Raw genomic sequence first — 230,686 nt, 5'->3', positions numbered from 1 at the left:
AAAAGCCCACCCGGTGGTCTTCCGGGTCCAGCAGGCAGATCGTCGAACTGGTTTCGGTCAGGCCGTAGGCGTTGGTGAAATCCACGCCGGGCATCAAGCCCATCGCTTTTTCGATCACCGACAGCGGCATCTTGCCGCCGCCGTAGGCGATGGCGCGCAGGCCCGGCACGTTGGCCGGCTCGCCGGTCGCTTCCAGATGGTCGATGACGCGGGAGAGCATGGTCGGCACGACGAAGGCGTTGGTGACCTTCTCGTCGCGGCACAGCTGCAACCAGGTGGCGGCATCGAAGTTGGGCAGCTGCACCATGCGCCGGCAGGCGTAGGTGGAGCTCAGCACGGCGGAGATGCCGGCGATGTGGTAGGGCGGCACGGAGATCAGCGCCGCGTCCTCTTCCGCCGCGCCGCCGAATTCGACGGTGCCGAGGATGTAGGACATCAGGTTCTCGTGGCGCAGCACGGCGGCCTTGGGCTGGCCGGTGGTGCCGCTGGTGAACAGCTGGATGGCGATGTCGCTGGGCTCGCCGGGGGCGGCCTCAACCGGCGTGAGATCGGTGCGGCGGGCGCGGACCAGGAAGTCGTCGCGCTTCACCACCTGGATGCCCGCGGGCACCTTCAGCGGATTGATGTAGGTGTCGCTGGTGACCAGATAGGCGGGCGCGATGCGCTCCAGCAGTGCCTCCATTTCCGGCTTGGTGAGCCGGTAGTTCATCGGCACGTAGGGCACGCCGGCATAGGCGGCGCCGAACAGGGCGATGGGCACGCCCAGGCCGTTGATGTCCAGCAGGCCGACGTACTTGCAGCCGCTGGCGCGGATGTCCGCCGCCGCGGTGCGTGCCGCCGCCAGCAGCTCGCCGTAGGTCATGCTCTTGCCATCGGAGGTCACGGCGATGCGGTCGGCGAAGCACTCCGCCGCCATCTCCAGGGCCATTACCAGATTCATGGCTCAGTCCGAGGAAGGAAGGGCTTTGGCTTGCTTGACCACCAGGGCTTCGCCGTTCAGGCTCAGGGAGCCCTTGCCGCCCTTGGTGCACAGCAGTTCGACGCTCTCGGCGGCATCGGTGTAGCGCTTGCCCACCAGGGTGCCGCCCGCCTGGGCCGCATCCACCTGGCCGCCGGCCGGCTTGGCATCCGCCATCGCCAGCATCTCGGCGCCGCCGCAGCACAACTCGACTTCGCCGGCACCGGCCTTCACCACCATCACTTCCGCGTCACACACCGCGCTCTTCAGGCGCGTTCCAGCTTTCAAGGTCTTCATGGATAAAACTCCTCGCTAAACTCAATAAATAAACGATTCGCTCAAATTCGCTCAGGCGCGGCCGAACAGGCGCTTGAAAAAACGCTTGATGCCGTTCCACATCACCGAGAACACCACCGAACCCACGTCCAGGGTGTCCTCTTTCTGCAACTGGGGCCGGCCTTGCGCGGCAGGCGCCACGGCCGCGGCCACGGCTGCCGCGGCGGCGGCTGCCGCGGAAGCAGCGGCGGCGGCGGCTGCTGCCGCAGCGGCCGCTGCCTCGGCTGCTGCTGCTGCGGCGGCGACGGGGGAAGCCGCGACAGCGGAAGACATGCCCACGGCGCCGGGAGCGGGCGTTGCGGCGGCAGTGGCCGCCGGGACCGCAGCGGCGGCAGGCGCCGCCTGCCCGGCCGGGGCTTCCAGCAGGGCCCGGACGTTGTTCACATATTTCTTGATGATCTGGGCGGAAACGCCTTCGATCATGCCACGGCCGACCTGGATGATCTTGCCCGTCAGGTCCACCGAGGACTTGAAGCCGACTTCGGTACCCTTGCCGTCGGACAGTGGTTTCAGGAAAGTCATGATGGTGCCGGACACGGTGCCGCCACCCTTCTCGTTCCCCTCGGCCAGCAGCGTGATGGTGTAGTTGGCCTTGTCCACCTCCTGGTAGGTGATGTTGCCCTGGTATTGGGCCGTCACCGCGCCGATCTTGATCTTGACGGCGCCGACGAAGCTTTTGTCGTCGATGATCTTGGTCAGGGAGGCGCCGGGCATGCAGGACACGACATTTTCCGGGGTCAGCATGAAACCCCATACCGCGTCGATAGGTGCCGCTACCTGAAAGCTTTCCTGAATTTCAATGGCCATAACGATATCGCCCTGGTGAGTGGGTCAGGGGCGACAATCTATCGACTCTGAGGTAAAAAAAGAAGCCCCCCGAGGGGCGTCGATACCGCTTGGCAGGGGCGGTGGCCTTAAATGAGGCAGGATAGGCCTGATCCGATTCATCGCCACGCCCGGGAGCGTCACTCGGGCTCCGCATAGCGCCGGCGGATATCCAGCACTTCAGGCAGCAGGGAGAGGAAGGCATCCACCAGCCGGGGCTCGAAATGGTGGCCGGACTGTTCCCGGATGTACTCCAGCGCATCCTCCACCGACCAGGCCGATTTGTAGGGGCGCGCGGTGGTCAGGGCGTCGAACACGTCCGCCACGGCCACGATGCGGGCCACCAAGGGAATCTCCTCGCCCTTGAGACCGGCGGGGTAGCCGCTGCCGTCCCATTTCTCATGGTGGTTGAGGGCGATCGCATGGGCCACACGCATCAACTCGGTTTCGTGGCCGCTGAGGATTTCCGCGCCGATCAACGGATGGGTTTTCATGGTTATCCATTCCGCGGCGTCGAGTTTGCCGGGCTTCAGCAGAATGCCGTCGGGAATGCCGATCTTGCCCAGGTCGTGCATGGGGCTGGCGTTCAGGATCAGTTCGCAGTCGCTTCCGGAAAGCCCGACGACCCGCGCCAGCAGCGCGGAGTAGTTGCTCATGCGGATGGTGTGCAGGCCGGTCTCGTTGTCACGGTATTCGGCCGCCCGTCCCAGGCGCCGAATGACCTCCAGGCGCGTCTGTTCCAGTTCCTGGGTGCGGTCCTTCACGCGGTCTTCCAGTTGCGCATTCTGCGAGCGCAGGGCCATGTGCATCAGGCGGGTCTGCAGCATGTTGCGGATGCGCAGCTGGACCTCCACCAGATCGAAAGGCTTGCCCAGGAACTCCATCGCGCCGGCCGAGAGGGCCCGCAGCTTGGTCTCCTGGTCGGCATTGGCGGTCAACACGATGACCGGCAGGAACTCGTCGCCGCTCAGCCTCTGCAACAGCGTCATGACCTGAAAGCCGTCCAGGTGAGGCATCACCAGATCCAGCAGCACCAGATCCGCCGGCGCCTGGCGATACATCGACTCCACCTGTCGGGAATCGGTGGTGGACACCAGATTCACGAACCCCTGGCTGCGCAGAATCCGTTCCAACAAGGTGACGTTGGCCTGCTGGTCATCCACGATCAGCAAGCGAGCCGACTTCATGTCATCGTCAAACATCCCGCCTCCCAATCAAGGTTCATATCTTTTGCCGCGCCTGCATCAAGCGGGTGACCGTCTGCAGCAAATGGCTGATGTCGATGGGCTTGGTGAAATAGGTCCGGATCCCCACCGCCCGCGCCGCGTCGATATCGTCCGGCGTTGCATTGGCGCTCAATCCGACGATGGGAATGTCGCAGGTCAGCTCATCGGCCGCCAGCGTCTGCGCCACCGCCAATCCGCTCATGTCCGGCAGATTGATGTCCAGCAGCACCAGATCGGGGCGATGCAGACGAGCCATCTCGATCCCCTCCCGTCCGCGTCGGGCGCAGACTAGCCGAATCCCGGAAAGCTTGTCCAACACGCGTTCCATGAGTGTGCAATTTGCCGCGTTGTCCTCCACATACAGGATCAGGGGTTCATGCAGATTGACATGAAATCCCTCGGCATCGGCCTGCGGGTGATCGATGCCGGCCGACGGCAGCGCCGCCACCGGCAGCTCCAGCCAGAAGGTGCTGCCCTTGCCCGGCATGCTGATCACGCCGATGCGCCCATGCATCGCCTCCATCAGTCGCTTGCAGATCACCAGGCCGATCCCGGTTCCCTCGACGTCGCTCTGCTCCGCCCCCAGCCGGTTGAAAGGCTGGAACAGGGCCAGTTGCTGTATCGCGCTCAGGCCGGGACCGGTGTCTTCCACCATCAGGCGGACATAGGACATTTCCTTGCGGGCGGAAATGACCACCCGGCCGCCCTGGCGGTTGTACTTGATCGCGTTGCTGACCAGGTTCGCCAGCACCTGGAGCAAGCGGGTCCGGTCGGCCTGGACGCTCAGCTCCCAGCCGTCGGGGAGCCGGTTCTCGAGGATGACGTCCCGCGCCTCGGCCTGAGTGGTCATCATGTGGATCGTCTCGGCCACCACTTCGGTCGCATTGAGCGGGTTCAACTGCACGTCGAACTTGCCGGCCTCGATCTTGGCCAGATCCAGCACGTCGTTGATCAGCTTCAACAGATGCCAGCCGGCGGCGGTGATCTGCTCGACGCTTTCCTTCTGGCCCTCGGTCAGCCTGTCCACCGGGTCCTGTTGCAGCAGTTGGGCGAACCCCAGAATCGCATTCATGGGCGTGCGCAATTCATGGCTCATGCTGGAAAGGAACTCCGACTTGGCCCGACTGGCGCGCTCTGCCGCCTCCTTGGCGATGATCAGATCCGATTCGGCGCGCTTGCGCTCGGTCAGATCATGAATCACGGTGGAATAGTGCATCACCTCGCCCCGCCCGTCGCGATGCGCGACGATGACCTGAAACACCGGAATGTCGAAGCCCTGGGCATGGCGCAGCGCGGTTTCGCCGCTCCAGATGCCCTCCCGCGCTGCCGTCGGCAATGCGGTTTCCATGAGCAACTCATTTGCCCAGGCCGGATGGGCGATGTCGATCATCAGGCCGCGTTCCCGATAATCCTCGCCCAGCCCCAGCATGGTGCGCGCGGCGCGGTTGAGAAAATCGATGCGGCCTTCGGCATCGGCCATGGCGATGAAATCCAGGGAATTTTCGAGAATCGCCAGCAAGCGCTCTCTCAAGTTTTCCGCCTGGCGCCGCTCGGTGATGTCTTCGTTGAGCACCACCGAATATTCCACATGCTCCGCACGAGGATCGTAAAACCGGTTGCTGCTGCTGCGCACCCAGCGCCAGCGGCCGTCATTCAACTGGATTTCCTCCTCCAACGAACGGCTTGGCGCACCCGTGCTATCCACCATCAGGGTCATTTCTTCGCGCGAAGGCAGGGCGCCGCGCGGCCGCCACCAGTCGGCATAGGGGCGCCCCGTCATGTCCTCCGGCAACCAGCCGTAAAGATCGGCGTAGGCCTTGTTGCAACTCATCAGCGTTTCGCCGGAAAACAGGGCGATGCCCAGCGGCGAAGCGGAGAAAATCGAATCCAGCTGCGCCAGGCGCGCATTCAGTTCCTGCTGCAATTTCCGATGCTGGGTGATGTCCTCGCAGAGAACGACCGTCCCTCCCATGACGTCGTTTTTATCGATGCTGGCGTTCATCACGCGAACCCAGCGCCATACCCCGTCCTTGCGCCGGACCTCGAACTCGCGCTCGCTCTTCTTGTCGGGCGAGGCCGCATGCTCGGCCACCAGCTCATCCCAGTTCACCGCCTGGCGCAACTGGAAGACCTCGCCATAGCCGCGACCGATCAGTTCTTCCACCGGCCAGCCGAGAATCCTGAAGTAGGCATCATTGCAACTGCGGATCACGCCGCCCCGGAAGAAGGCGATCCCGATCGGCGAGGCATCGAGCAGGCTGTGCAGTTCATCCAGGCTGCGCTGCAGACGCGCTTCGAGTTCCTTGCGCGCGGTCACGTCCTGCACCGCGCCCGTGATGCCAGCCAACCGTCCCTCGGCATCGAATACCGGGCGCGCGCTGAGGGAATGCCAGATCACCGCCTGGCTTTTGGCGTCGTGGATGCGGAACTCGAAATTGCGCACCTCCCGACCTGCCAGAATGTCGTCATTGCACTTTTTCCGCGCCTCGATATCGGCCGGGAAAATGGCGTTCATGAGGTAATTCCGATCGCGCGCCAGGTCATCCCGGGAAATGCCGTGCATGGCGTAGAGGTTTTCCGAAGCACGCAGCTCGTGGGTCGACATCCTGTATTCCCAGGACGCCAATCCGGTCATTTCCTGCGCCTGTTCCAGGGCAATGCGGGCGTGTTCCATTTCACTCGTACGCTCTCGCACCCGAGCCTCCAGCGTCTGCTCATATTCGCGCTGCGCCGTCACGTCCTGGTGGATGGCGATGAAATGGCCGATGCGACCGGCGCCGTCGCGCACCGCCGACAGCACAAGCTGATCATGGAAAGCGCTGCCGTCCTTGCGCCGCACTTGCAACGTGGCGGTGAAGTCCCTGCCCTCGGCGATGGCCCGATCCAGGTCGCGTTCCAGAACCTCCCGGTTCGCCATCGACTCCAGCAAGGGGCAGGTGCGTCCGAGCAGTTCCCCTTCCGAGTGGCCGGACATGGCGCACAGCGCCGGATTCACCCAGCTCAGGATTCGCTGCGGAGTGCTGGCGTCGAGGATGGCGACCCCCAGACCCGCTGCCGTGAGGGCCTTGCGAAAGACCCGCTCCCGCATCTCGGCGCCGTGACGATAACGGGCGGTTTCGATGATGGTGATCAGTTCCCGCGATTCGAAGGGTTTGAGCAAGTACCCATAGGGCAGGCTCTCCCGCGCGCGGGAGAGGGTCGCTTCATCGGAATGGGCCGTCAGGAACACCACCGGAATATCCAGGCGGCTGCGGACCTCCTTGGCCGTCTCGATCCCGTCGCGCTCGCCCTGGATGACGATATCCATCAATATCAGATCCGGCATTTTGTCCAAGGCCAGCGCGATCGCCTCATCGGCATTGTCGGCGATGCCGCACACCATGTAGCCGGCCTGTTCCAGATGGCGCTGAATGTCTCGAGCCACGATGCCCTCATCTTCCACGATGAGGATTTTTATTCCGGCTACCGGTTTAACGGGTTGCATACAGCAGTTCCTTGAATTTCAGCGTGTAACAGGTTCCCGGCGGCCCGCTGACGGCGAGTTCAGCCTTGATCTGCTTGCTCAGGGTGTGAATCAGCATCGCCCCCAGGGAATCGGATCGCTGCCAGTCGAAGCCGGCGGGGATGCCCGGTCCATCGTCCGCCACGGTCAGCCGTATCCACTCGTCCTCCCGCACCAGCGTCACCCGGAGTTCGCCCTCCTCGCGGCCGACGAAGGCGTGCTTGAACGCGTTGGTCACCATTTCATTGATCAACAGGCCACAGGGTATCGCCGTATCGACATTGAGTTGGACATCATCCAGATCGAACCCGATGTTAACGCGACAGCCTTCATGTCGGTACGATCGGTACAGCACCGACACCAGGCTCTGGATGTAGTCTCCGAAATCGACCCCGTTCAAATCCTCGTTGCGGTAAAGCCTTTCATGGATCAGCGCCATGGAGCGGACCCGATGCTGGCTTTCGCGCAGGGCGTCGCGGGCATCCTCCGACGCCAGGCGATCCGACTGCATGCTCAGCAGGCTGGAGATGATCTGGAGGTTGTTCTTCACCCGATGGTGGATTTCCTTGAGCAATGTTTCCTTTTCCCGCAATGAAGCCTGGATTCTCCGCTGCGCGTCCTCCCGCTCCGAAATATCGCGAATCACGGCGGCAACCCAGCGCCCCTGATCCGTATCCACCGGCACCAGGCTGATCTCGAGGGGAAAGACACTGCCGTCGCGGCGTTGGCCGCGCACGGCCATCTGCCGTTCCGCCGCCATGATCCTCGGCGCCGAAAGCTCCATGTATTGGCGCCGCACGGCGACATGCTGCCGCCGGGTCGGCTCAGGCACCAAATCCTCGACCAGGAGGGCCGCCATATCCTCGGCGGCATAGTCGAACAGGCGCGGAGCGGCCTCATTGACTTGCCTGATCCGCCCCTCGCCATCGGCCAGGATGATCGCGTCCGGCGAGAACTGGAACAGTTCATGAAACCGCTGCTCGGCGGAAATCCGCTGCATCTCGGCCTTCACCCGGATCGCGAAAAGCTGGAGCATGGATTCCAGTTCGACCTGCGGCAAGGAAAACGGCGCCCGGCCCATGACGCCCAGCACGCCCATCACGACACCGCTGAAGTCCGTCAGCGGCAGGCCCGCAAAGCTGCCCAGGCCCTGCTCCCCCGGCCAGGTCTTGTCCGGAAACAAGTCCTGAAGCCGATCATGGCGCACCAGTTCCTTGGCATCGACGACCGACTCGAAGATGGTTCCGGCGCAGGAAAAGCTGCGCAGCGGCAGCCACTCGTCGCCGCTTTTCCAGGCCAGGACACGGATGCTCCCCTGTTCCTGCAATACCCGGCCGACGAACACCTGCTCGGCGCCCAGCAACTGGCTCAGGCTGTCGCAAACGGCATTGAACAATTGCTGGCCGGTAAGCGTGGCGATCTGCCGGGTCAGATGCTCGGTCACCGCATCCCGGCGACACCGTTCGCTGATGTCCTCCACCACCAGCCAGGCCAGGCGCTCCCCCTTCTTTTCCACCAGACGGCAGGACTGGCGCACCGGCACCCGATCGCCGCGGCGCGTCAGGTAGTGGGTCTCATGCCCTCTGAATGCGCCGGTCTGCTGCAGGACAGCGAACTCGTCCAGCCGCCGGGGCCGGCTGTCCGGGGATACCAGATCGCCGTAGGCCCGTCCGACCAGGGCCTCGATGGGGACATCCAGGATCTGGGCAAAGGCCTGATTGCAATCCAGCAACTGGCCGTCGGCCACGCGGAACAGCACCAGACCGACGGGGGAGATTTCAAACAGCGCCCGCAGGAAATGCTCTTCCTCCTGCAACTGGTTATAGAACTCCACCAGTTTCCAGGTGCGCTCGCCGACGCGGGCCTCCAGATCCGCATTCAACGCCTGCAACGCCTCGTCGGCCTGCTGACGCCGGGCCTCCGCGCATTTGCGCGCCGAGATGTCGGTATCGGTGCCGACGATCCGCAACGGACGACCGTCATCGTCCCGAACCACGACCTTGCCCCGCGACAGGATCCAGACATAACTGCCGTCCTTGCGCCGGGCCCGGTGCTCGTTCTCGAAGATATGGGTCTCGCCCGCCAGATGGCGTTCGTAATCCGCCAGGCAGCGCGCCCGATCCTCGGGATGGACGAGGCCGATCAGCCGCGTCCGGTCCATGCCGGGGTCCTCGTCGTCATACCCCAGCAGGTCCTTCCATTGCGCCGAGAAATGGGCGCGCCGGGTCTGGAGGTCCAGATCCCATATTCCCTGTCCGCTCCCCTCCAGGGCATAGAACAGGCGTTGCTCGGCCAGCCGCGACTGATGCAGCTCCGGCAAGAACGCCTCCAGGGTATCCGGGATTCGCTGCGGATCGTTCTCGACCCAGACCGCCAACCCCTGCTGGCGCAACAGGGACGCATGACGCCGGGCCGCGTCTGCGTCATCCCCGACGATCAATACTCTGAGTCCACCGGTGGGCATGTCTCCAGCCATTGCTCCCGTACTCCCCGACGGTCCACGAACAGCAAGCGATTGCCCGTGTCCATGCGCAGACGACTGGACGACACCGGCGCGGACACGGGGCCGGTCATTCTAACCGCATGATCGAGGCGTCCACTCCGGCGGCAACCGGGGTTTTCACACTCGGACGAGAGCACACGAGAAACATGAGCGGAACCCAATTGTTTCCCAAATGAATACAATCAGAGATATGCAAAAGATGTCCAAAATGAAGCTCCGCTCTGGTAGCGGAGCTTCATTTAAGGACTTGAAACATAGCCCTTGATTGTATCCATAAAGGATACAATAACCACGACCCAAGCGCCCATGAAAACGGGCTGCCACGAGCCGCCAGGAACAGCCGTCACCTCGTCTGGCGGAGCTGCTCCAGGATGGCCGGGTTCTCCAGCGTCGAAACGTCCTGGATGATGTCCTCGTCCTTGGCCAGGGAGCGCAGCAGACGCCGCATGATCTTGCCGGAGCGGGTCTTGGGCAGGTTCTCGCCGAAGCGAATATCCCTCGGCTTGGCGATGGGACCGATCTCCTTGGCCACCCAGTTGCGCAGTTCGTCGGCGATCCGCTGCGCCTCCGCACCCTCCGGACGCGGCTGCTTGAGCACCACGAAGGCGCAGATCGCCTCTCCCGTCACGTCGTCCGGACGCCCCACGACCGCGGCCTCGGCCACGATGGCGTTGGCCACCAGCGCCGACTCCACCTCCATGGTGCCCAGGCGGTGGCCGGACACGTTCAGCACGTCGTCGATCCGGCCCATGATGGTGAAATAGCCGGTCTTGGCGTCGCGCACCGCGCCGTCCCCGGCCAGGTACAGCCTGCCGCCCAATTCCTCGGGGAAATAGGATTTCTTGAACCGTTCCGGATCGCCCCAGATGGTGCGGATCATCGCGGGCCAGGGCTTCTTGACCACCAGGAAGCCGCCCTTGCCCCACTCCACGTCGTGTCCCGCCTCATCGACGATGGCGGCGGCGATACCCGGCAACGGCAAGGTGCAGGACCCCGGCACCAGGGGCGTCACGCCCGGCAGCGGAGTGATCATGTGGCCGCCGGTCTCGGTCTGCCAGAAGGTGTCGACGACGGGACAGCGGGAGCCGCCGACGTTCTCGTAGTACCACATCCAGGCTTCGGGATTGATCGGCTCGCCGACGGAACCGAGCAGGCGCAGGGAGGAAAGGTCGTAATTGCGGGGATGGGTGGCGGGCGTCACCTCGCCGGCCTTGATCAGGGAACGGATCGCCGTGGGCGCGGTGTAGAAGATATTGACCTTGTGCTGCTGGATCATTTTCCAGAAACGCCCGGCATCGGGCCAGGTGGGAATGCCCTCGAACACGATCTCGGTCGCGCCGCAGGCGAGCGGCCCATAAGTGATGTAGGTATGCCCGGTGACCCAGCCGATGTCCGCGGTGCACCAGAACACGTCCTCCGGCTTGATGTCGAAGGTCCACAGCGTGGTCAGCTTGGCGTGGAGCAGGAAACCGGCGGAGCTGTGCTGCACGCCCTTGGGCTTGCCGGTGGACCCGGAGGTGTAGAGCAGGAACAGCGGATGCTCGGCCTCCACCCACTCGGGCTCGCAGCTGTCGGGCTGGCCGGCCTCGACCTCATGCCACCAGCGGTCGCGCCCGGCCTCCATGGCGCAGGCGCCGCCGGTGCGGCGATAGACGATCACGGTTTTCACCGGACAGCCGCCCGGCGCGGCGGACGCCAGGGCGATGCCCTCGTCCACCGCCGGTTTCAGGGGCAGGGCCTTGCCGCCGCGGCACTGCTCGTCGGCGGTGATCACCGCCACCGCGCCGGCGTCGAGGATGCGCTCCTCCAGCGACTTGGCGGAAAAGCCGCCGAACACCACCGAATGCGTGGCGCCGATGCGGGCGCAGGCCTGCATGGCGACGACCCCTTCGATCGACATGGGCAGATAGATGATGACCCGGTCGCCCTTCTTGATGCCCTGGGCTTTCAGCGCATTGGCGAAGCGGCAGACCCGGGCCAGCAATTCCCGATAGGTCACCCGCGTCACCTGGCCATCGTCGGCCTCGAAAATGATGGCCACCTTGTCGCCCAGACCCGCGTCCACGTTGCGATCCAGGCAGTTGTAGGAGACGTTCAGCTTGCCGTCGGCGAACCACTTGTAGAAAGGCGCCGTCGACTCGTCGAGGGTCTGGCTGAACGGCTGCTGCCAGCTCAGGTACTCCCGGGCCAGGCGGGCCCAGTAGCCGGAGTAATCGCGCTCGGCCTCCTGGCAGAGCGCCTGGTAGGCGGCCATGCCCGAAATGGTGGCCTTCCGCATCACCTCCTCGGAGGGAGGAAAGACGCGGTTTTCCTGAAGTACCGATACGATAGGGGTAGACATCACTCGCTCCTCTTCTCTTATTGGCGTCCGGCGGGACGCTCGATTGTCGATCCAAAACCTGCACCCGATGCCACATTGTGCTCCCCGACAGGGGATTCCTGCTTTTTGCGAAATTTAATCCGGCTACGCTTACACCGGACTTACGCACCCATGGCGGGGCGGCGGCGACGAAAAGCGGATGATAAAATTCTCGCTTTCCAACCCTAGACCACCACCATGCAAAAGCCTGTCAAGGCGATGGAGTCCTTCATCTTCTGGAGCCGCTGGCTCCAGGCCCCGCTCTATCTGGGCCTGATCGCCGCCCAGGGCGTGTATGTCTATCAATTCATGCACGAACTGTCCCATCTGATACTCGCTGCCGGCAACCTGGGCGAAGCCGACATCATGCTGATCGTGCTGGGCCTGATCGACGTGGTGATGATCGCCAACCTGCTGGTGATGGTCATCGTCGGCGGCTACGAGACCTTCGTCTCCCGCCTCAACCTGGAAGACCACGAGGACCAGCCGGAATGGCTGTCCCACGTCAATGCCGGCGTGCTCAAGGTCAAGCTGGCCACGGCCCTGATCGGCATTTCCTCCATCCATCTGCTCAAGACCTTCATCAACGCCGCCCAGATCGACGATCGCGTCATCATCGCCCAGGCCGCCATTCACGCCTTGTTCCTGGTGTCGGCCATCGCCATCGCCTACACCGACAAGATCATGACCAGCACCCTGGCGATCAGCGCCAGGGAACACCATTAACCCATCCCCCGTTATCGCGAGCCTCACCATGACCGCCATCAAGCAGGAAGACCTGATCCAGTCCATCGCCGACGCCTTCCAGTACATCAGCTACTACCATCCCCTGGACTACATCCGCGCCCTGGGCGAAGCCTACGAGCGCGAGGAATCCCCCGCCGCCAAGGACGCCATCGCCCAGATCCTGACCAACTCCCGCATGTCCGCCGAGGGCCACCGCCCCATCTGCCAGGACACGGGCATCGGCATGGTGTTCCTCAAGGTCGGCATGAACGTCACCTGGCCCGACGCCACGATGGGTGTGCAGGAGATGATCAACGAAGGCGTGCGCCGCGCCTACGGCGACAAGAACAACCCCTTGCGCGCCTCGGTGCTGGCCGACCCGGCCGGCACCCGCAGGAACACCAAGGACAACACCCCCGCCGTGGTCCATTACGAGATCGTGCCCGGCGACGGCATCGAGGTGATCTGCGCCGCCAAGGGCGGCGGCTCCGAGGCCAAGGCCAAGTTCGCCATGCTGAACCCCTCCGACGACCTGGTGGACTGGGTGCTCAAGAAGATCCCCGAGATGGGCGCCGGCTGGTGTCCTCCCGGCATCATCGGCATCGGCATCGGCGGCACGCCCGAGAAGGCGATGCTGCTGGCCAAGGAATCCATCATGGCGCCGGTGGACATCCATGAACTGAAGGCCAAGGCCGCCGAATTTGCAAAAACGGGCGCCAAGCTCACCCGCACCGAGGAACTGCGCCTGGAACTCTACGAGAAGGTGAATGCCCTCGGCGTCGGCGCCCAGGGCCTGGGCGGCCTGACCACCGTGCTCGACGTGAAGGTGCTCGACTACCCCTGCCACGCCGCCAACCTGCCGGTGGCCCTGGTGCCCAACTGCGCCGCCACCCGCCACATCCACTTCCACCTGGACGGCTCCGGCCCCGCCAGGCTGGAACCGCCCAAGCTTGAAGACTGGCCCGCCGTCACCTGGACCGCCGACACCAAGTCCGCCGCCCGCGTAAATCTGGACACCCTGACCAAGGAAGAGGTCGCCTCCTGGAAGCCCGGCCAGAAGCTGCTCTTGAACGGCAAGATGCTCACCGGCCGCGACGCCGCTCACAAGCGCATCGCCGACATGCTGGCGAAGGGCGAGAAGCTGCCCGTGGACTTCACCAATCGCGTCATCTACTACGTGGGCCCCGTGGATCCCGTGGGCGACGAAGTGGTCGGTCCCGCCGGCCCCACCACGGCCACCCGCATGGACAAGTTCACCCGCGCGATGCTGGAACAGACCGGGCTCATCTCCATGATCGGCAAGTCCGAGCGCGGCCCGGTCGCCATCGAGGCGATCAAGGACAACCAGTCCGCCTACCTGATGGCCGTCGGCGGCGCCGCCTATCTGGTGGCCAAGGCCATCAAGTCGGCCAGGGTGGTCGGCTTCGAGGATCTGGGCATGGAGGCCATCTACGAGTTCGACGTGAAGGACATGCCCGTCACCGTGGCCGTGGATTCCTCGGGCACCTCGGTGCATGAGACCGGCCCCAGGGAATGGCGCATCAAGATCGGCAAGATTCCCCTCGCCGCCTGATCACCCACCCTCCCCGCGAAGCCGGCCCCGCCGGCTTCTTTTCTTTGGAACGCGCCATGACCATCCAACACCACGGCACCCCCCCGTCCGCGCCCCGCACGGCCCGATGATCGGCATCTTCGACTCCGGCCTGGGCGGCCTTTCGGTTCTGGCCGCCGTGGCCCGGGCCCTGCCCCGCGCCGAACTGTGCTATCTGGCCGACACGGCCCATGTGCCCTATGGCAGCAAGCCCGACGGTTTCATCCAGGGACGGGTGCTGTCGATCGGCCGCCATCTGGTCGACCGCGGCTGCCGCCTGCTGGTCGTGGCCTGCAACACCGCCACCGCGGCGGCGGTCGATGAGTTGCGCCGACAGCACCCCGGCGTCCCGATCGTCGGCATCGAACCGGGCATCAAACCAGCGGCGGCGGCCAGCCGCAGCCGGAAAATCGCCGTGCTGGCCACGGAATCCACGGCGCGCAGCGAACGCCTGGCGCGACTGATCCGCGACCACGCCGGCGCGGTCGATGTGACCGTGACGCCCTGTCCGGGCTGGGCGACCCGGGTGGAAACCCTGGATCTGGACGGCCCCGCCTTCGCCGCCGAGATCGCGGCCAGGATCGACCCGCTGCTGGCAAGCGGTGTCGATCAACTGGTGCTGGGCTGTACCCACTATTCATTCCTGGCGCCGACACTGGCGCCGCTGGTGGCGGGACGCGCTGAGCTGGTGGATGTCGCCGCCGCCGTCGCGCGTCAGGTCGTGCGCCTGGCGGGTGCGGATTCCCAAGGCGCGGGCGCCTTGGCCCTGCTGGCCACGGCCCGCCCGGAGCGCTTGCAGGCAGCCCTGCCGCGGCTGGGTCTGGGCTGGCTGGCCACCAGGATCGAGCACGCCGCCGGGCTGGCGCAGCCATGAGTGGCGGTAGGCGCGACTTCTGACGTTAAGCGGCTCGGCGCCTTCCCTTTGCGCCGGCGCCCAGTTCCGCCGTGGTCAGCGCCCCCAGCAGAATCACGCTCCAGGACAAATGGAGCCAGAGCAGGAAGATGGGCACGGCGGCAAAAGCGCCGTAGATCAGCCGGTAGCCGGCGAAGCCGCTGATATAAGTGGCGAATAGCCATTGCAGGACGGCGAAGCCCGCCGCCGCCAGCACCCCGCCCACCAATGCGTGCTCCCGGAAAATGGAGCGGTTGGGCACCTTCCAGTACAGCAGCGCGAAGGCGCCGGCGACGAAGCAGAAGGACAGCGCGCGCAGAACGGCCGCCGTGACCGCTTGCCACTCCGTGACCAGCCCCAGCGAGACGCTCGCCAGATACGTGGTTGCGGCGATGCTGCCGCCGAAGACGATGGGCCCGAGCAGCAGGGTGATCGCATGCATCAGCAGACGCCGCCAGATGGGTCGGCTTTCCTTCACCGCCCAGATGGCGTTGAAGGCGTGTTCGATGGTGAGCATTTGCAGGATGGCCGTCACGGCCAGGCCGGCCACGCCGATCCAGGTCAGGCGCTGCGCCTTGCCGGCGAACTGCCCCATGTACTTGGCAATGATGCCGCCGGCCTTTTCCGGCAGCAGATTCGCCAGCAGGAATTTCTGGATGGTCGCCCCCAGGCTGTCGGCCAGAGGCAGGTGCGACAGGATCGCCGCGCCCACTGCCACCATCGGCACCAGGCCCAGCAGGGTGGCGAAGGACAGGGCCGCCGCGGTCTGGGTGCAGCGTTCGGCGTGGAAACGCCGCAGCACCCGGAATGGCAACATCAGCAGGCTCATATAATGCGTGCCCTCAACGAGACTCCAAAATGAAGCGCATCCAAGTACTCAATCTGCTGGCGAGTATCAGCCTGATCACGCTGATCTTCCACTGCCTCGCCTGGGAGCTGTGGTTCGCCCCGCTGCGCCCCGGCGGTAGCGCCCTCGCCTTCAAGGCATTCCCGCTGCTGCTGCCGCTGTTCGGCATCCTACGGGGCCGGCGCTACACCCACCAGTGGGCGTCGATGCTGATTCTGGCGTATTTCGCCGAAGGCGTGGTGCGCGTGGCCAGCGATCCCGGCGCGGTGAGCCGGGCGATGGCGGCCGTCGAAGTCGCCCTCGCCCTGGTGTTCTTCCTCAGCGCGATCTTCTACGCCAAGCTCGGCGGTGCCGTCAAACGTCACCCTGGGGACTGACCCGAGGCTGTTCCGAACTGAGCTTGTTCATCGCGTTGATGTAGGCCCGCACCGACGCCACCACGATGTCCGTGTCCGCACCCTGGCCGTTGACGATGCGGCCGGCCTTGGACAGGCGCACCGTCACCTCGCCCTGGGCGTCGGTGCCGGTGGTGATGGCATTCACCGAATACAGCAGCAGGTCGGCGCCGCTGCGGACGATGCTCTCGATGGCCTTGAAGGCTGCGTCCACCGGGCCGCTGCCGCTGGCCTCGGCGTGATGCTCGGTGCCGCCCACCGAGAGCGTTACCGCGGCCTGCGGCGTTTCGCCGGTTTCGGAATGGAAGCGGGAAGAGACCAGCCGGTAGTGCTCCTGTTCCGGCGTCACCACTTCCTCCGACATCAGGGCATGGATGTCCTCGTCGAAGATCTCGTGCTTCTTGTCGGCGAGTTCCTTGAAGCGGGCGAAGGCGGCATTGAGCACCTGCTCGGACTCCACCTCGATGCCGAGTTCCTTCAGCCGCGCCTTGAAGGCGGTGCGCCCGGAGTGTTTGCCCAGCACCAGCTTGTTGGCGTTCCAGCCCACGTCCTCGGCGCGCATGATCTCGTAGGTCTCGCGGTGCTTGAGCACGCCGTCCTGGTGGATGCCCGATTCGTGGGCGAAGGCGTTGGCGCCGACGATGGCCTTGTTGGGCTGCACCGGGAAACCGGTGATGCCCGAGACCATCTTCGAGGCGGCGACGATCTGGGGGGTGTCGATGCGGGTGTCGCAAGGGAAGATGTCCTGGCGGATGCGCACCGCCATCACGATCTCCTCCAGCGCGGCGTTGCCGGCCCGCTCGCCCAGGCCGTTGATGGTGCATTCCACCTGGCGCGCGCCGGCCATGACGGCGGCCAGGGAATTGGCCACGGCGAGGCCGAGATCGTTGTGGCAATGGACCGACCAGACCACCTTGTCGGCATTGGGGATGCGTTCCCGCAGCAGGCGGATGCGCTCGGCGAACTGCTCCGGCACGTTGTAGCCCACGGTGTCCGGGATGTTGATGGTGCCGGCGCCCTCCGCGATCACCGCCTCGATGATGCGGCAGAGGAAATCCAGTTCGGAGCGGCCGGCATCCTCACAGGAGAACTCGACGTTGTCGATGCCGTTGCGGGCGAAGCGCACGGCGGCGCGGGCGGCGGCGATCACCTCGTCGGGCGCCATGCGCAGCTTCTTCTCCATATGGATCGGGCTGGTGGCGATGAAGGTGTGGATACGCCCGGACTGTGCCGGCTTGATCGCCTCCAGCGCCCGGGCGATGTCCTTCTCGGAGGCGCGGCAAAGGCCGGCCACGGTGGATTCGCGAATCGCCTCGGCCACGGCGCGCACGGCCTCGAAATCGCCGTTGGAGGCGGCGGGGAAGCCGGCTTCGATCACGTCGACCCGCATTTTCTCCAGTTGCCGGGCGATGCGCAGTTTCTCCTCCCGCGTCATGGAGGCGCCAGGACTCTGCTCGCCGTCGCGCAAGGTGGTGTCGAATACGATCAATTGTTCTTTGGTCATGAGGATCTCCAGTCGGAATACGGGTCAACGGCACCGGGCGCCTGGGCTGCCGGGCGGGGTACGAATCAAGTTGTGGGGGGAGAGTTTGCTAGCGCGCGGGGCGCAGCAGCGGCAACAGCTTGGCGCGCAGAGGCCGCGGCACCAGCAGACGGCCGGCAAGGGCGAGAAACAGGGCGGCAAGGATGAACTGCGCGAACATGCGGCCGACTATATACGGTTTTAGTCGGGGCGCGCAAGATTTCTGCGGCCCTTGAACCAGCCCGCCACGGCCAGCACGTAGCCGGACAGCGCGTAGCACAGGAACAGCCCGAACAGCACACCGGGCGGATAGCTGGAAACCAGCGCGAACCCCAGGGCGATGCCGGCAACGACGATGAAGGGCACGCTGCGCCGCAGGTTGATGTCCTTGCCCGAGTAGTAGCGGACGTTGCTGACCATCGTGACGCCGGCGAAGATCGTCAGGCCGCAGGCATACCAGCGGACATCCTCGCCGTGCCAGCCGTTGTCCTGCAGCACCCAGACCAGGCCGGCCACCAGGGCCGCCGCCGCGGGACTGGGCAGGCCCTGGAAATAGCGCTTGTCCACCACGTCGATATTGGTGTTGAAACGGGCCAGGCGCAGGGCCGCGCCGGCACAGTAGATGAAGGCGGCGATCCAGCCCAGCTTGCCCATCCCCTTCAGCGCCCACTCGTAGATCACCAGTGCCGGCGCGGCACCGAAGGACACCATGTCCGAGAGGGAGTCGTACTCGGCGCCGAAAGCGCTCTGAGTGCGCGTCATGCGCGCTACCCGTCCGTCCAGGCCGTCGAGCACCATGGCGACGAAGATCGCCACGGCCGCCTGTTCGAAATGCAGGTTCATCGCCTGGACGATGGCGTAGAAACCGGCGAACAGCGCCGCGGTGGTGAACAGGTTGGGCAGCAGGTAAATGCCGCGCCGCCGCAGCTCCGGGTTCATCAACGCCTTACGGGAACGAAAAACCGGCATGGGCAATCTGGGCTCAGTGAAGACTCGTGAGAAAACTCAGGACAGCGCCGCCATTCTAGCCGGCTCCAGCCCTCAGGGCAGATCCGCCAGAATCGTGGAGGTGGCGCGCACTTTCTCGCCGATGGTCACCCGCACCCGCACATCGGTGGGCAGGTAAAGATCTACCCGCGAACCGAAGCGGATGAAGCCGTAACGCTGTCCGCGTGCCAGGGCGGCGCCGGCCTCGACATAGCACAGGATGCGGCGGGCGATCAGCCCGGCCACCTGGACGCAGGTGATGTCGCATCCATCTGCGGTCCGCAGATGCAAGGCATTGCGCTCGTTCTCGACCGAGGCCTTGTCCAGCGCGGCGTTGACGAAAGCACCGGGGTGGTACCAGCGCCGGATCACGGTGCCATCCACGGGACTGCGGTTGGAATGAACGTTGAACACGTTCATGAAGACGCTGATCTTCAGGGTATCGCGCTCCAGCCAGGGATCGCGAGCCGGTTCGATCGCTACGATCCGGCCGTCGGCCGGCGACAGCACGCTGCCCCCATCGCCGGGAACCTGACGCGGCGGATCGCGGAAGAACTGGAGCACGAAGAGAAAGATCAGCCACATCGGCGACGCCAGCAGCCAGCCGTCGAACCAGGTGGCGCCCAACGCCAGCGCCAGGGTGATCGCCAGGAAAGGCCAGCCCTCGCGGGCGATCAGGGGATGGGGATAGGAATTGCTGGAGGGTTGGCTGGACAGTTGGCTCATCGCATGGCACCGGTTGCGGCCCCGGGAAAACACTCCCGAGGGGCCCAGATGACAAGGGCACAGCCCGGCTGTGCCCTGTCAGGATCGGATTCGTGGGAATTCCGGTCAGTTCTTGCTCTGGTCGACCAGCTTGTTCTTGCGGATCCAGGGCATCATCTCGCGCAGCTTGGCGCCGACCTGCTCGATCGGATGGGCGGCGTTGAGACGGCGGCGGGCGGTCATCTCGGGGTAGTTGGTCTTGCCCTCGAGGATGAACATCTTCGCGTATTCGCCGGACTGGATGCGCTTCAGGGCGGCGCGCATGGCGTAGCGCGACTCCTCGTTGATCACCTCGGGGCCGGTCACGTACTCGCCGTACTCCGCGTTGTTGGAGATGGAGTAGTTCATGTTGGCGATGCCGCCTTCGTACATCAGGTCGACGATCAGCTTCAGTTCGTGCAGACACTCGAAGTAGGCCATTTCCGGCGCATAGCCGGCTTCGGTCAGGGTCTCGAAACCCATCTTGACCAGTTCGACGGCGCCGCCGCAGAGCACGGCCTGCTCGCCGAAGAGGTCGGTCTCGGTCTCTTCACGGAAGTTGGTCTCGATCACGCCACCCTTGGTGCCGCCGTTGGCCGCGGCGTAGGACAGCGCGATGTCCTTGGCCTTGCCGGTCTTGTCCTGGTACACGGCGATCAGGGACGGCACGCCGCCGCCCTTCAGGTACTCGGAACGCACGGTGTGGCCGGGGCCCTTGGGCGCGACCATGATCACGTCCACGTCCTCGCGCGGCACCACCTGGTTGTAATGGACGTTGAAGCCGTGGGCGAAGGCCAGGGCGGCGCCCTTCTTCAGGTTGGGCTCCACTTCGGCGTAGTAGACGGCGGGAATGTTCTCGTCGGGCAGCAGGATCATCACCACGTCGGCGCCCTTGACGGCCTTGGCGATCTCCTCGACCTTCAGGCCGGCGTTTTCGGCCTTGGACCAGGAGGCGCCGCCCTTGCGCAGGCCGACGGTCACCTTGACGCCGGAATCCTTCAGGTTCTGGGCATGGGCATGGCCCTGGGAGCCGTAGCCAACGATGGTGACCTTCCTGCCCTTGATCAGGGACAGGTCGGCGTCTTTGTCGTAATAGACTTTCATGGGAGCCTTTCTTAACTTGACACTTGCGGTTGAATCAGATTTTGAGGATCCGGTCGCCACGACCGATGCCGGAAACGCCGGTACGGACGGTTTCGAGGATCAACGACTTGTCCAGCGCCTCGATGAAGGAGTCGAGTTTGGCCGAGCTGCCGGTCAGTTCCACCACATAGGTGGTCTCGGTGACATCGACGATGCGGCCGCGGAAGATGTCGGACATGCGCTTCATCTCCTCCCGGTCCTTGCCGGAAGCGCGCACCTTGACCAGCATCAGCTCCCGCTCCACGTGGGGCGCCTCGGAGAGGTCCACCACCTTGACCACGTCGATCAGCTTGTTCAGTTGCTTGGTGATCTGCTCGATGACGTCGTCGGAACCCACGGTGACGATGGTCATGCGGGACAGGGAAGGGTCCTCGGTGGGCGCCACAGTCAGCGACTCGATGTTGTAGCCCCGTGCCGAGAAAAGACCGGCCACGCGGGACAACGCGCCGGATTCGTTTTCGAGAAGAATGGAAATGATATGTCGCATGGTTCAGTATCGCCTTACAGGTCCTCGGCCAGGATCATTTCCGACAGGCCCTTGCCGGCGGCCACCATCGGGAACACGTTGGCCTTCTGGTCGGTGATGAAGTCCATGAAGACCAGCTCGTTCTTGTGCTTGATGAAAGCCTCGCGCAGCGCCGGCTCCACGTCGGCCGGCCGCTCGATGCGCATCCCGATGTGGCCGTAGGCCTCGGCCACCTTGACGAAATCGGGCAGGGAATCCAGGTACGACTCCGCATAGCGGTTGCCGTGGAACATTTCCTGCCACTGGCGCACCATGCCCAGATAGCGGTTGTTGAGGTTGATGATCTTGATCGGCAGGCGGAACTGCTTGCAGGTGGATAGCTCCTGGATGCACATCTGGATCGACGCCTCGCCGGTGACGCAGGCCACGGTGGCCTTGGGGTTGGCGAAACGCACCCCCATCGCATAGGGCAGGCCCACCCCCATGGTGCCCAGACCGCCGGAATTGATCCAGCGCCGCGGCTTGTCGAATTTGTAGAACTGGGCGGCGAACATCTGGTGCTGCCCCACGTCCGAGGTCACGAACGCGTCGCCGCCGGTCACCTCATAGAGCTTCTGCACCACGAACTGCGGCATGATCAGGTCGTCGTTCTGCTTGAACTTCAGGCAGTCGCGGCTGCGCCATTCCTCGATCTGCTTCCACCATTCCGCCAGCGCCTTGACCGGGGGCTTCGACGATGCAGCCTCCAGCTGGGCGATCAGGTCGCCCAGCACGTCCGGCACGTTGCCGACGATGGGCACGTCCACCTTCACGCGCTTGGAGATGGACGACGGATCGATGTCGATGTGGATGATCTTGCGCGACACCTGACCGAAGTGGGCCGGATTGCCGATCACCCGGTCGTCGAAACGCGCGCCGATGGCCAGCAGCACGTCGCAGTGCTGCATCGCCATGTTGGCCTCGTAGGTGCCGTGCATGCCCAGCATGCCCAGATTCTGGCGATCCGTCGCCGGATAGCCGCCCAGCCCCATCAGCGTCTGGGTGATGGGGAAATTCAGCATCCGCACCACTTTGGCCAGATTCTCCGAGGCGTCCGACAGGATCACGCCGCCGCCGGTGTAGATCATCGGCCGCTTGGCCTCCAGCAGCAGTTGCACCGCCTTCTTGACCTGGCCGGAATGGCCTTTCAGGACCGGATTGTAGGAACGGATCTCGATGTGCTTCGGGTAGTGGTAATCACCCTTCTGAGCGGTGATGTCCTTGGGAATATCCACCAGCACCGGCCCCGGCCGACCCGTCCTGGCCAGGAAAAAGGCCTTCTTGATGGTCGGCGCCAGATCCTTGATGTCCTTGACCAGGAAATTGTGCTTGACGCAGGGGCGGGTGATGCCGACGGTGTCGCACTCCTGGAAGGCATCCTGGCCGATCGCCGCGGTCGGCACCTGGCCGGTGAGCACGACCAGCGGCACCGAATCCATATAGGCCGTGGCGATGCCGGTCACCGCATTGGTCACGCCGGGACCGGAGGTCACCAGCGCCACCCCGACCTTGTTGGACGAGCGGGAATAGGCGTCGGCAGCGTGGACGGCGGCTTGCTCATGACGGACGAGAATGTGCTTTACTTTGTCCTGTTTGAACAGTTCATCGTAAATGTACAGTACCGAGCCGCCAGGGTAGCCGAACACATGCTCGACCTTTTCTTCCTGGAGGCACCTGATTACAATCTCAGCCCCTGTCAGTTCCATCATTCCTCGCCAATCATCGACAACCCGGCCAAATTCGCCGGAAAACCCGTAACCATAACGAGTCACCTTCATCAGGTCAAGAATTTTTGACCCCTGATATATGTAAGGTTTTTTCAGAGGCACAGCCTGGCTACTCGAACCGAACTTTCCGATTTCCTTGCCGATGTCGAGCGGCGGGCATTCAAACAAGCCATGTTTGCGGTCCGCAACGAAGAAACGGCGCTGGACCTGGTGCAGGATGCGATGCTGAAGCTGGCCGAGAAATATGGGGAAAGGCCCGCCCAGGAGTTTCCCATGCTGTTCCAGCGGATTTTGCAGAACGTCATCCGCGACCACTACCGGCGCCAGAAAGTCAGGTCCCTCTGGACCACCCTGCTTTCATCCTTCAGCGGCAATGACGGCGAAGACAGCGATCCCCTGGAAACCCTGCAGGTGGACGACGAGGCGAATCCGATCAAGACGCCCCACGAAACCCTGGAACGGTCGCAGGTCCTCGCGGTGATCGAAAATGAGATAAAGAACCTGCCGCCACGTCAACGTGAAGCATTTCTCATGCGTTACTGGGAAGAAATGGACATTGCCGAGACTGCGGCCGCCATGGGATGCTCGGAAGGAAGCGTGAAGACTCATTGCTTCAGAGCCACCCAGACACTTGCCACAGCCCTGAAAGCCAAGGGGATCAAATTATGAGAGAAGATGCGGTTTTAGGTCTGCACATCCGGAAGATACTGGATGAGGGTTGCGAGCAGCTGGATGGCCAGATTGTCGTGCGTTTGCAACAAGCCCGGGGGCAGGCGATTGCGGCTCAACGTCTGTCGGTCGTCAGTCATCTGGGTCTGGTGAGCATCGGATCGCTCCAGATAGGACGCGTCCTTCCCTACCTGCGTACGGGTGTGGCGCTGGGCGTATTGATGATTGGAATGATCGGCAGCTATTACTGGAACGCTTACCAGGAAGCGGCAGACAATGAAGAAATCGACTCCGCCCTGCTGTCCGCCGACCTTCCGGTCGCCGCTTATACCGATCAAGGCTTTCACGCGTGGTTAAATCACTCATCGCAGGAATGATTTTCTGCCTGGTGTCGATCGCCCATGCGGCCGTCCCTCCCCTGCCGACCCAAACCTGGAAGGAACTGACACCCCAGCAGCAGCAGATCCTCCAGCCGCTGGCCGAGGACTGGGATGGGATGCCACTTTTCCGGCGTAAAAAATGGCTGGGAATCGCCGAGCGCTACGCCAAGCTCACACCTGAAGAGCAGACTCGAATCCAACGACGCATGAAAGCGTGGGTCAGGCTGACGCCGGATGAACGGCGCACGGTCCGCGAACAGTTCAAGGCCCTGCAGAAGGCCCCCCCTGAAAAACGCGAATCCCTCAAATTGCGTTGGGAGCAGTATCTGGAGTTGTCGGAAAACGAAAAGCTGCACCTCAAGCGCCAGTCTCCGCGCCAACCGTGGATCCGCAGCCTGATGGGAAGCTCCCAGAGTCCGACCTTCGTGCGCCCCGATATCCCGCGCAATACCGAGGTGCCGGTGCAGCCCACCCCTCAGTCGCTCAACCTGCCCGCAATCTCGAAAGCCAAGACCAAGGCGAAGGCAAAAGTGCATAAGCCGGCAGTACCGCCTCCCGCCGCGCCGGGAACGACGGAACCCGCCAGCCCGGTCCTCGCAGCGCCCTGAACAGGATCACCCGTGACCGCTCCCCTCCCCGGCATCCGGCGCCGACTCGCCAGTCTGGCCTATGAAAGTCTGCTGCTTCTGGGCGTCCTGGCGTTCGCCTTCCTGGTGCCGCAACTCGCGATCACCGCGCTTTCAGGAAAAGCGCTTCCCGGATGGATTCTGCTGGCCCATGTGTTTGTCGTACTGGGAGGCTATTTCCTCTGGTCCTGGCGCCAGGGCGGCCAGACCCTGGCGATGCAGACCTGGAAGCTGCAACTGCGCGCTCAGGACGGATCGACGCCGACCTGGCGCCAGCTGGGCCTGCGCTACCTGCTGGCCTGGCCCAGCCTGCTGTTCTACGGCGCAGGACTGTTCTGGGCGCTGTTCGACCGGGATCGGCAATTCCTGCATGACCGCCTCGCCGGCACCCGTATCGTGTTCAAGCAGTAGCCAACGCCCCCCCCAAGCCCGCGCCCTTAGCGGCGCTCCACCCACCACAGCATGCCGGCCGCGCCGAGCAGGAACAAGGCGCTGGGCGTCACTGCCGCCCAGAAAGGGATCCAGCCGTTGATCACTCCCAGACTGGAGAACAGCCCGTTGAGCATGTGGAAGCCGATTCCCAGCATGACGCCGGTGAACACCTTGAGGCTCACCGCCCCCATCCGGCTGTGCAGATAGCCGAAGGGCAACGCCAGCGCCATCATGACCAGCGCCGTCATCGGGTAGATCAACTTCTTCCACAGGGCGATCTCGTAGCGCTCCGTCTTCTGCCGGTTGTCCAGCAGATGCCGGGTGTACTGATAGAGGTTCATCAAGGACATTTTCTCCGGCACCACCAGCAGCACCGACAGAATGTCCGGCGTCAGCGCCGACTGCCAATCCACCTCGGGCATGCGTCGGATGCTGGCGCGCCCGCCGACGAACAGTGTCTGCACCACGTCCTTGAGCTGCCAGCGCCCGTCATTGTCATATTTCCCGCTCTTCGCCTCGCTGATGGCGCGCAGGTGATAGCCGTCGTCGAATTCATAAATCCGGATATCGCTCAGGGTTGCATCCGGCTGCATGTCCCGGACATTGATGAACGAACGCTCGTCCTTGACCCACAGCCCGGAACGGAACTCCTGCGCCACCATGCTGCCGGTGGCCTTCAGGCGCAATTGCTGGGCGGCCTTCTCGGCCGGCGGCGCCACCACCTCGCCGAACAGGAAGGTCAGCACCACGAAAACCAGTCCCAGCTTGCCCAGGGAACGCAGCAGCGCCCCGGTGGACAGGCCCGACGCCCGCAACACGGTGATCTCCGAATGCCGCGCCAGCAGCGTCAGTGCGTACAGCGTCCCGATCAGCACCGCGATCGGGAACAGTTCATAGACCCGACCCGGCAGCGTCAGCAGCACGAAGCTGGCGGCGTGATGCAACTGATAGCCGCCCTTGCCCAGTTGCTGGATCTCGCCGATGAAATCGAAAAAGGCGAACAGCATCAGGAAGGCCGCCAGCACCAGCGCCGTAGCGCCATAGATCTCGCGGGCCAGATAGCGTTCGAAGACCTTCAGCGCCACAGCCGCCCCCAGGAAAACACCGCCAGGCGGCGCCAGAACAGCAGCAGCAGGATCGCCAGCATCGCCACATGCACCGCCCAGACGCCGACCTCGAAAGGCATCCGTCCCTGGCGCACCCAGGCTTGGCTGACGCTGATCAGATTGCTGTAGATCATGAAGGCCAGGATCGCGAAAATCAGGTTGTTGGCCCGCCCGGCCCGTGGATTCACGAAGGCGAGAGGAATCGCCAGCAGCGCGAGATTGATCGCCGCCAGCGGCGTGCCGACGCGCCAGACGATCTCGCCCAGATTGGTCGGCGTCGGATCGCGCAGCAATTCCCACAGCGGCCGGTTGCCCGGCGTCTCCTCGATGCCGCGCGCTTCCTTGGTCTCCACCCGGACGGCGTAGCGCTCGAACTCCATCATCCTGAACTCGGGCGTGCCGGGCGTCCCCTCGTAGCGCCGTCCGTGCTCCATCACCAGGAAGCGGTCGCCATTGGGCATCGCCTGCACATGGCCGGTGGCGGCCGCCATCACCCCCAGGCGACCGTGCTGGACGGAGCTGGCGAAAATGTTGCGCACCCGCCCCTGCTCCTCGGCCACGCCCTCGACGAAAAACACCCGGTCCGCCGCCGACGACTCGTTGAAGGCGCCGGGAGAGACCCGCGTGACCTCGTCGCGGCTATCCATGCGCTGGCGAAACTCCGCGCTCTTGCTCAAGGCCCAGGGTGAGAGAAACAAGGACAACACCGCGATGGCCAACACGATGGGCAGCGCAAAGCGCAGCACCGGCCCAACCCAGGCGGTCAGCGGCAGCCCGGAGGCGAACCAGACCACCATTTCCGAATCCCGGTAGGAACGGGAGATGGTGAGCAGAATCGCCACGAACAGCGTCAGCGACAGCACCACCGGCAGGTAATTGAGCGCCGAGAATCCCAGCAGCGCCACGACCGCATCGGAGGCGAGCTTGCCTCCCGCCGCCTGCCCGAGCAAACGGATCAGCTGGGTGGTGAGCAGGATCGCAAACAGCGCCACGAATACCGTGACGGCGGTCTGGGTGAATTCGCGCAGGACGGCGCGCCGGAAAATCATCGATACTTTGATTTGGGTCTGGGGATTGAGGATAATCGGCAGGAATTTGCAACCCCTGCATCACATCCATTCTCACCCAACACAGAAACAAGAGGAGCAGCGCGTGGAATTTAGCATAAAGAGCGGGAGCCCGGAGAAACAGCGCAGTGCCTGCGTGGTGGTCGGCGTGTTCGAGCCGCGCAAACTGTCCGCCGCCGGCGAGGTCATCGACAAGGCGGCCAACCAATACCTGTCGGACCTGCTGCGGCGCGGCGACATGGAAGGCAAGGCCGGCACCGCCCTGTTGCTGCACAACGTGCCGGGCACCCTCGCCGACCGCGTGCTGCTGGTGGGCCTGGGCAAGGAAAAGGATTTCCGCGAAAAGGAATACCGCCAGGCCATCGCCACCGCCGTCCGCACCCTCAACGAGACCGGCGGCTTCGACGGCACCATCCACCTCACCGAACTGGCCGTCAAGAAGCGCGACATCGGCTGGCGCATCCGCCAGGCCGTGATCGTCGCCCTGGAAACGCTGTACCGCTTCGACCAGCTCAAGTCCAAGAAGGACGAAGTGCGGCGCCCCCTGCGCAAGCTCACCTTCAGCGTCTCGCGCCGCAACGAGCTGGCCGCGGCCGAATCGGCGATGGGCGAAGGCTACGCCATCGCCGAAGGCCAGAAGCTGATGAAGGATCTGGCCAACCTGCCCGGCAATTACTGCACCCCGTCCTACCTCGCGGAGCAGGCGGAAGCCCTGGCCAGGGAGCACGGCCTGGAATCGGAAGTGCTGGACAAGGCCGCGATGGAAAAACTGGGCATGAACACCCTGCTCTCCGTCGCCCAGGGTTCGCACCAGCCGCCCAAGTTCATCGTCCTGCGGCACCGGGGCGGCAACCGCGACGCCAAGCCCATCGTCCTGGTCGGCAAGGGCATCACCTTCGACACCGGCGGCATCTCCCTCAAGCCGGGCGCGGAAATGGACGAGATGAAATACGACATGTCGGGCGCCGCCAGCGTGCTGGGCACCCTCAAGGCCGCCGCCATGATGCAGTTGCCGGTCAATGTCGTCGGCCTGATCCCCGCCACCGAGAACATGCCCGGCGGCAGCGCCGTCAAGCCCGGCGACATCGTCACCTCGATGTCCGGCCAGACCGTGGAGATTCTCAACACCGACGCCGAGGGCCGGCTGATCCTGTGCGACGCCCTCAGCTACGCCGAGCGGTTCGAACCCGAATGCGTGGTGGATGTGGCCACCCTGACCGGCGCCTGCGTGATCGCCCTGGGCAATGTCGCCACCGGCCTGCTGGCCAATTCCGACACTTTGGCGCGCGAACTGCTGGACGCCGGCCAGGACGCCTACGACCGGGCCTGGCAGCTGCCCCTGTGGGAGGACTATCAGGAACAGTTGAAGAGCCCCTTCGCCGACATGGCCAACATCGGCGGACGCATGGCGGGCACCATCACCGCCGCCTGCTTCCTGGCCCGCTTCACCGAAAAATACGCCTGGGCCCACCTCGACATCGCCGGCACCGCCTACCGCGGCGGCGACAAGAAAGGCTCCACGGGGCGCCCGGTGCCCCTGCTGACCCACTTCCTGATGGGGCGGGCCGCCGCCGTCAAGCTGGTCAAGAAACCCCGCGGCAAGAAGAAAGCGTGACCCAGGTTCGCTTCTTCCATGGCACGGCGGACCGCATCGCGGCCGCCGCCGACTGGCTGACCCGCTCCTGGCGGTCGCGGCGGCGCATCGTCGTCTATGCGCCCCGGGCCGACATGGCGGAACGTCTGGACCGGCAGTTGTGGATCCATCCGCCGATCGGCTTCACCCCTCATTGCCGCAACGAATCGCCACTGGCGGCACAGACGCCGATCATCATCGCCAGCAGCCCCGTTCCGCCGCAGGCCGACACCTGCCTGCTGAACCTCAGCGACGAGCTGCCCGCGGAATTTTCCGCCTACGGCGAACTGGTGGAAATCGTCAGCACCGACGATGCCGTGCGCCTGCCCGCCCGAGAACGCTTCCGCTTCTACCGGGAACAAGGCTGCGAACCGCTCAGCCAGGACATCGCGGCGGGTTTCGATGAACACAATGGACGCGATGGACGCAATGGAGGATAAGGACGTCCTGCATCAGGCCGATGCCCTGATGAAGCGCTGGCGCACCACCCATGCGCCGGTGGCGGAGGAAAGCGCCGCCATTCCACAAGCGCCGCCGCCGGAATCCCCGGCCGCCGAGGAAGAAGACTTTCCGCTGCTCACCGAAGCCGTCGGCAAGGAACTGCCCGCCGTTGCGCAACCGCCTACCCCCCTCGACCCGGTTCCGGACCCGCGCCAAATTCTGCGGGACGAACTCGATCACTGGCTCGACCACGCCCTGCCCGACGCCGTGCTGAAAGTGCTCGACGGCCTGGCCGACCAGCTGATCGGCCAACTCGGGCAGCAGGCGCGCCAGGAACTCCTGCCCCGCCTGGAGGCCGCCCTGGAAGCCCGGCGCAATGCCGGCCATCGGGCACCCGAGGAGCCTGGCGACGCTCAGGCCGGAGGAGCGGCCACGATCACGATGCCGTCCTCGTCGGCATAGAGCCAGTCGCCGGGCCGCACCCAGACCCCCTGGATCTGCACCGCCACGTCGCGCTGGCCCTCGTTGCGCTTTTCCGTCGGCAGCGGCATCGAGGCCAATGCGCGAATGCCGGTGTCGCACACCGCGAGTTCGGCCACGTCCCGCACGCAGCCGTCGATCACCACCCCGGCCCAGCCGTTCTTCGCCGCCGCCGCGCCGAGGTTGCCGCCCAGCAGCGCCCGGCGCAGGGAACCGCCGCCGTCCACCACCAGCACGCGACCCTCGCCCGGCGAATCCACCGCCGCCTTGACCAGGGTGTTGTCCTCGAAACATTTCACGGTGCTGACCGGGCCGGCGAACTTGCGGCGCTGGCCGAAATCCTTGAACACCGGCGGCAGGACGCGGAACTCGCCACTCGTATCGTTCTTGCGCGCGTCGCACAGGTCGCAGGTGGCGAAATCGGGGGTGGTCATCGCGGAGTCTCCTTCCAATAGTTGGGGGCGGAGGATGATAGCGCCCCCGGTATAATTGCGCCCCTTCGCGCCATCCCGGCCGCGCCTTTCATCGATCTGACCGCCCCTATCCCATGGAACTCGCCAAGAGCTTCGAACCCGCCGACATCGAACGACGCTGGTATCCCAAGTGGGAGTCCCGCAACTATTTCGCCGCCGGACTCGACACCACCAAGACGGACAACTTCTGCATCCTGCTGCCGCCGCCCAACGTCACGGGCACCCTGCACATGGGCCATGGTTTCAACCAGGCCATCATGGACGCCCTGACCCGCTACCACCGCATGCGCGGCGACAACACCCTGTGGCAGCCGGGCACCGACCACGCCGGCATCGCCACCCAGATCGTGGTGGAGCGGCAACTGGATGCCCAGGGCGTCAGCCGCCACGACCTGGGGCGCGAGAAGTTCCTGGAAAAGGTGTGGGAGTGGAAGGAATACTCCGGCGGCACCATCACCCGCCAGATGCGCCGCCTGGGCACCAGCCCCGACTGGAGCCGCGAGCGCTTCACCATGGACGCCGGGCTGTCCAAGATCGTCACCGAGACCTTCGTTCGCCTGTTCAATGAGGGTCTGATCTACCGCGGCAAGCGCCTGGTGAACTGGGACCCGAAGCTGCTCACCGCCGTTTCCGACCTGGAAGTGGTGAGCGAAGAAGAAGACGGCTCCATGTGGGAGATTCGTTATCCCCTGGCCGATGGCAGCGGCGAACTGGTGGTCGCCACCACCCGTCCCGAGACCCTGCTGGGCGACGTGGCCGTGGCCGTGAACCCGGAGGACGAGCGCTACGCCGCCCTGATCGGCAAGCATGTGAAGCTGCCCCTGTGCGACCGGGAAATCCCCATCATCGCCGACAGCTACGTGGACAAGGCATTCGGCACCGGCTGCGTCAAGATCACCCCGGCCCACGACTTCAACGACTGGCAGGTGGGCCACCGCCACCAGCTCACGCCCCTCAGCGTGTTCACCCTCGATGCCCGCATCAACGAGCACGGCCCCGAGAAATACCGGGGCATGGACCGCTACGACGCCAGGAAGGCCATCGTCGCCGACCTGGAAGCGGCCGGCCTGCTGGCCTCGGTCAAGCCCCACAAGCTGATGGTGCCGCGCGGCGACCGCACCGGCGTGGTGATCGAGCCCATGCTCACCGACCAGTGGTTCGTCGCCACCACCAAGCCCGGCCCGGATGGCAAGTCCATCCAGCAGAAGGCCATCGAGGCCGTGGCCTCGGGCGAGATCAAGTTCGTCCCCGAGCAGTGGGTCAATACCTACAACCACTGGATGAACAATCTCCAGGACTGGTGCATCTCGCGCCAGCTCTGGTGGGGCCACCAGATTCCCGCCTGGTACAGCGACGACGGCCGCTGCTACGTCGCCCACAATGAAGAGGAAGCCTACGCCCAGGCCAGGACCGACGGCTACAGCGGCGGCCTGAAGCGCGACGACGACGTGCTCGACACCTGGTACTCCTCGGCCCTGTGGCCCTTCTCCACCCTGGACTGGACGCCGGAATGGCCGCAGAAGTCCAACCCGGCCCTGGACCTCTACCTGCCCTCCACCGTGCTGGTGACGGGCTTCGACATCATCTTCTTCTGGGTGGCGCGCATGGTGATGATGACCAAGCACATCACCGGCAGGATTCCCTTCAAGCACGTCTATGTGCACGGCCTGATCCGCGACGCCGAAGGCCAGAAGATGTCCAAGTCCAAGGGCAACGTGCTGGACCCGATCGATCTGATCGACGGCATCGGCGTCGACGACCTGGTGAAGAAGCGCACCACGGGCCTGATGAACCCCAAGCAGGCGGAAAAGATCGAGAAGCGCACCCGCAAGGAATTCCCCGAGGGCATCCCCGCCTTCGGCACCGACGCGCTGCGCTTCACCTTCCTCTCGCTCGCCAGCCCGGGACGCGACATCAAGTTCGACATGAACCGCTGCGAGGGCTACCGCAACTTCTGCAACAAGCTGTGGAACGCCACCCGCTTCGTGCTGATGAACTGCGAAGGCCAGGACTGCGGCGTAGACAACGTCGGCGCCAACGCCTGCAACAAGGAATACCTGGACTTCTCCCAGGCCGACCGCTGGATCGTCAGCCTGCTCCAGCGCCTGGAGGACGAGGTGGCGAAGCACTTCGCCGACTACCGCTTCGACCTGCTGGCCCGCGCCCTCTACGAATTCGTCTGGGACGAATACTGCGACTGGTACCTGGAACTGGCCAAGGTGCAGATCCAGCAGGGCAGCCCCGCCCAGCAGCGGGCCACCCGCCGCACCCTGGTGCGGGTGCTGGAAACCACGCTGCGCCTGGCCCACCCGCTGATCCCCTTCATCACCGAGGAACTCTGGCAGAAGGTGGCGCCGGTGGCGGGCCGCGCCAAGGGTGGTCAACCCGGCGACGACCAGGACGAGGGCGAGTCCCTGATGTGCCAGGCCTACCCCAAGGCCGACCTCGCACGCTGCGACGCCGACGCCGAAGCCTGGGTGAACACCCTGAAACAGATGGTCAACGCCTGCCGCAGCCTGCGCGGCGAGATGAACCTGTCGCCGGCCCAGAAGGTGCCTCTGGTGGCCGCCGGCCCCTCGGACGCGGTGAATGCCTATGGCCCCTATCTCGCGGCCCTGGCCAGGCTCTCCGAGGTCGCGGCCAGCGGCGAAGCCCTGCCAGAAGAAGATGCGTCCGACGCGCCGGTGCAGATCGTCGGCGACTTCCGTCTGATGCTGAAGATCGAGATCGACGTGGCCGCCGAGAAGGAACGCCTCGCCAAGGAACTGGCCCGGGTGGAAGGCGAGATCGTCAAGGCCGAGAAGAAGCTGGCCACGCCGAGTTTCGTCGAGCGGGCACCAGCCGCCGTGGTCGAGCAGGAAAAGACGCGGCTCGCCGACTTCGGCGCCCTCGCCGACAAGCTGCGCACCCAGCTGGAAAAACTGGCCGGCCGCTGAGGCCGGGGCCGGGCAGTCCGCTGCCCGGTTTTTCCGCTTGGCTCGGCGACCCGCTCAGGAAAGCGATAAGCGGCGCCGACTTTTCTGTCCCCCTCGGGGAACGAAGACGGCAGCGGCCGTTTCCTGGGGCCTGTCAGAGATTCAGAGATTCGCCACCGCGCTCATCTCCACCAGCTGGTCGGGCCCCGCAAGGGCGGCCACGCCCACCAGGGTCATCGCATGGGGTGGAAAAGGCTTGCCCTCCAGGCCTTCCGCCAGGGCGGCGAAGAACTGCTCCACCACCTCGGGCGTGAGATTCTTCAGGTACACGGTGCTGCTGACGATGCGCTCCACCGTGCCGCCGGCGGCCTCCACGGCCGTGCGCAGATTGCGCAGCACCTGCAGCGACTGCTGCCGATAGTCCGCACCCCCTATCAGCGTGAAACTCTTGTCATAGGCCGACTGGCCGGCGATATGGACCGTGGTGCCGCCCTGGGCGACGACGATCTGGCTGACGGCGTCGAAGGACAACAAAGCATCGGGATTGAGGCGTTGAAGGGACATGGACATTCCTTGTGATGGGAGGGATTTCTCGGTGACGCCCCCTGAAGCGCTCAGGGGCAGGAAGCAGCCAGCGTCGTCGCCGGCGCCGAGCGCGCCCGGTGCAACAGGCCCAGGGGCAGCAGGGCTGCCGCCATCAGCGCGGCGCAGGCCAGCAGCGGCCAGGTATAGGCGTGAGTAGCATCCACCAGATAACCGACCCCCTGGGGACCGAAGGCCGATGCCAGCCCGGCGAGCAGATTGCCGATACCCAGCAGGCTGCCGAAATTGGCCGGCCCCATGGCCTCCAGCAGCAAGGTGGGGGACAGCTGGTTGGCAAGGTTGAAGGTGGTGCCCCAGACGACGACGAAAGCAACGACCGCCGCTGTCCCCAGCGCGGGATCGCCCGCCGCCAGCAGGAACAGGGTGCCCGCGGCGCTCGCCAGGGAGCCGAACATCAGGGTGCGCTCGGCACCGAAGCGATTGCTCAATGCGCCGAACAACAGGTTGCCGACCAGGGTCGCGGCCGCCGTGCCCGCATTGGCGCTGGCCGCCTGGGTGCTGGAATAGCCAATGGAGACCAGATAGGGCACCAGCGCCATGAGCACGGCCAGGCTGCTCAAGGTGATCAACAGCAGCATCGCCGTCCATAGCCAGAAGCCGCCGCTCCGCAGGGCCGCGCCGATGCCGGTACCGCCGGCCTCCATGCCGTGTCCGGCAGTGTCGGATGCCGGCGCTGCCGGCATCCGTGCCAGCCAGAACAACAGCGGCACGCAGCAGCCCAGGATTACCGCGGCAGCGAGGCGCAGAGCGACGCGCCAGCCGAAGGCCGCGATGGCCTGGTTCAGCAGCAAGGGAAAAATCATGCCCCCCAGGGCGACGGCCGCCAGCAGGATGCCGAAGGCCAACCCTTGTTTGTTCGGCGGAATCCAGCGTGACACCAGTGTGACGGCCGGCACGTAGGTGCATAGACCGATGCCGGCCCCGCCCAAGGCGAGCGCGGCGATGAAACCGGTGAGCCCTTCGCAACCCGCCGCCAGCAGATAGCCCAGCGCGGCGGCCAGCGCGCCGCCGACCATCACCGGCCGGGCGGGAACGCGGTCGATCAGCCAGCCCGCGGCGGGCATCGCCAGGGTCATGGCCAGCAGGAAGGCCGTGGCGACGCCGGCCACCTCCTCGTGGCTGCAGCGGAAGGCGGCCAGGATCGGCACCGTGAGGATGCCCAGGGCGTTGAGGGTCAGACCGAAGCAGATGCAGAGGACGACGGACAGGCCCAGCACCACCCTCCAACCTTGACGGGAAACGGAAACAGCGGTGGCGGTCATGGTCTCGCCGCGCCCGAGGCGCGGCCTGGCTCCTCTCTTCGATCGAAGCACGAATCTTAGGTGGATCGGCTTCGCCTGCGCCAGTACCAACTGGTACCAGGGGCTGCGGCCGCCGGTGGGGAAGATATCCCGACGCAGGCCGCGCCAAGCGCCCCCTCACAAATTCAACAATAGTTGTATTAACATCCGGAAACTTTTGTAAAAGTAGAACGCGTTTTTTCGCCGCATAGCTGCCATGGACACCCGCACCATCGAACATCCCAAGTCGCTGCCCGGAACCATCCGGACCGGCGGCCGCACCGAGCGCATCCGCCAACAGGTGGCCCAGGCGGTACTTGCGCTGGTGCGGGACGGCAACTTCCATTTCGATGTCAGGGATGTCGTCGCCCGCTCCGGCGTGCACAAAACCACGATCTATCGGCGCTGGCCCACGCGCCAGGCCTTGATCAACGAAGCCTTCCGCGAACACAACACGCAGATCAAGCTGGCCGACACCGGCACCTGGGCCGGCGACCTGATGCAGTTGTGCCTGGTGCTGCGAAACTTCTTCAGCCTGCCGAGCGAAATTGCCTTCAATGCGGCCTTGGCCATGAATGGCAACGAGTCCCTGACGCAGGGCTTCCGGGAGTCCTGGCTGCCGGTGCAGGCCCAACTGGAACAAGTCGTGGAGCGGGCCCAGGCCCGTGGCGAAGTGCGCCGCGACGTCGCCCCGTCCCTGATCACCCGTCTGCTGACGTCGCCGCTCCTGACGACGATCATGTTCGAGAAGCGCATGCCCGAAGATGCAGAACTGGCCACCCTGGTGGACTTCCTGGTGGCCGCCACGCAGGTCCGCCGGCGCTCCCAGCTGCACCCGGCGCATCCCCGATGACCGACGCCGTCGCCAACATCATCGCCCTGATCTATGAGGGACCGACCGAGGCCAATCCCTGGCAGGGTTTCGCCGCCGCCCTACGCAACTTCCTGGCGGCGCGCAACGTGGTGGTCACCCTGCATCATGCCGAGGACGATCAGGGCGACGAATATGTGATGGCGGGCCCCGACGACGACCCCATCGACTGGGCCGCGGTGGAGGCCCGCTATCGTGCTGAGTTCATGGACGACGACCCCTATCGTCCCGACCGCATGGCCTCGGGCGATCTCGGCCTGATCGTCTATCCCCGGATGGCACCAGCCATGGGGGCCTTCATGGCCGAACTGGGCATCACGCATTGCCTGCGCAGCTGCTTTGCCGAACCGGGGGGCATCCGTTGCTGGGTGGACATCGTCCGCGGCACGGAAACGACGGACCGCCCGTTCAGTCAGGCGGAACAGGATCTGATCCGTTCTTTCCTGCCCCACCTGAGCCGTGCGCTGACGCTGTATGCGAAGCTGAAGCGGCAGGAGGCGGAAAAAAACATCTACGAGAGCATGGTGGACCACTTCGCCCTGGGCTGCGTGTTGCTCAACGAAAACGGCGAGGTGATCCACCTCAATCGCAACGCGACGGCACTGATCGGCCAATGGCCGGGCATTTCCATCTTCCGCAACCGCCTTACCCTCAGCGACCATCATTCGCACCATACCCTGGAAGCGGCCGTGGCGGCGGTGACCGCCGCCCGCCTCGGCGGCGCCGGCCGCAAAGAAGGGCAACTGGTGCGCCTGGGCGACTGCCATGGCCGGCTGCTCGGTCTCCTGGTCTATCCCGCCCCCGCCCAGCGCTATTACCGCGGCAGCCAGGTTCCCAGCGCCATTGTCTACCTCTCGGACCTCACCGCCAACCTGGAAGCCCTGCGCCCCGCCCGCAGCCATTCCCTGGGTCGCATCGGCCAACTCTTCGACCTCACCCGCCAGGAATCCACCCTGGCCCTGCTCCTGGCCTATGGCCACACCCTCACCGAAGCTGCACAGGAAATGGCCATCGCGGAAGCGACCGCCCGCAACTACTCGAAAAAAATCTACACCAAGATGGGCGTCGCCAGCCAGACCGACCTGGTCCGGCTGATGCTCCGCAGCTTCTCCATCCTGCTCTAGACACTTCCTCTCCGGTCGGCCACCACTACCACATGGTTCTAGCGGGCCCTGGTGCCGGCTCCTAAGATATCCCGGCTTATCGGCATTCGCCTATTCCGGCCCAGGAGAGATACCCGTGTCACCCACCGCGCCACGTTCCGCTGCCAATATCCCGCGCCCCGTTCCACAGGACGCCTTGCATGCCTACGAGAACGGCACGGTATCCATCCATTGCAGCGGCTGGCCCCCGGAACAAGCCCTGCCGACCTACCCGGCGCTGGAAGGCAACATCGAAACCGACGTCGTGGTCATCGGCGCCGGCCTAGCGGGCGCGTCAGTCAGCCTGCACCTGGCGGAACTGGGCGTCGCCACCGTGACCCTGGAAGCCAAACAGCCCGCCGATGGCGCCTCGGGCCGCAACGCGGGCCACGTCCAGCCCTTTCTCGACGTGCTCGAACCGCTGCAGACCTGGCCCGACCAGGGCAAACGGCTGATCAACGCGCTGGTTGAAAACCGCAACATCGTCTATGACCTTTGCCGCACGCATGGCATCGATGGCGATGCCTCGCCTGACGGCCTGCTGGAAGCGGCATTCAAGCCTGCTGCCGCCCTGGAGAAAAAAGCGGCATGCTGGCGCGCCTTCGGCTACGACGTCCAACCGGTGGATGCCGACCAGATCCAGAAAATGCTCGGCACCGAACGCTACCGCTGGGGCATCCATTGGAAGGAAGGCGGCCGGGTCAACCCCTATCTGTTCACCAATGGCATGGTCGCCGCCGCCGCCCGCCTCGGCGCCCGGGTCTATGGCGATTCGCCGGTCATGGCCTGCGAGAAGGACGGACAACGCTGGCGCGTCACGACGCCCAACGGCATCGTCATGGCCCGCCGCATCGTGGTGTGCACCAGCGGCCATGCCGGCAACACGTTCTTCCCCCAGCTGGCGCAGACCCAATACCCTCTGGTGGCCTGCGGTCTCGCCACCCGCCCGCTACCCGACGCGCTGCTGGAAACCCTGAACCCGAGCCGGGTGGTGTTCACCCAATATCCCGCGGGCCTCTATCCCCTGGTGATCGACGGCCGCAAGCGCCTCGTCACCGCCACCATTCCCGGCTCGGGCAAAGCCGGGGATGCGGAAACCTACTTCGCTTATCTGCTGCGCTTCCTGCACCGCACCTTCCCCCAGACCCGGGCCTTCACTCTGGAGTTGGAGTCCTACTGGACCGGTGTCACCGCCAGTTCCTCCCACGTCTACCACGAGGACTACGCCAAGTATTACCGGGTGGACGACAACGTCTTCGCCCTCATGAACCTGGGCACCTGGGGCAACGTCATGGGCCCCCTGCTCGGCCAGAGCCTGGCCCGCGCCCTGGCCGCCGGGCGCCCGGAAGAATGTGTGCTGCCCCTGGAGGCGCCGAAGCCCGTCCGCCTCCCCAGCATCTTCGAATTCAAGGTGCGCCGGCTGATGATCCCCGCCGCCAGGCTGGTGGACTACCTGGGGCTCGCCTAACCCTCAACCCAACCATAACAACACGACTCCCCTCATGAAATCCGTTTTCCCCGCATTGCGCCGCCCACTGCCCCTCGCCCTGCTCGGCCTGGCTCTGTTCCAGGCCGCTCCGGCGCTCGCCGACAAGCTGCCCGACCCGGCGGCGAACAAGGACAGCGGCGTCTGGACCGCGAGTTCCGGCTCCTCCCCCGTCTTTTCCCCGGTCAACGACCAGGATGCCATTCTCGCCAAGCAGGGCGCAGCCATCTTCGCCAAGGCCTGTGCCTCCTGCCACGATCATCCCCAGGGTCGCATCCCTCCTTCCAACTCCCTCGGTTTCCGCAGCCCGGAATCCATCGTCGGCGTTCTCACCACGGGGCCGATGAAGCCCATGGCCATGCTCGCCGGCCTCAATGCCGATGACATCCGCGCGGTGGCCACCCACCTGACCGGTCGCCAGCCCGGCACCGGTCCCAAGCCCCTGCCCAATCTATGCACCACCCCCGGCGCGCCGGTGCGCATCGGCCCCGACGACTGGCCCTTCCTCGCCCGCGACCAGAGCAACAGCGGCCACCAGTCCCATCCCGGCATCGGCGCCGCCGACCTGCCCCGGCTCAAGCTGAAGTGGGCCTACGCCTATCCCGGCGGCATCGGCAGCGAACCCATCGTCGCCGGCGGCCGCGTGTTCACCTCCACCGGCACCGGCGACGTGGTGTCCCTGGACGCCCAGACCGGCTGCACCCGCTGGACCTACGCCACCGAACGCAGCATCCGTCGCGTCAGCGTCGGCGCGCCCGCCTCCCAGCCCGACCAGCCGCTGGTGTTCGTCGGCGACACCAAGGGCACCGTCTACGCGATTGACGCCAACACCGGCACCCTGCGCTGGAAGACCGAAGTGGAGGATCATGTCCTTACGCGCCTGACGGCCAGCCCCACCCTGGCCGGAGACCGGCTGTTCGTGCCGATCTCCTCGATGGAGGATCCGCTCACCCACGATCCGGACTATCCCTGCTGTACCTTCCGCGGCGGCGTGGCGGCGATCGACGTCACCAGCGGCAAGCTGCTGTGGAAGACCCACACCATCGCCCAAACGCCGAAGCCGACCGGCAAGAAGAGCGCGCGCGGCCAGCCCCTCTCCAGCCCCGCCGGCGCCGCCATCTGGACGCCCCTGGCGGCGGACGTGAAGCGTCAGGTGGTGTATGCCGCCACGGGCGAGTCCTACGACATGGACAACCCCAAGGGCGCATACGCCATCATGGCCTTCGACATGGCCACCGGCGCCGTGCGCTGGCAGCAGTCCGCCCTGCCCCCCGCCAAGGTGCGCGACGCCGAATGCAAGGCCCGGGGCGAGGACACCGACTGCCGCAACATCTTCGGCTTCGGCTCGCCGCCGCTCCTGGCCGACCTGCCCGACGGCCGCCAGCTGGTGATGGCCGGCCAGAAATACGGCATGGTCTATGCCCTCGACCCGGACCGCAAGGGCCGCATCGTCTGGCGCAACAAGATCGCCTACGGCGGCGACGTGGGCGGCGTCATGTACGGCATGGCCAGCGCTGGCGGGCAGCTCTACGTTCCGGTCGGCGATGTCGATGCACTACCGGGCAAGAATCCCGGCGCCGTGGTGAAGCTCAACCTGGCCAACGGCCGCGAACTCTGGCGCACACCGGCACCCCCGCCCCATTGCAGCTGGGGCGAGCGCGGCTGCCACGCCGCCCAGTCGGCCTCGGTGGCCCTGCTGCCCGACTTCGCCTTCGTCGGCTCCTGGGACGGCCATCTGCGCGCCTATGACAACGCCACCGGCAAGATCCTCTGGGACACCGACACTGCCGGCAAATTCCCGGCGGTCAACGGCATCGATGCCGAAGGCGGCGCGGTCAGCGGCTATGCCCAGGCGGTGGTGAATGGCGCGGTCTATGTGGTGTCCGGCGCCGCCAGCCAGCGCCGCCCCGGCAATGCGCTGCTGGTCTATACGGTGGACGGAAAATGAGCACATCCCGACGGCACCTCATGGCCGGCCTGCTGCTGGGCCTGGCCACCGCCATCGCCGGCGCAGCGAATAAGCCGTGCCAAGGCCCCGCATACCGCCAATTCGATTTCTGGATCGGCCAATGGCAGGTCGGCACTCCCGACCACACGGTGGTCGGCAACAACCGCATCAGCGCCATCGCCGGCGGCTGCGCCCTGCTTGAGGAGTGGACCGGCGCCGACGGTGGCAGCGGCAAGAGCCTGATCGTCTATCAGCCCGAGCGCGGTCGCTGGCGCCAGCTCTGGGCCGACAGCAACGGTGAACGCACCGACCGCCAGGGCCGTCCCGGCCTGGGCGGCATGGTCCTGGCCGATCCAGCGGGACCGGGCCGTCGCGGTCGCAACGTACTGAGAGCGGTCTCTGCCGACGAACTGCGTCAGCTGGAACAGAGCAGCAACGATGGCGGCCGCACCTGGACCACCGTCTTTGAAGGCATCTACCGGCGACTGCCGGCCCAGCCTTGAACATGGATTCCCGATTCATAGCAGCAAAGGGTTTACGGCGCGCAATGCATCGGCAAGTGAGGCAGGTACTTCAATAACCATGAACGGAGAACGACCAGTGAATATTCAGCATAAACACTTTGCAGCACGCATCATTCCCACACTGATTGCCTCAGCCCTGACTGGGACAACAATGACGGCGCTTGCAGAAAAAGGAGCAGTACTGGAAGAGGTTATCGTCACCGCCCAGAAACGGGCCGAACGCCTGCAGGACGTGCCGTTGTCGATTTCCGCCATCAGCGGCGGACAACTGGAAGCGCGCGGCATCGAAGGCGGCGCGGATATCTCTGGCCTTGCGCCCAACGTGGTGGTCAATCGCTCACCCTCGAATGACCTGATTTCCCAGGTCAGCATCCGCGGCGCCTCGACCGGCCAGCCCTCGATCCTGGTCGACCCGTCGGTCGGCATGTATATCGATGGCGTCTATGTCGCCAAATCCCTGGGCAATCTGTCGGAGATGGTCGATCTGGAGCGCATCGAAGTGCTGCGCGGCCCGCAAGGCACGCTCTTCGGGCGCAACACGCTGGGCGGAGCGATCAACTTCATATCCCGCAAGCCCGCGGGCGTTTTCAGCGGTTCGGCCAATATGGAGATCGGCAACTACGGCCATCACGTCGAACGCCTGTCCATCGACCTGCCCAAGATGGGCATCACCAGCCTGAGCTTCGCCCTGCGCAACGAAAAGCAGGACGGCTGGCTGAAAAACGCCAACGGCCGCGCTTTCAGCGACAAGAACCGCCAGGCGTTCCGTCTTGCGGCCAACTTCGACATCAGCCGCGATTTGCAGGTGGATTACAAATACGACCACACCGAATCCGACTCCATGCCCACCGCCGCCACGCTCTATGCAGCCAACGGCAGCGGCACCCTCTTGTACGGCGGCCTCGATCTGGAAGCCCTGGGTTACGTGGGCACGGCGTCCCGTGCCTCCACGACCCGGCCCAAATCCTTCGCCGCCGATCCCGGCGGAACCTTCTACCAGAAGCTGAAAGTCGATGGTCACGCACTGACCGCCACCTATCAGCTCGACCCGGGCAATACCGTCAAATACATCGGCTCTTACCGCAAGCTCTTCTATAGCGATCAAATGGACCTGGACGGGACGCCCCTTCCCATCGTCGTCACGGGACAGGACACCGACCTGAGGACCTGGTCGCACGAATTCCAGTGGGTCGGCAATACCGATCGCTTCAACTATGTGGCGGGTTACTACATCTTCAAAGAAGATGGCTTCACCTACGATATGCGTGGCATTTATGGGGATAACGGTTTCGTCAACAGCGGCGTGACCACCAAGCAAAAAGCCATCTACGGCCAATTGGACTGGAAAGCCACACCCGACCTGACCCTGACCGCCGGTATTCGCAGCACCCGTGAGGACCGCGGCTTGCAGGCCAGTCAATACGGCACCGTCGGCTATCGGGGACCGGTCTTCGAAACCCGTGTGGCGCCCGTGGAATACATGACCCGCTTCAGCGCCACCACGCCTTCCATGAGCGCCGTCTACAAACTCAGTGATACGGTCAATATTTATGCCCGCATGGCCAAGGGATTTAAAAGCGGGGGTTGGAACGGCGAAGCAACAAACCCAATAACCCTGAGCACTCCCTACCAACCTGAAAAATCACAGACCTTCGAGTTCGGCGTGAAGAGCAACTTCGCCGAAGGCCGGGGCATGTTCAACGCGACCTATTTCCATAACAAGATCACCGACATGCAACTTACAATGATCCCGCCCGGCTCGGTGCAGTCCAGTCTGTACAACGCGGGCAAGGCCACCCAGCAGGGTATCGAACTCGAACTGGCCTGGCAAATCACCGCCGGCTGGCGCATGACGGGTAGCTATGGCTACCTGGATGCGAAGTTCGATGAATATATGGATACGGGCATCAATCCCCCGAATGCGGGCGTCTCGATCAACACCGCCAGCAACCGTGAAATGCCCTATGCCCCCAAGCACACCCTGAACCTCGCCATCGATGGCCGTCTGGCCAAGACCGACTGGGGCACGCTGCGCCTGATCGCCGACTACACCTGGCTGTCGGAGCGCTTTCTCTACGCCGTCAACAAGAGTTACGACTCGCCGCTCGCGGCCAGTGGCGCCGTGGCATCGATGACGGAAATCCCGGCCATCGGTCTGCTCAACGCCCGCCTGTTGCTGGCCAATATCCCCGTGGGGGGCCCCGGTGCCGCCGAAGCGTCGTTCTGGGTGAAGAACCTGACCGACGAGAAAAAACCGATGAACGGCATCGATTTCTACTTCTACAGGACCGCAACCTGGGCACCTCCCCGGACGTATGGCGTCTCGTTCGGCTACAAGTGGTAAGCCCCGCTCCAGAGGCGCATCCCTCACCCATCGACACAGCAGTCCCGCCCGTGCAGCGAGGAATACGGGCGGGACCTTCCAGTACCGGGCAACGCAAACAGGGTTCCGCAGGGCGGCAACCAACGTCGCCCGGCGCGCCCCCGCAACATCAGCCAAAGTGCCTCGAAGCACATCACGTCTCAGGTACCGGCGCGGCCGCGACATCCGCCTCGAAGCGCTCCAACAGCGCCAGCAGTCCGGGGTGGGAAGCCAGCAGGGTCTGCGCCTGGCGCGACCAGGGACGCAGATAGCGCTCCCGCAGCCCGTCGATCAGCACCGGCTCCTCCCGCTCGATGGCGAGGCCGAAGATTTCACAGGCCGGCCCCACGTGATCCGGCGGCAGGCGCTTGTCGCTCCATTCCAGCTCCAAATAGTCGGCCGCCCGCATCAGATCCTCCCGCACCGCGTTGCCTTCCCGCTGCAACAGGGCATGGAACAGCGCCGGTACCGGCGGCTGGGGGACGCCGGCATGGAACGCATTCCAGTAATCGACCCGCACATCCTCGAAATCGCCCGGCAGCTGCAGCACCTCCCAGGCGGCCTGATGCTCGTCATTCTCGGCCAGGGGGCTCCACAGGCACGCCCAGGCCAGCATCCGCAGCGCCAGGGGATTGAGTTGTTGCTCGCTCATGGGAAAATCCGCTCAGTCCAGCGACAGCCAGCCGGGGCTGACGGACTTCAGGCCCGCCCGCTCCTGGTCGCTGCCGCGCCATACCGCCAACGCCACCTGCCGGTGGCGCTCCAGCGCCGCCCACTCGGGCAATTCGAACACGATCTCCCAGCGGCCCTGGGACCAGGCGCCCTGGGCCTTCGCCCCGGCAGCGGCACCGCGCCGCACCGACCCCAGCCCCTCGGCATGAATCTGCCAAGGCTCCTGGCGATCCGGCCGCCAGAGATAGCCTTCCACCGCCTGCCCGGGCGCCCCCATGGTCATCCACGGCGCGTCCGCGGCCGTCGGCGCCAATATGGCGCAGGCATCGATGAACTTGTCGGTCTCGTTGGCGATGTCGTCCACCGGCTTGGGACACGCCCAGCTCAGCGTGATCTTCCAGCCTTTGCCGGCCGCCTCGACAGCGACCTCGGCCTGCGCCGTGCGCGGCGTGCCGCGATCGGCATAGGCTGCCGGTACATAGCCGCCGGGCTGGATCACGGTCGGCGCGGGGATCAGGCTAACGGTTTGTTTCATGATGGGCATCTCCGTCCTTCAAGCGGTCTTAAGCCAGCACTTCCCGATGACGGGGCGCCAGTTTGAAGTTGTCGTTCCAGTCGTAGGCGATCAGGAGATCCATGAGCTCGCTGGGCTCGCCGCGCTTCTTCTTTTCCCGTTCGGCCAAGAGGACGTCGAGAGCCGGCTTCACCGCCGCGCCGAAGAGCGATTCCAGATAGGCCAGGGGAATCCGTGGCTGGCCGGTCGGCCGCCCCTGGTCATCCAGTTGCGGCGGGCTCATGGGGGGGACGTAGAAGACATTGGGGCCCAGGCCGTATTCCGGATGCAGCGGGATGGCCACCTTCCATTTCTCCACCAGCTTCCAGATCGGGCCGTCCTGGTCGTCCCGGTAGCCGACGAAGCGCAGGCGGCCTGGACACTGGCGCGCGCAGGCCGGGGCGACGCCCTCCTCCACCCGCGGCAGGCAGAAGATGCACTTGGACGACACCTGCCGCACGTGGTCGTAATAGACCTTCTTGTAGGGACAGGCCTCGACGCAGAAACGGTAGCCGTGGCACTTGTCCTGATTCACCAGCACGATGCCGTCTTCCTTGCGCTTGTGGATCGCGGCGCGGGGGCAGGCATCCAGGCAGGCCGGATGGGTGCAGTGGTTGCACAGCCGCGGCAGATAGAAGTAGTGGTTGTCCTTGGGGTAATTGCCCTTGCCTTCGTCCTCGTCGAAGTTGGGGCCCCACTTCACTTCCTCCTTGGGTTTGATCCACACCTTCACCGGCTGCGCCGTGGAGGCCAGGGCCTCCTGGTGGTTGAACTTCCAGGCCCGGCCGTAGCCGGTGTCGATGCTGGGCAGTTTGCCGCGCTTGGTCTCCCCGGCCAGGTTGCGCCCCGCCGTGTCCGGATCGTGGATGTCGGCCGGGAACCCCTTGCCCGGCATGGTCTCGACGTTGTTCCAGTAGGCGTAGTCGGTGCCCGCGTCGGTGTTCCACATCTTCTTGCAGGCCACGGAACAGGTTTGGCAGCCCAGGCACTTGTTGAGATCCAGGACCATGGAGACCTGGCGATCGGATTTTGGGATGTCGTATTTCATTACAGATCTCCGTCAAACGTTGGCCACGGGCTTGGCGCCCGTGGATTGTCCCGTCCAGGGGCGGATGCCCAGACGGGTGTCCTGAACGGCGCTGCCCGGCTGGTAGCGGTTCATGGCATGGTTGATGTGGCCGTAGCCGCCGGCCATGTGGAGCGGCTTCACCAGCCCCGGAATCAGCCACTTGTAGGACTGGTGATTGGGAAACTGATGCGGTTCCCAGGCATGGTAGTAGTAGGCCACGCCGGGCCGGACCATGGTGGAATGCTTGATGCGCATCCTCACCGAGCCGTAGTCGTTGTAGAGCTCGGCGTAGTCGTGGTCCTTGACGCCGACCTTGGCGGCGTCGGACGGGTTGAGCCAGACCAGGGGTTCGCCCCGCTGCAGGCGCAGCATCAGCGGCGTGTCGCGCCAGGTGGAATGGATGGACCAGCGCGCATGGCAACTGACGAACTGGAAGGGATAGTCGCCCCCGGCCTTCGGGCTTTCCTTGTGGGTGGTGAACTGCTCCCGCATCTCGACGAACCAGGGGTGGTCGATGAAGGTGGTGATCCGGCCGCTGTAGGTGGGCCAAGGCTCCTTGTGCTCGGTGAAGCGCGTCATGGTGTTCAACACGCCCTTGCCCTTCCAGTCCGGGTTGTTCAAGGCGCCGGCCTGCACATTGCCCCCCGTTGCGGTGTATTTGGCGATGCCGGTCTTTTTCAGGCCTTCGATGGTCATGCCCTGGGTGGCATCGCTGCGCAGGATTTCTTCCGCGAGTTTTTCGGCGTCCTTGGGACCCAGCGCTCCCTGGTTGCTGTAGCGTTGGTGCAGGGTCTTCCAGTCGATGTTGCCGCGGCCGCAGCCGTCGAAGACCGGCAGGTTCTGCGCCTTGGCCCGGCGCTCGATCTCCCGGGTGAGCAGCCAGTAGATTTCATACTCGTCCTTGGCTTCCGCCAGGGGCGGCACGGCCACATCGCAGTAATGCAGATACGGGATGTAGGCCATGTTGTACTTGATCCCGGATTTCTCGTACCAGCCCGCCGCCGGCAGGATGTAATCGGCCTGGGTGCCCGTAAAGGAAAACTTGGGGTTGATGTCCACGATCAACTCCATGTCGTCCCAGATATGGGCCTTGAGGAACTGGGGCAGGTTGTTCCGCCGCAGCAGGTTGGCGCCGCCGCTGAAAAAGACCTTGGGCGGCGCCTTGCGCGGCAGCCCCGGCGCCCAGTTTTTCTCGTGAGCCTCGTCGTAATAGGCTGTCAGCGGCCGCGGGAACAGGTCTTTCTCCTCACGGCTCAGGGCTTCCCGGTATTCCTTGGAGCGGAAATTCACTTCCACCACGTCGGTGGTGCACAGCTTGGTTTTCAGGTACCTGTTCTCGGTTTCCAGGGCCACATCGGATTCGGTCTTGCGCTTCATCACGATGTCCAGGGTGGCGTTGAACAATTCTCCGGGCGACATGACTCCCAACAACACGGCAATCCGCCCTTGCAGCCCTTCCTTCTCCATCTGCATGGCGTTGCCGAACCCTTCCAGGTCCACCCAGCCGCACGCCTGGTAGCCGGCCCCCTTGCGACCCAGCGCTCCCTTCAGGGCCAGGCACAGGAGCTTGCTCCGGTTCATCAGGTCCGAATGCAGGTAGCGGTTGGAGCCCCAGGAGGAGAGCACCATGGGCCGTTCGGCCTTGGCCCAGCCTTCGGCGAAGGTACGGATCTGCTCGACGCTCAACCCCGTCACCCGGGCGGTGTGCTCGAAGGTCCAGGGATCCAGATGCTCTTTCAGCATCGCCCCGACGGGCACCACGGCCACTTCCTGGCCATCCTTCAGGGCGATCTTCCACAGGCCGTCGATGGGCGGTTCGAAGTCCAGGCTGAGCCTGCGGGTTTCATTGCCGGTGCAGCCCGGCGCCTTCACCGGCGCCCGCCTGGCGGGGTGCCACATGTAGAGCTGGGTTTCGCTGCCCCCTTCCTTCAGGTCCGCTTCCCGCAGGAAACGCCCCGTGTCCAGGCGGGCCAGGAGCGGCAGGTCGGTCTGCTCCCGCACGTAGGGCAGGTCGATGGCGTTGACCTCGAGCAGATGGCGGGCCACCGCCATCCCCAACGCGGCATCGGTGCCCACGGCGATGGGCAGCCACTGGTCGGCGTGGATCGCCGTGGCGGAATACATCGGATCGATGACCACCAGTTCCGACCCCTTGTAGCGGGCTTCGTAGAGAAAATGGGCGTCGGGGATCTGCGTCACCGAGGGGTTCATCATCCAGACCACCAGGAAGTCGGAGAGGAACCATTCGTCGGAGGAGCCGCCGGCATGGGCGAAACCCAGCGACATGGCGGCCCCGAAATTCAGATCGCCGATCTCGGCCCAGTTGTCGGCGAACAAGCCGCCCGCCATGAACTGGAACTTGAAGCGGCCGGCAGTGGTGGGACCGAAATCGAAGTTGGGCCCGAGATCCTGATAGAGGGTGTCGGTGCCCCAGCGGCTGGCGGCGGCGATGCACTTCTCGGCGATCTCCCCCATGGCCTGATCCCAGCTGATGCGCTCCCATTGGCCGGAGCCGCGAGGCCCCACACGCTTCAGCGGCACGCTGGTCCGGGACGGGCCATACATCACCTCGGTGTAGCAGGCCCCCTTCTGGCATCCCCGGGGATTGAAGTCCGGCACCCCGGGCTCGGACTGTTCATAGGTGGCCGTCTGCTCCTCCCGGACCACGACCCCGTCCTTGACGTAGAGATCCCAGGCGCAGGCGGACCGGCAATTGGACCAGCCATGGGAGCCCTTGGCGATCTTGTCCCAGGTCCAGCGCTGGCGGTAGAGGTCTTCCCAGGTGTTCAGCCGGGACGCCTGGCGGGGACCCAGTGATGCGGCCGCCGGCGTCCTGAAGCGATAGTGGAACAGCGGAATGCCGACGGCCCCCGCGACGGCGGCACCCGCCGCGTATTTGAGAAATCTCCTACGCCCAGATATAACTTCCGTCACAGCCTTCTCCTTTCGGGTGGTCAGATCGGCAACAAGCCGGCGACCGTCACAATAGCCGCGCTCCGACTGGATCCGCAGCGGGCGGACGACCCGCTGATTCCGGCAGGACGGGACGATGCAGTCCACGGCTCGGGGACCAGCCGCAGACACTATATCAAATTAAAAACTAACCGGTCAGTAATTTTTCAAGGGCAGCTGCCGGCGAATCGCCGCGCACGGGACGGCAGACGGCAGCGCCCTACTTGCGCTTCATCAGGAAGACGAATTCACCCGCGCCCTCCTCGCTGGAGAGCAGCTCGTTGCCGGTCTGGCGGGCGAAAGCGGGAAAATCCTTGACCGAGCCGGGGTCGGTGGCGACGATGCGCAGCACTTGGCCGGACTGCATTTCCGCCAGGGTCTTCTTGGTGCGCAGGATGGGCAGCGGACAACTCAGCCCGCGCGTATCCAGTTCCCGATCGACATTCATGGGGTACCTCGAAAATTCAAAATGGAATCAGGCCGCCGCTGCGGCCACACGTCCGCGGGAGCTACGTCCCCGCCTGCCAGTGGCCGGACTTGCCGCCCAGCTTTTCCAGCAGGCGAATCTCCTCGATCACCATACCGCGATCCACGGCCTTGCACATGTCGTAGATGGTCAGGAGCCCCACCGAGACGGCGGTCAGCGCCTCCATCTCGACCCCGGTGCGGCCCACGGTCTCGGCCGTCACCTCGCAGCGGATGATGGCGTTGGCCTCGTCCGGGAAGAACTCGGCGGCGACCCGGGTCAGGCCGATGGGATGGCACAGCGGAATCAGCTCGCCGGCGCGCTTGGAGGCCTGGATCGCGGCGATGCGGGCGATGCCCAGCACATCGCCCTTCTTGGCGTCGCCGCTGCGGATCAGGGCGAACGTCGCCGGCGCCATGCGGATGCGCCCCTCGGCGCGGGCGACACGGCGGGTTTCGGCCTTTTCGCCGACATCGACCATATGGGCCTGGCCGGAAGCATCGAAATGAGTGAGCGTCATGATGTAATGGATTGTAATTGTCGATTGTGCGGGGCGGGAAACCATTCTGCGGCGCGGCTATCATAGTGTCCATGAAAAAGGCACTGCTTGCTCCGCTGATGCTCTCCCTGGCCCTGGCGCCGATCCAGCCCCGGGCGCTGGCCGACGGCCTGCCGGACCTGGGCGAGGTGGCGCAGGTGGATCTCTCCCCGGCGATGGAGCGCCGCATCGGTCTCTCGGTGATGAACGAGATCCGCCTGAAGGAACCCACCTACCTGGATGATCCGGAACTGGAGGGCTACCTCTCGCGCATCGGCAAACGTCTGGCCGCCGGCGTGGATGGCGCGCGCCAGGATTTCGAGTTCTTCGTCCTCAAGGACGCCACGCTCAACGCCTTCGCCATGCCCGGCGGCTACATCGGCGTCCATACAGGGCTGATCCTCGCCGCCCAGTCCGAGTCCGAGCTGGCATCGGTGCTGGGACATGAAATCTCCCACGTCACCCAGCACCACCTGGCGCGCCTGATGAACAAGCAGCAGCAGGGCCAGGTGATGACGATGCTGGCGATGGCCATCGCCATCCTGGCGGCGCGCAACAACTCCAGCATGACGCAGGGCGCGCTGGTCGGCGGCCAGGCGGCGATGATCCAGAACCAGCTCAACTATTCGCGCGACTTCGAACGCGAGGCGGACCGTCTGGGCATCCAGCTGCTGGAGAAAGCCGGTTTCGACATCCGCGGCATGGGCAGTTTCTTCGGGCGGCTGGACAAGTTCGGCCGCATCTACGACAACAACGCGCCGGGCTATCTGCGCACCCACCCGCTGACCACGGAGCGGATTTCCGACATGGAAAACCGCATCGCCATGCGCCCCTACCACCAAGTGCCCGACTCCCTGGAATTCCTCCTGGTCAAGGCCAAGATCCAGGCCCAGGAAGGCACGCCGGCCGATGCCGTGACGACCTTCGAACACCTGCTCAGCGAGCGCAAATTCACCGTCGAGGCACCGGTCCGCTACGGCCTGACGCGGGCACGGCTGCGTGCCGGCGACTACGCCGGTGCGGAACGCGAACTACAGACGCTGCGCCAGGCGAAAGTGAACTCGCCGATGGTGGATAGCCTGGCGGCGGAGCTGCGGATGAAACAGAACGATCCGGCCGGTGCGGCACGCATCCTGCGTTCCGCCCTGGCCCACAGCCCCCAGGAACGGGTGTTGGTCTACGGCCTGGCGGACGCGCTGCTGGCGGACCACCATCCGGACCAGGCGCTGAAGCTCTCCATCGACGATCTCCAGAGCTATCCGTCCGATGCCCGCATGTACCGCCTCCAGGCCCGCGCCTACGCCAACCTCGGCAAGATCCTGCTGCAGCACCGGGCACAGGCCGAGGCCTACTATCACAGCGGCCAGCTGATGCCCGCCATCGAGCAGCTGACCCTGGCGCAGAAGGCGCCCGACGGCGATTTCTACGACCGCTCCAAAGTGGACGCCCGCCTGCGGGAACTCAAGGTCCTGCAGCAGGAAGAAGCGAAAGAGCGCAAGGAACGCGGCCAGTGACCGCGATGCCCTGGTGACACCGGGGCAATAACAACAACGATTGGGGAGAGCAATGAAGCGTAGCGACAAGACGCCGGACGACTGGGCCGTGCTGTTGGAGGAATTCGAACGGCGCAAGGCCCAGGCACACACCATGGGCGGCCCCGACAAGCTGGCCAAGCGTGCCGCCAGTGGCCGCCGCAACGCGCGGGAAATGATCGAACTGTTGGCCGACCCGGGCAGTTTCATGGAACTGGGCACCCTGGTCGGCGGCCACAGTTATCACGGCGAGCCGCCGGTACCCGCCGACGCGCTGGTGGCCGGGCTGGCCACCGTCGATGGCCGCACCGTCGTCGTCGGCTGCGAGGACTTCACGGTGGGCGGCGGCTCCATCGGCCATGGCACCGCCGCCAAACGCATGCGCCTGGCCCGCCTGGCGCACCAGGAACGCTGCCCCCTCATCATGATGCTGGACGGCGCGGGCGCCCGCGCCACCAACGCGCTGGAGCGCCATCCCTACGCGCCCAACGACCTCCAGGAACTGGCCGCACTGTCCGGGCTGGTGCCCACCGTGGCCCTGGTGCTGGGTTCATCCGCCGGCCATGGCGTGCTCACCGGGCTGCTGATGGACTTCGTCATCGCCCTGGAGAACGCCACGCTGTTCGCCGCCGGCCCGCCCCTGGTGCAGGCCGCGCTGGGCGAAAAAGTCAGCAAGGAGGAACTGGGTGCCGCGACGATGCATGCCCGGGAGTCCGGCGTGGTCCACAACATCGTCCAGGACGAGGAGCAGGCTTGCCGCCTGATCCGCCAATACCTCGCCTTCCTGCCGGCCAATGCCTGGGAGTACCCCCCTTCCCGTGTAGAAAAGAAAAAGGACGGCGAACGGCGACTGGATGAAATCCTCCAGGTCGTCCCCTGCAACGGCCGGCAGGCCTACGACATGCGCAAAGTGCTGCGGCTGCTCGCCGACCACGGGGATTTCCTGGAATTCCAGCCCCTCTACGGCACGCCGCTGTTGACCGGTTTTCTGCGCCTGGGCGGCCAGCCCTGCGCCTTCGTCGCCAACCAGCCGGCGGTGCTGGCCGGCTCCATCACCGCCGAGGCGGCGGAAAAGGCCGCCCATTTCCTGCACCTGGCCAACGCCTTCCACCTGCCGGTGATCTTCCTCACCGACAATCCCGGCATCATGTCCGGGACCAAGGCGGAACGGGAAGGCACGCTGCGCGCCGCCGCCCGCATGTACCTGGCCCAGGCCAAGCTGACCAGTCCCAAGCTCCACGTGACGCTGCGCAAGGCCTTTGGTTTCGGCAGTTCCCTGATGGGGATGAACCCATTCGACCAGCAGACCATCACCCTCGCCTTCCCCGGCATTTCCCTGGGCGGACTGCCGGCGGGCGGCGGCGGCAACGCCGCCAAGCTGGACGACGAGCGCAAGGCCCGGCTGGCGGAAGCCGTCGCCAGCGGCGCCTGGAGCACCGGCGACACCATGGCCTTCGACGAGATCATCGATCCCCGTGACCTGCGCAATGCCCTGCTGCGCGGCCTGGCGCTGTCCCTCGGACGGCGCACCGAGGCGGCCGCTCCGGTGCGCATCAGCGGCATCCAGCCCTGAGCGGCTCCGGCCCCTCCGCTACAATGCCTCATGGCCGAAGAGATCGAACTCAAGCTGGCATTGCCGGAAAATGAGCATCAGCGCTTCCTCAGGCATCCGCTGCTGAAGTGTGCCGTTTCCCGCCAGGCCGGCCCGCTGCTGAACGTCTATTACGACACGCCGGATCTGGCGCTGTACCGCAAGGGCATGGCGTTGCGCCTGCGCCGCAAGGGCGGCCAATGGCTGCAGACCGTCAAATGCGCCGGCGCCTCGGCGGCGGGCCTGACGGCGCGCCCCGAATGGGAGACGCCTTACGGCGGCCGGTTCGACTTTTCCGTCGTCAGCGCGCCCAAGGTCCGCAAATGGCTGGAACGCCCTTCAACCCGGGAGCGCATCGTCCCGCTGTTCGAGACCAACTTCCGCCGCGTCACCTGGCGTTTCGAACCGGCGCCGGACTGTGTCGTCCTGCTGATGCTGGACCGCGGCTGGGTCGCCGCGGCCGATCGGCGCGAAGCCATCTCCGAGGTGGAGCTCGAACTGGAGAGCGGTCCGGTATCGCAACTATTCGCCATCGCGGAGCAGTTGGCCGAGCGCGTCACCCTGGTCCCCGCCCTGCTGTCCAAGGCCGAGCGCGGCTACCGGATTTTTTCGGGTACAGCCGAAGCGCCGCTCAAGGCGGGTTCCATTGAACTCGCGGCCGACATGGCGCCGCTGGCGGCCTTCCACCGCATCGCCCTGGATTGCCTGGCGCATTTGCAGGCCAATCATGCCGGCGCGGTCAAGGACGAGGACCCCGAATACATTCACCAGATGCGCGTCGCCGCCCGGCGCCTGCGCGCCGCGCTGCGCTTGTTCTCCCCGCTGCTGCCGGCAGGATTCGCGCAAGGGCTGTTGCCGCCGTTGCGCGAACTGATGGATCTGTTGGGGCAGTTGCGGGATCTGGATGTGCTGCTGGCGGAGATTGTGCAGCCGGTCGTCGCCGCCCTGCCCGACGAACCGCGCCTGGCGGCACTGGCCGGGCTGGTCGCCGCGCAGCGGGAGCAGGCCCGGCAACGGGCGCTGGAAGCTCTGCAGGGGCGCGACTACGGCCGCCTGATGCTGCGGACCACCGCCCAGTGCCATGCCCTGTCGGAACTCCCGCCGGCACCGGGCGCGAAAGCCGCGACCCTGGCCGAGTTCGCCGCACACCGCCTGCGCCGGCAACGCCGCAAGGTGCTGACGCTGGCGGCCGCCGCCAGCCACGACCGGCCGACCAGCCTGCATGCAGTCCGCATCGCCATCAAGCGCCTGCGCTATGGTCTGGAGTTCTTCGCTCCGCTCATGCCCGCGTCCAACTCCCGCCGCCTGCTGGATAAGCTGGTGACCTTGCAGGATATCCTCGGACAACTCAACGACCTGGCCAGCGCCGGAGACCGGCTCTCCCGCTACGCCGCCGACGCCCCGCAGTTGCGGGAAGCGGTGACCCTGGTCGCCGGCTGGCACGGCAGGCGCCACCACCGCTTGCGGAAGCGGATTCCCGCTGCCCTGGCAAATCTGGGCAAGCTGCGCCTGCCGGCATTGGAGTAAGCGATGGACATCATTCTGTGGCGCCATGCCGAAGCTGAAGACGCGCGCCCCGGGCAGGATGACCTGGATCGCGCCCTCACGCCGAAGGGCCAGCGCCAGGCCGCCCGGGTGGCCCGCTGGCTCGATGCCTGGCTGCCGCAGGACACGCGCATCCTGGTGAGTCCGGCGCGGCGTGCCCGCGAAACCGCCCATGCCCTGCACCGCACCCACGAAGTGGAACCCGCCATCGCACCCGCCGCCAGCGCCGCCGACCTGCTGCGGGCCGCGCACTGGCCCGAGATGAAACGGCCGGTGCTGCTGGTGGGACACCAACCCACCCTGGGCGAACTCGCCGCGCTGCTGGTCGGCGGCGAGGAGGATGCGTGGGCGGTCCGCAAGGGGGCAGTCTGGTGGCTGAGTCACTCACCCGGCGCAGCCCGTGTCGACCTGCGGGCTATCGTGGACCCGAAATTCCTCAGATGAGCACCGGCGAAATTCTGGTCACCGGAGGCACCGGTTTCATCGGTTCCCATTGTTGCGTCTCCCTGATGAAACAGGGGTATCGCGTGGTGGTGGTGGACAATCTGAGCAACAGCGATGCCGGCGTGATCGACCGCATCGCCAGCATCACCGGCAGCCGTCCGGCCTTCTATATCGCCGACGTCCGCAACGCGGACGAGATGGACCGGGTGCTCCGACGCCATGACATCTCCGCGGCCATCCACTTTGCCGGACTCAAGGCAGTGGGAGAATCGGTGGCAGTTCCATTGCGGTATTTCGACAACAACGTCGGCGGCACCATCGCCCTCTGTCAGGTGCTGAACACGCATGGGATCAAGCGGCTGATCTTTAGTTCATCCGCTACCGTCTACGGTGCGCCGGACCGTGTGCCCGTCGCCGAGGATGCGCCGCTGCGCCCGGCGAGCCCCTATGGCCACAGCAAAGCGATGGTGGAGCAGATCCTCGCCGACCTGAGTCACGCCGACCCCGAGTGGCGGATCGGCATCCTGCGCTACTTCAACCCCGCCGGCGCCCACGAGTCCGGGTTGATCGGCGAAAGCCCGCGCGGTACGCCCAACAATCTGGTGCCCTTTCTGGCCCAGGTGGCAGCGGGCCAGCGCGATGCCCTGAACATTTTTGGTAACGACTACCCCACCCCGGACGGCACCGGCATCCGCGACTACATCCACGTCATGGATCTGGCCGAGGGCCACTGCGCCGCACTGGAAGCCCTGCTGCAAGGCCAGCCCGGCTTCACCGTCAACCTGGGCAGCGGACGGGGACACAGCGTGCTGGATGTCGTGCGCGCCTTCGAGGCGGCCTGCGGCCACGCGATCCCCTGCCATCACGCGCCACGGCGAGCGGGTGACGTGGCCGAATACTATGCAGATCCGTCACGGGCGATGACCCTCCTCGGCTGGGAAAGCCGCCGCGACTTGGAATCCATTTGCCGCGATGCGTGGCACTCACAGTGCAGGCAGTCCAACGGAGCCTCGCAACGATGACACAGCAACATGAACTGCCAGCTTGTATATCGACCATGACGCTGTTAAGTTCAACGGCCTCAAATCGGAAGGCGGACATGTCCCGCCGCTAATCACAGCCAAACTTTTCAAGGAAACATCGCTTGCTTGCTGGCCAAGAACTCTTCTGGGACAAATCCCTGTCACTATCCGAACGGCTCTACTGCCACCTTCTGGGCATACCGATCGTCGGTCTGCGTATTCGACTGCGAAGAATCAAGAAACTACTGCCCCAAACGGCAGCCAATATCCTTGATGCCGGCTGCGGGCGCGGCATATTCGCCCGCTTCCTGGCTGCAAAGTTTCCCATGGCGAATGTCACTGGTGTGGACTCCGATACCGCACTTCAGGAAAGAAACCGGAACATCGCCCGTGCCATCGACATCGAGAGCCGTTGTGATTTTGTAGTCGCCGACCTGACTCGGTATCAACCAGGAAGAAAATTCGACCTGATTCTCTCAGTGGATAATCTGGAGCACATCGAGGACGACATCGAAGTCATCCACAAACTTGCCTCGATGCTGGCCGAGGGCGGCACAATGATCGTGCATGTGCCCCACTATTACCGGCGCTGGCCCGTCTTCCGCTGGACAGAGAATTTCGACGTACCCGGCCATGTACGCCCTGGCTATCACCTCGCCGAGATCCGCTCCCGAATCGAGGACACTGGCCTAACCATCCAGGCTGCCGGCTACAGTTATGGATTGCTGGAGAATCTATCCAACAATATCTCCTATGCCGTCACGGGAGCGGAAGAACGCAACAAGTACCTGTATGCCCTACTATTTCCGCTCCTCAACTTGATTGCCTGGTTTGGCCAGTGGAGCCGGCCCGACTTCGGTGCCGGAATTTGGATTCGCGCATACCAAGGCACACAGCAAGGCACCACGGCCCTCATGGAAGACGACGTCGAAAGTAAACTCACGTGATCGATCAGAGCACAGAGAAATTTTATCGTCATCAGTTTAAGCGCCTAAAAGCGTCGCCATACCTTCTCTTGCCAGCCATGCTGGCATGGCTCAAAGGCAGTTGGTACAAACTGATTTTCCGCTTGCAAGGGAGGCGCTTCCGGGCCGGACACTGGTTTAGAGTGTATGGTGTCATGAATGTCAGCGGGCCAGGCGCCATTGAGTTCGGCGACAACTGCATCGTAATCTCCAATGCCATTCGCCCTGTCTGTATCCGCACGCTCACCCCTCAGGCAAGGGTAGTCTTAGGCGACCATGCTGGTCTGAACGGAACAGCCATTCAGTGCGCCAATTCCGTCACCATCGGTGAGCTTTCCAACATCGCCGATGCCTACATTACCGATACCCCGGCCCACAGCCTCGGAATACATCGTAGACAGGAGTCCGTACTTGATGTGCCGGCAAGTCCAGTGGAAATTGGACGTAATGTGTGGGTTTCGGTACAAGTGGTCATTCTCGATGGCGTCTCGATAGGCGAAAACTCCGTTATCGGTGCATGTTCCTTGATTCGCGATGCGGTTCCCGCCGATGTGTTCGCGGCAGGTAACCCGCTGAAAGTGATTCGACGGATCGAGCCGGAGTAAACGGGAAATGCGTCCCATGCTGCCTACCCTCTCGCTGGCTTTCGGGTTGGCGCTGATCGCCGCTCTCCTCGGATGGATTGGTACTGGCGCTGTGGTCGCAGGCATTACGCGTATCTCACTTCCAGCGGCAGCAGTGGTTGTCGCGCTTGTGGCGGGAGCCACCTTTCTGGGTGCCATCAATACTTACCAATTGCTCCGGATCGACAATCAGATACCCCCCTTTCATCGCTATCTGCCCCTGTATTGGTTCTCATGGTCACTGGGACTGGTACTTCCCGGACAGATCGGCGATATGGCCGCACTCTCCGCACTCTTGAGAAAACATGACATACCGATCACTCGCTCGCTGGGGCGTACCCTGGCGGACAAGATCACATCGATCATCATCTTTGCACTGGCTGCGTTACCGGGCATTGCGGCCCTGGCGGTGGAATTTCCGCTACCCATAATGCAGCGCGGTACTGCTGTCATCGCAGCCATACTGTCGGTCTGCGCCATAAGCGTCACCCTTGTACTGCTCCGAAACTCCCTCCGACTTCGACACCTGATACAACTTGCCACTGAGATTCCTCGGGAAATAACATTGCTGATCCGTCATCATCCCATCCCACTGCTCAACAACCTGCTCCTGACGCTGATCAAACTGTTGGTGACAGCAGCAGCCTACCAGGCGGTCTTGGGAGCTGTATCACCGATTCCGCCGCCGTCCCTGACCACGGTAGCCAGCCTGATGTCGATCAGCGCCCTGGTCGCCTACGTCCCGGTCACATTCAACGGGATAGGTACCGCCGAGATCACCGGAGTCGCAGTATTTGGGACTGTCGGACTATCAGCGGCCAACGTCATCTCCGCGTATCTTTTACTTCGTCTTCTGGTGCTTGCCGTCGCCTGGATACCCAGCACCGTCTGGCTACTGACGCTGGCGATTGGTAGAAAAAATGCGGCAGGCTAGCCGCTCGGTGAGGTTTCCCGGCAGAGTAGGCAATTCCGGCTGCCTTCCGGTCCAGGCTACTGCGTATATGTCATTTGACAAAAGCAGCTTACAGGGTGTTTGGCTGGCGATTTCCAGCAGCGATCCCCAAATACCGGTCAGCATTGGATACAGCCGATCCCGTTGATCGCCAAAACGAGTATCTCGCGCATTCCAACGCGCTTGCGCCGGCATAAGTTGCTCAAGCCAGACATGCCCGCTCAATCCGCAATGGTCGAGCATTTTCGACAATGCAGGAAGGTCCTGCTCATTCACATGGACCACGCTGTCTATCGGTCCTCTGGGATTTTCCGGAACCCTCTTGCTTAAACGATTCAGACAGGGAAACGTCAAGTCATACACCCAGCGATTGGGCAACGTATGGATTACCGCATAGCCTCCCGGCGCCAGCAACCGCGACACTTCACTAAACATGGACTCCAGTTGTTCCGGCAGCAAATGCTCGACAATATCAAGCATGGTGATGCGGTCGAAGCTGGCGTCAGCAAAAGGCAGGTTGCAGGCATCCGCCTGCAACAATCCATACTTGTCACATCCTCCCTGGCCTCTACGAACTTCACTCGCATATGTAATCGATACCGAGGAAAAATCGATTCCGACCGCAAAAGCACCTTTTCTGGCAGCGATAGCAGGCACCTCTCCGCGACCGCAGGCAATGTCCAACAATCGCGTTCCCTGATCGATGCACGCGAGTTCAATCGCCCGGGCGACACGGGGCCTGGGGTCTTCAATGTCTCGCAACACTTCGCTCGCAATCGAGCCCTGTCCCCAGGCCGAGGCGATCCAGGTTTCGTCATAGCATGTTGCAGAGACAGGTTTTTTCGTTCCCATCGAACAGGAGAGCCTAGCGAAGTATCAGCCGGTATCCCCTGTGCAGGGTGTCCAGCATGGTCGGCAGAGCAGCCTTTGCAGACAGGCGCAGATTCTCTTCTCCGTAACAGGAGAGAAAGCATTTCGGGCACTTGCCAGTGCGTGCTGCCTCCCGCGCATTCCGGTGCTCTGCGGATTCCCAGATTGCCTCCATATCCTGCTTGACGAGATTCCCCAGTGGCTCCGTCACGAAAGAGCACAAGGTCACGTTGCCGAACACGTCGATTTCAATCCGGTTGGAGCCCTGCAAGCAGGGCACCGGAAAATAGGTTCTGGGTTGGAGGTAGAACTCAAGGGCTCGGCGCAAGTAGGCTTCGCTGTTCTTCACGATCCCGGTTTTCCGTTTGAGTTCCAGTAATGCCTCGATGTTTGTCGCGGCCTTTTCCATGAAGCCCGTACCGCCATATTGTTGTCCCTTAAGGATCGTCGGCGCATTGAAATAGGAATCGTGGTATGCCGTATAGCGAATGCCGGCTAGGCCCTTGGCCTGGGCGAACTCGGCTAGAGGAACCCAGTCATCGATGTTCTCACGCATCAACACGGTCCCAATGCTGACGCCCCGTACTCCCGCCTCCAGAAGGTTATCGATATGACGGCTGACCTTATCGAAACCGCCCTTTAGGCCACGAGTGGCCAGATACGCCTCATTGCCCACGCCATCGAGGCCGATGGTCACTTGACGCGGTCCCAACTCCGCCAGACGCCGTGCTTTGGTCTTGGTAAACAGCGTGCCATTGGAATTGACGCCAAACCCCAGACCCAGATCGCGCAGATGCTGGAGTATCTGGAAGACGTCCCTGCGGGTGAACATCTCGCCGGAAGCATTGACCCCCACGAAGCCGACACCGAAAGCCTTGAGACGGGAAAACACGATGCCCCATTGTTCGGCTGTCAGCTCATCCGGGTCGCGATCCCCTTTCCAGAAGTCGCACATGTTGCAGCGGGAGTTACAGTACTTCGTGATGTAAACCGCTGCGATGGTCGGTCGAATGTACCCAGACAACTGGCCATTCGACAGTGGTGCTGCAATGGCACGCAAGCCCTCGTGGGCAATCAGGGTGAATTTGCTCACTTTACCGCCGCAATCATCAGGTGCCAACCGATGCGCCGCGACAGCCAGCGATAAATAGGCAGCGGTATCAGTCGGAACAGGACACCATATCCCTCTCCGAATAGGAAATCAGGTTTGATCTCCACGCTGCGGAAGCGCGCAAAAAGCACCTTGGCTTCCGCCATGGTATAGCGCCGCACCACGGGGCACAATTCATCCTTCTCCTCGAAAGGAACCCCCAACAATCTATGCACCCACTCATTCAAGGAACGGCGGTGATAAAGCATGATCAAGGCAATGCCACCGGGCTTGAGCAATCGAAAGACCTCATCTATCGAGCGCGAGGTATCGGCCGCATGGTGCAGAACACCAAAGGAATAAATGTAGTCGAATGACTCCGCCGCAAGTGGCAAACCACAAGCATCTCCGACCAGAAAAACGCCGGGCAGTCCTTCCCGGCGAAATCTTGCCTGCGCTGTAGCCACACCGACATGGGTAAGATCGGCGGCAGTGACATTCAAACCTTGGCGGGCCATGGTATAGGTGTCCAGGCCGACACCGCAGCCGATCTCCAATACCGAACGCCCCGACTGCATCCGCTCGATCCAGGGCTTCAGGTGCCGATGAGAGCGGTAGCGCTGGGTTTCAAGATCACGGAAATAGGCATCCTCACCTCGCCCATGACGGGAAACCGTCTTACCGAAGACTCTCTCGGCGTTGACACGACGGGACCAGAAATCCCGAATCTTCCCGGTCAGTTCCGAGGAAGCCTCGATTCTTGGAGGTTCAATATTATTCATGATGACAGAGACCCGCTATTCACGTCCGCCTCGGCCCGCAAATAGCCGGCCATTGCACGACACATCCACGCATTGCACCAACGCATGAACGTAAACTTTTTACGATAATGTTTTCCCTGTTGGTAATAAAAGCGTCCTGCGGAATCGTACATGGCGTTCAGCGTCCAGGCCATGACCCGGTCTGCCAAGCCAGGTGCCGCCTGTCGTCCCGCAGCAGAAGAGAAAGTCAGGATGCCCTGTGCCGCACCGTGGACGTCGTGAGGAAAATCCCGGTGACTCATCCAGCGAGGAGAACCGTCCTCATTGAACAGATGACGGGCGTAAAAGACAAGCCCTCGCCGATGAGACTCGTGCCAAGCATCATGATCGAGGGCAACCATCACCCGCGCTAAGGCATCGAGAATAAAACCGGTGTGGTAGTTGTCGATCTTGACCGGTGAATGCTCTGGTGGATCGGTGTAGAACCAGGCACCTTCCGTCGTCTGGCAGGAAACCACGTAGCGCGTCAACCGCAAAGCCTGGCGCCTCAACTCTGCATCCTCCGACAAGGCCGCCAGTTGCGCCAGCACGGCCCCCACCAAGATGGACACGTCCATCACCCGCATGGACATCTCCATGGGCATATAGCCCAGGCACAAACGGTCGGGCTCATCCAGCAGGCGCGGCAGACGGCCGAGGAAGAAGCCGGTGGCCGATTCCACGGAGCACCGATAAGCCTCATCACCGGTAACCCTGTAAGCCGCCAGCAGGGCCTCGCAGACAAAGGCCGTGACCACGGCATTGGGTGTGGACCGGGGAGCGAAGAAGCCCAGGTCCTGCCAGGGATATTGATAGCCCCAGCAGTCCCCGCCCCAGTCGCCGTCGGATCGCAGGGTGCGCAGCAGCTTCAGCAAGCACCGCGCCTCCTCCAGATAGTGCTCCTGCTTCGTGCTCCGGTATCGATCCAGCAGCGCCATGACGAACAGAGCCAGTCCCTTGGGGTTATGAACCCTGGGCACCCCCAGCAGACCACGGATATTCACCGGGAAACGCATCACCGCCTGAGTGGCGAGGATGCGCGTCCAGCGATGATGGCCCGCCACGGCCCAGACCAGGGGACTGTTCAAGGCGTCATGCTTGGTGTGCTCCCGATAGTCCCGAGTGCGGCTCCAGGCCATGGTCTGGTCGAACACCTGGATCAGGCGGGCCTCTTCAATACGCATCGAACTCCTCCATCAGCAGGTGGGCCTGAGCCATCAGATAGAGCAGGAACCACTGCCAGCGCTGGCCTCGCCTTGCCGGCCCTGCCATGATCTGGCCGACGAAGGCCCCATTGAATAGTCGATGGCGGGCGATCCGCTCCGGGCTGAGATAAGTATCGAAGAACGGTCGCAACGCTCCCTGGGCCAAGGCGACGATATCCAGTTGAAATCCGCTCTTGGGGCGGCGGAGAATCCTCCCGGGCAAGGTCTGCCGGGCACAGCGGCGCAGCGCATGCTTGGCCCGACCCAGAGGCATCAACCCGGCCCTGGATGCATTGAGGAAATAATCCACCAGCCCCTCATCCAGCAGGGGCACACGGATCTCCAACCCCGCCCGCATGCCCATCCGGTCCTCGTTCCACAACAGGTCGTTCACCATCTTGTTGCGCAACTCGAATTCGGCCATGGCCTTGACCGGATCAGGCTCACGGGGCCAACGCTCCGCCACCAGAGTGAAGGCATCGGGCAATGCCGCATCCATCATGCGTTCGCCATAAATCTGACGCCGCAGCTCGGGGCAATCCCAGACATTGCGCAGCAGGCCATAAACCCGGGGCCAGTCCGGCAGGGCTTCCAGCATCATCAGTCCGCGGCGCGGCTCGGTCCAGGCGTCCGGTGCCAGCCGCCCCAGGAGGGGGCGGGCCAGGCCGTGGCGCAGGCCGGAGGGAAGTCTGCCGGCCAGATGGGCGAGCCAGAAGATGCGATGAGCGTTGTAGCCATAGAACAACTCGTCCCCCCCCAGGCCGGACAGCGCGACTTTGCCCTGCCGGGCCACGAACTCCGCGAGCTGCATGCCCTGCAAGGCGTTGACCTTGGGCACTTCAAGATGGCGCACCATGGCGCGATGCAGTTCGATGCCATCCTCGATGCACAAGGAGGCACGCTGATTGGGTAAACCCAGCAGCCGAGCGGTTTCCAGCGCATGGTCGGCTTCCCGCGGGTCGTCGCCGACCTCCAGGGTATAAGTGGCCAGAGGACCTTCCCTGGAGGCCAGGGCAGCGATCAAGGCGGAATCGACGCCTCCGGACAAATAAGAGCCCACGGGTACATCGGCGACCATATGCCGAGCCGCCGCCTCCGCCAGCAGATCCGGCAGCGGCTCTAGCTGTGAAGGACGCTGCCGTGGCAGTTCCGCCAGGGACACCGCATCCTGGCGCCAGGTCAGCACCCGCCCGGGGGGGAGCTGAACGATGCCGGAGAAGAGGCTGCCATCGCCGGGCAGGTAACGAAAATTCATCACGCCATGGAGGGATGGCTCGTGTAACCGGGGAACGATGCCCCCCGCCAGCAAGGCCTTGGCCTCCGAACCGAACAACAGCTTATCGCCGTGCTGCGCATAGAACAGGGGCTTGATACCCACCGGATCCCGGACCAGGTAGCCCGTCCGGCTCGATTCATCCCACAGGGCGAAGGCGAACATACCCCGCAGGTGGCGCCAGCCCGATACGCCTTCCCGCTCGAAGAGGGCCAGGATCACCTCGGTATCGGAGTGAGTGCGAAAAGGATAGCCGGCCAGGCCCTGCCGGAGTTCCCGGTAGTTGTAGATTTCCCCATTGAAGACTATCCAGTTTGTACCTGACGCGCCCCGCAGGGGCTGCTGCCCGCCGGCCGGATCGATGATGGCCAGACGATTGTGGTTCAGCGCCGCGTTCTCAAACAGCTCCCTCCCCCAACCGTCGGGACCACGATGGGAAAGGGATTGCCGCATCACATCTATCCATCCCCCATCCCGGCCGGATGACAACGGAGATGCGGAAAATGCGCCACTGATGCCGCACATGGCTAAAGGGCGGTCCCCCGCTGTTCGATGCGGTCCGCCACATAGCTCGCCACATCGATGGTCTCGGCCAGCAGGCGCCGATGCCGTTCGGGCCACACGCTGCTGGGCTGTTGCAGCATTGCGCTGGCACTTGCAATCAGGCGATCGGCGTCGAACTGGCGCAGGTTGCTCACCAGACCGTAGCGATGCTCCTGCTCGTCGGTGTAGCCCCGTCCCGTATGGGCCGCGTAAATGGCCGGCACACCCAATACCGCACACTCGGAGGCCATGGTGGCGCTCTCCCCCACGAACAGGCGGCAATGGGCCATTAGATGATGGACGTCGCCCACGCGGCCCCGGTAGGCAAAGGAGGCCAGATCCTCGGGCAGGGACGTTTCCGAGGAGATATGCACCCGGCCACGCTCGGCCAGCCAGGCGACCAGCCGTCGCAGCAGGGGGACGCTCCAACCGGTCTCCAGCAAATCGTGATTGGCCTGCCACGACACCGTGCGGACAAAGAAATTATCCCGAGCTGGGTCCAGTCCGTTGTGCTCCGCCAAGGCGCGATCGGGCTGGAAGCGACGGGGATGCAGATAGGAAAGCTCATGATAGCCGTCGTACCGTTCCTGGTGTGACGGCAGACGCCCCTGATAGCAGCGGGGCACGATCACCCGTCGGGCGAAGGGATAGGTGATCGCATTCTGCAGCTTGGCATTTTCGGTGTCGTAGAACACCAGACTGGGAATGCCGGACAACCAGCCCACGTGCGCGACGAAGGTACCTCCGATGGCGGCCATCGCATCGGGACGCTCGCGCCTTGCCACCTGCCACAAGGCCCAGTCTCGTTTGATCAGTTCCTGGCCCAGGACAAGCAACCCTCCCCCCTTGTGGGCGCTGAGCACCACATGTCTGACTCCAAGCTCATCCAGCAGTGGCAAAGCCATTTCCTTGGCCCGACTGGTCACGACCAGCTCATGGCCGCGCGCCGCCAGCAGTTCCATGGGCTGACGAAAGAAATGCACATGGGCCGGGTGATTGATGTCGATCAGGAACTTCATCTTGGGGTGCCCGTGGACGGGAAACTACAGATGATCGTCGCCGTCGGTGCCCTTGAAATTCAGGGCCGCGATCTGCTCCGAGACCAGGCCGATCAGAAACACCAGCACCGAGGTGATCAGCAGCAGAGCGCTCATGTTGGTGAAGCGATGCTGGGTCAGGTAGGTGTAGACGTAATAGGCGATCCCCGTTCCAAAGAAACCCAGGCTGACCGGGAGGAACAGCTTCATGGGGGAAAACAGGGTACCGATCTTGAAGATGATCAACAGAAAACGTATGCCATCGCGCACGATCCGGACATGGCTACGACCGATCCGCTTCTTCACCTCGACGGGTAGATAGGCCACCGGCAGGCCGCTGCGGAAGAAGGACATGGTGATGGTGGTGGGATAGGAAAAGCCGTTGGGCAGCAGGAACAGGAAGCGGCGGAACTTGTTGGCCCGGACGGCGCGGAAGCCGGAAGTCAGATCCAGGATCGGCTGTCCCACCATCCAACTCGCAAACCGATTGTAGAACCCATTGGCAGCAGCCCGATGGAGTCCTGCCTGGGAATTGGCGGATGTTCGGGCTCCGACGACCATGTCGTAGCCCTCATCCATCTTCTCCAGCAACTTCGGAATATCCTCGGGCTGATGCTGACCGTCGGCATCCATGAAAACCAGGATGTCTCCCGTGGCGGCACGGGCACCGGCCTTGATCGCGCCGCCATTTCCCAGTGAATAAGGATTCCTGGTGACCGAAGCGCCGCCTGCAATGGAAACCTCTGCCGTGGCATCCGTGGAGCCGTCATCCACGACCACCACCTCCGACACCATGGGCAGATTTCGAATGCGAGCCAACACGCCTGCCAGCGATGGCGCTTCATTTTTGGCTGGGATGACAACCGACACTGTCCTATTGGATTGCATGTTTGCCACTTTTCAATAATTCCAAGCCGTTGCGCAATTTCGCCAGGTCATCAGACGAATAACCTTTTCTATCCTGCCGCTGGGCCTCATCGATAGCCCTTTCTGCCGACTCGGCATCACCGGACGATATCAGCATCGCAGCGAGGAAAACCCACAAGTCCGCATGACTCGGAGCATCGGCCACCGCAGCACGCATCAATACCAAACCATTTGCCCGATCGCCCACGATATTAAACAGGAACAGGCCATAGCCGGCTTCCCAACAAGCGCGGGGATAACCCGTCAATAATCGATTTTCGATGGCCGCCTGATACAAACGCCTGCCGTCCTCAATCGAGAGAATCGGCTTGGATGCCGAGAGTTGCTCACCTAGGATGCGAGGAATGAAACTGCTCGCTCGCGGCGGGACCCCATTTCGCAGGCGCCGCTCGAACTCATCCAGATAGTCCGGGGGGTAAGGCACTCCGCTCACGGAAGAAAGCTTCATCATGCCGACAAATGGCGCCAAAGTATGCGGATCCGCACTCCTGGAACGATCGAAGAACTGATGGGATTGCGCGTAATACTCATTGACCAATTGGGCGTTTTGCCCGATTGCACCGGCAATGATCAGTCCCGCATCGAAATTCGCGCGTGACGACTCCGGATGGCGGACAGCCTCATAGACCGGATAAGCAACCTTTTCTCCCATTGCCTGCGCACGCAAAGCCGTGTTGATGAGCGCCAGGAAAATCAGTCCGCAGAGCAACCCGATGCGGGCCTTCCAGAACACACGACTCCTCCAGACCATCAGGTAGGCACTGGCAAGCAGGATGCCGTACTGCGGCAAGTAATTGCGATGCTCAAAAACGAGTTCCAAGGGAATGACCGTCGATTCCGTTGCATGCCCCAGGTAAAACCAGGCAATGCCGAATGCCGCCAAAGGCTGGCGTCTGCGTAACCACCAACCCAGAGCCAGTAGCGATATGTGCCCCAGGATGGCCAGTGCCGTTGTCCAAGGTTGGAACAACCCCAAGGACAGGGGGAAACCATCATGGTAGAGTCCCATTGCAGTACTACTCGGCAACACAATCTGGCGCAGGTAAAACCACAGTACCCTGGCCTCGGTGAGGAGGCGTTGTTCCAGGGTGAACGCTCGATCCGCATAGAGACTGTTCAGCCATCCCGGATATTCCAGCCAGAACGCCAATACGGCCAGGGCAGCCAGAATGGGACCCAGCAGGCCCAGAGTACGCAGAAACCTTTCCTGGCCGGCGGTCGCTCCCCGAAACCGCAGTACCAACACCTCGGTCAGCCAGGCAAAACCGAAAGTCAAAGCACCATTCTCCTTGGTCAGCAACGACAGAAGGCCGCCAACCAACAAAACAGCCATGGCCGTTATCAAATCACCTGATCGCCCCGACTCCAGTGATTTCCGGCGCCACCGCAGATAGCCCCAAAGAGCGAAGAATGAAAACAACGCAGAAAGGCTGGTCATGCGCTGCACGATGTACAGAACGCCCGTCACGCCCAAGGGGTGGAATGCCCACCAGGCGGTGACCGCCAAAATCAAAATCTTTTCCGCAGGCGCCAGTCCTCGCTGGCCCGGCGTTCTAGGCAGGGCCCTTACCAATTCCGTGGTCAGCAGGGCCAGCAACAGGCTGTTGGCAAGGTGGATAAACAAATTGACCAGCTTGAAATGGTCTGGCTCTGTTCCCCAAAAATACTGCTCCAAGGCGAAACTCCCCATTGCGACGGGGCGCCCCAGAGGCCCGGCATCGGAAGAAGTCGCAGCGGCCAGGAACTCCTTCCAGTTGAGCTCCCTCATGCTCAGGCCAGCGTTCCAGACAATCTGGCCATAGTCATCGAAATAGTAGGCACCCCGCAGCCCCCCCAATATGCCAAGGCGGTGAGCAGCAAAATGACGACAATCCCGATCGGAATCGACAAGCGAGCAGAAATATTCATGGCGAAAAAAAGCCCCGGTTAAACCGGGGCTTTCCAGAAAACAAAGAAATTACTTGCAGCTGGCCGGCAGGAAGCGGGTAGGGATACCGTTTGTACCAGCAGCTCGGCAGCGCCAGACGATCATGCCATTGGTCAGAGTGGCAGACATCTGCAGGAGATTAGCGCTGGCCAACTGCGGAATGGTTGTGGTATTCATGGACATTTCGACCACGTTGCAAGTACCGGCTGTACCACCATCCGCACACTGCACCCTGGTCACGTTACCAGCCGCCGCGGAATTGAAACCAGCAGAAGCAGTGGAAGGTGCAAAGGTGTTCTGCGCAGAAAAATACTCAGCCACCGAGGTCTTCGCTTCGGCCAGACGGGCCAAACCTTCGGAAACCCGGGCGCGAACCGTGTAGTCCTGATACGCCGGCAGCGCCACGGCGGCCAGGATACCGACGATGGCGACCACGATCATCAGTTCGATCAGGGTAAAGCCTTGTTGCACTTTTTTCATCACTTCCTCCTTACGGTTGAAAAACGGAAACTTGCCGCCATGATAAAGCAATAGTCACGCCAGGACCATTCCCGGATTTGATGCGGAATCAGGGAAGGGGGTGGATGCGCATCAACGATCAAAGCGCAAAAAGTAACAAAAATCGTCACCCCTGAAGCACGCTTTCCGGATCGACCTCGTCGATCTGGCTCGGGTCCAGATAGCGCTCGGCATATTGCCTGAAAACCCCCTGGCGGACGAAGATTTCGAACAGGTCCGGGTCGATGTGGCCGTTGCGGGCGAAATTGCTCAGAATGGAAATCGCCTGGGACAGCTTCATTCCCGGTTTGTAGGGGCGGTCGGACGCGGTCAGGGCTTCAAAAATATCGGCAATTCCCATGATGCGGGCCTGGACCGACATCTGCTCCCGGGTCAGCCCCTTGGGATAACCCTTGCCGTCCATGCGCTCGTGGTGGCCGCCGGCATATTCGGGCACGTTGCGCAGGTGCTTGGGCCAGGGCAGTTGCTCCAGCATCCGAATGGTCGCCACGATGTGGTGATTGATCACTTCCCGCTCGGCCTGGGTCAGCGTGCCGGCCCGGATGGTGAGGTTCTCGATCTCATCTTCCGACAGGAACGGCACCTCGTGTCCATCCGCATTGCGCCAGCGGCGGTTGGCGCCGATGTCGCGGACCCGCTGCTGATCCTCGGCCCGCATGGTCTCGCCGCCGATGTTGACGCGGTGCAGGAAGGCCCGCTCTTCATCGAGGGCCGCCCACTCCGACGCCAGCGCGGCCTCGGCGCGACGCGTCAGGCAGGATTCCCCGCCGGCCAGCGCCTGCCTCAACATCCGGATCTCGGCATCCCGCTTCAAGACCTCGAAGCGGGTATCCAGCAGGTGGATGCGATCGAACAGGGCCTCCAGCTTGGCGGCTTTATCCACCACGTGGACCGGCGTGGTCACCTTGCCGCAATCATGGAGCAGACCGGCGATTTTCAGTTCATAGCGGTCCTTCTCGGTCATGCGGAAATTCGCCAGGGGACCCTCCGTGGTGAGATTCACGGCCTCGGCCAGCATCATGGTCAGCACGGGCACGCGCTGGCAATGGCTGCCGGTGTAGTGGGATTTCTCGTCGATCGCCAGGTTGATCAGGCTGATGAACGATTCGAACAGGTTCTCCAATTGGCTGATCAGTTGCCGGTTGGTCAAGGCAATGGCCGCCTGAGAAGCCAGGGATTCCGCGAGTCGCTGATCTTCCCAGGAAAATTTCCCAACCTCGCCGGTAACCGGGTCGACGGCATTGATCAGTTGCAATACGCCGATGATTTCATCTTCATGGTTCTTCAGCGGCACGGTGAGAAAGGAACGGGAGCGATAGCCCGTCTTCTCGTCGAAAATCCGGGTTCCGGTGAAATCGAAGCCGGCTTCGGTGTAGGCATCGGCGACATTCACGGTCTTGTCGTTGATGGCGGCGTATGCGGCGACCAATGCATTGTTGGGTGCGCCATGCGCATTGACCAGCGGCAGATCCGGCAGGGAAATGACGTTGCCGGTGGTGCCTCCGAGCGCGATGTTCAGGGAGTCGGTGCGCATGATCTCGAAGCGAAGGCTCGTCCCGTCTTCCGTCATCCGGTACAAGGTGCCGCCGTCGGCATGGGTGATGGTCTTGGCCGCCAGCAGAATGTTTTCCAGGAGGCGGTTGATATCCCGCTCTTTGGAGAGCGCGGCGCCGACCTCGTTGAGGTGGTCAAGGCGCTTGAGGAGGTCTGCCGGAGAATTCATGATGCATCACTTGATGCAGACCGCCCGAACCTGCTTCATGTCGGTAATGCCTTGCAACACCTTCTCCATGCCGTCCATTTTCAAGGTCAACATGCCATCGGCCAGCGCCTGTGCCAGAAGCTCCGCCACCCGTGCATGCTCCTGGATCAGTTTCTTGACCGGATCGGTGCCCAGCATGAGTTCGTGGAGGCCGACCCGCCCTTTGTAGCCCGTACCGTTGCATTCCGGACAGCCCTTGGGCCGATACGCGGAGAACTTTCCGTCCTTGCCGTAGTCCTGCAGCAGACGCTGGCGCACGGCATCCTGGGCGGCCGTCCGGTCTTGCTTGAAGGTTTCGGTATTGACCAGTTCGGAACAGTACTCGGCCATGAAGAGGCGCATTTCCTCTTCGTCGGGCGTATAGGCTTCCTTGCATTTTCCGCACAGACGCTTGGCCAGCCGCTGGGCAAGGATCCCCAGCAGTGCGTCGGCGAAATTGAAGGGGTCCATGCCCATGTCGAGCAGACGGATGATGGATTCCGGCGCGCTGTTGGTATGCAGCGTGGCGAACACCAGGTGGCCGGTCAGCGAGGCTTCGATGCCGATGCCAGTGGTCTCGGCATCGCGCATCTCGCCCACCATGATGATGTCCGGATCGGCACGCAGAAAAGCCTTCATCACGACGGCGAAGTCGAGGCCGGCCTTCTTGTTGACCTGAACCTGGCGCAAGCCTTTCTGGGTGATTTCCACAGGATCCTCTGCGGTCCAGATCTTGGTGTCCGGCGTATTCAGGTAGCTCAGCACCGAGTGCAGCGTGGTGGTCTTGCCGGAACCTGTCGGACCACAGACGAAGAACAGGCCGTAGGGCTTGCTGACCGCGCCCTTGAGTCTTTCCAGATTGGTCGGCAGCACGCCCAGCTTGTCCAGCGGAATCGGCTCGCCCGCGGCGAGAATCCGCATCACCACATCCTCGACTCCGCCGGCGGAGGGAATGGTGGCGACCCGCAGCTCGATATCCAGCGGCCCGAACTTCTTGAACTTGATCTTGCCGTCCTGGGGCCGGCGCCGCTCGGCGATGTCCAGGTCGCACATGATCTTCAAGCGCGCGACGATCGCATTGCGGTAGGTGGCGGGAATTTCCACATACTTCTGCAAGGAGCCGTCCTTGCGAAAGCGGATGAGGGTCTTTTCCTTGCCGGGAGATGGCTCTACGTGGATGTCCGAAGCCCCTTGCTGGTAGGCGTCGATGATGATCTTGTTGACCAGCTTGACCAGTTCGTTGTCGGCGGCGGCGGACACATCGTCGGCCGCAGCGTCGGCATCCTCGTCGTCGTCCATGCCCGAGAGCAGGTCGCCCACCGAGGTGGAGTCCATCTCCATCCCGCCCCTGGCGCCGAACAGGGCATCCAGGGTTTCCTGGAATCCCCGGTTGGTGGTGACTCGATAAGAAATCCTGGCTCGGGGAAAAACGTTATTGACGACGCGGGAGCCCTTGACCTGCTCCGGATCCAGGCAGAGCACCACGATGCCCTCCGCCGTATCGTCGATCGGCGCCCACTGATTCTGTTCCAGGTACTCGCGCTTGAGGTTCTTCAGCAGATCCACCGGTTTCAGGCGTTCCGGATTGTGGCTCTCATAAGGAACGTTGAAGAATTTCGACAACGCCGAGCCCAGTGCCGAAAGCGTCACCTGATACCGCTCGATCAGGATGTCCTCGATGCTCTGGCCCTCCTGGCGCGCCGTGCGCTTCGCCAGATCGAGTTCGTCGGCGGTGACCACGGCATCCGCGACCAGGAAATCATATTTCGACCTGACCGGCCTTGCCGGCTTGTTGCGCTGAGTGAAGGCGATGGCCAGGGTCTCGCACAAGCTCCGCACGCCCTCCTCCGCCACCTGGGCGAAAGGCGTGCCCGCCTTGTTGTTGATGATCTGGACGACCCCTTGAAGCTCGCCGCTGGATTGATCGACAATCGCGGCCACCAGCATCTGCTGGGTGCGATATCCGGTGCGCTTGTCGACTTCCTTCAGGAAACGCAGGCTGTGGTGGATCGCCTTCAGCTCCGCCTCGTCGTACACATCGCTGACATTCACCACCCGCTTGGACAAGGCCACATAACCGGCAATGCTCTGATCGGTGATGGGAAGTTTCAAATCCTTGAAGGAATTGAGGCCGGTCTTGAGCTTGGAGACGATGAAAGCCCTGTCTTCACTGACCGCATACAGCGTCAGCCGGTCGGCATTGAACAGGTTGCAGATGTCCTGGGACAGCTCCAGCATGATCTCATCCACGTTCGATGTGGCATGGATGCGGTTGGTCACCGCCTGGAGATTCTTGAAGAAGGTCAGCCGGTTGCTGACATCGTTCAGGCTGCCTTCCGAAGATGGAACGGGTACGGCGCTCATTGCGTCACCTCGACTGCGATCGGACAAGCCCGCGATCCATGATTCATCAGCTTCACAATTCGAACACCTGGTTGTTTTGCAACATCCGGGGCCGATATTCGCCGATGCCGTCCTCGATCTCCAGCATCGTCAGTTCGATCTGGCCCGGCTTCAAATGCGTAATGAACAGCTCCACCTCCCGCCGCAAGCGGGTGAGCTCCTGCGCCAGCATGCTGGGACAGAGGTGCTTGGAGGCTGTCGCGAGTTCGAATTCCCGATTGGGGAAAGCGCATTCGACAATCAGGTAACGCAGATTGGGGGCGTCATTCACGCTTGCCCAGAATCCGGGGCAGACCGTGGTGTCACCGGAAAAGATCAAGCTGGCCCGTCCCGAATCCAGGACATAGCCGACGGCCGGAACCGTATGATTGACCTCGACCGCCGTAATGCTGCGTTCGCCGAGACGAACCGCCTCGCCCGCCTGGATCTGCTGGAAACGCACAAACGGCGCCTCGGGCGAGGGAATTTCGGTGAAGTCCGGCCAGACGCACCAATTGAACACGTGCGTCCTCAGGATCGCCAGTATCTCTTCGGTGCCATACACCGTCAGCGGCCGGTCCCGCATATCGCCGACGGTATCGGCGATGAGCGGCAGGCAGGCGATGTGGTCGAGATGCGTGTGGGTGACGAACACATGGTCGATGCGCACCAGTTCGGCAATGGACAGGTCTCCCACGCCCGTGCCGGCATCGATCAGGATGTCCTGATCCACCAGCATGGACGTGGTACGCAAATGGCGGCCACCGATGCCGCCGCTACAACCGAGAATCCGTATCCTCATCGCGAAGCGCTCTTTTGACGTGAAATGCGCCGTTGAAACGGCAAGTCAAACAGTCGGGCATAGCGAGCAAAATTGATTTCCATGAGCGTTACTTGGTCTCGAACTTCCACACGCCGTCCCAATCGGCGCCTGGAGGTTCCTTGCGGTAATGAGCGATGCGCTGGGCATAGAGTTCATACAAATGGAGGGGTGCCATTCGGGCAAGATCGGTCAGCGCCAGTTCCGCCTGGTCCCATTCCTGGCTGCGGTAGGCCCGCAGGGCCTGGTTCCAGAGCTTGAGCTCCTCATGCACCGATTTTTCCACGCGCCCCTCCAGACCCAGGGGCTCATGGATGGCGACCGGCTCGTCCTTGCCCTTCACCCGGACTCGATCCAGTTCCCGGAAAACGATCTCCTTCCTGAGCGTTTCGCGCGTGGCCTCGCCGACAATGATGCCGACGCCGTACTGCTTGGTGATGCTCTCGAGACGGGAGCCCAGATTCACGGCATCTCCCATCACCGTGTAGGCCTTTCGCACCGGCGACCCCATGTCGCCGACCGTCATTATCCCGGTATTCACGCCGATGCCGATCTTGAGCGCCGGCCAGCCCTTGGCCGTCAACACCTGGTTCAGCTCCAGCAACGCCTGCTGCATGCCCATGGCCGCCATCACGGCCTGGCGGGCATGTTGGGGGTCGGCCATCGGCGCCCCCCAAAATGCCATGATCGCGTCCCCGATATACTTGTCCAGGGTTCCCCGATGCTCCCGGATCACCTTCGTCATCGCCCCCAGGTACTCATTCATCAACGCGGCCAGTTGATCGGGCTCCATGCCTTCGGAGATCGTCGTGAATCCGCGCACGTCGGAAAACAGCACCGTCAGTTCCGCCCGGCGCCCGTTCATGCTGTAATTTTCCGGATTTCTGGCCATCTCGTCGACCAGTTCGGGGGGCACGTACTGGCCGAAGAGTTCGGCGAACTGACGCTTGCTGCGCGACTCGACAAAATAGCCCCAGGACATGTTGAGGCCATAGAGCAACAGCACCAGAACCACCGCGTTCGCCAGCGGCAGCACCAGATTACCCATCTGCCAGAAGGCGAGGTTCACGCCCACGATGAACAGCAGCACGGCCAACGCCACGCCCGTAGCGCGCAGGGGCGACAGCAGCGGCAGCAGGAACACCATGACGCCGCCCGCCAACATCAGCAGCATCACGTCGGCACCCAGCACATAGGCGGGCTTGTATTTGATGCTGCCATCGAGCATTCCGGCCACCAAGTTGGCATGAATCTCCACGCCGGGGTAGGCATTGCCCACCGGCGTGACCCGCAGATCCATCAGGCCCGGCGCCGTGGTCCCCACGATGACGATGCGGCCGTCGAGCTGCGCTGGCGAAACCCGGTCCGCCAACACGTCCGCCATCGGAATATAGCGGTAGCTGCCCCGATAACCCCGATACGGCACCAGGCTGGCGGCGTTCTCGTCCACCGGAATGCCGAGCGTCCCCTTGGCCGTCGGCAGCTCGATCCACTCCATGTCGGCATAGGTCTTGGCGTCGGTATTGGCTGGAAAGCCCGGCACCACTTTCGGCTGTCCCAGCGCCAAGCGCACCAGGGCCAGGGAAAGGGACTCGTAGTAGGCCCCCTTGTACTCGACGATCATCGGCACCCGGCGCGAAACGCCATCGAAATCCACCAGGGGATTGATGTGGCCGCCGGCGGCGGCAGCCTGTTGGAACTCCGCCAGGTTTCCGCCGTGCCCGTTCCAGTGGGTGAAGGCGATGTTCCGCCCCTGAAAGGTTCCCTCCGGCAACACCGGTTCCGGCAAGGCGCCGTTGGCCGACTTCCCGGCCAAGCTGGACAGGTAAAAGCCCAGCGCGACGGAACGCCCCCGCAGCGCCCTGGCAAACCGGGCGTCATGGTCCAGATGGGGTCGCAAATCGCGCAGGGAGGCCTGGAAGGCCGTACTGTCCCTCAACTCCCGGCCGGCCAGCGATTCCAGCGTCTTCAGGCCGGAACTGTCGTCGCGTTCCGCAAACACCACATCGAAGCCGAGCACCGCGATCTTGTAGCGATCGAAAAGCTTATCCACCAGATCGGCGAGCTTGTCCCGCCCCCAGGGCCAGCGCCCCACTTCGGCGAGTGATTGCTCGTCGATGTCGAGAATCACCACGCGATCATCCGCCCGCTGCGGCATCGTCAGACGCAGCTTGGCATCGTAGGCAATGGCGTCCAGATGGCTGATCAGGGGAATCTGGTAGAGCTGGGCCGAATGGCCGAGCAGAACCAGCAGGACCACGAGCCCCAACGCGTAGCGGACCAGACGCTGCTTCATGGAGTCACCGGGATCGGGCCGTTCGCCAAGGGCTAGGCCTTAAGGAAGAATTCCATCTTCACCCCGGCAAGTTCGATGATGTCGTGATCCGCCAGGGCATGGGCCTGGGCATCCAGGGTCTTGCCATTGACGATGGGGAATTGGGCGCCCTCGACATGAGTGATGAAATAACCATGTGGGCGGCGGGCGATGACGGCCACCTGCACGCCCGGCTTGCCGAGGGTGGTGAGGGTCTTCACCAGTTCCAGCTCCTTCCCGGAATTGGCGCCGGTCAGCACCTGAATGGCGCCCAAGGACAAGGCCGGCGGCGCTGCGGCGGACGCCGCAGCGGGCGCGGGAGCGGCCATCGTACCCGCGGCGGGAGCGCCCCCGACCCCGATCTGCGTATCGCCGAAGCTCTTTTGCGACATCTGCTCCGCGGTCTTGCGCATCATGTCGGGGCGCAGGATCATGGTCCGTTCGAAATCGTTTGCCCCGCTCTGCTGGATGGCCTCGCTGATGTACTTGAGCCGGTACTTGCCCAGCTCGACGACATCGCCGTGCTGCAAGAAATGCTTTTTTACCGACTGGCCATTGACGAAAGTGCCATTGGTGCTGTCCAGGTCCTCCAGGAACGAATCATTGAGAATCGTGACAATCACCGCATGCTCGCCGGAAATGGCCAGGTTGTCGATCTGAATGTCGTTGTGCGGCTTGCGACCGATGGTCGTGCGCTCCTTGGCAAGCGGAATTTCCTTGAGCAGCAGACCGTCCATACTGAGAATGAGCTTGGCCATTTTTATCCTCAACGCTCCAGCAATTTCCCGAACCAGGCGATCAACCTGGCGAGCCCGCCCTGGGGAGCCGGAAAAGCCTGTTTGACTTTGATCACGATCACCGAAACATTGTCGCGCCCACCGTTATCGTTGGCCATCTGGACCAGTTGAGTGGCACATAATTCCAGATTAGCGGCGAGCATCTGCAAGGTCATCGCGATCTCATCGTCCTCCACCATGTCGTTGAGCCCGTCGGAGCAAAGCAGGTAGACGTCGCCGGGCTCGACATCATAATCGCGGATTTCCGGCTCGACGGCGGGGGCGACGCCCAAGGCGCGGGTCACCAGATTCTTGTTCTGCGAATAGCGCGCCTCTTCCGCCGTGATCGCCCCACTGTCGATCTGTTCCTGAAGCAACGAATGATCCCGGGTGATCTGCCTGAAATCGTCGCCGCGGCAGCGGTAGAGACGGGAGTCGCCGATATGGGCGACCGTCATTTTGTTGTCGTGGAAAAGCGCCATCACCAGCGTCGTACCCATGCCGGCATACTGGGGTTGGCTTCGCGCCACCTGGAAAATCGAGGTGTTGGCGCCGGCGATCTGCTCCTGGATGATCCGATGCACCGCCGCCGGATGGCCTGAGCCGTTCGCCAAGGCATGCTCCAGCCCATTTCCGAGTGCGGCGACGGCCATGCCGCTGGCCACCTCGCCGGCGTTGTGCCCCCCCATCCCGTCGGCCAGCACCGCCAGCCCCAGGATGGGGTTGGCCATGATGGAATCCTCATTGCCGGCACGGACCATTCCCGGTTCGGAACGGCAGGCGATCTCCAGGCAGGACGTCAGATCCACGCGCCGCTCCTCACGCTTGTGCTCCGGCAGCCAGCGTATTCACGCAACACAATCGGCCAGCCAAAATCCGGCATTGTTCTTTTTCATTTCTTATCCAGGCTCCCGGTGACACCGGATCTGCAACAAGATCACGTAGAAACAAAGCAATATTGGCAATTCTTGCAGTCGGATTTCAGCAGAGTCAAATATTTTCTCCCATTCGTCAATCGCGATTAAAAAAAACCCGCCGGGGAACCGGCGGGTTTTCATGGGGAAACGGTACTGATCCGGCGATTACAGCATGGCCTTCAGCAGCTTGCCCATTTCGGACGGGTTGCGCGTCACCTTGAAGCCGCACTCTTCCATGATGGCGAGCTTGGCGTCGGCGGTGTCGGCGCCGCCGGAGATCAGGGCGCCGGCATGGCCCATGCGCTTGCCCGGAGGCGCGGTGACGCCGGCGATGAAGCCGACGATCGGCTTCTTCATGTTGTCCTTGCACCAGCGGGCGGCTTCGGCCTCGTCGGGACCGCCGATCTCGCCGATCATGATCACGGCGTCGGTATCGGGATCGTCGTTGAACATGCGCATCACGTCGATGTGCTTCAGACCGTTGATCGGGTCACCGCCGATACCGACCGCCGACGACTGGCCGAGGCCGATCTCGGTGAGCTGAGCCACGGCTTCGTAGGTCAGCGTGCCGGAACGGGACACCACGCCGATGCGGCCCTTGCGGTGGATGTGGCCGGGCATGATGCCGATCTTGATTTCGTCGGGGGTGATCAGACCGGGGCAGTTGGGGCCCAGCAGCAGGGTTTCCTTGCCGCCCTTGGCCACCTTCTGCTTCATCTTGTTGCGCACCATCAGCATGTCGCGCACGGGAATGCCCTCGGTGATGCAGATCGCCAGATCCAGGTCGGCCTCGCAGGCTTCCCAGATCGCGTCGGCGGCGCCGGCGGGCGGCACGTAGATCACGGAAACGGTGGCGCCGGTCTCGGCGGCGGCTTCCTTGACGGAAGCGTAGATGGGGATATCGAAGATCTTCTCGCCCGCCTTCTTCGGGTTCACCCCGGCGACGAAGCAGTTCTTGCCATTGGCGTATTCCTGGCACTTCTCGGTGTGGAACTGGCCGGTCTTGCCGGTGATGCCCTGGGTGATGACCTTGGTGTCTTTGTTGATCAGGATGGACATTCAAAAACTCCTTACTTGACCGCAGCGACGATCTTGGTGGCCGCTTCGGCCATGGTGTCGGCGGAGATGATGGGCAGGCCGGAATCCTTCAGGATCTGCTTGCCCAGCTCCTCGTTGGTGCCCTTCATGCGCACCACCAGGGGCACGGACAGATGGGTTTCGCGGGCAGCGGTGACCACGCCGGTGGCGATGGTGTCGCATTTCATGATGCCGCCGAAGATGTTCACCAGGATGCCCTTGACCTTGGGGTTCTTGAGCATGATCTTGAAGGCCTCGGTCACCTTCTCGGTGGTGGCGCCGCCGCCCACGTCGAGGAAGTTGGCCGGCTCGGCGCCGAACAGCTTGATGGTGTCCATGGTGGCCATGGCCAGGCCGGCGCCGTTCACCAGGCAGCCGATGTTGCCGTCCAGGGAGATGTAGGCCAGATCGAACTTGGAAGCCTCGATCTCGTCGGCGTCCTCTTCGTCCAGGTCGCGGTAGGCGACGATCTCGGGATGACGGTAGAGGGCGTTGGAATCGAAGTTGAACTTGGCGTCCAGGGCCTTGATGTTGCCGTTGCCTTCCAGGATCAGCGGGTTGATTTCCGCCAGGGAGGCGTCGGTCTCCATGTAGCACTGGTAGAGCTTCTGGATCTCGGCCTTGGCCTGGGCCACGGAGCCCTCGGGCACGCCGATGCCGCGGGCCAGGTTCTCGGCCTGTTGGTCGGTCAGGCCGGTCAGGGGATCGGCGAATTCCTTGAGGATCTTCTCGGGGGTGGCGTGGGCCACTTCCTCGATGTCCATGCCGCCTTCGGAGGAAGCCATCACGGCCACTTTCTGGGTGGCGCGGTCGGTCAGCACGGCCAGGTAGTACTCCTTCTTGATGTCGGCGCCTTCCTCGATCAGAAGACGATTCACCTTCTGGCCGGCGGCGCCGGTCTGGTGGGTGACCAACTGCATGCCGAGGATCTGACCGGCGTATTGGCGAACTTCATCCATGGACTTGGCGACCTTGACGCCACCGCCCTTGCCGCGACCGCCGGCGTGGATCTGGGCCTTCACCACCCAGACCTTGCCGCCCAGTTCCTCGGCGACCTTGACCGCCTCGTCGACGGAAAAGGCAGGCTTGCCGCGCGGCGTGGTCACGCCGAACTTTCTCAGGATTTCCTTGCCCTGATATTCATGGATCTTCATGCGTCTTCCTTGCTATCGAAGTGCGTTGTGAATGCGGCCAGCGGAACCGGCCCGGCGATCTCCGGCGAGTCGCCGGGGATATTTGCCGCCGGCTGCCGGCGACAAAATAAGCGCAAGATGATAACACGCGAGGGGTTTTCCCCGAAAGCCGCTGAGGATCGGGGGATCACGCGATCCCTGTCTGACGCCGGGTCTGGATGGGACGGAAGCGGTGGCCGACGGCGCGTGGGACATTGAAAATCCCGGCAATGCCGGTACGATGTCCTGACGGCGCATCCATTGGCCGTCCCGTCCGTGATTCTGGGCGGGGATGATAATCGGCATCTTCCGCCTGGAGCGCAGATCATGATCCAAACAGCCACACTCGGCGGCGGTTGCTTCTGGTGCGTGGAAGCGGCCCTGAAGCAACTGGACGGCGTCGTCTCCGCCGTCTCCGGCTATTGCGGCGGCCACCTGGACGATCCGGACTACCGGACCGTCTGCGCCGGAGAAAGCGGCCATGCGGAAGTGGTCCGGTTCGAGTTCGACCCCGCCCGGCTGGACTATCGGACCCTGCTGCTGGCTTTTTTCGCCATCCACGACCCGACCACCCTCAACCGCCAGGGCCACGACGTGGGCAGCCAGTACCGATCGGCGATCTTCACCCACGACGAGGAACAGGCGCGCGTCGCCCGCGACCTGGTCGCCGAACTGAACCGGGAGGGCGCCTGGCCCGATCCCATCGTCACCGAAATCCGCCCCGCGCCCCGCTTCTGGCCGGCCGAGGACTATCACCAGGACTATTTCGCCCACAATCCGCAACAGGGCTACTGCCAGGCCGTGGTGGCGCCCAAGGTGGCCAAGCTGCGCCAGCGCTTCCGCGACCGGCTGAAATAGGCGCTCCGCGGCGATGCCTCAGTTGCCGCCCCCCACCCCCTGCGGCACGTTGAAGTCGTAGCAGCGCTCCTCGACCAGTTGACAGATGCGCCAGCCGGCGGTGGTCCGCACAAACTGGTCCACGTACCAGAGACCGAAGAACATCACCTGGCTGCTGCCGTCCGGCAGCGCCATTGCCATGGGATTGAAGCAGATCGCCCGGCAGGTGGCGGCGTCGCCCGCCAGCTTGACGTCGAAATTGCCCAGCATGTGCTGGTGGTGCGGAAAACGCGCCAAGGCCCCGGCCAGCCAGGCCTTGACCTCCGGATAACCGCCGTCGATGCCGCCCATGGCGCGGTAATCGATGTAGGCATCCGGCGTGAACAGCCGGTCCAGGGCGTCGAAATCCATGCGGTCGATGGCGTCGGAATAGTCCACCATCAGTTGCTGGATCTCCAGCCGGTCGGAAATCTCCTGCAAGCTCAACATGCCGCCTTCCCCCTTGCGTCAACACTGAAAGGCGGCAGTGTCTACTTCTTCCGGGGCGGCGGCAAATCCGTGCAACTGCCGTGGGCGACTTCCGCCGCCAGGCCGATGGTCTCGCCCAGGGTCGGGTGGGGATGGATGGTCTTGCCGATATCCAGCGCGTCGGCGCCCATCTCGATCGCCAGGGCCAGCTCGCCGATCATGTCGCCGGCGCCGGGACCGACGATGCCGCCGCCGACGGTGCGCCGGGTCTCGGCATCGAAGACCAGCTTGGTCACGCCGTAGTCGGCGCCGTTGGCGATGGCGCGGCCCGAGGCGGCCCAGGGGAAGCGCGCCACCTCGACGGCGCGACCGGTTTTTTCCGCCTCGTCCTCGCCCAGGCCCACCCAGGCCACTTCCGGATGGGTGTAGGCGACGCCCGGAATCACGCTGGCATCGAAATGGCTCTTCTGCCCGGCGGCCGCTTCCGCCGCCACGTGTCCCTCATGCACCGCCTTGTGGGCCAGCATCGGCTGGCCGACGATGTCGCCGATGGCGAAGATGTGCGGCACGTTGGTGCGCATCTGGCTGTCCACCGCGATGAAACCGCGTTCGCCGACGGCCACGCCGGCCTTGTCGGCGCCGATCCTGGCGCCGTTGGGCGCGCGGCCAGCCGCCTGGAGGATCAGGTCGTAGCGCTGGGCCTCCGCCGGCGCCTGCTCGCCCTCGAAGGTCACCCAGAGCCCGTCCACCTTCGCTTCCACGGACGCGGTGCGCGTCCTCAGCATCACCTTGGCAAAGCGGTCGGCGTTGCGCTTTTCCCAGATCTTGACCAGGTCCCGGTCGGGCCCCTGCATCAGGCCGTCGAGCATCTCGACCACGTCGATCCGCGCACCCAGGGCGGAATACACCGTGGCCATTTCGAGGCCGATGATGCCGCCGCCGATCACCAGCATGCGCTCGGGACGACCGCGCAGCTCCAGCGCACCGGTGGAATCGACGATGCGCGGATCGTCGGGCAAAAATGGCAGGCGCACGGCTTGCGAGCCCGCGGCGATGATGCACTGGCGGAAGCGGATCACCTGGCGTTCGCCGCTGCGCTCCGAGCCGCCGCCCCCGGTCAGTTCCACTTCCAGATGATGATCGTCCAGGAAGCGGCCGACGCCCCGCACGGTGCGCACCTTGCGCGCCTTGGCCATGCCGGCGAGGCCGCCGGTGAGCTTGGCGACCACCTTGTCCTTGTGGGCGCGCAGGGCGTCGATGTCGACCGTCGGCGTGCCGAAGCGGACGCCGAAGGCCTCGGCATGCGCCGCCTCCTCGATCGCCGCCGCCACGTGCAGCAACGCCTTGGAAGGAATGCAGCCGACGTTCAGGCAGACCCCGCCCAAGGTGCCGTAGCGTTCCACCAGCAGCGTATCCAGCCCGAGGTCGGCGGCGCGGAAAGCCGCCGAATAACCGCCGGGACCGGCGCCGAGCACCAGCAGTTCGCACTCCTGATCGGCGTTCCCGGCCCAGGCCGAAGGCGCGGGGGCGACTGGAGCCTCTCCTCGACCGATTGCGGGAGAGGGGCTGGGGGCAAGGGAGTGGACCGAGGCGGACGCCTCCAGCAGAACGACGAGCGCGCCCTCCGACACCTTGTCGCCGACCTTGACCTTCACTTCCTTCACCACACCGGCGGCGGGGCTGGGCACATCCATCGTGGTCTTGTCCGACTCCAGCGTGACCAGGCTGTCCTCGGCCGCCACCGTGTCGCCGGCCCCGACGTGGATTTCGATCACTGGCACATCCTTGAAGTCGCCGATATCCGGCACCCTCACTTCGATCAACTGATTCATCGCGACTCCTTTCCCCGTCCGCGCTCAGGCGCCGGCGAGCTTGAGGGTATGGATCACCACCGGACCGCCCGAGGCCGTGTCGAACTCGATGCCGGCCATCACGCCCAGGGCGGCGATCTGCGAGGCCGTGCCCTCCCCGTCGTAGGCGGAATACATCGCGCCCAGCGCATAGTTGCGCCCCGAGCCGATGCCCCAGAAGCGATCGAACTCGAACACCTCGCGCAGTGAATAGACGCCGTAGATGCCGGTCTCGTTGACGATCAGGGCCGTGATCTGGGAGGACTCGTAGGGATCGCCCTCGTCCTCCTTGGGATTCAGGTAGGCGTGCTCCTTGAGCACGGGATGCAGCCGGCGGAAGGTTTCGTACACCTCCATCCGCGACCCCAGCCTCGGCTCGGACAACTGCGCCATCGCCGACTCCAGCACCAGGTGGTGGGCGGAACTGCCGCAGATGCCGATCCAGGAGCCGGCCAAGTGCAGGATCTTGTCGTGCTCGCCCTTGTAGGAACGTCCCAGGCGGGTGTCGCCAAAGGTGGTCATCGAGTCGGCGGCGATCGCCACCTCGTCCCCCTTGCGCACAACGGTGATGGTGGTCACAGCAGGGATCTCCTCAGATCGGCCAGCAATTGACCCAGATAGGTGGTGAAGCGCGCCGCCGCCGCGCCGTCGACCACCCGGTGGTCGTAGGACAGGGAGAGCGGCAGCATCAGGCGCGGTTCGAACTCGCGGCCGTTCCAGCGGGGCCGGGTCTCGGATTTCGAGACGCCCAGGATGGCCACCTCCGGCGCGTTGATGATGGGCGTGAACGCCGTGCCGCCGATGCCGCCAAGGCTGGAAATGGAGAAGCAGCCGCCCTGCATCTCGGCCGGCGCCAGCTTGCCCTCCCGCGCCTTCTTCGCCAGGGTCGCGGTCTCGGCGGCCAGTTCCAGCACGGTCTTCTTGTCCACGTCGCGGATCACCGGCACCACCAGGCCATTGGGCGTGTCGGCGGCGAAGCCGAGATGGAAGTACTGCTTGAGGACAAGGTTGTCGCCGTCGAGAGAGGCGTTGAACTCGGGGAATTTCCGCAAGGCGGAGACGCAGGCCTTGAGCAGGAAAGCCAGCATCGTGAGCTTGGCGCCGCCGCTCTTTTCGCTCTCCTGGTTCACCTGCGTCCGGAAGGCCTCCAGGTCGGTGACGTCGGCCTCGTCGAACTGGGTGACGTGGGGAATCATCGCCCAGTTGCGGGCCAGGTTGGCGCCCGAGAGCTTCTTGATCCGCGACAGGGGCTGGCTCTGCACCGGCCCGAACTTGGCGAAATCCACCTGCGGCCAGGGCAGCAGATTGAGCCCGCCGGCGGCAGTCGGCGCCGGCGATGCCGACGCGGCGCCGCTCACCAGGCCCTTCACGTAACGCTGCACGTCTTCCCGCAGGATGCGGCCCTTGGGGCCGCTGCCGGTCAGCCTGCCGACCTCCACGCCCAGTTCGCGGGCATAGGCCCGCACCGATGGGCTGGCATGAGCCTTGTGCCCCCCCATCATTTCCGCCGCCATCTGGCCCGGTGAAGGCACATGGCTGGGTGACGGCGCCAGGATCGGCTCCTGCTCCGCCGGGCGGAAGCGGCCCAGTTCGTCCTCGCGGTCCTCGGCCGGCGGCGCGCTCGGTTCCGCCGATGCGATTACCGACGCGACCACCGGTGCCTGGGCGACCGGCTGAGCGGCGGGCGGCGCGGAAGCGGGCAGCGCCGTGTCGGCCTCCAGCACCATGATCACCGTGCCTTCGGAAACCTTGTCGCCCAGCCCGATCCGCACTTCCTTCACGGTTCCGGCCGCCGGAGCCGGCACGTCCATCGTCGCCTTGTCGGACTCCAGGGTGATCAGGCTGTCCTCGGCCGCCACCGCGTCGCCGGCCTTGACGTGGATCTCGATCACCGGGATGGCGCCGAAGTCGCCGATATCCGGCACCTTCACTTCAAGCAACTGGCTCATCTTCGGCTCCTCAGACGCGGGTGGGGTTGGGTTTGTTCGGATCGAGACCGTACTTGGTCACCGCCTCCGCCGCCATGCCGCCGTCGACCGCACCCTCGTCCACCAGGGCGCGCAAGGCCGCCAGGGTGATCCAGTGGCGATCCACCTCGAAGAAATGCCTCAGCTTCTCCCGCGTGTCGGAGCGGCCGAAGCCATCGGTGCCGAGCACCCGGTAGGCGCGGGGCACGAATGCGCGGATCTGCTCGGCGTAGAGCTTCATGTAGTCGGTGGCGGCGATCACCGGGCCGCGGGTGTCCGCCAGGCAGGCGCCGACATGCGGCACACGCTGCTCGTCGTTGGGGTGGAGCAGGTTCCAGCGCGCGCAGTCCTGGCCGTCCCGCGCCAACTCGTTGAAGGAGGGGCAGCCCCACAGGTCCGCTTCCACGCCCCAGTCGCTCTTCAGCAGATCGGCGGCGGCGATGGCCTCGCGGAAGATCGCGCCGGAGCCGAGCAACTGCACGCGCGGGCCGTTGGAGGCGGCGCCCTTCCTGAACAGGTACATGCCCTTCAGGATGTCGGGGGCCGCGCCTTCGGGCATCGCCGGGTGCTCGTAGTTCTCGTTCAGCACCGTCAGGTAGTAATACACGTCCTGCTGCTCGGCCACCATGCGGCGCAGGCCGTCCTGCACGATCACCGCCACCTCGTAGGCGAAGGTGGGGTCGTAGGCGATGCAGTTGGGCACGGTCGCCGCCAGGACCTGGCTGTGGCCGTCCTCGTGCTGCAAACCCTCGCCGTTCAGCGTGGTGCGGCCCGAGGTGCCGCCCACCAGGAAGCCGCGCGAGCGGGAGTCGCCGGCGGCCCAGGCCAGGTCGCCGAAACGCTGGAAGCCGAACATCGAATAGAAGACGTAGAACGGGATCATCTGCACGCCGTGGGTCGAGTAGGAGGTGGCGGCGGCGATCCAGCTGGCCATGGCGCCCGCCTCGTTGATCCCTTCCTGGAGGATCTGGCCGTTCTTGGACTCCTTGTAGAACATCAACTGATCGGCGTCCTGCGGCACGTACTTCTGGCCGTCCTGGTTCCAGATGCCGATCTGGCGGAACAGCCCCTCCATGCCGAAGGTGCGGGACTCGTCCACCACGATGGGCACCACCCGCTTGCCGATCAGTTTGTCCTTCAGCAGCACGTTGAGGATGCGCACGAAAGCCATGGTGGTGGAGAACTCGCGCCCCTCGCCGCCCCCCTTCAACTGCGCCTCGAAGGCCGACAGCGGCGGCACCGGCAGCGACTCCACGGCCCGCCGGCGCTTGGCCAGATAGCCGCCCAGGGCCATGCGGTGTTCGCGCATGTAGTTGAGCTCCGGCGAGCCTTCCTCGAACGTCAGGTAGGGCAGGCTTTCCAGTTCCTCGTCCTTGATCGGCAGCTTGAAGCGGTCGCGGAAGGCCTTCAGCGAGGTGGTGCCCATCTTCTTCTGCTGGTGGGTGATGTTCTGGGCCTCGCCCGACTCGCCCATGCCGTAGCCCTTGATGGTCTTGGCCAGGATCACCGTGGGCTGGCCCTTGTGATTCGCCGCCGCGTGGTAGGCCGCATAGACCTTGTGGGGATCGTGGCCGCCGCGGTTCAGGCGCCAGATCTCGTCGTCGCTCCAGTTGGCGACCATTTTCGCCAGCTCCGGATACTTGCCGAAGAAATGCTGGCGCACATAGGCGCCATCCCTGGATTTGAAGGTCTGATAGTCGCCGTCGACGCACTCCATCATGCGCTGGCGCAGCAGGCCCGTCTTGTCCTGGGCCAGCAGCGGGTCCCAGTAGCTGCCCCAGATCACCTTGATCACGTTCCAGCCGGCGCCGCGGAAGTCGGACTCCAGTTCCTGGATGATCTTGCCATTGCCGCGCACCGGGCCGTCCAGGCGCTGCAGATTGCAATTGACGATGAAGATCAGGTTGTCGAGCTTCTCGCGGCCGGCCATGCCGATGGCGCCCATCGACTCGGGCTCGTCCATCTCGCCGTCGCCCATGAACGCCCAGACCTTGCGGCCGCTGGTTTCGGCCAGGCCCCGATCCTGCAGATACTTCATGAAGCGGGCCTGGTAGATGGCCTGCAGCGGCCCCAGGCCCATGGAGACCGTGGGGAATTGCCAGAACTCCGGCATCAGCCAGGGATGGGGATAGGAGGACAGCCCCTTGCCGTCCACCTCGCGCCGGAAGTTGTTGAGCTGCTCCTCGGAGAGCCCGCCCAGCATGAAGGCCCGGGCATAGACGCCGGGCGCCGAATGGCCCTGGATGAGGACCAGATCGCTGCCCTGGGGGGAGTCGATGCCATGCCAGAAATGGTTGTAGCCGACGTCGAACAGCGTCGCGGCGGAAGCGAAGCTGGCGATGTGGCCGCCCAGCCCCGAATCGTCCTTGTTGGCGCGCAACACCATCGCCAGGGCGTTCCAGCGCACGTAGGCGCGGATGCGGTTTTCGATGGCGTAGTCGCCCGGCGCGATGATCTGCCGGTCCGGCGGAATGGTGTTGATGTATTCGGTATTGGCGCTGTAGGGCAGGTTGATGCCCGCGCGTTGGCCCAGTTTGATCAGGCGTTCGATCAGGTAGTGGGCCCTTTCCGGTCCCACCTGCTCGATCACCGCTTCCAGAGCGTCCAGCCACTCGAGGGTTTCCTGGGGATCGGCATCGCCGGACGCCAGCAGGGACGGCAAGGAACTCATCGTTTCCTCCTCGTGAGAGTTGTTGTTGTCGCTTGAGGGTAGCAAGCGTTCCGCCTAGCTTAAACCATGACCGGAAGGTAGCCCGGTTGGTTGCCAATATTTTGCAATGCGAGATCAAAAACCGTATTGCGAAACATAGTATCCAAAGATGACGCGACCGGCAAGGCGGGTTAACCTACGGATACACTCGAAGACAAGGAGCCAGGCCCGATGTTCCAGGTAAGAATCCACGGTCGCGGCGGCCAAGGCGTGGTCACCGCCGCCGAGACGCTGTCCGTCGCCGCCTTCGACGAAGGCCGCCATGCCCAGGCCTTCCCCAGCTTCGGTTCGGAGCGTACCGGCGCGCCGGTGGTGGCCTTCTGCCGCATCGACGACCGCGAGATCCGGCTGCGCGAACCCATCATGGAGCCCGACGCCCTGATCATCCAGGACCCCACCCTGCTCCACCAGGTCGATGTCTTCGCCGGCCTCAAGCGGGACGGCTACATCCTGATCAATACTTCCCGCAGCTTCGAGGCGCTGGGACTGGGCGAATTCGTCCGCGGCTGCCGCCCGGAACGGTTGTGCACCGTGCCGGCCACGGAAATTTCACTGAGGCACCTGGGCCGGTCTCTGCCCAACGTGCCGCTGCTGGGCGGTTTCGCCGCCCTTTCCGGGCTGATCCAACTGGAATCGGTGGCCAAGGCGATCCGTGAGCGCTTCCCGGCCAAGGTGGCCGAAGGCAACGTCGTCGCCGCCGGCGAGGCCTTCGATGTCGTCCGCGCCGAAATGGCGGCCACCCTCGCAAAGGAACCCGGCCATGCTTAAGCAGATGGAAGGTTCCCGCGCCGTGGCGGAAGCGGTGGCGCTGTGCCGCCCCGAAGTGATCTGCGCCTATCCGATCTCGCCGCAGACCCATATCGTCGAGGCCCTCGGCGAGCTGGTGAAGACCGGCGCCCTGAGCCCCTGCGAGTTCGTCAACGTGGAATCGGAATTCGCCGCGATGTCGGTGGCCATCGGCGCCTCCGCCGCCGGCGCCCGCGCCTACACCGCGACCGCCAGCCAGGGCCTGCTCTACATGGCGGAAGCGGTGTACAACGCATCGGGGCTGGGCCTGCCGATCGTGATGACCATCGCCAACCGCGCCATCGGTGCGCCGATCAACATCTGGAACGATCACTCCGACTCCCTTTCGCAGCGCGACTCCGGCTGGCTGCAATTGTTCGCCGAGACCAACCAGGAGGCCCTGGACCTGCACATCCAGGCTTTCCGCCTGGCCGAGGAGCTGTCGATGCCGGTGATGGTCTGCATGGACGGTTTCATCCTGACCCACGCCTACGAGCGGGTGGACATGCCCGGGCAGGCCCAGGTGGACGCCTACCTGCCGCCCTATGCGCCGCGCCAGGTGCTGGACCCGGCCGAACCGGTCTCCATCGGCGCCATGGTCGGCCCCGAGGCCTTCATGGAAGTGCGCTATCTGGCCCACGCCAAACAGATGCAGGCCCTGGCGCGCATCCCCGAATACGCCGCCGATTTCCGGGAAATCTTCGGCCGCGACAGCGGCGGCCTGGTGCGTCCCTACCGCACCGAGGACGCCGCAACCATCGTCGTGGCGATGGGCTCGGTGCTGGGCACCATCAAGGACACCATCGACGAAATGCGCGCCGACGGCCACGCCATCGGCGCGCTGGGCATCGTCAGCTACCGCCCCTTCCCGCTGGACGCGGTACGGGCCGCCCTGGCCGGCGCCAAGCGCGTGGTGGTGCTGGAAAAGAGCCTGGCGGTAGGCATCGGCGGAATCCTGTCCACCGACGTGCGGATGGCCCTGTCGGGCCTGCAGCTACTTGGCTACACCGTGATCGCCGGCCTCGGCGGCCGCGCCATCACCAAGAAGTCGCTGCACAAGCTGTTCCGGGAAGCGGAACGGGACGCGCTGGATCACCTCACCTTCCTCGACCTCGACCGGGCCATCGTGGACCGGCAACTGGAACGGGAACGGCAGATGCGCCGCTCCGGCCCCATCGCCGAGAACCTGCTGCGCGACGTGGGCGTCGTCGCCGCCAGAAATTACTGAACAGGAGCGCGGCGATGGCCTTCCAACCCGTCAAGTTCTACCAGACCGGCACCTTCACCGTCGGCAACCGCCTGCTGGAGACGCAGCAGCGCAGCGTCCAGTCCAGCGCAAAGCGCTTCAACTCCATCAACTCCGGCCACCGCGCCTGCCAGGGCTGCGGCGAGGCGCTGGGCGCGCGCTACGCCATCGATGCCGCGATGGAAGCCTGCGGCGGCCAGATGGTGGCCGCCAACGCCACCGGCTGCCTGGAGGTTTTTTCCACGCCGTATCCGGAAACCTCCTGGCAGATTCCCTGGATCCACTCGGTGTTCGGCAACACCGCGGCCGTCGCCACCGGCATCGCCGCGGCGATGAAGGTCAAGGGCAATCCGGTGCGCGTGGTCGCCCAGGGCGGCGACGGCGGCACCACCGACATCGGCTTCGGTTGCCTGTCGGGCATGTTCGAGCGCAACGACGACGTGCTCTACATCTGCTACGACAACCAGGGCTACATGAACACCGGCGTGCAGCGCTCCTCCGCCACCCCGCCGGCGGCCCGAACCGCCACCACGGCGGCGGTGGGCGCGGAGCCGGGCAACGTCTTCGGCCAGGGCAAGTTCGTCCCGGCGATCGCCCTGGCGCACGAGATTCCCTATGTCGCCACCGCCACCGTGGCCGATCTGCACGACTTGGAAACCAAGGTGCGGCGGGCCATGGGCATCCGCGGCGCCCGCTACATCCACATCCTGGTGCCCTGCCCGCTGGGCTGGGGCACCGCCTCCCACGACACGATCCGCATCGCCCGGCTGGCCAAGGAGACCGGTCTGTTCCCGGTGTTCGAAGCGGAAGGCGGCGAGATCACCGGTGCGCTGAAAATCCGCAAGCCGCTGCCGGTGGAGGACTACCTGCGGCCGCAGAAACGCTATGCCCACCTGTTCGCGCCGACCCCGCGCAACGAGGTGATCGCCCAACTCCAGGCCCTGGCCGAGCGCAACATCCGCCGCTACCGACTGACCGAGGAATCCCGATGACCACCCGCCATTCCGGAGAACATCGCCATGGATAAGCCCTTCGCCATCACCCTCGACGTCGGTTCCAGCCTGGCCAACCGCACCGGCTCCTGGCGCACCGCCCGGCCCGTGTATGTCGACCGCCTGCCGCCCTGCAATGCCGCCTGCCCCGCCGGCGAAAACATCCAAGGCTGGCTGTTCCATGCCGAGTCCGGCGACTACGAGTCCGCCTGGCGCGTGCTTACCGAGGACAACCCGCTGCCCGCGATCATGGGCCGGGTCTGCTACCACCCCTGCCAGAGCGCCTGCAACCGGGGACAACTGGACGAGGCGGTGGGCATCAACGCGGTGGAGCGTTTCCTCGGCGACGAGGCGATCAAGCAGGGCTGGGCCTTCGCCAAACCCGCGCAGTCGAGCGGCAAGCGGGTGCTGGTGGTCGGCGCCGGTCCCTCCGGCCTGTCCGCCGCCTACCACCTGGCGCGGCTGGGACATCAGGTGGAAGTCCACGAAGCCGGCCCGCTGGCCGGCGGCATGATGCGCTTCGGCATCCCCCAGTACCGCCTGCCTCGCGCCGTGCTGGAGGCGGAAGTCCAGCGCATCCTCGACCTGGGGGTGACGCTGAGGCTCGACCGGAAAGTGGAACGGATTCTCGACGCCATGCGGGAAGGCCGTTTCGACGCCGCCTTCCTCGCCGTCGGCGCCCATATCGGCAAGCGCGCCTACATTCCCGCCGGCGACGCGGCGCGGATCATGGACGCGGTCTCCCTGCTGCGCTCCATGGAAGGCGACGAGAAGCCGCTGCTGGGGCGCAAGGTAGTGGTCTACGGCGGCGGCAACACCGCCATCGACGCCGCCCGCACCGCGCGGCGACTGGGCGCCACCGAGGCGGTGATCGTCTACCGCCGCACCCGGGACCGGATGCCGGCGCACGACTTCGAGGTGGAGGAAGCTTTGCAGGAAGGCGTGATGATCAAGTGGCTGTCCACCATCAAGCGCGCCGACGAGGGTGCGCTCACGGTGGAGAAGATGGAACTGGACGCCAGCGGGTTCCCCCAGCCCACCGGCGAGTTCGAGACCATCGAGGCCGACGCCCTGGTGCTGGCCCTGGGCCAGGACGTCGATCTGTCCCTGCTGGAGGGCGTGCCCGGCCTGAAGATCCATGATGGCGTGGTGCAGGTGGGCGCCGACATGATGACCGGCCATCCCGGCATCTTCGCCGGCGGCGACATGGTGCCCTCGGAACGCACCGTCACCGTGGCCGTGGGCCACGGCAAAAAAGCGGCCCGCCACATCGACGCCTGGCTCCACGGCCGCGCCTACGCGCCGCCGCCCAAGCACGCGGTCGCCACCCACGACAAGTTGAACACCTGGTATTACACCGACGCCCCCCACCAGCAGCGGCCGATGCTCGACGCCGCCCGGCGCCAGAGCAACTTCGAGGAAGTGAAGGGCGGACTCGGCGAGGACAACGCCCTGTTCGAAGCCCGGCGCTGCCTGTCCTGCGGCAACTGTTTCGAATGCGACAACTGCTACGGCGTCTGCCCCGACAACGCCGTGATCAAGCTGGGGCCGGGCCGGCGCTTCCGCTTCAACTACGACTACTGCAAGGGCTGCGGGCTGTGCGTTGCCGAGTGCCCGTGCGGCGCCATTGAAATGCAACCCGAACAGATCTGACGCGCCGGGTACTGCGATCAATCACGGCCCGCTGCCGAATGGAGGGGGCGTGGCAGCGGTCCGCCCCCCCTGCCGTCAGGTGCCTCCCGCCATCCAAGGCACACCGTTGATGTGGCTGCCGCCATCGACGAACAGGGTGTTGCCGGTGAGATAGCGGGCATCGTCGCTGGCCAGGAACAGCGCCACGCTGCCGATGTCGAACTCCGGGTCACCCATCCGTCCCATCGGATTCAGTTTCAGCATCTGGGCGGCATTCTCGGGCTGGGCCGCGGCGAACTTCTTGTAGGCCTCGGTGGCCGCGCCGGGGCAGATGATGTTGCAGCAGATCTGATGCTGAGCCCACTCACGGGCAGCGGTACGGGTCAACGCGCGCAACGCCTCCTTGGCCGAGTTGTACTCCAGAGTGTAGGGATGGGCATTGACGCCGTTCAGCGATGCCAGATTGATGATGCGGCCCCATTGTCGTTCCTTCATCAGCGGGAAAACGGCCTGCATGGCCCAGAAGGCGGACATGTAGCCGATCTTGAAGGCGTGATCCAGGTCCTCGTCGACCTTGGCTTCCACGGGGGACATGTTCTTGCCACCCGGCCGTGAGGCCCAGGCATTGTTCACCAGGATGTCGACCGTGCCGAAGGCCTTCACCACAGCATCCACCATGGACAGCACCTGGACCTTGTCGCGCACATCCACGGTCAGTGCCAACGCCTTGGCGCCGTTGGCGCCAAAGTCCCGGCGGATTTCCTCCGCTGCCGCCTGGCCCGCCGCCTCGTTGTACTCCGCGATCACCACCGCCGCCCCCTCGGCCGCGAGGCGACGCGCGATTCCCTTGCCGATACCGAGACCGGCCCCGGTAACGATGGCCGTTCTGTTTGCAAGTCTGCCCATGCGTGACTCCTCCTGATCGAAAATAGTTTTTTAGGACGTTTGGCTTGGCGATTGTAACAACAACGCCACCGCCAACATTCGCCGGCGCAAGCCGGTTCATCCTCGTCAGACGGAGCTAGCGTTGGTCGCGTAGTTGTTGCATCCCGTGTGATCATATCCCGCTTCGTAGCTGGCCACTCTTTCGAGCAAGAGAAGTGATGCGTGGTCTGATTGAAACCTTGAAAGCGAAGCAAGCGACATGAGTGAAGTCCACGCCCAAGCCCGAACGACCCCTCGAACGCGAACAGAGATCAAGCAGTCATCCGCATCGCTGGCTGAGTTGGCAGAACGCTACAACATCAGCGTAGCGACCGCGCGTAAGTGGAAGCGGCGCGATAGTCCGGAGGATTTATCGCACCGCCCGCACAAGCTCTGTACCACGCTGACGCCTGCGCAAGAGGCGATTGTCGTGGCGTTACGGCGCCTGACGCTGCTGCCGTTAGATGACCTGGTGGCTGTGGTGCGCGAATTCATCAATCCGGAAGTCTCGCGCTCGGGACTGGATCGCTGCTTGCGCCGCCATGGCGTGGCCAACCTGCGCCAACAACAAGCCGAGGCACTGGCCGATGCAGGCGAAATCCAGCCCTCTGTCAAAACCTTCAAGGATTACGAGCCAGGCTTCCTGCACATGGATATCAAGTACTTACCGCAGATGCCCGACGAAAAAGAGCGGCGCTACCTGTTTGTGGCTATCGATCGCGCCACACGCTGGGTGTTCATGCATATCTATGCCGATCAAAGCGAGCGTAGCAGCGTGGATTTTTTGAACCGCCTGGAACGCGCCGCACCGATGAAGATCGTCAAACTGCTCACGGACAACGGCAGCCAGTTTACCGACCGCTTCACAAGCAAAAAGCGTGAGCCCACAGGACGCCACGTCTTTGATGTACGCTGCGCGGCGCTGAACATCGAGCACCGCCTGTGCCCGCCACGCCACCCGCAGACCAACGGGATGGTCGAGCGTTTCAATGGCCGAATCAGTGAGGTGGTGAGCCAGACCCGATTTGCTTCAGCCGCTGAGTTGGAGACGACGCTTGCGCGCTATGTAAAAACCTACAACCAGCAGATTCCGCAGCGCGCACTCAACCATCGTTCTCCCATTCAGGCGCTCAAGGAATGGCAGCAGAAAAAACCAGAATTGTTCAAAAAACGTGTTTATAACCAGGCGGGACTAGACACGTAGTGAAGGAGTCACCGGATACTGCTGCGCAATATTAAAAATAACCGCGCCAATGCTTGACTCGCCGAGAGTTAAGGTATAAAAATGATGCATCGCAACACAATCAGGAGAGTTCAAATGAGCAAGGCACCCCAACCCTACGTCCCGGAATCCAAATCCATCACTTACGCGAGCCGGATCAGTCAGTTTCTGATCGCCGCCGCGCTGCTTTTCGTACTGGTGAAAGTGGTGGTTGATCTCATCCGCTGAACCGACGCTTGAATACCGGCCGTGTTCTGGCCGGATTGCCATGGTGGGCTACCATGAAACGAGTTGAGTTCGGGCGCCTACCGTAGCCTGCAGGCATTCGAAGGAGGCTGCCGCCTCGGGGCTTTTCCAAGCTCCCCGCGCGGCAGCCTTCTGTCATTCAAGGCCACCCTCATTTCGTCCGAACCCAACACACCTGCGCATCACGCGCATTGAAAGGAGCTGGACATGACCGCCATCCACAATCTCGTACGTTACTGGCTCATTCCGACGGTTTGCTTCTTTTCGATGCAGGCCGGCGCGGAGGTGGTGACACAGGCGGTGGAGTACCGGCAGGGAAATACCGTGCTCGAGGGATTCGTGGCCTACGACACGCACGGTCCCGCCAAGAGGCCTGGGGTATTGATCGTGCACGAATGGACCGGTCTGGGACCGTATGTGAAAGGCCGCGCCGAGCGGCTTGCACACCTGGGCTATGTGGCATTCGCCGCAGACATCTACGGCAAGGGCGTGCGCCCCGGCAATCCCAAGGATGCGGCGGCGACGGCGGCCATCTACAAGAACGACCGCGGCCTTTTCCGTGCGCGCGTCCACGCCGCGCTGGAGGAGCTCCGGCGCCAAAAGGGCGTGGATCCCACGCGGATCGCAGCGATCGGCTACTGCTTCGGCGGAACGGCGGTGCTTGAACTGGCCCGCGCCGGCGCGAACATCAAGGGCGTCGTCAGTTTCCACGGCGGCCTCGATACCCCGACTCCCGACGATGCCAGGCACATCCGGACCCAGGTGCTGGTGCTGCACGGCGCGGACGATCCGTTCGTTCCGGCCGGGCAGGTCAAGGCGTTCGAAGACGAGATGCGTGCCGGCAATGTCGACTGGCAACTGGTGAAATACTCGAAGGCGGTCCACTCCTTCACCAATCCCGACGCCGGCAACGACAACTCGAAAGGCGCCGCTTACAACGCCGAGGCGGACCGGCGCTCATGGGAGGAGATGAAGCACTTCTTCAAGGACATCGGTCTGGAGTAACCCAGGAACTGCCGGTACCGTCCTTGGCCCTTTCCGGTCTTCTTCCCACCGGCGCGGACCGACATGCGCTAACCATGATTTCATCGGCAACGGACTGACCACCCACGATTGCAGCGCCGTTGCATTTACCTGCCGCGCACGGCGGCGGCCACCCCGAAAATATTTTGTCTCAATCGCATGCCGAGGCACGGGAGGGAATACGCTATAAACGCCAGCGGCCGGTGCTCTCGCCCGGTCGACCGCACCGGATCAACTCCCGCCGCACACCTCAGCGCCGCTTACGCCGCCAGCCGGAACAAAGGTTACCGAATTGTCACGCGCCCTGTCCCTTGCATGCCATTGGATCGCCGTCCTATCGCTCCATGGCATGGAAGCCATCGCCGCCGAAACCGACGACGGCACCGCCCCCCAGAGTCCGCGCCGCGCCCCTGGAGAATCCGTGCTCATCATGAAAGACGTCCTGATCACGGCGAAAGCCATCAAGGATGTGGACAAGCGGCGCTTTTCGACTGCGGCCAAAATCGTCTATGGCCGAGAGGAATTGGACCGCTACGGAGACAGTTCCGTCGGCGACATTCTGAAGCGGCTGCCCGGCGTCACCTTGTCCGGCACACCGGGGCGCGGAGGCGACATCCGCATGCGGGGGCTGGGTAACGGCTACACCATGATCCTGATCAACGGCGAACCGGCGCCACGGGGTTTTTCCATGGATTCCCTGGCGCCGGAGCAGATCGAGCAGATCGAAATCATGCGGGCGCCGGTTGCCGAGCATAGCGCCCGAGCCATCGCCGGCATCATCAATATCGTGTTGCGAGAAAACCATGTCCGGCGCGACAACCAAGGACGTTTCGCCCTGGGCTGGGAAAACGGCCACCTCCAGCCATCCTTCTCGTTCCAGCGGGGCGACACGCTGAACGACTTCAGCTACAACATCAATGCCAACGTCGCCCATCGAAATCAAACTTCGGAGACGCAAACCCATACCGAAGCACGCAATGCGCTGACATCGACCCCGACCCTGCTCCAGACGCAGCAGGACAAAAGCCAGGCGATCTCCGACAACCTGCATCTCGGCACCCGCCTGAACTGGAAGCTGACCGGCGGCGACAGCCTGATCGTCATGCCGTTTCTGATGGCTTCGAGAAACACGACTTTCGGCACGTCCCTGCGGGATACACCGATCGGCGACGGTATCTACCGTACGGCCAATTGGCGTACCGAATCGGACAGTACGCTGTTTCGCGCCATGAGTACCTGGCGCCACAAACTCGACAACGACGCCAGGCTCGAAATCCGCCTGAACGGCAATTATGCGGACAGCAGCAGTCAGACATCGCGGCACGAATACGATGCGGCCGGCCTTCCGGCCCATACGACCCTGAGCCACAGCGGAATACGCGACAGCGGTTTCAGCAATGCCGGCAAGTACACGCAGTCCACGCAGCCGGGACAAAGTTTTTCCCTGGGCTGGGAAGTCGAGCAGAGCCATCGCAACGAAACGGACACGACCGTGCAGGATGGCGTGGTCCAACTGGCCCAATACGGCACGACACTGGAAGCCGGCACCCGGCGCTACGCCCTTTTCGGGCAGAGGGATTGGGACGTCACGCCCCTGTGGTCGGCTTACGCCGGGCTGCGCTGGGAATCCGTCCATACCCGGAGCGACTGGCTGAACAACGCCATCGAAAACGACAGCAGCGTCGCCAGCCCGCTCCTCCACAGCGTGTGGCGCTTCACCGAGGAGAGCAAGGACCAGATACGACTGAGCCTGACCCGAAGCTACAAATCGCCGACCCTGGCGAACCTGGTCCCGCGCCCTAGGCTTGCCAGCGGCTACCCGGCATCGGGCACGAACACCGCGACGAGCCCCGACACCTCCGGCAATCCCTTCCTGAAGCCTGAACTTGCCTGGGGACTGGACCTCGCCTACGAGCATTATTTTTCCGAAGGCGGGCTGGTCAGCATCGGCGGCTTCCGCCGGAACATCGAAAACCTGATCCGGAATGTGACGTCCTTGCAGACGGTCGGCTGGTCGCCGTCACAGCGGTGGCTGAGTTCTCCGCAGAATTTCGGTCAGGCCGTGACCCAGGGACTCGAACTGGAAGCCAAACTGAGGCTGCCCGAGGTTTATCCGGAGGCGCCACCGATCGATCTGCGCGCCAACTACAGCCGGTTCTGGTCTCATGTCGACGGGGTGGTCGGTCCGAACAATCGACTGGATCAGCAACCGACCTTCACGGCAAACCTCGGTGCCGACTATCGCCTGCGCAGCCTGCCCCTGACCCTGGGCGGCAACATGAACTGGACACCGGCCTACTCGGTCCAGCAAACCGACAACCAGATCTACGGCCAGGGTCTGAAACGCGTTTTCGATCTCTACGCGCTTTGGCGTTTCGATCCGAATACGCAGCTACGGCTGTCGGCTTCCAACCTTCTCCATGCCGATTACGCAACGGCGAACCAGGCCACCTTTGGCCCGATCGATCAAGTGGCAAGGACGGTGACCAAGACCTACCTCACCTGGGCGGCGCGCCTCGAACTCAAATACTGACGCGGCTTGATCCGCCGACATCACCCGGATGTCGAGACCCGATCCAACCCAAGCAGGGCATGCATGCCGGCCATGAAGTGCTGAGGATGCATGCGACGGCCCTGCGACTTTTCAACCCATATCCGGGTATTCACTTTAAGATTCCATCAATGGTATTCGTCTAAAGTTCACAGCAACTTCAGTTTGGGATGACGCGATGCGAAACAACAACTGGCCTCCCCTCATCAGGGCTCAACATTGGTTGACCGTTCTGCTCATGGTTCTGTGCATCGGGGCTGTATGGAGCCATGAGGCGTTCGATAAAGCGGATCCCCTGCGCGCGCGGCTGATGCAATTCCACTTTCTGTTGGGTGGGACAATCGGCCTGCTGACCTTGCCTCGGTTGCTGACGCGCGCTTTCGTCAAAGCGCCCGTTCATCCAATGGCGGCGGCCGTGGCTTTGCTGGCCAAGGCAGGCCACCTCGGCCTCTATCTGCTGATGATATTGCTACCCGTGTGTGGCTATATCGCGGTATCGGGGAAAGGGCTGCCCATCGATCTGCTCGGTTTGGTGGATATACCGCCGCTGCCCGTGAGCAAGGACACGGCCAAGGCGTTCAAGGAACTGCATGAGGGCCTGGCCAATGGTCTGATCGCCTTGGTCGCCCTCCACGTCGCAGCGGCGATCTTTCATGCCGTGGCACTGAAGGACAAGGTCCTGCATTCGATGATGGGGCGCGCCGATGAATAGTCCATCGCACTTCACTTCCCGTCATTTCCCTCCATACTGACAAGCTGCTTGTCGGTACCCATCACATGGGCCAGGAGCCAGATTTTCAGGTAATCCACCAGGGACGCGACCCCCTGCCAGCGGCTTTCTTCCGGAAGACGCTTGAATGTTTCCAGGTGTTCGATGAATTGCCGGTGCTCCCCGAGATGGCGCTCCACATAAGGGCTATCGCCACCCCGGGTGAGCATGAGCGCTTCTTCGGTACCGAAGTGAAACACGACATATTCGGATAGCCGGGAAACCCCCCGATCGAATTCCTCGGGCGACTGATCGTTCTCCCATGCGAAATCCAACGCGTTGATGATGTCGATCAGTTGCCGATGCTGCTGATCGACTTCCTCCATACCCGTGCGAAGGGCTTCATTCCAAATCAGACGCATATCGTGTTTCCTGTCGTGAACATCTTGTTTGAGCGGCTTCCAAGAATACAACCCCCTCACGATTCGCAAAAATCCTGGCGCTAGAATGAAGAACCCCGAATTGCCAGGCCCCCCGCCCGCTATGAGCCCTCCGACCGAGCCAACGCCCCCGCTTCATCTGTCCGTCCCCGCCCTGGCCCCGGATCAGCTGTACCGTCGCTGCGACCCGGCCCTGCTCGATTTCGAGGCCACCGACCAATTGCGGGACGATGTCGAATCGCTGGGTCAGGCACGGGCCACCGAAGCCATGGAAATGGGCATCGCCATGCGGCGCCCGGGCTACAACATGTTCGTGCTGGGCAAGCCGGGCAGCGGCCGCCACGCCCTGGTGAAACGCCTGATCAAGAGCGGCACGCAGGATCGCGAGGCGCCGCCGGACTGGTGCTATGTGAACAATTTCGACACTCCGGAAAAGCCCCGCCTGCTGCGCCTGCCCACCGGACGCGGCGCCAGGCTGCGACGGGACATGCAGGAATTCGCCAGCGAGTTGCCCACCGCGCTTGCCGCCGCCTTCGACAGCGAGGATTTCCGCAGCAGCATGGAAGCCTTGCAGGAGGAACTGAAGCAGCGCGAGGAGACCGCCCTGCGCCAGCTCGGCCAGCGGGCGGGAGACGAGGGGCTGGCGCTCCTGCGCACCCCGCATGGCTTCATCTTTGCCCCGATCAAGGGCAACGAGGCCCTCGGGCCCGAGGATTTCGCCAAGCTGCCCGACTCGGAGCGGGAGCGCTTCGGCACCCTGATCGCCCGCTTCGGCGAGGAACTGCAGCAGTTGATGCGGCTGTTCCCGCGCTGGCGGCGGGAAACCCAGACCCGGATCAAACAGCTCTCGCGGGAGACGATGAGCCTGGCGGTGGGCCATCTGATCGACGACATCAAGGCCGGCTACGCCGACCTGCCCGACGTGCTGGCGTTTCTCGACGAAGCCATGGCCGACGTCATGGAAGTGGGCAGCGAACTGAAGGATGAATCGAAGGGCGAGGCCGAGTCCGGCACCACGGAACTGAGCGGACGCATCACGGCCCAGCGCTATCTGGTGAATCTGGTGGTAGACCAGGACGCCAGGACCGGCGTGCCGCTGATCTGCGAGGACCACCCCACCTATCCCAATCTGGTCGGGCGGGTGGACCAGATCGCCCACCTCGGCACCCTGGTCACCAATTTCACCATGATCCGCGCCGGCGCCCTGCACCGGGCCAACGGCGGCTACCTGCTGCTGGACGCGGAAAAGGTGCTGGAGCAGCCCTATGCCTGGGAGGGGCTGAAGCGGGCGCTGAAATCGGGCCAGGTGCGCATCGAATCCCTGGGCCAGGTGTTCGGCCTGGCCGGCACCCAGTCGCTGGAGCCGGAGCCGATGCCCCTGGAACTGAAGGTGGTGCTGTTCGGCGAACGGATGCTCTACTACCTGCTGCGGGAATACGACCCGGAATTCCAGTTCCTGTTCAAGGTGGCGGCCGACTTCGACGACAGCGTCGAGCGCAGTCCCGAGCAGACCCGGCTCTACGCCCGGCTGGTGGCCACTCTGGCGCGCCAGAGCGGGACGCGCCCGCTGCGGCGCGAGGCCGTGGCGCGAGTGATCGAGCATGCCGCGCGCCTGGCCGAGGACGCGGAACGGCTGTCCACCGCCAGCCGCCACGTCGCCGATCTGTTGCAGGAGGCCGACCAGCAGGCGGAACGCGCGGGACACGAACGGATCGAGCGCGCCGACGTGGTGGCGGCGCTGGCGGCGCAGCGGCGCCGCAACGACCGCATTCCCGGACGTATCCTGGATGCGATGGAGCGGGACATCTTGCTGATCGACACCGCCGGCGGCCGGGTGGGCCAGGTCAATGGCCTGGCCGTAGGCGAGCTGGGCGAGGCGGCCTTCGGCCATCCGGTACGCATCAGCGCGACGGTGCGGCTGGGCGAGGGCGACGTGCTGGACATCGAGCGGGAATCGGAACTGGGCGGGGCGATCCACTCCAAGGGCGTGATGATCCTTTCCTCCTTCCTCGCCTCGCGCTTCGCCCGCGAACTGCCGCTGTCGCTCTCGGCCAGCATCGTCTTCGAACAATCCTACGGTCCGGTGGAGGGCGACTCGGCCTCCCTGGCCGAGCTTTGCGCCCTGCTTTCGGCGCTGGCGGGAGCGCCGATCCGCCAGTCGCTGGCAATGACCGGCTCGGTGAATCAATACGGCCAGGTACAGGCGATCGGCGGCGTCAATGAAAAGATCGAAGGCTTCTTCGACCTCTGCGCCGCCCGCGGCCTCAGCGGCGAGCAGGGCGTGCTGATTCCCCAGGCCAACGTCAAGCACCTGATGCTGCGCGAGGACGTGGTCGAGGCCTGCGCCGCCGGGCGCTTCCATATCCATGCGGTGAGCGAGGCGGATCAGGCGATCGAGCTGCTCACCGGCATTCCCGCAGGCGCGCCCGACGCCCACGGCAACGTGCCGGTTGGCAGCATCAACCACGCGGTGGCGGCCCAACTCCTGGAACTGTCGGCATTGCGCCAGGAGTTCGGCGCGCCGGGTCGGCGGCGCCGCCGCCGGCGCCACAAATGAGCCTGCCGTCGGGCGCGCCCGCTCCGGGATTGGCGCAGTTGTTCCTGGCCTTCCAGGCCATCTCGCTGCGCGCCTTCGGCGGCGCCCTGCCCTGGGTGCGACGGGAACTGGTGGACAAGCGCCGCTGGCTGGAGCCGGCGGAATTCGCCAACCTGCTGGCCCTGTGCCAATTCCTTCCCGGCCCCAACATCGGCAATCTCGCCATCCTGGTGGGCAGCCGTTACCAAGGCATTCCCGGCGCCGGCGCCGCCCTGCTGGGCCTGCTGGCGGCGCCGATGACCATCGTGATCCTGCTGGGCATCGGCTACGACCACTACGGCCAGTTGGAAACGATGGGGCGCATCCTCAACGGCATCGCCGCCGCGGCCGCCGGACTGCTCGCCGACATGGCGCTGAAAATGGCGCGCCCGCTCGGACGCCGCGGCGCCCGCATGGGCCTGCTGTTCCTCGTTGCCACCTTCCTCGCCGTGGGCCTGCTGCGCCTGCCGCTGGCGCCGGTGATGCTGGCGCTGGCACCGCTGTCGATCCTGGCGCTGCGGCCCCAGTGAAACCCGACCTCCTGTTCGGCTTGGCGCTGCAACTGGCGGCCCTGTCCCTGATCACCTTCGGCGGCGCCAGCGCGGTGATGCCGGAAATGCACCGCATCGTGGTGGAACAAGGCCACTTGATGAGCGCGCGGGAATTCAACGATCTGTTCGCCATCGCCCAGGGCGCCCCCGGCCCCAACCTGCTGATCGTGACCCTGATCGGCTGGCATGTGGCCGGCCTGCCCGGCGCCCTGCTCGCCACCTTCGCCTTCTGCCTGCCCAGCAGCATCCTCGCCTATGTCGTGGCCCGGCTCTGGCAGCGTTTCCGAGCCAGCCCCTGGCGTGCCCGCATCCAGAACGGTCTGCTGCCGGTGACCGTCGGTCTGGTGGCCTCCACCGCCTGGCTCCTGGCCCGAACCGCCGGACACGGCCCGGCGGCCTGGGCGCTCAGCGCCGGCACCATGGTGCTGGCCTACCGCACCCGGCTCAATCCGCTCTGGCTGTTGGCGCTGGGCGGCCTACTGGGCGGGCTTGACCTGCTCTGAGCCCGCCGCCACGGGCACCACCACCACCTCGCCGTGCATTTCCGGATGGGGGCCGCAGCTATAGGGATAGGTGCCGGGCGCATCGAAGCGTCGGCTCCAGGACTCGCCGGGGAACATGCGTTCCGACTCCAGGTTCTCGCCGTGGAACAGCACCGAATGGTTGTTGCGCTTTTCCTTGTTGAGCCAGCGCACCGTGTCACCCGCGACGACCCGTACCGATGGCGGATCGAAGCGGGAGTCGACGATGCCGACCTCCACTTCGGCGGCCGACAGCAAGCCGCTGGCGACGGTCAGCGCCAGCCCTGTTGCCAGAAGAAGAGTCAGGCGATCAAATCGTTTCATGGCGCATCTCCGTCAGTCGTTTGCTCCGCGGCTTGAACCAGCCGCGCCGGCAACATGCCGCGCACGCTGTTGATGAACCAGAGGCCCGTGGCGCGGGGCAGATCCTCGCACCGGATCACGGCTTCGGCGATCTCGCCGCGCGCCAGCAGTTCCGCCCGCAGCACGCCGGGCAGGAGGCCGCATGCCAAAGCCGGCGTCAGGCGGCGGCCATCCAGTTCCACGACCACATTGCCGCGGGTGAACTCGGTGAGCTCGCCGCGCTCATTCCACATTAGCGTATCGAACCGGTCCGGCAACGGCGCGTGCGGCGCATACAAGGCACGCTCGGTGGTCTTGTGACACAGGAATTCGTCAGTGCTGTCGACGCGGCCGGTGGCCAGCGCGACATCGACGACTGCGGCGGCGGGTGCCGCCTCCAACGGAAAGCGCTCCAGCGTCGGCGCGCCCCGACGGTCCAGGCGCAGGCGCACCCGCCAGGCGCCAGCGGCATGACGCTCCGCCGTATCCGCCAGGGCCTGCCGGACGCGCGCCTCGTCGCAGACAAAGCCGAAATGCCGGGCACTGTCCGCCAGCCGCGCCAGATGGCGCGCCAGGAGCCAGTAGCAGCCGTCCTCCAGGCGCAGGGTCTCCAGCAATTCGAACCCGGCGCTGGCCCGCAGCAGGAAGCGGCGCTTCACCAGCCATTCCGCGTATTCGGCGGCGGGGTCGGAATCCCAGGTCACACCGCTGCCGATGCCGCAATGGGCCACACCGCGGGCCAGGTCCCGTTCCAGGCTCACGGTACGGATGCCGACGTTGAACACCGCATGGCCGCCGGGACGCACCAGGCCGATGGCGCCGCAATAGGCATCGCGGGGCGACACCTCCTTTTCGGCGATGGCCGCCATCGCCGCCACTTTCGGCGCCCCGGTCACCGAGCCGCAGGGAAACAGGGCGCCGAACACGTCGGCCAGGCCCACGTCGGCCCGGGTGCGGCAGCGCACGGTGGACGTCATCTGCCAGGCGGTGGGCAGGGCCTCGACCTCGAACAGGCGCGGCACGCTCACCGAGCCCGGCCGCGCCAGGCGCGACAGATCGTTGCGCAGCAGATCGACGATCATCAGGTTTTCCGCCCGCTCCTTGTCCGACGCGACCAACGCCTGGCGCGCGGCGGCATCCACGGCCGGGTCGGCATCGCGCGGCGCGGTGCCCTTCATTGGACGGGTAGTGAGCTCGCCGGCCGGGGTCCAGTCGAAGAACAATTCGGGGGAGACGGAAAGCAGTTGCCAGTCGCCGCCGTCGAACCAGGCGCCATAGCCGTCGGGCTGCGCCAGGCGCAGCGCCTGGAACAGTGCGCCCGGCTCGCCCTCGAAGACAGCCGTGAGACGGGCGCTGAGATTCACCTGGTAGTAGCGGCCGTCCCCGATCGCCTCGACGATGGCCGCCACTTCGGCCTCGACGGCGTGGCGCGGCATTTCCATGTTCCAGGGGCCGCAGCGGAAGGCACCGGCCGGCAGCGGCGCCGGTGTCGCGTCGGCCTCGTCGTACAGCGCGAATAGCGCCAGAGGCCGGCCCGGCCGGGGTGGCCGGGTGCGCAAGGCCGGATCGAAGGCCGGCGCGGCCTCGTAGGCGACATACCCCACCGCCCAGCCGCCGGCGCGGCCATGACGCTCGACCGCCGTCAGCAGCGGCGCCACCTCGCCGGGCCGGTGGGCGGTCAGAACCTGCCGCGGCCGGGAAAAGGAGCGGCACAGCCGGCCACCATCCTCACAGGGAAAATCGATCCATGCTTTCACCCGCGGAGTTTATCTTGGGTTCCCCCCCCTTCGCCCCCTCCGGGGGGGGGCGATACGGCTCGCTGCGCTCGATACTACGGAGAACGCTGTAGCGGCACCGATCGGTTGCGGCTGGCGCCGCGGACCGCTTTTCCTTGAGACGGCCCGACAGAAAAGCTCTGTCGGGGTCTCGGGTTCGCCCCTATCCGGGGAAGAGAAGCCGCGAGCCGCGCGGCACAGACGATAGAATGGACCCGAGCGAATGGGGCGGTCGAACCCCGGTCTTGCCGCTTCCCGACAAGACGTAAAACCATTGATATCCCAGGAATACCGTGAGAACCGCGCTGTTCATGTTGTTGGGCGGGTGCCTTTCCATCCCGCTGGCCTGGCCTGCCGAGGGGTTCAGGGAATGTCCGGTATGCCCTGAAATGACACCGATCGTCGGGGGGCATTTCGAGATGGGTTCGTCAGAGCCCGAGGCGGACTCCGACGAACAACCGCCCCATGTTGTGACAGTGAAGCGTTTCGCCATGGGACGCCATGAGGTCACGGTGGCGCAGTTCCGGGCGTTCGTGGAGGCCACGGCCTATCGCCCCGAGAAGCCGGGTTGTTGGGCGAGCGATGCTGAGGATCATTGGATATCGGAGCCCCGTCTGGGATGGTTCGCTCCGGGCTTTCCGCAGGGCGAGGACTTCCCGGTGGTATGCGTCAGTTGGGACGATGCGCAGTCCTATGTACGCTGGCTTTCCGCGAAAACCGGTGCGCGTTATCGATTGCCCTCCGAGGCCGAGTGGGAGTATGCGGCGCAGGCCGGGCACCGACGCGGCCGGTTCTGGCCCGATGAAAAGCCCGCCGCCCAATGTGTTTTTGCCAACGGCGCCGATCTCAGCGCACGGGATGCTCACCCTGCCTGGGAGGTGGTCGATTGCCGGGATGGCTACGGGCAAACCTCGCCTGTCGGCCACTTCCGGCCCAACGCCTGGGGGCTCTACGACATGCTGGGCAATGCCTGGGAGTGGGTGGAGGACTGCCGCAGCGAAAACTACGACGGCGCCCCGAGTGACGGGCGCGCCTGGACCGATACCGGCCAGTGCCACCAGCATGGGATGCGGGGTGGTTCTTGGTACTACAAGCCGTTGCGACTCAGGATTCAGTTCCGTTTGACCAACGACACCCGCAACCGCTCCTTCAATGTCGGTTTCCGTGTGGCCCGGGATCTTGCCGCATCTCCGGAACCACGGTAACCGGGCATCTGTTTCACTGCCAATGAGCAGGTAGACTGCGGCTGTTTCCATGCACTGACCGACGCCCCATGGCCCCCACTGACGAACGTGCCCGCCAGATCGCCTGGCTGCTGGCGGCCCTGCTCCTGCCGCTGATCCTGCATCTGCATCTGCTGCCCGCCCTCCTGGCCGGGCTCCTGGTGTATCAACTGGTGCATATGCTGGCCCCGCTGCTGGGATCCAACCTTTCCGACAATCGCGCCCGGCTGGCCGCGGTGGTGCTGCTGAGCGTCCTGGTGATCGCGGCGATCACGGCAACCGCAATGCTCGGGCTGGCCTTCCTGCGCAGTGAAGCGGGCAGTTTCCAGGAACTGGCGAACAAGTTGGCCGCCATCGTCGAGCAGGCCCGCGCCGCGCTGCCGGCCTGGCTGGTCGCCGCGCTTCCCGCCGGCACCGAGGCCATCCACGACGCCCTGCTCCACTGGCTGCGGGAACACAGCGCCGATCTGCAACTGGTGGGCAAGGGCATGGCGCGCGGCCTGGCCCACGTGCTGCTGGGCATGGTCATCGGCGCCATGGTCGCGCTGCGCGAGACCTATCCCGACACGGACCATCGCCCCCTGGCGGCCGCCCTGCTGGAGCGGGCCCGCAAGTTGAGCGCAGCCTTCCATCGCATCGTTTTCGCCCAGGTGCGCATTTCCGCGATCAACACATTCCTGACCGCTCTGTATCTGGTCCTGGTCCTGCCCCTCTGCGGCATACACCTGCCCTTGACCAAGACCCTGGTGGCGCTCACCTTCGTCGCCGGCCTGCTGCCGGTGGTGGGCAACCTGATTTCCAATACCGCGATCGTGGTGGTCAGCCTGTCCCACTCGCCGGAACTGGGACTGGCATCCCTGGTTTTCCTGGTCGTGATCCACAAGCTGGAATATTTTCTCAATGCACACATCATCGGCAGCCGCATCGCCGCACGGGCTTGGGAACTGCTCCTGGCGATGCTGCTGCTCGAGGCGGCTTTCGGCATCCCGGGCCTGATCGCCGCCCCCATCTACTACGCCTACCTGAAGGACGAGCTATCCACCGCGGGCTGGATATAGGGCTGCCGTTCCGACGGGTCGCGGCGCCCGCTATTCGCAGCGGGCGTTGTACACCAGGCCGCCGCCGACCGCGTAGTCACGCAACACGCTCACGGCCTGGTCGCGCAATACGTCCAGCGTGACCTCGATGCCGCGCCGGCGCAGTTCCTCGCCCCAGGCCGCCGGCTTGGGGCCCTCGTCGAAACCCACCGCCCGCGCATCGCCGTCGCGAGCGCCGCAGACCAGGTGGCGCACCCCCGACCAGAGCACGGCGCCCAGGCACATCACGCAGGGCTCCACGCTGCTCACCAGTTCGTGGGCCGGTTGTCGCGAGGCGCCCAGATCGTAGCCGCCGACGCGCTGCTGCGCCAGGCTCAGGGCGACGATTTCCGCATGGGCCGACGAGCAGCGGCAGGCAATCACCCGATTGACGCCCGCCGCCACCAGGCGTCCGCTATCCCGCTCGAACACGGCGGCGCCGAAGGGACCGCCGCCGCCGGCGATATTCCGCCGCGCCAAGGCGATCACGAACGCCATCCGCTCCTCCGGGATCGGCAAGACCAGCCCCGAATCATTGGCGTCGGCGATGAAGTCGGGCAGCTCCAGGTGCAGGATGGCGGGCATGCGTCCATCTTAGCAAAGCAAGGAACCATTCTGAAAACCACACTTCAAGCCACAGAGGGCACAGAGTTGGAGCGGATGTGTCGTGGTTGGCCACATCACCGTGCAAGTGAGCGATCAAGCGTTGGCAATCCGTTGTTTTTTCACGGCGGGCACGGCGAATCCCCTCCTCGTCCCACAAGGTCAAAACGTCAGCTCTGCCCCGCCAGAGCTTTTCCGCCGCGCCGTCGCAAGGAAAAGCGGCACGCGGCGCCAGCCGCAACCGATCGGTACCGCTACAGCGCTCCCCGTAACTTCGAGCGCAGCGAGCCGTATCGCCCCCCCCCGAGGGGGGCGAAGAGGGGCGAGCCTCAGTTGGTTTAACATGGCATGAATCGGAACCGGCAACCTGGAGATTCCCATGCCCGACTACAGCAGCCTGCTCAACCCCCCGGTGCGCGACCAGGAGGCCCTGCAGGAGTTCTACGATGCGCTGATCGACAAGACGCCCATCATCGAGCGGGACATCGCCCGCTTGCGCCGCCACCCCCAGGATTTCGCGGTCATTGCCGACCTGTTCCGCGCCCTGCACAACATCAAGGGCGATGCCGCGATCTGCAAGGTCGATGTCGGCGTGATGATCGCCCATCCGATCGAAACCCTGCTGGCGCGGATGCGGGAGGACACGATCAAGTTTTCGGAGTTGCTGGCCGAGGTCATCCTGCTCGCGCTGGATCGCCTGGAGCTGGCCACCGAGGCCCTGGTCACCCATCGCTCCCTGGTGAATCTCGGCCTGCCCGAGCTGGTGCAGCGGCTGGACGCCATGAGCGAGGTGGAGAACGACGCCATCGATCGGCACAGCGCCGACCTGATCGAAGCCGTCACCGGCTTTCGCCCGCGGCAGATCGCCGCAAGCATCAAGGCGCCGGCGGCCGACACCGGCAGCGCGCAGAGCGAGGCCACGGCCGATCTGAATTTCTTCAAGCAGATCGCCCTGCAACTGGAAACCCATTCGCCGCTGCTGCAGGGGCGCAGCGAACGCCTGCTGCGCCTGGCCCGCGACACCAACGGCGACGCGGGATTCCCGGTGAATCCCGTGCAGTTGGACGCCGCCGTCTACATGCACGATGTCGGCATGATGTTCCTGGCCGAATCAGTCTGGCTCAAGATGGGCAAGCTGTCCGCCGAGGACCTCAAGGCCCTGCGCGACCACCCCCACTTCGGCGCCGGGCTGCTGGAGCGGATGCCGCCCTGGACCGAGGCCGCCATCATGGTCGCGCAGCACCACGAAATGCCCGACGGCGCCGGCTATCCGGCGGGCCTCAAGGGCGCCGACATCCATCCGGGCGCCAAGATCCTCGCCATCATCGACGCCTTCGAAGCCGTCACCCTGAAGCACCGGGATCGCGGCAAGGGACGATCCCTGCTACGCGCCATCGCCGAGATCAACGCCTGCGACAAGCAGTTCGACCCGGTCTGGATCGGCCATTTCAACAACGTCATCCGGCACATGGTGGAGGCCTGACGCACATGCCGCGGCGGAATGCGCCCCTGATCGCATTCCGCCTTCTCGACGAGGGCGACTGTCTATAATCCCGGCTCCGATCCTCCACGCCCACCAAGACCATGCGCTCCATCACCCTCTCCCGCTTCCTGATCGAGAAGCAACGCGACAAAAACACCATCTGCGGCGACCTGCGGCTGCTGATCGAAGTGGTTTCCCGGGCCTGCAAGGCCATTTCCATCGCCATCGGCAAGGGCAGCCTGGCCGGCGTGCTGGGTTCCGCCGGTTCCGACAACGTCCAGGGCGAGGTCCAGAAAAAGCTGGACGTGATCTCCAACGAGATCCTGCTCGAGGCCAACGAATGGGGCGGCCATCTGGCCGGCATGGCGTCGGAGGAGATGGAGCACCCGCACGTCATTCCGAATCGTTACCCCAAGGGCGAATACCTCTTGCTGTTCGACCCCCTGGACGGCTCCTCCAACATCGACGTCAACGTCTCGGTGGGCACCATCTTTTCCGTGCTGCGCTGCCCCGAAGGCGTCGAACCCGACGAACAGGCCTTCCTCCAGCCGGGCACGCAGCAGGTCTGCGCCGGCTATGCGGTTTACGGCCCCACCACCCTGCTGGTGCTGACCCTGGGCGACGGGGTCAACGTGTTCACCCTGGACCGGGAAATGGGCCGCTTCGTGCTCACCCAGGAAAACGTCCGCATTCCCGAGGACACCAGGGAGTTCGCCATCAACGCCTCCAACAGCCGTTTCTGGGAAGCGCCGGTGAAGCGCTACATCGACGAATTGCTGGCGGGCAAGGAAGGTCCCCGCGGCCAGGACTTCAACATGCGCTGGGTCGCCTCGATGGTGGCCGACGTGCATCGGATCATCAGCCGCGGCGGCATTTTCATGTATCCGCTCGACAGCAAGACCCAGGCCAAGGGCGGCAAGCTGCGCCTGATGTACGAAGCCAATCCGATGGCCATGATCATCGAGCAGGCGGGCGGCCGGGCCACCGACGGCCGCGGCCCCATTCTCGAGATCCAGCCCCGGTCCCTGCACCAGCGGGTGCCGGTGATCCTGGGTTCGAAGAACGAAGTGGAACGCGTCACCGCCTATCATTCGGGCTGAGCCCCTTCCCTGTCCAGACAGCGCCACGATGCCCTGACGGAGCCCTCATGGACCTGCATGACAAGCGCGGCCTGTTGATCGACGACATCCCGGAGATGCGTGCCTCGGTACGCATCCAGTTGTCCAACGCCGGCCTTGAACAATGCGACCTGGTGCGCAACGTCAAGGAAGCCGTGGACAAGCTGAGCCTCAATCGCTACGACCTGGTGGTCTGCGACTACAACCTCGGCCAGGGCGCGGACGGCCAGCAGCTGCTGGAGCTGGTGCGCCGCAAGAAGCTGCTGCCGCTGACCACCGCCTTCATGATCATCACCGGCGAGACCGGTTACGAGCAGGTATCCACGGCCGCCGAATTCGCCCCCGACGACTACCTGATCAAACCCTTCACGGCGGAGATCCTGGGCGCGCGCCTGATCCGGATACTGGAAAAAAAGGCGGCCCTGGCCCCGATCCATCGGCACATGGCCGACAAGGGCAATCCGGCCCTGGCGCTGGCGGCCTGCGACGAGCTGCTGGCCGGGAAATCCCGCTACAGCCTGGACATCCTGCGCCTCAAGGGCGATCTGCTGATGGAGCTGGGCCGGCACGACGAGGCCCTGGCCCTCTACGAGAGCATCCTGGCCCAGCGGCAGACGCCCTGGGGAGCGGTCGGCAAGGCGCGGGCGCTGGCGGCCAAGGGCGCCCACGCCGAAGCGCGGGAACACCTCAACCAGATCCTGGCCGCCTATCCCAACTACCTCGCGGCCTACGACTCCCTCGCCCGATTGCTGGAACAGACCGACAAGCAGGCCGCCCAGCAGGTGGTGGAGCGGGCGCTCAAGGTCTCGCCCTCCACCCGGCGCCAGCGCCAACTCGGCGCCCTGGCGCTGGAAAACAAGGACTACGGCCGGGCCGAGAACGCTTTCCGGCTGGCGGTGACCAAGGACCGCACCGGTTTCTTCAAGAGCCAGGACGACTACGCCGGCCTGGCCAAGAGCTGCGCCGAGCAGGGCAAGACCCAGGAAGCGCTGACGGCGGTCAAGGACATGGCCCAGCATTTCCAGCGCAGTGCGGAACTGGAGGCGCGCCAGGCCGCCCTGGAAAGCCAGGTGCAGATCAAGGCCGGCAACAAGACGGCCGCCGAAGCCGCGCTGAAAAAAGCCTTGCAGACGGGGCAGGACAACGCCCTGGACCCGCAGACCCGACTGGAGATCGCCCAGGCCTGCTTCGCCAGCGACAACCAGGAGGAAGGCAAGCGCATCATCCAGAGCGTGGCCGAGGACCATCACGAGGACGATCGGGTCTTTGCCCGCGCCCAGTCGGTATTCACCTCGGCCGGCCTCGAAGATGAAGGACACGTGCTGCTGGAGGCGACGCGCAAGCGCATGATCCAGCTCAACAACGATGCGGTGGCGCTGGCCAGGGCCGGGGAACTGGAGCGGGCAGTCGAGATGTTGACGCAAGCCGCCGACCGGCTCACCAACAATGCCCAGGTGGCGATCAATGCCGGTCTCGCCCTGCTGATGCAGATCCAGAAGGACGGCATGGACCACGACCGGATCGCCCTCGCCCATCGCTATCTGGTCCAGGCCAGGCACGCCAATCCGGATCATCCAAAGCTCGCCGAGACAGCCGACTATTACCGCCGGCTGGCGCCCGTCGGCGCACCGCCGCTGTAGATCCGGTCATGGACTCTCTGGAAAACGAAGGGCCGCCCCGAACCTGCCCGCCCCGCGAGGAGAAAACCGGGCGCGGCGAGGTTTTCGGGATGGACTCATTGCTCGCCACCGTCATCCACGACACCAAGAATGCGCTGAACGCGCTCAATCTCTGTCTCGCCCAGGCCCGCCAGCGGACGCCCTCGACGGAACTGGAGCAGGCCGCGGCGATCGCCACCCGGATTTCGGCGCAACTGGTCGAATTGCTGGCGTTCTACCGCGCCGACCAGGGCACCTTGAAACTGACGGTGGATGATCACGATCTCGGTGAATTCCTCGCCGATCTGCGCCTGGAACTGATTCCGCTTCCCGCCGGCGCGGCCGCGGTGGCCTGGGACACGGCCGGCGCCCAGGCGATCGGCAGCTGGGCCTTCGATGCCTACCTGGTCAAATTCGCCCTGCTCGACGCCCTGCGCAACGGCCTGCGCCATGGCCGCGACCGCGTCAGCCTGGCGCTGGCGCTGGAGCCGGCGGGCGGCCTGCGCATCACGGTCGCCGACGATGGCTCCGGTTTTCCACCGGAAATCCTGGCCGGCGACGACGCCAGCCTCCCGATGGGAACGGGCTCCAGCGGCCTGGGCCTGCGCTTTTCCCGGCTGATCGCGGAATTGCACCGCACCCCCGACGGCCGCCGGGGACGCCTGGAACTGGACAACCGGAACGGCGCCCGCTTCTCCCTGCTGCTGCCCTGAAACGGCGCCACGGGCCAGCCTTCCCGGCTTGTCCGGTCAAAAAACGGCCCAGTCGGTCGCCAGGTCCAGCAGGGACGGCGGATAGAACAGCCCGTCGGCGTTTTCCGGCGCCTGCGGACGGGAGAAGTAATAGCCCTGGAACTTGTGGCAGCCGTAGCTCATCAGCATGGACAGTTGACGCTCGGTTTCGACGCCCTCGGCCAGGATGTCCAGGTCCAGGTTGTGCGCCAGGCCGATGATGGCCATGACGATCGCGGCATCCTCCTTGTCCTCGCACAGATCGCGGGTGAAGCTCTGGTCCACCTTGAGCTTGTGCACCGGGAAGCGCTTGAGATAGGACAGGCTGGAGTAGCCCGTGCCAAAATCGTCGATCGACAGGCGCACCCCCATGGCCGCCAGCTCCTCCAGCTTGGCCATGGTTTCCGCCACGTCCTGCATCAGCGTGCTCTCGGTGATTTCCAGCTCCAGTAGCCGCGCCGGCTGGCCGGTTTCCGCCAGGATCGCGCGCACCGTATCCACCAGCCCGCGCTGGCGGAACTGGCGCGGCGACAGATTCACTGAAATGGACAGCAGGGGATGCCCCTGTTCCTGCCAGATCCGGTTCTGCCGCATCGCCTCGTGCAGCACCCATTCGCCCAGGGGCAGGATCAGCCCGGTTTCCTCCGCCACCGGAATGAACTCCATCGGCGAAACCATGCCGTGCGCCGGGTCGCGCCAGCGCATCAGCGCCTCCATGCCGACCACCGACCGCTTGCGCAGATCCACCAGCGGCTGATAGTACAGCAGCAGGTCGCCCGCCTCGAAGGCCGCGCGCAGCCGGGTCTCCAGGTTGAAGAAACGGGTCGCCTGCTCGTTCATCGAGGCGGTGAAGAACTGGAAGTTGTTCCGCCCCGCCGCCTTGGCATGGTACATCGCCGTGTCGGCGTTCTTCATCAACTGCATCGCGTCGTTGCCGTCTTCGGGATAGATGCTGATGCCGATGGAGGGTGTGGCGCGCAATTCCTGGCCGTTGATGACAATCGGCGGTTCCACCGCGGCAATGATCTTTTCCGCCACCAGCACCACGTCGTCGACGGAGCCGACATCGTCGAGGACCACGACGAACTCGTCGCCGCCCATGCGGGAGACCGTATCCACCGCCCGCACCGTGCGCCGCAGCCGCTCCGCCACCTGTTTCAGCAGTTCGTCGCCGACCGAATGGCCCAGGCTGTCGTTGATGCTCTTGAAGCGATCCAGATCCAGGAACAGCAGCGCCGCCCGCTGGCTCTTGCGATCCGCCTGGGCCAGCACCTGCCCCAGGCGATCATGCAGCAGCACCCGGTTGGGCAGGCCGGTCAGGGCATCGTGGTGGGCGAGATGCCAGATCCGCTGCTCGGTCTGGACGCGTTCCGAAATTTCCTCCTGCAACTGGACGTTGGTCCTCGCCAACTCGGCCGTGCGTTCCTGGACCCGGTACTCCAGCTCATCCCGGGCCTGAATCAGCGCCTGCTCGGCCAGATGGCGCTCGGTGATGTCCTCGAACAGCCAGACGGCCTCCAGGGCGTCATGCCCGGTTTCGGCCCGGCATCCGGTCGCCCTGACCCAGATGCTGTCGCCCCCCTTGCGCACGGCCTCCGTCTCCATGATGAAGTTTTCCCCTCTGGAGATCGTTTCGAAGGCCACCAGCTTGATCTCCATCGTCCTCGATTCCTTGCGGTAGAGCATGTCCACCGGCTGGCCGACCATCTCCTCCTGGGTGTAACCGAACATGTCCGACAAACGCCGATTGCCCCGCAGGATGACCCCACCGCGGACCAGCAGGATGCCCATGCCGGCGTTGTTGAAGATCGCTTCCTGCTCGACGAGGGCTCGGTAGAGCTTTTCCTCCGCTTCCTTCTGGGGGGTCACGTCATTGACCAGCCAGATCACCCCCTTGTCCGGTTCGTTCGAGTCCAAGGCCGCCGCCGCACAGTAGGCCCAGAACTCGCTGCCGTCCAGGCGCCTCAGCTTGAGCTCGCCCCGATACTCGCCCCGGCTCTCCAGATCCGCCCGGATCCGGGTGCGGACGTACGCCATATCCTCCCCCGCCAGGGAAACCATGTCGCTGACCAGCCCGCCGATGACGCGGCCCTGGGGCACGCCGAACAGCGTCTCGAAACAGCTGTTGCAGCGCGCGATGCGGCCATCGCGGAACACCGCGATGCCCATCAGGCTCGTCTCGAAGATCCCCATCAGCTCGCGGGCGGAATGATCCAGCGCCTCCTGGATCAACCGGTCCTCGGTGATGTCCTCCATGATCCAGATCGTCCCCTCCCGGGGGCGCTGCGGGTCCACCGCCTTGGCCGAGATCCGGCACCAGAACAGGCTGCCGTCCTTGCGCATCATCTGGCGCTCGGTCTGGTAGGCCCTGCCGGAGATCAGGACCGGAACCGTCTCGCGGCCCAGTTCCGCATAGGCCTCTTCGGAAGGATGGAGGGCGATGCCCGGAAGACCCAGGAATTCATCCGGTTCATAGCCCCACATCCGGGCGCACAGGGAGTTGGCCTGGGAAACCATGCGGTTGCGGGTAAACATGATCCCGACCGTCGCGTTCTCCAGGATGGCCTGCAATTCCATCAGGGTCTGGGTCAGGGAGCGTTCGCTCCTGGAGAGGACAGTCGGCTCCCGGGAACGGAAGATGCCGCCCATGGAAGCGTCATGCGTCATGGCCGGAGAGCCTTTCGAGCAGTTTCAGCACGGCCACGGAATCCGATTCGCCTTCCCCGCACCCCACCAGCCCATTGAACATCTGTGCGGCCGCGGCGGCGGTGGGGGAGAGCAGGCCCAGGCGATGCGCCTCCTCCATGACGATGCGCAGATCCTTCTGGTGCATCCAGGCCTTGAACCCCGGCTGGAAGTCGCGCTCCAGCATCCGCAGGCCGTGGTTCTCCAGAATGCTGCTGGCGGCGGAGCCGCCCAGCAAAGCCTGCCTCACCCGCGCCGGATCGACTCCGCTGGCCCGGGCCAGGTTGAAGGCTTCGGCCACGGCCGCCACGGTCACGCCGGTGATGATCTGGTTGCACGCCTTGGCCACCTGCCCGGCGCCACAGGCCCCGACATGGGTGACGGAACGCCCCAGGCAGCGCAGGACCGGCTCGGCCCGGGCGAAGGCGGACGCGGTGCCTCCCGCCATCACCGTCAAGGTGGCGGCGATCGCCCCCTTCTCGCCTCCGGAAACCGGAGCGTCGAGGAAATCGATGCCCAGCGCCGCCAGCGCGCCGCCGATTTCCCTGGCCGCCCCCGGCGGAATCGTGCTCATATCCACCACCGTCAGCCCCGCCCGGCCGCCTTCCGCGATCCCGGCCGGGCCCAGCGTCACCTGCCGGACATCGGGGGCATCCGCCACGATGGTGATCACCAGATCCGACGCCCGCGCCACGGCCGCGGGGGAATCATGGACCGTGACCGATCGCAGGCCGGCGAACGGCGCCAGGGATTCCGGGCGGCGCGCCCACAAGCGCAGGGCGTGCCCGGCCCGCGCCAGGTTCAGCGCCATGGGTCTGCCCATCAATCCGAGGCCGATAAAACCGAGGTTCATGTGGTCAGAAGAAATACGGAAACGGAACCGGAGCCTGACGCGCCGGCGCGCTCGCCGGAAATCCGGTCAGGGCCTCACGCCCCAGAACAATCACATGAAGAATGACGGCCCCCTCCTCTTCAAGGGGAAGGCCGGCCCAATCGTATAACCCCATCCCATTCAGGGGGAGGGTTGAAGCGGAGATGGGTTTTCCGAGCGACTTCACGCGTCACCAACAGTCGCCCGACCCACCCCATCCCCCTCCTGACCTCTCCCCTGAAGGGGAAGGAGCCGGTGTGTGATCGTTCATGCGATTGCCTTGCTTCATGCCCCTGCCAAACATCGCGGCATCATATCACCTGTCATCACGGGATACCGGCCACCGCCTGCCGGATCAGCGGCAGCAGATGCGCCGGCAACACGACCGCGCCGGACAGGGCGAACGCGCGGGCGCGGGACGACATTTTCTTCCAGGTCCTGGCGATGATGCCGAGCCACTTCTCTTCCGTGTAGTCCGGCTTGTCGGCGGCGAAAGCGGCCATGTAATGCTCGAGGAACACCAGGCTGGCCACGTCCTCCAGCAACTGGCTCGCCGGATTCTCGCGCAGCTGCTTCTTGCCCACGGCGATCATCACCTCCTCCACCGCGGCCTCGTCGTAGCCGGCCTCGCGGGCCAGGCGCCCCGCCAGCTCGGCGTGGAAACGATACAGGCCGCTGCGCCACTGGTGATAGCCCACCTTGTCCATCGGATAGCCGGCGCGCGGCACCTCCCAGCGCCGCACATGCTGGGCGCGCACGGCGACGCGCACCGTCTCGGGCGCCTCCGGCGCATAGCGGGCCAGCATCTCGGTCATGCGCCGGCCGTAGAGCAGTTCCTTGGGCTGCCCCTGATCCCGATTGGGATCTTCGGCATTCGCCGCATCGATCAAGGCGTAGGCGCGGGCGAGCCGCGGACCGGGTTGCGGACTGTTGGATTCGACGATCGAGGTCATCGGCCGATTATAACCAGCGCCCCGCGACGCACCAGAAGCGTGCCCATGCACCGACACAAGGCGGGCCGCCGCCGCCCGAACGCCGCCGCCCGTGCGGAATTCCGCCGCCGGGCGGGCCCGCGTCCCATGGCACAGGGTTTGCACAGACGCCTGCCATGAACGAGACGAAATCCACCTGCTGTTATTGCGGCACGGGCTGCGGCCTGATCATCGAGCACGACGGCCAGCGCATTTTCAACGTGCGCGGCGACCCGGACCATCCGGTCAACCAGGGCCGGTTGTGCGCCAAGGGCGCCACGTTGCACCTGACCGTGGCGCCGGAAACCGCCGGCCTGCGCGCCGTCGCGCCGGAACTGCGCACCGCGCGGAACGCGCCGCGGCGCACGGTTTCCTGGGCCGCGGCGCTGGACCACGCGGCCCGGCGCTTCGCCGACATCGTGCGGACGCACGGCCCGGACGCGGTGGCCTTCTATGTCTCCGGCCAGTTGCTGACCGAGGACTATCACGTCTTCAACAAGCTGGCGCGGGGCCTGATCGGCACCAACAACATCGACAGCAATTCGCGCCTCTGCATGTCCAGCGCGGTGCTCGGCCACAAGCTGACCCTCGGTGCCGACAGCGTGCCCTGCGCCTACGAGGACATCGCCGCCGCGGACTGCGTGCTGATCGCCGGCGCCAACACCGCCCACGCCCATCCCATCGTGTTCCGCCGCATCGAGGACGCCCGCGCCGCCCGCCCGCAGGCCAGGCTGATCGTCGTCGATCCGCGCCGCAGCGAAACCGCCACCGCCGCCGACCTGCACCTGGCGCTGCGCCCCGGCAGCGACATCGCCCTGTACCAGGCGATGCTGCACGTGATGCTGGCGGAGGCGCTGGTCGACCGCCGCTACATCGACGACCACACCGAAGGCTTCGCCGCCCTGGAGCGGGCCGCGCACGCGATGTCCCCCACCATCGCCGCCGGACTGTGCGGCCTCAAGGCCGCCGACATCGTCACCGCCGCGCGCTGGTTCGGCGCCGCCGGCGGCGCCGCCCTCTCACTGTGGTGCCAGGGCCTCAACCAGTCCGCCAGCGGCAGCCACAACAGCGCGGCGCTGATCCAGCTCCACCTCGCCACGGGCAAGATCGGCCGCCCCGGCTGCGGCCCCTTCTCGCTCACCGGCCAGCCCAACGCCATGGGCGGGCGTGAAGCCGGCGCGATGGCCACCCTCCTGCCGGGGCACCGCGACCCGACCGACGCGGCGGACCGCGCGGAACTGGCGCGGCTCTGGGGCGTTGCCGCCCTGCCCGAACGCCCGGGCCTCAGCGCCGTGGAACTGGTGGACGCGATGCTCGCGGGCCGCATCAAGGCGCTCTGGATCGCCGGCACCAATCCGGCCCAGTCCCTGCCCGACAGCCGCCGCGTGCAGCAGGCCCTGGCGACCTGCGAATTCGTCGTGGCGCAGGACATCTACCGCGATACGGAGACCGCCCCCTTCGCCGACCTGCTGCTGCCGGCGGCGGGCTGGGGCGAGAAGGACGGCACCGTCACCAACTCCGAGCGCCGCATCAGCCGGGTCCGCGCCGCCGTGCCGCCGCCGGGCGAGGCACGGCCCGACTGGCGCATCGCCGCCGACTTCGCCCTGGCGCTGGGCCGCCAGCTGGAGCGCGAGCCCCTGGCCCGGCGGCTGTTTTCCTACCGCGGTGCCGAGGACGTATTCAACGAGCATCGGGAAAGCACCCGCGGCCGCGACCTCGACATCTGCGGTCTGTCCTACGCGCTGCTGGAAGCCCGGGGGCCGCAGCAATGGCCCTTCCCGGCGGGTGCCGAGCGCGGCCGGACCCGGCTCTACGCCGACGGGATCTTCCCCACGCCGAGCGGCCGCGCGCGCTTCATCGTGCCCGGTGCGGGCGGCGTCGCCGAGGCGCCCGACGCCCGTCATCCCTTCAGCCTCAACACCGGCCGCCTGCGCGACCAGTGGCACGGCATAAGCCGCACCGGCAACGTGCCGCGGCTGTGGGACCATGCGCCCGAGCCCCGGCTCGACATGCATCCGGCCGACATGGCGCGCATGGGCCTCGCGGAACGCGATCTGGTGCGGGTGCGCAACGAACGCGGCGCTTTCGTCGCGCGGGCGCGCGCATCCGCCGCCATGGCGCCGGGCCAGCTCTTCATGCCGATGCACTGGGGCGGCCGCGCGATGAGCGGGCCGGGCGTGAATGGCGTCACCCTACCCCGTTGCGACCCGCTCTCGCGGCAACCGGAACTGAAGCACTGCGCCGTCGCCGTGGAACGCTTCCCGGCCCGCTGGCCCCTGGTCGCCCTGCGCCGCGCGCCGGCCGGGGCGGGTGCCGCCATCCTGGCCCTGCGCCAGACCCTGACGCCCTGGCTGGCGGGCTGCGCCCATGCCACCCTGACCCTGGCGGGACGGGACGAGCCGGTGCTGGTGTTCCAGGGCTGGGCCGAGTCACCCTGGTCGCCGCGCCAACTGGCGGCCTTCGACCAGGCGCTGGGCCTGGAGGGTGGCGACCTCGACTACCACGACGCCCAGCGTGGCATCTCCAAGCGGATGCGGCTGGCGGACGGACGGCTGATGGCGGTGCGTCTGGCGGGCGAGACCGCGGCCGCCGACTGGCTGACGGAACTGATGGCCACCGGCGCACCGGTGGCGGACCTGCGCCGCTGGCTGCTGGCGCCCCTGAGCGCGGCGCCCGCCGGGGCGGTGGACCGCCGCCGGGTGGTCTGCAACTGCCACGACGTCAGCGAGGACGAGATCCGCGCCGACTGCGCTGCGGGCCTCGACCTGCCGGCCCTCCAGGCCCGGCGCAAATGCGGCACCGCCTGCGGCGCCTGCCTGCCGGAGATCAGGCGCCTGGTGCGGGAAACCGACGCCGTCGCCCCGGGCCTGTGAGTCCCCGGCGGCTGCGTTCGGCTAGCCCAGCGCCAGCCAGACCATGCCGTCCTCCACCTTGACGCGAAACGGCTTGCTGCAGCCGACGTCAGGCGCCTGGGCCTGACCGCTGGCGAGATCGATCTTCCAGGAATGCAGCGGACAGGTGACGCTGCGGCCGTGGACGATGCCCTGGGACAACGGACCGCCCTTGTGCGGGCACTTGTCGTGGAGCGCGAACACCTCGTCCTCGGCGGTGCGGAACACCGCCAGATCGCCGGCGGCCGACTTCACCACCCGGCTGCCCAGGCGGGGAATCTCCTCCATCGCGCACAGCCGTTTCCACACCGGGGTCACGTCCAATGATTCGTTTGAGTTGGCGACGGCATCCATGTCTCAGATCTCCAGAAGTTCGTATTCGCGCCGCACCGCCGCCTTGGCGACGGCCTCGGCCCAGGGGTCCCGATAGTCCCGCAGCGCATCCAGCAGCCGCGCATAGAGCGCGCGGCGCCGGGCCGCGTCGTCGACCACGATCTTCCGCACGTGGTCGATGCCCACCCGCTCCAGGTAATGGCAGGTTCGCTCCAGGTAGTGGCCCTCCTCCCGATAGAGCTGGAGGAAGGCGCCGGTGGTCTCCATCACTTCCGCATCGCTCTTCACCTTGCAGAGGAACTGGGCCACCTCGGTCTTGATCCCGCCGTTGCCGCCGACGTGGATCTCGTAGCCGGAATCGACGCCGATCACGCCGACGTCCTTGATCCCGGCCTCGGCGCAGTTGCGCGGGCAGCCCGAGATCGCCAGCTTCACCTTGTGCGGCGACCACATGCCGAACAGCTCCCTCTCCAGCTTCACGCCCATGTCCATCGAGCGCTGGGTGCCGAAGCGGCAGTGCTCGGAACCGACGCAGGTCTTCACCGTGCGCAGGCTCTTGCCGTAGGCGTGGCCGGAAACCATGCCCGCCGCGCCGAGGTCGGCCCAGATGCCGGGCAGGTCCTCCTTCTTCGCGCCGAGCAGGTCGATGCGCTGGCCGCCGGTGACCTTGATGGTGGGGATCGCATACTTTTCCGCCACGGCGGCGATCGCCCGCAGCTCGTCCGGCGTGGTGAGGCCGCCCCACATCCGCGGCACCACCGAATAGCCGCCGTCCTTCTGGATGTTGGCGTGGGCCCGCTCGTTGATGAAGCGCGACTGCGGGTCGTCGCGGGCCTCGTGGGGCCAGGTGGAAATCAGGTAGTAGTTGAGCGCCGGGCGGCAGGCGGCGCAGCCGTCGGGCGTCTTCCACTCCAGGAAATGCATGGTCTGGGGAATGGTGTAGAGCTTGTGCTCGCGGATCGCGCGGCGCACCTCGCCGTGGGAATGGTCGGTACAGGCGCAGAGCGGCTTGTCCTGGCCGCGCGCCGGCTGATAGGCGCCGCCGACGGTGGAGGCCAGGAGCTGTTCCACCAGGCCGGTGCAGGAGCCGCAGGAGGAGGACGCCTTGGTGTGCTTGCGCACGTCCTCCAGGGTGAACAGCCCTTGCTCCTTGATCGCCTTGACGATGGTGCCCTTGCACACACCGTTGCAGCCGCAAACCTCGGCCTCGTCGGGCAACGCGGCGGCCTTGTTCTGGCCGGCGTGGCCGGCGTCGCCGATATGGCTCTGGCCGAACATCAGTTGCTCGCGGATCGCGGCGATGTTCTTGCGCTCCCGCAGCAACTGGAAATACCAGGCGCCGTCGGCGGTGTCGCCGTACATCACGGCGCCCACCAGCACCTCGTCCTTGACGCAGAGTTTCTTGTAGATGCCGCCGGCGGGGTCCTGCAGGACGATCTCGTCGACGCCCTCGCCACCCTTGAAGTCGCCGGCGGAAAAGACGTCGATGCCCGTCACCTTGAGCTTGGTGGACGTGACCGAGCCCTGGTAGCGGCCGATGCCGTACAGCGCCAGATGGTTGGCGCACACCTTGGCCTGCTCGAACAGCGGCGCCACCAGGCCGTAGGCCGTGCCGCGATGGTTGGCGCACTCGCCCACGGCATAGATGCGGGGGTCGTAGGTCTGCAGCGTGTCGTTGACCACGATGCCGCGGTCGCAGTGGATGCCGGCCTGCGCCGCCAGCTCCGCATTGGGGCGGATGCCCGCCGCCATCACCACCAGGTCGGCGGGAATGCTCTCGCCGTCCTTGAAGCGCACGCCGCAGACCCGGCCGCTCTCGCCCTGGATCAGGGACTCGGTCTGGCGCCCGAGCTTGAAGCACAGGCCCTTTTGCGCCAGCGAGGCCATCAGCATGTCGGCGGCCGCCTTGTCCAGCTGGCGCTCCATGATCCACGGCGACAGATGCACCACGGTCACCTTCATGCCGCGCAGGGCCAGGCCGTTGGCGGCCTCCAGGCCCAAGAGGCCGCCGCCGATCACCACCGCGTGCGCGTGGTAGGCGGCCGCGTCGATCATCGCCTCGGTGTCGGCGATGTCGCGGTAGGCGATCACTCCCGGCAGGTCGTGGCCCGGCACCGGCAGGATGAAGGGCGTCGAGCCGGTGGCCAGCAGCAGGCGGTCGTAGTGCGTCTCGCTGCCGTCGGCGGCGATCACCTTGCGGCCGGTGCGGTCGATCCGCGCCACCTTCCGCCCGGCGTGCAGCGTGATGCCGTGGTCGCGGTACCAGTCCCAGTCGTTGAGCACGATGTCCTGCAAGGTCATCTCGCCGGCCAGCACCGGCGAGAGCAGGATGCGGTTGTAGTTGGGATGGGGCTCGGCGCCGAACACCGTGATGTCGTAGAGATCCGGCGCCAGCTTGAGCAGTTCCTCGAGGGTGCGCACGCCGGCCATGCCGTTGCCCACCAGAACCAGTTTCGACTTTTTCATTGCACGTCCTTTCCGCCACTCGTTGCGGCGCCCGACCGCCCTCGATGCGGTCGAGGGCATCCGGCTTCGCCTTGCCAGATCATTCAGCAAGCGTTGTGCCATTCCTTGCCGATCCGCTCAGGATGCGGATTCATGGCATTCAACGATCTTCTGACGGAATCTTCTTGGACGGGTCGCGCACCACTGCGGCGCAGCCGTGCGCCGGGAATGCACCACTTGGGCCGCCCCTGATCCCGATTGGGATCTTCGGCATCGGCCGTGTCGATCAAGGCGTAGGCGCGAGCGAGCTGCGGGCGGGGTTCGGCCGGTTATCGCCAGCGCCCCGCGACGCCCCATTGCTTGTATCCGGCTACATCGCGTCTTTCGATGCGCGAACCGGGCGCGAGACCTGGATGCCGCCCCTGGCTTCCAGTTGTTTCAACGGGCCGGGAAGCAGCCGGTTCATGAGCCATGCAAGCGGCTCCACCGCGGACGTCAGAACGCTTCCGAGGCTGTTGATGATCGTTCCGTCGGGCAAAACCGCCGTGATGCCGGAGGAATCGTCGGACAGGCCGACGATCTCCTTGATCCCCTTGCCGGTCTTCATATCGATGGCGACGATGGCGGAACGGATGGGAATGGGAATCCGCCATTTCCCCCAGCCCAGCGTGTAGCAGTACACCACGGGCTCCAGCACCATGCCCTTCACGATGACCGGATTGCCGGTGCTCCTCGCAACCGGCCCGCCCAGATACCAGCGCGAAGGCAAGGCGGCCTTGACCAGGTTGCCGATGTCGCTTTCCCAGAGCCGATGCCCGTTGGGATCGATGGCGATGGCGAAGGCATCGACCTCCTGAAGCGCCACGATGGTTCCGTCCTCCCCGACCGCGGCCGCGCCGGCGGCGGCCTTGGTCTGGACCGTCCATGCCCGCTTTCCGTTCGCCGTATCGAAGGCGTAGAACATTCCATCGTCGTCGCTGACATAGGCGAAGCGGCCATCGGGGGACAGCGTCGGGCTGGAACCGCTGCCCGGCCCCATATCGCTGCTGAAGGCGATCTCGACTGTCAGTTTCCCGTCGGATCGGGGCTTCAAATCAAACCCCATCAAAACGCCGCGCCCCGGTGCGACCGAACTGACCGCAACGAAAATGCGCCCGGTACGCATGTCCACGGCCGGCGTATTGGCGGAATTCATTTCTCCGCCAAAGATCAACTGCCACGCCCAATCCCGGAGGCCGGGGTCCATCAGGCCGAAGCCGAGGATAGCGTCGCGCAGGGGATACTTCGTGCTTTTGGGCGGAATCAATCCCGGCAGCCGGACCACATCGGCCCTCGGCTTCCCGGTGGCGCGATCCACGACCACCACCTGACCGAAATTCGTGACGCCCAACACATCCCCGTCCTTGGTGAACACGGCCGTCGTAAAGGCGTTGATCGGGAAGTCGGGACGTTGGAAATGCGCTCCCGCAGGAGCGGCCGGCAGATCGACGACCCACTTCACCTTGCCGTCGGGCTTGAACGACCAGAGTTGATTGCAGTCGGAAATATAGACATCGCCCTCGCGATCGACGATCGGACTGGACAGGATCGCACAGCCGTCGAGATCGTTCATGTTCTCCATGGGCTTGGCCTGCCACAGCAAGGCGCCATCCAGCGTGAAGGCGTGCAGATTGGAATGCCCCCGCCCCTGGCCGGTGGTCGCGTACAGATGGCCGTCGGGCCCCACCGTCGGAACCGTGAGCGTGGCAGCGCCCTGGAGGGCCGTCCAGCTCCGGTACTGCGTCGGCAAGTCGACGGGCTGCGATCTGCGGTTGGCCTCGCTTTGATGCAGCGAGGCCCATCCGCTTGGCGCATAGACCGACGCTCCCCAGGCCACTGGAAGATCGACGACGGACAACACGGCCGCCACGATCGCGCAAGCGCAAAGCTGGAATCCGCTGGACATGAACGCTCCCCCCTCATTCATTAATGGCATCCATTACGCTACTATAATGGCCGCCATTACGTCAATCAGAATCCATGGATACCCGCACCCGCCTGCTGCACGCCGCCGAGCATCTCTTCGCACGGGAGGGCATCGAGCGTACGCAAACCCAGGCCATCATCCAGTTGGCGGAACAGCGCAACAGCTCGGCACTGCACTACCACTTCGGCTCCCGGGAGGGCCTGATCCGGGCCATCTTCGAACGGCATCTCGAAGAGATCGAAAAAATCAGGGCTCAACGGCTGTCCGATCTCAAACGCGGCGGCAAGACCCGTGATCTACGATCGCTGGTGGAGGCGCTGGTGCTGCCCATTGCCTCGAAACTGGCGACGCCGGACGGCCGCAACTATCTCTTGATCGTCCAGCAATACGTGACCCAGCACGGGGAATGGATCGATTCCATGCTCTTGCCGCCCTCGCTGAAATCGCTTCACGGCTGGTTGTGCGCCGCGTTGAGGAAGATTCCAAAAGCGGTCGCCGAGGAGCGCATCCGCTTCGCCATCAACGGCATGATGACGGCCCTGGCGTCGCGGGTACGGGCGGCGGACCTGGGGCACGAAGTGGCGTTGAGCGATCAGGAGTTCGTCGACAACCTGATCGGCATGATCCACGGCGCATTGGGGCACCCGTGGCCGACATATGGCCGCCCCCGGAAACCCAAGCCTTAGGAGCGCCGGCCACAGGACGCACGGACCCCTGTCACGGGGATCGGGATTCGTTGGCCTCCGCGTTGTTCTTTCTGCGCCATGAAAGTGAGCTCAGTGCCGGCTCCAGAGGTAGAGCAGCACCAGATTGAACAGCAGAGACAGGCCGGCGACGACTTTCAACACGAGACCCGGACGGCGCTCCACGAGGGGGACCCGGCGTCGTACCGCGAGGGGACGATGGGCGCCCCGTTCCAGGGCGAGACGGAATTCCTCGGCGGTCTCGAAGCGCTCCGCGACATCCCGGGCGCAGGCCTTGAGCAGAATGTTCTCCAGCCAGTCGGGAATGTCACGCCGATAGCGGGTCGGCGGCACCGGCTGGCCGAAGCGGGGCAACTGAAAGGGCTCGATCTCCCCGTAGGGATAGCGGCGGGTCAGCAACTCATAGAGCGTGACGCCGCAGGCATACAGATCGCTGGACTCGCTGGCCGCCTGGCCGGCGAAGAGCTCCGGCGCCATGTAGGACGGCGTGCCCGGGTTGTTGATTTCGCGGAAACGGTGGCCGTCACTGGCCGCCACACCCAGGTCGAGAATGGTCAGCCGGCCATCGGGCCCCAACTGGAGATTGTCCGGTTTGATGTCCCGATGGATGATGCCCAGTCGGTGCAGCCGGCCGATGCCGGACAGCAGGCGGATGCCCAACTGGGCCGCCTCCGCCGGCGTGAACTGGTGCCCCCGCGCCAGGCGGGCCTTGAGGCTCTCCCCTTCATGCCAGGTCATCAGGTAATACAGATGGGCGCGGGGGCCATGGCTGATCACTTGGGGAAAACAGGGCGCGATGGCGCGCCGCGCCAGCCACTCCTCATACACCAGGGCGGCGACGGCCTCCTCGTCGCCGCATTCGGGACGCAGGGTCTTCAGCACCAGCAGTTGCGGCCCCTCGACCCCGTGCCGCTCCACCTGGTAGAGCAAGGTTTCCCGCGACTCGTGGAGCAAGGCCCGGACCCGCAGGCCGTCGATCTCCTGCCCCGCCGCCAGGCGCGGCGGCAGCGGCAGCTTGCTGGAGGCCAGCAGCGTGTCGCGCAGGTCGCCTTGCGGCACGGCGGCGACATCGGCCACCAGGGCGCTGCAATTGTCCTGGGAGTCCCGCCGCAGCGCCTCCCGGGTCAGCGCCTCGGCGGCGTCCTCGGCTTCCCCGTGGCGCGCCAGCAGCTCCTGGATGCCCGCGTCCCCCAGGGTGCCCCAGACCCCGTCGGTGAGCAGGATGAAGCGGTCGCCCACCTGCAGCTCGCCATCGCCATGATCCACCACCAGATGGGCATCCAGGCCGATGGCCCGGCGCAGGACATTCTCCAGTTCCGGATGGGGCCAGGTGTGATCCTCGGTGAGCTGGGTCAGCGCGCCGTCGCGCAACAGATAGATGCGGGAATCGCCGACATGGGCCAGGTAGTAGCGGGCGCCGCGCAGCACCAGGCCGCTCAGCGTGGTCGCCATGCCGATGTAGTCCGCCGTATGGCGAGCCTGGCCCAGCAGCCAGCGGTTGGACGCGACCAGCACCGTCTCCAGGGACTTGGCCACGCTCCAGGTGTCCGGCGTGGCGTAGTAATCCACCAACAGATTGCGCACCGCGTACTCGGCCGCCTCGCGGCCGTTGGCATGGCCACCGACGCCATCGGCCACCACCAGCACCATGCCCTTGCTGTCGAGCTCGGCGCCCTCGGGCTGGGTCGCCCCCAGGAAATCCTCGTTGCGGGCACGCCGCCCCGCCAGGCTGTGCTGGCCGATGCGGACGCGCAATGAGGCAGGACGTGCGGCGGTGTTCATGGTGTCGGGCGGAGGAGCCGGGAGGAAACCTCCCCGCCCAATCCTAACGCTCATGGAAGCCAATTTTCCGCCCCGGCGCATGCAATACGCGGAGGGCAAGAAGACCCGCCCCCTCCCCGCCTCCCCTTCTCCGGGGGAGGTGACGGCATTGGCTCGCTGCGCTCGAAGTCACCACACACTCCGTTTTTGCGTTCTTTCACACTCAACTCAAATGCGGGCCGCGGTCAGATGGGCCGCGCCCCAGGTGGTGCGCCAGCGGGTCTTCACCGCCGTCAGCCCGATGAGCGCCACGAGGGCCAGCAGGGCAAACACCAGGAATCCCAGCTGATAGCTGCCGGTCACCTGCCTGGCATAGCCCAGGGAGGAGGCCAGGTAGAAGCCACCGAGGCCGCCGGCCATGCCCACCAGACCGGTCATCACGCCGATCTCGCGCCGGAAGCGCTGGGGCACCAGTTGGAACACCGCGCCGTTCCCCATGCCGAGGGCCAGCATCGCCCCCCCGAACACCGCCGCGCAGGACCAGACGTCGGGCAGGCCGGCACTGACCACCACCAGGAACAGCGCCGCCGTCAGATACATCACCGACAGGCTCCTGACCCCACCGATGCGGTCGGCCAGGGCGCCACCCAGGGGACGCACCAGGGAGCCGGCGAAGACGCAGGCGGCGGTGAAGTAGCCGGCGGTTTTGGCGTCCAGGCCGTACTGGACGTTGAAATAGATCGCCAGGGAGGAGGCCAGCCCGGAAAAGCCGCCGAAAGTCACGCCATAGAAAAACATGAACCACCAGGCATCCTTGTCCTTCAGCACCCGGAAATAATCCGCCAGGGGCCGCGGCGGCGGGCAGCCGGGGGCATCCTTGGCGAAGATCAGGTAGAGCGCGAAGACCAGGCTCAGGGGAATCAGGAGCAGGCCGAACACATTCACCCAGCCATAGACGGCCGCCAGGCCGGGGCCGAACAGCGCCGCCAGGGCCGTACCGGAATTGCCCGCCCCGGCGATGCCCATGGCCTTGCCCTGGTGCTCCGGCGGATACCAGCGGGAAGCCAGCGGCAGGGCCACCGCGAAGGCCGAGCCGGCGACGCCGAGGAACGCCGCCAGCACCAGCACCTGGGCATAGCTATGGATGCCGGCCCGCCACGCCACCGCCAGCGCCGCGATCACGATCACCTGGCCGATGGCGCCGGCCTTCTTGGGCCGCAGGCGGTCCACCAGCAGGCCCATCGCCATGCGCAGGATCGCGCCCGCCAGGAGCGGCGTCGCCACCATGAAGCCCTTCTGCACCGGCGTCAGGTTCAGGTCGGCGGAAATCTGCACCGCCAGGGGGCCGAGAATGACCCAGACCATGAAGGCCAGGTCGAAATAGAGAAAGGCCGTCAGCAGGGTCGGCGCATGGCCGGCCTGGAGAAAAGATTTCCTGTCCATCATCACTCCTTCGGGTGGTCGATGGACGCTTCATCGCAAGCCCTGTGCCAATCGCCGCGAGCCGGTGAAAACCCTTGTGCCACGGGGTCTTGGCCCTGCCGCCGCGCGGCGGGGCCAGGGCGGCGGCACCAGGGTGGTGCGACAGCCCCGGTGCGGGCACGTCCTTGGCGCGCACGGCCGCGGCCAGGAGCGGCGGATCACCTCACAGGCGGTGCTTCGTCACATCCACTGCGACCATCGGGGCGTGGCGCCGCCAGGATGGGGAGCGAGAACACCAGATAGATGGTCCAGGCGGCGATCCAGACGAGCGCAGCGGTTTCGAGGAGTTCGTCGAACGCCAGTGGAGTCCAGCTGGCGGCGCAGCGCACCAGTGCGGCGAGCACGAGCAGGCCGGCAGCCAGTGGCAGCCAGTGCCGGTGGTCCAGGCCCCAGCCACTGTGCATGCGGCCGGCGACAGACATGACGATGAGCACGGCCAGGCCGAGGGCACCGACGACGAGCAGGTGTTCGCCGGCGCTGATCAGGTCGTTGCCGCCCAGCCGGCCGATGCCGATCAGTGCGTAGCCCAGCCCCATGCAGACATAGACGAGGTAGGGAATCAGCACCCAGCGCTGGCGCAGGACGCGGCCGACGTGCCAGTCGTTGAGCAGGTTGGCGATGGCGGCGGCGGCGGCCAGGGCCAGCCAGCCGGGAACGGCGTTGCCGGGCAGCAGGAACTCGCCGGCACTGTAGGCGGCGATGGCGAAGATGGCCAGGTTGCGCCGCGGCCGCCGGGCCAGATAGGGCGCTGTTTCCTTGCCCTGGGCTTCGAGCACGTCGTTGACCAGGCGCATCGAGATGCGCGACAGGGAGACGACGATCAGCGCCATCAGCACGCCGATGGTCAGCCGCAGCCAGGGCAGCGGGTCGCGGCCGGCGATCAGCGCGAAGTAGAAACCGGAGTGCACGGCAAAGAGGGCAAGCAGGTTGTAGATGAAGGTGAAATGGCGGCGGTCCGGCTGGCGCCACAGCGGTCTGGCGACGCTGGCAATCAGCGTCAGCAGCAGGGCCAGATCGCACAGCGCCGCCGGCCAGACGGTGAGTGTGCCGGAGAGGGTGAAAGAAATGCGCCCGCCCAACCACAGCGCGACCAGCATCTGCAGCCGGAGACGGGGAATGGGCGGCACGCCAGTGAATTCCGGCACAGCGGTGAGCAGGAAGCCGACGATGGAGGCCATGGCGAAGCCGAACAGCATTTCGTGGGCATGCCAGACCACGATGCCGCCGGCGACCTCCGGCAGCGGCAACAGGCCGCTGACCAGGGCGATCCACCAGACCATGGCCAGGGCGCCGTGCGCTGCGGTGAGCAGGAAGAAGGGGCGGAAGGGGCAGATCCAGAGCGGCGCGGTCGACCGGAGAAAACGGCCCAGAACGGTATTCATTGCAACTTCCTCGGTTGGCGGCAATACCTCTTTTCCGGCTTCAAGGCAGTTCCGGCATTGCAAAGGCGGCGCGGATGTCCGGCCAGCGGATGAACTCGGCGGTACGCGTGAACACCCAGGATTCGTCGCGGGCGGCGAGCGGCGTGTCGACGCGGTGCTCGGCGACAATGCGCCCCGGACTGCCGGCCATGACCAGGATGCGATCCGCCAGGCGGATGGCTTCCATCAGGTCGTGGGTAATCATCAGTACGGCGCAGTTCCGGGCTTGCCGTTCCTCGGCGAGCAGATGATAGAGCTCGCCCTTCAGGCCGATGTCGAGCGCCGAGAAGGCTTCGTCGAGCAGCAGCAGGTCGGGCTGCACGGCCAGGGCGCGGGCCAGTGCGGCGCGGCTCTGCATGCCGCCGGACAGGGCGCTCGGGTATTTGTCGAGGTCGTCCTCGGTCAGCCCCATGCGCAAGGCCAGTGCCGTGGCGGTGGCATGCCGGTCGGCACGCGGCTGGCCGGCGGCCTTGAGGCCGAGCGCGATGTTGTCGCGGGTACGCTTCCAGGGCAGCAGGCGCGGCTGCTGGAACATCATTGCCAATCGCTCGAAGTGGCACTCAACACGGCCTTCCCAGGGCTGCAGCAGCCCGGCGACCAGGTTGAGCAGCGTCGTCTTGCCGCAGCCGGACGGGCCGACCAGGGCCACCGCCTCGCCGGCCGCCACCGTCAGGTCGATGTCTTCGAGAACGCGCTGGTAGCCGAAGCGGTGCGCGACGCGGTGAACGGTCAGTTGCTTGATGATGCGAACTCCCGCCAGGACTCGACCTTGCGCTTGATCGGTTCCAGCAACAGATATTCGATGGCCAGCAGGCTGCCCACCAGGGCGACGATCCAGGCCATCGAGGCCGCCGTGTCGAGATGGCTGCGGGTCACCGCCAACGCGGCACCGATGCCGTCGGTGGTGGCGAGCAGCTCCGCCATCACCACAACCTTCCAGGCGGTGCCCAGCGCCGTGATCCAGCCCGGGAAAAGGTAGGACACCACGTGCGGCAGGTACACGTCGGTCAGCTTCATCCACCACGGCAGGCCGAACATCCGCGCCACCGCCTGCAACTGGCCGTCCAGCGTGCGGGTGCCCTGCATGGCGCCGACGAAAATGATCGGGAAACAGGCGATGAAGACGGTGAATACCGGCGTGCCGTCGCCCGCGCCGAACCAGAGCAGGGCAAGGATCAGCCAGGCGATTGGCGGCGTGCCGACGAGCAGCGTGACGATGGGCCGCGCCATCACCGAGGCGGTGACCGACAGGCCGGCAAGCAGGCCGAGCAGGCTGCCCAGGCTCAGCGCCAGGATGTAGCCAAGCAAGGCGCGGCGGGCGGTGACGATGATTTCCGGCCAGGCGGCGCCGGTCGAGAACAGCCCGGCCAGCGTGGCGAAGGCTTCGCCCGGCGTTGGCAGGATCAACGCGCCGAGGTGCTGGGCGGCCAATTCCCACAGCGCGAAGAAGAGGCACAGGCTGGCCAGCGAACCCCAGCCACTCCACAGGTAATGGCCGGTTGCCGCCAGCCATTCCACGGTACGGCGGGCGAGCGGCAGGCGAGGCTGGCTCACGGCCGGCCGGCGTTACCGTAGAAGCCGGCGTCGGGCAGCTTGCCACCGACCAGCGCCGGATTCTTGGCAAGCATCTGCTGGAAGAAGAAGGTCAGCTCTTCGCGCGCAGCGGCGGCGCTGACGTGCCTCAGCGGGCTGGCCGCCAGTGAATCCGCCACCGCCTCGGGGCTCAGCAGGTCGATGCGCTTGGCCACCATCTCGCCGCATTGCCGGGCATTTTTCTGGCACCAGGCCAGCGATTTTTCATAGGCGGCCATCACTTTCGCCTGCAGGGCATCGTTGCTCATGGCCTTGCCGAGCACGGTAATGCCAGCCTGTGGCAGGCGCGCCTCCCGCTTGAACAGGCGGCCCCATTCCTGCTGCAGGTCGACGCTGCGGTAAAGATCGGGAGCGACGACGCTGATCGGGAAGGACTTGGTTTTGCGCAGCGCCATCGACACCGCCGGCTCGGCGAGCAGGGCGTGGTCGACGCGGCGGGTGATCAGCAACTGCATGGCATCGAGCGGCGAGGCGACGTAGCGCAATGCGAAATCCTTCTTCGGGTCCATGCCCAGCCTTTCGGCGAGCAGGCCGAAGACGATGTCCGGCATGTCGGCCCGGAACGGCATGGCGATTTCCTTGCCGCGGAAATCGGCCAGCGTCTTCAGGTTCTTGTCGCGCGACACCATCCACAGCACACCCCAGGTCGAGATGTTGAGCAACTTGAGCGGCTGGCCCCGGTTGTACAGGTTGGCCGCCACGTTGCTCGGCATCGCCAGGAAATCCGCCTTGCCGCCCAGGGCCAGCACGCGCAGCTGGTCGGGGTCTTTCCAGGTCACGAACTCGACACTGTCGGCCACCTCCTTCAGCGCGCCGGTCTCGACCATGTGGATCAGCGGTACCGAGACGGCAGCGGCCGGGCCGGCCAACACCAGCCTGGGCAGCTTTTCGGCATGGGCCGGCACGGCAAGCGCCAACGCGGCCAGACAGGCCGCCGCCATGCGGCCGAGACGGGAGGCTTTCAGGTGGATGAAGGCGGATGTCACGCGATGCGTTCCTTTCGCTTAGAAACTGCCACGCCAGCTGATCTGGAAAGAGCGGCCGGGCGCCTTGATTTCCCAGCCGGAGAGACCTTCGGTCTGGTGTTCATGGTAACTCTTGTCGGCCAGGTTCTTGACGGCCAGGCGTAGACTCTGGTTCTTGGTGAAGCCCCAGGTCACGCCGAGGTCGGCGGTAGCGAAGCCGGCGGTGGCATTCTCGGTGCCGTTGGTGAAGCGGGTGGCAGTACGGTCCTGACGATCGACCAGGCGCAGCGTGAAGTCGGCCCTGACGCCGGGCAACACGTCGCCCAGCCAGCCGAGACGCACTTCATCGGCCGGCATCTGGAACAGCGGCTCGGCAAGGTCATTGTTGACGCCCCGAATCCGCGAGTAGCCGGCCGTCAGCCAGTGATCGGCAACGAACTGCCAACGGGCGTCGGCTTCGATCCCCTTGATCGTCACGCTGCCCAGGTTGACGGTCTTCTTGCAATTGGTCGGTGCAGTGGGGCAGGCCGCCGCTGCGGCAGCGCCGGTCAGAATCCGGCCGGTCAAATAGTTGTCGATACTGTTGTGATAGCCGGCGACCTGATAGACGAATCGGGAGCTGGCACCCTTGATGCCCAGTTCGAACTGATCGGCCTTCTCGGCGCTCACTTCCGGGCTGCCGGCATAGTTGTAGCCATCGCCGCGCAGGCCGGATTCGTAGCGTTCGCGCATGCCGGGGGCGCGGAAGGCGCGGGCATAGTTGGCATAGGGGCGGAACAGCGGAGTGACTTCGTAGATGGCGCCCAGGCTGCCGGAGAAGGCGTTGTCCTTGTTGTCCAGACCTGTCGTGCGCATACCGTTGAGCATGCTGTCAGCAGACGACTTGACGGTGTCGTAGCGCAGGCCGGCCAGGATGTTCAGCTTGCCGAAGCGCATGTCATCCTGAACGTAAGCGCCAACGGCCGTGATTTTTGCGCGCTGGAAGGGGTTGTTGGCCGTCCAGACGGTAAATGCCGCGGCGCCGCTCGGCGGCCCGGCCTGCCAACGATCCGGATTGCCGGTCATCTCCCAGGCATTGACGCCGAAGGACAGCAGATGCTGCGGATGCGCCAGCCAGTCGGCCTTGGCGTCGATGCCGTCGGTCTGGAAGGTGACTTTGTTGGTGATGATGTCGCGGTTCAGCCAGTTGCCGTGGGCATAGATTTGGCGCTCCATTTCCTGGCGGTAGACGCGCACATCGAAGTTGAGCGACTGGTCGCCGCTCCCCTGGCGGTTGTAACCCAGTTCGAGCAGGCGGCGCTCCTGCTCCGGCGAATGAATGGTCATCGTACGCGTCGCCGGATTGGTCGGATGCCTTTGGGTCGAACCGGGATACCAGACATTCTCGTCATTGTGCAGTTGAGCCGAGAAACGCAGTTGCTGCTGGCTGTCGATGCGGAAACGGTACTGGCCGATGAAACTGTTGGAATCATAGCCGGTACGGGCGACCATGCCTTCCGGTGACCTGTAGTCGTCGATCCGGGCCAGGGAGGCGCCGACCATCAGCGCGTGGTCGCCAGTGCTGGCGTTGATCACTGCCGTACCACGCATCCCCTTGCTCGCCGAATCGTAGGAAGCGCCGGCCTCGACCCCGACGCCCGGCGTGAAGCGGGCCTGCGGCAGCAGCACGTTGATCGCCCCGCCCAGGGCGCCGGTGCCGTAAAGGACGGACGAAGCGCCCTTGACCACCTCGACCTGTTCGGCCATGCCCAGCGACATGAAAGAGGCGACGGCGCCGGCCGGTTGCGCCGAGTTGAAGCGCATGCCATCGACCAGCAGCACGATGCTGTCCTTGCCCAGGCCGCGCAGCGTCGGGTTCTGGCCTTGCGCGCTGTCGTTGGAAATGGCGATGCCCGGTTCGCCGCGCAAGACATCGCCGACGTTCTGGCCGCCCCGACGGATGATTTCATCCCGGTCGAGCGTAGTCGTGGAAATCGGCGTTTCCAGATCGCTGGCCGAGTAGCCCTTGGCCGTCACGTTGACGGCGGAAAGGGTGATCTCATCGGCATGGGCCGTGGAAAAGGCAATCAGCAGAGAAAGCGCCATCGGGCGCAGATGCGGCAAGGCCATGGGAACTCCATTCAGTTAAGCGGCTGGCTTGCGTAACACCCGAGGCTGGCTTGCCGACAGTAAATTCAGTCGGCGATTATAAATAAATAAGAATTATTCTCACTTGATCCTAATCAATCAGAAAGGCTTTTGGATCAGGATGGCGGCGAGCGCGGCCCCGATCGAGAGCCAGGCGTATTTCTTCAGGGAAGCGTCAGGCGGTCAGCCTCACTTTTTCGCCACGCCGAGCTTGAGCAGGATCATCTCCAACGGGCAAAAGCGGGTGAAGCCGCTCTGGAACAGGTTGGCGCCGACGAAGACGGTGAACCAGAGCCAGGACGGCCTGGACAGGTCGGCCTGGCCGTAGAGGTGCGCCAGGGCCAGGGAGATCAGAATGAAGGCACCGGCAAAGATGCGGATCAGGCGTTCGACGTTCATGGTTGCTCTCCTTGGGTCTGTGTGCGGCCGTGCATGGCCGCGTAGTAAAGCACCGGGATCACCACCAGGGTCAGCAGGGTGGAGACCAGGATGCCAAAGATCAGGCTGATCGCCAGCCCGTTGAAGATGGGATCGTCGAGGATGAACAGCGCGCCCAGCATCGCCGCCAGCCCGGTCAGGGCGATCGGCTTGGCGCGGACCGCCGCCGACTGGATCACCGCCTCGGCCAGCCCCATGCCCGCGTCCACCTGCTGGCGGACGAAATCGACCAGCAGGATGGAATTGCGTACGATGATGCCGGCCAGGGCGATCATGCCGATCATCGAGGTGGCGGTGAACTGGGCGCCCAGGAGGGCATGGCCCGGCATCACGCCGATGATGGTGAGCGGGATCGGCGCCATGATGATCAGCGGCACCAGGTAGCTGCGGAAGTGCGCCACCACCAGCAGGTAGATCAGGATCAGGCCCACGGCGTAGGCCGCGCCCATGTCGCGGAAGGTCTCGTAGGTCACCTGCCATTCGCCGTCCCACTTGATGGCGTAGCCGGCGTAGGGGTCGCCCGGCTGGCGGATGAAATACTCGCCCAGGCCGCCGCCCTCGGGCAGCGCCAGGTCCTTCAGCCGACCGCGCGCGTCGAACATGCCGTACAGCGGCGAATCCAGGCGCCCGCCCATGTCGCCGGTGACATACACCACCGGCAGCAGGTCCTTGTGATGGATGGTCTTGTCGCGCAGGGTCGGCTGCGCCGTCACCAGTTCGGAGACCGGCACCAGCTTGCCACCATGGGCAGCATCGGCCCGCACCCGCAGCTTGAGCAACTGGTCGAGCGAGTCCTGGCGCTCCGCCGGCAGCACCACCCGCACCGGAATTTCATACTTCGACTCGCCGTCGTGCAGCGGCGTCACGTCCTCGCCGGAGAGCCCCAGGCGCACCACCTCGGCGATGTCCTTCTGCGCCACGCCCAGCAGCGCCGCCTTGGCCTGGTCCACCCGCAGCAGCACCTTCGGCGCGTCGGCGTCGACCGTGTCGTCCACCCCGACGACGTCGGCGGTCTTTTCCATCACCTGGCGCACCTGCTTGGCGACCGCCATCTGTCCCGCGTAGGCCGGGCCATACACCTCGGCGACGATGGGCGAGAGCACCGGCGGGCCGGGCGGCACTTCCACCACCTTGGCGTTGCCGCCGTGGCGCGCGGCGATGGCTGCCACCGTGTCACGCACCGCTACCGCGATCTCGTGGCTCTTGCGCGAACGCTGATGCTTGTCGACCAGATTCACCTGGAGGTCGCCCATCTCCGGATTGCCGCGCAGATAGTACTGACGCACCAGGCCGTTGAAGTTGATGGGGCTGGCGGTGCCGGCATAGCTCTGGATGTCGCGCACCTCATCGACTGTCGCCAGATGGGTGGAAATCTCCCGCAGCACCGCGCCGGTCTGCTCCAGCGGCGTGCCCACCGGCATGTCCAGCACCACCTGGAACTCGCTCTTGTTGTCGAAGGGCAGCATCTTCAGCACCACCCACTTCAGCCCGCCCAGCGACACCGAGGCCAGGATCAGGGCGAGGACGCCGATCAGCAGCTTGCGCCGCGCAGCGCGCGCCGCGTCGCCCAGCAGGAAGGGCGTCAGCACGCGGCGGAAGATGGCTTCGAGGCGCGAGGCGGTCATGCCGTCATGCGCCGCGGCGCCAGTGGTGGCATGGCCGCCCTTCATCAGCCTCAGCGCCAGCCAGGGCGTGATCACGAAGGCGATGGCGAGCGAGATGAACATGCCCATCGAGGCGTTGATCGGGATCGGGCTCATGTAGGGCCCCATCAGCCCGGTGACGAAGGCCATCGGCAGCAGCGCGGCGATCACCGTGAAGGTGGCGAGGATGGTGGGGCCGCCCACCTCGTCCACCGCCCGCGGGATCAGCTTCAGGAGCGGCGTTCCCGGCTCCAGGCCCTGCCAGCGGTGGATGTTCTCCACCACCACGATGGCGTCATCGACCAGGATGCCGATGGAAAAGATCAGCGCGAACAGCGAGACCCGGTTCAGGGTGAAGCCCCAGGCCCAGGAGGCGAACAGGGTCGCGGCCAGGGTCAGGGTCACGGCGGCGCCGACGATCACCGCCTCGCGCCGCCCCAGTGCGAACAGCACCAGCAGCACGACGAAGGCGGTGGCGAAGACCAGCTTGCCGATCAGCTTCTGCGCCTTCTCGGTGGCGGTCTCGCCGTAGTTGCGGGTGACGGTGAATTCAACGCCCTGCGGGATCACCGTGTCGCGCAGTCCCTGGGCGCGGGCGATCACCGCCGCGGCGACGTCGGCGGCATTGACCCCGGGCTTCTTGGTCACGGCCAGGGTCACCGCCGGATACTCTTCACCCAACTGAGCACCGCCCTGCGCCGCCTGGCCCGCCCCCCGGCCCAGCCCGTGCCAGACGTACTGGCTCGGCTGGTCGGCGCCGTCCAGCACCTGCGCCACATCGGCGAGAAACACCGGCCGGCCGCCGGAGACGCCGACCACCAAGCGCTTCACCTCGGCGGCGGATTCGAGGTAGCTGCCGGTCTGCACCAGCAGTTCCCGGTTGCCGGCCACCACCTGGCCGCCGGGCAGGGAGGCGTTGGCCAGTTGCAGCGCGGCCTTCAGATCCTGGGCGGTGACACCGTGGGCGTTCATCCGCTCGGTGTCCATCGCCACCCGGATCGCATGGCCGGGGCCGCCGATGGTGTAGACGTCGCGGGTGCCGGCCACGCGCTTGAATTCGATCTCCGCCGCGCGCGCCACCTGCTGCAGCTCGAAGCCGGACTGGCCCGGGTTCCTGCTCCAGAAGGTGAGGCTGACGATGGGCACGTCGTCGATGCCCTTGGGCTTGACGATGGGCTCGCCCACGCCAAGCTCCGGCGCCACCCAGTCGCGATGGGAATGGATGGTGTCGTAGAGGCGCACCAGCGCCTGGGTGTGGTCCTGCCCCACCTCGTACTGCACGGTGAGCACCGCCATCCCCGGACGCGACACGGAATAGACGTGCTCGACGCCGGAGATCCGCGCCAGCACCTGCTCCGCCGGCCGCGCGACGAGGCTTTCCACGTCCTTGGCCGAGGCGCCGGGAAAGGGAATGAACACATTGGCCATGGTGACGTTGATCTGCGGCTCCTCCTCGCGCGGCGTCACCAGGACGGCGAACAAGCCCAGCAGCAGCGCCAGCAGCCCGATCAGCGGAGTCAGCGAATTGTTCAGGAAGTAGCCGGCGATGCGGCCGGAAACGCCCATGGCGGAAGGGGAATGCTCGATGCTCATGCCCCTGCCCTCAGCGCTTGGACTGGGGCGACGGCGCGCGATCGAGGGTCGCCCGCGCGCCGTCGGTGGCGTAGCGCTCGCCCGGACGCAGTCCCGCCAGCACTTCCAGCTCGCCGTTGGCCAGCATCTCGCCCAGGCGCACCTGGCGCAGGCGCAGCACGCCCTTGTCGTCGGCGACATAGAGACCGATCACCTCGCCGCGGCGGATCACCGCCGCCGCCGGCACGGTCAGGCGGGGGGCCTTGCCGGTGAGGAAATGCACCCGCGCGAACAGCCCCGGCACAATACCTTCGCCGCCTTCGCTGCCCTCGGGCAGCAGCACCCGCGCCGTGGCGGCGTGGGTCTGGGGATCGACCATCGGCAGCATCTCGAAGCGCACACCCTCGATCCAGCGCCCGCTCTCGGGAAATTCCACCCGCGCCGCCGTCGCCCGGCGCACCTCGGCCAGCCGCTGCTGCGGAATGCTGGCCACCACGCGCAGGCTGCGCGGATCGAACACCGTCAGCAGCGGCCGGCCGGGCTGGGCCATGTCGCCCAGCTCGGCGTGGCGCAGGCCGACCACGCCGGCCAGGGGGGAAGTCAGCGTGCCATGGGACAGCCCGGCGCCGGTGGCCTCGGTCTGCGCGCGCACGGCGCGGAAGTCCGCCTCGGCCTGGTCCAGCGCCGCCTGGCTGACGAAATGGCGGCCGTGCAACTCCCGTGTGCGCTCGTACTGGGCCTGGGCCTGCTTGAACTGGGCCTGGGCCGCCGCCGCCGCGGCCGCCGCCTCGCGGCTGTCGATGCGCGCCAGGACCTCGCCCTGGCGCACCCGCTGCCCGGCATCGACGCGCATCTCGATCACCCGACCCGGCACCTGGGCCGCGACCACCGCCTGGCGCACGGCTTCCACCGTGCCCTCGGCGGCATAGCCGGCCGCCACCTCGCGCAAGGCTGCCACGGCCGTGGCCGGCGGCGCCGCCTGTACGGAAAGGGCGGCGGCAAGGACAAGCACCATCGGTATGCGGAACATGGTCATCGGTCTCGGGCTCCAGGAATGCCTGAATATTAGCATTTACTTATTTTTAAGCACAAGCCATGGAACACAAGCCTGCCACCACGGCATGGCGGCACGCGGCGCCCGCCGCAACTTATCGGGCCGCTACAGCGTTCCCCGTGATGTCGAGCGCGTGGCACGCCATCGCGTCGATCACCGCCGGCACCTCCCCCACCGGCGCCGCCAGCTCGATGGCGAGGCCGGGGTGCCGCGCCATGGCGTCCGCCGCCATCTGCGGCAGATCCTTTTTCACGTGGCTGCCCGCCGCCATGAATACCGGCACCACGACGATCTCGGTCACGCCCCGCGCCGTCAGGCCGTCCACCGCCTCGGCGAACGTCGGGCGCATCAGTTCCAGGAAGCCCAGCTCCACCGGCAGACCGGGATCGCGGGCGAGGATGGCGGCGCGGATGCGGTGGAAGGGTTCGGCCCATTCCGCGTTGCGGGCGCCGTGGCCGAACAGGATGATGCCTTTCATGGGAGGTCTCCGGATATGTTGCGGCAGCGGGTCTCGCGGATGAACAGCGTGGCGAACCAGCCGAGCAGCGCCGCCACCGCCAGCAGGCGGATGCCGGCGGCGTAATCGGCGGCGCTGTAGAGCCGCACGCCGTTCGCGCTCTGGCCCTGCCAGCCCAGGTCCATCACCCAGCCGAAAAGGGGTTGCAGGATGCTGGCGCCGAGGAAGCAGCCCACATTCACCAGCCCCGTGGCCATGCCCGAGAGCGCCGCCGGATTGACTTCCTTGGCGCAGGCCCAGGACAGGGTGAAACCGGCCGAGCACAGACCGAGCGCGGCGCACAGCAGCAGGCTGCCCCACGCCGGCAGGGCGCCCAGCAGCCAGACCCACCAGAGCAGCGCATGCGCGCCGGAGACGCCGATCATCACCGGCCGGCGCCGCCCCAGGCGGTCGGAAAGCCGCCCCCAGAAGGCGGCGCCGCAGGCGTAGCCGGCGAAATAGATGCTGACGTGCATCGAGGCCAGCGCCCGGCTCATGCCATGCACCTGGGTCAGATAGGGCACCGCCCAGAGGCCGGCGAAGGTGAAAAAGGCGCCGGCCACCCCCAGGTTGACGAAAAAGCCGGGCCAACTGGCGCGGTTGCGGACCACCGCGAGCAGCCCGCCCAGCCAGACGGTGCGATCCGCCCGCGCCAGCGGCGCCTCGCGCACGCCGTGGCGGCTCAGGACCGCCAGGCACAGCGACAGCACGCCCGCCGCGAGGAACACCTGGCGCCAGCCCAGCGCCTGCGCGACCCAGGCCAGGGGCGCGCCGGCCGCCACCGAGCCGAGGTTGCCGAGCAGGATGCACAGGCCCGCCAGGGAGGCGAAACGCGATTCGTCATACTCGATGGCGATCAATTTCAACATCGCGATGAAGGCCACCGACACCCCCATGCCCACCAGCGTCCGCCCGGCCAGCGCCCATTCGAAGCCGGGCGCGGAGGCCAGCAGGATCGAACCCAGGCCGGCCGTCAGGCCGCCCCAGAACAGCACCCGGCGGCAGCCCAGGGTATCCACCAGCACGCCGGTGGGCAGCTGCATCACCGTATAGACGTAGAAGTAGGTGGCGGCAAGATGCCCCAGTTGGGCCGCGCTGACCTGAAAGGCTATCTGCAGATCGGCGGCGATCGCCGCCGGCGCGGCGCGATGGAAAAACGACAGCATGTAGGCCACTACCGCCAGGGCCAGGCCGGCGCCTTGCCAGCGGGTCGGGATGGAGGATGCGGAGGACATTTGGCGAAGCAAGCCATCAGGGATCAGTGGATTCGCATCATACCGGGATGCTCCCCTGAACTCGGCAATCGCGCGGGAATAGAGCAAGAGCAAGGCCGGCCCGCCTTTCCCACGATGGGGAAAAGCGGCCCTCGCCCCCAGCCGCAAACCACGGCGACACGGCGGGCACGGCGAAAACCTTCTTGTTTCGTAGGAGCGGGCCATGCCCGCGACAGTTGCGCGACACGATGCACCGATTCGCAGCCGTTCATGCGATTACCCGCTCCCACAAGGCCAGAACGCCCGCGCTCCCTTGACAGAGCTTTTCCGCCGGGCCGCCCCAAGGAAAAGCGGCACGCGCCGCCAGGCGCAACGCATCGGTACCGCCACGAAGCTCCCCCAAACATCCGAGCGCAGCAAGCCGTATCGCCCCCCTCCGGAGGGGGGCGAAGGGGGCGAGCCTTTCCGTTATGCGGGGTGTTCTCCCCGCATAACGGAAATTAGTGCGTTTGCATCATGTCGCGCCAGATCGCTCTCTGCATACTCCATGCACGGTCGCTGCGAAGACCTAGGACATTCTCAATTTCCACTAGCGGAGTACACGTTATGACGAATCATCAAGACCTTTGGGATCCAAGCAACGAGCGGGCATGGGTGAATGCGGTGGCACATAGCAAGCTGCCCCCCCTGGTCATTTCCGTGGCACTCACCGGTGGTGTGCATGGCAAGGAGAGCAACCCCAACCTGCCGGAAACAGCGGAGGAGCAGGCCCAGCAGGCCTACGATTGCTACAACGCCGGGGCCACCTACGTTCATCTCCATGCCCGGGTTCCCGGCCAGCCTTGGCAGACGAGCACGGATTCCGCGGTGTATCGGAACATGAACCGCATGGTGCGGGAAAAGTGCCCCAAGATCATCATCAACAATACCTGCGGCGGCGGCTATGGCGCGGACCTGAGCCAGGCCCTGGCGCCCCTGGATGCCAACCCCGAAGCGGCAAGCCTTGACATCGGCCCCCTGGCCACCCGCTTCATCATGAAGAAGCGCCCGGAAGCCGGCCGTATGGAAGACCTGAACTTCGAGGCCGTGGCGCCCTTCGGCTATGAAATGACCGAAACCTACGCGAAAGCCATGATGGATAAAGGCGTGCGGCCGGAAGTCGAAGTCTTCCATCCGGGCAACTGGTCCCTGGTACAGAACCTGATCGACAAGGGCCTGCTCAAGCCCCCCTATCTGACCCAGCTGGTCTTCGGCTTCCAGAGCGGCAGCTACCCCACACCCAAGCAGATCATCAACCTGGCGGAAACGGCACCCAAGCCTTCCAGCCTGACCCTGCTGGGGGTGGGGCCGTGGCAGACCTCGGTCATGACCATGGGCATTCTGATGGGCATGAACGTGCGGACCGGGATGGAAGACAACCTGTATCTGGGCAAGGGGCAACCGGTCCAGAGCAACGCCCAACTGGTGGAGAAGGTGGTGCGGCTGGCCCGGGAGCTTGGCCGCGAGATCGCCACCCCGGAGCAGGCTCGGGAAATCCTCGGTTTCTCGGCGACGCCCACCAGCTACGACTGACGATCTAACCCCAACTCATCAAGGCAGTGTTTTCGCTACGGGACCGCCTCACAAAGGCGGTGCCGTGGGAGGAGTGTTGTTCGTGAATTTGGAGATAAGGTAAATGTCTAGTGCTCTGGGGCATCTCCGCGTTGTAGAGATCGGACAAGGCGTCTCCGGTCCATATTGCAGCAAGCTGCTGGCCGACCTGGGAGCGGACGTGATCAAGGTGGAGCCTCCGCTGAGCGGCGATCCACTACGCCGGGCGGGATCCTTCCCCGATGACGATCACGATCCCAGCGAAGGCAAGTTGTTCCGTTATCTGAACGCCAACAAACGGAGCATCGAATGCGATCTGAACACTGCAGAAGGGAAACGGACGCTGCTCGCCTTGGTGAAGGATGCCGATCTGGTGATCGAAAATCTGGGGGCGGGCGTTCTTGAAACCCTCGACCTGGGATTCGACATACTCGAGAAAGCTAACCCCAAGATTGCACTAATCCGGATCTCCGATTTCGGGCAGACGGGACCCTATTCAAGCCAGGCGGCAAGCGACCTGACGGTCCAGGCCAGCGCGAACTGGGTGAACAATCACCATGTCCCGGGGCTCGCGCCGGTCCAGGCCGGCGGACGGATCACCGACTACACTGTCGGCGTTTACGCCGCAACCGCAGCCCTCACGGCCTATGCCATGGCCGCCGCCGAAGGCCAGGCGGTTTACTTCGATGCCTCCAAGCAAGAGAGCCTGGTGTGCTGTCTCGGCGCAATCTGGCTGCATCTCGAGACTTTGACCTCCCTGGGCTGGGGAATACCCGAGGAACGCCACTTCCCCTTCCCCGGCGTGGTCCGTTGCAAGGACGGGCTGGTCAGCATCAATGCGCTGACGGGGCAGCATTTCATCGATTGCTGCCACTTGCTCGATGTGCCCCAGTACATCTCCAAGCAAATGGAAATCACCTACGGCGGACCGGACTTCGATGCCTTTTTTGTCGACATCGAACCCTGGCTGATGGAGCGGACCGTCGAAGAAGTGGTGGAGATCTGCCAGGCGATGCGAATTCCCAGCGTGCCCATTTCCAACGGACAAACCGTTCTGGAACTGCCCCAACTCAAGGCAAGGTTATTCTTTATCGAAGATCCCGACGAAAAGTTTATTCGACCCGGATTCCCCTATCGACTGGAGCTCACGCCAGCAAGCTTGCGCAAAGGTGCGCCACGCCTGGGCGAAGACAACCCGGTAGCCGGATCGATGCCATGGCAACCGAGGGAATCCATGCCCCCGGTCAATGTCAACGCAACCGGTGAATTCCCTTTCGAAGGACTACGCATACTCGATTTGGGAATCTTCTGGGCCGGCCCCTATATCAGTTGCTATCTGGGCGCCTATGGCGCAGATGTCATCAAGGTCGAATCCATCCAGCGGGCGGATGCCTTCCGCTTCCAATGCGCCTATCCCGAGGAAGGCCCGGACTGGTTTGAGCGCAGCAGCATCTACCAGCATACGAACCTGAGCAAACGCAACCTCACCCTGAATCTCGACGCCCCGGAAGGGAAACATCTTTTCGAGCAATTATTGGCAAAGGCCGACGTGGTGATCGAGAACTTCTCGGCCCGGGTCATGGACAACTTCGGGTTCACCACAGAACGCCTCAAAGAGATCAACCCGAAGCTGATTGTCGTGCGGGTCCCGGGGTTTGGCCTGGAAGGACCGTGGCGGGACTTCACCAGCTTTGCCATGCCCTTGGAGCAGGTCAGCGCCATGTCCTGGGTCACCGGCAATCCCGATGGCCCTCCGGTGAATCTCGGTGGCTACGCCGATGCCATCGTCGGTATGCATGCCCTGGTGGCATTGCAGGCCGCACTGATCCATCGCGAGCGCACCGGCCAGGCCCAATTGGTGGAAGTGCCCCAGCTGGAAGTCGGCGCCTGCCTGACGGCCGAGCAGGTGATCGCCTATTCCACGACAGGCAGGATCATGGGACGACAGGGCAATCGCAGTGAAACCATGGCGCCCCAAGGCGTCTATCGCTGTTCATGTGGTCATGCGGTTGCACTCTCCATCAGAGACGACAGCGATTGGCAGCGTTTCAGGAAGATGTCGCCGGTGAATACCTGGGCGCAGGACGATCGTTTCGATTCTCTGGCGGGACGGCGTGCTCACCACGACGAACTCGACGAGCTGATTTCCCGATGGACCAGCGGGATCAGCGCGAATTCGGTCATCACGGCCCTGCAGGAAGTGGGAATTCCGGCAGCCATCGTGCTGACCCAGCCCAACATCGCCAGGGAGCCCCATCTCGTTTCCCGCAACTTCTTTCAGGAACTCGACCATCCGCTGACGGGAGTGCGCCGCTATCCCCGCTGGCCGTGGCTCCAGTCCATCGGGCCCAACGGCGAGCATCGCTTCCGGGCGCCGACCCTGGGGGAACATAACCATGAAATCCTGCGCGGTGAACTGGGCTTGTCCGACGACGAGATCGCCCACCTGGCCTCCAAGGAGATCATCGGCACAGTCCCCAAAGGACTGGGATAAACCCGGGGTCGATGATGCAGAGAATTGCCCTGGTTACGGGAGGAATGGGTGGTCTGGGCGAAGCGATATGTATCAAGCTGGCAGCCCTGGGCTACAAGGTCGTCACCAGCCATAGTCCGGCCAACGCCAAGGTTCAGACCTGGCTACGGAACATGAATGACATGGGCTACGGCTTCAAGGCCTATCCCTGCGACGTAGCCAGCTTCGACTCCTGCCACGACTGCGTGGCACAGATCGAGAAGGATCTGGGGCCGGTGGATGTGCTGGTCAATAACGCCAGCATCACCCGGGACATGACCTTCAAACGCATGACCAGGAATCACTGGGATGCCGTGATCCGTACCAATCTGGACTCCGTGTTCAATATGACCAAGCAGGTGATGGACGGCATGATGGAACGCCACTGGGGGCGGGTGATCAACATTTCGTCGGTCAACGGCCAGAAGGGTGCTTTCGGCCAGACCAACTATGCAGCAGCCAAGGCCGGGATGCACGGCTTCACCAAGGCCCTGGCGCTGGAAGTGGCGAAAAAGGGGGTGACGGTGAACACCATCTCGCCGGGCTATATCGGCACCCGGATGGTGAGGGCGATTCCGAAGGAGGTGCTGAACAGCAAGATCCTGCCCCAGATCCCCGTTTCCCATCTGGGAAGGTCCGAGGAAGTTGCGGGGCTGGTTGCCTATCTGGCCTCGGAGGAAGCCGCCTTTGTCACGGGTGCCAACATTTCCATCAACGGCGGTCAGCACATGTACTGAGCCCCCCGGCACAGCGAGTCAGTGGCAGCGGGCGTGATGATTTTTTCAACTGAGGGATGAGATATGTCGAAGCGAGTGGCGTTGGTAACGGGGGGAATGGGCGGTCTGGGGACCGCGATCTGCAAGGCACTGGCCCAAAGCGGCCACACTGTCGTGGCCAATTGCCTGCCCGGCTTTCCGCCCCAGCATGAGTGGCTGGCCAGGCATCGGGCGGAGGGCTTCGCCTTCCACATTGCCGAGGGGGACGTAGCGGATTTCGACGCCTGCGCCGGAATGGTCGAGAAGATCGAGTCGGAGACCGGCCCGGTGGATGTGCTGGTCAACAATGCCGGCATCACGCGGGATGGCGCGTTCCGCAAGATGGACAGGGCACAGTGGGACGCCGTACTGGCCACCAACCTGGACTCGGTTTTCAATGTGACCCGCCAGGTGCTGGACGGCATGGCCGAGCGGGGCTGGGGGCGGGTGATCAACATCTCCTCGGTGAATGGTGTCAAGGGCCAGTTCGGTCAGGCCAACTATGCCGCCGCCAAGGCCGGCATCCTCGGCTTCACCAGGTCCATTGCCCAGGAAGTGGCGAAAAAGGGCGTCACGGTCAATGCCATCGCGCCCGGCTACGTCGCGACGGAAATGGTCATGGCGATCAAACAGGAAGTGCGGGACTCCATCATCGCCACCATCCCCGCCGGCCGCATGGGTACGCCGGAAGAAATCGGCGGCCTGTGCGCTTACCTGGCATCGGACATGGCCGGCTACATGACCGGCGCCACCCTGAACATCAATGGCGGTCTGCATATGTACTGACGACGGCGCCCGCGAGGTTTAGCCATTGGAGTGTAGCGGGATATAACCCAGCACACTTGGTGCGTTTGCATCATGTCGCCTTGTGTCGGTCTCTGCATACTTGATGCGCGGGTGAGTACTCACCCGTTGCCGGAAACAAACCTGGCAAGGTGCGCCACCAAGGGCACCTGACCATCAGGGTGGCTTCATTACATCCATTTCGGCAGCTGAAGTGATGTTTTCTTGAAAGGAAGAGCAATGGCGCAGACTCTTGACGGGGTGACCTCCGACATGCGGATGGACCGACTGACTGGCGAGCCCGACAAATCCCGCGCACGGCCCCTCTGGCTGCCGCAGTCCGAGTTCGTGGAATGGCTCCGGAGGTTGTTTGCCCATCATCGATCCGCAAAAATCACCTGGGTGGATCCCTACATGGACGACGTTGGAATCAATTTGATCAACCAATGCGGTGTGCCTGACAGCACCTACCTGGTGCTTACCGAGCACACACCGGAGGCGCCGCTCTCGGACTGGCCCGAACGGCTGCTGCACGATTGGGGCATGGGACCGGAACCGAAATCGCCGCCGCCATCGCGCATCGATAATCTGAAATCCGCTTGCCTAAGCTGGACGGATACCACCCATGGCGCACGACTGCAGGTCATGGGGATGCCACCCGATGAACTACACGACCGGATGATCCTCATCCGGGACGCACAGCTGAAACCGATCGCCGGCTACTACCTGTCCCATTCATTGCAACGGGAAAATGGGAACATTCCGCTGACCATCACATCGATTCCGGACAACGGTCTCCGAAACCTGGCCGACTACCTCGACGACATGGTTGAAAAAGTGTCAACGGCCCCAAATACCCAGCCCGGTTGCAACTTCAATCCGATCATCTTTGATTCGGCGGCGCACACCGCATGAAGCTCAACCCCCTCCCCCTTGACGGGGGAGGAATCGATTTGTGGCTGTTCATGCAATTGCCCTGCGTACGCCGCTCAACTCCAGACCGTTTTCATCATGCCCAGAATATGGCCCACCAATTGGGCCTGCCGGTGAACCCCCGTGCGATCGAAGATCGAGGCAAGCTGGGTACGGGCCGTAAAACGGGAGATCCCAAGAGAGGCGGCCGCATCAATGAGGCTCGCCCCCTTCACAAGCCGCACCGCCAGGGCCGCCTCGGCCCGGGTGAGTCCGAGCATTTCGATCAGGGCACTTTCGGTCACCTCGGGGGTCTGGCTCGCATCGCGCAACAACACAATCACCGTGGATAGGGTCTTCTCGTCCAGGCCAGGACGGGGTGGCAACGGCCGGGCCAGAAGGCTCCAGAATCGATCCCGACCGGCGCGATGGATCTTCAGCGTCTGCTCGGCGGCAGATTGGGATGCCTCGGTGCCACAGCGACTCAGCAGGGTGCGCAGCGCCCGGTCATCCTTGGGGTCGTTGCAGTACAGAATACCGTCGCGCGCATGGAATCCGTCGTTTGCCGCCAGCACTCGATCAAACACCATGTTCTTGATCAGTATGCGGCGGCTATCGTCGAGTACGCCGGAGCCGACGGCAACCTGCCCCGCCGTCTCGTCCAGCACGCTCAGTCGATACTCCTGGAGTGCATTGCGCGCATAGAGCCCGATCGCCGTGCGAAGACGAGGAATCAACGCTTCGAAGATCTTCCGCTCGCGCTCGCCGAAACCGGGTTCGCCATCGATACGCGCGGCGCGTAGCCGGAAAGCCATGCCGGTGCGGGGATCAACCATGTTCACGCCGATCAACTCGGTCACCTGACTGAAATGCCGGATGTACTGGTGATAGTAGCTGGCGTGATGGGTCTTCAGTTCTCGTTCAGTGAGGATGCAGACCTTACCTTCCGGCAGATCCAGAAACGGGGAGTCTCGATAGTGTTCGCGCTGCAGCAACGCAATCGCCGGACTGTTGGCGGGACTCGCGACGACAACGCCGACATCCCCGTCGCGGGGGCGGCGCAAGACCATCGTGGCGTGATGGCAAGGAAGGTGCCATTCCAGTTCTTCGAGAAAAGCCAGCCAAGGCAGATCGTCGAGAATGCTCGCGTAGAGGGTATCGACCAGATGTTCAAGAGTGCGCGCCATGGATCGAGAGCTCCAGATGCCGTAACGCCTGGCAACAACGCCCAGTGCGCTACGTAAACGCCGGGGTTAGCAATAAGGCCTGACGCCCTGCATTACGGTAAATACGCCGGCACCCCGGAGCGGACTGCAGACTGCCCCGCTCCAGAAGCACCGCACCACGCTTGCTTATATTCGGTTATGAGCATCCTCACAGCGAAATATCGCACAACTGTGGCGAAATGATGAGCCTGGCCTCGGTGGCGCGCTGAATTTCCTCGACACTGAGATCCGGTGCCTTCTCCACCAGCGTCAAGCCCTCGGACGTCACGTCCATCACGCCATAGTCGGTAATGATGCGCGTGACCACGCCGACGCCGGTGAGCGGCAGGTCGCACTTATCGAGAATCTTCTTCTCACCGTTCTTGGCGACGTGCTCCATGGCAACGATGACGCGTTTGACCCCCGCCACCAGATCCATTCCCCCTCCGGGGCCTTTGACCATCTTGCCTGGAATCATGTAATTGGCGATGCTGCCTCCGGCGTCAACCTGCATGGCGCCGAGGATGGTGACATCGATGTGGCCGCCGCGAATCATGCCGAACGACAGCGATGAGTCGAAATAGGCCGTTCCAGGCAACTCGGTCACGGTTTGCTTGCCCGCGTTGATGAGATCGGCATCCTCCTCACCTTCGAAGGGAAATGCGCCGTAGGCGAGGATGCCGTTCTCGGAGTGGAACACCACCTCCATTCCTTCCGGGATGTAGTTGGCCACCAGGGTCGGAATACCGATCCCGAGGTTCACATAGTAGCCATCACGCAACTCCTGGGCCGCGCGCATGGCGATTTGTTGACGATTCAAGGGCATTAGCGGCTTCCTCTCGCGTTTTCAAGAACGTGGCCGCGTCGTGCGTTGTTCGATACGCTTCTCGAAGCGCTCGCCGACGACGACACGGTGAACAAAAATTCCAGGGGTATGCACCAGATCCGGCTCGATCTCGCCCGGCTCCACCAACTCCTCTACTTCGGCTATGCAGATCTTGCCTGCCATGGCGCAGAGCGGATTGAAATTGCGTGCTGCCTTGCGAAAGATGAGGTTCCCGTGTCGATCGCCCTTGTATGCTTTGACCAGGGCGAAGTCACCCGTAATGGCATGTTCCAGCACCATGGGGCGACCATTGAATTCGCGGATCTCTTTTCCCGATGCGAGTTCCGTCCCGTAAGCCGTCGGCGTGAAAAAAGCCGGGACACCCACGCCACCGGCTCTCAGCCGCTCCGCCAACGTTCCCTGGGGATTGAGTTCGACTTCGAGCTCCCCGCTCATGAACTGCCTCTCGAAGTTCTTGTTCTCTCCGACGTAGGACGAGACCATTTTCTTGATCTGCCGCCCCGCTAGCATGAGGCCCAGGCCAAAGTCGTCCACACCGCAGTTGTTGGAAACCACGGTGAGGTTCCTGGGTCCGCTATCCACCAGCGCACGGATCAGGTTCTCGGGGATTCCGCACAGGCCGAAGCCGCCAACCACCAGGGTCGCATCATCGCCAATATCGGCCACGGCTTCGGCAGCAGAGGAAAACACCTTGTTGATCATCGCCCCACCCCACCGGCAAAGTCCTGGGGAGAGCGGCCATCGGGCGGCCAGGAGGGCGTATCGGCCTCGACGGGCACTTTCAAGGATCGCAGCATGAGGGAAACCGCTTGCCAGGTGGCGATTGCAAATACAAGCTCCAGGCGCGCTTCTGTTCCTTCGAGATACTGCTCACAACGCGCCCAGGTTTCGTCGGAAATCGTCCCGGTGGAAATGACCTCGTCCGTTGCCGCAAGAACGGCTTTTTCAGCAGCGCCGAGATGGGTCGAGGCTTGCCAGTTCCGGACTTCCAACAGATCCTGCTCGGTACAGCCGAAGGCTTTCAATGCGGTGTACCAATGCTGGACCCACTCGTATTCGCAGTTTGTCTGCCAGCCGATACGCATGATGACGAGCTCGCGCAGCCTGCCATCGAATGCAGACCCAAAAAGCTGTGCGTAAAGCAGACCCTGAAGTGCCTTGGCCACACGGGGGCTCTGGAACAGGACGCGAAAAATATTGCGATCCTGCAGTTCTGGCGGGATACCGGCTTCGGCACCGATCTTTGCGATTTCGTCTGCTGAAAGCAGCGGGATGCGCGGCGTTTTCAGGTTTTCTTGCATGGGTATTACTCCTTTGAGGTACAAGCAACGGCAGCTCACCGCAATGTTGCGGGTCGCAAATTACTCATTTGTCCATGTGTGCCCATTCATCATTGAATCGTGATCATGGCACCAGCCCAGGAATAGCCAACGCCGAATCCAACGACCATGACGTTGTCCCCGCTGCGGATGGCACCTTGCTTCGAGGCGTTCTGCAACGCGATCGGAATGGTCGAGGAAACGGTGTTGCCGCAGGTCTCCATCTGTAGCCAGAACTTACCCGCGGGGATATTCAATTCATTGCGTAGCTGCTCCAACAGGAACTTGTTGGCCTGATGGAAGATGAAGTGATCAACCTGATCAATGGGGCATCCCCATTTCGAGAGAAGCTGATCGGCGGCCTTGGGCACTTCTCTCAAGACGAAGCTCAGCACCTCCCGCCCGTTCATGTACAGGTTCTGGAGCGAACGACGGCTGCCGTCGGGGTATTCACGCACCAAAGCGGTTTCATTGGAAATCGGATGCCGCATTCCCCCAGCGTGGACGATCAAATTGTCGGCACCGCTGCCATCGGTACCGAAGACAAACGGTCCGATGAGGTCGGTGTCGGCCTCCTCCGCGCCGATGAGCGTGGCTGCCGCAGCATCGCCGAAAAGTGTACGGACCGTATGGTCCTTTGGATTGACGTATTTCGTATACGTGTCCGCCGTGATCAGCAGCACATTGCGCGCTACACCCGTTTCAATCAGGCCTTTGGCCACGCCCAGGCCATATACGAATCCCGAGCATCCCTGATTGAGATCGAAGGCGCCGCAATCCGTGCGCAACCCCAGTCGATGCTGCAAGAGACATGCAGTCGCCGGCAGGAAGTAATCGGGGCTTTGGGAACAAAACAGCAAAAAGTCGATATCGGAGGGAGCACATACCCCCTGCGAAAACAGCTTCTGAGCGGCTGCAAAACCCAGGTCCGATGCGCACTCACCCGGTGCGGCAACCGATCTCACCGCGATACCCGTGCGATCAAGAATCTTGGCAGCACTCCATAGTCCCAGATCGCGCTCCAACTGTTCGTTGGTCAGCTTGCCGTCGGGGAAGTGGCAACTATGAAACTTGATCGCTGCTTTAGCTTTCGTTCTGGACTTCATATGACACCCGCTCGAAATCATCACCTGCAATCAACATGTCGCTTGATGCAATGCACTGGCTTTGCATGAAGTATGGAGAGATCGGCGTGACTCCACATGGTGCAAACGGACTACTGATGCGTTAGCCGCAAAGGAAGAAATCCCAATATTGCCAATCCGACCGCGCTGACCAGGACCAGAAACCCTGCGGAATAACTACCACTCAGGTCATACAGGTGCCCCACCATGGGTATCGCCAATATCACCATGACAATGGTGACCGGCTGCATGAATCCCATGACGCGTCCAAAAATCAGGGGGCCATAAACTCTTGCCACGAGCGCCCCCCATGCAGGCAGGAATGCACCGGAAGAAAGCCCCACTGAAATCGCGGCAAGCACGATGATCGGGAATTCGTGGAACCAGACCAGCAGCAGCATCGGCAAACCCGCCATCAGCAAGGCAGTCAACATGCAGTACTTCAGATTGATGCGGTCGGCAAATACGCTGAAGAGCACTTTGCCACCGAAACCGGCCATCGAGATTACTGATACCAGCAGCGCCGCCTGTTTGGATGCAACGCCATGGCCAATGGCAAAAGGGACGAGATTCGCCAGCATTGCGGTGAACGTGGCCATGGACGCACCGACGGCAAGCGAAATGCGCCAGAAAGAAGCATCCTTCCAAAGATTCGGCAACCGGGCTTGGGTTAAACCCACTCCGGATCGTTGGTGTCGATGGAGCCCAGGTTCTCCATCGGGGTGCAAGTCCAGATCGGATGGGTTATCGCAGACCAGCCAGATGATGGGCGGCAGCAACAGCAAAGTGACAATGCCCCCCAGATAAAAACAGGCTCGACGCCAACCGTGCTCATCGATGAGTGCCTGCAAAATCAGAGGCACAAAAAAACCACCCAATGACGTTCCCATGGCCGTGATACCCATGGCGCGTCCGCTGCCACGCGAAAACCAGCGTGCCACCAAGGTGTTGGCGCCCAGCGGCCCCAGCAGAGTACTGCCCAGCGACATGACAAGGCCGTACACCAGGATGAATTCCCACACATGGCGGGAGAAGGAAATCAGAAACAGGGATGCGGCAAGAAACAAGGTACCGATGACAAACAGCGAGCGGGCCGACCGCTTGTCCATCAGGGTGCCTGCCATGGGGGAAAGCAGCATCGTCGCCAGGGAACAGGCAGTCAGTGCCCACATGATCTCCATTCGTGTAGCACCGAATTCATGACTGACCGGCAGGACCAGCAGCCCGAATGAATAACTGGCGACACCACAACTCAGCCCCAGCGCCAGCATGGCCACGGCCACGATTTTCCATCCATAGAACATCAGGCCATCCTGTTCTGATATGTATTTTTGGAACGCTGAACAAGTCCCATGCGTCATTCCGGCGAAGGACTGAACAGTGTTTTCATCGGAAAAAGAAGCCCGCCCTCGCGGGCGGGCCAACTCAGCTGGACAGTGAAGACTTAGCTGAGGGGAGAGTCGCCTGTCACTTTTCGACACTAGGGGAATATGCGTTCTAGAAACGATAGATCACATCAACGCCTACAGTGCGGCGCGGAGCCCACACTCCGAGAGCCGCTCCTGTAATTCCACCAAACGGAGAACCCGCCATGACGTAGGAGAGATACTTCTTGTCGGTCAGGTTCTTGGCCCAGAGTCCGACAGAAACATCTCCCAGTCCATTAGGACCAGCGCTGATCCCGTTCAGTGCCAGCCGGCCGTTCCACACACTGTAGGCAGGGGTCAGGTCAAGCTCGGCAAACCCCGTCGTGGTGTAGCCGGCAAATACCCCTCCCTGTGTGATTCCGTCGGTTGTCGAGCCAGATTGAGCATCCATATGTGTGTAGTCCAGATGTCCTTCAAGCTTTCCAGGAAGACCCAGATCCGGGAACCGGTAGTCGACGTTGACCGTGTAGTTGTTCTTGGGTAAAGTCCGGCGGAAGCGGGAAGCCACATTAGTTGAGGTTCCAGGAGCGACGACTTTCTTGTACGTCAGATCCAGTCGTGTCCAGCTGAGGCCCAGGCGCAGATTCTTGGTGACCGCATAGACGGCATCCAATTCAAAGCCCTTGATCTGGGAATTACCTGCGTTGGCGATAATCGCAGAGTAGCCACCGGTGCTCGAAGGAACAGAGAGCTGCATTTGCTGGTCCTTGTAGTCCATCACAAAATAGGCCAGATTGGTCCGCAGGCGACTCTCCAGGAATTGGCCCTTGAAACCGAGTTCCTTGGAGGTCAAGGTTTCCGGTGCAAAGCCAGTGAGCGCACGGGCCAGGTTGGAATCCGCCATATTGAATCCGCCGGTGCGATACCCCCTGGCGATCTTGCCATAGCCCATCATCTGGTCGTCGAAGTGATACAGCACAGACAGGCCGGGCGTCGTCTTGCTGCCCTCCAACTGGCCATTCCCACTCTGCAACACGGGATTGGAGACCTGGGTGTAGCTGCTGGCGCCTAGGGCGTAGGAAACGCTGCCGTTATCGACCACGCGCACCTCACGTGTATCACGCGTGTAGCGGATACCAGGGACGATCTCCAGCTTTCGCGACAAGATATCGGGTCGCCAGCTGAACTGACCAAACACCGCCCATGATTCGTTACGTGTTGCATCCCGTGTGATCATATCCCGCTTCGTAGCTGGCCACTCTTTCGAGCAAGAGAAGTGATGCGTGGTCTGATTGAAACCTTGAAAGCGAAGCAAGCGACATGAGTGAAGTCCACGCCCAAGCCCGAACGACCCCTCGAACGCGAACAGAGATCAAGCAGTCATCCGCATCGCTGGCTGAGTTGGCAGAACGCTACAACATCAGCGTAGCGACCGCGCGTAAGTGGAAGCGGCGCGATAGTCCGGAGGATTTATCGCACCGCCCGCACAAGCTCTGTACCACGCTGACGCCTGCGCAAGAGGCGATTGTCGTGGCGTTACGGCGCCTGACGCTGCTGCCGTTAGATGACCTGGTGGCTGTGGTGCGCGAATTCATCAATCCGGAAGTCTCGCGCTCGGGACTGGATCGCTGCTTGCGCCGCCATGGCGTGGCCAACCTGCGCCAACAACAAGCCGAGGCACTGGCCGATGCAGGCGAAATCCAGCCCTCTGTCAAAACCTTCAAGGATTACGAGCCAGGCTTCCTGCACATGGATATCAAGTACTTACCGCAGATGCCCGACGAAAAAGAGCGGCGCTACCTGTTTGTGGCTATCGATCGCGCCACACGCTGGGTGTTCATGCATATCTATGCCGATCAAAGCGAGCGTAGCAGCGTGGATTTTTTGAACCGCCTGGAACGCGCCGCACCGATGAAGATCGTCAAACTGCTCACGGACAACGGCAGCCAGTTTACCGACCGCTTCACAAGCAAAAAGCGTGAGCCCACAGGACGCCACGTCTTTGATGTACGCTGCGCGGCGCTGAACATCGAGCACCGCCTGTGCCCGCCACGCCACCCGCAGACCAACGGGATGGTCGAGCGTTTCAATGGCCGAATCAGTGAGGTGGTGAGCCAGACCCGATTTGCTTCAGCCGCTGAGTTGGAGACGACGCTTGCGCGCTATGTAAAAACCTACAACCAGCAGATTCCGCAGCGCGCACTCAACCATCGTTCTCCCATTCAGGCGCTCAAGGAATGGCAGCAGAAAAAACCAGAATTGTTCAAAAAACGTGTTTATAACCAGGCGGGACTAGACAGTTACGCGCCCATGCTTGCTTTGGACGATTGAGCGTCGCTAAGCCGCGTGACGGCATATATACGTACTGTGACGGGGCCTCATAGCCCTTCTCCTCGAAATAGTAGATACCACCGGTGTAGTTGAAGAATTCGGACGGACGCCCCACCAACTGGAACTCCTGGGATATCTGGTCTTGATTCACGATGCCGGGAACGCTCGAACCGGGCATTGGAATCGTGACGGAGCTGGCCGGCGGCAGGCTGGTCACCGGACCGGCGATGTAGCCAAAGTTGCCCGGCGAATAAATCATGTTCTTGTAATAAGACTCGGTCAGTTTCCGGTAACCCGTGATGGAGCGTACCGTCAGCGTGTCGCTGGCTGTCCAATCAACGTTGAACGTATGGCCCTCCACCTCCGTTTCCGTGTCCGGCTGCGCCGAGGCGCCGGTCAAGGTGTTGCGATAGGATGAAGTGCAATCCGACTTATTGGCCACAGCCAACGTTGCCCCCAGACAGACGAAGGGCTGATCCTGGAGCTTTAATTTAGTGTGGTCGTAACCGTAATCGACGGTCACGGAGTCAACAGGCCGCCAGCGGAAATCCAGGCGCCAGGCATCTGTTTTCGAGGTGCCCAACTCCGGCCCGGGCCCGGAATTCTTGATGCCGTTCGCCGGTTCATCTATGGACTTGTTCAGGTAGGAGATCCGAACTGCCAGGGTATCGCTGACAGGCAGATTGACGGCGGTCTTGGTCGTCAACTGGCCGCGGCTGGCGACAGTCACTTGTTGCTTGAAGTGAAAGCCATCGAAGGTCGGTTTGACGGTGACAATATTGATGGCGCCGGAAGCGGCATTTCTGCCGACCAGAGTGCCTTGGGGGCCTTTCAGGATTTCCACGCGCTCCAGGTCGGCGGCGGTCACTGAATTGAGACCGTTGGATCGTGCCAGATAAACACCGTTCAGATGTATGGCCACCGGCTGATCCAGGGTCACGGCGGTACTGAATGGCTGGCTGCCCCGCATATTCACCAGAAGTGTCGACTCCTGGGCGAAAGGAAAGTTGTTGATGGTCACCCCGGGCGCCTGTGCCCGCATGTCCGTCAAGCTCACGATCACATTCTTCTCCAGAGCGGCTGCATTTAACGTCTGGATGGAAATCGGCACATCCTGCACATTCTCGGCCCTTTTCTGTGCGGTGACGATGACCTCCTCGAGCGCAGCCTCCCCACTTGCCCAGGCAGTAACGCTGGTCATGAGCGCAGCACAAACCATCGTGTGAATCTTTTTCTTCTTGAACATTGACTCCTCCTCCGAAAATTCCCACAAAGATGGGATACCTTTTGACTGACAACCATCACTCGCAACGGTCGGGGATTTTTCAGTTTTTTTTGGAGTATCCGGAGATCAATGCTGCGTGACATGGTGCAAATGCACTAAGTCAGACGGTACCCTCCCTTGGAAGGGTTTAGAGGAGATGCGGCCCAGTCCTTAGGGAGAACGATCCTGGAACGGTATCGATATAGCCAGTTTGTACGGAATTCGGATCCTTATAACCCTGCCAAGTTAAGAAAACAGTTTCTGAAAAACATTCGTATCTGAAGGGCCCGAATAATCAAACCGGTACGAATAGCTCCAGCTGGCAGCGTCTCCAATCATTTGCCAAGAGCCGTCGCCTGCATCTCACTGACAACCTTGATGTGGGGAAACGGAATCTCAATTTCCTCTTGGTCAAAGGCTTGCTTGAGCCGGCGCAAATACTCGCGCCGCACGGACCACTGTTCTAACGGTGCGACACGGAAACGACACCGGATCACGACGGATGAGTCAGCCCAACTTTCCACACCCGCGACCTCCAGATCGTCCAGTATCTTCCCGGACAACCCAGGGTCACAGCGCATTTGGTCGCCGACCCTGCGCATAACCGCTGTTACATGATCGATGTCCTCGCCATAGGCCACCCCAACATCGATGACCGCATAGGCGAAGCCCAGGCTCATATTGGTGACAATGGAAATCTCGCCGTTGGGAATGTAATGGACGTTTCCGGAATAGTCCCGCAAGCGCAGGTAGCGCAGGGTCAACTCCTCGACCACGCCCCCCTTGCCGCCAGCCTCCACCACGTCTCCGATACGAATTTGGTTTTCCAGCAGCAGAAAAAATCCGTTGAAGTAGTCTTTAACCAAACTCTGGGCACCGAAACCCACCGCAATACCCACCACGCCTGCCGCCCCCAGGATAGGGGCCACCGAGATGCCGAATTCACCGAGGATCAGGAGCCCGGAGATGACCGTGACCATGACGGTGAGGGTGTAACGAATCACCCTCGACAGGGTTCGGATGCGCTGTCCGTCTTCGCGACTTCCCTGGCGAGAAACGATAGTTTCGCGCAGCCGGGGAATAATGCGGTGTGTGGTGTGCATTGCCATCCAGCTCAGCACCAGGATGAGCAGAATCCTGACCGGCCTTTCCAGATTGCCCGGCAGCCATGTGACAAAAACATCAAACAGTTGATTCATCAAAACGCCTGATCCCAGCGGATGGACAAGCGAATCGCGGCGTTGATGAGTCCTACCATGCTGTAGGTCTGTACAAAGTTCCCCCATTGCTCGCCGCTGCTGGGATCGATATGCTCGGCCAAAAGGCCGTGGCGATTGCGGCACGCCAGGAGTTTCTCGAACAAGGCCCGCGCCTCATCGCGACGACCGAGGGTGGACAGCGCATTCACGTACCAGAACGTGCAGACGATGAATGCGTTCTTGGGTGTGCCGAAATCATCCTTCTCGACATAGCGGAAAATAAAGTCACCCCGCTTCAGCTCCGCCTCGACAGCGGCCACCGTGGCAGCAAAACGAGGATCGGCGGCATCCAGGAATCCCACCTCGGCGAGGAGCAACAGGCTCGCATCCATCGCATCGCCGCCGAAGGTTGAGACAAAGGTACCTCGCCGATCATTCCAGGCACGCTCGCTGACCACTTTATGAATCTGCTCCGCGTGCTTGCGCCAATAGGTCATGCGCCCCGCCAGCCCCAGTCTCTCAGCGATTCGTGCCAGGCGATCACACGCTGCCCAGCACATGACGGCAGAAAATGTGTGCACCCGCAAGGCGCCACGCAGTTCCCAAAGACCGGCATCCGGCTTGTCGTAGCAACGGACCGCCTGTTCGCCCAGGGATTCCAGGCGCCGGAACAAGGCTTCATCACCACGGCGGGTAAGCCGGCTATCGAAGAAAATATGCGTTGCGGCCAGGATCGCAGAACCATAGACGTCGTGCTGGACCTGCCGATAGGCCTGATTACCTGTGCGCACGGGCCCCATGCCGCGATACCCTGCCAATGCCGGCGCAAACCGCTCCTCCAGGGTTGCCCGGCCATCGATGCCATATACGGGCTGGAGCGGCCCCTCTCCTGCATCGGCGGCGATGTTGACGATGTAGGAAAGATAACGCTCCATCGTATGGGTCGCACTCAGTCGATTCAGCGCATTGACGACAAAATAGCCATCCCTCAGCCAGCAGTAGCGGTAATCCCAGTTACGCGCACTGCCTGCTGCCTCGGGTATCGAAGTGGTTATTGCGGCAACCACCGCGCCGGTATCGTCGAAGGCATTGAGCTTGAGCGTGATAGCGGCCCGGATGACCGCCGATTGCCACTCGAAGGGAATACCGAGAAAACGGACCCATTCCCGCCAGTATTGCGCCGTTTCCTCGAAGAACCGGCGCCCCACCTCGGCAGCCGACTCGGGTACCGTCTCATCGGGGCCGAGCAGCAGGGTGGCTGAGTCCTCAAGAAAGAACGGAGTCTCTTGCAGGATGGCGGTAACGGATGCATCGGTGGTCAGGCGCAACGCCAATGAGGAGGACACGTAACGAATATGGTGGCTGCCCCAGGTCGTGACGGGCCTGCCGGCTCCGTCATCGCACGCCGGACGCAAACGCACCACGATCCTCGGGTTGCCTTCAATCCGCTGGATGCGCCGCACCAGGGTCGTCGGCCGGAACATGCGGCCATACTGGCCGAAGCGGGGGGCGAAATCGCTCACTTCCACCACGCCGCCATGACGATCAAAAAGACGGGTCACCAGAATCGCCGTATTTTCGAGGTAGTTCTGTTCCGCCCTTTCGAACTCCTCCAACTCGACGGCAAAGAATCCAAAATCCTCGCTCGGCGTCAGCAAGGCACAGAAGGTGGGGTCCCCATCGAATCGGGGGAAACACCCCCAGACAATACGGGCCTGTGCATCCACCAACGCGCCGATACTGCAGTTGCCGATCAAGGCAAGATCAAGAGAACTCATGGTAGGGCCTCATGGGTCAGTAAACCGGCCAACCAGGCGCGGACCGAAGCCACGTCGGGCAGGCGATAGTGGGCACAGGACCTGCCTGCCCCAACCTTGATGGAAACTCCCCCGCGCTCGTTCACCAGGGCGAAGGCATGCTCATCGTTGGCGTCGTCACCCACGAACACCGGCGTCCGACCGGCGAACGGAGCCTCGGCCAAATAGGCAGCGACGGCCGTCCCCTTATCGACGCCCACCGGTTTGACCTCGACAACGCGTTTCCCGACCTGCAAGTGAAACCCCCGCCCCATGTCCTCGACCAAGCGACCCAGGAAACGGTGCACGTAGGCGCCAAGCCTGGGGACCTGGCGATAATGGACCGCCAGGGTCATTCCCTTGTCCTCCAACAACAATCCACTGTGGCGTGCCAACACTGGCTCCAGGGCCTTTAGCATGGCCTGTTTGGCCGGCTCCGACGTTACGTGGCGGCGCAGCTTGCCCTTTGCGTCGCGTCTTTCGAGCCCTTGCTGACCTGCCCGTGGAACCTGAGACAGCCCTATGTGGCGATCCAGATCGGCGACCGAGCGTCCACTTACCAGTGCCAATGCACCGCCGGTTTTGCGGTACACCGTATCCAGAAGTGCTAGCAAGTGACGATCTACTTCAATGGCATCCGGACTGATGGCCAAATCGATCAGGGTTCCATCCACATCGAGAAAATAGGCCCAGCCTGCCTGGGGCGAAGGGGGACTGCGGGTATTCCTGTACGTCATCTTTTCACATTATCCATTTCAAGCATCTGCCCCGGGATGCCCCAGGAGTCGGCCACGGCGACGCATCACTGCAGCATCAAGCAGCATTCTCCCGGCCCAGCGATAGACATTGAATTCCGCCACCAGGCCGCGCATCAACCGCATACGGTCCCGTTGCTCGGAGGACGGCATGGTCAATGCCAAGTGCAGCGCCGCAGCGCACTGATCGGCATCGTAGGGATTGACGATCAGCGCCTCCGGCAATTCCCTTGCCGCACCGGTAAATTGGGACAGGATGAGGACGCCCCGCTCATCATCCCGAGCCGCCACGTACTCCTTGGCCACCAGATTCATGCCGTCGTGGAGGCTGCTGACGAAGCAGAAATCGGCGGCCCGGTAGTACTCATACACCTCTTTGGGTTCATGGTGCTCGACCCGCAGCACGATGGGTGGCGCCCCCCCGGCACAGAAACGCTGATTGATCCGGGTGGCCAAGGAACGCACCTGAGCCTCATGGTTCTGGTACTCATCGATACTGGATCGGCTGGGTGCGGCAATCTGGACAAAACTGAACTTACCGACCCATTCGGGCTTCAACTCTAGCAGCCGCTCAATAGCGCGAAAACGCTCAATGATCCCTTTCGTATAGTCGAGCCTGTCCACACCGATACCGATGGCATGGCTCAAGGGGAGGTGATTTACTTTTCTCAGTTCGGCCCGGCACTGGTCAACCGGCTTTCCAATTACCTCCTCCCCCGGGGGCCAGGCGATGGAAATCGGGTAACGGCGCACGGCGCAAAGTTTGCCCCCCAGGGAAACGGAGAATTCCTCCCGATTCACCCTCGCCTCCAGAAGACGATCCACCGTGTCGACAAAGTTGTTGCAATGGAACTGGGTATGGAAACCGAGAATGCTGCTCCCCAGAAGGCCAGCAACAATATCTGGGGCCCAAGGACAAATGGCGAAGGACTCGGGATTGGGCCATGGGATATGCCAGAAGGTGATCACGGTCGCCTCGGGCAACTCATCGCGGATCATGCGCGGCAGCAACGCAAAGTGATAGTCCTGCACCAGCACGATGGGATTTCGCGTCTTGGCCTCAGCAATGACCGCCTTGGCAAACTTGAGGTTTGCCGCTACATAGTGGGCCCAGTCTTCGGAGCGAAAAGTCGGACGAACATGGGCAATGTGGCAGAGAGGCCACAGGCCCTCGTTGGAAAATCCATAGTAATAGCCGGCTTCCTCCTCGGCGCTCAGCCACACCCGGCGCAGCTGATACGCAGGTTTTTCCGGCGGCACCGCGATGCGGTCATAGCGGTCCACCACTTCCCGGTCCGCGCTGCCGCTGCCATGGGCCACCCACACGCCCGAACATGCGCGCATTATGGGTTCCAGGGCCGTCACCAGCCCCGAGGCAGGCCGCTGGATTTCGACGTGGTCGCCCCGGCGCTGATGGATATAGGGTTCCCGGTTCGAAACAACGATCACATCCTCACCGGACAGTTCCGCGTGAAGGATGGCCCTCAGCGTATCCGGAGACCAATTGAGTTGGCTTTCGTCGCGGGCACGGACATCGGACTCCATTTCCCGTATCAAGCGCTGCAGATCCCGGGCGATGGGGCGGAACTCGGCCGCGGGCTGTCCGGCGAGGGGCTGCCTCAGCAGACCCTCGCCACGCAACAGGGCCCGGATACCGGCGATCCAGCCACGCCAGGACAATTGGGCGATGACCACGGTGATCAACGCGATTACCACCGCCAAACCGATGAAGAAATAGATGACGTAGCGCTTGGTTTCATCACTGCGTCGAGCAATGAAACTCATGTCATGGACCAGCACGAGCTTTCCCGATGGAGCAACTTCCGTCGCCAAGGGGCTGACTGCCACATGCAGGGGTCCCTGGGCACTATCAAGAACATGCCCCCCTTGAGTGGACCAGCGCGCCAGATCGTCGCATTTGATCGATGCCGGCATGGTCCGGGTCGCCAGCGGGGTACTCTGCTCCGTAGCGCAATAGCCAATGGCAAAAACCCGCTCGTCCTGGGTGATCTTGGTGAATAAAGCGCCGGTCTTCGCCCTCGAACCTGCCAGCAACTGTTCCTGTAGCGGCTCCTGGATGGTGTTTGCAATCAGGGAGGACCGCATGTCGAGATCACGGACGAACCAGCGGAGTGTCAGCTTGTCGACCAATGGTACGACGCCATAGGCGAAGGCCACCAGAATCAGCATCAGCGGAAGGACAAACCTTAGGGATAGTCTCATGGGGTCAACCTCTGTTTTGATGTCCTGCCGGTACGGTTCCGCACCCGAGCCCCCTAGGGGCCACTGTAGCCACTGGCGGCCAAGGTCGCCAGCACGAATATCAGATAGACAAGAAGCAGCTCAACTCCACGAATGCGGCCAAGCAGGCCGATTCGATCGGGCATCATCATGAGCAGCACGACTACACCGATGACCAAGGCGACAGAAATCTCGGCCACGGGCACCGGCATGGGTTGAATGGTGGCCGCGATACCGACGATGGCCAGCCCATTGAACAAGTTGCTACCGAGCAGGGTTCCGATACCTACATCATCATGCCCCCTTTTCCGGGAAACAACGACGGTTACCAGTTCGGGCAGGGATGTGCCGACCGCGACCACCATCGCACCGATCACGTAGGTATCCACCCCCATGGCGGTCGCGATACCCGTGGCCCCGGCCACGAACAGCCGGGCAGCCAATACCAGGGCGATCAATCCTCCGCTGGCCAGGAGCACCACGGTACTCAAACGGTAATTGCAGGAACCATGGTCAGCCAATCCCTGGGCCCGGAATCCGCTGTAGAACGAAACCGCCAGCCATACACAAAATATCCCGAGCAACAGCCCGCCATCCGCCCGTGACAAGGTGCCATCCAGCACCAGCATGAAGGTGAGCAGCGGCACCGCGAGTGCAACCGTGAAGTCGCGCCCCAGTTCACGCCGGGCGACCCGGATCGGCCCCGATAGCAGTGCCAGCCCGAGCACCAAGGCAATGTTGATCACATTGCTGCCCAAGGCATCCCCCAAGCCAATTGCGGGTTCGCCGGCAAGGGCCGCCGTAGTGGAGACGATCAACTCCGGCGTCGAGGTGGCGCAGGCACCCAATGTGGTGGCGACCAGCAGCTTGGGGACGCGCAGCGCGTCCGCAACGCCCACGACGCCTTTCAGAAACAGCTCCCCGCCCACGCCAGCGGCCACGATGGCCGCGACGACAAGCGCCAGATCATTGATGACGGGGATCGCGAACATGGGCAGCCCTATCGTCCCATGACCGAGGCCAACACCGCCCCCAGGAGCCAAAGAACCCGCTGGGTCTTCATTGGCGAAAACATTCCACCGCCGCATCCACGACTGCCGGCAAACTACCTTCCTCCTGGAATCGATACCGCAGGAAGCTGGCGTGGTTGCCCTCGGCCACCACGTGGTAAATCCCATCCAGGACATCCCCTGCCCCCAGATCCATCGCCACCGGCGTCACCCGGCGCAGGGTGGCAAGGATGTCCTCCCGCAGGGGTAGACGCTCGTGGGTTTTGGGATGGACCAGTACGCCATCCAGGCCGAAGCGGCAGGCCTGGAAGCGGTTGTAGTTGTACACCAGGTAGTCGTCCTCCACTGGCGCCGGCTCCCGCCGCTCCAGCAGGTGGGCACAGAGGATCTGCAGATAGCCCGCCAGGGCCGCCGCCCGCTCCACGGACAGCGGGGTATCGCAGACCCGCAGTTCGATGGTGCCGAACTCGGGCTTGGGCCGGATATCCCAATAGAAGTCCTTCATGCTCTTCACCACGCCGGTCCCTTCCATCTTGGCGAAATACTCGCTCTGGAACTGATCCCAGGACAGGATGAAGGGTGCCCGGCCGCTGAGGGGAAAGGCGAAGACGGAATTCAGCCGCGCCGAATCGAACAGGGTATCCACCCCCTGGGAATAGGGGGAGGATGCGGAAAGGGCGATGAAGTGGGGCAGATACCGGTTCAGGGCATGGAGCAGGAACAGCGCCTCGTCGGCCGAGGCGCAGCCCACATGGACATGCTGACCGAAGACGGTGAATTGCTTGGCCAGGTAGCCGTAGAGGGCCACATTGAGCCGGTCCCCCGCCCGGGTCAGGACATCCCGCATCTGCCGCAACTGCAGCAGCAGGTCCCCGTGGCGCCGATGCACGTCGGTGGAGATTTCGATCATGCTCTCGGTGATCTCGGGCTTCACGTCGCCGGGAAAGGGTTGCCGCTCCAGCAGATGCAGCATGTCCGAGGCCGAGGCGGCGAGGTCGAAATCGGTGGTGTTCACCAATTGCAACTCCAGCTCAACGCCCAGGGTCAGGGACTCGGAAACCTTGAAGGGCTCCAGGGGCATGGTCAGTTCGCCTTTCCGGAATGGGTCTCGCCGGCCCAGATCAGGGCCCGCTGGGTGACGATGGGGCCCACCAGGTCCAGCAGCAGGACCAGGGCCGCCAGGGGCGCCAAGTCATCCACCAGGCCGACCCCCAGGTAGCGGGTCTGCTCCAGCAGCAGGATGGCAAACACCGACAGGGGCGTCAGGGCCAGGCCGGTCAAGGCGCCCTTGCGCCAGGAGAGGCCAGCGGCCCGGGCCAGCAACGCCACGGCCGCCACCTTGACTGCCAGGCGGCCAGCCACCAGGGCCAGGGCCAGTCCCAGGCCGGCCACGGCATCGCGCCAGTCCAGTGTGGCACCGGCAAAGACGAACAGAAACAGGGTCAGCAGATTGCCGAGGGAGCCGAAGTTGCGCTGGGCCTGGGAGAACGCCACCCGCCGATGGCGCGACACCAGGCCGAAGGCCAGGGTCGCCAGCAGGGGTGAGAACTTCAGCCCGTGGGTCAGGGTCACCAGCAACAGCACCGCCAGGGAGAACAGCACCGTGGCATCCCGGGCGGTTGCCCCGGTGCGGCGCAGCAGGGCGGGCACCGCCACGCCGAAGAGCACCCCGAGGCCAGCCGAGACCACCAAGACCACCAGGCTGCTCCAGAGTGCCTGGAAAACGCTGCCGGCGGTGGCGAGCACCCAGTAGCCGACCACGACCTTGAACACGACCACGGCCAGGGCGCAGTTGAAGGCCGAGAGGTGCAGCACCCGTTCCGTCACCTGGCCCGAGGCGTGGAGATCGTTGACCACCCGCAGCACGGAGGCGGGAGAGGTGGACATGGCCAGGGCCGCCAGCAGCAGGGAAGGCACCAGACCCAGGCCAAATGCCTGGGCGATGGCCAGGACGGCGGCGAACGTGCCGAAGGACTCCAGCAGGCTGGATACGCCCAGTCAGGGGTTGCTCCGCAACCAGCGCAGATTGATGCGGTAGCCCAGCTCGAAGAGGATCATCCCGAAGGCCACGTCCGCGGCCAGGGCCAGCACATCACCCCCCATCCGCCCCAGGAGGCCCGCCTGGTGCTCGGCCAGCAGGAAACCCACCAAGCCGTAGCTGCTGACCCGGGGCAGGGCCAGCCAACGCTGGCCCGCCTCACCCGCCAGCCAGGCTGCAAGCAGGGCGGCGGGCCAGGCCAGGGGCCCGATCATGGCGACAAGATAGTCCGGCATCAGGAAAGCCCCGCCAGTTCCCGGCCCGCCTTGTCCACCAGGCGCAGTTCGACTTGCTGCAGCCTTCGCTCACAGGCTGGGCCCCGGCATTGGGCCAACACGGATTTCAGGTATCCGCGAGCCAGTTTCCGGATCTGTCCACCAGGTACGCCCTGGCGCAAAAGTTCCTTCGCCACCACATCGACGCGCCGCACGGCCAGGGCCAGCGAGATTTCCCGGCTCCCCCAGTGGTCGGAATACCCCACCAGCAGCACCGTGCGGGACCGCTCTGCCTTGAGGGCCTCCGCCACCGCACGGATGACGGCCCCACTCTCGATGGGCAATTGGGCCGATCCCCGGGGGAAAATCACGCGGGGCGCCCCATCCGCCCCATCCGCCACGTCCCCCGGCATCTCGGCGGGGACGACGGCCGGGACAGGCGGTATTGACGGCGCCGGTGGGAGAGGCGTGGCGCCCCGTGGTCTGCCCTCGGGAGAGGAAACAGTATCCTTTGGCCCCAAGACCAGGGGGCCGGGAGACGGCGAAGGCGAGGCGCATCCTGCCAGCAGGGCCAGGGCAGCCAGGGAAAGCCGGCGCACCATCACAGGTCCGCCAGGGGCCGGTCGGCCCAGCGTTCGTCACGGCGGGGCAGGTGTTCGATCACCCGCGCCAGGGAATCGTCGAGGATCGCCAGGGCATCCATCGGCAGCGCCATCAGGGCCGCAGGCAGCAGGCCCCGCCGCCCGGCCGAGGATGCCCTCGGCCTCGGCGGACAGGCTCAGGCCCACCCGCCGCTGGTCCTCGACGCTACGCTGCTTGACCAGCAGGCCCCGTGCAACGAGTTTATCCACCAACTGGCTACAGGTGGACTGGTGGATCGCCAGGCGGCCTGCCAGTTCGGAAACCCCGAGTCCCGGTAGGCCCGCCACCTCCTGCAGGATCCAAAGCTGGGAGCCCGAGACGCCGCAGTTCTGCTCGATTTCCCGGAAGTGCTGGCGCACCGAGCCGAAAATCAGGCGGAACTTCCGCAGCACATCCATCGGTAATTGGGTATTGGGGTTCCTGGTCATTGCAGCCTTCCGCTGAGCTGGGTTGCCGGTCTTGTAGAATTCACCCGGTAAATGGTCAGCAATTATATTGCAATCAATATATCACCCCTTCAATGCTCCCCCGACGCCTCCTCCCCCTGATCACCTGCTGCCTGGCAGCGGGCTGTGCCGCGCCCTCCACCCCCTTGTCGGCACTGTCCGTCTACCCCAAGGAAAGCTTCGGCGCCGACACCCCCTTCGAATACCGCATCAAGGCCGACAGCGAAAGCGCCTGCGAAGCCGGACGCCGGGCCCTGCTCAGCCAGGGTTACCAGGTGGAGCAGAAGGCCAAGGCCCTGATCCAGGGCCACAAGGCCTTCCAGCCCTCGAAGGAGCACCACACCCGGCTGGAGATCAACCTGGTCTGCCTGGCGGCGGAACCGGGAGCCGTGGTTTATGCCAATGCCAAACAGACTTATTTCGAACTCAAGGCCAGCAACACCAGCGCCGGCCTAAGCGTGACCGGAATGGGCTCCATTTCCATGCCCTGGATCGCCAGCAGCGAGAACATGATCAAGGTGGGTGAGGAGACGATTGCCGACGGCGACTTCTACCACCGGCTGTTCGCCCTCCTCAACCGCCATTTGTGACGACGGCAGCCGGGGCCCGTCGGGGCCGACCAAGGGCCATCAGCGCCGCCGAGGCCAGCACCACCAGCATCACCGTTCCCTGGGCGTAGGCGGGCAGCGAGAGGACCTCCCGCGCATTCAGGAACAGCAGCACCGTGATCAGGCCCCGGGGGGCCAGCCAGGTCAGGGAAGCAACCATGGAAGAGCGCCCCAGGCGCAGCATCGCGCCGCGGCTGGCATAGATCGTTGCTAGGACCAGGGCGGCGGAGAGCCAGGCTTGGTAGTGCGCCAGATCGGATAACTCGGTCCAGTACCCCAGCAGCAGGAAAAAGAATCCCCGTACCGCGAAGGTGAGTTCCATGGTCAGCACCTTGAACTCCTTCAGCGTCGCCTCGTAGCTATCATCGATCCAGCGACTGAAGGGCGGGAAACGGCCGAGCAGGGACGGGTTGTTGAGGGCCAGGCCGAACAGCAGCACCAGGATCAGGGGCGACAGATGCAGCATCTTGCCTGCCGCATAGAGCCCGAAAAGGCCGGCCAGCAACGGAATGAAGCGGATGTGGCCGTCGATCCGGATCAGCACGGCCACCAGGGTCAGGGTGCAGACGACCGCCAACAGCAGGGACAGGGCCCCGCCCCCCAGCAATCCCCAGGCGATGCCGCCGGGGGTGCCATCGGAGCCCACCAGGGCAAAAAACACCATGACCCCCAGGATGTCCGAAATGGAGCTCTCATACACCACGAACTCGCGGCCGGCCGGCGTCAGGAAGGAACTGCCCGGAATGGCGACGGCGCTGCTGATCACGGCAAAGGGCACCGCCAGGATCAGGGCCTGGAAAGGCGTCATGGAAAGGGCCAGCACGGCCAGGGAAGCGAACACCGCCAGGCAGACCCCGAAACCGGCCACCGCCAGCAGCCCCGCCCCGGCGGCGGCGTGCAGCCGGTCCCGCCGCAACTCGATATCGAGGGCGCCTTCCAGGACGATCAGGACCAGGCCCACCGCACCGAGCAGGGGCACCACCCCGTCAAGGCCGGAAAGGGCAACCCCCAGGGCGGCCAGGGCCGGCTTGCCGAGCAGCCCCATCAGGATCAGCAGGATCACCGAGGGTATGCCGCTGGAGCGGCCCAGGCGCTCGACGCCGAAGGCCAGCAACAGACACAGGGCGGCGGTGAAAATGGCGGGATAGGCCATCAGCTGCGGGAGGGCCTCAGCAGCCATGAAAGCATGGGCGGCGTCACCACGGTGGTCAGGATCACCATCACCACCACCGCGGAAAACAGTCCCTCGCCGATCACCCCCAACTGGCGTCCGGCCATGGCGAAGATCAGGCCCACCTCGCCCCGGGGCACCATGCCCCAACCCACCAGCCAGCGCCCGGCGGTGCCGGCGCAGACCCCCGCCAGCAATTTGCCGACGATGGCGGCGACGGTGATGCCCAGGGCGATGCCGACGACCGCCGGATCGGCGAAGGCCCGCAGATCCACCTGCATCCCGGTGAGGACGAAGAACACCGGAACGAAGAAATAACCGATGGGCTCGATCATGTGCTCGTGCTGGTGGCCCGCATGGCGGGCCAGTACCGGCATCAGGCGCCCCGCCAGATCCGGGTCATGGGCAGGCAGCAGGGGCTGGATCTCCCGCACGATGGCGGGAGTCTCGAAGTCCTTGAGGAACACCGGCTCGAACAGCAGGCCGGCGGCGAAGGCGCCGATGATGGGCGCCAGGCCCATGGCATGGGCCAGCCAGGCGAGGAACAGGCCGGTGGCCAGCACCTGGGCGAAAAGCATACTGGGTCCGGCATCGAGCCGGGCCAGCCAGCGGCTGGAATGGGGAGCGATCAGGCGCCCGATGCCGATGCTGCCGGCCAGGAACAGGGCCGCCTTGGCGATGATCCACAGCACCTCGCCGCCGCTCACGGAACCCGCCGTGACCAGGCTGGAGACCACGGCCAGGATTACCAGACCCAGCACGTCGTCGATCACCGCCGCCCCCAATACGATACGGGCGGCGGGGGTGTCGAGCTTGCCCAGATCGCGGAACACCCGGCCGGTGATGCCCACCGAGGTGGCGGCCAGGGTGGCACCGAGAAACAGGTAGGTATGGGTGGTCATGCCGGGTAACAGGAGGGGACCGACAAACCAGGCCCCCAGCGCGAAAGGCGCGGCGATGCCGACGCAGCCCACCAGGGTGGCCCGGGGGCCAACCTGAATCAGGTCCTTCAACCGGGTTTCCAGACCGATCTGCAGCAACAGCACGATCACCCCCAGTTCGGCGATGAAGGCGACGATGGGATCCCGAGCGATGGTGGCGAAGTAATCCACTCCGGCCAGGGAAAGATTGCCCAGCACCACCCCCAGCAGCAACTCTCCCAGCACCGCGGGAAAACCGACGCGCCGCGCCAGGGGCACGAAGAGCCGGGCCGCCATCAGGATCAGGGCCAGCCAGAGCAGGTTCTCCCCCACCACGCCGCCTCCGGCGGCCAGGGCGGGGAGCGGAGAAAGCAGCGGGAGTAGGCCGAGATATCGCATCTAGCGCGCTCCGCCCAGGACCTCGGGATGCCAGCCCACGAGGAGCACGAGGGCCAGGAAACCGGCCAGATAGCCCACTGCCACGAACCAGCCGTGGCGCAGCCACAACCCCACGGACTTGGCTTCCGGATACATGTTGGCCAAGGCGACGCCGGCGGAGGAACCGAACCAGACCATGGAACCGCCGAAGCCCACCGCGTAGGCGAGGAAGCCCCAGTCGTAGCCCCCCTGCTTGATGGCCAGGGCGGTCAGGGGAATGTTGTCGAAAACGGCGGAGACGAAGCCCAGACCCAGGGTGGTGGTCCAGGAGGCCAGCGGCAGTTGCTCCACCGGCATCATGGAGGCGCAGAGCACCAGGGAGAGGAGGAAGACGGACCCCTTGAAGGACTCCGGCAGGACCTCCCAGTCATGGCGCCGCAGGTTGGATGTCAGCAGGATCGCCACCCAGACGGCCACGCCGATGAAGGGGAAGTGGCTGGCTTCGGCCGGATAGCGGAAGTTCACGAAGAGATTGGTCGCCACCGCGAAAACCAGGATCGTGGCCACGATGCCCACACGGCCCCAATCTACACGGGTGTGCGCGTGGCTATGCTTGAGGATGGGCGAATAGCGCTGCTGGGCCAGGGCGGCAGGAATGCCGAACACCACCAGTGCGACGCTGCTACCGACAAAGGCCTCCATTACCTGCAGGGGCGAGGCACCGGCGATCCAGAGCATCGTGGTGGTGGTATCCCCCACTACGGACCCTGCCCCGCCCCCGTTGGAGGCGGCGACCAGGGCCGCCAGGTAGCCGATATGGACCCGGGCGCGGAACAACTGGTGGGCCATGGCGCCGCCGATGAGGGCCGCGGCGATATTGTCGAGGAAGGCCGAAAGGACGAAGACCATCACCAGCAGCAGGAACCCGCCCTTCCAGTCGTCGGGCAGGTAGCGGGGCAGGATGACCGGCAGATGACTCTTCTCGAAATGGCGCGACAGCAGCGCGAAGCCCAGCAACAGGCAGAGCAGGTTGGACAGGGTGACCAGCTCATGGCCCAGGTGGGCCGCGAAGCCCTCGAACCCCGGACCCAAGGCGAAGCCGGCCACCAGGATCTTGTAGAGGGAAACGGCGGCCAGCCCGGCCAGGCCGATGTACAGCGTATGACCATGAAACAGGGCGACCCCCAGCAGGGTGGCGGCGAACAGCAAAAACTCCAGGGGAATTCCGATAATCATCATGATGGGGAGAGGGTCTCTTCTCTTGGTAAACTCGGGAGTCAGTGCGGCGGGCCATTCTATCAAGGCCGCAATGGCCTCCGATTCCGATACCCGACCCATGCACTCGACTCTGCTCCTGATCACTTTTCTCCTCAGCGCGGCCGTCTTCGCGGTGGCGCTCACCCGGCGCTTGCGCCTGCCGGCGATGCTGGGCTACCTGTCCATCGGCATCGCCCTGGGGCCCCACGGACTGGCCCTGCTGAAGGAAAGCGCGCAGGTGGACGCCTTCGCCGAATTCGGCGTGGTGTTCCTGATGTTCTCGATCGGCCTGGAATTTTCCCTGCCGCGCCTGGTGGCGATGCGCTCCCTGGTGTTCGGCCTGGGCCCGGCCCAGGTGCTGCTGACCGTGGCCGGCACCGCCCTGGTCACCGGCCTGTTCTACGGCCAGGGCTGGCGCACTTCCCTGGCGGTGGGCCTGGCGGTGGCGATGTCCTCGACGGCGATCGTCGCCAAGATGCTCTCCGAGCGTCTGGAGCTGCATTCCCGGGCCGGGCGCCAGACCATGGGCGTGCTGCTGTTCCAGGATCTGGCGGTGGTGCCGGCCCTGATCCTGTTCCCGGCGCTGGCCGCGCCCGGCGAGGGCCTGGCCCGCGCCATGGGCCTCGCCCTGCTCCAGGCGGTCCTGGCGCTGACGCTGCTGATCGGCATCGGCAAGCGGCTGATCGGTCCCATTTTCGACCGGGTGGCGCACCATCGCTCCAGCGAGCTGTTCGTGCTCACCGCCCTCTGGATCGTGGTGGGTCTTTCCTTCGCCACCGGACAGGCCGGCCTGTCCCTGGCGCTGGGCGCCTTCGTGGGCGGCATGCTGATCTCCGAGACCGCCTACCGCCACCAGGTGGAAGCCGACATCCGGCCTTTCCGCGACATCCTGCTGGGGCTGTTCTTCGTCACCGTGGGCATGATGCTCGACATCGGCTACGTCCTCGCCAACATCGAGCGGCTGCTGCTGGCGGTCGTGTTGCTGGTGGGCGGCAAGGGTCTGGTGGCGCTGCTGGCGGCAAAGGGAACGCGCAGCCCCCTTGACGTCAGCCTGCGCACCGCGGCGCAGCTGGCCCAGGGCGGGGAGTTCGGCCTGGTGCTGATCAACTATGCCAACGCGCTCAAGCTGGTCGATGGCGACGTCTTCCAGCTCACCATCTCGGCGATACTGGCCTCGATGTTCATCGCCCCGTTCCTGATCGACCACACGGCCCGCTGGGGCGCCCACGTCACCAGCAACCGCGCCCGGGGAGAACAGGTGGTGCAGGCGGTTTCCGCGGAAAGCAGCGACCTGTCGGACCACGTGATCCTCTGCGGCTACGGGCGCACAGGCAAGAATATCGGCGAGTTCCTCTCGGCGGAGGGCATTCCCTTCCTGGCCCTCGATCTGGACCTCCAGTCGATCGACAAGCGCCACCTGCCCGCGCTGGGCCATACCGCCTTCGGCAACGCCGACCGCCTGGAAGTGCTCCAGGCCGCCGGCCTGGGCCGGGCGCGGGCGGTGGTGATCACCTACCCCGACCTGTCCTCGGCGGAACGCGTGCTGCGTCTGGTGCGCCAGAGCCACCCCGCTCTGCCGGTGGTGGTGCGCGCCCTGGACGACGCGGGCGTGGTGCGCCTGAAGCATGCCGGCGCCACCGAGGCCATTCCGGAAGTGCTGGAAGGCAGCCTGATGCTGGCCGCCGAGACCCTGGCCCAGCTGGGCGTGCCGATGGAGCAGGCGATCGTGCGGGTCCGCGCCGTGCGCGCCGAACGCTACGCATCGCTGAGAGGGCTGTATCGCAAGGAGGGCCTGCCGCCCGCGGCCGACCCGGCCGCACGCCGGGAATCCGGGGAGAACCCGTCGTGAGGCAGACCCCGTTGAGGGTGCTCATCGCCTCGGCACGCCCGGCGAGGCCGCGCCAGGGCCTGTAGTAGTATTCCGGCATCAAGGGCCGGGAGCGAATATGGCGTCAGCAGCAGCAGAATCCAGGGGGGGGATCCAAGTCATCGAGCGCATGATGAAACTGCTCGACACCCTCTCCTACCACCACGACCCGATCAGCCTGAAGCAACTGGCACTGGAAACCGAACTCCACCCGTCCACCGCCCACCGCATCCTGGCCGCGATGGCCGCCGCCGGTTTCGTCGAGCGGGTCGAGCCGGGCACCTACCGGCTCGGCATACGGCTGCTGGAATTGGGCAACATCGTCAAATCCCGCATCAACATCCGCGACTCGGCGATGCCGCTGATGCAGCAGCTGCACCAGCGCCTGGGCGAAAGCATCAATCTGGGCGTGCGCCAGGGCGACGAGATCGTCTATGTGGAGCGCACCTCCAGCGGCCGCTCCTCGGTGCGGGTGGTGCACCTGGTGGGCGCCCGCGCCCCACTCCACGTCACGGCGGTGGGCAAGCTCTACCTGGCCGAGGGCAGCGCCGAATCGGTACGCGAGTATGCCCGCCGCACCGGCCTGCCGGGCCGCACGTCCAGTTCCATCACCAACATCGTCGCCCTGGAAAAGGAACTGGCGCGGGTGCGCCGCCACGGCGTGGCCTTCGACAACGAGGAAATCGAAGTGGGGCTGCGCTGCGTGGCCGCGCCGGTGCGGGACGACACGGGCGAACTGGTGGCGGGTCTGTCGGTCTCCGCCCCGGCCGACCGCTACAACGATTCATGGAGCGCCATCCTGCGGGAAACCGCCAGCGCCCTTTCGGCCACCATCGGCTACTCGCCGCGCAGCTAGGTTCGCCCCTGTGTTGGTGTTGGCTCCCCCCTTCGGCGGGGTCGATATGGCTCGCTGCGCTCGATATCACGGGGAACGCTGTAGCGGCACCGATAGGTTGCGGCTGGCGCCGCGTGCCGCTTTTCCCCATCGTGGGAAAGGCGGCGCGGCGGAAAAGCTCTGTCAAGGAAGCGCGGTTTTCAGAATAAAAAGCCGGCTTGCGCCGGCTGTGCGAGGGGGCTTCCAGTCGTCAGCCAGCCGAGGACCTCGCATTCAGGGACGCACTCTCAGGACGCTGCTGGGTGGAGATCCTGAGGCCAGCCGAGGGCCGTGCGTTCAGTGACGCGCTCTCGATCCAGCGTTTGATGCGGTTGGCGTCGCCGATCCGGGTGAATTTTCCCCAGGAGTCGAGCAGCACGATGATCGTCGGCTTGTTGTTGAGCCAGGCCTGCATCACCAGGCAGCGCCCGGCTTCGTTGATGAAGCCGGTCTTGGACAGACCGATGTCCCAGTTGCCGGTGCGCACCAGCATGTTGGTGTTGCGGAAGGTCTCGGTGCGGCGCCCCAGCGGCACCTGATATTCGGAAGTGGTGGAGAACTCGCGGATCAGCGGATACTGGTGGGCCGCGGCCACCATCTTGGTGAGGTCGCGGGCGCTGGAGACATTGGCGGCGGTGAGACCGGTCGGGTCCTCGAAATGGGTGTCGGTCAGCCCCAGCGCCTGGGCCTTGCGGTTCATCGCCGCGACGAAGGCGGCGCGTCCGCCCGGATAGTGGCGGGAAAGAGCCGATGCGGCGCGGTTCTCCGAGGACATCAGGGCCAGCCGCAGCATGTTCTCGCGGCTCAGTTCGGTGCCCACCCTGAGGCGGGAGTGGGTGCCCTTCAAGGTATCCACGTCGTCGTCGCCGATGCTCAGGGTCTCTTCCAGGCCCGGCTTGGCGTCCAGGGCCACCATCGCGGTCATCAGCTTGGTGATCGAGGCGATGGGCACCACGGCGCCGGCATTCTTCTCGAACAGAATCGCACCCGTGGTCTGGTCCTGCACCAGCGCGGCAGCGGAGCCCAGCACCAGATGCTGGGCTTCGTCGAGGGACGCGGACTGGCGGGCGCGATGGGCAGGAGACGCTTTTTTCGCCGCCTGGGCGCGCACCTGCTTCTTGGCGGCAACCGGCTTTTTCTTGTGCGTGGTGGCCAGGGCCTCGCCGCTGACCATGCCCATCGCCAGGCCGATCGAGACGGCCAGGGAAATCACGGTTTTTTTCATTGAAGCTCTCCACAAAGCGCGTCGGCCGGAGTTTAGCAAACCTACCCCGAAATCACAAACGGGTCTGTTACAAATTTCATCGGGAAATTAGGTAGATAGCACCCCAACCTCAAGCCGATACTGAAGAATCGAGGAAAAACTGCCGCAATTCCGCCTGTCGGGCGAGGGTGTCGCGATAGCCCAGCTCGATCAGGTCCGCGCCATAGTCGCCACCAAACAGCAGGTAGCTCGCCAGTCGCGCCCCGGAGCCGGACGACCAGCCGGAAAAGGACGGCATCGCCGATACATGCGGGACGGCCAGCAGCGCCGGATCGCGCGAAGGCGTCAGGGTCAGCGTCGGCACGCTGGCGTTGCACGCCGCCGCATCCTGATGAAGCCGCGCCAGAAAATGTCCCATGATCCCGGAAAATCCGGGCGCAACGATCTGTCCCGTGCGTTCGCCGGGCTGGGGGGCGACCTCCGCGTCGATCCGCAGGATGCGCCGGGCACCCAACTGGCGGGCGGCCAGCAGCGGAGCCGCGCGCCCCCACGCACCCGTTGCGCCATCGGCGAAGTATTCCCGGTGCAGGCGCACCGGCTCGAACAGCAGCGGCAGCGCGCAGGAGGCGAGCACGTGGTCGACGCCCAGCCGCACGTGGGCGGCCACCACGCCTTCCGCGCACCAGGGGTCGAGGTCGGCACGCCCCTGGAAGAAACTGACGGTCTGGCCCGAGGCCAGGCCGAAACAGTCGAGGCTCGCACCCAGCAGTTGGCGCTCGTCGATGGCGGCGGCGATGGCGGCGAAATCGATTTCCCGCTCCAGGAGCTGTCGCAGGGGCGCGCCATCGAGCGGCGCGGCCGCGCCGCGGGACTGCCAACGGCGCCAGCGGCCGGTCCCTTGCCAAACCTTGGCGGGAGCCAATCCCCGCCAGAACGCCAGCAGTTTTTCCACCGCCTGCGCGAAGCCGACGGCACCGGCCGCCAGCAACGCGCCGTTGATGGCGCCGCCGGAGACCGCGCAGATCAGGGGAAAAGGGTTCCGCTCCGAGGCCGGCAGCAACTCGCACAGGGCTTTCAGCGCCCCGGCCTGATACGCGGCCCGGGCACCCCCTCCGCCGAGGACCAGTGCGGTTCCGGGCGGAGGCGCGCGCATCGGATCAACCCCGTTCGTGGGCGGCCTCGACCGACAGCAGCGCGGCCACGTTGACGATGCGCCGCACCGTCGCGGTGGGCGTCAGGACGTGCACCGGACGGGCGGCGCCCAGCAGCATCGGCCCCACGGTGAGGCCGTCGCCCGCCGCCGTCTTGAGCAGGTTGAAGGCGATGTTGGCGGCGTCCAGGGTGGGCATGATCAGCAGATTGGCCGGCCCCTGCAGGCGGGAATGGGGAAAAACTTGGCCGCGGATGGTTTCGGACAGGGCCGCGTCGCCGTGCATCTCTCCTTCCACTTCCAGTTGCGGCGCCCGCTCCTGGACCAGTTCCAGGGCGCGGCGCATCTTGATCGCGGTGGGCGTGTCGTCGGTGCCGAAGCTGGAATGGGACAGCAGCGCCACCTTGGGCGCGATGCCGAAGCGCCGCACCTCCTCGGCCGCCAGCAGGGTCATCTCGGCCAGCTGCTCGGCGCTGGGGTCGTAATTGACGTAGGTGTCGCCGATGAACAGGGTGCGATTGGGCAGGATCAGCATGTTCAGCGTGTAGTAGCTGCCAATGCCGGGCTGCTGGCCGATCACGCTGTCGATGTAGCGCAGGTGCTGGGAATACTTGCCGAAGGTGCCGCACAGCAGCCCGTCCGCATAGCCGTGCTTGACCAGCATGGCGCCGATCAGGGTGGTGCGCCGGCGCATCTCGCGCTTGGCGTATTCGGGGCCGACGCCCTTGCGCTTCATGATCTCGTAATAGTCCTGCCACAGCTCCTTGTAGCGGGAATCGGAATCCGGATTCACCAGGCCGAAATGCTGGCCGGCGCGAAGGCGCAGACCCGCCTTGGCGATGCGCATTTCCACCACCTCGGGCCGGCCGATCAGGATCGGCTTGGCCAGCCCCTCGTCCACCACGGTCTGCACGGCCCGCAGCACGCGCTCGTCCTCGCCCTCGCAGAAGACGATGCGGCCCGGATTCTTCTTCGCCGCGGCGAACACCGGCTTCATCACCAGCCCCGAGTGATAGACGAATTCGTTCAACTGCTGGCGATAGGCATCCATGTCGGCGATGGGCCGCGTCGCCACACCCGAGGCCATCGCCGCCTCGGCCACGGCCGGGGCGATCTTGACGATCAGGCGCGGATCGAAGGGCTTCGGGATCAGATACTCGGGGCCGAACTTGATTTCCTCGGCGGCGTAGGCGGCGCTCACCAGGTCGGACTGCTCGGCATGGGCCAGGTCGGCGATGGCGCGCACGCAGGCGGCCTTCATCTCGTCGGTGATCGAGGTGGCGCCGACGTCCAGCGCGCCGCGGAAGATGAAGGGGAAGCAGAGGACGTTATTGACCTGGTTGGGGTAGTCGGAACGGCCGGTGCCGATGATCGCGTCGGGACGCACCGCCTTGGCCTGCTCCGGCAGGATCTCGGGCACCGGATTGGCCATCGCCAGGATGATGGGGTTCGGCGCCATGCCCTTGACCATCTCCGGCTTCAGCACGCCGGCGGCGGACAGGCCGAGGAACACGTCGGCACCGGGCATGATGTCGCCCAGGGTGCGCGCCGTGGTCTCCTGGGCGTAGCGTGCCTTGGAGGGGTCCAGCCTGGCGTCGCGGCCGACATGGACCACGCCCTTGCTGTCGACGATATGGACGTTCTTCGGGTTCAGCCCCAGGCTCACCATCAGGTCCAGGCAGGCGATGGCGGCCGCGCCGGCGCCGGAGCAGACCAGCTTCACCTGGCCGATGTCCTTGCCCACCAGCTTGAGGCCGTTGATCACGGCGGCGCTGGCGATGATCGCGGTGCCGTGCTGGTCGTCGTGGAAGACCGGGATATTCAGCCGCTCCTTGAGCTTCTGCTCGATGTAGAAGCACTCCGGCGCCTTGATGTCCTCCAGGTTGATGCCGCCGAACGTGGGTTCCAGCGCGGCGATGATGTCCACCAGCTTGTCCGGGTCGAGCTCGTTGACCTCGATGTCGAACACATCGACGCCGGCGAACTTCTTGAACAGCACGCCCTTGCCTTCCATCACCGGCTTGCCGGCCAGGGCGCCGATGTTGCCAAGGCCCAGCACGGCGGTGCCGTTGGTGATCACCGCCACCAGATTGCCGCGCGAGGTGTATTTGTAGGCATTCGCCGGATCGGCGACGATCTCGTCGCAGGCCGCCGCGACACCCGGAGAGTAAGCCAGGGAAAGATCGCCCTGGGTCGCCAGCGGCTTGATGGGCGTGACGGCAATCTTGCCGGGCTTGGGCTTCAGGTGATACTCGAGGGCGGCGGCGCGAATCTGGTCATCCATGGCGAATCGATGTAGTTGTTCTTGGAAGATTAGCCGGCTATTTTAGCCCCAAGGGGCGGGTCCAGCCGAACCCATTTGACAGCCCCTGCCAGTTCGCCGGCCCGGAGGGTCCTTGTTCGCATTTCATGGCGCATCTGCGGGGGCAGCCGCCCCATGGACGCCGGAAGGGGAATTTCTACCCGTAATGGGCAACTTGCCGTCTGCCATCGCGGTGCGACCTCCAGCCTCATGACAAACTGCGCGTCTTCACACGCATCGCACAACATCGAACTTTTGGATTTGGATCAGGAGGCATTCATGTTCGAGGCGCTCGACATCAGCACCCCCAACTGCACCATCGAGCAACAGGGCCACGTCATGGTGGTCACGCTCAACCGGCCCGAGGCCAAGAACGCCCTTTCCAGCGCCATGATCGTCGGCATGTACCGCGCCTGGCGCCGCCTGGACGCGGACCCCGAACTCTATTGCGCGATCCTCACCGGCAAGGGCGACACCTTCTGCGCCGGCATGGATCTGAAGTCCGGCCCCAGCGGCGACGCCGACGCCGGCGAGATCCAGGCGCTGATGAAGTCGATCCCCGATCTGCACTGGCAGGCACTGCTGCGCCACAACCAGCCGCAGAAACCCGTGATCCTCGCCGTCGAAGGCTATGCGCTGGCCGGCGGCACGGAGATCCTGCAAGGCACCGACATCCGCGTCGCGGCGGAGGACGCGGTGTTCGGCATCACCGAATGCAAGCGCGGCCTCTTCCCCCTGGGCGGCTCCACCATCCGCCTGCGCCGTCAGATCCCCTATGCCCTGGCCGCAGAAATGCTGCTGCTGGGCCGCCACGTCAGCGCCCAGGAGGCGCTGCAGTGGGGCCTGATCAACCGCGTCGTGCCCAAGGGCCAGGCCCTGGCGGCGGCACTGAAGATCGCCGACGAACTTTGCGAAAACGCGCCGCTCTCGGTCCAGGCGATCCTCAAGTCCCTGCGCGAACACCAGCACGACCTGCCCGAAGCCGAGGCGCTGCGCCGCGAGGAAACGCTGGGCTGGCCGATCTTTTCCACCCAGGACGCGAAGGAAGGCATGCTGGCCTTCAAGGAAAAACGCCCGCCGAAATACGTCGGCAAATAAGGCGAAATAAGGCGCATAGGCCCCACCACGAGAGAGCCAATCATGATCCGCTACGACTACGTCAAGACCCGCCGCGAGGACCTGAAGCCCTATCCGGAAAACGCCAAGGGCCTGACCCGCCTGTTCATCAAGACCTTCACCCGCATCAATGTCTGGGTCTATCGCGCCAGCAAAGGCCGCTGGCTGAACACTTTCCCCGGCGGCTTTCCGATCTGCCTGGTCACCACCACCGGCGCCAAGTCAGGCAAGCCGCGCAGCATCGCCCTGATCCACCTGCCCCTGGGCGACAAGAAACTGATCGTCGCCTCCCAGGGCGGCGCCGACAGCCATCCCACCTGGTATTACAACGTCAAGGCCCATCCGGAAGTGGAGATCCAGGTCGGCGCCGAGCGCCGCACCTACCGCGCGCGCCAGGTCAGCGACGCCGAGAAGCGCGACCTCTGGCCCCACCTGCTCTCACTCTACCCCGCCTTCGACGAATACCAGGCCCGCACCGACCGCAACATCCCGGTGTTTGTTTGCGAGTTGGTTCGGTGAATCGGGCCTGCTGGATTTATCCGGCGGGTTGCGACCCTTAGCAGCCTGTAGCCGCTTAGCAAAAGCAGATGTTCAACGTGGAGCAAACCGGCCTGCGCGGCTTTTCGCGCAGGTCCGCTCGACTGCCGGGTTGGGCGCGATTGTCATAGGCGTAGTTTCCAGAAGCTCTTGGCATTGATTTCTTCTTGGAGCGCAGAGAGCTTACGTTCGACATGCTCGTAGAACGGGAGCACGTTCTCTTCGGTGTGTCCAAGTTTGCGCAAGACGCCACCGGGCAATGCCTCTGCGAGGTAACGCTCCCAAATTTCGATGAACTCAAGAAACTCTTGGTAATGGGCGCGGGTGTCTTCATCGGCGAGCCAGTATTTATAAGTGAAGAGGTCGAGCATCTTGCGATAGAGGGGTATCAGCTCTTCACGTAGTTGGTTGTTGTCGTACTCAATGATCTTTCCGTACGGGGCGTACAGCTTTTCGTGATTGAGCATGGGCTGCTTGGTCTCAGAATACGGTGCACATAGCTCCGCCCAGGCTTCACTGGCCGCAGCAGATACCTTCCCGCGCACTTCGCTCTTTGCTCTTATGCGTTTGCGGCAGCCGGCAATCGGTGAGTAGAACTCGGACATTTGCTTTTGGATAAAGGCGTTCCGAAGTTCAATGGACAATTTTCGAATACCGAAAACATAGACCACCAAGCCGCCCACGAGTGCACTGAGAAATTGCAGAAACAGAGTTTCCAAGCTACGACCTCCTAAGCGCCCAACGTTTGAGGTAACCGACCGCCGGAGCGCGAAGCGCGGGGGGAACCTGCAAGCACAGCTTGCAGGCGGTCCGGTTGACCGAGGGGTTGGACCTCACAGTATTACTACTCAGAGCTTGTAATGGATAACTTGGTTGTAGATGCTGAAGCACGCTGTCGCGATGCCATAGCTCTTGACAGAGGCTTCAGCGTGTTCGTCATTGCCACTTTGGGTCATTAGTTGCTTATCCAGTCCGAATACGCCCGCGAAAACTTCATCGGCTAAGGCCCACGGAAGCCAATTGGGTGCTGACAGTCTCGCAATATCAGCACGGAGGGCATCAACAAACGTTTCAACTGCTTGAGTCGCTTTTTCGTCCTTCAAGAAGACATGCTGGGCTATGGAGTAGTAATTGGTAATCGTATTGTGCGGCTGGCCTCTTGATAACGTCGTCAAGCCCTGCAGAACGGCCGCGACTGGGATTGCGGCGAGCATGGCCTTTTCGAAATAGATCCCACTTCCGATGAAGCGTTCAAGCTCAGTAATGCTTTCCTTAGTCAGATCCCCGAGCCTTGGGATGTCTGCGCGCTTACTAAACGGGTTCCACATTGTCTTGCTCCGTTGGAATGCCTTGCTGGGACACTTCTAATCCTTTGGAAGTGGGTTGCGCTCAATCAAGCCCCACAAGGGTTGGCCGTCTTCAGATGCACGCGCTCCCACTTCAAGCAGTAGTCACTTTGTTGTTTCTTCGTCGGCGCCGATTACATGCATAAGCGTTTCGAGCTTGCGCCAACGGCATTTTGGAGAGCGCAGCATTTCGAGCAGAAGATCCTTTCTTGGCTTGTTTTTCTTGGACGCCGCGCGCTCTTGGAGAAAGTGGGAAAGCCACTGAACAGCAATCGTAGCAAAGGAGCCTTGACGGCACCTGCGACGCCGATTAATGCGATGATGATCGATTCGCTCATGATAGTGAGGCCCAACGTAGAAGTGAGTGGCCTGCGCGGCTTTTCGCGCAGGTCCGCTCGACTGCCGGGTTGGGCGTCAGGTACTGAGTACCCACTGCTACCGATTGCGCGACAAGACTTCGCGCCCCCATTCCGTTGGGATAACCTCAGAATACAACGATCCGTCGTAACCGTTTCCGCCGAGCCCAGCCGACTGTCTGCGGCGCTTGATGATCAATTCTTGATTTTCGAGACGGTTGAGCAGGGCGAGCATTTCCTCGTGACTATAGCGAAACTGCGTGCTGCATTTCTCGGTGGTCGGAGGTTCGAGATACGCAAGCCGATCACCCTTGGCTTTGACGGCAGAATACTCGTCAGCCCATTGAACAATTTGGCTGAGTATCCGCTCCTCCACCGGACTGAGAATTGGAACTCTGCGCTCTGAGACAGGATTAGCCGAGGGTTTCTTCTTCATACGGATGTTCCCAGTTGCTGCGGATTCGATGGCGCCCAACCTAGAGTAGACGGCATTATTGCCGCATACGCTGGCTGGGTGCCGTATACCCTGGATAACGCAGCAGTCTGGAGAGCAGGCCAATACAGGTTCTCGGCAGATTCTTGGCAATATTTACGAGAATAGATAGCGATCATAGGCGTCACAGTGTAATGACGTAAGGATTGTGCCTGTCTCGCTACCGATTGTCATCCTGCTGGTCTTTTTTGTGGCCGGCGGATTTGCATAAATTTGCCTTACGTCCGCTACTGGCCGACAACCGCCCCTGACGTTCGTCGACAGCATGTTTCAAAAAGCGGAATATGAGCGCTGGCACTAGCCGCGCCGCATGGCGAGCAGCCACGCACCGGACCATGCCAGCCTTCCCTCGCGCAGCAGCCCGCTTCCCGCATGGGAAGCGGTACCACCCCGTCAAGTGCCCGTCAGCCGCTGCTCCGCCGTCGTCTTGGCCCAGCGGTAGTCTGCCTTGCCCACCGGGTTGCGTCGCACTTCGTCGACGAAGATGACGTCCTTGGGCACCTTGTAGCCGGCCAGGCGCTGGCGGCAGTGGGCCTTCAGGGCATCGGCGTCCTCCGCTCGGCCGGGGCGCAGGGAGACGACCGCGACGACCTTCTGGCCCCAGCGGGCATCGGGTACGCCCACCACCAGGGCGTCGAAGACGCCGTCGAAGCTGCGCACTGCTTCTTCCACTTCCTCGGTGAATACCTTCTCGCCGCCGGTGTTGATGCACTGGGAGTTGCGGCCGAACATGGTGATCGCGCCGTCGTCTTCCTGGCGGGCGATGTCGCCGATCAGCACGCAGCGCTGGCCGTCGATGTGGACGAAAGTCTCGGCGGTCTTTTGCGGGTCCTTGTAGTAGCCCAGCGGCAGGTAGCCCTTGCGCACCAGGATGCCGGTCTCGCCGGGCTTGGCGAAGCGCGCGCCGTCGATCGCCACGGCATTGTTGGCGTCGGGCTTGAGGCGGATCAGGCCGTCACCCTCCGGCTTGCTGCCGGAGCCGACCTGGCCGGACTCGGACGAGCCCATGCCGTTGGCGAAGATCACGTTGGCCGGCAGATGGGCCTTCAGGGCGTCGCGCACGTGGTCCGAGAACAGCGCCCCGGCCGAGGAGACGACGAACATCGAGGAGAGGTCCCAGCGGCCGGGGTGCTTTTGCAGCGCGTCGGCCAGGGGGATGCACATGGCGTCGCCGACGACCATGATGATGGTGACCCGCTCGCGCTGCACCAGGTCCAGCACGTATTCGGCGCTGAAGTCGGGGCGGCCGTTCAACACCACCTTGTGGCCCGAGAGCAGGCCGATCATCGTCGCCCAGAAGCCGGCGCCGTGCATCAGCGGGCCGCAGGCCATGTGCACGACGGGGAAGTTCTCCCGCACGCGCTCGGCCAGTTCCTCGGGCGCCGCTACCGGCCCCTTGGGGCAGAAGTTGCCGCCGCCGCCGAAGCCGCCGAAGAACACGTCCTTGTGGGTCCAGATCACCCCCTTGGGCATGCCGGTGGTGCCGCCGGTGTACAGCAGCAGGGTGTCGTCATCGGAGCGCCCGACATCACCGATGTCCGGCCCGCCTTCGGCGACGGCCGCCTCGAAACCGACGGCCTGGGGCAGCAGGCCCTTGCCCTCCCCTAGCCGCAGCAGCACCTGGCAGGCCGGCGCCGCGTCCAGGGCGGGGGCGATGATGTCCTCCAGCGCGCCTTCATAGACCAGCGCCTTGGGTTCGGCGTTGCCGTAGAGGTAGCGCGTCTCGTCCACCGTGTAGCGGTAGTTCACATTCACCGGCACCGCGCGGATCATGAAAGCGGCGATACAGGCCTCCATGAACTCGATTGAGTTGTAGGCATGGATGCCGATGTGGTCGCCGGGGCGCAGCCCCCGGGCGTGGAGGTAGCGGGCCAGCGCCGTCGCCCGCTGCATCAGTTGGCGGAAGGTGCGCCGCTGGTCGTTGCAGACCAGGGCCTCCTGGTCGGGTTTCACTGCGGCCGAGATTTCAAGCAGGTCGGCCAGATTGAAAGTACGCCGGGTCATTCCTGTTCCTCCTCCGTGGTGTTGTTTTCGCTGCGCCGTCCGTCAGAGCACCAGTTCCGCGATGGTGCGCAAGGTCGCCTCGTCCATGCGCGGGCCGTTGATCAGCAAGGTGGTCACCGGGGATTCGCGCCAGGCCTGCAGCCGCTCCTTGATGCGCGCCTTCGGCCCGGACAGGGTGATCTCGTCGGCGAAGCTGGTGGGCACGTACTGCACGGCCTCGGCCTGCCGGCCCGCGAGGAAGCACTCCTGGATCTTGTTGGCTTCCGCTTCGAAGCCCATGCGACACATCAGGTTCTTGTGAAAATTGTGCTCCTGCGAGCCCATGCCGCCGATGTAGAAGGCGAGCATCATCTTCGCCGGCAACAGCGCCCTTTCCAGGTCGTCGTCGAGGTTCACCATCACCAGCGGCGCGATCTCGAAACCGGGCTTCGCATCCTGCAACTGGTCGGCATAGACCTCCTGGCGGAACGGACTGTAATAGACCGGCAGCCAGCCGTCGGCGATGCGCGCGGTCTGGCTCACGTTCTTCGGCCCCTCCGCGCCCAGGTAGATGGGCAGGTCGGCGCGCAGCGGGTGGATGATGGGGCGCAGCGGCTTGCCCACGCCGGTCGCGCCCGGCCCCGTGTAGGGCAAGGGGTAGTGGGGGCCGGGATTCCTCACCGGCGCCTCGCGGCGCAGCGCCTGGCGCACGATGTCCACGTATTCGCGGGTGCGCGCCAGGGGTTTCTCGAACGGCTGGCCGTACCAGCCCTCCACCACCTGGGGGCCGGAGACGCCCAGCCCCAGGATCACGCGTCCGCCGGAAAGATGATCCAGGGTCATGGCCGCCATGGCGCAGGCCGCCGGCGTCCGCGCCGAGAGCTGGGCGATGGCGGTGCCCAGCTTGATCTTCGAGGTGTGGGCGCCGATCCAGGCCAGGGGCGTGAACACGTCGTTGCCCCAGGATTCGGCGGTCCACACCGAATCGAAGCCCAGGGCCTCCGCCGCGCGGGCGATGCCGACGTTGCCGTCCACCGGGGGCTTGGCAGCCCAGTAGCCGAGTTGCAGTCCGAGTTTCATCAAATCTCCTTAGTCGAAACGAGTCGGCACGAAAGTGTTGTGCCCATTGTCGCTGACCACCGTGCCTTCCGTGTTCAAGGGTTCGCCCTCCATCAGCCATTGCAGGATCTCGGGACGGTTCTGGGGGGTGTTGGCGACGAAGCGGGCATCGTCCGCCAGGAGCCGGCCGATGATCACGCCGCGGGCGGGCACGCCCTTTTCGCAGATCACCGTGTAGGTCTCGATGCGGGCGGCGCCGTTGGGTGCGAGTTCGATCCGCGGCGCGGGCATCGCGTCCAGTTCGGCCTGATAGCGGGCCGGATCCTCGCGCCGCCATTCGCCGACGCCGGGCTCGGTGGAATAGATGCCCACCGACTGCTTGGACATGAAGCCGCCGTTGCCGGTGACCAGGCCGTACTTGCCGCGGCCCCGGCGCAGCCACTCCACCGTCTCGGCGATGGAATGCAGCACATAGGCGTTGCCCGGGCCGCCGAAGAAGGGCAAGCCGCCGGTCACGGTCAACGGCCGGGGGTCGTTCTCGGCGATGCCCAGGGCGTCGCAGCCCAGTTCGACGGCCGAGGGGAAGCAGCTGTAGATGTCGAAGAAATCCACCTGCTCGATGCCGATCCCGGCCTGGGCCAGGGCCTTCCTGGCGCACAGGGCCAGGGCCGGCGAACTGTGGAAGTCGATCTGGTCGGTGGTGCGCATGCCCGCCTTGGCGTCGCCGCAGCCGCGCAGGAAGACCCAGCGGGAAGGATCGATGCCCAGCGCCCGCGCGGTGCCGGCCGAAGTGAGGATCACCGCGGCGGCCTCATCCACGCGGTCGTTGGCGTTCATCACCTTGGTGTAGGGAAAGCTGATCAGGCGGTTGTCCGGCGTCGGCGTGGCCATCTCCTCGGCGCTCTTGCCGCTCGGCGCCGCCGCCAGCGGATTGGCCCGGGCGATCCGGTTCAGGCCCGCCCACAGTTCGCCCAGGGCCTTCTGATGCTCGGCCGCGCTGCGCCCCTTCCTGCCGCGGATCGCATTCTCGAACAGCGGATAGGACCAGGTGGGCATCCCCACGCCGTGGGGGAATTCGAAATCCAGGGCGACCATGTCGTCCCCCCGGACCAGATCCACCATGTCCCCGGGCGGGTCCTCGTTCCAGTCGAGCGCGATGCCGGCGCGCATGGCTTCGGCCGAGGTGCGCTGCGATTCGCCGCCGGCCAGGAGCACCGCCCTGGCCTCGCCCTTGACGATGGCCTCGGCGTAGTCGTTGAGCATTGCCTGGGGCAGGTTGCCGCCGACCGAGGAGTAGATCGCGTGGGGCGGATCGATCCCCAGGCGCCGGGCGAGCGAGCGCGGCGGTTTGGTGGAGCGGCCCAGCGGCGAGGACGTGAAACCCATGTCCGCGAACAGCTTGAAGAACACCACCGTGTCGAGCGCCTGGCGCAGCGCCTCGGCCTGGCCGGAATCGGCCAGGGCCTTCCTGGCCGCCTCGGCCGCCAGGTCGACCGGCGCGCAGGGCAGCGCGGGATCGAAGGTCTTGGGACAGTGCTGGCCGACGCCGACGATGACGGGAGTGGAATCGGGAACGGAATGCATGGAATCTCCTAAGCCGGCCAAGCCGGAACCAAACAGGGACGGTTTTGATAAAGAAGCGTGATGCTCGGCCGGAACGGAAAATCAAGGTCCACCCCCGCCCCGCTTCCCCCTCTCCGGGGAAGGTGACGATGCTGGCTCGCTACGCTCGAAAAATTGACCTGTCGTTTCAATTTGCTGTTTCACGCCAGACGGGGACACGCCGGGCCGCCGTCAGTCCTTGAACTGGGGCGGGCGCTTCTCGCGCCGGGCGGCGATGGCTTCCTCGAAATTGCGGGTGGTCATGCGCACGAACAGCTGGGCATGGCCTTCATGGTTCATGTGATTGTGCAGGCTGCTGGCGTCGAGCCCGGCCCAGAGCATCTGCTTGGTCAGTTCGACACCCAGATGGCTGAAGCCGAGGATGCGTTCCGCCAATTGGCGGACATGGTCCATCAACTCGGCGCCCGGCACGGTACGAGACACCAGTCCGATGCGCTCGGCTTCCCGGGCGTCGACGTCGCGGCCGCTCAGCATGATCTCGAAAGCGCGGGTGGCGCCGATGGCGCGGGGCAGGATGTAGCTCAGGCCCAGCTCCGCCGCGGTCAGGCCGTTGTTGATGCCGGCGGCGCGGAAGCAGGCGCTGTCGGCGGCCAGCCGGATGTCGCAGGCCATGGAAAGACAAAAACCGCCGCCGATGGCCGGACCGTTCACGGCGGCGATCACCGGCTGGTGCATGTCGCGTAGCGTCAACACCACGTCGTCCAGCACTTTCAGCGCGCGCCGGGAAATGCCCGGCATGGTCAGGCCGTTGAAGATGGGCAGGTAGCCGGGGTCCTGGAGGTCCGCGCCGGCGCAGAACGCTTCCCCGGCGCCGGTGAGGATCACCACCCGGCACTCGTTGTCGAAGCTCACCTCCTCCAGCACCTCGCGCAACGGCGCCATGACGTCGAAGGCCATGGCGTTCATCCGTTCCGGACGATTGAGGGTGATGCGCGTGACCTGAGGCCAGGGCTTGTCGATCAGAACAAAGGACATGGATCCTCCTCGATACGGCGTCGCTTGGCGTTCAGGCGAAGCCCATGTGGCGGGCGGCGAAGTCGAGCATGATCTCCTCGGAGCCGCCACCGATGGCGTGGGGGCGTACGTCGCGGTAGATGCGCTCGATCTTGCAGCCGCGGATGAAGCAGGCGCCGCCGAGAATCTGGGCGCATTCCCGGGCCACGTTCTCCAGGGTGCGGGTGGCCTGCACCTTGGCCAGCGACAGGGTGGCGAAGTCCAGCTTGTCGTGCATCATCGCCCACACCATCTGGTCGGCCAGGGCCTGGGAGGCGGAAATCTGGCGCATCATTTCAGCGAACTTGTGGCGGATCACCTGATGCTTGATCAGCGGCTTGCCGAAGGTCTCGCGCTGGCAAGCCCATTCGTAGGCCTCCTCCACCGCGCAGCGGGCATAGGCGCAGGCGCCGGCGGCCAGTCCGGCCCGTTCGTTGTTGAGGTTCTTCACCGTGGCGAGGAAGCCCATGTTCTCCGGCCCCAGCAGGTTCTCGGCGGGCAGTTCGACGTCGTCGAAATAGAGGGTGGCGGTATCGGAGCAATGCCAGCCCATCTTCTTCAGCTTGGTCTGGGTGAAGCCGGGCGTGCCCTTTTCCACCAGGAACAGGCTCAGGCCGTCGGGGCCGGGCCCGCCGGTGCGGGCGCAGACGGTGTAGTAGTCGGCGCGCATGCCGTTGCTGATGAAGGTCTTGGAGCCGTTGAGCACCCACTTGTCGCCGCGCTTCTCGGCCCGGGTCTGGATCGCCGCCAGGTCGGAACCGCCGGAGGGCTCGGTCAGGCAGATGGCCATCAGCTTGCGCCCGGCCAGCACCTCGGGGGCGATGCGGCGCTTCATTTCCTCGCTGCCGAATTTCATGATGGGCACCAGGGCCACGCCGTGCATGAACAGCGCGGCGGTGAGACCGCTGGAACCGGTCTGGGCCAGTTCGTTGGCGGCGACGATGCCGTGGAAGGCATCCACGCCCTGGCTGATGCCGCCATATTCCTCGGGGAAGCCCAGCTGGATGATGCCTACTTCGGCCGCCTTGACGCTGAGCTCGCGGGGCACCTCCTCCTGGTCCTCCCACTGGTCGATGTAGGGGGTGACCTCCTTTTCCACGAACTTGCGGACCGTCATCGCCCACGCTTCGTGGCTCTCGTTGTAGTAGGGCGACTGGGCGCGCCATTTGTCGAACAGATGCAGTGCCATGGTGCTCTCCGGGTGATGGGCCGCTCAGGCCACGTTCTTGGAATGCAGCGCGGCGATGTCGTCATCGCCGTAGCCGAGGGATTTCAACAACTCGTCGTTGTGCTCGCCCAGGGCCGGCGGATTGCGCTCGACCGAGAACCGGTAGCCGCTCATCCTCACCGGAAAGGCGAACTGGCGGTAGGGCCTGCCTTCCGGACTCAGCCCTTCCCGCACCATGCCCCGGGCCCGGGTCAGCGGGTGCTCCAGCACCTCGTCCAGGCGCAGCACGGGGGTGGCGCAACCATCGACGGTGGACAGCAGTTCCGACCAGTCCCGCAGGCTGCGGCTCTTGATCAGGGCGGCGATCTCGGCCTTGGCCGCATCGCCGTCGGCCCCAAGGGCCCAGCCCTTGGCGATCAGGTCGGGACGCTGCACCGCATCGCAGAAGGCCCGCCAGAACTGCGGCTCCAGGGCACCCAGAGCCACGTGGCGGCCGTCGGCGGTTTCATAGACGCCGTAGCAGGGCAGCTTGCCGCTGGTGTAGTCCTCGCCCCGGGGCAAGGGCTTGCCGTTGCCGAAGGAGTCCATGGTGGAGAGCCCCATGACCATGCAGGCCAGGGCCGCGTCAGTCATGGAGACGTCGACGAAGCGCCCCTGCCCCGTGCGTTGGGCATCCACCAGAGCGGCCAGCAGCGCCATGGCGGAGGTGAGCGAACCGCCGGCGATGTCGGCGACCTGGAAACCGCCGGGTGCCGGCGGGCCGCCCGCGGCGCCGCTTTGCTCCAGCACGCCGGAGAGGCTCTGGTAGTTGATGTCGTGGCCGCCGAATTCGCGGAAGGGACCATCCTGGCCGTAGCCGGTGATGGCGCAATAGACCAGGCGCGGATTCAGCGCCGAGAGCGCCGCGTAGCCCAGGCCCAGCTTGTCCATCACGCCGGGACGGAAGCCTTCCACCAGCACGTCGGCGTCCCTGGCCAGACGGCGGACGATCTCGATGCCTTCCGCTTGCCGCAGGTCAATGCTCAGGGAACGCTTGTTGCGGTTCACCTTGAGGAACATCTGGGACGTGGAGCCGTCCGGCGTCGGCCGCGACAGATCGCCGCCCTTGCGGTTCTCGATCTTGACGACGTCGGCGCCCAGGTCCGCCAGATGCTGGGTGCACAACGGCCCGGGCAGGTACTGGGTGAAATCCAGGACGCGGATGCCGGAAAGCGGTTTCGTTCCTGCCGTCATGTCGTCACGCCTTGTCGTCGAGCAGGCCGTTCAGGCGCTCCAGGGTATCCACGTACTCGTTGAGCAGGCGGAACACCACGTCCTTGCTGGACTCGACCCGATTGATCTGGCCGATCACCTGGCCGCAGGGGTTGAACAGCACCTTGCGGGTATCGGCCACGGCGGCATAGCGGGAAGTACGGCGGATGGCGTCCGACACCACCAGGCCCTGCAGGGGCATGCCCAGGGGCTTGGGATTCTCCGGCGCCTCCCAGGCCTCGGTCCAGTCGTTACGCACCATGCGGGCCGGTTTTCCGGTCCAGGAGCGGGAGCGCACGGTGTCTTCGGACGTCGCCTTGAGCAATTCCTCCTTCTGGGCGGGTTCGGCATGGGCCTCGGTGACGGTGAGCCAGAGGGAGCCGGTCCATACACCGGCGCAACCCATGGCCAGTGCCGCCGCCATCTGCCGCCCGCTGCCGACGCCGCCGGCCGCCAACACCGGCGTGGGCGCCACGGCATCCACCATCTGGGGCCAGAGCACGATGGAGCCGATGTCGCCGGTATGGCCGCCGCCCTCGGCGCCCTGGGCGATGATGATGTCCACGCCGGCGGCCTTGTGCTGCAGGCCTTGCTTGATCTTGCCGCAGAGCGCCGCCACCAGCCGGCCGGACGCATGGATCTCGTCGATCACTTCCTTGGGCGGCGTGCCCAGCGCGTTCGCCACCAGGCGGACGTTGGGGCGCTTCAACGCCTCCTCCAGCTGCGGCCGCGCGGTCGCCTCGGTCCAGCCCATCAACCCCATCCGGGAATCGTCCGGCCATGCGGGGACACCGTGGTCCTCGAGCAGTTTTTCCGCGAAGTCGCGATGACCCTGGGGCACCATGGCTTCCAGCTGGCGCTCCAGCTCGGCAGGGTCCGTCTCGCCAATCCCTTCGTATTTCTGGGGGATCACGATATCCACGCCATAGGGCTTGTCGCCGATGTGGGCGTCGATCCAGTCCAGTTCCTCCTTGACCTGCTCGATGCTGAAGCCGACCATGCCCAGCACGCCCAGGCCGCCGGCCTTGGAAACCTCTACCACCACGTCGCGACAGTGGGTGAAGGCGAAGATGGGTACGTCGATGCCGAGCGTTTCGCAGATGGGGGTACGCATGGGACAGGCTCCATTCCAATACGAAAGGAGAATGATCTTAGACGCTGCCCCGTCAAGGGTATTGACCAAAACACCCACGGTGGGTACTTTTGACGTTTTATCCTGTATGGATTCGCCATGGGCTCCCGTCCCCCCCGCAAACCCGCTTCCTCGATCAGCATCGGCGACCTGGCTGCACAGATCACCGATCCGGTGACGGACCGAATGATACTGAGCACCTATGCCAGCCGTTTCACCATCAACACGATGCGGCGGGCCTACCGCCTCTTCGGCGGCGACCTGACGCTGTTCCTGGTGTTCGGCGAAATCGCCCAGTACAACATCGCCCGGGCCTTGCGCGCTCTGAACTTCCAGGACACGCCGGAACCCGCGCACTGGAAGGAACTGATGCGGACGCTGCAACAGCAGAAGGTCGCGCCCTGCAACGCGCTGTCGATCAGCGAGGCGACCGGTATTCCGCGGGAGACGGTGCGCCGCAAGGTCAAGGAACTCGAAGAACGAGGCTGGCTCTACCGCGAGGGCGCCCGCAGCCTGACCCTGTCGCCCGCCGCCGTCGAGCAGCTCAGCGCCACCGATGGCGAGATCATGGAGGATTTTCGGGAAACCGCCCGCGTGATCCGCCTGCTGGAGGACGCCTTCGCCAGCCAGGAGAAGCAGCGCGGCTCGCGCCGGGAAAACGTTGGCGGCGCGGCCGAGCCCGGCCCGGGCAGGGCGGCAAAGCCCTAGACCGGATTGTCCAGTTCCACGTATTCGCAGTCGAGGCCGAAACGCGCCGCCAGGTGCTCGGCCAGCGCCTGCACGCCGTAGCGCTCGGTGGCGTGGTGGCCGGCGGCGACATAGGGCACGCCCGATTCCCGCGCCAGGTGGTAGGTCTGCTCCGAGATTTCGCCGCTGACGAACATATCCGCGCCCTGGGCGATGGCCTGCTCGAAATAGCCCTGGGCGCCGCCGCTGCACCAAGCCAGGCGCCGCACCCGGCGCCGGCCGTCGCCGACCAGCTGGGCCGGCCGGCCCAGGGTCCGCGAGAGCGCCGCGGCCAGGTCGGCCGCCGCCAGCGGCTCGGCCGGGCGGCCGAGGAATGCGATGTCCTGATCGGCGAAGCGCCCATCCACCGTCCAGCCCATGCGCAGCGCCAGTTGGGCGTTGTTGCCGAGCTCCCCATGGCCGTCCAGCGGCAGGTGGTAGCCGAACAGGCTGATGTCATGGGCCAGCAACGTGCCCAGGCGCCGCCTGCGGATGCCAGTCACCCGGCCGTCCTCGCCGCGCCAGAACCAGCCGTGGTGAACCAGGATGGCATCGGCGCCGCGTGCGGCGGCAGCCTCCAGCAGATCCTGGCTGGCGGTGACGCCGCAGACCAGCTTTCGCACCTCGTCGCGACCTTCCACCTGCAGCCCGTTTGGGCAATAATCCTTGTAGCGCGCCACCTCCAGCAGGCTCTCGAGATAGGCGCCGAGTTCTTCACGTCGCATACAACTCCCTGTCCAATTCATGAAACGACTCTGGTTGATCTTCGCACAGACCGTCACGATCTGCGTAGCGGCATTGTTCGTGGTGCAGACCCTGAAACCCGCCTGGCTGGAGCGCCACGGTGGCGGCAACGATGTGGTTGCCATCCAGGAAGCATCCAGCGGCGCCAACGACCGGCGGCGCGTGGCGTCCTATGCGGACGCCGCCCGCAAGGCCCTGCCGGCGGTAGTCCATATCTATACCTCGCAGGAGGTCAAGGCGCCCCGCAACCCGCTGATGGACGATCCGTTCTTCCGCCACTTCTTCGGCGACCGCTTCGGCAACGAAGTGCAGCGCCGGGCCGGACTGGGCAGTGGCGTGGTGGTCAGCGCCGACGGCTACATCCTGACCAATTACCACGTGGTGGAGACCGCCGACGCCATCGAGGTGGCCCTCAACGACGGACGCAAGGTGAAGGGCCGCATCGTCGGCACGGACCCGGAATCCGACCTGTCCATCATCAAGATCGATGCCGACAGGCTGCCGGTGATCACCTTCGCCCAGGCCGAGTCGCTGCGGGTCGGCGACGTGGTGCTGGCGATCGGCAACCCCTTCGGCGTCGGCCAGACCGTCACCTCGGGCATCGTTTCCGCCCTGGGCCGTTCCCACCTGGGAATCAACACCTTCGAGAATTTCATCCAGACCGACGCGGCGATCAATCCGGGCAACTCCGGGGGAGCGCTGGTGGATAGCGAAGGCAACCTGGTCGGGATCAACACCGCCATCTACTCCCAGAGCGGCGGCTCGATGGGCATCGGCTTCGCGATCCCGGTCTCGCTGGCCCGCACGGTGATGGAGCAGATCATCCGCCACGGCGCCGTGACGCGGGGCTGGATCGGCGTCGAGGTCCAGGAAATCACGCCGGAACTGGCCGAGTCCTTCCGCCTGCCGTCCGCCGAAGGCGCGCTGATCGCCGGCGTGATGCGCGGCAGTCCGGCCGACAAGGCCGGCGTGAAACCGGGCGACGTGCTGCTGACGGTCAACGACAAGCCGGTACGGGACGCCCAGTCGATGGTGGAGCAGGTCGCCGCCCTGGAGCCGGGCAGGACCGGCCACCTCAAGCTGCGGCGCGACAACCGGAACCTGGACCTGCCGGTGGAGATCGGCCGCCGGCCGCAGCCCCGGCGGCCGCAGTGACCAGGCCCGCGGTCAGACCTGCGGCGGCGCCTTTTCCACGACGGTGACGAAGCGGGCCAGCAGCAGGCCCAATTCGTAGAGCAGGCACATGGGCACCGCGAGCATGAACTGCGAGGTCACGTCGGGCGGCGTCACCACCGCCGCCACGATGAAGGCGCCGACGATGGCGTAGGGGCGGATGTCCTTCAGCTTTTCCAGGCTGACGATGCCGAACTTGACCAGCAGCAGCACCACTACCGGCACCTCGAAGGTGGTGCCGAAGGCCAGGAACATGGTCATCACGAAGGACAGGTATTGCTCGATGTCGGGCGCCGGCGTGATGCTGCCCGGCGCCACTTCGGCGATGAACTTGAACATCGTGCCGAAGACGAAGAAATAGCAGAAGGCCATGCCCAGCAGGAACAGCACCGTGGTGGCGATGATCACCGGCAACGCCAGGCGCTTCTCATGGGCGTAGAGCCCCGGCGCGACGAAGGCCCAGGCCTGGTAGAGCACGATCGGCAGGGCGATGACGAAGGCCGCCAGCAGCGTCACCTTGAGCGGCACCAGAAAGGGGGTGATCACCCCGGTGGCGATCATCTTGGTGCCCGGCGGCAGGGTGGCGATCATCGGCTGGGCGAGCAGATCGTAGATCTTCCCCGACCAGGGCACGAGGCAGAGAAGCGCCAGCAGCACCGCACCGATGGCCTTCATCAATCGCGAGCGCAACTCGATCAGATGGGAGATCAGCCCTTCCTGCAGTTCGGACATCAGGATTTTTTCGCCGGATCGGTCTCGGCCGGCTGCGGTTCGGCCGGTTGCGGCTCGGCGCTGCTGAGGGACTGTTGCAGGGTGTTTTCCAATTCCTTGATCCCTCCGGCCGCATCGCCGCCCAGCTGCTGCAATTGGGTGTCGGCCTGTTGCACCTGGGCCGCCATTTCCTGCTGCATCCGGCGCAGTTCTTCAAGCTGCAGTTCGCGGTTGACCTCGGACTTGACGTCGGCGAAATAGCGCTGGGCGCGTCCCATCAGGGTGCCCACGGTACGGGCGACCCGGGGCAGCCGCTCCGGGCCGATGACGATCAGGGCCACCACGCCGATGACCATGAGCTCGCTGAGGCCGACATCAAACACGGGAATCTCCGTAGGCGCAGAAAGCCGGCGCCCTGTCGCGGGCGCCGCTCCGGACGCTTATTGCTGGACCTTCTTGTCCTTCACCTCGCCCTCGATGGTGCGGCCCGACGGCTGCTGATCCAACTGAGCGGGCGGCGGTTGCTGCTGCTCCGCGCTGCCTTCCTTCATGCCGTCCTTGAAGCCGCGGATGGCGCTTCCCAGATCCTTGCCCACGCTGCCGAGTTTCTTGGTACCGAACACCAGCATGATGATCACCAGCACCACCAGCCAATGCCAAATGCTCCAGCTTCCCATTGCCGTCTCCTGTCCTCTATCGTTTCTGCGTCATCGGCCCGACCGGCTCCGGCCCGCCGAGAATGTGCAGATGCAAATGATAAACCTCCTGACCACCGATGCGGCCAGTATTGACGATGGTCCTGAAACCATCGTCGAGACCCTCGGCCCGGGCCAGCTCACCGGCCTTCGCCATCATCCGCCCCAGCAGGGCCTCGTGTTCCGACCCGGCATCATAGAGGGAGGACAGATGCGGCTTGGGGATGATCAGAAAATGCACCGGGCGCTGCGGATGAATGTCATGAAAGGCAAGCATCTGTTCGTCTTCGTAGACCTTCTTGCAGGGGATCTCCCCGGCGGCGATCCTGCAGAAGAGGCAGTCGGCCATGGTCAGGCTCCCCGGCTCTTCTTCTCGTCGATGCCCGAGATGCCCTCGCGCCGGCGCAACTCGGCCAGCACGTCATCGACGCCGACGTCGAACTGGGCCAGCAGCACCATGCTGTGGAACCAGAGATCGGTCACCTCGCGCACCAGGTGCAGTCGGTCGCCATCCTTGGCGGCCATGATGGCCTCGGCCGCCTCCTCCGCCACTTTCTTGCAGATGGTGTCGGTCCCCTTGGCATACAGGCTGGCGACGTAGGACGAATCCGGCGCGGCGCCCTTGCGTCCATCCAGGGTGGCCTGCAGGCGATGCAGCACTTCGGCGTCGATCATCGGTAGATCTCCTCGGGGTTCTTGAGCACCGGCTCCACGCTGCTCCAGCCGGACTCCTCCAGCTTGTTGAAGAAGCAACTGCGACGGCCGGTGTGGCAGGCGATGCCGCCCACCTGCTCGACCCGCAGCAGAATCACGTCGCTGTCGCAATCGGTGCGGATCTCGTGCACCTTCTGGACATGGCCCGACTCCTCGCCCTTGCGCCAGAGGCGGCGCCGCGAGCGGGACCAATACACGGCCTCGCCGGTACGACGGGTCTGGTCGAGCGCGTCCCGGTTCATCCAGGCGAACATCAGCACCTCGCCGCTGGCCGCATCCTGGGCGATCACCGGCACCAGGCCCTGCTCGTCCCATTTCACGTCATTGAGCCAATTCAACCCCACGCGCCCCTCCTCGCCCTTCTCGCCCCTGCGCTCCGAGGCGAACGCCTCAGAGCCGAACCTCGATGCCCCGCGCCCGCATGTATTCCTTGGCTTCGCGGATGGTGTATTCGCCGTAATGGAAGATGCTGGCCGCCAGCACCGCGTCCGCGCGCCCTTCGGTGACGCCGTCGGCCAGATGCTGCAGATTGCCGACGCCGCCGCTGGCGATGACCGGCACGTCCACCGCATCGGACACCGCCCGGGTCAGGGCCAGATCGAAACCGCTCTTGGTGCCGTCCCGGTCCATGCTGGTGAGCAGGATTTCGCCGGCCCCCAGCGCCACGACCCGGCGCGCCCAGTCGATAGCGTCCAGGCCGGCGTCCTTGCGGCCGCCGTGGGTGAAGACGGACCAGCGGCCCGGCGCCACCTGCTTGGCATCGATGGCCACCACGATGCACTGGGAGCCGACCTTGCCGGCGGCGTCGGCCACCAGCTGGGGATTCTGCACCGCGGCGGTATTCATGCTGACCTTGTCGGCCCCGGCGTTCAGCAGGCGCCGCACGTCATCGACGGCGCGCACGCCGCCGCCTACCGTGAGGGGGATGAACACCTGCTCGGCGACCTGCCGCACCACGTGCAGGATGATGTCGCGCTGATCCGAACTGGCGGTGATGTCGAGGAAGGTGATCTCGTCGGCGCCCTGCTCGTCGTAGCGGCGGGCGATTTCCACCGGATCGCCGGCATCGCGCAGCTCGACGAAATTGACGCCCTTGACGACGCGTCCGGCGCTGACGTCGAGACAGGGAATGATGCGTTTTGCGAGCATGATAGCGACCCGTTTCCGGGTCAGGCCTTGCGCAGCTTGTCGGCTTCGGCCTGGGCCTTCCTGAAATCGAGCTTGCCTTCGTAGATGGCCCGCCCGGTGATCGCGCCGACGATGCCCTCGTCCTGTACCGCGCACAGCGCCTTGACGTCGGCGAGGCATGCGACGCCGCCGCTGGCGATGACGGGAATGCGCAGGGCCTGCGCCAGCTTGACCGTGGCGTCCACATTGACGCCGCTCAGCATGCCGTCGCGGCCGATGTCGGTATAGATCACGGCCTCGACGCCGTAGTCCTCGAACTTCTTGGCCAGGTCGATCACGTCGTGCCCGGTCAGCTTGGACCAGCCATCCACCGCCACCTTGCCGTCCTTGGCGTCCAGGCCGACGATGATGTGGCCGGGGAAGGCGGTGCAGGCGTCATGCAGAAAGCCCGGATTCTTGACCGCGGCGGTGCCGATGATCACATAGCTGATGCCGTCGTCCAGGCAGCGCTCGATGGTGTCCAGGTCGCGGATACCGCCGCCGAGCTGGACCGGAATCTCGTCGCCGACTTCGCTCAGGATCGCCTTGATCGCCGACTCGTTCTTGGGCTTGCCGGCGAAGGCGCCATCGAGGTCCACCAGATGGAGACGGCGGGCGCCCTGGTCGATCCAGTGCCGCGCCATCGCGGCGGGATTCTCGGAAAACACGGTGGCATCATCCATGACGCCCTGCTTGAGGCGCACGCAGTGCCCGTCCTTGAGGTCGATGGCAGGAATCAGCAGCATAGGGGGAAGTCCATATCGAAGCGGCCAAGTGGCGAAACGGCCAAGGGCCATGAAATCAGGGGTTCCAGCGCATGAAATTGCCCAGCAGCTGCAAGCCGGCCTGGGCGCTTTTCTCCGGGTGGAATTGGACGGCGAAGATGTTATCGCGCGTCACCGCACTGGTAAAGGGGATGCCATAGACGGTGGAAGCCGCGACCAACGCCGACTCGGCCGGCTCCACATAGTAGCTGTGCACGAAATAGAACCGGGCCTGGTCGGCAATGCCTGCCCACAGGGGATGTACCCCTGTCTGCCGCACCTGGTTCCAGCCCATGTGAGGTACCTTGAGGCGGCCGCCGTCCGGCGCGTTCATCGCGGCGGACGGGAAACGGCAGACCCGGCCGGGCAGGATGCCCAGCCCCGGCACGTCGCCCTCCTCGCTGTGCTGGAACAGCATCTGCACGCCGATGCAGATACCCAGGAACGGCTTCTCGGCGGCGGCCCGCACGACGGCGTCGCGCAGGCCCCGTTGCGCCAGTTCCCGCATGCAGTCCGGCATGGCGCCCTGCCCCGGCATCACCACGCGGTCGGCGCGCGCCAGGGCGGCGGGATCGGAAGTCACCTGGACCGTGGCGCCCGCAGCCACATGCTCGATGGCCTTGGCCACCGAACGCAGGTTGCCCATACCGTAATCGACGACGGCGACGATGCTCATAGGTGCGACGCGTAGCGAGGAAGATTGCGGTTAGAGGCTGCCCTTGGTGGAGGGGATGCCGCTGGAGCGGGAATCCGGCTCGACCGCCATGCGCAGCGCCCGGCCAAAAGCCTTGAACACGGTCTCGGCCTGGTGATGGGCATTGTCGCCCCGCAGGCAATCGACATGCACGGTGATGGCGGCATGATTGACCAGGCCCTGGAAGAACTCGCGCACCAGATCGACATCGAACTCGCCGATCATTGAACGGGTGAAGTCCACGTTGAACACCAGTCCCGGGCGGCCGGAAAGATCCACCACCACCCGCGACAGCGCCTCGTCCAGGGGCACGTAGGCGTGCCCGTAGCGGCGCACGCCAGCCTTGTCGCCGACCGCCTTGGCCAGCGCCTGCCCGATCGTGATGCCGACGTCCTCGACCGTGTGATGATCGTCGATATGCAGATCCCCGCTGGCCCGGACTTCGAGATCGATCAGCCCGTGACGGGCGATCTGGTCGATCATGTGATCCAGGAACCCGATCCCCGTGGCGAGGGTCGACTTGCCCATGCCGTCCAGATCGAGGCGCACGGAAACCTGGGTTTCCAGGGTGTTGCGGGAGAGTTCGGCTTGGCGCATGGCGCTTGGTGGTGCCTGGTAATGGGGGAAATTCGAACAGGGCGCCATGATACCATTTCAGCCAATCCCGGCGATACCGCGCCGTTCCAACCATCCTCGCCATACCGCCCCATGAATCCCTATTGGAGCCCAACCGTCCATACGCTGATCCCCTATGTTCCGGGGGAACAGCCCAAGCTGCCCAACCTGGTCAAGCTCAACACCAACGAGAATCCCTACGGCCCCTCGCCCAAGGCCCTGCAAGCGATGGCGGCGGAGGTCGGCGACAATCTGCGCCTCTACCCCGATCCGGACTCCAGCGCGCTGAAACAGGCCATCGCACGCCATCACGGCGTGGCGGCGGAGCAGGTGTTCGTCGGCAACGGCTCGGACGAGGTGCTGGCCCACGTATTCCTCGGGCTGCTCAAGCATGGCCGCCCGGTGCTGTTCCCCGACATCACCTACAGCTTCTACCCGGTCTATTGCGGACTGTATGAAATCGACTACCGCGCCGTCCCGCTCGCCGCCGACTTCACCATTCGGGTCGATGATTACCTGGGTAGGGAGAACGGCGGCATCATCTTCCCTAATCCAAACGCACCCACCGGCTGCCTGCTGCCCCTGACGGAAATCGAACGCCTCGCGGCGGGCAACCGGGGCTCCATGGTGGTGATCGACGAGGCCTACATCGATTTCGGCGGCACCCCCATTCCCTCGGCCGTCGCGCTGGTGGAGCGCCACCCCAATCTGCTGGTGGTGCAGACCCTGTCCAAGTCCCGCTCGCTGGCCGGCCTGAGGGTCGGCTTTGCGATCGGCCAGCGGGCACTGATCGAGGGGCTGGAGCGGGTCAAGAACAGCTTCAACTCCTATCCCCTGGACCGCCTGGCCTGCGTCGGCGCGACAGCCGCGATGGATGACGTGGAGCATTTCGAGCGTACCCGCCGGGCCGTCATGACCAGCCGGGAAAGCCTGGCGCAGGATCTCGGCGGGCTGGGATTCGTGGTGCTCCCCTCGGCCGCCAACTTCCTTTTCGCCCGCCATCCCGATCGGGATGCCGCGCAACTGGCCCAAACCCTGCGCGAACGCGGCATCATCGTGCGCCACTTCCGCCAGCCGCGGATCGATCAATACCTGCGCATCACGGTGGGCACCGACGCCCAGTGCGCCGCGCTGACCACCGCCTTGCGGGAAATCCTGGGGAAATAGCGGCGATCAGCGGGAGATCGCATCTTCGCGGCACAACGCCGCCGCCACGACGGATATGCCTTTCCTGTCGCCCTGCGTCCCGCGCTGGCAGGCGCAATCGAGAATTTCGCAATCCCGATACATCTGGCGCAGCTTGCTGCGCGCCTCCGACTCGTCGCGCCCGTAAATCATCAAATTGTCGACCACCAGCCCGACACGGGTTCGGATCCGGAATCCGTACTTGGCAACCAATGGGGGAAGCATTCACAAACCCCTTTAGCATCATATAGATGCGGGGAGTATATGGAGATATTTCTAGGATGACAACCAGGCAGGCGCTTTTTGCTGGATAATCCGCGCCTCACGCAGCAAGGAACACGTCAGCAAGATGCGCTATCTTTTCCCCGGAAAAGAGGACGTGCCAAAGGCAGGCAACAGGCACGGCCTCCTTGATGGTAGCGCTGTGAGCAAAGCCCCATGACGACGAACAAATCCCGCCACGAAAGCTTCATCATCGTCGGAGTGACCCTGGAGGGTCGCCGCTTCCGTCCCAGCGACTGGGCCGAGCGCTTGTGCGGCACCATGTCGGTATTCGGCGCGGAACGGCGGATGGCGTATTCACCCTATGTCCAACCGGGCAGCCACGAAGGGGAGAAATGCGTATTCGTGAATATCCGCATCCACGACATCGAATCCAAGGCCTACCACTTTCTGGAGCGATTCGCCCAGGACAACAACCTCAAAGTCATCGCCCCCTGGATGCCGCCGCGCTGAACGGCGCGCCCATCGTGGCGGCGAGTAGTAGCAGTGGTAGCGATGGGTGGCGACCCGCCGCATCAAGCCACGATGGCGCCACGACGAGACAAAGCACAACGCCCGAGCCGATGCCCGGGCGTTGTGCTGAAACCATCATCTGCCGGGCGACGCTACATGCCGTAGCGTGCCGCCCACATCAATCCGGCGCTGTCAGAGCGCCTTGATCGCGGCGGAGAGGCGGCTCTTGTAGCGGGCCGTCGAGTTCTTGTGAACGACCTTCTTGTCGGCGATGGAGTCGATGACGCTCTGGGACTCCTTGAAGACCGCCTGGGCGGCCGCCTTGTCGCCAGCGACGATCGCCTTGCGCACCTTCTTGATCGCGGTACGCAGAGTCGAACGCAGGCTCATGTTATGGGCGCGCTGCTTGACGGCTTGGCGGGCGCGCTTGCGGGCTTGTGCGGAATTTGCCATGTGGGTGATCCGTATTCCGGGTTTGGAAAAGGGCGCGATTATATGGACTTCCCCCCCCCTTTGCAAGGGCGCATTCTCCCCTGACGCTCATGGAAACCAATTGTCCGTCCCGGCGCATGGAATACGCGAAGAGCAAGAAAAAAACCCTCCCCCTCCCGGCCTCCCCCTCGCCGGGGGAGGTGACGGCATTGGATCGCTGCGCTCGAAGTCACCACACACTCCGTTTTTGCGTTCTTTCACACTAACATGTCGTCCCATGAATCTCCTGAAGACGCTCGCCACCGTCAGCGGCATGACGCTGCTGTCCCGCATCCTCGGCTTCCTGCGCGATTTCATCATCGCCCGCGCCTTCGGCGCCGGATTGGCCACCGACGCATTCTTCGTCGCCTTTCGGCTGCCCAACCTGCTGCGCCGGCTGTTCGCGGAAGGCGCCTTCTCCCAGGCCTTCGTTCCGATCCTGGCGGAATACAAGAATCGCCAGGGCGAGGCGGAAACCAAGCGCCTGGTGGACCATGTCGCCACCGCCCTGTTCCTCGCCGTGCTGGCGGTGACGATCCTGGGCATGATCGCCGCGCCGGCGGTGATCTACCTCACCGCGCCGGGATTCTCCGCCGATGCCGACAAGTTCGAACTGACCGTCACCCTCACCCGCATCACCTTCCCCTACATCCTGTGCATGTCGCTGGTGGCCCTGGCCGCGGGCATCCTCAACACCTGGAGCCGCTTCGCCCTGCCCGCCTTCACGCCGGTGATGCTCAATCTCGCGATGATCGGCGGCGCTCTCTGGCTGGCACCCTACTGCGCGCCGCCGGTGCTGGCCCTGGGCTGGGCGGTGTTCCTCGGCGGGCTGGCGCAGCTGGCGATCCAGTTGCCAGCGCTTTCCCGGATCGGCATGCTGCCCCGCTTCTCGCTCTCGCTGTCCGACCCCGGCGTGCGCCGCATCCTGAAACTGATGGCGCCCGCCGTGCTGGGGGTGTCGGTGTCCCAGCTCTCCTTGCTGATCAACACCGTGTTCGCTTCCTTCCTGGAGAGCGGCAGCGTCTCCTGGCTGTACTACGCCGACCGGCTGATGGAATTCCCGGCCGGCCTGCTCGGCGCGGCGCTGGGTACGATCCTGCTGCCCAGCCTGTCCAGGACCCACGCCACCGGTGACACCCAGGAATTCTCGGCCCTGCTCGACTGGGGGCTGCGCCTGACCCTGCTGCTGACCCTGCCGGCGGCCCTGGCGCTGGCCTTGCTGGCCGTCCCGCTGTTGTCCACGCTGTTTCAGCACGGCGCCTTCAGCGCCACCGACGTGCTGCAAACCCGGCAGGCCCTGGTGGCCTACAGCGTGGGGCTCGCCGGGCTGATCCTGGTCAAGGTGCTGGCCCCCGGTTTTTACGCGCGCCAGGACATCCGGACCCCGGTGAAGATCGCGCTCCTGACGCTGGCCTTGACCCAGTTGATGAACCTGGCCTTCGTCGGCTGGCTCAAGCATGCCGGTCTGGCCCTGTCCATCGGCCTCGCCTCCTGCTGCAACGCCTTCCTGCTCTACCGGGGTCTACGCAAGCAAGACAGCTACCGGCCGGCGGCCGGCTGGCCGTCCTTTCTCTGGAAGCTGGCACTGGCGCTGGCGGTATTGGGGATTACACTGTACTGGGGCACGGGCAGGGAGAGCGCGTGGCTGGATGGCGCCTGGCAGGACAAGGTTCTGCGCCTGGGCGCGCTGGTCGCCGGCGGCGCCGCCGCCTACCTCGGCACGCTGTTCCTGCTGGGCTTCCGCCTGGCCCAGTTTTCCCGGCGCACCCGCTGAGCCGGAATGCGAGCCCCCCCGCAACCGCCGGCCGATGCAAGCCGAACGGCGCCAGTCATCCTGAATCGAGGATAATCAGCGTCCCCCAACACTCACCGGGAGCACACAAGATGAAAATCGCCAACGATGTCACCCAACTGATCGGCAATACGCCACTGGTCCGTATCAACCGGCTGACCGAGGGATTGTCCGCCACCGTCGTGGCCAAGCTGGAGTATTACAACCCCGGCCACAGCGTCAAGGACCGGATTGCCATCTCCATGTTGGATACCGCCGAAGCGGCGGGCACCATCAACCCGGCGACCACGGTGCTGGTGGAACCGACCAGCGGCAACACGGGCATCGGCCTGGCCATGGTGGCGGCCGCCCGCGGCTACAAGCTGGTGCTGACCATGCCCGAAAGCATGAGCCGGGAACGGCGTCTGCTGCTCAAGGCCTATGGTGCCGACCTGATCCTGACCCCCGCCGCGGACGGCATGAGCGGCGCCATCGCCAAGGCCAAGGAGCTGGTGGCCGCCAACCAAAACTATTTCATGCCGCAGCAGTTCGAGAACCCGGCCAACCCCGAGGTCCATCGCAAGACCACCGCCGAGGAAATCTGGAACGACACCGACGGCAAGGTCGATATCGTCGTTTCCGGCATCGGCACCGGCGGCACCATCACCGGCGTGGGCGAAGTGCTCAAGGCGCGCAAACCGGACGTCAGGATGGTGGCGGTGGAACCCGACGCCAGCCCGATATTGTCCGGCGGCCCAAAGGGCCCGCACCTGATCCAGGGCCTCGGCGCCGGCTTCGTGCCCGCGGTGCTCAACACCAAGATCTATGACGAAGTCGTACGCGTGACCAACGACGACGCCCTCGACACCGCCCGCGCCATGGCGACCCGGGAAGGCCTGCTGGTCGGCATTTCCTCCGGCGCCGCCGTCTGGGCCGCCCTGCAGGTGGCCCGGCGTCCGGAGAGCGCGGGCAAACTGATCGTGGCCATCATTCCGTCCTACGGCGAGCGCTACCTTTCGACCAAGCTCTTCGAGCACCTGGGCGCCTGACCCGACGCTTCATGGAGCCCGACGTCGATTCGACCTGCAGTGGCCGTCCCGTCTGGCGCAAGCCGGACGGGACTCCGGTGTCATGCACGGAAAAAATCAAGGTGCTCAACCAGAACCTGGACGAGTTGCGCCAGGTGGCGCAGGACGCCCTCGACGACGCGATCCTCATGGGATGCAGCGAGGTCCAGATCAAGACCGCCTTCATCGCGCTGCTGGAAAACCTGCGCAGCGCCTTCGCCGAAGGCTCCGCATCCCAGGACTGATTGGCTCGCTGCGCTCAGGTTTGCACGATCACCCGGCCCGCCAGTAGCCCCGAAATACGTTCGGCATCGATGCCCCAGTCCGTCAGGGCCTCGCGGGTATGCTCCCCGGGGCGAGCCGGCGGGCGCTGGATGGCGCCGTCGGTGCGGCTGAAGCGGGGCGACGGACGGGGCTGGACGACGCTGGCCACCTCGACGAACACGCCCCGCGCCGCATTGTGGGGATGGTGCGGGGCTTCGCTCAGGGACAGCACCGGGGCGAAACAGGCATCGGTGCCTTCGAAAATCTCGCACCATTCCTGCCGGGTGCGGGTCTTGAACAGGGCGGCGAAGCGTTCCTTGAATTCCGGCCAGCGGGCCATGTCCATCTCGGGGAAGTCCGCCTCCGCCAGCCCCAGCCGCTCCAGCAGTTGCCGATAGAACGCGGGCTCGAAGCTGCCGATGGCAATGTATTCGCCATCGGCGGTCTCGTAGGTGTTGTAGAAATGGGCGCCGGAATCGATCATGTTCTCGCCCCGGGGCCGCTGGTAGCCGGCATGCAGCAAGCCGTGCTGGAGCGTGCTGAGGGTGGCGGCCCCATCCACCATGGCCGCATCCACCACCTGGCCGCGGCCGGAGCGCTGGCATTCCAGCAGGGCGCAGACCAGGCCGAACGCCAGATTCATGCCGCCGCCCGCCAGATCCCCCAGCAGATTCGAAGGCGGCAGCGGAGGCTCTCCGCTGCGCCCGACCAGGCTCAGCGCGCCGGACAGGGCGATGTAGTTGATATCGTGGCCCGCCGCCTGGGCCAGGGGGCCGTCCTGGCCCCAGCCGGTGAGGCGGCCGTACACCAGCCGGGGATTGCGTGCGAGGCACACCTCCGGCCCCAGCCCCAGGCGCTCCATGACGCCGGGCCGGTTGCCCTCGAACAGCGCGTCGGCCCGGCTCACCAGCTCCAGCACCAGGGCGGCCCCCTCGGCCGTCTTGAGGTCGATGCAGACGCAGCGCCGGCCCCGGCTGAAGACATCGGTCGCCACGTCGGCCATCCGCGTCGTGGGATTGCCCCCGGGGCGCTCGACGCGCAGCACCTCGGCCCCCATGTCCGCCAGCATCATGGCGGTGAAGGGGGCGGCCCCCATGCCGGCGATTTCGATGATCTTGAATCCCTGGAGCGGTCCCATCGGTCGTTCTCTCCGATTGCGGTCAATGAGTGTCGCGGTAGCGATCCCGCAACTGGGTGCGCAGCAGCTTGCCCGCGTCGTTGCGCGGCAGCGTCTCGACGAAGTCGAGAGACCGGGGGGTGCGCAGGCGGCCCAGGCGTGCGCGGCAGTGGGCCAGCAGTTCCTGGCGCAATGCGTCGTCGGCCACCTGCCCCGGCGCCGGGATCACCAGCGCATGCACCACCTCGCCCCATTCGGCGTCGGGCACACCGAAGGCCGCGGCGTCCAACACCGCCGGATGGGCCAGCAGCGCATGGTCGATCTCGGCCGGGTAGATGTTGCTGCCGCCGGAGATGATCAGCTCGGCGCTGCGGCCGGTGACGAAGAGATAGCCGTCCTCGTCCAGATAGCCCAGGTCGCCCACGGTGACGAACTCACCCTGGTGGCTGGCGGCGGTTTTTTCCGGGTCGTTGAAATACTCGAAGACCCCAGCCGGCTTGGCGTAGATCGTGCCCACCTGCCCCGCCGGCAGCGGCGCCAGGTCGCCGTCGAGAATCTTCACCGCGCCGGGCTGGGGCCGGCCCGCCGAGCCGGGTTTCCTCAGCCATTCCTCCGAGGCGATGGACATGGAAAAGCCTTCCGTGGCGCCATAGACCTCGGTCAGGATGGGGCCCAGCCACTGGATCATGGCGCGCTTGTCCTCGATCGGCGTCGGCGCCCCGCCGTGGAGGATCAGACGCAGGGAGCCGAGATCGTATCGGCGCCGCGTGGCCTCGGGCAGGGCCAGCAGACGATGGAACATGGTGGGCACGACAAACGCCTGGCTGATGCGGTGGCGTTCGATCAGGCGCAGGCATTCCTCGCTGTCCCAGCGCGGGATCAGCACCGTGGTCACGCCGCAGCTCAGGGCCACGACGGCGCACATGATCATCGAACCGCCGTGGTAGAGCGGGCCGGTGGCCATCACGGCATCGCCGCGCTCGGGCTGGTAGTCGTAGAGCATTGCGAAGTAGCGGATGAAGGGGCCGAACTCGGTGGCCTCGGCCAACTGGCGCACGCCCTTGGGCCGGCCCGTGGTACCGGAGGTATAGAACATCATGCCGCCCAGCTCGGGGGCCTCCAGGGCCGCGTCGGACTGGGCCGCCAGGGCTTCGCCGTAATCCGCGAAGCCCTCGATCGGATCGCCCACGGACAGACAAAGGGCCAGCCGCTGGCCGTTCTCCCGCGCGGCGTGGCGGGCGGCGGCGGCGAAGCGCCCTTCCGCGATGAAGGCCCGGGCGCCGCAATTGTCCACCACATAGCTCACGTCTTCGGGGGAGAGGTGCCAGTTCACCGGCGAGAGCACGACCCCGCACTGGAGCGCAGCGGTGGCGACCTCGGCGAACTCCGGCCGGTTGGAGCACAGTAGCACCACGTGGTCGCCCTTGCCCAGGCCATGGGCCCGGAACACCCGCGCCATCTGGTTGGCACGGCGGTCCAGTTCCCGGAAGCTGAGGGTCGGATGCCCCTCGCAGATCACGGCCGCCCGCTCGGGATAGCGGGCGGCCATGTGGGCCACCCCCAGATCGCTGCCCAAAATCCCGGTTGTCATGGTGTGGCCCCGGGGATCAGGACAACAAACCCATTTCCCGCGCCACCACGTAACGCTGGATTTCCGTGGTGCCCTCGCCGATGGTGGCGGCGCGGATGTCCCGGTAGTAGCGGGACACCGGGCAGGCATCCATGAAGCCCATGCCGCCGAAGATCTGCACGGCCTTGTCGGTGCAGTCCTTGGCCATCTCGGTGACGAACCACTTGCACATCGAGGCCTCCTTGGCGAAGGACTTGCCCTGCATCGCCATATGAGCGGCCTTGTCCCGCATCAGGCGCCCCAGTTCGACGTTCAGGGCCATGTCGGTGATCATGCCCTGGACGTACTGATAACGGGCGATCGGCTTGCCGAAGGCGACCCGCTGCTTGGCCCAGTCGGTGGCGAGCGTCAGGCATTCCTCGGCCAGCCCCAGGCAGGTGGAGGAAATCAGGACGCGGGCGGTGAAGAACCCGGTCTTGGTGCGCTGCATGCCCTGCCCTTCCAGGCCGATGCGGTGGTTGAGGGGCACGCGCACATTGTCGAAGAACAGTTCCCGGGTGTCGCTGGAATGGAGACCCATCTTGCGCAGCGGCTCGCTGATGCGGTAGCCCGGCGTGCCGGTGGGGATGAAGATGTGCTCGAACTTGTAGTTCTCCGGGTCGGTCAGGCAGACCGCCAACACGCCCTTGCAGGTCTCCAGGCCGGCGCCGGTGATGAAGGTCTTGGAGCCGTTGATCACCCACTCGTCGCCCTCGCGCACGGCACGGGTGCGGATGCGGCCGTTGTCGGTGCCCGCGTCGGGCTCGGTGATGCCCATGGCGGTGTTGGCTTCGCCGCGCAGCACGGGCCGGACGATGGTGTCCATCCAGAGGGCCTTCTGCTCCGGCGTGCCCACGGTGGCCACCGGGTGGGCGAAGGACAGGGAGGCCATGAGGGACCAGGCCAGGGCCAGATCGACCCGGCCGATCTCCTCCAGCACCAGGCAGAAACTCAAAAGGTCGGTATCGGTGCCGCCCACCTCCTCGGGCATCAGCATGCCCAGGAAACCCAGATCGCCCATGCGCTTGAGCAAGCGGGTGTCGTAGCGGGCGGCGGCATCCCGTTCGGCGACGCCCGGCGCCACTTCCTTGCGGGCGAAATCGCGGGCGGTCTTGCGGATGGCTTCCTGTTCGGCGGTGTATTCAAACATCGCGTTCTCCTCGTTTCATGCGGTGTGTGGGGGGGAGGGGTGAGGGGCCGCCCAGGGTGTCATGGGCGGTCCGGGGAGGGGTGGGAGGGGGGGCGATCAGCGGCCCTTGTACTGGGGCACGCGCTTTTCCACGAAGGCGCGGGGGCCCTCGGCGGCATCCTCGCTGTGGGCGACTTCCATGCCGATCCTGTATTCGATGGGCAGGGCCTCCGCCTCGGTCAGGCCGTCGGTCTCCTGCACCGCGCGCTTGATGCCGCGCACCGCCAGGGGACCGTTGGCGGCGACGCGCTCGGCGATCTCGCGGGCCTTGGCCAGCGCCGTGCCGGTGGGCACCAGGCGCCCGATCAGACCCATCTGCAGGGCCTCCTCGGCGGGATAGTGGTCGCCCGTGAGCAGCATCTCCATGGCCTTGGTGTAGGGGATCTGACGGCGCAGGCGCACCGTGGAGCCGGCCAGGGGAAAAACGCTCCAGCGCACCTCGGAGATGCCGAACTTCGCACCCTCGCCGGCAACACGGATGTCGGTCGATTCCAGGATCTCCACCCCGCCGGCGATGCAAGAACCTTCCACGGCGGCGATCACCGCCTTGTTGCAGCGGTAGTTCCGCAGCAGGCCCTTCCACATGATGTCCGGATCGGCGCGGAAGCGCTCCTCGAATTCGTCCTGGGGCGGCTCGCCGGCCCGCCAGCGCACAGTGTGGGCCAGATCGGCGCCGGCGCAGAAGGTGCCGCCCGCGCCGGTGAGGATGACGGCGCGGACGTCGTCGTCGTCATTGATCATTTCCCAGGCGTCGGCCAAGCGGATGAAGGCTTCCGGGTTCAGGCAGTTCTTGAAGCGGGGGCGGTTGAGCGTCAGGGTGACGATGTGGCCCTCGCGTTCGACCAGCAAAGCGGGTTCGCTCATTTCAACTCCTTGATTGGCGGGGTGGTGGCCGAAACCCGTGGATTCCGGGTTTCGGCCGGTATCAGGTTTCAGCAGTCCAGGGCGGGCAGCCCGTAGCGGCGGTAGCCGGGGCGACTGGCAATGTCGTAGATGCCCACGGCGGTCTCACCGGCCACGGCGAACTCGCCGACGAGTTCGATGGAGGAGGCGCCGGTTTCGGCGTAGGCGCGTTCGACCGGCACCGCGTCGGACCAGCGGGGCGGCATGGCCCCCACGTGGTGGGTCGCCAACTGGCGGCAGGAGAGCGGCAGCGTGCCGCCATCGGCCAGATGGAGGACGACGTCGACCCGGGTCGGGTGGCGGTTCCCGGCCGGCAAGTCCCATTGGTGGTCGAGCCGCACGATGGCCGTCCTGCTGCCGTCGCCGCGGATCAGGGCGCCGTCGCAGTAGAGGATTTCACCCTCCGGCGTCTCGAACTGCCAGGCGACGATGGCGCCCTCGGCCAGGGGCAGGGAGATCCAGTTGTAGAACGGCAGCTTCTGCGCATTGATGACGCCCCAGCGCCGCGCACGCAGGCCGGAGAAACCCGAGAAGGTCTGGTCGCCGACGCTCAGTGTGCCGTGGAAGCGGCCGATCTGATTGAAATAGGACTGGTCGAACACCACCTCGCCACCCGCTTCCAGGCGGATCGGCCGGAAATGGACGGGGGCGAAGCGGGCTTCGAATTCCAGCTCGCCCTGGATGCCGTTGGCCTCGTCCCGCAGCGACAGGCGCCAGCGCTGCATGGGCTCGATCACCTGGAAGCGCAGGGGGCCGACGCCCATTTCGTCGCGCCAGTTGGCGTCGATCGGCCCGGTCTGGAAATTGACGCAATGCGTCCCCGCCACCTCGACCATCAGCCAGGCGGCGGCAAAACCGCTGTTGGGGAACACGTCCAGCCCGCCGATGGCGGAGCAGCGGCCATCGGGCGTGTGCAGATTGAAATACAGGGCCTCCTGCCAGAACGGATCCCGGGAATCCAGTTCGTCCAGGGGGCGGTTGTTCTGGTGGGCGAAATGATCGTCGAGTCGGCTCAGCATGGGGGCACCCTCAGGTCGCGGCATCGAGGTGGGTGACCGTGTCGTCCTCGAACAGCGCGCCGGCCTGGTGCAGCCGGTCCAGTTCGGCGTCGTCGAGGCCGGCCAGTTCCCGCAGCACGCGGCGGTTGTGCTCGCCGATGAAGGGCGCCCGCCCGATCCGCGTCGGCGTCTCGGAATAGAGCGGCGCCGTGGCGATGGTGGGCACCTCGCCGGCGTAGGGATAGGGAATCGGCTGGATCATTTCCGGCGGCGTCTGGGGATGGCTGGCCGCCTCCCAGGGATCGAGCACGATGCCCACCAGCAGCCGCTCGGCGGCCAGGGCCTGGTAGGCGGCTTCCGCCGTCTCGAAGCTCATCAGGTACGCTTCGATGATGTCGTGCACCTCGTGCTTGTGCTGGAGGCGCGCTTCCAGGGAAGTGAATTTCGGATGGCTCAGCATGTCCTCGCGGCCCATCATCTTCGCCAGCTTTTCCCAGGCCCACTGCCCGGTCATCATGATGACCAGGTATTTCCCCTCCGGTCCCTTGAAGGTGCCCCAGGGGCAGGCCAGATGATGGAAGCGGCCGCTGCGCGGCACCTTGTGCTCCCCCTTGGAGGCCACGCAGTAGGGCGCGGCGGCGCCGTCCATGCTCAAGAGGGTGTGCATCATGGAAATATTCACATGCTGGCCGGTGCCGCTGCGGAAGCGCTCCAGCAGCGCCCCCAGGATGGCCATGGCCGCCGTCGTGGCGGACGCCGTGTCGGCGATGCCGTTGCCGGCGAAATGCGGGTAGCCGCCCTCCTCGCCCATCAGGGAGAGCATGCCGCTCATGGCCTGGGCGATGCCGTCCGCCGCCGGGGCGTCCGCCAGGGGACCGGCGGGGCCGAAACCGCTGATCGAGCACATGACGATGTCCGGCCGGATCCGTTTCAGATCCTCATAGCCCAGGCCGAGGCCGGGCATCACATGGGACGTGAAGTTCTCCAGCACCACGTCGATCTTGGGGATCATGCGCTTGATCAGGTCGATGCTCTCGGGACGCTTCAGATCCAGGGACAGGCTCTCCTTGCCGGCATTGCAATGCATGAAGATGGGGCTGATGGAGGGCGGCATGCTCCAGTGCTCGCCGCCCATGGGGCCCAGGAGGCGGATGTAGTCGCCCGTATGGGGGGCCTCCACCTTGATCACCCGGGCGCCCATGTCGGCCAGGATGCGGCCGCAATAGCCGCCGGCCACCACCCGGCCGAAGTCCAGCACCGTGATGCCGCGCAGGATGCCTTGCCCTGCCTGCCCTTCCTGGTTTGTCTCCGCCATGACGATCTCCTCTTCGGGCGGCTCAGCGCACGAAACCCTGGGCCTGCAGATCGGCGACCTCGCCTTCGCTGTAGCCCAGTTCCTGCAGCACCATGCCGGTGTGTTCCCCGGGATAGTTCATCCAGTGGCGGGCTTCCAGGGGCTGGCCGTCCAGCTTGAACATGGAGCCCACCATGGGCACCTTGCCATGGAGCGGGTTCTCCAGCTCCACGACCATGCTCCGCGCCCGCATCTGAGGATCGTTGGCGGCCTGGGCCGGCGAGTTCACCGGCGTCACGCAGGCATCCACGGGCTCGAACAGGGCCACCCATTCGGCCTGGGTGCGGGTCTTGAAGAGCGCGGTCAGTTCGGCCCGCACGTAGTCGCGCCGCTCCACCGACCACTGGATGTCGACCAGGTCCTCCCGCCCGACGGCCTCGCACAGGTTCTTGAAGAAATAGGGCTCCCAGGCGCCGAGGGAAAGATAGGCGCCATCCCGGGTTTCATAGACATCGTTGAAGGGCCAGAAGCCGGAGAAGTACATCTCGCCCCGCTGCATCTCCACGCCCGACCCCAGGTAGGGGCCGATGGCGGTGCCGTTGGCCTCGAACACCGCATCGGTCAACGACACATCGCAATAGGCGCCCTGGCCGGTCTTCTCCCGGCGCAGCAGGGCCGCCAGGATGTGGGTCACGGCCGACATGGACCCCGCGGCGAAATCGGCCACCAGGCCGCCGGTCACCACGGGCGGCCCGCCGGCCTTGCCGTTCATGCCGATGAAGCCGGCGATGGATTCGAAATTCACGTCGTGGCCCGGTTTGTCGCGGTAGGGCCCGGTCTGGCCATAACCGGTGATGGCCGCATAGACCAGGCCGGGATTGATCTGCCTCAAAGCCTCGTAGCCGACGCCGAGGCGATCCGCCACGCCGGGACGGAAGCCTTCCGTGATCACGTCGGTCTTCTCGATCAGGCGATGAAAGACCTCCAGGCCCTCCTTGCTCTTCAGATCCAGCATGATGCTGCGGGCATTGCGGATGCCGAAGCGGTAGTGGCTCATCTGAATCCCGTTGTGTTCGGCGATCAGGGAACCGGTGCTGCGCCCGCCGCGCCGGCCGGAGGATGCCTTGGGCACCTCCATCACCTTGATCACGTCGAATCCGAGATCCCCCAGGACCTGCGCCGTGAAGGGGCCACCGCCCATCCAGCACATGTCCACCATTCGATAGCCCTTGAGAAACATCCCGACTCCCTTCCTGGACCGGTCATCACATCGGCGTGTCCGACGAACGCGAGGGAATGCTAGGAGGCGATCCAGGCGGCAGACAAACAAAGCCGAACAGCGCACCGGAAAAACGGGCGGGCCAATGGCCGTTGCACGCCGTACCCGGTCGAGTGGCCATCCTCCGCGATCCGGGGCACTGATTGCGCTGTCGTTCGTTCCGGCGTCCATTCCCATCGAAACCAGGGCTCCTGAAATGGGTACGGAAAAACCGAACAAAATTCCTTTCCCGCCCGAGGAAATTCAGGGATCGGCATGACCGGCACATGGCGCCCCACGCATATCGATGCTTCACCGCGATCGACATGATCGCCGTTCGGCTTTTGCGCTTCCTCTCGCGGGGCCCCGATTCGCCTCGCCTTGTCCCGGCGTTTCTGGCGTTGGCCCCCATGCCTCACCCATCGCAAAGCGGTTTCCATCGGCTGTTCGGATTTGCTTGGGTGTATCCGGCGCGACTCCTAGCATCGGTCCGCATGCGTTCCGCTTGGCGCGCATCCGACAGACTGGAAAGAAAGGCACCCCATGAGCCAAAAAGACTTCACCCCGGAAAGCCGCAAGGCTTTTCTTGAAATGCTCGACGTCCTGAAGGAATCCGTCGAACTCACCAGCAACAGCGCCCTGGACGAAAACGATTCCGCCGAAGGCTATCGTTTCATGACCCACTTCATCCGCACGGCCCTGGAGCAGTTCTTCGAGAACGATCCGGAGCGGCCCCGTTTCGTGCCCATGATCACGCCGAAAATGGCCCAGCCCTGGGCGGCCTATTCGGCGCCGATGGAAATCTGGTCGCCCAATCCCTACACCATCTACGACTGGGCGCCCCTGGCTCCGGGCCGCTCCTACCGCATCACCGGCAAGCGCGGCAGCGTGCGCTACCTGGGCATCTGCCTCTATTCCGGCACCGGCTGGAACGGCCTGATGCCGCCCCGCATCGGCGACTGGGTGAACATGACCAATCTGGTCTGCGAGGAAGACGGCTCCTTCGAAATCATCATCGGCACCCGGCGCCCGGTGGGTGCGAAGAATTTCCTCGAGGCCGACCCCGATCTCCACTCGGTGCTGATCCGCCAATTCTTCGTCGACGCCAAGAACGAAGAACCGGCCCGCTACATGATCGACGTCATCGACCACCCCGGCCCGGCCCCGCGCCTGGACGACGCCGCCGTGGCCCACCGGCTGCGTTCCGTCGTCGCCTTCCTCAAGGAGACCGGCATCGACTTCATGAAGCAATACGGCGGCCGCCCCAGCCCCATCATTCCCCACGTGCCCAACCAGTTCGACCTGGCGGGTCTGGACGTCAAGCGCAGCGACGCCGGCCGCGCCGTGCGCGGCGGCACCGGCTTCATGTACATCAACCCCGACCACTGGTATCTCTTCTGCAATTTCGACCTGAAGCCGGGCGAGGCCCTGCTGATCGACCTGAAACCGCCCAAGTGTCTCTGGTGGGGCCTTTACGGCACCAACCGCTACATGCAGACCTACGAGTACGCCGACGGCGGCCGCAACCTGGTGGACATCGGCAACGCGGTGATCGACGACGACGGCATCGCCCGCATCGTCGTCTCGGCCGAGGACCCGGGCATTGCCAACTGGATCTGCACCCAGGGCCATCTCACGGGCACCCTCTGCATCCGCTGGACCATCACCGGCATCGACCCCAGCGACGAGAGCGCCGTGCCCAAACCCGCCACCCGGGTCGTGCCCTTCGCCGAAGCGGGCAAGCGCCTGACCGGGAAATAAGCCGTGTCCGCCACCCTGCCCAGGCCCGCCAAGGCGGGCGGCTACGCCTGGTACGTGCTGACCGTGCTGATGCTGATCTACATGATCAGCTTCATGGACCGCTACGTGCTGGTGGGCATGGTGGAATTCGTCCGCGCGGACCTCAACGGCTCCGACACCCTGATGGGCTTTCTCATCGGCCCGGCCTTCGGCCTGCTCTACATCTGCGCCGGGATTCCCATCGCCTGGCTGGCGGACCGCAGGAGCCGGGTGGCGATCCTCGCGCTGGGCTGCACGCTATGGTCGCTGTTCACCGTGCTGTCGGGCCTCGCCCGCACCCCCGCGGAACTGGCCGTCGCCCGGCTGATGGTGGGGCTGGGCGAAGCGTGCGCCCTGGCCCCCTCCTACTCGCTGCTCTCGGATTATTTCGCCCCGGGACAGCGGGCGCGGGCCGTCTCGATCTACAACCTGGGCATCCCCCTGGGCCAGGTGGTCGGCCTCGCCCTGGGCGGCGTGCTGGCCCAGCACTACGGCTGGCGCAATACCTTCATCGCCGTCGGTCTGCCCGGATTCCTGCTGGCGCTGACGCTGTATCTCAGCGTCCGGGAAGCCCCTCGGGGCGGTCTGGACGGTCGCGCCGACGATCGGCCGATGATGCCGCCACCCTTCCTCCAGGCGATGAAGCACCTGGTCCGGCTGCCGGCCTTTCCCGCACTCTGCGCCGCCGCCGCCCTTTCCGGCTTCGGCGGCATGGGCTTCGGCTACTGGGCGCCGACGATGTTCGTGCGCAGCTTCCAACTGACGCCGGCGGAAGTGGGCCCCATGTTCGGCCTGATCTTCGGCGTCACCTCGGTCGTCGGCGCGCTGGCCGCCGGCTGGCTGGCGGACCGCCTGAGTGCCCGCAACCGTGCCTGGCCCTTGAAGCTGGCCGCGTTTTCCGTCTGCGGCACCACGGTGCTGCTGTGGGCCGTGTGCTTCAGCCCCTCCGTCAGTCTGGCCTATGGACTGCTGGCCCTTTGCGGATTGCTGGGCGGCGGCTGGCTGGCGCCGGTCCAGGCCACGGTCCAGGACATGCTGCCGGCGGAACTGCGCGCCACCGGCACGGCGGTGCTGAATTTCTGCATCATCCTCTTCGGCGTCACCACCAGCCCCCAGATCGTCGGCCTCCTGAGCGACTGGCTGGCCCCGACCCACGGCCCCCATGCCCTGCGCCAGGCCCTGGCGATCGCCCTGGGCAGCGGCATCCTCGGCACCCTGCTGATGCTGCTGGCCGCCCGGCGCTACCGGCCCGCCGCGACAGAACGCTGAAGTCGCCGATTGCGGCGGCGACTGTCTTTACAATCGGGACATGTCTCACATGCCGCCGTGTCCATGGTCCCCCTGCCCGTCGCCCTGAAAAACGCCCTGCCTTTCCTGCGCTGGTGGCCCCGGGTGAATCGCCGCACGCTGCGGGACGACCTGCTGGCCGGCCTGGTCGGTGGGTTGATCGTGATTCCGCAGGGCATCGCCTTCGCCACCCTGGCCGGACTGCCGCCCCAGTACGGTTTGTACTCCGCCATGGTGCCGACGGTGGTGGCGGCGCTGTTCGGTTCCTCCTGGCATTTGGTTTCCGGCCCCACCAACGCCATTTCCATCGCCGTCTTCGCCGCCCTCGCGCAATTCGCGGAACCGGGCACCGCCCAGTATCTGCAATACGCCTTGAGCCTGACCCTCCTGGTGGGCTTGATCCAGCTGAGTCTCGGGCTGGCACGCCTGGGCGGGCTGGTGAATTTCATTTCCCACACGGTGGTGACCGGCTTCACGGCAGGGGCCGGCATCCTGATCGCCGCCAGCCAGATATCCAACGTCACGGGTCTCGACCATGGCGGACGGCGGTCCTTCCCCGCCCTGGCGCAGCAGACCTGGGCGCAGCTGGGCGAGATCAACCTCTGGGTGGTCTCGGTCGCCTTGTTCACCCTGATGGCGAGCATCGTCTCCCGTCGCTTCCTGCCCCGAGCGCCGTATCTGCTCGTCGCCATGGTGGCCGGCAGCCTCTATGCCGCCCTGCTCGCGCACCTGATCGGCCCCGAGGCCGCGCGCATCGCCACGGTGGGCACCCTGCCCGCGGGGCTGCCTCCCGCGTCCCTGCCGGACTTCTCGCCGTCGGTGCTACTGGCCTTGCCGGGCTCGGCCCTGGTCGTGGCGATCCTGGCCATCACCCAGGCCGTCTCGGTCGCCCGCGCCATCGGCAACCGCTCGGGCCAGCAGATCGACGTCAACCAGGAATTCATCGGCCAGGGTTTGGCCAACGTCACCGGCGCCTTCTTCTCCGCCTTCGTCTCGCCCGGCTCCTTCAACCGCAGCGGACTGAACTACGAGGCCGGCGCCAAGACGCCCCTGGCGGCCGTATTCTCGGCCCTGGCGCTGGTCGTGCTGCTCACCGTGATCGCGCCCCTGGCCGCCTTCCTGCCCTATGCGGTGATGGCGGGCGTGCTGTTCCTGGTGGCCTGGGGCCTGATCGACATTCCCGGCATCCGTCAGATCTGGCGCGCCAGCCGGCTCGAATTCGCCATCTTCTGCGTGACCTTCCTGGGCACCCTGATCCACATGGAAGCCGGTTTGCTGCTGGGGGTGCTGCTGTCCCTGCTGGCCTTCATCGTGCATCGATCCCGGCCGGAGATCATTCCGGTGCTGCCGGTGCGGGAGGGCGAATCCGTCCATTTCGTCCGCGCCGAAGGCCGCGACGAATGCCCGCAGCTCCAGATCCTGCGGGTCAATGGCTCGGCCTGGTTCGGCGCCGCCCATTTCCTGCAGCAGGCGCTCCGCGCCGTCGATGCCGGGCAGCCGGAACGGAAGTCGGTGCTCATCGCCGCCCAGAGCCTCAACACCATCGACGTGGCCGGCGCCGAAATCCTTTGCCAGGAAGCCCGCCGGCGGCGCGAGTTGGGCGGGCGGCTCTATTTCTACGGATTGAACCGGGCCAATTACGAATTCCTGAAAACCGGCGGCTACCTGGCGGAGATCGGCGAGGACGCCTGCTTCCGGTTGCGCGACGACATCACCCAGGCGATCCCACCGAAGCTGGACGCGGCCGTCTGCGGCCGATGCAGCCGCCGCGTCTTCAAGGGGTGCGGCGGCTGACTGGAAAGGCTCGACTCCCTCGGGGGGGGGGCGATTCAGCGCTTCCCTAACGCTTATTGAGGCCGGCCTGCATGCCCTCGAACAGCAGCCGCCCCGCCAGCTTCAGATCCTCTTCCGCTTGCTTCACCGACATCGCGCCGGAAGACACCGACAGCAGGCTGGAGTGCAGCAGGTGGCCAAAAATACGCCCCAGGCGTTGCGCCTGGCCCTTGGGCCATACGCGCAATTCGGCTTCCAGCAGATGCCATACCGGACTGCTGTCATCCTGGCGCAGGAAAACCCGATGCCCCTGTTCCCCCATCGCCACCGTCAGCACGGCGTTCAACAACAGGGGCTCGCGCAGCAGATAGGTCATGGCCACCGTCAGCCGGCGGGCAATCCGAGCGGCGGGGTCCCGGGTGCGCAGCCGCAGGCGTTCCAGTTCGCCCAGCACCTCGGCTTCCAGGTCGGCGGCGATTTCCGCCAGCAGACGATCCTTGTTGCCGAAGTAGTGGTAGACCGTCACCCGGGCGACAGCGGCGCGATCGGCCACTTCCTTCATGGTCAGGCCATCGTAGCCGACCCGGCTGGTGATTTCCCGCGCGACAGCCAACAGGCGCACTTCAGTGGGATTGCGGGAAGGAAATTCGGCAGGCATGGACGTCATTCACGGCGGAAATGGAGGAAGATTCTAACAACGGGAATGCCGCCGGCAGCATGACATCCCCAACCACGATTGCACCGGAATGACCGCGTTCCTCATACAGTTGGCGCCGTCGACGCATGGCGGCATGTCCGTCCATGGTCAGCCACGTCGCCGAAAATCCGCGAGGATCGGATAACCATGGAACGGCCCGGCCGCCTTACGCCTTGACGACCGGCTTCGCCCCCGTCGGCTGGCCGGTCCAGGGGCGGATGCCGACCCGCGTGTCCTGCACCGCCGTGCCCGCCTGGTACTTGCTGATGCCATGTTGGAGCTGCGAAGTGCCGCCGGCCATGTGCAGGGGATTGATGAGGCCGGGGATCAGCCATTTGAAGGACTGGTGGTTGGGGAACTGGTGGGGCTCCCAGGCGTGGTAGTAATAGGCGACGCCGGGGCGCACCATGGTGGAGAACTTGATCCGCATCCGCACCGAGCCGTAGTCGTTGTGGATCTCGGCGTAGTCGTAATCCTTGACGCCGATCCGGTGGGCATCCGCCGGATTGATCCAGACCTGTGGCTCCCCGCGCTGGAAGCGCAGCATCATCGGCGTGTCGCGCCAGGTGGAGTGGATCGACCAGCGGGCATGGCAGCTGACGAACTGGAAAGGATAGTTGCCACCGGCCTTGGGGCTGGGCTTGTGGGTGGGAAGCTGCTCCCCCAGCTCGAGGAACCACGGATGGTCGATGAAGCTCGTCAGCCGGCCGCTGAAGGTGGGCCAGGGCTCCTTGTACTCGGTGAAGGCGATCAGGGTGTTCAGCACGCCCTTGCCCTTCCAGTCCGGGTTGTAGGTGTATGCCGGCGACACATTGCCACCGGTGGCCACGAAGCGGGCGGCACCCACCGTCTTCAGCTGTTCCAGGCTCATGCCCTTGGTCGCCGAGCTCTGCTCGATGATGTCGCTCAGCACGCGCTCGGCGTCCTTGGGGCCGAGCGCGCCCTCGCAGCTGTAGCGCTGGTGCAGGGTCTTCCAGTCGGTGGGCCGATGGCAGCTGTTGAAGACCGGCAGGTCGCGCGCCTTGGCGATGCGCTCGATCTCCCGCGAGAGCAGCCAGTAGATCTCGAACTCGTCCTTCGACTCCGCCAGGGGCGGGATCGCCTGGTCGCAGTAATGGAGGTAGGGCGCATAGGCCATGGTGTATTTGATGCCCACCTTCTCGTACCAGCCGGCCGCCGGCAGGATGTAGTCGGCCTCGGTGCCGGTGAAGGAGAACTTGGGATTGATGTCCACGATCAATTCCATGTCGGCCCACATGTTCGCCTTCAGATACTGGGGCAGGTTGTTGCGCCGGAGCAGGTTGGAGCCGCCGGAGAAGAAGATCTTCGGGCTGCCGCTGCGCGGGAAGTCCGGCTCCCAGCCATTGCGCGTCGACTCCTCATGGTAGGCGGCCAGAGGACGGGGCAGCAGATGATCCTGCTCCTTGGCCAGCGCCTCCTTGATGCCCTGGTAGCGGTAGTCGACGGCCGTCACCGTGGTGTTGCAGATCACCTCGGACTCGAAGCGCCGCTCGCCTTCGCGCATGACCTGATTCTCGGTCTTGCGCTTCATGGTCATGTCCACCGCCACGTCGAAGAGATCCTTCGGCGTCATCAGGTTGAGGATCATGCCGATCCGGCCGCGGATGCCGTCCTTCTCCACCTGCATCGCATTGCCGAAGCCTTCCAGATCGATGAAACCCGTGCTCTGCAGCCCCGCGCCCTTGCGGCCGATGGCGCCCTTCAGCATCAGGCAGAGGATCTTGGTGCGGTTCATCAGATCCGAATGCAGGTAGCGGTTGGAGCCCCAGGAAGACAGCACCATGGGCCGCTTGGCCTTGACCCAGCCGTCGGCGAAGGCACGGATCTGCTCCACGCTCAAGGTGGTGACTTCCGCCGTGCGCTCGAAGGTCCAGGGATCGAGGCTCTCCTTCAGCAGAGAGCCCACCGTCGCCAGCAGCACCTCCTGGCCATCCTTCAGCTTGATCTTCCAGCTGCCCTCGATGGGCGGTTCGAAGTCCAGGCGGATGCTGATGCCGCCGGCGCCCTCGCAGCCCGGCGCGGGCACGGGTGCCTGCTTCTGCGGATGCCAGAGGTATACCAGGTTGTCCTTGCCGCCTTCCTTGAGGTCCGCTTCCCGCAGCATGCGCCCGGTATCCATCCGCACCAGGATCGGCAGGTCGGTCTGCTCCCGCACGTAGGCGTGGTCGATGGCATCCTGCTCGAAGAGGTGGCGGGCCACCGCCAGCCCCAGGGCGGCATCGCTGCCCGGCGTCAGCGGCAGCCACTGGTCGGCATGGATCGCCGTGGCGGAATAGATAGGGTCGATCACCACCAGCTCGGTGCCGTTGTAGCGCGCCTCGTAGAGGAAATGGGCATCCGGGATCTGGGTCACCGACGGGTTCATCATCCAGACCACCAGGAAGTCGGAGAGGAACCACTCGTCCGATGAGCCGCCGACGTGGGCCATGCCCATGGACATCAACGCGCCCAGATTGAGGTCGCCGATCTCGGCCCACATGTCGGCGAACAAGCCGCCGGCCATCAGCTGGAACTTGAAGCGCCCCGCCGTCGTCGGACCGTTGTCGTAGTTGGGTCCCAGATCCTGGTAGATCGTCTCGGGCCCCCATTTCACCGCGGCATCGACGCACTTCTCGGCGATCTCCGCCATGGCCTGGTCCCAACTGATCCGCTCCCACTTGCCGGAGCCTCGAGGACCGACCCGCTTCAAGGGAACCGAGGTGCGGGAAGGCCCGTACATCACCTCGGTGTAGCAGGCCCCCTTCTGACAGCCCCGCGGATTGAAGTCCGGCACTCCCGGCTCGGACTGGTCGTAGGTGGCCGTCTGTTCCTCCCGCACCACCACGCCGTCCTTGACGTAAAGATCCCAGGCGCAGGCCGAGCGGCAGTTGGACCAGCCGTGGGAGCCCTTGGCGATCTTGTCCCAGGTCCAGCGCTGGCGATACAAGTCCTCCCAGCTGTTGAGCTTGGGCGTCGCCCTGGGCCCGAGCTTGGCGCTGGCGCCGGCCTTCAGCCGATAGTGGTAGAACGGGATGCCGGCGGCGGCGGCCGCACCAGCGGCGGCGGCCAGCAGCAGAAACCGGCGTCGGGATTGATTCTGGGGTACAGGGTTCATGATGAATCACCTAACACGTGCAAGCGTTCATCCTAACACGTGTACGGTATGCTGCACCCACCGACTGGCCACCTTCAGGGAGATGTCATGAACCGCAACCCCACCCTTCAACGCCTCTGCCTCATGCTGGCCGCTTGCAGCGCATTCGGCGCCGCGGCCCGCGACATTCCGGCCACTCAGACCACTCCGGCCAACCCGGCCCTGGCCGAGGGAGTTTGTGCGCTGACCCACTGCGACGGCTACCAGACCGGGGCTCTGCCGGTACGCGGCCCGCAAGGCGGTTCGCGCCTCCTGTCCGACCGGGAGATCGATCTGTTGTGGGAAAGCCCGATCTCCGCCGGCGCCTTCGACCGGCGCTATCCCGACGGTACCCAGGTGCTCTGGTTGAGCAAGGTCGATCGCGTCGAGAAGCTGACCCTCAAGAACAACACCCTGACCCTGCTCCGGGAACTGCGCCTGCCCACGGACAAGTTTCCCTACTACAGCGGCGAGGACATGCAGCGCATCGTCGCCGAACTGGATCGGCACACACCCGACAGCGTCGAATTCAAGCGCCTGGCCGCTCCCTGGAAGGGCTACGAGACGGAAGCCATACGTGCCTTCTACGGCGCCTTGAGCCGTGACGGCACGCTCTACACGGGCGGACGCGACCGCGTCCTGGCCTATGGCGACCAGATTCCCGGCCAGGCCGACTCCCCCATCGTTGCCAAGGGCGAGCTGGTGTTCGACCCGGCCCGGATGAACAAGGCCATGCCCGTTCCCCTGCCCATCATCATCGGCTTCAATGCGCTCCACGACGGCCACCTGGCCATCGTCAGCATGGATGGCACCCTGATCGTGGTCTCTCCCGACCTGAAACAGGCCCACTACTACCGGATCGGCGATGAAGTCATCTGGAACGGCCTGTCGGTGGACGAAAAGGGCGGCATCTATTTCGCCGGCAGCAAGAAGCTCCACAAGGTGGTCTGGAAGGACGGCAGAATCAGCGACCGGCCGGAGGATGGCGCCTGGACCGAAGCCTATGAAATCGGCCCCCGCGACAAGACCCATCGCGGCAGCCGCGGCACCGGCACCACGCCGGTGCTGATGGGTGGCCCCAAGGATCGCGACCGCTTCGTCATCATCACCGATGCCGCCGACGTGAATAACGCCGTGCTCTACTGGCGCGACGAGATTCCGGCGGACTGGAAGCAGCTTCCCGGCACCAGCAGCCGTCGCGTCGCGGGCAAGCTGCCCGTGGATTTCGGCGACCCGAAGCGGGTGGAGTCCTATTCCGAGAATGCCGCCGCCGTCCTCGGCTACGGCGCCGTGCTCGGCGACAACCGGCCCCGCACCGGCGAATCCCTGACCCTGGACGTGGTGCTGCGTCTCACCGATCCGGCGCTGACGCCGCTCGGGCTGCAGAAATTCCGCTGGGATCCGAAACAGCGCCGCTTCCTGCGAGACTGGGTGCGGGCCGACGTTTCCAGCCCAAGCTCAACACCGGCCATCAGCGCCCGGGACGGCGGCCTCCATCTGGGCACGATCGCCGACGGCCAGTGGGCCTGGCTCAGCCTCGATTGGGCCACGGGCAAGACGCTGGGGCTTTACCGCCTCGGCCCCAGCCAGCGCTACAACCCCGCCTACATTGCCGTGCAATTGCTGCCCAACGGCGACCCGCTCTATGCCGGCTTCGGTGGCACCGTGCATCTGCGGATCGGCAACGCCGGACCGGGCCGACGACCGTAAGCTGCGACGCACCGCCGTGAAACGGCGGTGCGGTGTCGGCTACAGCCCAAAACGGCGGCGGTAATCCTCGAACAGGCCGCCGTGGCGGGCTTTGTCGAGACCGAACTCTTCCAGCGTGTAGCGGTGAACCCCGTGCTTCTCCCTGGGGCGCTGCGCCAGATAGCGTTCCATCGCCTGTCTGGCCTCGGCGCTGAAGTCGAAGCCGAAATGGGCATAGAGCCGGGCGATGGCGCCGATCGGATCGCTGATGATGTCCTTGAAATAGATGTCGAAAAAATGCGTGGACTCATCGGCCAGCGCGGCGCGTGATTTCAGGCAGCGCTGGAGCATGTCGGCGAAATGGCGCACCTCCAGGTCGGCGGTCAGCACCGGATCCACATGATCGGAAAAACCGCCATGAGCCGTGCAGGCCAGGCTTGAAACGGAGGCCATCACCTCCATCGGGTCGCGATGGGTCTGTACCAGGCAGGCATCGGGATACACCGTCAGCAAGGCTTCGATGAATGCCATATGGGGCGGCGTCTTCAAGACCCAGCGGTCCCGCGCCAAGCCGGACTGCATGTGCTGGAGGAATTGATGGTGCCAACGGTAGGTCGGCTCCATGTCCTGTGCCATGTACCAGCGTCGATAGCTCGGGACGAAATAATTGACGCCGAACTGCTCCGACATGAACTGGAAAGCGCTGATCGCCAGGCATTCCTGGGGCAGGGATGCCCCCATGGCATGAATGGCGTTGATTCCCGCCGCCAGATCCCTGTCGAAAATCTTCAACCCCTTGTCCACCCGGGCGATGCGCGGGTCCGTCCGATAGGTTTCACCTCGGGCCGGCGGCACGGGCTCGGCGATTTCCCAAGTGGCGGGAGAGCGATGGGCCGGATCCTGGGCCAGGAGTTCGAAGAGAATCGTCGTGCCGGTCCGCGGCAGCCCCATGATGATCAAGGGGCGGCGAATGATTTGCCGAGCCACGTCCGAGTGCCGTTTGCGATATTCCACGATTCGCAGGCGGTGAGCCAGGGTGTCTTCCAGCATCCGGCGCGTCACCATGCGGCCGATGGTGGACAGTCGCGCTTCGCTTTCCAGGGAATCCACAAAATGCTCAAGCGCCGGACGACAATCGGGATCGCCGAAGTCCTCCAGTCCGGTCCGTTTCACGGCAGCGGCCATCAGTGTCGTCGGCGTCATGGGACGCCCCGCCAGGCCGGAACTTCTGGCCAAGGCCCCGGTACGGTTGATTAGCTTGACGTAGAACGCCTGTCGCGGCGACGGATAGTTCATAGCTCCCTGCCTCCGACTTCAGATCGCATCACCCTGTTGCGGCAATGACTGGAAACGAAGCCGGACAAATCGTTCACCCCAAAAGAAAGCACCCGAAGGTGCGGCTCACGGACCTCAGCACACATTGACCGGGACGCTCAGACGGAAGGAGATGCCTTTACCGGAAGAGGCTCACGGTAGTCGGCGATCGCCAGCATGATCCTTTGCAAGGTGGCGGCGAAGGCTGGAGAATGGATCAGCTCCGGCCGTTCCTCCACCACCGTGTTGATCATGCCCCGCAAGGCCCGACAGATCAGGAAGGCGGCCATCTCCGTATTCGCCGCGCCCACCTCGTCGGAACGATCGGACAACATTTTCGCGGCGCTGCGCTCCACGGTGTCGAGGATCTGCTGGCGTCGACGGTCGTTGCTCAATGGGTAGTAATTCCCCAGGTTGAAATGCCGCGCGTAGCGGGCATGGAATTCGTGCCCGAAGCGCAACAACTCACGATCGACTTCGACGGCATACTCCGTGGCGACACGAAAGAGTTCGGGCAGGGAGATGTCGAGAGACTCGTGAAAGTGAGGGATGGCGTCCTGGAAACGCTTCCGCATCGAGCGATTGGCCAACTGGATCAGGATTGCGTCGCGGTTGGGGAAATACTCATAGAGCGTCCCGACCCCTACGCCGGCGCGCTGGGCGACATGCCGTGTCGTCACCGCCTTGATCCCTCCCTCCCACAGAAGCTGCTGGGCCGCTTCGAGAATGACGCTCACGGTGAACTTGGCCCGAGACTGACGCGGCTGTTTTTTCAGGTTGAGAGGAAGAACGGTGGGTTTCGTCCTCGCGCCATGGCTCCTGCTCAATCCCATCTGGAATATCCCTCCTGCCCTCGAACCCGGGGCATCCAAACCCCATCCATGACACACACAACACCCGACCCGCGAAGGCTCGCGGGCCGCGCGGTCCATTCTAGGCATCTGATATCGTCGCAGTATCGGAATCGTCGTCATTCTTACCCGGAATGGGCAAATCGTCGCCCACCGGAGCATCGCGGCCCCAGTTGGGGCCACACCCGCTCAGTACCGGTCTGAAGAGGAAAATTCAGGGTTCGTTGAGGGATGTCGCACTGGAGATCTTGATGCGGCAGGGAAGGAAGCATTCCCAGCGCTCTGCCGTCCGGGAGAGACCGCATCAATTCGATCAATACCGAAGCCAGGCAGGTCAGCCCAGAAAAGAGCTGGCAGCTACGTACAGTGTCCCCAGAAACAAAAGCGGCTTCCATGAATTGGAAGCCGCTTTAACTTTAATCTGGTGGCCAGGGGCGGAATCGAACCGTCGACACGCGGATTTTCAATCCGCTGCTCTACCAACTGAGCTACCTGGCCGAAGAGCGGCGCATTATAGCGACGCCACGAAAAATGTGGAAGCCGAATTTGCATTCGGCCGCAGAGTCCGGCGCGGCGCAATGATGCGGCGCTGCCAACTCAAGATGCTCAAGCGGAGTGCGCCTTACGCCGTGCGCCTCTTGCACAAGAAAAAAGCCCGTCCAAAGACGGGCTTGATGGCAGAAGCAAAGCCTTGCTTATTATTTCTTGGCCTTCTTGCCTGCCACAGCCGTCTTGAAACCTGCACCGGCGGTGAACTTCGGCACGGTGGTGGCCGGAATCTTGATCGTGGCGCCGGTTTGCGGGTTCTTACCGGTACGAGCGGCACGCTTGGCAGATTTGAAAGTGCCAAAACCAACCAAAGTGACGGTATCGCCCTTTGAAACAGCCTTGACCACTGCACCAATGACGGCATCCAGAGCCTTGCCAGCGGCGGCCTTGCTGATATCGGCCTCCTTGGCGGCGATTTCGATCAGTTCCGCTTTATTCATCTCACTTCCTTTCCAGTTGGTGAAGGCCACATGGCCTGAAGCGGATTYTAACCACGTCTGAAGTCCTTGTGGCAAGCGCCTTGAGCGAATTTTTAATACTCAGGTTGGCATCAAATGCGGCCATGCCGCGAGACTGACGGCATCCCCCCCGCAACAACGATCAGGACAACGGCAAGCTGCTGCCTCGCAACTGTGCCCGATAACGTCATGCTCATGATTTATTGACGGAAAATGAGCCCCCCCCTAACATCCGATCTTTTTGATCGGTTCACCGTGCAGCTTGCTTCCCTGAATACACTGATCGCCCCCGACATGAAGGCGGTAGATGCCGTCATCCGGGCGCGGCTTCATTCCGAAGTGGTCCTCGTGCGCCAAGTGGCGGAATACATCATTTCCGCCGGCGGCAAGCGCATGCGCCCCGCCCTGGTGATCCTTGCCGCCCGGGCCCTGGGATACGAGGGCAGCCACCACCACGAGCTTGCCGCCGTGGTCGAGTTCATCCACACCGCGACCCTGCTCCACGACGATGTCGTCGACGAGTCGGGATTGCGTCGCGGCCGTGAAACGGCGAACGCGCTGTTCGGCAACGCGGCGAGCGTGCTGGTGGGTGATTTCCTCTATTCCCGCGCCTTCCAGATGATGGTCGGCGTCGGCAGCATGCGCGTGATGGAAGTGCTCGCGGAAGCGACCAACGTCATTGCCGAAGGCGAAGTGCTGCAATTGATGAATTGCCACGACGCCGACATCGAAATCGAGAACTATCTGCAAGTCATCCGCTACAAGACCGCCAAACTGTTCGAGGCGGCCAGCCGGCTCGGCGGCATCCTCGGCGGCGCCCCGGCCGAACTCGAGGAGAGCCTGGCGCGCTACGGCATGCACCTGGGCACGGCGTTCCAGCTCATCGACGACGTGCTCGACTACTCCGGCGACGAGAACGAAACCGGCAAGCACCTCGGTGACGACCTGGCCGAGGGCAAGCCCACCCTGCCCTTGATCCACGCGCTGCACCACGGCACAGCCGCACAGAGCGCCGCGATCAGACGGGCCATCGAGGACAGCGGCAAGGACGAACTGCCGGCGGTGCTGGAAGCGATCCGCGCCACCGGCGCGCTGGAGGAAACCCGGCGCCGCGCGGAGATCGAGGCCGAATCGGCGCAAGCCGCACTCTCTTCTCTGCCGCCTTCGATTTATCGGGATTCTCTGCTACAATTCGCCGCCTTCGCAGTGGCGCGACGCCACTGACCTAGGCGGCAGGAGCCCAGCGGCAGTTCCCGAAAAAGCTCCTGATCGAATCGGGGTGTAGCTCAGCCTGGTAGAGTACTGCGTTCGGGACGCAGGAGTCGGAGGTTCGAATCCTCTCACCCCGACCAAACCACCGTAAAAAAACCGGCGCCAAGGCCGGTTTTTTTACGCCCATACGTCGGCAACGTTCGATCCGTGTCTCAGAACAGCGCCGCCAGCTTCTCGCGGTCGGGCGCGTGAACGACGCCTTTTTCCGTGATCAGCGCCGTCACCAGTTCCGCCGGCGTGATGTCGAACGCCGGATTGCGAACCGCCACACCCTGCGCGGCCCACTGGCAGTCGCGATACCCCGTCACCTCGTCCGCGGTGCGTTCCTCGATGGGGATCTCGGCGCCGCTGGCGAGCGCCCGGTCGATGGTCGACAGGGGGCAGGCCACGTAAAAAGGAATGCGATGACGATGCGCCAGCACCGCCACCATGTAGGTGCCGATCTTGTTGGCCACATCGCCGTTGGCCGCGACCCGGTCGGTGCCGACGACGACCGCATCGATCTCGCCTCGGCTCATCATGAACCCGGCCATGTTGTCGGTGATCAGGGTGACGGGAATCTTCTCCTGCACCATTTCCCAGGCGGTCAGGCGCGCCCCTTGCAGGAAAGGGCGGGTCTCGTCGGCAATGACGGAGATGCGCTTGCCGGCCTCCACCGCCGAGCGGATCACGCCCAATGCCGTGCCGTGGCCGGCGGTGGCCAATGCGCCGGCGTTGCAATGGGTCAGCACCCGCGCCCCATCCGTCAGCAGGTCTGCGCCGTGGACGCCCATCGCGCGATTGATGCGGATGTCCTCCGCATGGATGGCATGGGCCTCGTCCAGCAGGGCGGCGGCCAGCGCCGGAGCATCAAGGGTGCCCTTGGCGCTCCAGCATTCGCGCATCCGCCGCAGCGCCCAGAACAGATTGACAGCGGTCGGCCGACTGGCCGCCAGGGCCTGGAATCCGGCGTCCAGTTCCTGGTCGAAGCGGGTGTGGGGAAAGTCCCGCAGGCGCAATGCCTCCAGCGCCACCCCGTAGGCGGCGGCCACGCCGATGGCCGGCGCCCCCCGTACCACCATGCTGCGGATACCCTCGGCGACCTCGGCGGCCGACGTGTATCGCCGATATTCGAAGACGGCGGGCAGGCGCGTCTGGTCGATCATCTCCAGATGGCCCGCCGGACACCAGCGCAGCGTCTCAACCGCGACAGCCATGATTCAGTCGCCCTCGAATTCGCACAGCGCAAACACCTTGTGCCCCTGCTCTTCAAGACGGGTGCGCCCGCCCAGGTCAGGCAGGTCGATGACGAAGCAGCACTCCACGATCTCGCCGCCCATGCTCTCGATCAGCTTGCACGCCGCTTCGGCCGTCCCACCCGTCGCGATCAGGTCGTCGACCAGCAGTATCCGGTCGCCGCGGGACACGGAGTCCACATGCATCTCGATGCGGTCGCTGCCGTACTCCAGCG

The 230,686-nt window shown here is 64.6% G+C and carries 201 protein-coding genes and 2 tRNA genes (2 of these 203 running past the window's edge); 72 read left to right on the top strand and 131 right to left on the bottom strand.

The genetic code is table 11. The features are described from left to right. The 7 genes from B9N43_RS01810 to acs all read right to left on the bottom strand — a co-directional run. Positions 1-940, bottom strand: the 5' portion of a protein-coding gene (locus tag B9N43_RS01810; protein ID WP_145840633.1) for a class I adenylate-forming enzyme family protein. Its footprint begins 569 nt before the window's first position; the window shows 940 of its 1,509 coding nt (coding positions 1-940); the start codon lies at positions 938-940; the stop codon falls past the left edge of the window. A 3-nt stretch (positions 941-943) separates the two neighbouring features. After that, complete coding sequence (locus B9N43_RS01805; protein ID WP_186453938.1) at positions 944-1,255, bottom strand: hypothetical protein; 312 nt, start codon at positions 1,253-1,255, stop codon at positions 944-946. A gap of 51 nt (positions 1,256-1,306) precedes the next feature. Further along, the gene (locus B9N43_RS01800; protein WP_145840632.1) at positions 1,307-2,101 is read right to left on the bottom strand and encodes a CoxG family protein; all 795 of its coding nucleotides are present in this window, start codon (positions 2,099-2,101) and stop codon (positions 1,307-1,309) included. Positions 2,102-2,259: 158 nt separating this feature from the next. Then, positions 2,260-3,321, bottom strand: a complete 1,062-nt coding sequence (locus tag B9N43_RS01795) for an HD domain-containing phosphohydrolase (protein WP_145840631.1) — start codon at positions 3,319-3,321, stop codon at positions 2,260-2,262. 19 nt (positions 3,322-3,340) lie between these two features. Next, on the bottom strand, positions 3,341-6,829 hold the full coding sequence (locus tag B9N43_RS01790; RefSeq protein ID WP_145840630.1) for a PAS domain S-box protein: 3,489 nt from the start codon (positions 6,827-6,829) through the stop codon (positions 3,341-3,343). After that, positions 6,816-9,311 (bottom strand): PAS domain S-box protein, encoded by a 2,496-nt coding sequence (locus B9N43_RS01785; RefSeq protein ID WP_186453934.1) that lies wholly within the window; start codon positions 9,309-9,311, stop codon positions 6,816-6,818. Before B9N43_RS01785 ends, B9N43_RS01790 begins: the two co-directional genes overlap by 14 nt. Positions 9,312-9,693: 382 nt before the next feature. Continuing rightward, complete coding sequence (acs, locus tag B9N43_RS01780; protein ID WP_145840628.1) at positions 9,694-11,691, bottom strand: acetate--CoA ligase; 1,998 nt, start codon at positions 11,689-11,691, stop codon at positions 9,694-9,696. 216 nt (positions 11,692-11,907) lie between these two features. Between acs and B9N43_RS01775 the strand changes: the two genes are divergently transcribed. The 3 genes from B9N43_RS01775 (at position 11,908) to murI (ending at position 14,900) form a co-directional block, all read left to right on the top strand. Continuing rightward, positions 11,908-12,435, top strand: a complete 528-nt coding sequence (locus B9N43_RS01775) for a TIGR00645 family protein (RefSeq protein WP_145840627.1) — start codon at positions 11,908-11,910, stop codon at positions 12,433-12,435. Positions 12,436-12,463: 28 nt separating this feature from the next. Next, positions 12,464-14,008 (top strand): fumarate hydratase, encoded by a 1,545-nt coding sequence (locus B9N43_RS01770; RefSeq protein WP_145840626.1) that lies wholly within the window; start codon positions 12,464-12,466, stop codon positions 14,006-14,008. A 106-nt stretch (positions 14,009-14,114) separates the two neighbouring features. After that, positions 14,115-14,900 (top strand): glutamate racemase, encoded by a 786-nt coding sequence (gene murI / locus B9N43_RS01765; protein WP_145840625.1) that lies wholly within the window; start codon positions 14,115-14,117, stop codon positions 14,898-14,900. 25 nt (positions 14,901-14,925) lie between these two features. Here murI and B9N43_RS01760 read toward each other — a convergent pair whose 3' ends face one another. After that, positions 14,926-15,735 carry a YihY family inner membrane protein gene (locus B9N43_RS01760; protein ID WP_186453932.1) on the bottom strand — a complete coding sequence of 270 codons (810 nt, stop codon included), beginning with the start codon at positions 15,733-15,735 and terminating at the stop codon, positions 14,926-14,928. A 41-nt stretch (positions 15,736-15,776) separates the two neighbouring features. Between B9N43_RS01760 and B9N43_RS01755 the strand changes: the two genes are divergently transcribed. After that, on the top strand, positions 15,777-16,142 hold the full coding sequence (locus tag B9N43_RS01755; protein ID WP_145840623.1) for a DUF2069 domain-containing protein: 366 nt from the start codon (positions 15,777-15,779) through the stop codon (positions 16,140-16,142). Here the strand turns inward: B9N43_RS01755 and B9N43_RS01750 are convergent. The 6 genes from B9N43_RS01750 to B9N43_RS01725 form a co-directional block, all read right to left on the bottom strand. After that, positions 16,120-17,664, bottom strand: a complete 1,545-nt coding sequence (locus B9N43_RS01750; RefSeq protein ID WP_145840622.1) for a 2-isopropylmalate synthase — start codon at positions 17,662-17,664, stop codon at positions 16,120-16,122. The two genes, B9N43_RS01755 and B9N43_RS01750, sit on opposite strands and share 23 nt — an antisense overlap. Before the next feature lie 219 nt (positions 17,665-17,883). Continuing rightward, complete coding sequence (gene pssA, locus B9N43_RS01745) at positions 17,884-18,621, bottom strand: CDP-diacylglycerol--serine O-phosphatidyltransferase (protein ID WP_261379370.1); 738 nt, start codon at positions 18,619-18,621, stop codon at positions 17,884-17,886. A gap of 102 nt (positions 18,622-18,723) precedes the next feature. Continuing rightward, complete coding sequence (locus tag B9N43_RS01740; protein WP_145840620.1) at positions 18,724-19,395, bottom strand: phosphatidylserine decarboxylase; 672 nt, start codon at positions 19,393-19,395, stop codon at positions 18,724-18,726. Positions 19,396-19,500: 105 nt separating this feature from the next. Then, positions 19,501-20,517 carry a ketol-acid reductoisomerase gene (gene ilvC / locus B9N43_RS01735; protein WP_145840619.1) on the bottom strand — a complete coding sequence of 339 codons (1,017 nt, stop codon included), beginning with the start codon at positions 20,515-20,517 and terminating at the stop codon, positions 19,501-19,503. Between the two features lie 34 nt (positions 20,518-20,551). After that, on the bottom strand, positions 20,552-21,043 hold the full coding sequence (gene ilvN / locus B9N43_RS01730; protein ID WP_145840618.1) for an acetolactate synthase small subunit: 492 nt from the start codon (positions 21,041-21,043) through the stop codon (positions 20,552-20,554). Positions 21,044-21,057: 14 nt separating this feature from the next. Further along, the gene (locus B9N43_RS01725) at positions 21,058-22,767 is read right to left on the bottom strand and encodes an acetolactate synthase 3 catalytic subunit (RefSeq protein ID WP_145843398.1); all 1,710 of its coding nucleotides are present in this window, start codon (positions 22,765-22,767) and stop codon (positions 21,058-21,060) included. A 126-nt stretch (positions 22,768-22,893) separates the two neighbouring features. On the opposite strand from B9N43_RS01725, the gene B9N43_RS01720 reads away from it, so the two are divergent. The 4 genes from B9N43_RS01720 to B9N43_RS01705 are packed head-to-tail and all read left to right on the top strand — an operon-like array spanning position 22,894 to position 24,874. Next, on the top strand, positions 22,894-23,457 hold the full coding sequence (locus B9N43_RS01720) for an RNA polymerase sigma factor (RefSeq protein ID WP_145840617.1): 564 nt from the start codon (positions 22,894-22,896) through the stop codon (positions 23,455-23,457). After that, on the top strand, positions 23,454-23,834 hold the full coding sequence (locus B9N43_RS01715; protein WP_186453930.1) for a DUF3619 family protein: 381 nt from the start codon (positions 23,454-23,456) through the stop codon (positions 23,832-23,834). Before B9N43_RS01720 ends, B9N43_RS01715 begins: the two co-directional genes overlap by 4 nt. Beyond that, positions 23,807-24,445, top strand: a complete 639-nt coding sequence (locus B9N43_RS01710; protein WP_145840615.1) for a DUF3106 domain-containing protein — start codon at positions 23,807-23,809, stop codon at positions 24,443-24,445. The genes B9N43_RS01715 and B9N43_RS01710 overlap by 28 nt, the downstream gene beginning before the upstream one ends. Positions 24,446-24,457: 12 nt before the next feature. Further along, complete coding sequence (locus B9N43_RS01705) at positions 24,458-24,874, top strand: RDD family protein (RefSeq protein ID WP_145840614.1); 417 nt, start codon at positions 24,458-24,460, stop codon at positions 24,872-24,874. Between the two features lie 26 nt (positions 24,875-24,900). Here the strand turns inward: B9N43_RS01705 and lptG are convergent, their stop codons facing one another. Further along, positions 24,901-25,980 carry an LPS export ABC transporter permease LptG gene (gene lptG / locus B9N43_RS01700; protein WP_315904555.1) on the bottom strand — a complete coding sequence of 360 codons (1,080 nt, stop codon included), beginning with the start codon at positions 25,978-25,980 and terminating at the stop codon, positions 24,901-24,903. Then, positions 25,971-27,050, bottom strand: a complete 1,080-nt coding sequence (gene lptF, locus B9N43_RS01695) for an LPS export ABC transporter permease LptF (RefSeq protein ID WP_145840613.1) — start codon at positions 27,048-27,050, stop codon at positions 25,971-25,973. Before lptF ends, lptG begins: the two co-directional genes overlap by 10 nt. Before the next feature lie 103 nt (positions 27,051-27,153). On the opposite strand from lptF, the gene B9N43_RS01690 reads away from it, so the two are divergent. Genes B9N43_RS01690 through B9N43_RS01680 form a run of 3 tightly spaced genes read left to right on the top strand, consistent with a single transcriptional unit; the run spans position 27,154 to position 29,604 of the window. Then, the gene (locus B9N43_RS01690) at positions 27,154-28,683 is read left to right on the top strand and encodes a leucyl aminopeptidase (protein ID WP_145840612.1); all 1,530 of its coding nucleotides are present in this window, start codon (positions 27,154-27,156) and stop codon (positions 28,681-28,683) included. Further along, positions 28,680-29,141 carry a DNA polymerase III subunit chi gene (locus B9N43_RS17100; RefSeq protein ID WP_186453928.1) on the top strand — a complete coding sequence of 154 codons (462 nt, stop codon included), beginning with the start codon at positions 28,680-28,682 and terminating at the stop codon, positions 29,139-29,141. The genes B9N43_RS01690 and B9N43_RS17100 overlap by 4 nt, the downstream gene beginning before the upstream one ends. Continuing rightward, a complete protein-coding gene (locus tag B9N43_RS01680; protein WP_145840610.1) occupies positions 29,104-29,604 on the top strand; it encodes a hypothetical protein in 501 nt (166 codons plus the stop codon). Before B9N43_RS17100 ends, B9N43_RS01680 begins: the two co-directional genes overlap by 38 nt. Here B9N43_RS01680 and rraA read toward each other — a convergent pair. Further along, positions 29,556-30,056 carry a ribonuclease E activity regulator RraA gene (gene rraA, locus B9N43_RS01675; protein WP_145840609.1) on the bottom strand — a complete coding sequence of 167 codons (501 nt, stop codon included), beginning with the start codon at positions 30,054-30,056 and terminating at the stop codon, positions 29,556-29,558. The genes B9N43_RS01680 and rraA overlap by 49 nt on opposite strands. 113 nt (positions 30,057-30,169) lie before the next feature. Between rraA and B9N43_RS01670 the strand changes: the two genes are divergently transcribed. Beyond that, a complete protein-coding gene (locus B9N43_RS01670; RefSeq protein ID WP_145840608.1) occupies positions 30,170-33,031 on the top strand; it encodes a valine--tRNA ligase in 2,862 nt (953 codons plus the stop codon). A 141-nt stretch (positions 33,032-33,172) separates the two neighbouring features. On the opposite strand, the gene B9N43_RS01665 is transcribed toward B9N43_RS01670, so the two are convergent. Both B9N43_RS01665 and B9N43_RS01660 read right to left on the bottom strand, forming a co-directional pair. Further along, entirely contained in the window at positions 33,173-33,574 is a 402-nt protein-coding gene (locus tag B9N43_RS01665; protein WP_145840607.1) for a RidA family protein, read from the bottom strand. 50 nt (positions 33,575-33,624) lie between these two features. Next, positions 33,625-34,875, bottom strand: a complete 1,251-nt coding sequence (locus tag B9N43_RS01660) for an MFS transporter (RefSeq protein WP_145840606.1) — start codon at positions 34,873-34,875, stop codon at positions 33,625-33,627. Positions 34,876-35,110: 235 nt separating this feature from the next. Between B9N43_RS01660 and B9N43_RS01655 the strand changes: the two genes are divergently transcribed. The 6 genes from B9N43_RS01655 (at position 35,111) to B9N43_RS01630 (ending at position 43,208) form a co-directional block, all read left to right on the top strand. Further along, positions 35,111-35,746 carry a TetR-like C-terminal domain-containing protein gene (locus B9N43_RS01655; protein ID WP_145840605.1) on the top strand — a complete coding sequence of 212 codons (636 nt, stop codon included), beginning with the start codon at positions 35,111-35,113 and terminating at the stop codon, positions 35,744-35,746. Continuing rightward, positions 35,743-36,888, top strand: coding sequence for a helix-turn-helix transcriptional regulator (locus tag B9N43_RS01650; protein ID WP_145840604.1), 1,146 nt, complete (start codon positions 35,743-35,745; stop codon positions 36,886-36,888). Before B9N43_RS01655 ends, B9N43_RS01650 begins: the two co-directional genes overlap by 4 nt. A gap of 115 nt (positions 36,889-37,003) precedes the next feature. Further along, positions 37,004-38,374, top strand: coding sequence for an NAD(P)/FAD-dependent oxidoreductase (locus B9N43_RS01645; protein ID WP_222428774.1), 1,371 nt, complete (start codon positions 37,004-37,006; stop codon positions 38,372-38,374). A 34-nt stretch (positions 38,375-38,408) separates the two neighbouring features. Further along, positions 38,409-40,340 carry a PQQ-binding-like beta-propeller repeat protein gene (locus B9N43_RS01640; protein WP_145840603.1) on the top strand — a complete coding sequence of 644 codons (1,932 nt, stop codon included), beginning with the start codon at positions 38,409-38,411 and terminating at the stop codon, positions 40,338-40,340. Further along, the gene (locus B9N43_RS01635) at positions 40,337-40,843 is read left to right on the top strand and encodes a hypothetical protein (protein ID WP_145840602.1); all 507 of its coding nucleotides are present in this window, start codon (positions 40,337-40,339) and stop codon (positions 40,841-40,843) included. The genes B9N43_RS01640 and B9N43_RS01635 overlap by 4 nt, the downstream gene beginning before the upstream one ends. After that, a complete protein-coding gene (locus tag B9N43_RS01630) occupies positions 40,779-43,208 on the top strand; it encodes a TonB-dependent receptor (protein ID WP_145840601.1) in 2,430 nt (809 codons plus the stop codon). The genes B9N43_RS01635 and B9N43_RS01630 overlap by 65 nt, the downstream gene beginning before the upstream one ends. A gap of 172 nt (positions 43,209-43,380) precedes the next feature. On the opposite strand, the gene B9N43_RS01625 is transcribed toward B9N43_RS01630, so the two are convergent. The 6 genes from B9N43_RS01625 to moaC all read right to left on the bottom strand — a co-directional run bounded on the left by B9N43_RS01625 (position 43,381) and on the right by moaC (position 49,458). Next, the gene (locus B9N43_RS01625) at positions 43,381-43,878 is read right to left on the bottom strand and encodes a hypothetical protein (RefSeq protein ID WP_145840600.1); all 498 of its coding nucleotides are present in this window, start codon (positions 43,876-43,878) and stop codon (positions 43,381-43,383) included. Positions 43,879-43,890: 12 nt separating this feature from the next. Further along, positions 43,891-44,433, bottom strand: a complete 543-nt coding sequence (locus B9N43_RS01620) for a hypothetical protein (RefSeq protein WP_145840599.1) — start codon at positions 44,431-44,433, stop codon at positions 43,891-43,893. A gap of 28 nt (positions 44,434-44,461) precedes the next feature. Next, positions 44,462-45,499, bottom strand: coding sequence for a 4Fe-4S dicluster domain-containing protein (locus tag B9N43_RS01615; protein WP_145840598.1), 1,038 nt, complete (start codon positions 45,497-45,499; stop codon positions 44,462-44,464). Positions 45,500-45,511: 12 nt separating this feature from the next. Next, positions 45,512-48,454, bottom strand: a complete 2,943-nt coding sequence (locus B9N43_RS01610) for a molybdopterin-dependent oxidoreductase (RefSeq protein WP_145840597.1) — start codon at positions 48,452-48,454, stop codon at positions 45,512-45,514. 238 nt (positions 48,455-48,692) lie between these two features. After that, positions 48,693-48,920 (bottom strand): sulfurtransferase TusA family protein, encoded by a 228-nt coding sequence (locus tag B9N43_RS01605; protein WP_145840596.1) that lies wholly within the window; start codon positions 48,918-48,920, stop codon positions 48,693-48,695. 61 nt (positions 48,921-48,981) lie between these two features. Beyond that, complete coding sequence (gene moaC / locus B9N43_RS01600; RefSeq protein ID WP_145840595.1) at positions 48,982-49,458, bottom strand: cyclic pyranopterin monophosphate synthase MoaC; 477 nt, start codon at positions 49,456-49,458, stop codon at positions 48,982-48,984. A 71-nt stretch (positions 49,459-49,529) separates the two neighbouring features. Between moaC and B9N43_RS01595 the strand changes: the two genes are divergently transcribed. From B9N43_RS01595 to B9N43_RS01560, 8 genes are all read left to right on the top strand, one after another. After that, positions 49,530-50,990 (top strand): M48 family metalloprotease, encoded by a 1,461-nt coding sequence (locus tag B9N43_RS01595; protein ID WP_145840594.1) that lies wholly within the window; start codon positions 49,530-49,532, stop codon positions 50,988-50,990. Between the two features lie 52 nt (positions 50,991-51,042). After that, positions 51,043-52,581 carry an acyl-CoA carboxylase subunit beta gene (locus B9N43_RS01590; RefSeq protein ID WP_145840593.1) on the top strand — a complete coding sequence of 513 codons (1,539 nt, stop codon included), beginning with the start codon at positions 51,043-51,045 and terminating at the stop codon, positions 52,579-52,581. A 30-nt stretch (positions 52,582-52,611) separates the two neighbouring features. Then, complete coding sequence (locus tag B9N43_RS01585; RefSeq protein ID WP_145840592.1) at positions 52,612-54,126, top strand: CYTH and CHAD domain-containing protein; 1,515 nt, start codon at positions 52,612-52,614, stop codon at positions 54,124-54,126. 3 nt (positions 54,127-54,129) lie between these two features. After that, positions 54,130-54,588 (top strand): SixA phosphatase family protein, encoded by a 459-nt coding sequence (locus B9N43_RS01580; RefSeq protein WP_145840591.1) that lies wholly within the window; start codon positions 54,130-54,132, stop codon positions 54,586-54,588. Further along, a complete protein-coding gene (gene galE / locus B9N43_RS01575) occupies positions 54,585-55,610 on the top strand; it encodes a UDP-glucose 4-epimerase GalE (protein ID WP_145840590.1) in 1,026 nt (341 codons plus the stop codon). The genes B9N43_RS01580 and galE overlap by 4 nt, the downstream gene beginning before the upstream one ends. A 122-nt stretch (positions 55,611-55,732) precedes the next feature. Then, the gene (locus B9N43_RS01570; RefSeq protein WP_145840589.1) at positions 55,733-56,557 is read left to right on the top strand and encodes a class I SAM-dependent methyltransferase; all 825 of its coding nucleotides are present in this window, start codon (positions 55,733-55,735) and stop codon (positions 56,555-56,557) included. Continuing rightward, positions 56,554-57,180 (top strand): acyltransferase, encoded by a 627-nt coding sequence (locus B9N43_RS01565; protein ID WP_145840588.1) that lies wholly within the window; start codon positions 56,554-56,556, stop codon positions 57,178-57,180. The genes B9N43_RS01570 and B9N43_RS01565 overlap by 4 nt, the downstream gene beginning before the upstream one ends. A 16-nt stretch (positions 57,181-57,196) precedes the next feature. Continuing rightward, positions 57,197-58,132 (top strand): lysylphosphatidylglycerol synthase transmembrane domain-containing protein, encoded by a 936-nt coding sequence (locus B9N43_RS01560; protein ID WP_186453926.1) that lies wholly within the window; start codon positions 57,197-57,199, stop codon positions 58,130-58,132. Here the strand turns inward: B9N43_RS01560 and B9N43_RS01555 are convergent. The 17 genes from B9N43_RS01555 to sucC all read right to left on the bottom strand — a co-directional run bounded on the left by B9N43_RS01555 (position 58,091) and on the right by sucC (position 79,522). Next, positions 58,091-59,002 (bottom strand): SAM-dependent methyltransferase, encoded by a 912-nt coding sequence (locus tag B9N43_RS01555; RefSeq protein ID WP_145840586.1) that lies wholly within the window; start codon positions 59,000-59,002, stop codon positions 58,091-58,093. The two genes, B9N43_RS01560 and B9N43_RS01555, sit on opposite strands and share 42 nt — an antisense overlap. Before the next feature lie 13 nt (positions 59,003-59,015). Next, complete coding sequence (locus tag B9N43_RS01550) at positions 59,016-60,113, bottom strand: radical SAM protein (RefSeq protein ID WP_145840585.1); 1,098 nt, start codon at positions 60,111-60,113, stop codon at positions 59,016-59,018. Beyond that, positions 60,110-60,892, bottom strand: coding sequence for a class I SAM-dependent methyltransferase (locus B9N43_RS01545; RefSeq protein WP_145840584.1), 783 nt, complete (start codon positions 60,890-60,892; stop codon positions 60,110-60,112). The genes B9N43_RS01550 and B9N43_RS01545 overlap by 4 nt, the downstream gene beginning before the upstream one ends. After that, on the bottom strand, positions 60,889-62,094 hold the full coding sequence (locus B9N43_RS01540; protein ID WP_145840583.1) for a hypothetical protein: 1,206 nt from the start codon (positions 62,092-62,094) through the stop codon (positions 60,889-60,891). The genes B9N43_RS01545 and B9N43_RS01540 overlap by 4 nt, the downstream gene beginning before the upstream one ends. Next, positions 62,084-63,913, bottom strand: coding sequence for an asparagine synthase (glutamine-hydrolyzing) (gene asnB / locus B9N43_RS01535; protein WP_145840582.1), 1,830 nt, complete (start codon positions 63,911-63,913; stop codon positions 62,084-62,086). The genes B9N43_RS01540 and asnB overlap by 11 nt, the downstream gene beginning before the upstream one ends. Positions 63,914-63,915: 2 nt before the next feature. Beyond that, positions 63,916-64,950, bottom strand: coding sequence for a DUF354 domain-containing protein (locus tag B9N43_RS01530; protein ID WP_145840581.1), 1,035 nt, complete (start codon positions 64,948-64,950; stop codon positions 63,916-63,918). A gap of 24 nt (positions 64,951-64,974) precedes the next feature. Next, the gene (locus B9N43_RS01525; protein ID WP_145843395.1) at positions 64,975-65,856 is read right to left on the bottom strand and encodes a glycosyltransferase family 2 protein; all 882 of its coding nucleotides are present in this window, start codon (positions 65,854-65,856) and stop codon (positions 64,975-64,977) included. After that, entirely contained in the window at positions 65,843-67,570 is a 1,728-nt protein-coding gene (locus B9N43_RS01520) for a tetratricopeptide repeat protein (protein ID WP_145840580.1), read from the bottom strand. The genes B9N43_RS01525 and B9N43_RS01520 overlap by 14 nt, the downstream gene beginning before the upstream one ends. 282 nt (positions 67,571-67,852) lie before the next feature. Beyond that, on the bottom strand, positions 67,853-68,302 hold the full coding sequence (locus B9N43_RS01515) for a pilin (RefSeq protein ID WP_186453924.1): 450 nt from the start codon (positions 68,300-68,302) through the stop codon (positions 67,853-67,855). Positions 68,303-68,447: 145 nt separating this feature from the next. After that, positions 68,448-70,064: an HD family phosphohydrolase gene (locus B9N43_RS01510; protein ID WP_145840579.1), complete on the bottom strand. Its 1,617-nt coding sequence runs from the start codon at positions 70,062-70,064 to the stop codon at positions 68,448-68,450. 6 nt (positions 70,065-70,070) lie between these two features. Next, on the bottom strand, positions 70,071-72,446 hold the full coding sequence (locus tag B9N43_RS01505; RefSeq protein ID WP_145840578.1) for an ATPase, T2SS/T4P/T4SS family: 2,376 nt from the start codon (positions 72,444-72,446) through the stop codon (positions 70,071-70,073). Between the two features lie 52 nt (positions 72,447-72,498). Next, on the bottom strand, positions 72,499-73,266 hold the full coding sequence (locus tag B9N43_RS01500; protein WP_145840577.1) for a 3',5'-cyclic-nucleotide phosphodiesterase: 768 nt from the start codon (positions 73,264-73,266) through the stop codon (positions 72,499-72,501). Positions 73,267-73,354: 88 nt separating this feature from the next. Further along, the gene (locus B9N43_RS01495) at positions 73,355-75,580 is read right to left on the bottom strand and encodes a CHASE2 domain-containing protein (protein ID WP_145840576.1); all 2,226 of its coding nucleotides are present in this window, start codon (positions 75,578-75,580) and stop codon (positions 73,355-73,357) included. Between the two features lie 32 nt (positions 75,581-75,612). After that, positions 75,613-76,356 carry an FHA domain-containing protein gene (locus B9N43_RS01490; protein WP_145840575.1) on the bottom strand — a complete coding sequence of 248 codons (744 nt, stop codon included), beginning with the start codon at positions 76,354-76,356 and terminating at the stop codon, positions 75,613-75,615. 8 nt (positions 76,357-76,364) lie between these two features. Further along, positions 76,365-77,183 carry a Stp1/IreP family PP2C-type Ser/Thr phosphatase gene (locus B9N43_RS01485; RefSeq protein ID WP_409994722.1) on the bottom strand — a complete coding sequence of 273 codons (819 nt, stop codon included), beginning with the start codon at positions 77,181-77,183 and terminating at the stop codon, positions 76,365-76,367. Between the two features lie 273 nt (positions 77,184-77,456). Further along, positions 77,457-78,350, bottom strand: coding sequence for a succinate--CoA ligase subunit alpha (gene sucD / locus B9N43_RS01480; protein ID WP_145840574.1), 894 nt, complete (start codon positions 78,348-78,350; stop codon positions 77,457-77,459). Positions 78,351-78,361: 11 nt separating this feature from the next. Next, complete coding sequence (gene sucC, locus B9N43_RS01475) at positions 78,362-79,522, bottom strand: ADP-forming succinate--CoA ligase subunit beta (RefSeq protein ID WP_145840573.1); 1,161 nt, start codon at positions 79,520-79,522, stop codon at positions 78,362-78,364. A gap of 345 nt (positions 79,523-79,867) precedes the next feature. Between sucC and msrA the strand changes: the two genes are divergently transcribed. After that, positions 79,868-80,398 carry a peptide-methionine (S)-S-oxide reductase MsrA gene (gene msrA / locus B9N43_RS01470; RefSeq protein ID WP_145840572.1) on the top strand — a complete coding sequence of 177 codons (531 nt, stop codon included), beginning with the start codon at positions 79,868-79,870 and terminating at the stop codon, positions 80,396-80,398. A gap of 18 nt (positions 80,399-80,416) precedes the next feature. Here msrA and B9N43_RS01465 read toward each other — a convergent pair whose 3' ends face one another. From B9N43_RS01465 to aceE, 5 genes are read right to left on the bottom strand one after another with little or no spacing between them, the layout of a single operon-like run. Next, complete coding sequence (locus B9N43_RS01465; protein ID WP_145840571.1) at positions 80,417-80,866, bottom strand: nuclear transport factor 2 family protein; 450 nt, start codon at positions 80,864-80,866, stop codon at positions 80,417-80,419. Between the two features lie 41 nt (positions 80,867-80,907). Further along, entirely contained in the window at positions 80,908-82,677 is a 1,770-nt protein-coding gene (gene lpdA, locus B9N43_RS01460; RefSeq protein WP_145840570.1) for a dihydrolipoyl dehydrogenase, read from the bottom strand. A gap of 24 nt (positions 82,678-82,701) precedes the next feature. Next, the gene (locus tag B9N43_RS01455) at positions 82,702-83,274 is read right to left on the bottom strand and encodes an MFS transporter (RefSeq protein ID WP_145840569.1); all 573 of its coding nucleotides are present in this window, start codon (positions 83,272-83,274) and stop codon (positions 82,702-82,704) included. Beyond that, positions 83,271-84,644 (bottom strand): dihydrolipoyllysine-residue acetyltransferase, encoded by a 1,374-nt coding sequence (aceF, locus tag B9N43_RS01450; protein ID WP_145840568.1) that lies wholly within the window; start codon positions 84,642-84,644, stop codon positions 83,271-83,273. Before aceF ends, B9N43_RS01455 begins: the two co-directional genes overlap by 4 nt. A 10-nt stretch (positions 84,645-84,654) precedes the next feature. After that, positions 84,655-87,333: a pyruvate dehydrogenase (acetyl-transferring), homodimeric type gene (gene aceE / locus B9N43_RS01445; protein WP_145840567.1), complete on the bottom strand. Its 2,679-nt coding sequence runs from the start codon at positions 87,331-87,333 to the stop codon at positions 84,655-84,657. Between the two features lie 210 nt (positions 87,334-87,543). On the opposite strand from aceE, the gene B9N43_RS01440 reads away from it, so the two are divergent. Genes B9N43_RS01440 through B9N43_RS01425 form a run of 4 tightly spaced genes read left to right on the top strand, consistent with a single transcriptional unit; the run spans position 87,544 to position 92,049 of the window. Then, entirely contained in the window at positions 87,544-88,140 is a 597-nt protein-coding gene (locus B9N43_RS01440; RefSeq protein WP_145840566.1) for a 2-oxoacid:acceptor oxidoreductase family protein, read from the top strand. Further along, positions 88,133-89,386 (top strand): pyruvate ferredoxin oxidoreductase, encoded by a 1,254-nt coding sequence (porA, locus tag B9N43_RS01435; RefSeq protein WP_145840565.1) that lies wholly within the window; start codon positions 88,133-88,135, stop codon positions 89,384-89,386. The genes B9N43_RS01440 and porA overlap by 8 nt, the downstream gene beginning before the upstream one ends. A gap of 14 nt (positions 89,387-89,400) precedes the next feature. Beyond that, entirely contained in the window at positions 89,401-90,396 is a 996-nt protein-coding gene (locus tag B9N43_RS01430) for a thiamine pyrophosphate-dependent enzyme (protein ID WP_145840564.1), read from the top strand. A gap of 27 nt (positions 90,397-90,423) precedes the next feature. Continuing rightward, positions 90,424-92,049, top strand: a complete 1,626-nt coding sequence (locus B9N43_RS01425) for an NAD(P)-binding protein (RefSeq protein ID WP_145840563.1) — start codon at positions 90,424-90,426, stop codon at positions 92,047-92,049. Between the two features lie 75 nt (positions 92,050-92,124). Here B9N43_RS01425 and B9N43_RS01420 read toward each other — a convergent pair whose 3' ends face one another. Further along, the gene (locus B9N43_RS01420; RefSeq protein WP_145840562.1) at positions 92,125-92,934 is read right to left on the bottom strand and encodes an SDR family NAD(P)-dependent oxidoreductase; all 810 of its coding nucleotides are present in this window, start codon (positions 92,932-92,934) and stop codon (positions 92,125-92,127) included. Positions 92,935-93,172: 238 nt separating this feature from the next. Here B9N43_RS01420 and B9N43_RS01415 point away from each other — a divergent pair, with 238 nt between their 5' ends. The 5 genes from B9N43_RS01415 to B9N43_RS01400 all read left to right on the top strand — a co-directional run bounded on the left by B9N43_RS01415 (position 93,173) and on the right by B9N43_RS01400 (position 98,706). Next, on the top strand, positions 93,173-94,156 hold the full coding sequence (locus B9N43_RS01415) for an IS481 family transposase (RefSeq protein WP_145840561.1): 984 nt from the start codon (positions 93,173-93,175) through the stop codon (positions 94,154-94,156). 114 nt (positions 94,157-94,270) lie between these two features. Beyond that, entirely contained in the window at positions 94,271-94,402 is a 132-nt protein-coding gene (locus B9N43_RS17470; protein ID WP_261379369.1) for a hypothetical protein, read from the top strand. Between the two features lie 225 nt (positions 94,403-94,627). Further along, entirely contained in the window at positions 94,628-95,425 is a 798-nt protein-coding gene (locus tag B9N43_RS01410) for a dienelactone hydrolase family protein (RefSeq protein WP_222428773.1), read from the top strand. A 448-nt stretch (positions 95,426-95,873) separates the two neighbouring features. Then, complete coding sequence (locus tag B9N43_RS01405) at positions 95,874-97,976, top strand: TonB-dependent receptor plug domain-containing protein (RefSeq protein ID WP_186453923.1); 2,103 nt, start codon at positions 95,874-95,876, stop codon at positions 97,974-97,976. Between the two features lie 196 nt (positions 97,977-98,172). Continuing rightward, positions 98,173-98,706 carry a cytochrome b gene (locus tag B9N43_RS01400; protein WP_145840559.1) on the top strand — a complete coding sequence of 178 codons (534 nt, stop codon included), beginning with the start codon at positions 98,173-98,175 and terminating at the stop codon, positions 98,704-98,706. 11 nt (positions 98,707-98,717) lie between these two features. On the opposite strand, the gene B9N43_RS01395 is transcribed toward B9N43_RS01400, so the two are convergent. Further along, positions 98,718-99,125: a bacteriohemerythrin gene (locus tag B9N43_RS01395; protein ID WP_145840558.1), complete on the bottom strand. Its 408-nt coding sequence runs from the start codon at positions 99,123-99,125 to the stop codon at positions 98,718-98,720. Positions 99,126-99,246: 121 nt separating this feature from the next. Between B9N43_RS01395 and B9N43_RS01390 the strand changes: the two genes are divergently transcribed. The 3 genes from B9N43_RS01390 to B9N43_RS01380 are packed head-to-tail and all read left to right on the top strand — an operon-like array spanning position 99,247 to position 102,772. Then, complete coding sequence (locus B9N43_RS01390; RefSeq protein ID WP_145840557.1) at positions 99,247-101,700, top strand: Lon protease family protein; 2,454 nt, start codon at positions 99,247-99,249, stop codon at positions 101,698-101,700. Next, complete coding sequence (locus tag B9N43_RS01385) at positions 101,697-102,248, top strand: chromate transporter (RefSeq protein WP_145840556.1); 552 nt, start codon at positions 101,697-101,699, stop codon at positions 102,246-102,248. Before B9N43_RS01390 ends, B9N43_RS01385 begins: the two co-directional genes overlap by 4 nt. Beyond that, on the top strand, positions 102,245-102,772 hold the full coding sequence (locus B9N43_RS01380) for a chromate transporter (protein ID WP_222428772.1): 528 nt from the start codon (positions 102,245-102,247) through the stop codon (positions 102,770-102,772). Before B9N43_RS01385 ends, B9N43_RS01380 begins: the two co-directional genes overlap by 4 nt. Here the strand turns inward: B9N43_RS01380 and B9N43_RS01375 are convergent. Together B9N43_RS01375 and B9N43_RS01370 are read right to left on the bottom strand one after the other, a co-directional pair. Next, complete coding sequence (locus B9N43_RS01375) at positions 102,746-103,114, bottom strand: plastocyanin/azurin family copper-binding protein (protein ID WP_145840555.1); 369 nt, start codon at positions 103,112-103,114, stop codon at positions 102,746-102,748. The genes B9N43_RS01380 and B9N43_RS01375 overlap by 27 nt on opposite strands. Then, positions 103,111-104,889, bottom strand: a complete 1,779-nt coding sequence (locus B9N43_RS01370) for a chorismate-binding protein (RefSeq protein ID WP_145840554.1) — start codon at positions 104,887-104,889, stop codon at positions 103,111-103,113. The genes B9N43_RS01375 and B9N43_RS01370 overlap by 4 nt, the downstream gene beginning before the upstream one ends. A 311-nt stretch (positions 104,890-105,200) precedes the next feature. On the opposite strand from B9N43_RS01370, the gene B9N43_RS01365 reads away from it, so the two are divergent. Next, positions 105,201-106,112, top strand: coding sequence for a formylglycine-generating enzyme family protein (locus tag B9N43_RS01365; RefSeq protein WP_145840553.1), 912 nt, complete (start codon positions 105,201-105,203; stop codon positions 106,110-106,112). Between the two features lie 68 nt (positions 106,113-106,180). After that, positions 106,181-107,188 (top strand): AI-2E family transporter, encoded by a 1,008-nt coding sequence (locus B9N43_RS01360; RefSeq protein WP_145840552.1) that lies wholly within the window; start codon positions 106,181-106,183, stop codon positions 107,186-107,188. A gap of 30 nt (positions 107,189-107,218) precedes the next feature. Here the strand turns inward: B9N43_RS01360 and B9N43_RS01355 are convergent, their stop codons facing one another. Then, a complete protein-coding gene (locus B9N43_RS01355) occupies positions 107,219-107,791 on the bottom strand; it encodes a nucleoside deaminase (RefSeq protein ID WP_145840551.1) in 573 nt (190 codons plus the stop codon). A gap of 397 nt (positions 107,792-108,188) precedes the next feature. Here B9N43_RS01355 and B9N43_RS01350 point away from each other — a divergent pair, with 397 nt between their 5' ends. The 4 genes from B9N43_RS01350 to B9N43_RS01335 all read left to right on the top strand — a co-directional run bounded on the left by B9N43_RS01350 (position 108,189) and on the right by B9N43_RS01335 (position 112,781). Further along, entirely contained in the window at positions 108,189-109,292 is a 1,104-nt protein-coding gene (locus tag B9N43_RS01350) for an HD domain-containing phosphohydrolase (RefSeq protein WP_145840550.1), read from the top strand. A 101-nt stretch (positions 109,293-109,393) separates the two neighbouring features. After that, positions 109,394-110,392, top strand: coding sequence for a class 1 fructose-bisphosphatase (locus tag B9N43_RS01345; RefSeq protein WP_145840549.1), 999 nt, complete (start codon positions 109,394-109,396; stop codon positions 110,390-110,392). A 47-nt stretch (positions 110,393-110,439) separates the two neighbouring features. Next, the gene (locus tag B9N43_RS01340) at positions 110,440-112,050 is read left to right on the top strand and encodes a response regulator (RefSeq protein WP_145840548.1); all 1,611 of its coding nucleotides are present in this window, start codon (positions 110,440-110,442) and stop codon (positions 112,048-112,050) included. Positions 112,051-112,139: 89 nt separating this feature from the next. After that, positions 112,140-112,781: a sensor histidine kinase gene (locus B9N43_RS01335; protein WP_145840547.1), complete on the top strand. Its 642-nt coding sequence runs from the start codon at positions 112,140-112,142 to the stop codon at positions 112,779-112,781. Between the two features lie 36 nt (positions 112,782-112,817). Here the strand turns inward: B9N43_RS01335 and B9N43_RS01330 are convergent, their stop codons facing one another. From B9N43_RS01330 to B9N43_RS01320, 3 genes are all read right to left on the bottom strand, one after another. After that, positions 112,818-115,466: a GGDEF domain-containing phosphodiesterase gene (locus B9N43_RS01330; RefSeq protein WP_145840546.1), complete on the bottom strand. Its 2,649-nt coding sequence runs from the start codon at positions 115,464-115,466 to the stop codon at positions 112,818-112,820. After that, positions 115,456-116,337: an NAD(P)-dependent oxidoreductase gene (locus B9N43_RS01325; protein ID WP_145840545.1), complete on the bottom strand. Its 882-nt coding sequence runs from the start codon at positions 116,335-116,337 to the stop codon at positions 115,456-115,458. Before B9N43_RS01325 ends, B9N43_RS01330 begins: the two co-directional genes overlap by 11 nt. Before the next feature lie 344 nt (positions 116,338-116,681). Further along, positions 116,682-117,308, bottom strand: a complete 627-nt coding sequence (locus B9N43_RS01320) for a DUF4202 domain-containing protein (protein WP_145840544.1) — start codon at positions 117,306-117,308, stop codon at positions 116,682-116,684. Between the two features lie 155 nt (positions 117,309-117,463). Between B9N43_RS01320 and B9N43_RS01315 the strand changes: the two genes are divergently transcribed. Beyond that, positions 117,464-120,199 (top strand): nitrate reductase, encoded by a 2,736-nt coding sequence (locus B9N43_RS01315; RefSeq protein ID WP_145840543.1) that lies wholly within the window; start codon positions 117,464-117,466, stop codon positions 120,197-120,199. A 21-nt stretch (positions 120,200-120,220) separates the two neighbouring features. On the opposite strand, the gene nirD is transcribed toward B9N43_RS01315, so the two are convergent. The 3 genes from nirD to B9N43_RS01300 all read right to left on the bottom strand — a co-directional run bounded on the left by nirD (position 120,221) and on the right by B9N43_RS01300 (position 124,940). Next, positions 120,221-120,571, bottom strand: a complete 351-nt coding sequence (nirD, locus tag B9N43_RS01310; protein ID WP_145840542.1) for a nitrite reductase small subunit NirD — start codon at positions 120,569-120,571, stop codon at positions 120,221-120,223. A gap of 3 nt (positions 120,572-120,574) precedes the next feature. Continuing rightward, on the bottom strand, positions 120,575-123,016 hold the full coding sequence (gene nirB, locus B9N43_RS01305; protein WP_145840541.1) for a nitrite reductase large subunit NirB: 2,442 nt from the start codon (positions 123,014-123,016) through the stop codon (positions 120,575-120,577). A gap of 349 nt (positions 123,017-123,365) precedes the next feature. Continuing rightward, positions 123,366-124,940: a PQQ-binding-like beta-propeller repeat protein gene (locus tag B9N43_RS01300; RefSeq protein WP_186453921.1), complete on the bottom strand. Its 1,575-nt coding sequence runs from the start codon at positions 124,938-124,940 to the stop codon at positions 123,366-123,368. A 74-nt stretch (positions 124,941-125,014) separates the two neighbouring features. Here B9N43_RS01300 and B9N43_RS01295 point away from each other — a divergent pair, with 74 nt between their 5' ends. After that, positions 125,015-125,647 (top strand): TetR/AcrR family transcriptional regulator, encoded by a 633-nt coding sequence (locus tag B9N43_RS01295; protein ID WP_145840539.1) that lies wholly within the window; start codon positions 125,015-125,017, stop codon positions 125,645-125,647. A gap of 90 nt (positions 125,648-125,737) precedes the next feature. On the opposite strand, the gene B9N43_RS01290 is transcribed toward B9N43_RS01295, so the two are convergent. The 12 genes from B9N43_RS01290 to B9N43_RS01235 form a co-directional block, all read right to left on the bottom strand. After that, positions 125,738-127,447 (bottom strand): bifunctional protein-serine/threonine kinase/phosphatase, encoded by a 1,710-nt coding sequence (locus B9N43_RS01290; protein ID WP_145840538.1) that lies wholly within the window; start codon positions 127,445-127,447, stop codon positions 125,738-125,740. A 207-nt stretch (positions 127,448-127,654) separates the two neighbouring features. After that, positions 127,655-128,869, bottom strand: coding sequence for a nitrate/nitrite transporter (locus B9N43_RS01285; protein WP_145840537.1), 1,215 nt, complete (start codon positions 128,867-128,869; stop codon positions 127,655-127,657). A gap of 197 nt (positions 128,870-129,066) precedes the next feature. Beyond that, positions 129,067-130,290, bottom strand: coding sequence for an NnrS family protein (locus B9N43_RS01280; RefSeq protein ID WP_145840536.1), 1,224 nt, complete (start codon positions 130,288-130,290; stop codon positions 129,067-129,069). Between the two features lie 40 nt (positions 130,291-130,330). Next, positions 130,331-131,062, bottom strand: a complete 732-nt coding sequence (locus B9N43_RS01275) for an ABC transporter ATP-binding protein (RefSeq protein ID WP_261379431.1) — start codon at positions 131,060-131,062, stop codon at positions 130,331-130,333. After that, the gene (locus B9N43_RS01270) at positions 131,059-131,883 is read right to left on the bottom strand and encodes an ABC transporter permease (RefSeq protein ID WP_261379368.1); all 825 of its coding nucleotides are present in this window, start codon (positions 131,881-131,883) and stop codon (positions 131,059-131,061) included. Before B9N43_RS01270 ends, B9N43_RS01275 begins: the two co-directional genes overlap by 4 nt. Continuing rightward, the gene (locus B9N43_RS01265; RefSeq protein WP_261379367.1) at positions 131,880-132,908 is read right to left on the bottom strand and encodes an ABC transporter substrate-binding protein; all 1,029 of its coding nucleotides are present in this window, start codon (positions 132,906-132,908) and stop codon (positions 131,880-131,882) included. Before B9N43_RS01265 ends, B9N43_RS01270 begins: the two co-directional genes overlap by 4 nt. An 18-nt stretch (positions 132,909-132,926) precedes the next feature. Next, a complete protein-coding gene (locus tag B9N43_RS01260) occupies positions 132,927-134,996 on the bottom strand; it encodes a TonB-dependent receptor (protein ID WP_145840535.1) in 2,070 nt (689 codons plus the stop codon). 207 nt (positions 134,997-135,203) lie between these two features. After that, positions 135,204-135,413 (bottom strand): DUF2892 domain-containing protein, encoded by a 210-nt coding sequence (locus B9N43_RS01255; RefSeq protein ID WP_145840534.1) that lies wholly within the window; start codon positions 135,411-135,413, stop codon positions 135,204-135,206. Continuing rightward, positions 135,410-138,688: an efflux RND transporter permease subunit gene (locus B9N43_RS01250; protein ID WP_145840533.1), complete on the bottom strand. Its 3,279-nt coding sequence runs from the start codon at positions 138,686-138,688 to the stop codon at positions 135,410-135,412. Before B9N43_RS01250 ends, B9N43_RS01255 begins: the two co-directional genes overlap by 4 nt. Positions 138,689-138,698: 10 nt before the next feature. Further along, on the bottom strand, positions 138,699-139,703 hold the full coding sequence (locus B9N43_RS01245) for an efflux RND transporter periplasmic adaptor subunit (RefSeq protein WP_186453919.1): 1,005 nt from the start codon (positions 139,701-139,703) through the stop codon (positions 138,699-138,701). Positions 139,704-139,815: 112 nt separating this feature from the next. Next, positions 139,816-140,199 (bottom strand): sirohydrochlorin chelatase, encoded by a 384-nt coding sequence (locus tag B9N43_RS01240; protein ID WP_145840531.1) that lies wholly within the window; start codon positions 140,197-140,199, stop codon positions 139,816-139,818. Then, the gene (locus B9N43_RS01235; RefSeq protein ID WP_145840530.1) at positions 140,196-141,452 is read right to left on the bottom strand and encodes an MFS transporter; all 1,257 of its coding nucleotides are present in this window, start codon (positions 141,450-141,452) and stop codon (positions 140,196-140,198) included. Before B9N43_RS01235 ends, B9N43_RS01240 begins: the two co-directional genes overlap by 4 nt. Before the next feature lie 585 nt (positions 141,453-142,037). Between B9N43_RS01235 and B9N43_RS01230 the strand changes: the two genes are divergently transcribed. The 5 genes from B9N43_RS01230 to B9N43_RS01210 all read left to right on the top strand — a co-directional run bounded on the left by B9N43_RS01230 (position 142,038) and on the right by B9N43_RS01210 (position 147,986). Then, the gene (locus tag B9N43_RS01230; protein ID WP_186453917.1) at positions 142,038-143,003 is read left to right on the top strand and encodes a 3-keto-5-aminohexanoate cleavage protein; all 966 of its coding nucleotides are present in this window, start codon (positions 142,038-142,040) and stop codon (positions 143,001-143,003) included. A 103-nt stretch (positions 143,004-143,106) separates the two neighbouring features. Next, on the top strand, positions 143,107-145,515 hold the full coding sequence (locus B9N43_RS01225) for a CaiB/BaiF CoA transferase family protein (RefSeq protein WP_145840528.1): 2,409 nt from the start codon (positions 143,107-143,109) through the stop codon (positions 145,513-145,515). A gap of 14 nt (positions 145,516-145,529) precedes the next feature. Continuing rightward, positions 145,530-146,270 carry an acetoacetyl-CoA reductase gene (phbB, locus tag B9N43_RS01220; RefSeq protein ID WP_145843386.1) on the top strand — a complete coding sequence of 247 codons (741 nt, stop codon included), beginning with the start codon at positions 145,530-145,532 and terminating at the stop codon, positions 146,268-146,270. 63 nt (positions 146,271-146,333) lie between these two features. Further along, positions 146,334-147,074: a beta-ketoacyl-ACP reductase gene (locus tag B9N43_RS01215; RefSeq protein WP_145840527.1), complete on the top strand. Its 741-nt coding sequence runs from the start codon at positions 146,334-146,336 to the stop codon at positions 147,072-147,074. Between the two features lie 237 nt (positions 147,075-147,311). Continuing rightward, on the top strand, positions 147,312-147,986 hold the full coding sequence (locus tag B9N43_RS01210) for a VPA1262 family N-terminal domain-containing protein (protein ID WP_145840526.1): 675 nt from the start codon (positions 147,312-147,314) through the stop codon (positions 147,984-147,986). A gap of 74 nt (positions 147,987-148,060) precedes the next feature. Here the strand turns inward: B9N43_RS01210 and B9N43_RS01205 are convergent, their stop codons facing one another. The 7 genes from B9N43_RS01205 to B9N43_RS01175 form a co-directional block, all read right to left on the bottom strand. Further along, on the bottom strand, positions 148,061-149,170 hold the full coding sequence (locus B9N43_RS01205; RefSeq protein ID WP_145840525.1) for a helix-turn-helix transcriptional regulator: 1,110 nt from the start codon (positions 149,168-149,170) through the stop codon (positions 148,061-148,063). Between the two features lie 187 nt (positions 149,171-149,357). Further along, on the bottom strand, positions 149,358-150,014 hold the full coding sequence (locus B9N43_RS01200; protein ID WP_145840524.1) for a CoA transferase subunit B: 657 nt from the start codon (positions 150,012-150,014) through the stop codon (positions 149,358-149,360). A gap of 21 nt (positions 150,015-150,035) precedes the next feature. Then, positions 150,036-150,737 (bottom strand): CoA transferase subunit A, encoded by a 702-nt coding sequence (locus tag B9N43_RS01195; RefSeq protein WP_186453915.1) that lies wholly within the window; start codon positions 150,735-150,737, stop codon positions 150,036-150,038. After that, the gene (locus B9N43_RS01190) at positions 150,734-151,336 is read right to left on the bottom strand and encodes a carboxymuconolactone decarboxylase family protein (protein ID WP_145840523.1); all 603 of its coding nucleotides are present in this window, start codon (positions 151,334-151,336) and stop codon (positions 150,734-150,736) included. Before B9N43_RS01190 ends, B9N43_RS01195 begins: the two co-directional genes overlap by 4 nt. Before the next feature lie 89 nt (positions 151,337-151,425). Then, a complete protein-coding gene (locus B9N43_RS01185; RefSeq protein WP_145840522.1) occupies positions 151,426-152,460 on the bottom strand; it encodes a 3-oxoacyl-ACP synthase III family protein in 1,035 nt (344 codons plus the stop codon). A 110-nt stretch (positions 152,461-152,570) separates the two neighbouring features. After that, positions 152,571-153,782, bottom strand: a complete 1,212-nt coding sequence (locus tag B9N43_RS01180) for an MFS transporter (protein WP_186453914.1) — start codon at positions 153,780-153,782, stop codon at positions 152,571-152,573. A gap of 193 nt (positions 153,783-153,975) precedes the next feature. Then, the gene (locus B9N43_RS01175) at positions 153,976-155,082 is read right to left on the bottom strand and encodes a TonB-dependent receptor (RefSeq protein ID WP_145840520.1); all 1,107 of its coding nucleotides are present in this window, start codon (positions 155,080-155,082) and stop codon (positions 153,976-153,978) included. An 83-nt stretch (positions 155,083-155,165) separates the two neighbouring features. On the opposite strand from B9N43_RS01175, the gene B9N43_RS01170 reads away from it, so the two are divergent. Next, positions 155,166-156,176 (top strand): IS481 family transposase, encoded by a 1,011-nt coding sequence (locus tag B9N43_RS01170; protein WP_145840519.1) that lies wholly within the window; start codon positions 155,166-155,168, stop codon positions 156,174-156,176. Here B9N43_RS01170 and B9N43_RS01165 read toward each other — a convergent pair. The 11 genes from B9N43_RS01165 to B9N43_RS01120 form a co-directional block, all read right to left on the bottom strand. Then, a complete protein-coding gene (locus B9N43_RS01165) occupies positions 156,109-157,422 on the bottom strand; it encodes a TonB-dependent receptor (protein WP_145840518.1) in 1,314 nt (437 codons plus the stop codon). The two genes, B9N43_RS01170 and B9N43_RS01165, sit on opposite strands and share 68 nt — an antisense overlap. Positions 157,423-157,775: 353 nt before the next feature. Then, positions 157,776-158,639, bottom strand: coding sequence for a mechanosensitive ion channel family protein (locus B9N43_RS01160; protein WP_145840517.1), 864 nt, complete (start codon positions 158,637-158,639; stop codon positions 157,776-157,778). Then, entirely contained in the window at positions 158,639-160,417 is a 1,779-nt protein-coding gene (locus B9N43_RS01155) for a glycoside hydrolase family 15 protein (RefSeq protein ID WP_145840516.1), read from the bottom strand. The genes B9N43_RS01160 and B9N43_RS01155 overlap by 1 nt, the downstream gene beginning before the upstream one ends. After that, positions 160,414-161,172: a trehalose-phosphatase gene (otsB, locus tag B9N43_RS01150; protein WP_145840515.1), complete on the bottom strand. Its 759-nt coding sequence runs from the start codon at positions 161,170-161,172 to the stop codon at positions 160,414-160,416. Before otsB ends, B9N43_RS01155 begins: the two co-directional genes overlap by 4 nt. An 18-nt stretch (positions 161,173-161,190) precedes the next feature. Continuing rightward, on the bottom strand, positions 161,191-163,380 hold the full coding sequence (locus B9N43_RS01145) for a trehalose-6-phosphate synthase (RefSeq protein WP_261379366.1): 2,190 nt from the start codon (positions 163,378-163,380) through the stop codon (positions 161,191-161,193). Positions 163,381-163,466: 86 nt separating this feature from the next. Further along, entirely contained in the window at positions 163,467-164,423 is a 957-nt protein-coding gene (locus B9N43_RS01140; RefSeq protein WP_145840513.1) for a sodium:calcium antiporter, read from the bottom strand. 67 nt (positions 164,424-164,490) lie between these two features. After that, entirely contained in the window at positions 164,491-165,522 is a 1,032-nt protein-coding gene (locus tag B9N43_RS01135; protein WP_145840512.1) for a glutamate--cysteine ligase, read from the bottom strand. Positions 165,523-165,524: 2 nt separating this feature from the next. Continuing rightward, the gene (locus B9N43_RS01130) at positions 165,525-166,421 is read right to left on the bottom strand and encodes a cation:proton antiporter (RefSeq protein ID WP_409994730.1); all 897 of its coding nucleotides are present in this window, start codon (positions 166,419-166,421) and stop codon (positions 165,525-165,527) included. An 18-nt stretch (positions 166,422-166,439) separates the two neighbouring features. Further along, complete coding sequence (locus B9N43_RS17465; protein WP_261379365.1) at positions 166,440-166,715, bottom strand: hypothetical protein; 276 nt, start codon at positions 166,713-166,715, stop codon at positions 166,440-166,442. Then, positions 166,715-167,107, bottom strand: a complete 393-nt coding sequence (locus B9N43_RS17095; RefSeq protein ID WP_261379429.1) for an OmpA family protein — start codon at positions 167,105-167,107, stop codon at positions 166,715-166,717. The genes B9N43_RS17465 and B9N43_RS17095 overlap by 1 nt, the downstream gene beginning before the upstream one ends. 225 nt (positions 167,108-167,332) lie before the next feature. Continuing rightward, entirely contained in the window at positions 167,333-167,764 is a 432-nt protein-coding gene (locus B9N43_RS01120; protein WP_261379364.1) for a MarR family winged helix-turn-helix transcriptional regulator, read from the bottom strand. A gap of 92 nt (positions 167,765-167,856) precedes the next feature. Between B9N43_RS01120 and B9N43_RS01115 the strand changes: the two genes are divergently transcribed. After that, on the top strand, positions 167,857-168,372 hold the full coding sequence (locus B9N43_RS01115; protein WP_145840510.1) for a DUF2242 domain-containing protein: 516 nt from the start codon (positions 167,857-167,859) through the stop codon (positions 168,370-168,372). Here B9N43_RS01115 and B9N43_RS01110 read toward each other — a convergent pair. Genes B9N43_RS01110 through B9N43_RS01100 form a run of 3 tightly spaced genes read right to left on the bottom strand, consistent with a single transcriptional unit; the run spans position 168,356 to position 172,098 of the window. Beyond that, positions 168,356-169,543, bottom strand: coding sequence for a sodium:proton antiporter (locus tag B9N43_RS01110; RefSeq protein WP_145840509.1), 1,188 nt, complete (start codon positions 169,541-169,543; stop codon positions 168,356-168,358). The genes B9N43_RS01115 and B9N43_RS01110 overlap by 17 nt on opposite strands. Beyond that, the gene (locus B9N43_RS01105; protein WP_145840508.1) at positions 169,543-170,880 is read right to left on the bottom strand and encodes a cation:proton antiporter; all 1,338 of its coding nucleotides are present in this window, start codon (positions 170,878-170,880) and stop codon (positions 169,543-169,545) included. The genes B9N43_RS01110 and B9N43_RS01105 overlap by 1 nt, the downstream gene beginning before the upstream one ends. Beyond that, positions 170,881-172,098, bottom strand: a complete 1,218-nt coding sequence (locus tag B9N43_RS01100) for a citrate transporter (RefSeq protein ID WP_145840507.1) — start codon at positions 172,096-172,098, stop codon at positions 170,881-170,883. Positions 172,099-172,195: 97 nt separating this feature from the next. On the opposite strand from B9N43_RS01100, the gene B9N43_RS01095 reads away from it, so the two are divergent. Further along, entirely contained in the window at positions 172,196-173,965 is a 1,770-nt protein-coding gene (locus B9N43_RS01095; RefSeq protein ID WP_186453911.1) for a cation:proton antiporter, read from the top strand. Between the two features lie 148 nt (positions 173,966-174,113). Beyond that, positions 174,114-174,839 (top strand): IclR family transcriptional regulator, encoded by a 726-nt coding sequence (locus B9N43_RS01090; protein ID WP_261379363.1) that lies wholly within the window; start codon positions 174,114-174,116, stop codon positions 174,837-174,839. 229 nt (positions 174,840-175,068) lie between these two features. Here the strand turns inward: B9N43_RS01090 and pbpG are convergent, their stop codons facing one another. From pbpG to B9N43_RS01075, 3 genes are all read right to left on the bottom strand, one after another. Continuing rightward, entirely contained in the window at positions 175,069-176,082 is a 1,014-nt protein-coding gene (pbpG, locus tag B9N43_RS01085) for a D-alanyl-D-alanine endopeptidase (RefSeq protein WP_145840504.1), read from the bottom strand. Positions 176,083-176,191: 109 nt separating this feature from the next. Further along, complete coding sequence (locus B9N43_RS01080; protein WP_145840503.1) at positions 176,192-177,214, bottom strand: patatin-like phospholipase family protein; 1,023 nt, start codon at positions 177,212-177,214, stop codon at positions 176,192-176,194. A 4-nt stretch (positions 177,215-177,218) separates the two neighbouring features. Next, positions 177,219-179,495, bottom strand: coding sequence for an NADP-dependent malic enzyme (locus B9N43_RS01075; protein ID WP_145840502.1), 2,277 nt, complete (start codon positions 179,493-179,495; stop codon positions 177,219-177,221). A 297-nt stretch (positions 179,496-179,792) separates the two neighbouring features. Between B9N43_RS01075 and B9N43_RS01070 the strand changes: the two genes are divergently transcribed. Beyond that, entirely contained in the window at positions 179,793-180,611 is an 819-nt protein-coding gene (locus B9N43_RS01070) for a crotonase/enoyl-CoA hydratase family protein (RefSeq protein ID WP_145840501.1), read from the top strand. 42 nt (positions 180,612-180,653) lie between these two features. Next, positions 180,654-181,148 carry a nitroreductase family deazaflavin-dependent oxidoreductase gene (locus tag B9N43_RS01065; RefSeq protein WP_145840500.1) on the top strand — a complete coding sequence of 165 codons (495 nt, stop codon included), beginning with the start codon at positions 180,654-180,656 and terminating at the stop codon, positions 181,146-181,148. A gap of 143 nt (positions 181,149-181,291) precedes the next feature. On the opposite strand, the gene B9N43_RS01060 is transcribed toward B9N43_RS01065, so the two are convergent. Beyond that, the gene (locus tag B9N43_RS01060) at positions 181,292-181,885 is read right to left on the bottom strand and encodes a hypothetical protein (RefSeq protein ID WP_145840499.1); all 594 of its coding nucleotides are present in this window, start codon (positions 181,883-181,885) and stop codon (positions 181,292-181,294) included. 129 nt (positions 181,886-182,014) lie between these two features. Further along, positions 182,015-182,494 carry a hypothetical protein gene (locus B9N43_RS01055; protein ID WP_145840498.1) on the bottom strand — a complete coding sequence of 160 codons (480 nt, stop codon included), beginning with the start codon at positions 182,492-182,494 and terminating at the stop codon, positions 182,015-182,017. Positions 182,495-182,650: 156 nt separating this feature from the next. Here B9N43_RS01055 and B9N43_RS01050 point away from each other — a divergent pair, with 156 nt between their 5' ends. Continuing rightward, positions 182,651-183,274: a hypothetical protein gene (locus tag B9N43_RS01050; protein WP_145840497.1), complete on the top strand. Its 624-nt coding sequence runs from the start codon at positions 182,651-182,653 to the stop codon at positions 183,272-183,274. A gap of 480 nt (positions 183,275-183,754) precedes the next feature. Here B9N43_RS01050 and B9N43_RS01045 read toward each other — a convergent pair whose 3' ends face one another. The 7 genes from B9N43_RS01045 to B9N43_RS01015 form a co-directional block, all read right to left on the bottom strand. Further along, entirely contained in the window at positions 183,755-185,365 is a 1,611-nt protein-coding gene (locus B9N43_RS01045) for an acyl-CoA synthetase (RefSeq protein ID WP_145840496.1), read from the bottom strand. 42 nt (positions 185,366-185,407) lie between these two features. Beyond that, a complete protein-coding gene (locus B9N43_RS01040; RefSeq protein ID WP_145840495.1) occupies positions 185,408-186,424 on the bottom strand; it encodes an LLM class F420-dependent oxidoreductase in 1,017 nt (338 codons plus the stop codon). 9 nt (positions 186,425-186,433) lie between these two features. Further along, positions 186,434-187,987 carry an acetyl-CoA acetyltransferase gene (locus B9N43_RS01035; RefSeq protein WP_145840494.1) on the bottom strand — a complete coding sequence of 518 codons (1,554 nt, stop codon included), beginning with the start codon at positions 187,985-187,987 and terminating at the stop codon, positions 186,434-186,436. Between the two features lie 210 nt (positions 187,988-188,197). Then, positions 188,198-189,001, bottom strand: coding sequence for an enoyl-CoA hydratase (locus B9N43_RS01030; RefSeq protein ID WP_145840493.1), 804 nt, complete (start codon positions 188,999-189,001; stop codon positions 188,198-188,200). A gap of 31 nt (positions 189,002-189,032) precedes the next feature. Then, complete coding sequence (locus B9N43_RS01025; RefSeq protein WP_145840492.1) at positions 189,033-190,208, bottom strand: acyl-CoA dehydrogenase family protein; 1,176 nt, start codon at positions 190,206-190,208, stop codon at positions 189,033-189,035. A gap of 24 nt (positions 190,209-190,232) precedes the next feature. Then, on the bottom strand, positions 190,233-191,420 hold the full coding sequence (locus B9N43_RS01020; protein WP_145840491.1) for a CaiB/BaiF CoA transferase family protein: 1,188 nt from the start codon (positions 191,418-191,420) through the stop codon (positions 190,233-190,235). 4 nt (positions 191,421-191,424) lie between these two features. Beyond that, positions 191,425-192,552, bottom strand: a complete 1,128-nt coding sequence (locus tag B9N43_RS01015; RefSeq protein ID WP_145840490.1) for a nitronate monooxygenase — start codon at positions 192,550-192,552, stop codon at positions 191,425-191,427. Positions 192,553-192,669: 117 nt separating this feature from the next. Between B9N43_RS01015 and B9N43_RS01010 the strand changes: the two genes are divergently transcribed. Then, the gene (locus B9N43_RS01010; RefSeq protein WP_145840489.1) at positions 192,670-193,278 is read left to right on the top strand and encodes a hypothetical protein; all 609 of its coding nucleotides are present in this window, start codon (positions 192,670-192,672) and stop codon (positions 193,276-193,278) included. Here B9N43_RS01010 and B9N43_RS01005 read toward each other — a convergent pair. Beyond that, the gene (locus B9N43_RS01005) at positions 193,275-194,021 is read right to left on the bottom strand and encodes a Nif3-like dinuclear metal center hexameric protein (protein WP_145840488.1); all 747 of its coding nucleotides are present in this window, start codon (positions 194,019-194,021) and stop codon (positions 193,275-193,277) included. The genes B9N43_RS01010 and B9N43_RS01005 overlap by 4 nt on opposite strands. Positions 194,022-194,040: 19 nt before the next feature. On the opposite strand from B9N43_RS01005, the gene B9N43_RS01000 reads away from it, so the two are divergent. Next, entirely contained in the window at positions 194,041-195,195 is a 1,155-nt protein-coding gene (locus B9N43_RS01000; protein ID WP_145840487.1) for a Do family serine endopeptidase, read from the top strand. 12 nt (positions 195,196-195,207) lie between these two features. On the opposite strand, the gene tatC is transcribed toward B9N43_RS01000, so the two are convergent. The 10 genes from tatC to hisB are packed head-to-tail and all read right to left on the bottom strand — an operon-like array spanning position 195,208 to position 200,555. Next, positions 195,208-195,945, bottom strand: a complete 738-nt coding sequence (tatC, locus tag B9N43_RS00995) for a twin-arginine translocase subunit TatC (protein WP_145840486.1) — start codon at positions 195,943-195,945, stop codon at positions 195,208-195,210. Beyond that, positions 195,945-196,307 carry a Sec-independent protein translocase protein TatB gene (gene tatB, locus B9N43_RS00990; protein ID WP_145840485.1) on the bottom strand — a complete coding sequence of 121 codons (363 nt, stop codon included), beginning with the start codon at positions 196,305-196,307 and terminating at the stop codon, positions 195,945-195,947. The genes tatC and tatB overlap by 1 nt, the downstream gene beginning before the upstream one ends. 57 nt (positions 196,308-196,364) lie before the next feature. Beyond that, positions 196,365-196,601: a Sec-independent protein translocase subunit TatA gene (gene tatA / locus B9N43_RS00985; protein WP_145840484.1), complete on the bottom strand. Its 237-nt coding sequence runs from the start codon at positions 196,599-196,601 to the stop codon at positions 196,365-196,367. A 16-nt stretch (positions 196,602-196,617) separates the two neighbouring features. After that, on the bottom strand, positions 196,618-196,968 hold the full coding sequence (locus tag B9N43_RS00980) for a histidine triad nucleotide-binding protein (protein WP_145840483.1): 351 nt from the start codon (positions 196,966-196,968) through the stop codon (positions 196,618-196,620). Between the two features lie 2 nt (positions 196,969-196,970). After that, positions 196,971-197,294: a phosphoribosyl-ATP diphosphatase gene (locus B9N43_RS00975; RefSeq protein WP_145840482.1), complete on the bottom strand. Its 324-nt coding sequence runs from the start codon at positions 197,292-197,294 to the stop codon at positions 196,971-196,973. Further along, on the bottom strand, positions 197,291-197,677 hold the full coding sequence (hisI, locus tag B9N43_RS00970; protein WP_145840481.1) for a phosphoribosyl-AMP cyclohydrolase: 387 nt from the start codon (positions 197,675-197,677) through the stop codon (positions 197,291-197,293). Before hisI ends, B9N43_RS00975 begins: the two co-directional genes overlap by 4 nt. A 46-nt stretch (positions 197,678-197,723) precedes the next feature. Beyond that, the gene (gene hisF / locus B9N43_RS00965) at positions 197,724-198,485 is read right to left on the bottom strand and encodes an imidazole glycerol phosphate synthase subunit HisF (protein ID WP_186454044.1); all 762 of its coding nucleotides are present in this window, start codon (positions 198,483-198,485) and stop codon (positions 197,724-197,726) included. A 17-nt stretch (positions 198,486-198,502) separates the two neighbouring features. Continuing rightward, the gene (hisA, locus tag B9N43_RS00960) at positions 198,503-199,246 is read right to left on the bottom strand and encodes a 1-(5-phosphoribosyl)-5-[(5-phosphoribosylamino)methylideneamino]imidazole-4-carboxamide isomerase (RefSeq protein WP_145840479.1); all 744 of its coding nucleotides are present in this window, start codon (positions 199,244-199,246) and stop codon (positions 198,503-198,505) included. A gap of 55 nt (positions 199,247-199,301) precedes the next feature. After that, positions 199,302-199,940, bottom strand: coding sequence for an imidazole glycerol phosphate synthase subunit HisH (hisH, locus tag B9N43_RS00955; RefSeq protein WP_145840478.1), 639 nt, complete (start codon positions 199,938-199,940; stop codon positions 199,302-199,304). A gap of 30 nt (positions 199,941-199,970) precedes the next feature. Then, complete coding sequence (gene hisB, locus B9N43_RS00950; RefSeq protein ID WP_145840477.1) at positions 199,971-200,555, bottom strand: imidazoleglycerol-phosphate dehydratase HisB; 585 nt, start codon at positions 200,553-200,555, stop codon at positions 199,971-199,973. Positions 200,556-200,666: 111 nt separating this feature from the next. Here hisB and hisC point away from each other — a divergent pair, with 111 nt between their 5' ends. Continuing rightward, on the top strand, positions 200,667-201,740 hold the full coding sequence (hisC, locus tag B9N43_RS00945; RefSeq protein WP_145840476.1) for a histidinol-phosphate transaminase: 1,074 nt from the start codon (positions 200,667-200,669) through the stop codon (positions 201,738-201,740). 6 nt (positions 201,741-201,746) lie between these two features. Here the strand turns inward: hisC and B9N43_RS00940 are convergent, their stop codons facing one another. Continuing rightward, positions 201,747-201,983 (bottom strand): hypothetical protein, encoded by a 237-nt coding sequence (locus B9N43_RS00940; RefSeq protein ID WP_145840475.1) that lies wholly within the window; start codon positions 201,981-201,983, stop codon positions 201,747-201,749. A gap of 213 nt (positions 201,984-202,196) precedes the next feature. On the opposite strand from B9N43_RS00940, the gene B9N43_RS00935 reads away from it, so the two are divergent. Beyond that, entirely contained in the window at positions 202,197-202,493 is a 297-nt protein-coding gene (locus B9N43_RS00935) for a DUF3579 domain-containing protein (protein ID WP_145840474.1), read from the top strand. 192 nt (positions 202,494-202,685) lie between these two features. Here the strand turns inward: B9N43_RS00935 and rpsT are convergent, their stop codons facing one another. After that, positions 202,686-202,946: a 30S ribosomal protein S20 gene (rpsT, locus tag B9N43_RS00930; protein ID WP_145840473.1), complete on the bottom strand. Its 261-nt coding sequence runs from the start codon at positions 202,944-202,946 to the stop codon at positions 202,686-202,688. 256 nt (positions 202,947-203,202) lie between these two features. On the opposite strand from rpsT, the gene murJ reads away from it, so the two are divergent. The 3 genes from murJ (at position 203,203) to B9N43_RS00915 (ending at position 206,047) form a co-directional block, all read left to right on the top strand. Then, positions 203,203-204,738: a murein biosynthesis integral membrane protein MurJ gene (gene murJ / locus B9N43_RS00925; protein WP_145840472.1), complete on the top strand. Its 1,536-nt coding sequence runs from the start codon at positions 203,203-203,205 to the stop codon at positions 204,736-204,738. Between the two features lie 110 nt (positions 204,739-204,848). Further along, positions 204,849-205,784, top strand: coding sequence for a cysteine synthase A (gene cysK / locus B9N43_RS00920; protein ID WP_145840471.1), 936 nt, complete (start codon positions 204,849-204,851; stop codon positions 205,782-205,784). 11 nt (positions 205,785-205,795) lie between these two features. Continuing rightward, positions 205,796-206,047, top strand: coding sequence for a hypothetical protein (locus B9N43_RS00915; RefSeq protein WP_145840470.1), 252 nt, complete (start codon positions 205,796-205,798; stop codon positions 206,045-206,047). Between the two features lie 14 nt (positions 206,048-206,061). On the opposite strand, the gene B9N43_RS00910 is transcribed toward B9N43_RS00915, so the two are convergent. The 7 genes from B9N43_RS00910 to B9N43_RS00880 all read right to left on the bottom strand — a co-directional run bounded on the left by B9N43_RS00910 (position 206,062) and on the right by B9N43_RS00880 (position 214,416). Continuing rightward, positions 206,062-207,204: a CaiB/BaiF CoA transferase family protein gene (locus tag B9N43_RS00910; RefSeq protein WP_145840469.1), complete on the bottom strand. Its 1,143-nt coding sequence runs from the start codon at positions 207,202-207,204 to the stop codon at positions 206,062-206,064. Between the two features lie 22 nt (positions 207,205-207,226). After that, positions 207,227-208,774, bottom strand: a complete 1,548-nt coding sequence (locus tag B9N43_RS00905; RefSeq protein ID WP_145840468.1) for an AMP-binding protein — start codon at positions 208,772-208,774, stop codon at positions 207,227-207,229. A gap of 16 nt (positions 208,775-208,790) precedes the next feature. Next, a complete protein-coding gene (locus tag B9N43_RS00900; RefSeq protein WP_145840467.1) occupies positions 208,791-209,942 on the bottom strand; it encodes an acyl-CoA dehydrogenase family protein in 1,152 nt (383 codons plus the stop codon). A 96-nt stretch (positions 209,943-210,038) separates the two neighbouring features. Next, positions 210,039-210,845 carry a crotonase/enoyl-CoA hydratase family protein gene (locus B9N43_RS00895; protein ID WP_145840466.1) on the bottom strand — a complete coding sequence of 269 codons (807 nt, stop codon included), beginning with the start codon at positions 210,843-210,845 and terminating at the stop codon, positions 210,039-210,041. A 68-nt stretch (positions 210,846-210,913) separates the two neighbouring features. After that, a complete protein-coding gene (locus tag B9N43_RS00890; protein WP_145840465.1) occupies positions 210,914-211,903 on the bottom strand; it encodes a hypothetical protein in 990 nt (329 codons plus the stop codon). A 10-nt stretch (positions 211,904-211,913) separates the two neighbouring features. Next, positions 211,914-213,197 (bottom strand): CaiB/BaiF CoA transferase family protein, encoded by a 1,284-nt coding sequence (locus B9N43_RS00885; protein ID WP_145840464.1) that lies wholly within the window; start codon positions 213,195-213,197, stop codon positions 211,914-211,916. 22 nt (positions 213,198-213,219) lie between these two features. After that, positions 213,220-214,416, bottom strand: coding sequence for a CaiB/BaiF CoA transferase family protein (locus B9N43_RS00880; RefSeq protein WP_186453909.1), 1,197 nt, complete (start codon positions 214,414-214,416; stop codon positions 213,220-213,222). A gap of 561 nt (positions 214,417-214,977) precedes the next feature. Between B9N43_RS00880 and B9N43_RS00875 the strand changes: the two genes are divergently transcribed. The 3 genes from B9N43_RS00875 (at position 214,978) to B9N43_RS00865 (ending at position 219,294) form a co-directional block, all read left to right on the top strand. Further along, the gene (locus tag B9N43_RS00875; protein ID WP_145840462.1) at positions 214,978-216,195 is read left to right on the top strand and encodes a DUF1214 domain-containing protein; all 1,218 of its coding nucleotides are present in this window, start codon (positions 214,978-214,980) and stop codon (positions 216,193-216,195) included. Positions 216,196-216,198: 3 nt separating this feature from the next. Further along, on the top strand, positions 216,199-217,482 hold the full coding sequence (locus tag B9N43_RS00870; RefSeq protein WP_145840461.1) for a spinster family MFS transporter: 1,284 nt from the start codon (positions 216,199-216,201) through the stop codon (positions 217,480-217,482). A gap of 63 nt (positions 217,483-217,545) precedes the next feature. Then, complete coding sequence (locus tag B9N43_RS00865; protein ID WP_145840460.1) at positions 217,546-219,294, top strand: SulP family inorganic anion transporter; 1,749 nt, start codon at positions 217,546-217,548, stop codon at positions 219,292-219,294. A gap of 46 nt (positions 219,295-219,340) precedes the next feature. Here B9N43_RS00865 and B9N43_RS00860 read toward each other — a convergent pair whose 3' ends face one another. Together B9N43_RS00860 and B9N43_RS00855 are read right to left on the bottom strand one after the other, a co-directional pair. Beyond that, on the bottom strand, positions 219,341-219,931 hold the full coding sequence (locus B9N43_RS00860; RefSeq protein WP_186453908.1) for a TetR/AcrR family transcriptional regulator: 591 nt from the start codon (positions 219,929-219,931) through the stop codon (positions 219,341-219,343). A gap of 205 nt (positions 219,932-220,136) precedes the next feature. After that, positions 220,137-223,085 carry a molybdopterin-dependent oxidoreductase gene (locus B9N43_RS00855; protein ID WP_145840458.1) on the bottom strand — a complete coding sequence of 983 codons (2,949 nt, stop codon included), beginning with the start codon at positions 223,083-223,085 and terminating at the stop codon, positions 220,137-220,139. 87 nt (positions 223,086-223,172) lie between these two features. Between B9N43_RS00855 and B9N43_RS00850 the strand changes: the two genes are divergently transcribed. Further along, positions 223,173-224,813: a hypothetical protein gene (locus tag B9N43_RS00850; protein WP_145840457.1), complete on the top strand. Its 1,641-nt coding sequence runs from the start codon at positions 223,173-223,175 to the stop codon at positions 224,811-224,813. Between the two features lie 39 nt (positions 224,814-224,852). Here B9N43_RS00850 and B9N43_RS00845 read toward each other — a convergent pair whose 3' ends face one another. The 4 genes from B9N43_RS00845 to B9N43_RS00830 all read right to left on the bottom strand — a co-directional run bounded on the left by B9N43_RS00845 (position 224,853) and on the right by B9N43_RS00830 (position 227,946). After that, on the bottom strand, positions 224,853-226,088 hold the full coding sequence (locus B9N43_RS00845; RefSeq protein ID WP_145840456.1) for a sulfotransferase family protein: 1,236 nt from the start codon (positions 226,086-226,088) through the stop codon (positions 224,853-224,855). Positions 226,089-226,225: 137 nt separating this feature from the next. Then, a complete protein-coding gene (locus tag B9N43_RS00840) occupies positions 226,226-226,843 on the bottom strand; it encodes a TetR/AcrR family transcriptional regulator (protein ID WP_186453906.1) in 618 nt (205 codons plus the stop codon). A gap of 536 nt (positions 226,844-227,379) precedes the next feature. After that, positions 227,380-227,455 (bottom strand) — tRNA-Phe (locus tag B9N43_RS00835). A gap of 200 nt (positions 227,456-227,655) precedes the next feature. Next, entirely contained in the window at positions 227,656-227,946 is a 291-nt protein-coding gene (locus B9N43_RS00830) for an HU family DNA-binding protein (RefSeq protein ID WP_145840454.1), read from the bottom strand. Between the two features lie 273 nt (positions 227,947-228,219). Here B9N43_RS00830 and ispB point away from each other — a divergent pair, with 273 nt between their 5' ends. Together ispB and B9N43_RS00820 are read left to right on the top strand one after the other, a co-directional pair. Then, positions 228,220-229,188, top strand: a complete 969-nt coding sequence (gene ispB, locus B9N43_RS00825) for an octaprenyl diphosphate synthase (RefSeq protein ID WP_261379362.1) — start codon at positions 228,220-228,222, stop codon at positions 229,186-229,188. Between the two features lie 51 nt (positions 229,189-229,239). Next, positions 229,240-229,316, top strand: a tRNA-Pro gene (locus B9N43_RS00820). Positions 229,317-229,388: 72 nt separating this feature from the next. Here B9N43_RS00820 and mtnA read toward each other — a convergent pair. After that, positions 229,389-230,432: an S-methyl-5-thioribose-1-phosphate isomerase gene (gene mtnA / locus B9N43_RS00815; RefSeq protein ID WP_145840452.1), complete on the bottom strand. Its 1,044-nt coding sequence runs from the start codon at positions 230,430-230,432 to the stop codon at positions 229,389-229,391. Positions 230,433-230,435: 3 nt separating this feature from the next. Next, positions 230,436-230,686 carry the end of an adenine phosphoribosyltransferase gene (locus tag B9N43_RS00810; protein WP_145840451.1) on the bottom strand. It continues 277 nt past the right edge of the window, so the window shows 251 of its 528 coding nt (coding positions 278-528); the start codon falls outside the window, past its right edge — the gene reads right to left on this strand; the stop codon is at positions 230,436-230,438.

Source organism: Denitratisoma sp. DHT3 (assembly GCF_007833355.1).
In the GTDB taxonomy this organism is placed as follows: domain Bacteria; phylum Pseudomonadota; class Gammaproteobacteria; order Burkholderiales; family Rhodocyclaceae; genus Denitratisoma.
Note: the sequence above shows the minus strand (reverse complement) of the source record. Positions and strands in the feature narration are given on the sequence as shown.

What these genes read in the sequence shown, in the direction of transcription:
- B9N43_RS01805 (WP_186453938.1), bottom strand. Translation starts at nt 1,255, where the DNA reads ATGAAGACCTTGAAAGCTGGAACGCGCCTGAAGAGCGCGGTGTGTGAC.
- B9N43_RS01800 (WP_145840632.1), bottom strand. Translation starts at nt 2,101, where the DNA reads ATGGCCATTGAAATTCAGGAAAGCTTTCAGGTAGCGGCACCTATCGAC.
- B9N43_RS01795 (WP_145840631.1), bottom strand. Translation starts at nt 3,321, where the DNA reads ATGTTTGACGATGACATGAAGTCGGCTCGCTTGCTGATCGTGGATGAC.
- B9N43_RS01790 (WP_145840630.1), bottom strand. Translation starts at nt 6,829, where the DNA reads ATGCAACCCGTTAAACCGGTAGCCGGAATAAAAATCCTCATCGTGGAA.
- B9N43_RS01785 (WP_186453934.1), bottom strand. Translation starts at nt 9,311, where the DNA reads ATGCCCACCGGTGGACTCAGAGTATTGATCGTCGGGGATGACGCAGAC.
- acs (WP_145840628.1), bottom strand. Translation starts at nt 11,691, where the DNA reads ATGTCTACCCCTATCGTATCGGTACTTCAGGAAAACCGCGTCTTTCCT.
- B9N43_RS01775 (WP_145840627.1), top strand. Translation starts at nt 11,908, where the DNA reads ATGCAAAAGCCTGTCAAGGCGATGGAGTCCTTCATCTTCTGGAGCCGC.
- B9N43_RS01770 (WP_145840626.1), top strand. Translation starts at nt 12,464, where the DNA reads ATGACCGCCATCAAGCAGGAAGACCTGATCCAGTCCATCGCCGACGCC.
- murI (WP_145840625.1), top strand. Translation starts at nt 14,115, where the DNA reads ATGATCGGCATCTTCGACTCCGGCCTGGGCGGCCTTTCGGTTCTGGCC.
- B9N43_RS01760 (WP_186453932.1), bottom strand. Translation starts at nt 15,735, where the DNA reads ATGTTGCCATTCCGGGTGCTGCGGCGTTTCCACGCCGAACGCTGCACC.
- B9N43_RS01755 (WP_145840623.1), top strand. Translation starts at nt 15,777, where the DNA reads ATGAAGCGCATCCAAGTACTCAATCTGCTGGCGAGTATCAGCCTGATC.
- B9N43_RS01750 (WP_145840622.1), bottom strand. Translation starts at nt 17,664, where the DNA reads ATGACCAAAGAACAATTGATCGTATTCGACACCACCTTGCGCGACGGC.
- pssA (WP_261379370.1), bottom strand. Translation starts at nt 18,621, where the DNA reads ATGAACCCGGAGCTGCGGCGGCGCGGCATTTACCTGCTGCCCAACCTG.
- B9N43_RS01740 (WP_145840620.1), bottom strand. Translation starts at nt 19,395, where the DNA reads ATGAGCCAACTGTCCAGCCAACCCTCCAGCAATTCCTATCCCCATCCC.
- ilvC (WP_145840619.1), bottom strand. Translation starts at nt 20,517, where the DNA reads ATGAAAGTCTATTACGACAAAGACGCCGACCTGTCCCTGATCAAGGGC.
- ilvN (WP_145840618.1), bottom strand. Translation starts at nt 21,043, where the DNA reads ATGCGACATATCATTTCCATTCTTCTCGAAAACGAATCCGGCGCGTTG.
- B9N43_RS01725 (WP_145843398.1), bottom strand. Translation starts at nt 22,767, where the DNA reads ATGGAACTGACAGGGGCTGAGATTGTAATCAGGTGCCTCCAGGAAGAA.
- B9N43_RS01715 (WP_186453930.1), top strand. Translation starts at nt 23,454, where the DNA reads ATGAGAGAAGATGCGGTTTTAGGTCTGCACATCCGGAAGATACTGGAT.
- lptF (WP_145840613.1), bottom strand. Translation starts at nt 27,050, where the DNA reads ATGATTTTCCGGCGCGCCGTCCTGCGCGAATTCACCCAGACCGCCGTC.
- B9N43_RS01680 (WP_145840610.1), top strand. Translation starts at nt 29,104, where the DNA reads ATGAACACAATGGACGCGATGGACGCAATGGAGGATAAGGACGTCCTG.
- rraA (WP_145840609.1), bottom strand. Translation starts at nt 30,056, where the DNA reads ATGACCACCCCCGATTTCGCCACCTGCGACCTGTGCGACGCGCGCAAG.
- B9N43_RS01670 (WP_145840608.1), top strand. Translation starts at nt 30,170, where the DNA reads ATGGAACTCGCCAAGAGCTTCGAACCCGCCGACATCGAACGACGCTGG.
- B9N43_RS01665 (WP_145840607.1), bottom strand. Translation starts at nt 33,574, where the DNA reads ATGTCCCTTCAACGCCTCAATCCCGATGCTTTGTTGTCCTTCGACGCC.
- B9N43_RS01660 (WP_145840606.1), bottom strand. Translation starts at nt 34,875, where the DNA reads ATGACCGCCACCGCTGTTTCCGTTTCCCGTCAAGGTTGGAGGGTGGTG.
- B9N43_RS01655 (WP_145840605.1), top strand. Translation starts at nt 35,111, where the DNA reads ATGGACACCCGCACCATCGAACATCCCAAGTCGCTGCCCGGAACCATC.
- B9N43_RS01650 (WP_145840604.1), top strand. Translation starts at nt 35,743, where the DNA reads ATGACCGACGCCGTCGCCAACATCATCGCCCTGATCTATGAGGGACCG.
- B9N43_RS01640 (WP_145840603.1), top strand. Translation starts at nt 38,409, where the DNA reads ATGAAATCCGTTTTCCCCGCATTGCGCCGCCCACTGCCCCTCGCCCTG.
- B9N43_RS01635 (WP_145840602.1), top strand. Translation starts at nt 40,337, where the DNA reads ATGAGCACATCCCGACGGCACCTCATGGCCGGCCTGCTGCTGGGCCTG.
- B9N43_RS01630 (WP_145840601.1), top strand. Translation starts at nt 40,779, where the DNA reads ATGGCGGCCGCACCTGGACCACCGTCTTTGAAGGCATCTACCGGCGAC.
- B9N43_RS01625 (WP_145840600.1), bottom strand. Translation starts at nt 43,878, where the DNA reads ATGAGCGAGCAACAACTCAATCCCCTGGCGCTGCGGATGCTGGCCTGG.
- B9N43_RS01620 (WP_145840599.1), bottom strand. Translation starts at nt 44,433, where the DNA reads ATGAAACAAACCGTTAGCCTGATCCCCGCGCCGACCGTGATCCAGCCC.
- B9N43_RS01615 (WP_145840598.1), bottom strand. Translation starts at nt 45,499, where the DNA reads ATGAAATACGACATCCCAAAATCCGATCGCCAGGTCTCCATGGTCCTG.
- B9N43_RS01605 (WP_145840596.1), bottom strand. Translation starts at nt 48,920, where the DNA reads ATGAATGTCGATCGGGAACTGGATACGCGCGGGCTGAGTTGTCCGCTG.
- moaC (WP_145840595.1), bottom strand. Translation starts at nt 49,458, where the DNA reads ATGACGCTCACTCATTTCGATGCTTCCGGCCAGGCCCATATGGTCGAT.
- B9N43_RS01595 (WP_145840594.1), top strand. Translation starts at nt 49,530, where the DNA reads ATGAAAAAGGCACTGCTTGCTCCGCTGATGCTCTCCCTGGCCCTGGCG.
- B9N43_RS01590 (WP_145840593.1), top strand. Translation starts at nt 51,043, where the DNA reads ATGAAGCGTAGCGACAAGACGCCGGACGACTGGGCCGTGCTGTTGGAG.
- B9N43_RS01585 (WP_145840592.1), top strand. Translation starts at nt 52,612, where the DNA reads ATGGCCGAAGAGATCGAACTCAAGCTGGCATTGCCGGAAAATGAGCAT.
- B9N43_RS01580 (WP_145840591.1), top strand. Translation starts at nt 54,130, where the DNA reads ATGGACATCATTCTGTGGCGCCATGCCGAAGCTGAAGACGCGCGCCCC.
- galE (WP_145840590.1), top strand. Translation starts at nt 54,585, where the DNA reads ATGAGCACCGGCGAAATTCTGGTCACCGGAGGCACCGGTTTCATCGGT.
- B9N43_RS01560 (WP_186453926.1), top strand. Translation starts at nt 57,197, where the DNA reads ATGCTGCCTACCCTCTCGCTGGCTTTCGGGTTGGCGCTGATCGCCGCT.
- B9N43_RS01555 (WP_145840586.1), bottom strand. Translation starts at nt 59,002, where the DNA reads ATGGGAACGAAAAAACCTGTCTCTGCAACATGCTATGACGAAACCTGG.
- B9N43_RS01545 (WP_145840584.1), bottom strand. Translation starts at nt 60,892, where the DNA reads ATGAATAATATTGAACCTCCAAGAATCGAGGCTTCCTCGGAACTGACC.
- B9N43_RS01540 (WP_145840583.1), bottom strand. Translation starts at nt 62,094, where the DNA reads ATGCGTATTGAAGAGGCCCGCCTGATCCAGGTGTTCGACCAGACCATG.
- asnB (WP_145840582.1), bottom strand. Translation starts at nt 63,913, where the DNA reads ATGTGCGGCATCAGTGGCGCATTTTCCGCATCTCCGTTGTCATCCGGC.
- B9N43_RS01530 (WP_145840581.1), bottom strand. Translation starts at nt 64,950, where the DNA reads ATGAAGTTCCTGATCGACATCAATCACCCGGCCCATGTGCATTTCTTT.
- B9N43_RS01525 (WP_145843395.1), bottom strand. Translation starts at nt 65,856, where the DNA reads ATGCAATCCAATAGGACAGTGTCGGTTGTCATCCCAGCCAAAAATGAA.
- B9N43_RS01515 (WP_186453924.1), bottom strand. Translation starts at nt 68,302, where the DNA reads ATGAAAAAAGTGCAACAAGGCTTTACCCTGATCGAACTGATGATCGTG.
- B9N43_RS01510 (WP_145840579.1), bottom strand. Translation starts at nt 70,064, where the DNA reads ATGAATTCTCCGGCAGACCTCCTCAAGCGCCTTGACCACCTCAACGAG.
- B9N43_RS01505 (WP_145840578.1), bottom strand. Translation starts at nt 72,446, where the DNA reads ATGAGCGCCGTACCCGTTCCATCTTCGGAAGGCAGCCTGAACGATGTC.
- B9N43_RS01500 (WP_145840577.1), bottom strand. Translation starts at nt 73,266, where the DNA reads ATGAGGATACGGATTCTCGGTTGTAGCGGCGGCATCGGTGGCCGCCAT.
- B9N43_RS01495 (WP_145840576.1), bottom strand. Translation starts at nt 75,580, where the DNA reads ATGAAGCAGCGTCTGGTCCGCTACGCGTTGGGGCTCGTGGTCCTGCTG.
- B9N43_RS01490 (WP_145840575.1), bottom strand. Translation starts at nt 76,356, where the DNA reads ATGGCCAAGCTCATTCTCAGTATGGACGGTCTGCTGCTCAAGGAAATT.
- sucD (WP_145840574.1), bottom strand. Translation starts at nt 78,350, where the DNA reads ATGTCCATCCTGATCAACAAAGACACCAAGGTCATCACCCAGGGCATC.
- sucC (WP_145840573.1), bottom strand. Translation starts at nt 79,522, where the DNA reads ATGAAGATCCATGAATATCAGGGCAAGGAAATCCTGAGAAAGTTCGGC.
- msrA (WP_145840572.1), top strand. Translation starts at nt 79,868, where the DNA reads ATGATCCAAACAGCCACACTCGGCGGCGGTTGCTTCTGGTGCGTGGAA.
- B9N43_RS01465 (WP_145840571.1), bottom strand. Translation starts at nt 80,866, where the DNA reads ATGTTGAGCTTGCAGGAGATTTCCGACCGGCTGGAGATCCAGCAACTG.
- lpdA (WP_145840570.1), bottom strand. Translation starts at nt 82,677, where the DNA reads ATGAATCAGTTGATCGAAGTGAGGGTGCCGGATATCGGCGACTTCAAG.
- aceF (WP_145840568.1), bottom strand. Translation starts at nt 84,644, where the DNA reads ATGAGCCAGTTGCTTGAAGTGAAGGTGCCGGATATCGGCGACTTCGGC.
- aceE (WP_145840567.1), bottom strand. Translation starts at nt 87,333, where the DNA reads ATGAGTTCCTTGCCGTCCCTGCTGGCGTCCGGCGATGCCGATCCCCAG.
- B9N43_RS01440 (WP_145840566.1), top strand. Translation starts at nt 87,544, where the DNA reads ATGTTCCAGGTAAGAATCCACGGTCGCGGCGGCCAAGGCGTGGTCACC.
- porA (WP_145840565.1), top strand. Translation starts at nt 88,133, where the DNA reads ATGCTTAAGCAGATGGAAGGTTCCCGCGCCGTGGCGGAAGCGGTGGCG.
- B9N43_RS01430 (WP_145840564.1), top strand. Translation starts at nt 89,401, where the DNA reads ATGGCCTTCCAACCCGTCAAGTTCTACCAGACCGGCACCTTCACCGTC.
- B9N43_RS01425 (WP_145840563.1), top strand. Translation starts at nt 90,424, where the DNA reads ATGGATAAGCCCTTCGCCATCACCCTCGACGTCGGTTCCAGCCTGGCC.
- B9N43_RS01420 (WP_145840562.1), bottom strand. Translation starts at nt 92,934, where the DNA reads ATGGGCAGACTTGCAAACAGAACGGCCATCGTTACCGGGGCCGGTCTC.
- B9N43_RS01415 (WP_145840561.1), top strand. Translation starts at nt 93,173, where the DNA reads ATGAGTGAAGTCCACGCCCAAGCCCGAACGACCCCTCGAACGCGAACA.
- B9N43_RS17470 (WP_261379369.1), top strand. Translation starts at nt 94,271, where the DNA reads ATGAGCAAGGCACCCCAACCCTACGTCCCGGAATCCAAATCCATCACT.
- B9N43_RS01410 (WP_222428773.1), top strand. Translation starts at nt 94,628, where the DNA reads ATGACCGCCATCCACAATCTCGTACGTTACTGGCTCATTCCGACGGTT.
- B9N43_RS01405 (WP_186453923.1), top strand. Translation starts at nt 95,874, where the DNA reads ATGAAAGACGTCCTGATCACGGCGAAAGCCATCAAGGATGTGGACAAG.
- B9N43_RS01400 (WP_145840559.1), top strand. Translation starts at nt 98,173, where the DNA reads ATGCGAAACAACAACTGGCCTCCCCTCATCAGGGCTCAACATTGGTTG.
- B9N43_RS01395 (WP_145840558.1), bottom strand. Translation starts at nt 99,125, where the DNA reads ATGCGTCTGATTTGGAATGAAGCCCTTCGCACGGGTATGGAGGAAGTC.
- B9N43_RS01390 (WP_145840557.1), top strand. Translation starts at nt 99,247, where the DNA reads ATGAGCCCTCCGACCGAGCCAACGCCCCCGCTTCATCTGTCCGTCCCC.
- B9N43_RS01385 (WP_145840556.1), top strand. Translation starts at nt 101,697, where the DNA reads ATGAGCCTGCCGTCGGGCGCGCCCGCTCCGGGATTGGCGCAGTTGTTC.
- B9N43_RS01375 (WP_145840555.1), bottom strand. Translation starts at nt 103,114, where the DNA reads ATGAAACGATTTGATCGCCTGACTCTTCTTCTGGCAACAGGGCTGGCG.
- B9N43_RS01360 (WP_145840552.1), top strand. Translation starts at nt 106,181, where the DNA reads ATGGCCCCCACTGACGAACGTGCCCGCCAGATCGCCTGGCTGCTGGCG.
- B9N43_RS01355 (WP_145840551.1), bottom strand. Translation starts at nt 107,791, where the DNA reads ATGCCCGCCATCCTGCACCTGGAGCTGCCCGACTTCATCGCCGACGCC.
- B9N43_RS01350 (WP_145840550.1), top strand. Translation starts at nt 108,189, where the DNA reads ATGCCCGACTACAGCAGCCTGCTCAACCCCCCGGTGCGCGACCAGGAG.
- B9N43_RS01345 (WP_145840549.1), top strand. Translation starts at nt 109,394, where the DNA reads ATGCGCTCCATCACCCTCTCCCGCTTCCTGATCGAGAAGCAACGCGAC.
- B9N43_RS01340 (WP_145840548.1), top strand. Translation starts at nt 110,440, where the DNA reads ATGGACCTGCATGACAAGCGCGGCCTGTTGATCGACGACATCCCGGAG.
- B9N43_RS01335 (WP_145840547.1), top strand. Translation starts at nt 112,140, where the DNA reads ATGGACTCATTGCTCGCCACCGTCATCCACGACACCAAGAATGCGCTG.
- B9N43_RS01330 (WP_145840546.1), bottom strand. Translation starts at nt 115,466, where the DNA reads ATGACGCATGACGCTTCCATGGGCGGCATCTTCCGTTCCCGGGAGCCG.
- B9N43_RS01325 (WP_145840545.1), bottom strand. Translation starts at nt 116,337, where the DNA reads ATGAACCTCGGTTTTATCGGCCTCGGATTGATGGGCAGACCCATGGCG.
- B9N43_RS01320 (WP_145840544.1), bottom strand. Translation starts at nt 117,308, where the DNA reads ATGACCTCGATCGTCGAATCCAACAGTCCGCAACCCGGTCCGCGGCTC.
- B9N43_RS01315 (WP_145840543.1), top strand. Translation starts at nt 117,464, where the DNA reads ATGAACGAGACGAAATCCACCTGCTGTTATTGCGGCACGGGCTGCGGC.
- nirD (WP_145840542.1), bottom strand. Translation starts at nt 120,571, where the DNA reads ATGGATGCCGTCGCCAACTCAAACGAATCATTGGACGTGACCCCGGTG.
- nirB (WP_145840541.1), bottom strand. Translation starts at nt 123,016, where the DNA reads ATGAAAAAGTCGAAACTGGTTCTGGTGGGCAACGGCATGGCCGGCGTG.
- B9N43_RS01300 (WP_186453921.1), bottom strand. Translation starts at nt 124,940, where the DNA reads ATGTCCAGCGGATTCCAGCTTTGCGCTTGCGCGATCGTGGCGGCCGTG.
- B9N43_RS01295 (WP_145840539.1), top strand. Translation starts at nt 125,015, where the DNA reads ATGGATACCCGCACCCGCCTGCTGCACGCCGCCGAGCATCTCTTCGCA.
- B9N43_RS01290 (WP_145840538.1), bottom strand. Translation starts at nt 127,447, where the DNA reads ATGAACACCGCCGCACGTCCTGCCTCATTGCGCGTCCGCATCGGCCAG.
- B9N43_RS01285 (WP_145840537.1), bottom strand. Translation starts at nt 128,869, where the DNA reads ATGGACAGGAAATCTTTTCTCCAGGCCGGCCATGCGCCGACCCTGCTG.
- B9N43_RS01280 (WP_145840536.1), bottom strand. Translation starts at nt 130,290, where the DNA reads ATGAATACCGTTCTGGGCCGTTTTCTCCGGTCGACCGCGCCGCTCTGG.
- B9N43_RS01260 (WP_145840535.1), bottom strand. Translation starts at nt 134,996, where the DNA reads ATGGCCTTGCCGCATCTGCGCCCGATGGCGCTTTCTCTGCTGATTGCC.
- B9N43_RS01255 (WP_145840534.1), bottom strand. Translation starts at nt 135,413, where the DNA reads ATGAACGTCGAACGCCTGATCCGCATCTTTGCCGGTGCCTTCATTCTG.
- B9N43_RS01250 (WP_145840533.1), bottom strand. Translation starts at nt 138,688, where the DNA reads ATGAGCATCGAGCATTCCCCTTCCGCCATGGGCGTTTCCGGCCGCATC.
- B9N43_RS01245 (WP_186453919.1), bottom strand. Translation starts at nt 139,703, where the DNA reads ATGACCATGTTCCGCATACCGATGGTGCTTGTCCTTGCCGCCGCCCTT.
- B9N43_RS01240 (WP_145840531.1), bottom strand. Translation starts at nt 140,199, where the DNA reads ATGAAAGGCATCATCCTGTTCGGCCACGGCGCCCGCAACGCGGAATGG.
- B9N43_RS01235 (WP_145840530.1), bottom strand. Translation starts at nt 141,452, where the DNA reads ATGTCCTCCGCATCCTCCATCCCGACCCGCTGGCAAGGCGCCGGCCTG.
- B9N43_RS01230 (WP_186453917.1), top strand. Translation starts at nt 142,038, where the DNA reads ATGACGAATCATCAAGACCTTTGGGATCCAAGCAACGAGCGGGCATGG.
- B9N43_RS01225 (WP_145840528.1), top strand. Translation starts at nt 143,107, where the DNA reads ATGTCTAGTGCTCTGGGGCATCTCCGCGTTGTAGAGATCGGACAAGGC.
- phbB (WP_145843386.1), top strand. Translation starts at nt 145,530, where the DNA reads ATGCAGAGAATTGCCCTGGTTACGGGAGGAATGGGTGGTCTGGGCGAA.
- B9N43_RS01215 (WP_145840527.1), top strand. Translation starts at nt 146,334, where the DNA reads ATGTCGAAGCGAGTGGCGTTGGTAACGGGGGGAATGGGCGGTCTGGGG.
- B9N43_RS01210 (WP_145840526.1), top strand. Translation starts at nt 147,312, where the DNA reads ATGGCGCAGACTCTTGACGGGGTGACCTCCGACATGCGGATGGACCGA.
- B9N43_RS01205 (WP_145840525.1), bottom strand. Translation starts at nt 149,170, where the DNA reads ATGGCGCGCACTCTTGAACATCTGGTCGATACCCTCTACGCGAGCATT.
- B9N43_RS01200 (WP_145840524.1), bottom strand. Translation starts at nt 150,014, where the DNA reads ATGCCCTTGAATCGTCAACAAATCGCCATGCGCGCGGCCCAGGAGTTG.
- B9N43_RS01195 (WP_186453915.1), bottom strand. Translation starts at nt 150,737, where the DNA reads ATGATCAACAAGGTGTTTTCCTCTGCTGCCGAAGCCGTGGCCGATATT.
- B9N43_RS01190 (WP_145840523.1), bottom strand. Translation starts at nt 151,336, where the DNA reads ATGCAAGAAAACCTGAAAACGCCGCGCATCCCGCTGCTTTCAGCAGAC.
- B9N43_RS01185 (WP_145840522.1), bottom strand. Translation starts at nt 152,460, where the DNA reads ATGAAGTCCAGAACGAAAGCTAAAGCAGCGATCAAGTTTCATAGTTGC.
- B9N43_RS01180 (WP_186453914.1), bottom strand. Translation starts at nt 153,782, where the DNA reads ATGTTCTATGGATGGAAAATCGTGGCCGTGGCCATGCTGGCGCTGGGG.
- B9N43_RS01175 (WP_145840520.1), bottom strand. Translation starts at nt 155,082, where the DNA reads ATGATCACACGGGATGCAACACGTAACGAATCATGGGCGGTGTTTGGT.
- B9N43_RS01170 (WP_145840519.1), top strand. Translation starts at nt 155,166, where the DNA reads ATGAGTGAAGTCCACGCCCAAGCCCGAACGACCCCTCGAACGCGAACA.
- B9N43_RS01165 (WP_145840518.1), bottom strand. Translation starts at nt 157,422, where the DNA reads ATGTTCAAGAAGAAAAAGATTCACACGATGGTTTGTGCTGCGCTCATG.
- B9N43_RS01160 (WP_145840517.1), bottom strand. Translation starts at nt 158,639, where the DNA reads ATGAATCAACTGTTTGATGTTTTTGTCACATGGCTGCCGGGCAATCTG.
- B9N43_RS01155 (WP_145840516.1), bottom strand. Translation starts at nt 160,417, where the DNA reads ATGAGTTCTCTTGATCTTGCCTTGATCGGCAACTGCAGTATCGGCGCG.
- otsB (WP_145840515.1), bottom strand. Translation starts at nt 161,172, where the DNA reads ATGACGTACAGGAATACCCGCAGTCCCCCTTCGCCCCAGGCAGGCTGG.
- B9N43_RS01145 (WP_261379366.1), bottom strand. Translation starts at nt 163,380, where the DNA reads ATGCTGATTCTGGTGGCCTTCGCCTATGGCGTCGTACCATTGGTCGAC.
- B9N43_RS01140 (WP_145840513.1), bottom strand. Translation starts at nt 164,423, where the DNA reads ATGTTCGCGATCCCCGTCATCAATGATCTGGCGCTTGTCGTCGCGGCC.
- B9N43_RS01135 (WP_145840512.1), bottom strand. Translation starts at nt 165,522, where the DNA reads ATGCCCCTGGAGCCCTTCAAGGTTTCCGAGTCCCTGACCCTGGGCGTT.
- B9N43_RS17465 (WP_261379365.1), bottom strand. Translation starts at nt 166,715, where the DNA reads ATGCCGGACTATCTTGTCGCCATGATCGGGCCCCTGGCCTGGCCCGCC.
- B9N43_RS17095 (WP_261379429.1), bottom strand. Translation starts at nt 167,107, where the DNA reads ATGCCGGGGGACGTGGCGGATGGGGCGGATGGGGCGCCCCGCGTGATT.
- B9N43_RS01120 (WP_261379364.1), bottom strand. Translation starts at nt 167,764, where the DNA reads ATGACCAGGAACCCCAATACCCAATTACCGATGGATGTGCTGCGGAAG.
- B9N43_RS01115 (WP_145840510.1), top strand. Translation starts at nt 167,857, where the DNA reads ATGCTCCCCCGACGCCTCCTCCCCCTGATCACCTGCTGCCTGGCAGCG.
- B9N43_RS01110 (WP_145840509.1), bottom strand. Translation starts at nt 169,543, where the DNA reads ATGGCCTATCCCGCCATTTTCACCGCCGCCCTGTGTCTGTTGCTGGCC.
- B9N43_RS01105 (WP_145840508.1), bottom strand. Translation starts at nt 170,880, where the DNA reads ATGCGATATCTCGGCCTACTCCCGCTGCTTTCTCCGCTCCCCGCCCTG.
- B9N43_RS01100 (WP_145840507.1), bottom strand. Translation starts at nt 172,098, where the DNA reads ATGATGATTATCGGAATTCCCCTGGAGTTTTTGCTGTTCGCCGCCACC.
- B9N43_RS01095 (WP_186453911.1), top strand. Translation starts at nt 172,196, where the DNA reads ATGCACTCGACTCTGCTCCTGATCACTTTTCTCCTCAGCGCGGCCGTC.
- B9N43_RS01090 (WP_261379363.1), top strand. Translation starts at nt 174,114, where the DNA reads ATGATGAAACTGCTCGACACCCTCTCCTACCACCACGACCCGATCAGC.
- pbpG (WP_145840504.1), bottom strand. Translation starts at nt 176,082, where the DNA reads ATGAAAAAAACCGTGATTTCCCTGGCCGTCTCGATCGGCCTGGCGATG.
- B9N43_RS01080 (WP_145840503.1), bottom strand. Translation starts at nt 177,214, where the DNA reads ATGCGCGCGCCTCCGCCCGGAACCGCACTGGTCCTCGGCGGAGGGGGT.
- B9N43_RS01075 (WP_145840502.1), bottom strand. Translation starts at nt 179,495, where the DNA reads ATGGATGACCAGATTCGCGCCGCCGCCCTCGAGTATCACCTGAAGCCC.
- B9N43_RS01070 (WP_145840501.1), top strand. Translation starts at nt 179,793, where the DNA reads ATGTTCGAGGCGCTCGACATCAGCACCCCCAACTGCACCATCGAGCAA.
- B9N43_RS01065 (WP_145840500.1), top strand. Translation starts at nt 180,654, where the DNA reads ATGATCCGCTACGACTACGTCAAGACCCGCCGCGAGGACCTGAAGCCC.
- B9N43_RS01055 (WP_145840498.1), bottom strand. Translation starts at nt 182,494, where the DNA reads ATGTGGAACCCGTTTAGTAAGCGCGCAGACATCCCAAGGCTCGGGGAT.
- B9N43_RS01050 (WP_145840497.1), top strand. Translation starts at nt 182,651, where the DNA reads ATGCATAAGCGTTTCGAGCTTGCGCCAACGGCATTTTGGAGAGCGCAG.
- B9N43_RS01045 (WP_145840496.1), bottom strand. Translation starts at nt 185,365, where the DNA reads ATGACCCGGCGTACTTTCAATCTGGCCGACCTGCTTGAAATCTCGGCC.
- B9N43_RS01040 (WP_145840495.1), bottom strand. Translation starts at nt 186,424, where the DNA reads ATGAAACTCGGACTGCAACTCGGCTACTGGGCTGCCAAGCCCCCGGTG.
- B9N43_RS01035 (WP_145840494.1), bottom strand. Translation starts at nt 187,987, where the DNA reads ATGCATTCCGTTCCCGATTCCACTCCCGTCATCGTCGGCGTCGGCCAG.
- B9N43_RS01030 (WP_145840493.1), bottom strand. Translation starts at nt 189,001, where the DNA reads ATGTCCTTTGTTCTGATCGACAAGCCCTGGCCTCAGGTCACGCGCATC.
- B9N43_RS01025 (WP_145840492.1), bottom strand. Translation starts at nt 190,208, where the DNA reads ATGGCACTGCATCTGTTCGACAAATGGCGCGCCCAGTCGCCCTACTAC.
- B9N43_RS01020 (WP_145840491.1), bottom strand. Translation starts at nt 191,420, where the DNA reads ATGACGGCAGGAACGAAACCGCTTTCCGGCATCCGCGTCCTGGATTTC.
- B9N43_RS01015 (WP_145840490.1), bottom strand. Translation starts at nt 192,552, where the DNA reads ATGCGTACCCCCATCTGCGAAACGCTCGGCATCGACGTACCCATCTTC.
- B9N43_RS01010 (WP_145840489.1), top strand. Translation starts at nt 192,670, where the DNA reads ATGGGCTCCCGTCCCCCCCGCAAACCCGCTTCCTCGATCAGCATCGGC.
- B9N43_RS01005 (WP_145840488.1), bottom strand. Translation starts at nt 194,021, where the DNA reads ATGCGACGTGAAGAACTCGGCGCCTATCTCGAGAGCCTGCTGGAGGTG.
- B9N43_RS01000 (WP_145840487.1), top strand. Translation starts at nt 194,041, where the DNA reads ATGAAACGACTCTGGTTGATCTTCGCACAGACCGTCACGATCTGCGTA.
- tatC (WP_145840486.1), bottom strand. Translation starts at nt 195,945, where the DNA reads ATGTCCGAACTGCAGGAAGGGCTGATCTCCCATCTGATCGAGTTGCGC.
- tatA (WP_145840484.1), bottom strand. Translation starts at nt 196,601, where the DNA reads ATGGGAAGCTGGAGCATTTGGCATTGGCTGGTGGTGCTGGTGATCATC.
- B9N43_RS00980 (WP_145840483.1), bottom strand. Translation starts at nt 196,968, where the DNA reads ATGGCCGACTGCCTCTTCTGCAGGATCGCCGCCGGGGAGATCCCCTGC.
- B9N43_RS00975 (WP_145840482.1), bottom strand. Translation starts at nt 197,294, where the DNA reads ATGATCGACGCCGAAGTGCTGCATCGCCTGCAGGCCACCCTGGATGGA.
- hisA (WP_145840479.1), bottom strand. Translation starts at nt 199,246, where the DNA reads ATGCTGCTGATTCCTGCCATCGACCTCAAGGACGGGCACTGCGTGCGC.
- hisH (WP_145840478.1), bottom strand. Translation starts at nt 199,940, where the DNA reads ATGAGCATCGTCGCCGTCGTCGATTACGGTATGGGCAACCTGCGTTCG.
- hisB (WP_145840477.1), bottom strand. Translation starts at nt 200,555, where the DNA reads ATGCGCCAAGCCGAACTCTCCCGCAACACCCTGGAAACCCAGGTTTCC.
- hisC (WP_145840476.1), top strand. Translation starts at nt 200,667, where the DNA reads ATGAATCCCTATTGGAGCCCAACCGTCCATACGCTGATCCCCTATGTT.
- B9N43_RS00940 (WP_145840475.1), bottom strand. Translation starts at nt 201,983, where the DNA reads ATGCTTCCCCCATTGGTTGCCAAGTACGGATTCCGGATCCGAACCCGT.
- B9N43_RS00935 (WP_145840474.1), top strand. Translation starts at nt 202,197, where the DNA reads ATGACGACGAACAAATCCCGCCACGAAAGCTTCATCATCGTCGGAGTG.
- rpsT (WP_145840473.1), bottom strand. Translation starts at nt 202,946, where the DNA reads ATGGCAAATTCCGCACAAGCCCGCAAGCGCGCCCGCCAAGCCGTCAAG.
- murJ (WP_145840472.1), top strand. Translation starts at nt 203,203, where the DNA reads ATGAATCTCCTGAAGACGCTCGCCACCGTCAGCGGCATGACGCTGCTG.
- cysK (WP_145840471.1), top strand. Translation starts at nt 204,849, where the DNA reads ATGAAAATCGCCAACGATGTCACCCAACTGATCGGCAATACGCCACTG.
- B9N43_RS00915 (WP_145840470.1), top strand. Translation starts at nt 205,796, where the DNA reads ATGGAGCCCGACGTCGATTCGACCTGCAGTGGCCGTCCCGTCTGGCGC.
- B9N43_RS00910 (WP_145840469.1), bottom strand. Translation starts at nt 207,204, where the DNA reads ATGGGACCGCTCCAGGGATTCAAGATCATCGAAATCGCCGGCATGGGG.
- B9N43_RS00905 (WP_145840468.1), bottom strand. Translation starts at nt 208,774, where the DNA reads ATGACAACCGGGATTTTGGGCAGCGATCTGGGGGTGGCCCACATGGCC.
- B9N43_RS00900 (WP_145840467.1), bottom strand. Translation starts at nt 209,942, where the DNA reads ATGTTTGAATACACCGCCGAACAGGAAGCCATCCGCAAGACCGCCCGC.
- B9N43_RS00895 (WP_145840466.1), bottom strand. Translation starts at nt 210,845, where the DNA reads ATGAGCGAACCCGCTTTGCTGGTCGAACGCGAGGGCCACATCGTCACC.
- B9N43_RS00890 (WP_145840465.1), bottom strand. Translation starts at nt 211,903, where the DNA reads ATGCTGAGCCGACTCGACGATCATTTCGCCCACCAGAACAACCGCCCC.
- B9N43_RS00885 (WP_145840464.1), bottom strand. Translation starts at nt 213,197, where the DNA reads ATGGCGGAGACAAACCAGGAAGGGCAGGCAGGGCAAGGCATCCTGCGC.
- B9N43_RS00880 (WP_186453909.1), bottom strand. Translation starts at nt 214,416, where the DNA reads ATGTTTCTCAAGGGCTATCGAATGGTGGACATGTGCTGGATGGGCGGT.
- B9N43_RS00875 (WP_145840462.1), top strand. Translation starts at nt 214,978, where the DNA reads ATGAGCCAAAAAGACTTCACCCCGGAAAGCCGCAAGGCTTTTCTTGAA.
- B9N43_RS00865 (WP_145840460.1), top strand. Translation starts at nt 217,546, where the DNA reads ATGGTCCCCCTGCCCGTCGCCCTGAAAAACGCCCTGCCTTTCCTGCGC.
- B9N43_RS00860 (WP_186453908.1), bottom strand. Translation starts at nt 219,931, where the DNA reads ATGCCTGCCGAATTTCCTTCCCGCAATCCCACTGAAGTGCGCCTGTTG.
- B9N43_RS00855 (WP_145840458.1), bottom strand. Translation starts at nt 223,085, where the DNA reads ATGAACCCTGTACCCCAGAATCAATCCCGACGCCGGTTTCTGCTGCTG.
- B9N43_RS00850 (WP_145840457.1), top strand. Translation starts at nt 223,173, where the DNA reads ATGAACCGCAACCCCACCCTTCAACGCCTCTGCCTCATGCTGGCCGCT.
- B9N43_RS00845 (WP_145840456.1), bottom strand. Translation starts at nt 226,088, where the DNA reads ATGAACTATCCGTCGCCGCGACAGGCGTTCTACGTCAAGCTAATCAAC.
- B9N43_RS00830 (WP_145840454.1), bottom strand. Translation starts at nt 227,946, where the DNA reads ATGAATAAAGCGGAACTGATCGAAATCGCCGCCAAGGAGGCCGATATC.
- mtnA (WP_145840452.1), bottom strand. Translation starts at nt 230,432, where the DNA reads ATGGCTGTCGCGGTTGAGACGCTGCGCTGGTGTCCGGCGGGCCATCTG.